Raw genomic sequence first — 230,686 nt, forward strand, 5'->3', positions numbered from 1 at the left:
CCTAAAGCGAGGCAGTCCGATGTCGATGTGGCGCGATCAAGGTCCCAACAAGAAAGACAACGTTCCGGTCACCCCCGAGGTTCCCGCTGCGGATGGGCGGCCGTTCACTGCCGAGGCCAGCCCGGCGCCGCCGGTACCCGCCGCTGCCCCGCCCAGCGTCGCACCGACGGCTACGGCACCGCAGCGCCACAGCGAGGCGAAAGAGTCGCTGATCGCTGCCGACATCAGCATCGAAGGCAAGATTGAAGGCGCTGGCCATGTGCGCCTGGCCGGCCGCTTCAAGGGCGATGTCAACGTCAAGGGCGATCTGACCATCGAACGCAGTGCCAAGCTCAACGGTGGCGTGCGTGCCAACAAGGTGATCATTGCCGGCGAACTCGAAGGCAATATCGAATCTGCCGCACAAGTCGAGCTGCAGACCTCCGGCGTATTGGTCGGCGACGTCAAGGCCGGCAGTCTCACGGTGGCATCGGGTGCGCGCATGCGCGGCCAAGCCGATTTCGGCTGGGGCGATGATGGCAGCAAGCCGGTCACCGCCACCAAGCCGGTGGCCAGCGGAGACAGCGACGCCACATGAGTGCACTCCGCCCGGGCACGCCCGGTGCCACGCGCAGCTGCCCGCATTGCAAGGCGACGATTCTGGAAAGCGCCAGTGTCTGCCCTGCCTGCAAGCACCACCTGCGCTTCGATTCGGCGGCTGCGCAACACGCGCAGCCGGCGCCGATCGTGCCGCTCAAGGTCGACGGCACCATCCGTCACCCGCCCGATGGCGATCCGTGGGAATACACCGTGGTGGTGGTGGTGCGTAACGGCAAGGGCGAGGAGATCCGCCGACACGTGGTCGATGTCGGCGCGATGCACGGCGGCGAAGAACGCGGCTTCACCCTGGCGGTGGAAGCGACCGCGGTGCGCTCGTCTGGGCGGCGTACGCGGCATTAGGGTGCCCGCAGCCTGCGGACGTTTGTCGAACGAACGTGGTGTCGCACGCCATTCCCATTCTCAGGATCTGCACACCGGCTTGGCCAGAGTTGCCGCATGGGCAACGGCAACGACGAGACCTCTCAAACACGCGGCGATCTGGTGGTGCTCGGGCCTGAGGGCCTGTACTGCCCGCAGGGCGATTTCCATATCGACCCATGGCGGCCGGTGCGGCGTGCGGTGATCACGCATGGTCACGGCGATCACGCCCGCAGCGGCATGGGCGAATACCACTGCACGCGCGAAAGCCTGTCCATCCTGCAATGGCGCCTGGGCGAGCAGGTTTATCACACGCATGCCGACGGCGAGGCGTTTCAGCTTGGGCGTGCGCGCGTGTCGCTGCATCCGGCCGGACACGTGTTGGGGTCGGCGCAGGTGCGCATCGAAGTGGATGGCGAGGTCTGGGTTGCCTCCGGCGACTACAAGCGCCAGCCGGATCCCACCTGCAAGCCGTTCGAGGTGGTGCCCTGCGACACCTTCATCACCGAGGCGACCTTCGGCCTGCCGGTGTATCGCTGGCCGGACACCTCGGACGTTGCTGCGGATATCGCTGCCTGGCGCCGCGAATGCGCCGAACGCGGCGAAGCGGCCATTCTGTATTGCTATGCGTTAGGGAAGGCGCAACGCGTCCTGGCCGAACTACGCGCATGGGAAACGCAGCCGGCATTGCTGCACGGTGCGGTCGCGGTGGGCGTGGAAGTCTATCGTCAGGCCGGCATCCCGATGCTGGAGACACAACCGGTCAGCGAGCATGCGCGGGGCGCCGACTACGCGGGGCAACTCGTCATCGCACCGCCATCGGCGGCCGGCAGCGCCTGGATCCGTCGTTTCCGCAGCGCGCAACAAGGCTTCGCTTCCGGTTGGATGCGCATCCGCGGCAATCGGCGTCGGCGCAATTACGACCGTGGTTTTGTCGTCTCCGACCACGCCGACTGGCCGGACCTGCTGCGCACCATCGAAGAGACCGGCGCGCAGCGCGTCATCGCCACCCATGGCAATACCGACGCATTGATCCAACACCTGCGGGAACGCGGCGTCGCAGCGGAAGCCTTCCGCACTGATTTCGGAGCCGAGGAATGAACCCGCTGCCCGCACGCCGTTATGTCCGCGCGCGTCCGCGCATTCGCCTGAGCGGTGCGCTCGCCTTCCGACCTCATGCATTGGCGTTTTGCGTACATCGCAACGCACCCGCAGCCACGGTCGGTCCACCGCAGCCACAGCGGCGCCAACGCGTGCTTGCCGCGTTTACCCGACGCGCACTGGCGCTGCGTGCAGCCGACCGGTGCACAACGCCACAGGCGCTGCCGTGAAGCGCTTCGCGGCGTTGTACCGCACGCTAGACCGTAGCACCGGCACGCTCGACAAGCGTGCTGCGCTGGTGGCGTATTTCCGCGATGCGCCGACGCTGGATGCGGCGTGGGCGCTGTATCTGCTGGCCGGTGGCAAGGTGGCGAGCGCGCGCATGCGCATTGCCAGCAGCGGCGAATTGCGTGAGTGGATCACCGACACTGCCGGTATCGACGCATGGCTGGTGGCCGACAGCTACGACCATGTCGGCGATCTGGCCGAAACCCTGGCCCTGCTGCTAGACGATCCGGTCACCGAAGCGGCCGATCTGCCGTTGGCCGAGTGGATCGAACAGCGCCTGCTGCCGATCGCCAACCAGGACGTGGAAATGCGCAAGGCCTGCATCGTGCAGGCGTGGCGCAGCCTGGCCTTCGACGAGCGCCTGGTGTTCAACAAGCTGCTCACCGGCGCGCTACGCGTGGGCGTGTCGCAGCGACTTGTGCAGCAGGCGTTGGCCGAGTTGTCCGGCGTCGATATCGCGCGCATTGCGCAGCGCATGCTCGGCAGTTGGCGGCCGCATCCGGCCTATCTTGCAGACCTGCTGACCAGCGAAGACCTGCCTGGCGACAGCCAGCAACCCTACCCGTTCTTTCTGGCATCGCCGCTAGAGGCCGAGGTCGAAACGCTGGGCGCCATCACCGACTGGCTGCTGGAATGGAAATGGGACGGCATTCGCCTGCAGCTGATTCGCCGTGCAGGCGAAGCGGCCTTGTGGTCGCGCGGCGAAGAACGCCTGGACGGACGTTTCCCCGAGATCGAACACGCTGCGCTGCAATTGCCCGATGGCACTGTCATCGATGGCGAGCTGCTGGCCTGGCAACCGGAACAGCTCCTGCCCATGCCATTCACTGCATTGCAGACACGCATCCAGCGCCTCAAGCCCGGGCCCAAAACCTTGGCCGCCGCACCCGCGCGCGTGCTGGCCTACGACCTGTTGGAACTGGATGGCGAAGATCTGCGCGAGCGCCCATTGCACGTACGGCGCGCACTGCTGGAAGGCGTGCTTTCCACCCTTGCAGATCCGCGCATCGTCGCCTCGCCGCTGGTGCAGGTCAGCGATTGGCAGGCCGCAGCGCAGGTCCGCGTGGAGGCACGCGAACGCGGCGTGGAAGGGCTGATGCTCAAGCGTGCCAGTTCGGTCTATCAATCCGGCCGCCGGCGTGGCGATTGGTGGAAATGGAAGATCGACCCGCTCACCATCGACGCCGTGCTGCTGTACGCGCAGGCTGGTCATGGCCGACGCAGCACGCTCTACACCGACTACACCTTCGGGCTGTGGCACGAAGGCCAACTGGTGCCGATCGCCAAGGCGTATTCGGGCCTGGACGACAAGGAAATCCTGCAGTTGGATCGCTGGATCCGCGCCAACACCACCGAGCGCTTCGGCCCGGTGCGCGCGGTCACCGCGCAGCATGTCTTTGAACTGGGCTTTGAAGCGGTGAACCGGAGCGCGCGGCATAAGTCCGGCATTGCAGTGCGCTTCCCGCGCATCCTGCGCTGGCGCCAGGACAAGCCGATGGCTGAAGCCGATCACCTGAGCAGCTTGCAGGCACTGGCGCGGTGAGCGCCACACAGCAGACATACGGCACGCCATTGCAGCAATGGCGTGCCTGGTTCGCGCAGCGCGACTGGACACCGCTGCCGTTTCAACGCGATGTGTGGAAGCGCTATCTCGATGGCGAATCCGGCCTGCTGCACACGCCCACTGGCAGCGGCAAGACGCTGGCGGCGTTCGGCGGGCCATTGCTGGAAGCACTGGCCGCGCGCGGGCGCACGTCACCGATCAAACAAGGCAAACCCGCTTCGCCTGCGCGCCGCCAGCAGCAACGCAATCTGCAAGTGTTGTGGATCACGCCATTGCGTGCATTGGCCGCAGACACCGCACGCGCGCTGCGCGAGCCGGTGGACGCGTTGGGGCTGGACTGGCAGGTGGGCTTGCGCACCGGCGATGCCAGCGCACGCGACAAGCGGCTGGCACGCAGCGGCAGGCTCGATGTGCTGGTCACCACGCCCGAATCGCTTGCCTTGCTGTTGTCGTATTCGGACACCGCGCCACAACTGTCGGCGCTGCGCTGCGTCATCGTCGACGAATGGCACGAGCTACTTGGCAACAAACGCGGCGTGCTGCTGCAGCTGTGTCTTGCGCGCTTGCGCGGATGGACGCCGCAGCTGCGCATCTGGGGGTTGTCGGCAACGCTGGGTAATTTGTCGCAGGCGCGCGATGTGCTGCTGCCGCATCGCCCCGAGGCGGCGCTGGTCTGCGGCGTCAAGCCGCGCACGATGACGCTGGAAACCCTGTTGCCGGAAAGTGGCGAGCGCTTCCCGTGGGCGGGCCATCTTGGCCTGGCGCAACTGGCGCGCGTGCTGCAGAAGATCATGCAACAGCGTACCAGCCTGGTGTTTACCAACACGCGCGCGCAGGCCGAGTTGTGGCATCAAGCCTTGAGTGCGGTATGGCCGGACGATCCGGCCACGCTCGCACTGCATCACGGCTCGCTGGATCCAGCGCTACGCGCAGCCGCCGAACGCGGGCTGGCCGACGGCAGCCTGCGCTGCGTGGTGGCCACCTCCAGCCTGGATCTGGGCGTCGACTTCCCTGCCGTGGATCAGGTGCTGCAGGTCGGCAGTCCCAAGGGAATCGCGCGCCTGTTGCAACGCGCCGGGCGCGCGCGTCATCGTCCAGGCGAATCCGGGCACGTGGTGTGCGTGCCCTCGCATGCACTGGAATTGGTCGAATACGCGGCTGCGCGCCGCGCGCTGGTGCACGGTCATATCGAAGCGCGGCCACCACCGCGTTTGTCGCTGGACGTGCTGGCACAACACTGCGTCACGCTCGCCCTCGGTGGCGGCTTCCATGCCGACGCGTTGTTCGACGAAGTGCGCGGCACCGATGCATTCGCTGCCCTGGAAAAAACCACCTGGAACGCGGTGCTGGACTTCATCGTGCAAGGTGGCAGTGCCTTGGCGCATTACCCGGATTTCCACAAGGTGGTCCGCGACGACGACGGCATGTACCGCGTGATCGACCGGCGCGTCGCGCTTCGGCATCGGCTGTCCATCGGTACGATCACCAGCGACGGCAGCGTGCGCGTGCAGTTCCTGCGCGGCGGGCGACTGGGTGCGGTGGAAGAACAATTCATCGGTCGCCTGCGCCGCGGCGATCGCTTCCAGTTTGCCGGCCGCTTGCTGGAGCTGGTGCGCCTGGAAGACATGACTGCCTACGTGCGCGTGGCCAAAGGCGGCAGTGGCGTGGTGCCGAAATGGATGGGCGGGCGCATGCCGTTGTCGTCGGCGCTGGGCCGCGAGGTGGAAGCGGTATTCGCCGATCCCGGCGATGCGCCGGAGATGCAGGCCTTGGCGCCGTTGCTGCGGTTGCAGGCGTCGCTGTCTTCGTTGCCGGGGCCGGATCATCTGCTGGTGGAAAGCATCAAGGCGCGCGATGGTCGGCATGTGTTCGTGTATCCATTCGCCGGCCGGCAGGTCAATGAGGGACTGGCGGCGTTGCTCGCGGCACGTTGGGGCCGACGCCAACGCAATACCTTCAGCTTCGCGGCCAACGACTATGGCTTTGTGCTGTCGCCGGCGCAGGATGTCCAGATCGATACCGATGTGCTGCAGACCTTGTTGTCGCCGGTGAACCTGTTCGACGATCTGCACGACAGCCTCAATCTTGGCGAACTGGCGCGCCGGCAGTTTCGCGAGATTGCGCGTGTGGCCGGGCTGTTGTCGCCATCGTTGCCCGGCCGGGCGCCGCGCAGCCTGCGTCAGCTGCAGGCCTCCAGCGGCCTGCTGTACGACGTATTGCAGCGCTTCGACCCCGATCATTTGCTGCTTGCACAAGCCGAACGCGAAGTGTTCGAAGGCCAGCTCGAACTGGCGCGGCTTGCGCATGCGCTGGAAGATTGCGCGCGCCGCGCGTTGCGCCTGTGCAAACCACGCAGCCTCACTCCGTTGTCGTTTCCGCTCTGGGCCGAACGCGTGCGTGGGCAACTGAGTACCGAAGACTGGAAGGCGCGCGTATTGCGCGCTGCCGAACAACTGGAGCGCAAGCATGGGCGATAGCGTGCAGCTGCAGCTGGCTGGCGAAACCGTGGAATTGCTCGGCGAACGCGCGTTGTATCGTCCGGCGCAACGTGCGCTGTTGATCGCCGATCTGCACCTGGGCAAGGCCGACGTATTCCGACGTGCCGGCATCGGCCTGCCGGCCGGCGGAACCGCGCATGATCTGGAGCGGCTGGATGCGTTGCTGGAACAACGCGATGTGCAGGCGCTATGGATTTTGGGCGACCTGCTGCACGGCCCGGCACCACGCGCCGCCTGGCATCGGCGCTGGAGCGCATGGCGCGAGCAGCATGACGCGTTGCGCGTGATCGCCATCCGCGGCAATCACGACCGTGCACTGGCCGGTGCCGATCTGCAGATCGAAGCCGCTGGCGAACAGATCGAAGATGGCCCCTTCGTGCTGCGTCACGATCCGTTGCCGCACCCCAATCGCCACGTGCTGTGCGGGCATCTGCATCCATTGGCCAAGTTGCCTGGGCTGTCGCGGCGCTGGCCGGCGTTCTGGTTACGCGAACGCGTCACCATCCTGCCGGCGTTCTCGCAGTTCACCGCGGGCATCGTGCCGACGCTGACAGAAGGCGAGCGCCTGGTTGCCTGCGTGGAAGGCAATGCAATGGCCTTGCCGGTGCGTTAGCCAGCGCCACAAACGCGCCGGCCGACGCTGCGGCCAAGCGCTGCCCTACGCAGCCGCGTGGGCGTTATCGTCTGCCACACGCGCCACCGGTTGCGCTAACGCATCCACGAATTCGGGCGCCAGCGCCAACTTACCGAACCAGCCATGCTGGGTACCGCTGAGCACGCGCAGCATGTGCCCGCGGCCCCCCGGCACGCGACCCATCGGGCGTAGCAGCAGGTCGCGGCCTTGTGCCCAGAGATCGCGTTCGGACTGGAACAACGGCGTCAGCCAGCGGCTCCAGCGGTGATAGATCGCCACGTGCGCCTGGCGTTCACGCTGATAGCGCTGCAAGGCAGCATCCAGATCGGCGCCTGCGCGCAAGGCATCGCGCATCGCCAATGCATCCAGCAGCGCCATGTTCACGCCCTGCCCCAATTGCGGACTCATCGCATGCGCGGCATCGCCGGCAAGCACGAAGCGGCCGCGATGCCAGCGCGACACCACCGCATCGCGATAACTCGCGCGTGCCAGTGCGCCATGCACCTGCACCGTCGCAAGACGCGCATCCGCTTCCGGCCACATCTGCGCCACCTCATCGCGCCAGGCGGCAATGCCGCGCTGTTCCCACGCAACGAAATCGCTGCACGGCAGGCTCCAGAAAAAGCTCAGTCGCGGGGTGTCATCGCCCGGGCGCGTGCCCACCGGCAGCAGGCCGATCATCTTGCGTGCGCCGATATAGCGCTGGCGCAATTCGTCCACGAACGGCCAATCGTCGCGCGGCAAAAGACACCACAGCGCCCCCCACGGATACACGCGATCCAGCTGCGTTCCCTGCGCCTGCGCGCGCAACGTCGAGGCCGAGCCATCGGCGGCGATGATCAGATCGTAGGGGCCATGCCAGTGCCCGCGTTGATCCTGCACGCGCACGCCCTCGTGATCGATCGCGGTGATCTGCGTCTCCACATGCAGTTGCGCGTGCTGCGGCCAGGCCTCGCGCAGCAGCGTAAACAAAGCGCCGCGCTGCATGCCCACACCCATCAAGCGCGCATCCAGATCGCGGTACTGCATGTCCATCACTGCGCGCCCGCACGGCGTGTCGCCATACAAGCGGCGCACCGGTGCGCCATGCGCAAGCGCCTGCGGCAGCAAGCCCATATTCCACAGCACCTGCAGGCCGCTGGGCTGCAGCAGAAAGCCTGCGCCCACCGGCCCGGGTGCAGGCGTGCGCTCGAATACCTCTAGTTGATGCCCATCGGCGCCCAGCAGCACTGCCAGTGCCTGCCCGGCCGTTCCGTAGCCCACTACGGCAATACGTAATGCTCGTTGCATCGTCCCTGCTCTGTTTCGCTAACACTGGCCGCGCTCACCTGCGCAAAAAAAACCCCGCCGTGGCGGGGTTCTTCAACCGCACAATCGAGTCAGATTACTCGACCGGCGTGATGTTCGAAGCCTGAGCACCCTTCGGGCCCTGGGTCACGTCATAACTGACGCGCTGGCCTTCCTGCAGGCTACGGAAGCCCTTGGAATTGATCGCGGAGAAGTGCGCGAAGACATCGGCGCTGCCGTCCTCCGGTGAGATGAAGCCAAATCCCTTGGCGTCGTTGAACCACTTGACGGTACCGTTCGGCATGGTGATGCGAGACCTTTGCAATAATTAATGGGTGGTGTACGGCGTGCGTACGCGCCGAGTATGCAAAGCTTATGCCCTGATGACAATCACCCGCGTGCAAGTTCGCCAATCAGCTCGGGCAAGCCGGATGATGCAGCGTCGACGTTGGCCAACACCTCGGCCATGGTGATTTCCTGCGCGTCGCCACAGCCGGCCGCCCAGTTGGCCACAATCGCCAAACACCCATATTCCAGGCCTTTTTCACGCGCCAGGCCCGCTTCGGGCATGCCGGTCATGCCAACCAAATCGCAGCCATCGCGACGCATGCGTGCAATCTCTGCAATCGTTTCCAGCCTTGGCCCTTGCGTCGCACCGTAGCAACCGGCCGCCACCATCGTGACGCCGGTCACTTTGGCTGCGGCAATGACCTTGCTGCGAAACATCGGCGAATACGGATGGCCGAAATCCACGTGCTGCACCTCACTGCCAGGCTCCTCGCAGAACGTAGAGATGCGGCCCCAGGTGTAATCGATCAACTGATCCGGGCAGGCCAACACGCGCGGTCCGAACTGTTCGGTGATGCCGCCCACGGTGTTGAGCGCCAGCACTCGCGAGGCACCAATTTGTTGCAGTGCAGCGATGTTTGCGCGGTAATTGACCTTGTGCGGCGGCAGCGAATGGCCTTCGCCATGACGTGCCAGAAAGGCGACGCGGTGGCCGAGCAGCATGCCGACGCGGATCGGCCCGGAGGGCGCGCCGTAGGGCGTTTGGACATCATGCGACTGCACATCGTCCAATTGCGCGAGCGTGTAGACACCAGTGCCGCCGATGACGGCCAATGCGATGGAATTTGCGGACACAACCGACCTCTGCAACAAATCAACAACGGTACGCGCAGCAAGGCGCGCTTGGTAGCTCGCATTCCTGCGAGCGGAAAACTGCGGGTTACTGCTTCATCGCATAGATGGCGGGAATACCGCGCAGTTGCTCGTTGACGTCCATGCCGAAACCGAACACGTAACGGTCGGCCACTTCCACGCCCACGTAATCGGCAGTCACACCGGGCACGCAACGGTCGTGACGCTTGACGGTCAACACTGCCACGCGCACGTCGGTAGCGCCCTGCTCCAGGCACCACTGGCGCACGCCCTGCAGCGTGTAACCCTCGTCGAGAATGTCGTCGACCAGGATCACGCGGCGGCCGAACAGCGCGGTGGCCGGGCGGTGCTTCCACACCAATTCGCCGCCGGTGGTCTCGCCGCGATAGCGCGTGGCATGCAGGTAATCGAACTGCAGGTCCTGACCGCGTGCGCCCAGCTCCAGCGCCAGCTGGCCGGAGAACGGCAGCGCGCCGTGCATGATGGTGAGATACACCGGTACTTCGCCGGCATAGTCGCGTGCGATCGCACCGGCAATGGTGGCGACGGCGGCATCGATGGCCGGACGGTCGACCAGCAGATCGGCTTGGGCCAGGGCCTGGGAAATGGTGAGCGTGGACATCAGGCAGTTGTTCCGAAATGGGCAGAAAGAGGAGTAGTGAATGAGGCATCGGTGCCGGCGAGCAGTCCATCCCAGCCCAATGCGCCGCGGCCGATCAGGCCGATCAATGCGGCGGTATTGAGGCTACGGCCCTGCACGGCCTGCAGCGATTCGGCGACCAGTTCCGGGTGGCAGACAAGCACCACGTCGCAGCCGGCATCCAGATGCGCATGCACCCGGCCTGCCACGCCGCCAGCGCTGAACGAGGCGGCCATGCCGATGTCGTCGGAAAAGACCACGCCGCGGAAGCCCATCTGGCCGCGCAGGATCTGTTCGATCCAGCGCTGCGAATAACCGGCGGGCTCTGGGGCAACCTGGGGGTAGACCACGTGCGCCATCATCACCGCGTCGGCGCCGGCCTCGATGCCCGCGACAAACGGCACCAGATCTTCGGCCTGCAGCACTTCCAGTGCCCGCGGGTCGCTGGCGTGATCCACATGGGTGTCTTCCAGCACGGTGCCGTGGCCGGGGAAATGCTTGAGCGTGGCGGCCATGCCTGCGCCATGCAGCGCCTGCACATAGGCACGGGTGAAGGTGGCCACGATCTGCGGGTCGTCGCTGAAGGCACGATCGCCGATGGCGCGGTTGCCACGGCCAAGATCCACCACCGGCGCAAAGCTCAGGTCCACGCCGCTGGCGCGGACCTCGCTGGCCATCAGCTGCGCATGCGCGCGCGCAGCGACCAACGCGGCGTCGGGGTCTTGCGCGTACTGCGCACCAAAGCTCTGCAATGGTGCCAGCGCGCTGAACCCTTCGCGAAACCGCTGCACGCGCCCACCTTCCTGGTCCACGCAGATCAGCACCGGGCGCGGCGCGGCCGCGCGGATCGCCGCCGACAGCTCGGCCACCTGAGCGCGCGAGGCGAAGTTGCGCTTGAACAGCACCACGCCGGCGACGGCATCGTGCTGTAGCCAGTCGTGTTCCTGTGCACTGAGTTCGGTACCGGCAACGCCGATCAGAAGCATGTTGGGGGACTCCCGGGCCAGGCGCCTTGGTGGCGCAGCGCGGCATTGTCGCAGATGCGCGTGGCAGCGTCAGATTGCGCATTCAGCTGCGCGCACCTTCCGCCATTGCGGGCAGACTTACAGCACCTCGAGATGGGCCCGCCAGTGCGCGGCCTGGGCCTGAATCTGCGCCAATACCTCGGGGGCCATGCCATCGAGCTGGCGATACGGCATCGCCAGGCGTTCGTTCGTGCCCAGTAGCGGGCGCTGCCGCGCCAGGAAATCCCAGTACAGCGCGTTGTACGGGCAGGCGTTCGCGCCGACCCGCAGCTTGCGCTGGTACCTGCAGCCAGTGCAGTAATCGCTCATGCGATCGATATAGGCCGCCCCGCTGACATACGGCTTGCTGCCCAGAAGGCCGCCATCGGCGAACTGGCTCATGCCCACCGTATTGGGCAGCTCCACCCACTCGAACGCGTCGATATAGACGCCCAGATACCAGCGATGCAGCGCCTGCGGGTCCAGCCCCGCCAGCAGCGCAAAATTGCCGATCACCATCAGCCGCTGGATGTGATGCACATGCGCGTTGGCGAGCGAATTGCCGACCGCATCGGCAAGGCAGCGCATGCCGATCTGCCCATCCCAGAACCAGGGCGGCAGCGGTACATGCTGATCGAGATGATTCAATTGCGCGTAACCTGGCATCTGCGACCAGTAAACGCCGCGCACGTATTCGCGCCAACCCAGAATCTGGCGGATGAAGCCTTCCACCGCCGCTAACGGCGCATGCCCTTGCCGCCAGGCAGCTTCGGCGCGCGCGATCACTTCGCGCGGATGCAGCATCTTGACGTTGAGCGCAAACGACAACAGCGAATGAAACAGGCGCGGGCTGCGCGTGCTCATCGCATCTTCGTAGCGCCCGAAATCTGGCAGCGCGTGCGCGATGAATGCATCCAGATGCTGCAAGGCTTCGCCGCGATCCGTTGGCCATGGCAGGGCTTGCGCATTCGGCGCACCAAAGCTGCGCACGCCGGCGGCTTCGATCGTGCGCCACAACGCACTGTGATCGTGCGTTGCCCGCCAATCCTGCGGCGCAGGCGGGTCGCCCGGCCACGGCGCACGATTGTCGTGATCGAAGTTCCAGCGTCCGCCTTCCGGCTCGCCATCCGCATCGAGCAGGATCCGATGCCGTTGCCGCATGCGCCGATAAAACACTTCCATGCGCCACGAACTGCCGGCACGAAAACAGGCGGCGACTTCGTTGCGTGCGGTTAGAAAATGTTCGCTGTCGACCATCCGCGTCGCAAAGGGCTGCGCAGCGCTCCAGTGCCGCAGCACTTCATCCAGCCGCCACTCGTCCGGAGCCTGGTACTCCAGATGCTGCGCACGGTAGTGCGCCATCAACGCAGCGAGGTTGTGCGGGATCGATTGCCGGTTGCTGGCGCTGTCGATCGTCACATAGCGCACCCGATGCCCCGCCTGCCGCAGGCCTGAAGCGAACGCACGCATCGCCGCGAAGATCGCCAGGATCTTCTGGGCGTGATGCAGCACGTAGTCGGTTTCCTCGCGCACTTCCATCACGACATAGACCACGCCCGCATTGCGCGTTGCGAACCAACTGTGCTGCGGATTGAGCTGGTCGCCGAGAATCAGACGCAGTGTGTGGGCCGGTGTTTGCTGGGCAGCTTCTGCTGTGGGCGCGCTTGAATCAGGCATCAGTGCGGCGCTCGATCATGCTGGGTGCTTGCGTGCATGCCGACCTCATCGCGTAAATGAGCATTCGACTTGACCGGCTTGCCACAGCGATCACTGCCGCACGCATGTGCCAATACCATGCATATCCCTGGCCTTGCACTGCGCCGTGAGTCGTTCTGCGATGTCCGCCACGGCGTCAGTCGCAAGCGCTTTGCACTACATCGCCAGCACACACGTGCTGCGCCAACGCTATCCCGCTCTGCCATGCGCCCTCGACCTTGCCGCCTGCCAGCCAGTCGCCGCACATGCCCAGGCCAAGCTGCGCATCCCAGACACAGCCGATCTGCAACGCGGGATTGCTGCTAGCGACCGTCCAAAAAGACGCATCGCAGGACTGCGGCATCGGCAAACCGAGCGCTGCAAACTCCGGCACGATGCTGGCGATGACGTCCGCGGGCGTAGCGTCGCAATGTACCTGGCTCCACTCGGCAGTCGCGTGCAACAGCCAGGTCTCCACGCCCGCACGCGCAGGCTTGCTGGAATTGCGTGCTACCCAACGTAACGGGCCGGTATTGACGAATAGTGCGTCGTAACCCGGATCGACTGGCCCATCGAAATGCGCCATCACCGCCCACGCAGGATGCATGTGTGCCTGCTGGGCAATCGTCGCAAGCGCAGGCGCGATCTGTGCGAACACCCCGGTCGAGTTCGGTGCCGGAACGGCCAATAGCACCGCATCGAACATGTGCGTTGCCGTGTCTTGCGCGAACGCGACGCGCCATCCCTGCCCGCTACGCTGCAGCGCACGCACCTCGGTAGACAGACGCATATCCAGATGCGCTGCAAGTGCCCTGGCCGGTGCAGCCATATCGGGAACGCCCACATAACGCGTCAGGGCGCTGTGCGAGTGGCTCAACTGCGCGCCGTCCCAGCTTGCGATGCGCGCCGGCCAGGGTGCGGCAACGCCAGCATCGATCCAGGCATCGACGACCGCCGCAAACGCAGGATCGCGCGCCGTGAAATATTGCGCGCCGTGATCGCATTGCCACTGCTCGCCTGAGCAGTGACGCATGCGACCACCCGGCGTGTCGGACTGATCGAATACTGTCACGGCATAGCCCGCCGCCTGCAGCTGCTGCGCACAGGCCAGACCGGCCAGCCCGGCGCCGATCACCGCCACGTTGTGTGCGCGGGCAGGTAACGTCATTCGGTCGTGCGCATGCCGGTGCATGCAGGAGATATGTGGGTCACACCGCGCAGGCATCCGGCCCACCGACCGGTGTCGATTCGGCGGCCAACTGCAGCAAGGCCTGCGCAAAACTCTCCGGCGGCTGCGCGCCCTGGATCAGTGCGCGGCCGTCGATCACGAAACTGGGCACCGCACGAATGCCTAACGCGGCAGCCTGCGCCAGCTGTGCCTGTACCTCGACGATGCCTTCTTCCGACTCCAGCATCGCCCGCACCCGTGCCATGGCAAGACCACCGGCCTCACCGGCACGCACCAGCGTTTCGATCGCGCCCACATTCTGGCCTTCGGCAAAATGCGCATGAAACAGCGCTTCCATCACCGCGTCCACATCGCCCTCATGGCTGGCCAGCCAGATCAACCGATGCGCACGCAGCGTGCTGACCTGCACCTGCCCACGGCCGAAATCCAGCGGCAATCCTTCCGCCTGCGCAGTGGCCTGGGTCTGCGCCAGCATCTGCTCGACCCGCGCAGTACCACCGAACTTCAACGCCAGCGCATCGCGCAACGGCGTCGGCTCCAGCCCGGCCTCGGGATCAAGTTGAAACGCGTGATAGTGAATGTCCAAGACCGGCACCTGCGCGCCAAGCGCAGCAATGGCTGCCTGGAAACGGTGCTTGCCGATCCAGCACCAGGGGCACACTACGTCGGACCAGATATCGATGCGCATGACCGGGGATTCGTTGGCGGGGCCTTGGGAGTATGTGGAGCATAAACGGGATTGGGGAGTCCGGAATGGCGAGTCGCAAAACGCTAGCCAAGGCCAGGGTTGGAGAGTGGTGATTAGGGATCGCAACGCAGTGATCTGGCGCCGAGCGCCCTACTTTCAAGAATCACCCATCCCACATCATCTCTCCAAAGCGCCGAGCTGCATGCCAGCGTTTACGAACCCCACATCCCGAATCACCAATCCCCGCTCCAACGCTTAAACGGATGCGAGGCCAGCGCCAGGTTGTAGTAACGCACGTCGTCGGTAACTTCGGTCCCGATCCACTCGGGCATGGCAAATGCTTCGTCAGCATGTTCGAGTTCGATCTCGGCGACCACCAGCCCGGCGTTGTCGCCAAGGAATTCATCGACCTCCCAGACATGGCCCTGGTAGGCGACCAGATGTCGGCGTTTGTCGATCAAACCACCCACGCACAGCGCCAGTAACGCGCGGGCATCGGCGAGTGGAATCGGATATTCAAACTCCTGACGCGTATGCCCCACCTCGCGCGATTTCAGATTGAGAAACGCGCTTTCGCCCTGAATCCGCACCCGCACCGACGCATTCTGCGTGCCGCTGCGCAGCGCCGCCTGATCGTTGATGTAGCCCTGCGCCATCGGAATCACCGCGTGCGCGGCGTGGCGCCAACCGTCGCCGGTAACCAGGAATTTGCGTTCGATTTCTACGGGCATGGGAATCGGGAATGGAGAATGGGCAATCGCAACAGCATACGGCGAACCGCTTCTACGATTCCCGAATCCCCAATCACCGCCGCTCAAACACCGCAATGCTTTCCACGTGAGCGGTGTGCGGGAACATGTCCATCGCGCCCGCCGACACCAGCGTAAAGCCCTGCTCGTTGACCAGATAGCCGGCGTCGCGTGCCAGCGAGCCCGGATGGCAGCTCACATAGACGATGCGCTCGAACTTCTTCAGCGGCAGTTGCTGCAACACTTCCAACGCGCCCGAGCGCGGCGGATCCAGCAACAGCTTGTCCAAGCCCTGACGCATCCAGGCAGCGTTGCGCTGATCCTGGGTCAGATCGGCGGCGTAGAACTGCGCATTGGCCAGACCATTGCGCTGGGCATTTTCTTTCGCCCGCGCCACGAGTCCGGCGTCGCCTTCCACACCCACGACCTCACGCACAACGCGCGCCAGCGGCAGGGTGAAGTTGCCCAATCCACAGAACAGGTCGAGTACGCGGTCGTCGGGTTTGGCATCCAGCAGCGCCAGCGCGTGCGCGATCATCTTTTGATTGAGCGAGGCGTTGACCTGGATGAAGTCCAGCGGCCGGAATGCCAGCTCCACCTCCCATTGCGGCAGGCGGAACGACAATGGCACTTCCTGCGGCCACAGCGGATACACGCTGTCCACGCCACCAGGCTGCAGGAAGATCGCAAACCCGTGCTCCTGGGCAAATGCGACCCAGGCCTGTTGGTCGCGCTCGCTAAGCGGCTGCATATGCCGAATGGTCAATGCCACCGCATCGTCGCCGGCAATGAATTCGATCTGCGGGATGTCGCGCTTGCCGTCCATGCCTTCGACCAGCGCGGCCAGCGCCGGGATCTTCTCGCCGATCTGCGGGATCACGGTGTAGCAAACAGACAGATCGGCCACGAACCGCGGGTCGAGCTCGCGAAAGCCGATCAAGGTCTTGTCTTTCTTCTCCACACGACGCACCGAGAACCGGCCCTTGCGCCGATAACCCCAGTTGTCGCCGGTCAGCGCAGGCAGCACGGCCTGCGGGGTGACATGACCGATACGTTCAAGGTTGTCCATCAGTACGCGTTGTTTTGCGACGATCTGCTGCGATTCCTCCAGATGCTGCAAGACGCAACCGGCGCAGACGCCGAAATGCGGACAGCGCGGGGCGACGCGCTGCGGGGATGCCTCCAGCACCTCCACCGTCTTGGCCTCATCGAAATGACGGCTGCGGGCGGTGGGTTCGGCACGCACCAACTCGCCCGGCAAGGCGCCGCTGATGAAGGTGACCTTGCCGCCCTCGCCGTCGCGGCGCGCCACCCCGCGGCCGTCATGGCTCAGGTCGGTGATGGCGGTCTGGAAGGGGGTACGGTCGAAACGGTTTCTGGTTCTGGCCACGTGGCGACAAGCTGCGGGCAAAAAGGGTGCGTATTGTCGCAGATGCGATCGACGGAGGCCGCCCTGGGCAGCGCAACAATTGTCGCGCTCCGCAAACACAGGCAAACTTCGGGTGCGCGCGGCGAATCAGGACGCGGCATCGCTGACAAGGAGGCAGCATGAACATGGCCACACGCCAGGAACCCCACCCACGCCTATTGCTGGTGGAAGACGACCCGATCAGCCGCCGATTCCTGCAGGCTGTGCTGGACAGTCTCCCGGCCACGGTGGACTGTGCCGATTCCCTGTCTTCCGCCCTCGACCGCGCACGCGAACGTCGCCACGATCTCTGGTTGATCGACGTGAATCTTCCCGATGGCAACGGCAGCGGGCTACTACGTGCGTTGCGCCTGCTGCACCCGGACGTGCCGGCATTGGCGCACACCGCCGACACCAGCATGGCCATGCAGCGCAGCCTGCAGTCCGACGGGTTTCTGGAAATGCTGATCAAACCGCTGACCTCCGAGCGCCTGTTGCAGGCGGTGCGGCGCGGCCTCGCCCGCGGCCGCTACAGCGTGGCCCCGGTGGGCGTGCTGGACATCGCCGCCAGCGACTGGGACGAGGCGGCGGCGCTCAGTGCGCTCAACGGCCAGCAACACCACCTCAATGCCCTGCGCGAGCTATTCCTGGCCGAATTGCCGGGCACGCGGGATGCAGTGGATTCGGCCCTGCAGATCAGCGACGAACAGGCATTACGCAATCATCTGCATCGGTTGCAGGCCAGCTGCGGCTTTGTTGGCGCAGCGCGACTTGCAGGTGCAGTGCGCCTGCTGCGCGGCGACCCGCAATCGCGGGCCGCGCAGACCCAATTCCATGCGGCGGTGGCTGCGTTGCTGCATTGAGAGGCACGGCGCCGATCTGCTTTCCAGCTCGGCGCAGCGTTTGACACATTGCAGTTTTGCGAATTGAGATGTTCGTGTATGGCAGCGCTGACGGCACTGCGGCACTGACGACAGCGGCATCGCGCGCATGCCCAGGGCTGGCTCGATCAGCGCCGCCGGGCCAGATCTTCGAGCATTTCCCAGGATTTCAGGCCGCGCCCACCCAGATGATGCAGCAGCACACTGCGCATGCTGCGACGCAGGCCGGGCATATCGTCCGCGGTCGGCATGATGTCTTCACCCAACGCCAGCAGCGCCGCACCGGTGACGGTTTCGCGACGATCTTGCGCTAGCCGTTCGCTCAACACGCGCAGTGCGCCTTCCTGCGGATCCAGCCGATACCGCGCTGCCGGGTCGATCGGCTGCCCGTCGCTGTCGTGCTGTAGATCGAAGGCGAAGCCCAGCCCCTCCAGCACGTCGCGCTCGAACCGGCGCAACCCCCACGCCAACGGCAGATCGGACGCCAGGTGCGTCCGCGCCTGCGCATAACAGGCATAGAGTTCGGGCACCGGATCGTTACGCGGGGCCAGCCGCAGCAACAATTCGCTGATATAAAAGCCAGCCAGCATGGTGTCGCCAATCAGCCGAGGCGCGGTATCCAGCGCCTCGGCCTGGCGCAGCTGGGCCAGCTCGCCGCGCTGCACGGCACTGAACTGAATCAGTTGCAATGGCTGCAAGGCAGCACGCAACGCCTGCTTGCGCGGCCCATGCACTCCGCGCGCCAACAGGCCCACACGCCCGTGTTGCTCGGTCAACACTTCCACCAGCAGGCTGGTCTCGCGCCAAGCACGCACGTGCAGGACGAACCCGCGTTCGTGCTCGATCAGCATGCGCGGAAGAGCCGAGACTGAGGATTGCGGACCGGAGATTCGGTAAAACAATAGGATCGGTCGTCGAATGAAGAGGCGACACGGCGATGTTTAGCCAAGCCGATGCTGCCAGGGCGGCGGCGCGCAGCTCCGGCGAATACAGAACACCATCTCTCCGGCGATATGCCGGCCAGTTGCTTAACCCGGCGTTGCCCGGTTCCCGGGTCCCCGGTCCCCGGTCCTGGCGTCATTCGTAGCCGAACGCCTTCAGCGCGGCCTCGTCGTCCGACCAGCCTTCGCGCACGCGCACCCAGGTCTCAAGGAACACCTTGGCACCGAACAGGCGCTCCATCTGCAAACGCGCCTTACCGCCGATTTCCTTCAGGCGGGTACCGCCCTTGCCGATCACGATCGCCTTCTGGCCTTCGCGCTCGACCCAGATCACCGCACCGATCCGCAGCAGCGCGCCATCTTCGGCGAAGCGCTCGATCTCAACGGTGGTCGCGTACGGCAGTTCCTCGCCGAGCTGGCGCATCAACTGCTCGCGCACCAGTTCACCGGCCAGAAAGCGCTGACTGCGGTCGGTGATCTCGTCTTCGCCAAACATCGCCTCGGCTTCGGGCACCAGCTTGAGCAGGTCGCCGACCAACGCTTCCAGGCCCTTGCGCTTGAGCGCCGACACCGGATGCACGGCAGCGAAGGTGCGCCCCTCGCTGACCTGGGCCAGGAACGGGAACAGCGCAGTCTTGTCCTTGAGGCGGTCGACCTTGTTGACCACCAGCACCACCGGCACTTCGGCGTCGCTGAGCACGCGGAACGCCAGAGTATCTTCCTCGTCCCAGCGGCCGGCCTCGATCACCAGCACCGCCGCGTCCACGCCTTCGAGCGAGCCGCGCGCAGCGCGATTCATCACCCGATTCATTGCGCGCTTCTGCTCGCGGTGCAGGCCTGGGGTATCAACCAGCACCAGTTGCCCTTCTGGGAAAGTAGCGATGCCCAGCAGCCGATGGCGCGTGGTCTGCGGCCGGTTGGAGACGATGCTGACCTTCGCGCCGACCAGGGCATTGGTCAGGGTGGACTTGCCGACGTTGGGCCGGCCGATCACGGCAACGCTACCGCTGCGGTGGGGGGAAGAGGTTTCGCTCACGTGTTTGAATCCAGTTGTGCGATGACAAGAGTCGCCGCCTGTTGCTCGGCAAGACGACGCGAGGTGCCCTGGCCCTCGGCGCGGGCAGTGGGCTGCTCCAGAATGCAGGCGACGTGGAACTGCTTGGCATGCTCGTCGCCGCTCTCGCTGATCAGAGCGTAATTAGGCAGCGGCAGTTGGCGCGCCTGCAGCCATTCCTGCAGCCGGGTCTTGGGATCTTTTTCTGCCTTGCCCACCGGCAACGCCGCCAAGGAGGCCTCGAACCACGGCAGCACAACCGCACGGCAACCCTCGAAACCGCAGTCCAGGTAGATGGCCGCGACAATCGCTTCGACGGCATCGGCCAGGATCGAATCGCGCCGGTGACCTCCGGACTTCAACTCGCCGGGACCCAGCGTCAGGCGCTCGCCGAGGTTCAACGTGCGTCCGATCACCGCCAGCGCGCCCTCGCGTACGAGTTCGGCGCGCGCGCGGGTCAATGCGCCTTCATCGGCCTTGGGCCAACGTTGATACAGCGCCTCGGCGATCAGCAGATTGACGATGCCGTCGCCGAGAAATTCCAGTCGCTCGTTGTGCGGCGTCCCGGCGCTGCGATGCCGCAGCGCCTGGGCGAGCAGAGCCGGATCGGCGAATGCATGGCCGATCGGATCACCGCGCTGGAAGGTTCTATTCGACACCGCGCTTCGTCAGATCCTGTGCCGTATCGAACTTGCCCACCACATCCAGATTGCCAACCAACTCGCGGCGCACTTCGTAGTTGACCTTCATGCGCCAGCCGCCTTCGATACGCTCGAACTTGACGTCTTCTTTCTTGACATTTTCAGAATAGTTGATGTAAAGGCGCTTAAAGAACATGTCCTGCAACTTGGACGGATCCATGTCGGCACTGCCAACTTCGTTGGCCAGCCCCTTCATCGACGTACGCACTGCGTAGTATTCCTGATACATCGGAAACAGCTTCATCCCGATGTACAGGGCAAATCCGACCACCGCCAGCACCACCACGAACGACGTCAACGTCATACCGCTTTGCTTGCGCTTCATTGTGCTTTCCCCGGCACGCCGTGCGTGCATTTACTGGATGCCCGTCCCGATCCGCGATGGATCGAAACTCCCCTTGCAGAACCACCCTTCGCAATTGAGCCAGATCAGGAACGCCTTGCCGCGCAGATTGGCTTCCGGCAGAAAGTGCGTCTGGGTCCAGAAACGGCTGTCCTCGCTGTTGTCGCGATTATCCCCCATCACGAAATAGCTGTCCGCCGGCACGGTCCAGTCGCCCTGCCCGGCCGGCATGTTGCGGTCCAGCCATTCCAGCACGGTATGCGTGCGGCCCGGCAGGTCCTCGACCAGCAGCGTGGTGCCGGTCATCTCGGCGCCCTTGCCCTTGCCGATGTACTCGCCCTTGACCGTGTAATGCATCGGCTTGTCGTTGATGTACAGGGTATCGCCATGGAAGCCGATCCTGTCACCCGGCAGACCCACGACGCGCTTGATCCAGTTCTGATCCGGCGCATGCGGCGGCTTGAACACCACCACGTCGCCGCGCTTGGGCTCGCCGGTGGGAATGAACTTGGTATTGGTGATCGGCAGACGGAAACCGTACGCGAACTTGTTGACCAGGATGAAATCGCCAATCAATAGATTGGGCATCATCGAACTGGACGGAATCTTGTACGGCTCGGCCACGAAGCTGCGCAGGATCAGCACCACCGCCAGCACCGGGAAAAAGGCGCGCGAGTAATCGATGATTGCCGGCTCGCTGTCCAGCAGACCGGCACGCGCGGCACGGCGCTTGGCCAAAAACAGCGCGTCCAGCAGCCAGATGAAGCCGCTGCCCAGCGTCAGGACAACCAGGATGATTTCAAACCATTTCATTGATGTTCCTTTCGGAAAGGGAATCGAGAATCGAGAATGGGGAATTGGAACAGCAGGAGCACGTGCACCCTTACGATTCCCGATTCCCGATTTACCATTCCCAGCTACTTATCCATCTGCAGCACGGCCAGGAAGGCTTCCTGCGGAATCTCCACGCGGCCGACCTGCTTCATGCGCTTCTTGCCCTCTTTCTGCTTTTCCAGCAGCTTTTTCTTGCGCGAAACGTCGCCACCATAGCACTTGGCCAACACGTTCTTGCGCATCGCCTTGACCGTGGAGCGCGAGATGATTTGCGAGCCGACAGCGGCCTGAATCGCCACGTCGAACATCTGCCGCGGAATCAGGTCTTTCATCTTTTCGCACAGTTCGCGGCCGCGACGATCGGCGTAGCTGCGGTGCACGATGATACTCAGCGCATCGACCTTGTCGCCGTTGATCAGCGTATCCACACGCACGAACGGGCCTGGGTCGAAACGCAGGAAGTGATAGTCCAGCGAGGCGTAACCGCGCGAGACCGACTTGAGCTTGTCGAAGAAATCCAGCACCACTTCGGCCATCGGCAATTCGTAGCTGATCTGCACCTGGCTGCCCAGGTAGTTGATGCCAATCTGGCTGCCGCGCTTTTCTTCGCACAAGGTGATGATGTTGCCGACGTAATCGGGCGGCGTGAGGATATTGGCGCGAATGATCGGTTCGCGGATCTCTTCGACGTTGTTCAGCGGCGGCAGCTTGGACGGGTTGTCCATCGGAATCACGCTGCCGTCGGTCTTGAGCACCTCATAGACCACCGTCGGCGCGGTCGAAATCAGGTTGAGGTTGTACTCGCGCTCCAGCCGTTCCTGCACGATTTCCATGTGCAGCATGCCGAGGAAGCCGCAGCGAAAGCCGAAGCCCATCGCCTCGGAGCTTTCCGGCTCGAAGCGCAGCGCGGCATCATTCAGGCGTAGCTTGTCCAGCGCTTCGCGCAGGTCCGGGTAATCCTCGGCATCGACCGGGAACAGGCCGGCGAACACGCGCGGCTGCATTTCCTGGAACCCGGGCAACGCATGCGGCGCCGGGTCTGCGGCCAGGGTCAAGGTGTCGCCGACCGGCGCGCCATGCACGTCCTTGATGGAGGCGTTGATCCAGCCCACTTCGCCAGCACCCAGCGCGGGCAATTCCTTGCGCTTGGGCGTGAACACGCCGACCTTGTCGACCAGATGCGTGCGGCCGGTGGACATCACCAGGATCTTGCTGCCCGGCTTGATCTCGCCCTGCATCACGCGCACCAGCGAGACCACGCCGAGGTAGTTGTCGAACCAGGAATCGATGATCAGCGCCTGCAGCTTGTCGGTGTCGCGCGGCTTCGGCGGCGGGATGCGATGCACGATCGCTTCCAGCACCAGATCGATATTCAGACCGGTCTTGGCGCTCACAGCTACCGCGTCTTCGGCATCGATGCCGATCACCGCTTCGATCTCGGCCTTTGCGCGGTCGACATCGGCGGTGGGCAGGTCGATCTTGTTGAGCACCGGCACCACTTCCAGGCCCTGCTCCACCGCGGTGTAGCAATTGGCCACCGACTGCGCTTCCACGCCCTGCGCCGCATCCACCACCAGCAGCGCGCCTTCGCACGCGGCCAGCGAGCGGCTGACTTCATAGGAGAAGTCGACGTGCCCGGGGGTGTCGATGAAGTTCAGGTGGTAGACCTGCCCGTCCTTTGCCGTATACGGCAAGGATACCGACTGGGCCTTGATGGTGATGCCGCGTTCGCGCTCGATCGGGTTGGAGTCCAGGACCTGGGCCTCCATCTCGCGCGCCTGCAGGCCGCCGCACAGCTGGATGATCCGGTCGGCCAGGGTGGATTTGCCGTGGTCGACGTGGGCAATGATGGAGAAGTTGCGGATGTTCCGCATTGAATCAGAGGACATTGAGGTGGGCGCCGGCGGTGCCGTCGTCAGGGTAACGCAGCATTATCGCACGGTCGGCCCCTCTGGGGCCGGAGATTGGGGAATCTGGATTCGGGAATCGGAAAAGTCAGGCGGGCTATTGCCTCGCGGAGCCGCTCTTGCCATTCCCGATTCCCGATTCTCCATTCCCTCCGTTAGCCGCCGGCCTTCAAGGCCACATAGCTGGTCGCCTTGCCGTCGGTGACCAGCAGCATGACCACGTCGCCCTTCTTGTAGCTGGACAGGGCGCGGTTGAGTTCGGCGACGCTGCCGACCTTGGTCCGGCCGACACGGGCGATGATCAGGCCCGGCGACAGCGGCGGCTGGGTGCTGCGTGCCGCCGCGCCGGTCACCGAGGCGATGCGCACGCCCTCGCCCGCTTCCAGACCCAGGCGGCTGCGCTCGGCAGCGGTCAGGTCGGCGACTTGCAGGCCGAGCAATTCCACGCTGGCCGGGGCACTGGGCTTGGCCTCATCGGCCGCAGTGCGCGGCGCGGCGCTCTCGCCGCCATCCTGCAGCGGTGCGAGGGTGACCGTCACCTTGCGCGGCTTGCCGTCGCGCAACACATCCAGGGTGACCTTGGAGCCCGGCGCCATCAACCCGATCATCGGCGGCAGATCGCTGGCGACATCGATCGGCTTGCCATTGACCGCGCGGATCACATCGCCGACTTCGACGCCGGCCTTGCCCGCCGGACTGCCGGCCGGGATATCGTTGACTAGGGCACCACGGCTGTCCGGCAAGCCCAGGCCTTGCGCCTTGAGCGAGTCGATCGGGCCGACCTGCACGCCCAGCATGCCGCGACTCACATGGCCGGTGGCCTTGATCTGCTCGGCCGCACTGAAGGCCAGGTCGATCGGAATCGCAAAGCTAATGCCCATATAGCCGCCGGAAGCCGAGAAGATCTGTGAATTGATGCCGACCACTTCACCACGTGTATTGAGCAGCGGGCCGCCGGAATTACCCTGATTGATCGCCACGTCGGTCTGGATGAAGGGGACATAGCGCTGGTCGGCGTAGGGATTACTGCGGCCGGTGGCGCTGACGATGCCGGCGGTGACCGAATGATCCAGGCCGAACGGCGAGCCGATCGCTACCACCCACTGTCCCGGCTTGAGCGTGTTCGAATCGCCCAGGCGCACGGTCGGCAGGCCCTTGGCGTCGATCTTCAGCAGCGCCACGTCGTATTGCTCATCGCTACCTACCACCTTGGCCTTGAACTCGCGGCGATCGGTGAGCTTGACGGTGACTTCGCTGGCGCCATCGACCACGTGGTGATTGGTCAGCACATAGCCATCGGCGGAAATAATGAAGCCCGAGCCCATCGACTTTCCGGCAATACCGCCGTCGTCATCGCCCTGCCCCGGACCACCCGGCCCCTGGCGCGGCCCACCCGGCATCTGAAAATCCGGGCCGAAGAAGCGGCGGAAGAATTCCGGCATCTGATCGTCATCAGGCATCGCACCGCCACCACGACCACCCGGGCCACTGCGCTGCTGACGCGCCATGGCGTCCTTGCGGGTGATCGTGGTTTCGATATTGACCACGCCCGGGCCGACCTGCTCGACCAGATTGGTGAAGTCCGGCAGCCCGGCCACCAGCTGTGGCGCTGGTGTGGTACTGCGATTGGCGGCAATCGGGGCGACGTCCTTGGCAGCGGGTGCGGGCTGCTGCGCGCAGGCGGCCAGCGGCAGGGTCATGGCGATCAGGCCGAACATCTGGGTGCGGATGCGATGGTTCATCAGGTTGCCTCCGATGGCAGGGCGACAGGGGGCGGAACCCGCGTAGCAACACGGGCCCGGCACGATAACGGGAAGGAGAATGCCGAACGGATGAAGACCGGCGACAGGGTCAGTTCTGCGGGACCTGCACCGGCAATGGCCGGCTCGGCGCCGGGCTGGCGACCGTCTGTGGGGCCGGTTCAAACGGATAGAACGCCGTGCCGGGGCGGCTCTGGCGGAAACTGGCGTTCAGCGGGCTCTCGCCAGCCCCGGACAAGGCCGCGCGCGGCCACGGGCGCGCCTGCAGCGTGGTGTCCGGATGCGTGAACGGATTGGACGACGCAGCCACAACGGCGGATGACGCGGCCGCGGGGGCCGGTGCAGGAGCCGCTGCAGCCACCATGCGGGTCGGCGCCTGCTGCTGACGCGCAGCCGCACTGCGTGCGACTTGTTGATTGCGCGTTGCCGCACCGCGGCGTGTGGATGCCAGCGCAGCGGCAGGCACGGCTGCAGCGAGCGCCCCCACCTCATCCGGCGTTCCCGGACTCGGTGCGGCCGGCGCCTTCGGTGGCACAGGTCTCTGCGGCGCTTGCGATGCAGGCGGAAGCTGGGCCGCGGTCGCGTACACAGGGGTGTCGGCACCGGGCGCTGCCGTTTGGGGCAGGCGCTCGCGCGCCATGAACAACGCAATCGCCGCGACCGACGCCGCAATCGCCGCGCCGCCGGCCCAGCGCCAGCGTGCGCCTGGGCGAGCCGCAGGCTGCGCTTGCGGGGCCGGCTCCTCGGCGATGGAGCTGCGCACACGCGCCGCGAAATCCAGCGGTGCCGGCGCACTGGCCGCACCGCGCAGCACATCGCCGCACAACTGCCAACGCTCGTGGCAGCCGGCCAATTCTTCGTCGTGGGCCAAACGGCGCAGCAAAAAGCGCGACTCGTCGGCACTCAATTCGCCGTCGACCAGCGCAGACAGCTGCTGGCGATAGTGAAGCTCGAACTTGTCGGTGGTGGACATGTCGGGGTTATGGCTCATACACGGTGTCGCTCACGGGTAGCGCTCTCGGTCTCCAGCAGAGGCCGCAGCTCGATGTCGATGGCCTCGCGCGCCCGGAAGATGCGCGAGCGCACCGTTCCGATCGGGCAATCCATCTTTCGCGCGATGTCCTCATAGCTCAGCCCTTCCACCTCGCGCAGGGTGATGGCCGACCGAAGTTCTTCCGGCAGAGCTTGGACCGCGCGCATCACCGTTTGTTCCAGCTCCTGTCGCATCAATTCGCGCTCCGGGGTGTCGGTGTCGCGCAACCGGGTTGCTCCATCGAATTGCTCGGCATCGCTGATTTCGATGTCGTCGGTGGGCGGGCGGCGGTTGTGCGCAACCAGATGGTTCTTGGCAGTGTTGACGGCAATGCGGTGCAGCCACGTATAGAACTGGGCGTCGCCACGAAAACTGTTGATCGCGCGGTAGGCGCGCACAAAGGTGTCCTGGGCAACGTCCTGGCATTCGCTCCAGTCGGCGATGTAGCGCCCGATCAACGCAACGATCCGATGCTGGTATTTGCGCACCAGCACATCGAACGCCGCGCTTTCGCCGCGCTGCACACGCCGGACCAGTTCCAGGTCCAGCTCCTGAGGTGTATCGACTTCGGCCATGTCGGGCCGCACTCCTGTCAGCCCACCGAAGTCGGGCAATGAGACCGCCATTGAAAAGAAAAGTTCACACCGATCCGTACGACCGTCACGCATCAGGGTAGCGGCACCGATGCACCGCTGACGACGCCGCGCCGAAGCACGCATCTCCCCTGTCGACAGGTATGGGTATTTGACGTGAAGGAAACAACCTCTGGATGATAACGACCTTTCCTTATATTGCCGGACGGCCAGACGCATGCTTCCAGGTTTCGACGGGCTCCGATTCAGCCACTGGCAGGCCGACCTGCGCGAGGACGGCGTGCTCGTGCTCAGCCTCGATCGCCAGGGCGCACCGGTCAATGCATTCTCGCAGGAGGTGCTGCTGGAATTGGGCGCACTGGTTGAGCGCCTGGCACTGGATCCGCCAAGGGGCGTGGTGCTGCGCTCGGGCAAGGCAAATGGCTTCATCGCCGGTGCCGATCTGAAGGAATTCCAGGAATTCGATCGCAAGGGCACCGTCAACGACGCGATCCATCGGGGCCAGCAGGTTTTTCAGAAGCTGGCTGAACTGCCCTGCCCCACCGTCGCGGCGATCCATGGCTTCTGCATGGGTGGCGGCACCGAGATCGCGCTGGCATGCCGCTACCGCGTGGCCTCTGACGATGGCAGCACCCGCATCGGGTTGCCGGAAACCAAGCTCGGCATCTTTCCCGGCTGGGGCGGCAGCGCCCGCTTGCCGCGCCTGATCGGTGCGCCGGCCGCGATGGATCTGATGCTCACCGGCCGCACCGTCTCGGCCAAGGCCGCGCGCGCAATGGGTCTGGTCGACAAGGTCGCCGCGCCTGCCGTGCTGGTGGATGTGGCAGCCAGTCTGGCGCTTTCCGGCACTACGCGTGCGTTCAAGCAGCGCGCAACTGCATGGGCGACCAATACCTTGCTGGCGCGCAAAGTGCTGGCACCGCAGATGCGCAAGCAAGTGGCGCGCAAGGCGCGCAAGGAGCATTACCCGGCGCCGTATGCGTTGATCAATGTGTGGGAGCGGGCGGGCGGTAGCGGTATCCAGGCCCGCCTGGCGGCCGAGCGCAAGGCAGTGGTCAAGCTCGCCAGCACCCCGACTGCGCGCAACCTGATTCGCATTTTCTTCCTGACCGAACGTCTGAAAGCGCTGGGCGGCAAGGATGCAGCCGGCGCAGCAACGGCGCCGATTCGCCATGTGCATGTGATCGGCGCTGGTGTGATGGGCGGCGATATCGCGGCGTGGGCGGCTTACAAGGGCTTCGAGGTCACGTTGCAGGACCGCGAGCAGCGTTTTATCGATACGGCGCTGACACGTGGTGGCGAGCTGTTCGCCAAGCGCGTCAAAGACGACGCCAAGCGGCCGGTAGTGGCGGCGCGTCTGCGCGGCGACCTGGCCGGTGCGGGTGTGACCCAGGCCGATCTGGTGATCGAAGCGATCGTCGAAAACCCGCAGGCCAAGCGCGACCTGTATCAATCGATCGAGCCGCAGCTCAAGCCGGATGCATTGTTGACCACCAACACCTCGTCGATTCCGCTGACCGAATTGCGCGGCCACATCCAGCGCCCGGCGCAATTCGCCGGCCTGCATTACTTCAACCCGGTGGCGATGATGCCGCTGGTGGAAATCGTGCAGCACGACGGGCTGGATCCGGCCAACGTGGCGCGCCTGGCGGCGTTCTGCAAGGCGCTGGACAAGTTCCCGGTGCCGGTGGCCGGCACCCCGGGTTTCCTGGTCAATCGGGTGCTGTTCCCGTATCTGCTCGAAGCGGCCACCGCGTATGCGGAGGGCATTCCGGGACCGGTGCTGGACAAGACTGCGGTCAGGTTCGGCATGCCGATGGGGCCGATCGAGTTGATCGACACGGTAGGGCTGGACGTCGCAGCCGGCGTGGGCGCGGAGTTGGCGCCGTTCCTGCACCTGCCGATTCCGGCAGCGCTGGCCACCGTGGAAGCCGGCAAGCGCGGCAAGAAAGACGGCCAGGGCCTGTACAAGTGGGAGAACGGGCGCGCGGTTAAACCCGAGGTTGCCAGCGGCTATACCGCGCCTGCGGATCTGGAAGATCGCTTGATCCTGCCGCTGCTCAACGAAGCGGTGGCATGCCTGCACGACGGCGTGGTGGCCGACGCAGACCTGCTCGATGCCGGCGTCATCTTTGGCACCGGCTTCGCGCCCTTCCGCGGCGGCCCGATCCAGCACATCCGCAGCGTCGGTGCAGACGCGCTGCTGGAACGTCTGCAGGCGCTGCACGCGCGCTATGGCGAACGTTTCGCACCGCGCCCGGGTTGGGACTCACCGTTGTTGCGGGAGGCTGTGGTGTAAGGCCAGCGGCCATTTATCGACAGAGTTTGATTTGCAAGAAGGCTGCCGTTGGCAGCCTTCTTTTTGCCTGGGGCGGCAACTTGCAGATGTTGGCAACTATGACTTCGTGGTCGGAAGCAATGTAGATATGGGCGGCAGGGCCAGACCCTTGCTGTTGCTTGTGCAGGTCCAAACGCGCTAATTCGATGCCCTGCCGACCTGCACTGCCAGCTGTTAATGATGGGAGTGCCCATGCGCATGCCCGTGCCCGTGCCCGTGGCCGTGGCCATGATGGGCGTGATCACCACCGTCTGCAGCGGGCTTCGGTGTGCCGCACGGCTCGGTGCCGCAGTCGCCGCTCTCCACCTGCAGGGTGACGTGGGCGATGTCGAAGCGGTCGTGCAGCAAGGCGCCGAGCGCATCCCGCAGACCGTCGCGATCGGTTGCCTCGTTGACGACGATGTGCGCGGTGAGTGCAGGCGTGCTGGAGGCCAGTGCCCAGACATGCAGGTCGTGCACGTCTTCGACGCCGGGATGGCTGGTGAGTGCCTGCTGCACCTGGGCTAGATCGATACCCTTGGGGACGCCTTCGAGCAACACGTTGATCGCTTCGCGCAGCAGCACCCAGGTGCGCGGGAGGACCCACAGGCCGATCAGCACGGCCAGTACCGGATCGATCCACTGCCAGCCGGTCCAATGGATCAGCAACGCACCGATGATCACGGCCACCGAGCCGAGCATGTCGCTCCAGACCTCCAAATAGGCGCCTTTGACGTTGAGGCTTTCGCCGCTACCGGCATGCAGCAGCTTCATCGCGATCAGATTGATCACCAAGCCGAAGCCGGCGATCAGCAGCATGCCGCTATACGAAATGTCCTGCGGGGCGCGAAAGCGTTGCGCGGCCTCCCACAGGATGTAGCCGCCCACTGCGAACAGCAGCGCGCCGTTGGCCAATGCGCCGAGCGCTTCGAGCCGCACATAGCCATACGTACGCCGCGCATCGGCCGGGCGACGGCTCAAGCGCACCGCGACCAGCGCAATCATCAGGCCGACGGTGTCGGTGGCCATATGGGCGGCGTCGGACAACAGCGCCAGGCTGTTGGTCACGAACGCGCCGATGATCTCTGCCACCAGGAAGGTGGCGGTGAGGCCCAGCGCCCACCACAAGGGTGTTTCGTGGCGAATTTCGCTGGGTGCGTGGTTGTGGTCGTGTCCCATGGATGTCGTGGTCTCGTGCGATGCGCGCACCTTAGGCGCACGCGATGGCGGAGACTATTACACCTACGTGTGATGACATGACATCACGCAAGCCATGCGGTTGGCCGGAAAAGCGCAGCGGCCGCGCTTGGCCGCAGGCGCGATGGGTGCAAGTGATGAACGCACCCGCAAACGTTGCAGCGCGTCTCCACCATCCGAACCGCTGCGCTATCGATGCGTAGCGCGCTTGGAGTGGCTAACAAAACGTCCCGAGCAGTCGTGACGTGCGCGTAGATGGCGCGGCGGAGCCGCAGTGTACGCACGGTACATACCGATTCCGCGCAGCTGCCGCGCTCGCCTGGCAGCTGCGCAGTCATCGGGTTGCTGCTCTTCGATGCCGACTCAGACCTTGGCGACCAGCTTGACCACGCTGGAAAAATCCAGCGTTCCGTTGCCGGCCTGGCTGTTCATTGCATACAGGTTGCGCGCCAGCTCACCGAGCGGAATCGAGACGCCGGCTTGCACCGCCGACTCGGCCACCAGACCCAGATCCTTGAGCATCAAGTCGTTGCCGAAGCCACCGCTGTAGCCGCGCGAGGCCGGAGCGTTGGGCAATACGCCTGGCCAAGGATTGCACACTTCGGTGGCCCAGCTGCGCGCGGTGCTGACTGCCATCATCTGCGACAGCACTGCCGGATCCAATCCTTGCGCGACGCCGAGCGCGAGCGCTTCGCCGGTGGCCGCCATGATCACGCCCAAGGCCATGTTGTTGCAGAGCTTGGCGACCTGCCCTGCACCGTTGTCGCCGACATGGAAAATGTTCTTGCCCATGGCTTGCAGCACCGGACGCGCGCGCTCCAGCACATCGGCAGCGCCGCCGACGATGAAGGTCAGAGTGCCGGCTGCAGCACCGGCGGTGCCGCCAGAGACCGGGGCATCCAGCATCGTCAGTCCACGCGCCCTGGCCGCATCGGCCACCTTGCGCGCGGACAGTGGTGCGATGGTGCTGCAGTCGATGACCACGGCACCGTGCGGAATCTGCGCCAGGATGCCGGAGTCGCCCAGGTACAAGCCTTCGACGTGGCGGCTCGCAGGCAGCATCGAGATCACGACTTCGGCGTCGACCAGAGTGTCCTGCGCGGAGCTGGCTGCATGCGCACCGGCCGCTGCTGCGGCGTCCAGGGCAGACGGTGCGAGATCGAATGCCCGCAGCTGATGCCCGGCCTTGATCAGATTGGCGGCCATTGGCCCGCCCATATTGCCCAGGCCGATAAAAGCGATCTTGCTCATGGTGTCGGTTTCCAAATTAGGACGATCTTCACTACATTGCCGATGTCATTCCGGATGGCTGGTGAGCACGGCGCAACTACCAGTTTTCATGTGCTACGACACAAGGTGAGACGCGACAACCGCGACGCAATCCTGCGTGAGCAAGCGTGCATCGCGAGTTGTCAGCCACGCAGTGCGGACCTAGGTCGCCTGCTCCAAATCGGCAAGCGGATGCTGTGCAGCCGACCAGGGCGCGACGAAGAATTCGGCGGCCCACTGCGCATCGGCTGCGTCCAGCGATGCTGGCTGCCAGTGCGGTTGGCGATCCTTGTCGATCAACAGCGCGCGGATGCCTTCGGCAAAATCGCCGTGTGCCGCCACATGCAAGGCGACCACGTATTCGGTACGGAAGGTGTCGGCCAGCGTCGTGGTGCCCGGATGACGATGCAGCTCCCAGGCCAACCGAGCCGATCCAGGAGCGCCAGCAGCCAAGGTGGCACGTGCAGCCTGCAGCCAGCTGTCTTCGCTCTGCAGTCCCAGAATTGCAGCGACGACCTGTTCCAGCGATTCGCCGGCCACCAACTGTTCGATCAGCTGTGCGTGGACTTGCAGCGGGCCCGGCTCTGTCGGTTGCGCGATGCCGTGCAGAAACGCACTGAGTTGAGTGCGGTCATCGTTAGCATTGCCTGTCCAGACGTGTGCACTCAGCGCATCCAGCACCGCTGCGTACTGCGCATGCTCCAGGCGCACGTCGGCGAGTCCTGCATAAATCGCATCGCTGGCGTCCAGTGGCGCGCCAGTCAGCGCCAGAAACAGGCCGGCGCCGTGCGGCACACGCCGCAACAACCAACTTCCACCCACATCCGGGAACAAGCCGACGCTGATTTCCGGCATGGCCAGGCGCGAGCGTTCGGTGACCACGCGATGGCTGGCACCCGACATCAGGCCAATACCACCACCCATCACGATGCCGTGACCCCAACACAGCAGCGGCTTGGGGAACGTGTGGAGGCGGTGGTCGAGCCGGTATTCGGCTTCGAAGAACGCGGCGGCATGCGCATTGGCCTGCGGCGCTGCGCGTCGCGCGGCTCTGTCGGGCACTGCGTCGCGATGCGCACGCATGCTCTGGTACAGGCCATGCAGATCGCCACCCGCGCAGAACGCCTTTTCACCGGCGCCACGCAACACCACACACGCGATCTGCGCATCCTCGGCCCAGGCGCGCAACTGCGTATCCAACAGCCGCGTCATCTGCAACGACAGGCCATTGAGCGTCTTGGGCGCGTTCAAGGTGGCAATGCCAATGCAATGCCCATCGGCGCAGGTGCGCAGCTCGAACAGTACCGGTGCGTCGTCGGTTGCGCTGACCTCCGCCATCAGTGGTTACTCCACTTCGGTGCGCGCTTCTCCAGAAATGCGGCCACGCCTTCGGCCTGATCTGCGTGTTCGAAGAGATCCACAAATGCTTCGCGCTCGGCAATCAGCGCGGCTGCGTGCGTGCCATGGCGCGTGGACTGCACCAGCTGCTTGCACGCCGCCACACTGACTGGACTCTGTTTGCCGGCGCGCTGCGCCCAGGCAATCGCCAACGCGCGCGACTCGCCCTTGCCAACCACCTCCTCCACCAAACCGATGCGCTGCGCCGTGGCAGCATCCACACGCTCGCCCAGCAGGATCATGCGTTTGGCCCAGCCTTCGCCGACCAAGCGCGGCAGATTCTGGGTACCGCCTGCGCATGGCAGCAGACCAACGCTGGCTTCGGGCAACGCGAGATGTGCGTGCTGCTCGGCGATGCGCAAATCGCAAGCCAGTGCGCATTCCAGCCCGCCGCCCATCGCATAGCCGTTGATCGCAGCGATCGACACGCCACGGAACGCACTCAAGGCTTCGAATGCTTCGCCAAACCGGCGTGCGGCCTCGCGTGCGTTGGCTTTGTCGCCATCGGCGAACTGCTTGAGATCGGCACCGGCGCTGAAGAACTTCTCACCCTCACCGGTGATCACCAGCGCGTAGATGCTGCGATCTGCATCCAGTGCGCGCACCAAGTCGCGCAGGGCCGCCAGGCTGTGCACGGTCCAGGTGTTGGCCGGTGGGTTGCTCAAGGTCACGATGGCGACGTGACCATCGCGCTCGACCTGCAGACCGGTATGGACGCCCTTTTCCCAATCGCTCATCGCAGTTCTTCCTCGCCATTGAGCAGATGACGCGCGACGATCATGCGCATCACCTCGTTGGTGCCTTCCAGAATGCGGTGCACGCGGCTATCACGCAGCAAGCGCTCGATCGGATACTCGCGGATATAGCCGTAGCCGCCGTGGATCTGCAATGCATCGTCGCAGATGGCAAAGCCGGCATCGGTGGCGAAGCGCTTGGCCATCGCACACCAGACGGTGGCATCGTGGCTGCCGGCATCGAGCTTACGTGCAGCGGTGTGCACCATCTGCCGCGCGGCCACCAGCTGCGTGGCCATGTCGGCCAGCTTGAATTGCAGCGCCTGGAAATCGGCGAGTTTTTTGCCGAACTGGCGACGCTCACCCATGTAGCGCCGCGCGGCATCCAGCGCGCCTTGCGCTGCGCCCAACGAACACGCGGCGATATTGATGCGGCCACCGTCCAGCGCCTTCATCGCCATCTTGAAGCCTTCGCCTTCCTTGCCCAGCAGGTTCTCGGCCGGAATGCGGACGTTTTCGAAGGTCACACCGCGCGTGGGCTGGCTGTTCCAGCCCATTTTTTCTTCCTTGCGGCCATAGCTGATGCCAGGGGCATCGGCCGGCACCACGAAAGCGCTGATGCCACGTGGGCCGTCTTCGCCGGTGCGTGCCATGACCACCAGCACGTCGGTCGCGCCGGCGCCGGAGATGAAGGCCTTGCTGCCGTTGAGCACATAGCTGTCGCCATCGCGCTGCGCGCGGGATTTCAGCGATGCCGCATCCGAGCCGCTGCCTGGTTCGGTCAGACAGTACGACCCCAGCTTTGCGCCGCTGGTCATCGCCTCGCCCCACTGCGTGCGCACCGCATCGGTGCCGTAGCTGGCGATCAACCAGGTGGCCATGTTGTGGATGCTGATGAAGGCCGACGTGGATGGGTCCACCGTGGCGAGTTCTTCGAACACCACTGCCGCATCGAGCCGGCGCATGCCCAGGCCGCCTACGCCTTCATCGGTGTAGAGGCCGCAAAAGCCTAGCTCGGCCGCCTTGGCAATGGCTTCGCGCGGGAAGTGGCTTTCCGCGTCCCATTGCGCGGCATACGGGGCAAGTTCCTTGTCGGCGAAGTCACGCGCGGCGGCGCGGAACGCTTCCTGCTCGTCGTTGAGGTCGGCCGCGTTGGCGTGTAGCTGGATGGCTGCATTCATGGCGATCGGGTCACTTGAGAGAGATGGTGGTGTTGACGCCATGGCCCAGCGTCTGGTCGTCGAACCAGCGCGCAGTGACGGTCTTGGTCTGGGTGTAGAACATCACCGCCTGCTTGCCGTACGGGCCCAGGTCGCCGAGCTTGGAAGCGCGCGAACCGGTGAAGGAAAACAGCGGCACCGGCACCGGAATCGGCACGTTGATGCCGACCTGTCCCACGTCGATGTCTTCCTGGAAACGCCGCGCGGCCGCACCGGACTGGGTGAACAATGCCGTGCCGTTGCCGTTGGGGTTTGCGTTGACCAAGGCGATGGCCTCGTCCAGCGTGGCGGCTTCCAGAATCACCAGCACCGGCCCGAAAATTTCTTCGTCGTAGATCCGCATGCCGGGTTTGACGCCGGAAAAGATCGTCGGGCCGACAAAGTTGCCTTGTTCGAACCCTGGCACCTGAGGTGCGCGACCATCCAGTTCGAGGGTGGCGCCCTGCTCCACGCCGGAGGCAATCAGGCCCTCTACACGCTCGCGTGCGGCGCAGGAAATCAGCGGACCAACCTCGGTGGCCGGCGCATTGCCGGCGCCGATTTTCAGGCTCTTGGCCTTGCTCACCAACTCGGGAATCCACGCACGCGCTTCACCGACCAGCACCAGCGTGGATGCCGCCATGCAGCGCTGCCCGGCGGCACCGAATGCGGCGCCGACCATCGCATTGAGGGTTTGCTCGCGGTTGGCATCAGGCAGGACCACCGCGTGGTTCTTGGCACCCATCATGCATTGCACGCGCTTGCCGGCCAGCGAGGCGCGTTGATACACGTGCGTGCCCACCTTGGTAGAGCCGACGAACGACAACGCCTTGATATCGGGGTGATCGCACAGCGCATTGACTACGTCTTCGCCGCCGTGCACGACATTGAGCACGCCCTTGGGAATGCCGGCTTCCAGCGCAAGTTCGACCAAGCGCATGGTCACCATCGGATCTTGCTCGGAGGGCTTGAGCACGAAGGTGTTGCCGGTGGCGATCGCCATCGGGAACATCCACAGCGGAATCATCGCCGGGAAATTGAACGGGGTAATGCCCGCGCACACGCCCAGCGGCTGCAGCAGGCTATAGGTGTCCACGCCGTTGGCGACGTTGTTGGCCAACTCGCCCAACTGCAGATTGCCGATCGCTGCGGCGTGCTCCACCACTTCCAGGCCACGGAAGACATCGCCTTCGGCATCGGCCAGGGTCTTGCCCTGTTCGGCGCTGAGCAGCGCAGCCAGTTCGGGCATGTGTTCGCGGATCAGCTGCTGGTACTTGAGGAAGATGCGCGCGCGCGTGCCGATCGGCGTCTTGCGCCAGGTGACGAAGGCGCGGCTGGCCGCGGCCACTGCGGCGGCCACTTCGGCCGTGGTGGCGAACGGCACCTGGGCAAGCACCGACTGATCTGCCGGATTGACCACGTCCTGCCAGTGCGTACTCGCGGACACCACCAACTCGCCATCGATCAACAGGGACACGCGGGGGACGGATTCGCTCATTGCAGGGCTCGCTCGTTAAGAAGGACATCGGGCCGTTGCAGGCCATCACTTCGCATTGTTCGCATCGACACCTGGCATTCCCAGCCCGCAATTGCTTAATCGCGCTAAGCTGGCGGCGAAATTTTGCGAATCTTGCGAATGCCTCACTCCCAACTCCGTCATCAGCTCGGCCTGCGCCTGCAGCGGCTCCGCCAACGCCATGGGCTGACCCAGGCCGAACTGGCGCGCCGGCTTGGGCTGTCGGCGAGCTATCTCAACCAGATCGAGCGCAACCAGCGCCCGCTCACGCTGGCGATCCAGCAACGACTCAAGACCACGCTGGGCGACCTGGACGGTCTGCTGGATCTGGACGACCCTGCCGCGCTGGTCGAGCCGCTGGACGAATCGCTGCGCAGCCTGGGCCACGCGCTGCTACCTGCCGAACTGCGTGCGCTCACCGGCAACCTGCCGCAGGTGGCGCAGGCGCTGCTGGACCTGCACCGCGCCCATCAACATCTGCTTGAACGCAACGCCGCGCTGGAGCTACAGATCGGCGTCGAGCATGCGGCGATGCCATCGCTGTCGCCCGGCGAGCAGGTGCGCGACTACTTCAACCGCGCGCACAACTATCTGCCCGAGCTGGACGAGCGCGCCGAAGCGCTCTACGCCGAACTCGGGTTGACCCCGGAAAATCTGCCGCTACGGCTGCGCCAACGCCTCGCCGATCGTCATGGTCTGCTGGTGAAGGACGCCACCGACCTGCACAGCGACAAACGCAGCATGGATGCGCAGGCGCGCGTGCTGTGGTTGCCAGCGCACTTACGGCCGGGCCAGCAGGCATTCCAGATGGCCGCGCAACTGGCATTGCTGGAATGCGCGCCGCTCCTGGACGCGCGTATTGCCGATGCCGGTTTCGAAGACGCCGAGCGCATCGCGCTCTCGCGGATCGGCCTGTCGAACTATTTCGCCGGCGCGCTGGTGATGCCGTACAGCGCCTTTCTGCACAGCGCGCAAACCTCACGCTACGACATCGAATGGTTGGCCGACCGTTTCGATGTGGGCTTCGAAGCAGTGTGTCACCGGCTCAGCACCTTGCAGCGGCGTGGGGAAGCCGGCTTGCCGATCTTTTTCATGCGGGTGGACCGCGCCGGCAACGTGTCCAAGCGTCACTCGGCCACAGATTTCCATTTCTCGCATGTCGGCGGCGCCTGCCCGCTGTGGATCGTGTACGAAGCCTTCAATCAGCCCGACCGCATCCTGACCCAGATCGCGCGCATGCCCGATGGCCGACGCTATTTCTGGCTGGCCCGCCAGGTCAGCAGCGGCCCTCCCGGGTATGGCCGCCCACGCAAGACGTTTGCCCTGGCGATGGGCTGCGACCTGCGCCACGCCGATCAACTGGTGTATGCGCGTGGCTGGGATTTGAACGCGGTAGACGATGCGGTGCCGATCGGCCCGGGCTGCCTGACGTGCGAGCGCAGCGACTGCGTGCAGCGTGCGTTTCCTGCGCTGCCGCGCCTACCGGCGAGCACGCGTTAGCGTCTTGCCGGGAATTGGGAAGGGAGGAGTCGGGCTTGGAATTGCCACATTCACTGTGACCAACCAGTGCCATTGCCGCAGCGCAGCATTCCAAGCCGAGATAGCTGCCGCAAAATGCTTCATTGGAATGGAATGACTTGCGCTTCTACCCTGAAGCGGACACATGCAGGACAGGGGGACGCCAGCGCGCGAGAGCGCGCTTCCGGCGCCACGCACACGAACAAACAACGCCCATCACGCAGCACCGCACCACTCGCCACGCCCGCGCGGACGCGCCAGCCCCGCCCCTGCGGCTGGCCGCACCAGCAGCCACCACCTTATTCGGTCACTTTGTCCTGGGAGGGATCAACCGATGCCTGTTCACCATACCGGCCTTACGGCCAGCCGGCGTCTGCGCCGCACGCCTGTCCGCGACATCCTCTGCACCACCATCGCCTGCGTGCTGGCCACCGCGTTCAGCGCGCACGCGCAGGACAGCGCGCCCACCGCGCCGCCGGCCGGCGATACCAGCACGGCCGCACCCAACGGGCAGGCGCCGGTCACGCTCGACAACATCACCGTGATCGGCCAACGCGCTAGCCTGAATCAGGCCGTGCAAGCCAAGCAGATGTCCGATCACGTCATGGAAGTGATCTCTGCGGACAACATGGGTCAGATGCCCAACGTCACCGTGGCCGAGGCACTGGTGCGACTGCCCGGCGTCAACGGTACCCGCGACCGCGGCAACGAGAGCCTGGCCACCGTGCGTGGCCTGGGCCCGCGCATGACCATGGGCACCGTCAACGGGCGCGAGATCGCCTCGTCCGAGCCCAATCGCGCGGTGCGCTGGGAAGTGTTCCCCACCGAGATCGTCTCCACCGTCAAGGTCTACAAGACCCAATCGGCGGATCTGGTCGCCGGCGGCCTGGCCGCCACCGTGGACATCTCCACCATCAGCCCGCTGGACTACACCGGCCCGGGCTTCGTCGGTACCGCCGGCCCGGTGTTCTACGACCACGCCAAGGACGTAGACGGCTACACCCCGTGGGGCAGCCGCTTCGGCGCCAGCTGGGTGCATAAGTTCAACGACAATCTGGCCGTGGCCTTCGGCGCGACCTATCAGAAGCAGAAGAACGCCAGCTCGTCGATCGGAAGCTGGGGCTATACCGATGCCACCACCTCGCGCGATGTCGATGGCGACGGCACCGTCGATCCCACCCCGTGGGGCGCGGCCGATCAGCTCAAGCTGATCGACCAGACCCGCACCGGCGCGATGGGCACCGTGCAATGGCGCTCGGGCAATTTCGAGTTGAAGTTCGACGGGTTGTATTCGCGCATTGAGATCGACGAAGACCAGTTGCAGAACTGGTTCAACGGCCTGGCCTTCAGCACCTTTTCCGGCGCGACCAACCCGTACACCACGCCGGGCTCGTCCTACACCATCGTCGACGGCGATGTGGTGGCAGGCACCTTGGCCAATTCCAACCTGCAGGTCGACCATGTAGTCAGCCACTACAACGAGGTCAAGACGCTCACCGCAGGTGGCCTGAATGCCAAGTGGAGCGGCGATGTGTGGACCCTGGGCAGCGACCTGTCGTTCTCGCAGGCCAAGCGCGACAATACCTGGCAGGCGGTGCGCTTGGGCAGCAATCCGGACACGGTGTCGTTCGATTTCCGCCGCAGCGTCACACCCACCATCAGCACCAGCTCCGATACGCCCGAATACGGCATTGCCGGACAGACGGAACCGCAGGCGCTGCGCGACAAGATCGCCGCCCTGGCGCTCAATGCCAGCCGCTCGGTCGATGCAGGCCCGTTCACCTCGCTGGAATTCGGTGCGCGCGCGGCGCGGCGCGAAAAGCAGAACCGGCATTTCATCAGCAACCAGTCCGGCTACGACCAACCGATCTCGGCGTACCAGGATCTGATCTACCCGGTCACCATGCCCGACTTGAACGTCCCCACGCTCACCGGCGGCAATCTGGGCGAGATCGCGCGGATCGGATTCGGCGGCTTCGACCCGAGCACGCTGGACGAACAACTGCTCGACCATTGGAACGTCAAGGAAGACGTGCGCGAAGCCTTCGCCAAGGCAGTCTTCAGCTCGCAGCTGTTCGGCACCGATGTCACCGGCAATGTCGGCGTGCGCCTGGTCAACACCAAGACCACCAGCGAGGGTTTCGATTCGGTGGGCAGCACCATCCAGTCCAGCACCGGCAGCAAGGAATACACCGATGCGCTGCCCAGCGCCACGCTGAATTTCCTGATCGACGACCAGCGCATCCTGCGCTTTGCAGTGGCCAAGGTTATCGCACGCCCGCCGCTGGACGAACTGCGCACCGGCCGTCGCCTGGACGACCCCACCGTCACCGTTGGCCAGCTCACCGGCAGCGGCGGCAACCCGCAGCTGGATCCGTTCAAGGCCACCCAGGTCGATGTGTCGTACGAGTGGTACTTCCACACCGAAGCGCTGGCGGCGTTGGCGGTGTATCGCAAGGAAGTCGATTCCAGCATCGGCTACCGCACCGATCGTGAAGTGATCAACGGCCTGGACTACCTGGTCAGCGCGCCGTTCAATGGCGGTGGCGGCTACATCAATGGCGCGGAACTCACCTTCCAGACACCGTTCTACTTCATCCCGCACATGGAAAACTTCGGCGTCTATTCCAACTATTCGCTGGTGGATTCCAACCTCAAGGAATTCTCGCCGGAAGACAACCCGCTGCCGCTGAGCGGGTTGGCCCGCAAGACCGGCACGTTCGACCTGTGGTACAGCAACGGCACCTTCGAAGCGCGCGTGGGTTACAAGTACCACAGTCCCTACACGGTGGTGTACGGCTGGAATGCCGCGCGTCTGGCACGCCTGCAGAGCGAAGGCACGGTGGATCTGAGCTTGAACTGGCAGTACAGCAAGCAGCTGGGCTTCCGTTTCCAGGCCAGCAATCTCACCAACGAGCCGTTGCGCGCCTACACCGACAACAAGCCCAACCGTCTGGCCAATCAGGACGATGGCGGCTACCAGGTGTTCGGTCGTCGTTACCAGTTGGAAGCAACCTATACGTTCTAAGCATTGCACGATCGGCTGCACATGCGTCTGCGCAGCCGATCTGATCTGTGCACACCTGCATAGCACCGCAGCCGCTGCGTGCACTCCAATCTGCAAGCCACGTTTGGATTCTGCGCAGCGGCACGATCGCCTGCGGCATGCTGTCACCGCTCCACGTTAGTCTCTGTCGAGGAATTGCATGCGCTCATCACGCCGTCTCTGGACGCCCGCGCTACTGGCGTTGGCCATTTCCACCTTCGCACACGCCGCCCCGGCCCCTGCCGCGCTGTATCTCGGCGCGGACCTGTCCTACGTCAACGAGATGGAAGAATGCGGCGTGCAGTACCGCGAGAACGGTGTGGTCAAAGATCCGTTCGAACTTTTCCACGCACACGGCGCCAATCTGGTACGCGTGCGCTTGTGGAACGATGCGCGCTGGACCAAGTACAGCGACCTGTCCGACGTCAAGAAGACCATTGCGCGCGCACGCGCGCAAGGCATGCAGGTATTGCTGGACCTGCACTACTCCGATGATTGGGCCGATGGCGAAAAACAGCTGATTCCCAAGGCATGGGCCAGCATCACCGACACCGATGAGCTGGCGCGCACGCTGTATGGCTTCACCTACGACACATTGAGCGCACTCGACCGCGCCGGTTTGATGCCCGAGCTCGTGCAAGTAGGCAACGAAAGCAATTCCGACCTGATGGACAGCCAGCCCTGGGACAAGAAACGCCCCATCGACTGGCAACGCAACGCCAAACTGTTCAACGCCGGCATCAAGGCGGTGCGCGACATGAGCGCACGCTCGACGATCAAACCGCGGGTGATGCTGCATATCGCCCAACCGGAACATGTGGAGCCCTGGTTCGCCGCCGCCACCAAGGCCGGCGTTACCGATTTCGACCTGATCGGCATCAGCTACTACCGCAAGTGGTCCACCCAATCGATGGCGCAGCTGGGCAAGACCATCAAGCGCCTGCGCGACCGCTACGATGCCGATGTGGTGGTGGTTGAAACCGCGTATCCGTGGACGCTTGAAGCTGGCGACACCTCGCACAATCTGCTCGGCGAAGACTCGCTGATCGCCGGCTACCCGGCCACGCCGCAAGGTCAGGCGCGCTACATGGTGGACCTCACCCAACTGGTCATCGATACCGGCGGCGCCGGCGTGGTGTATTGGGAGCCGGCATGGACCAGCAGCAGTTGCAAAACACGCTGGGGCACCGGCTCGTCATGGGAAAACGCCAGTTTCTTCGACTTCAAGCATGGCAACGAGGTGTTGCCGGCGATCGACTTCATGCGCCACCCGTATACCGGTGTGCCTGCGTCGAGCAAATATGAAGGCAGCAAGCGCGACGCAAGCACACCAGACAATTCTGCAGAGGCCGAAAAAAGGACGCAGCCATGAGCGGTATCAATCGGCGTGAGCTGCTGCGCGGCATGCTTGCCAGTGGGGTGAGCGCCGCATTGCCAGTGGGCGCAGCCGGCGCATTGGTCTCGGCGGGCGCTGCAGCTGCTACGGCGAAAAACACCACAACGACATCCGCATTAGGCGATGCAGCGCTGGCACCGCGTGAGCGTCTGCTGTTCGACTTCGGGTGGCGCTTCCATCTGGGCCATGCCAGCGATGCGTCGCGCGATTTCGGATTCGGCACCTTCCAGCGCACCTTCGCAAAGGCCGGCAAGGACACCGCAACCGCTGCGCAATTGGCGTTCGACGACAGTGCCTGGCAGCAGGTGGATCTACCGCATGACTGGGCCGTCAGCCTGCCATTTCAACAGGAGCCGATCTCCGCGTCCATGACCGAGGAAGACCCGGCCGCCGCGCATGGCTACAGGCCACTGGGGACGAGTTTTCCGCAGAACAGCGTTGGCTGGTACCGCCGCACGCTGCAGATTCCGGCAAGCGATCTGGGCAAGCGCATCAGCCTGGTGTTCGATGGCGTGTTCCGCGAGTGCATCGTGTTCTGCAATGGGCACATCGTCGGCCGCAATGCCAGCGGCTACTGCGGCTTCGAAGTCGACCTCAGCGACGTGCTCGACTACGGCCGGCCCAACATCATCGCCATGCGCGTGGACGCCACGCTGGGCGAAGGCTGGTTCTACGAAGGCGCCGGCATCTACCGGCATTTGTGGCTGCACAAGACCGACCCACTCCACATTCCGCAGGACGGCGTCTTCGTGCGCAGCACCGTGCAGGATGGCAACGCCACTGCGCAGCTTTGCACCGAGGTACGCAACGACGGCATCGCGCCACGCCAGTGCGTAGTGCAAGCGCGCATCACCGCACCGGATGGACGCACCGTGGCACAGGCGGCCAGCACAGCCGTCACGGTTGCGCCCGGCCAGGTGCAGGTAGTGGAGCACACGTTGCCCCTTGGGCAGGCCGCGCTGTGGTCGATCGACACCCCCCAGCTCTACAGCCTGACCACCAGCGTGCACAGCGACGGCACCGCAGTCGATGCGCTGGCCACGCCGTTCGGCGTGCGCAGCATCACCTTCGATGCGCAACGCGGTTTCCTGTTGAATGGCACCCCGCTCAAGCTGCACGGCACCAACAATCACCAGGATCATGCCGGCGTCGGCACCGCCATTCCGGACGCCCTGCACGAATGGCGCCTGCGCCAGCTCAAGTCGATGGGCTGCAACGCCTACCGCAGTTCGCACAATCCGGCCACGCCGGCATTGCTCGCGCTGTGCGACCGCCTCGGCATGTTGGTCATTGAAGAAACGCGCCGCATGTCCACCGACCCCGAAGCGATGGGCGAGCTGGAAACGATGGTGCGGCGCGGCCGCAATCATCCCAGCGTCATCCTGTGGTCGCTCGGCAACGAAGAGCCGCAGCAGGTCACCGAACGCGGCGCGCGCATTGTCGCGCGCATGCAACAACGCGTGCGCCAACTCGACCCTACCCGCCCCACCACCTTCGCGATGGACAAGGGCTTCGGCGATGGCGTGGGCCAGGTGGTGGATGTGGTCGGCTTCAACTACCGCACCAGCCAGATGGATGGCTTCCACGCGCAATACCCCCACATTCCGATCTACGGCAGCGAAACCGGCAGCACCGTGTCGGTGCGCGGCAACTATCTGCGCGATGACAACCGCGGTTACACCCGCGCCTACGACCTGGACCACCCCTGGTGGGCCAGCACCGCCGAAGCCTGGTGGAGCTATGTGGCGCAGCGCCCGTACATCGCCGGCGGCTTCATCTGGACCGGCTTCGACTATCGGGGCGAACCCACGCCGTACAACCGCTGGCCGAATGTGGCCTCGCAGTTCGGTGTGCTCGATAGCTGCGGGTTTCCGAAGGACAACTATTGGTACTACCGCGCGCAATGGACCAGCGAGCCGGTGCTGCATGTGTTCCCGCACTGGAACTGGGACGGCCTGCTGCAGCCCGACGATCACGGCCGTATCGAAGTCTGGTGCCACAGCAATCTCGAAGCGGTAGAGCTGCTGGTCAACGGCGTTAGCCAGGGCGTGCAGCAGGTGCCGGCTTATGGCCATGTCCAATGGCGCGTGATCTATGCACCCGGCGTGATCGAAGCGCGCGGCTTTCGCGGCGGCAAGCTGGTGCTCAGCGAACGCCGTGAAACCACCGGCAAGCCGGCCGCGATCCGGCTCAGCTGCGACCGCACCACCCTGCACGCCAATGCCGAAGATGTCGCAGTGGCGAAGGTGGAAATCGTCGACGCACAAGGCCGTTTGGTGCCAACCGCCGACAACCAGGTGCAGTTCGCACTGCGCGGCGCTGCCCGGCTGATCGGCGTCGGCAATGGCGACCCCAGCAGCCACGAAGACGACAAGGCACCGCAGCGCAAGGCATTCAACGGCCTGTGCGCGGCGCTGCTGCAGACCACGCGCAGCAGCGGCGATATCGTGCTGCAGGCGACCGCACCTGGACTGACATCAGCCACGCTGCGCCTGGCAGCAGCAGCCACGCGTGCGCGCGCATCGGTGGTTTGAAGAGAGGCAGTCGCTGCGCACTGCGGTGGGAACTGCGGCGCTGCCGGGGCCGGCTTGGCCTTGGCAGCGCATCGGTGCCAGACGTCAGTCGAACGCCATCCGTCGGCATGTTTGAGAAACCGTGCCTGATCGAGCAGGTCCTCCCCGCTGGACGATCGCGGCCAGCGCTGCAGCTGCAGCTGCGTCGACGACATGATCGGCATAGCTTGATCAGACCGACAACTTCCTGCCGCTTGCGTGATGGGCAGCGTTACGTCTGGCTATTTCCCGCAGCCGGATCACGCGGAAAATAGCGGTTGAGCTTTTCTTCCCACGCGCGAAATTGCTCCAACGTATGGGCATCCATCGGGCGCGGGTCGTCGGCCAGTGCTTTCTTCTGCGCCACATAGGCGATGCGTTGAGACGACAGTTCGTCCCACGCCTTTCTGAGCATGACCGGATCCGGGTGCGAGACCATCATCGCCTCCAGCAGCGTGGCCTGTGCCACGCGCGCGGCCAGCAGATCGCTGAGCGCCTCGGTCACTGCCTGCATCCACTCGTGTTGTTTCTGTTCCATATCGACCCAAGTCGCCTGCGTAATGCGCCGCGCACCATAGCGCCTCAGCTGGAACGGCGGTGTGCAAGGGAGTGGACGCTTCACCACGTGGTGCGAATGTGGCGATTTCCCTCCTCATCGCCTCGCCAGGCGCAGCGAAACGCGCGGAACTGCATCCACCCCGCGATCCCCTCCCACGCGGCGCATGGCCGCGCGGGGACGCACGCTCTCATCGCAAGCGCGAGAACGCACCGATACCTGCGATCGCCAGCCGCTCAGCGGGCACCGCCGTTTCCGCGAACGACAGCCGCAGGTAGCGGATCTGGCGGACTTCGGGGAAATTCAGACGCTGGGTCGAGAGCGCATAGGCGATGTTGGACAGCTCGCCGGCACCGGCCGGCTGCCAGTGCTGGCCATCTTCGCTGGTTTCGGCGCGATAGCCCTTCGGCGGCGCCGCACCGGTCATCACTGCGCGCGAGGGCGTGAGGCTGAACCCAGCGACCTGGCGCAAGGCACCGAGATCGATGGTCGCCTGCACGGGATGGCCCGGCGTCGGCGCGGGCGTGATCCAGACCGTGCTGGCATCGTCATCGAGCAATTTCTCCGACCCCGGCGCGCTCGCCTCGACGATGCGCCAGCCGGCGGAGGACAGCACATCCGGCGCATTCGCCGTGGGCCGCGCGACCGGCACCGGCGCAACGGCGCGGAACAGCGCGAATTCGCTGATCGCCGGGCACACCGGCGCCTCAAGCACCACCAGGCGCACCCGGCGGGCGGCGATCGGGCGATCCAGCCGCACGATCCGCTGTGCACCAATGCATTGCGCTTCGGCCAACCGCCGCCATTGCCCATCGACCTCGGCTTCGACCGCAAAGCGGGTGACGCGCACGCCCAGCGGCAGATATTCGCGCAACCGAATCAGGTCGAAGCTGTGCGCCGCCGACAACTCCAGCATCAGCGTCGGCGTGGTGACATCGTCCGGTGTGGACCAGTAGCTCTCCGGCTGACGATCGAGTACGCGCGCCGGCTCGAAGCCGGGACCGCGCGATGCGCTGGCGCTGGCCTTGGCGCCCTTGGCCAGATCGATGGCGAAGCTGGCGCGGATCGCGTCGCCGAAACTGTGCAGCACCGCCACGTCATGGTCGGGGATGCGGCCGCGTCGGTCGGGCGGAAGATTGAGATTCATATTGGTGCCGCGCGCGACAGAGGTGTCGAAATAGCGCACCAGGTTCTCCGGGCTACGCACCTTGCCGTCTTCATCAGCGTGATAGAACCAGCCGGGGCGGATCGACGTATTGGTTTCGGCAGGCCACCACAGCGCCCCGCCGCGCACGCCGGAATTGCCGTTTTCCTGGGTGTACGGGGCATTGGGCATGGTCGGCCAGGACGGATCGCCAGCGATCCCATCTTCGTTGCCGCCCCAGCGGATATCGGCGCCGAGCGGGTCGAATGTGCAGGCCATCGGCTGATGCTGGTGCACCAGCGCGATCATCCGTGGCCAGTTGTAGTACGCGGGCGCATCGATCTTGCGCGATTCGCGCGCCCCACCGTAGTAGCCGTCGCCGCCATTGGCGCCGTCGAACCAGAACTCGAACAGATCGCCGTAGCCTGTGCAGAGTTCGACGATCTGCTTGCGGAAATAGTCGAGATAGCCGGGGCGCCCATACTCGGCATGGTTGCGATCCCAGGGCGAGAGGTACAGGCCGAACGCCAGGCCGGCGCGTCGACACGCCGCAGCCATCTCGCCGACGATGTCACCCTTGCCGTTCTTGTAGGGCGAGTTGCGGATGCAATGCTCGGTCAGGCGTGTCGGCCACAGGCAGAATCCATCATGGTGCTTGGCTGTGAAAATGAGCCCCTTCAGATTGCCGGCCTTCGCAGCAGCCACGATCTGGTCGGCTGAAAAATCGCTGGGATCGAATTTGCGCGGATCCTCGTCGCCGTAGCCCCATTCCTTGTCGGTGAAGGTGTTCATCGCAAAATGCACGAAAGCGTATTGCTCCCACCGATGCCAGCGCAGCTGTCGCGCGCTGGGCACCGCACCCCACGGGGCCGGCCCGTTGGCGCGCGGCGTCTGCGCGATGCGAGCCGCCGATGCACTGAAGCTGACGGCAGCGGCCGCCACACCCGTGGCAAGAAAGGTACGACGATCGATCATTAGCGCCTTCCGACTTTGCACAAGTTTCGATCTTAGCTTTTCCAACGGCGAAGAGTCCTAACCCCAAAGCAACAGACGCTTTTGCAAGGTGCCGCGCAAAGACTGGCTCTGAGCAGCTGCGTTGAACATCAGGCGAAGGGAGACGCAAGCGTTCGTGGCGTGACGGCTGATTGCCCTGCCCCACGTTGCCTTTCTGCTGGCGCGCGAATGGCCATGCGTCTTCCGCATGCGAAGTGAGCTCCTCGACAGACCGAACATGCGTACCCCTGCCCGGCCTCGCCCTCCCAGCCACTCGCTCGCTGAACCGCATGACCGGCCACCTCTCGACCGACCACCCAAGGATTTTTCGGTGGCTGGGCTTAAACTTGGAGCCCGCGCCGACCTGGGCGGCCCGTGGTCCCTCACAAGCTGTGTGACCTCAGCCACTGGCCCGTTTCATCGCACCTCGATGCATTCCGTTTAGAGGGTCGCAGCAGCAGCGGCGTCACACATGGCACCGCAGCTCTCCGCTATCGCCCCTGATTGACCGCCACATCCCGGAAGAATATTTCTTGCAAAGCACTGACACAAAAGAAAAAAACAAGAACATCGGCGGGGCCGTGGAGCACACGCCGCTGATGAAGCAATTCTTCGCAGCCAAATCGGACTACCCCGATCTGCTGCTGTTCTTCCGCATGGGCGATTTCTACGAGCTGTTCTACGACGACGCGCGCAAGGCAGCGCGGCTGCTCGACATCACCCTGACCCAGCGCGGCAGCTCCGGCGGTGCGCCGATTCCGATGGCCGGGGTGCCGGTGCATGCGTATGAAGGCTATCTGGCGCGGCTAGTCGCATTGGGCGAGTCGGTGGCGATCTGCGAGCAGATCGGCGACCCGGCGCTGGCCAAAGGCCTGGTCGAGCGCAAGGTGGTGCGCATCGTCACGCCGGGCACGGTCACCGACGAGGCGCTACTGGACGAGCGCCGCGACACGCTGTTGATGGCGATCTCGCGCAGCAAACAAGGTTACGGCCTGGCCTGGGCCGATCTGGCCGGCGGGCGCTTTTTGGTCAACGAAGTGGATAGCGTGGATGCGCTGGAAGCGGAAATCGCGCGTCTGGAACCTGCCGAGCTGCTGGTGCCCGACGAAGACAACTGGCCGGAATTCCTGCGTGGTCGCATTGGCGTGCGCCGTCGGCCGCCGTGGTTGTTCGATGCCGATAGCGGCCGGCGTCAGTTGCTGGCGTTCTTCAAGCTGCACGATCTGTCCGGCTTCGGCATCGACGACAAGCCCTGCGCCACAGCCGCCGCCGGTGCGCTGCTCGGCTATGTCGAGGAGACCCAGAAACAGCGCTTGCCGCATCTGACCTCGATCGCGATGGAAGTGGCCAGCGAGGCGATCTCGATGAACGCAGCCACGCGCCGGCATCTTGAGTTGGATACACGCGTGGATGGCGACACCCGCAACACCTTGCTCGGTGTGCTGGACAGCACCGTCACGCCGATGGGCGGGCGTCTGTTGCGCCGTTGGCTGCACCGTCCGTTGCGCCTGCGCGATGTGCTGGTGCAGCGCCACCATGCAGTGGCGAGCCTGATCGACTCCGGCGCCGATGCCGACGTGCGCGAAGCCTTCCGCGCGCTTGGCGACCTGGAACGTATTCTCACGCGCGTCGCATTGCGCTCGGCGCGCCCACGCGATTTTTCCACCCTGCGCGACGGTCTGGCGCTGCTGCCGAAGGTTCGCACCATCCTCGCGCCACTGGATTCGCCGCGCCTGCAGACCCTGTTCGCCGAACTGGGCGAGCACGATGCCACCGCGCATCTGCTGATCAGCGCAGTGGCGGAGCAACCGCCGCTCAAGCTCAGCGACGGCGGCGTCATCGCCACCGGTTACGACGCCGATCTGGATGAGCTGCGTCGCCTGTCCACCAATGCCGACCAATTCCTGATCGACCTGGAACAGCGCGAGCGCGCCAGCAGCGGCATCGCCACGCTCAAGGTCGGCTACAACCGCGTGCACGGCTACTACATCGAGATCAGCAAGGGCCAGGCGGAAAAAGCACCGTTGCATTACAGCCGCCGGCAAACGCTGACCAACGCCGAGCGCTACATCACCGAAGAACTCAAGAGCTTCGAAGACAAGGTACTGTCCGCGCGCGAACGTTCGCTGTCGCGCGAAAAACTGCTGTACGAAGGTCTGCTCGACGCCCTCGGCACTGAACTGGAAAGCCTCAAGCGCTGCGCGGGTGCACTCAGCGAACTGGACGTGCTGGCCGGCTTTGCCGAACGGGCGCAGGCGCTGGATTGGTCGCAACCGGAGCTGGAAAGTGCGCCCTGCCTGCGTATCGAACGCGGCCGCCACCCAGTGGTGGAAGCGGTACGCGACCAACCGTTCGAGCCCAACGATCTGGACCTGCACAGCGACCGCCGCATGCTGGTGATCACCGGCCCGAACATGGGCGGTAAGTCGACCTATATGCGGCAGAACGCCTTGATCGTGTTGCTGGCGCATATCGGCAGCTTCGTGCCGGCCAGCCGCGCGGTGATCGGACCGATCGACCGCATCCTCACCCGCATCGGCGCCGGCGACGATCTGGCGCGCGGGCAATCCACCTTCATGGTGGAGATGGCCGAAACCAGCTACATCCTGCATCACGCCACGCCGCAATCGCTGGTGCTGATGGACGAGATCGGCCGCGGCACCTCCACTTACGACGGCCTGGCATTGGCCGATGCCGTCGCGCGTCATCTGGCGCATACCAATCGCTGCTACACGTTGTTTGCCACGCATTACTTCGAGCTCACCGCGCTGGCCGACGAATCGCACGCCGGTGGCGCCAGCGGCATCGCCAACGTGCATCTGGATGCGGTCGAACACGGCGAGCGCCTGGTGTTCATGCACGCCGTGAAAGATGGCCCGGCCAATCGCAGCTTCGGTCTACAAGTGGCCGCGCTTGCCGGCCTGCCCAAAGCAGCAGTCACGCAAGCGCGACGTAGGCTGGTGGAACTGGAGCAACGCGGCGGCGAAAGCCACAGCACGCAGATGGCCCCCACCGCGCTGGATGCGCCGCAACAGTTCGGGCTGTTCACCGCGCCCTCCTCCGCTGCGCAGGAAGCATTGCAGGCACTGGATCCGGATGAGCTCACGCCCAAGCAGGCGCTGGAGGCGTTGTACCGCCTCAAAGCATTGCTTTAAGCGGCGCAGCGCAGCAAGCGTTGTTCGGACGCGCAGGTCGGCGGACACCGCAGGCCATTGCCTGCCCGTCGCCACCTGGCCCCTACCGCACCCACCCAGTCAGGGTGGTTGCGCTCGCCCTTTTTAAGTTATGTTATATCGTTACATAACAGTCGAGATGCTTTGCCGTGTTCGAACCACGCCGCCCGTCCGCTTGCGACACGATCGCCACGGCATCGCCGCGCCGATGAAACGCTGTCCCGATCCCTTGCTGACCGGCGCGACCATGCGACTGGGCGTAGCAGTGCTGGCCGCAACCGCGTTGTGGCTGGGCTACATCTGGGTGACCCGCTGACATGTTGGCCTTCCACGCACTGCGTCTGGGCTATGGGACTGAGGTCACCTTGCACGATCTGCATACCCGCCTTGCCCGTGGCAGCCTCACTGCGCTGGTCGGTCCCAACGGCGCAGGCAAGACGACGTTAATGCGCGCCATCGCCGGAGACCTGACGCCGCTGGGTGGACGCATCGAATGCGCTGCCAGACGCGTGTCCTGGTTGCCGCAACGTACCGCGCTCAATACGCAGTTCCCGATCGACGTGCGCGGCTTCGTCGCCATGGGGCTATGGCACCGCATCGGCGCCCTACGCGGACTGACATCAGCAGACGCCGCGCAGCTGGGCCAGGCATTGTCGGCACTCGGTCTGGGCGCGCTTGGCGGCCAACCGATCGGCACCTTGTCCGGCGGCCAGCTGCAACGTGCCCTGTTCGCACGGCTTCTGCTGCAGGACGCGGACCTGATCCTGCTCGACGAGCCGTTCACCGCCATCGACCATCACACCACCATCGACTTGCTGGCATTGGTCCGTCGCTGGCACCAGGAGGGCCGCACCGTGCTGGCGGTCCTGCACGACCTGGAGATGGTGCGGGGGTATTTTCCCGAGACCTTGCTAATCGCCGGCCGCCAGATCGCGCACGGACCGACCGCCACTGCGCTGAGCGTGCAGACCCTGCAACAGGCGCGCACCGCCGCCGACGCGCTGACCGCGTCCTTGGCCCCGGCCGCACAGGTGCGCACGCACGGAAACATGCTGTGACCCTGCCCTGGCAACCATTCCTGGACTATGTGTTCATGCAGCGCGCGCTGCTGGGATGTACGGCCATTGCACTCGGCGCCACCCCGATCGGGGTGTTTCTGATTGCGCGCCGCATGAGCCTGATCGGCGATGCAATGGCGCATGCGATCCTGCCCGGCGCGGCAGTAGGCTTTGTGATGTGCGGGTTGTCGCTGGGCGCGATGACGCTGGGCGGCAGCATCGCCGGTCTGCTGGTGGCCGTACTGACCGGCGCGGTGTCGCGGGCCACGCGGCTGCAGGAGGACGCCTCGCTGGCAGCCTTCTACCTGATCTCGCTGGCGTTGGGCGTGTTGCTGGTCTCGCTCAAAGGCTCCAACGTGGACTTGATGCACGTGCTGTTCGGTAGCGTGCTGGCGCTGGACGACGACGCCCTGCTCCTGCTGTGCACGATCGCAACGCTCACCGTGATCGTGCTGGCCATGCTGTATCGCCCACTGGTGCTCGAATGCGTGGACCCGCAGTTCCTGCGCACCGTCGGCCGCAGCAGTCTGGTCACGCACCAGCTGTTCTTAGCGCTGGTGGTGCTCAATCTGGTGGCCGGCTTCCAGGCACTGGGCACCTTGATGGCGGTCGGTATCATGATCCTGCCTGCCGCGACCGCGCGCTTCTGGGCCAGGCGCCTGGCACCGATGCTGCTGATCGCCCTCGCCGTGGCGCTGCTGGCCTCGGTGACGGGGTTGTTGTTGTCCTATCGCTTCGACCTGCCCTCCGGCCCAACCATCATTCTGGCTGCAGGCACCTTGTACCTGCTGTCCCTGCTGCTCGGCCCGGAAGATAGCCTGGCCGCCAACGCGCACCCGCGCGCGCCACGCGATGCCGCAGGAGAATCGCCATGAGCCGGCACCTGCATGTCCTGCTGGGCGTCAGCCTGCTGGTGGTACTGGCGGCGATCGTCGCGCTGCTCGATGGGGGGCAGCCGCCCCCGCGTCCGCAAGGCGCCCAGCCGCTGCGCGTGGTGGTCAGCTTCTCGATCCTGGGCGATCTGGTCCACCAAGTCGGCGGCGACCGCGTCGTATTGACCACACTGGTCGGGCCGGAGGGCGACGCGCATGTCTACCAACCCACACCGGCCGATGCCCGCGCGCTGGGAAGCAGCGATCTGGTCGTGGTCAATGGGCTCGGCTTCGAGGGATGGCTGGACCGGCTGGTCCACGCCTCCGGCTACCACGGCAAGATCGTGGTGGCCAGCGATGGCGTGGTCCCGCGCCGTTTCGATGCAGCCAGTGCGCACGCGGGCCATGCGCATTCCGCGCTCGACCCGCATGCGTGGCAGAGCGTTCCCAACGTGGAGCGCTACGTCACCAATATTACCGCCGCGCTCTGCAGCGCAGATCCAAACGGCGCCGGCATCTACCGCGCCAATGCGGCGGCCTACCAACGGCGGCTGCGTGCGTTGCATGCGCAGATCCTGCACAGCATCGCGGCACTGCCGCCGCAGCGGCGCACCATCGTCACCTCGCACGATGCGTTCGGCTATTTCGCTGCGACCTACGGCCTGCGCTTCGAAGCGCCACAGGGCGTGTCCACCGAAGCCGAAGCATCCGCCCACGACGTCGCCCGCCTGATCGCGCAGATTCGGCACGACGGCGCGGCGGCCCTGTTCGTCGAAGACATCACCGATCCGCGGCTGTTGCAGCAGATCGCCCGCGAAACCGGCATCCGCATCGGCGGCACCTTGTACTCGGACGCGTTGTCGCATCCCCAGGGGCCGGCGAGCACCTATCTGGACTTGATGCATCACAACCTTACCGCGCTGGTGCAAGCGCTCGACCCCGCCAGGAGTTCCCCATGACTGCCCCACAGATCCCCGTCACCGTGCTGACCGGCTTCCTCGGCGCCGGCAAGACCACGCTATTGAACCGCATCCTCACCGAGCCGCATGGCCACCGCTACGCAGTGATCATCAACGAATTCGGCGAGACCGGCATCGACAACGAGTTGGTGGTCAATGCCGAGGAAGAAATCTTCGAAATGAACAACGGCTGCATCTGCTGCACCGTCCGCGGCGATCTGATCCGCATTCTCGACGGACTGATGAAGCGCCGCGACTTCGATGCGATCCTGATCGAAACCACCGGCATGGCCGACCCCGCCCCGGTGGCGCAGACCTTCTACGTCGACCCGGACGTGGCCGCCAGGACCCGACTGGATGCGATCGTCACGGTCGTCGATGCGGTCAACCTCGCCACGCACCTGGACGAGGCGCACGAGGCAGCCGAGCAGATCGCCTTTGCCGACGTCGTGCTACTCAACAAGATCGATCTGGTCGAGCCCGCGCAGCTGGACGCGGTCCAGGCGCGCCTCCGCAGCATCAATCCCCATGCGCGCATCGTGCGCAGCCAGCGCTGCGAGGTCCCGCTGGACGAGGTACTTGGGCTGGCCGCGTTCACGCTCGAGCGCGTGCTGGAAATCGAACCGGATTTCCTCGACGAAGGGCAGACCCACGAGCACGAGGAGGATATCGGCTCGGTCTCGTTGCAACTGCAGCAGCCGCTGGATCCGATGCGTTTCCAGCAGTGGTTCGGTGCGCTGCTGCGCGACCACGGCACCGACATCCTGCGCTGCAAAGGCATCCTGGATCTGGCCGGCGAGCAACGCCGCTACGTGATCCAGGGCGTGCACATGCTGACCGATGGCGACTTTCTGGACACCTGGCCGCCGGGACCGGCGCGCGTGTCCAAACTCGTGTTCATCGGTCGGGACCTGGAGCGCATGCGCCTGCGCGAAGGATTCAGCGCCTGCGTGGCGGCATGAGCGCGCCGCTGCAACCGCAGGCCGCCGAGCAGGCATCATGCGCATCGGCGTCCGGCCTGTTCTTGCGCATCGACGCCGTTCCGGTCGCCGCTGCCGTCAGTGGCGGGCGCTTGGCGACGGCCTGGGGCGACGGCTGCATTCGCCATTTCGCCAGGCAGCAGGCACCGGACTGCATGCAGGTGCACGACGGCGCGATCCTGGCCTTGGCCGCCGACGACGCGGGCGGCCTGCTGAGCGGTGGCGACGATGGCGTATTCGCACGCACCGATGCCGCCGGAATGCAGGTGCTGGCGCGTTTTCCCGGGCAGTGGGTCGAGCATGTCGCCGTCAGCGCCGAAGGCGGGCAAGCCTGCGCGGTCGGTCGCCGCGTGCATCTGTGGGATGCCGCTGGCGGCAACCAGGTGCTGGAGCATCCCTCCAGCGTGGGCGGTATGGCCTTCGATCGCAGCGGCCGGCGCTTGGCGGTCGCGCACTATGGCGGGCTCTCGCTCTGGACGCGCGATGGCCCCGCGTGGAGCGCGGCGTCGCTGGCCTGCCGTGGCAGTCACCTCGGCGTGATCTGGTCGCCGGACGGCCGGTACGTGCTGAGCAGCATGCAGGAGCAGGCAGTGCATGGCTGGCGCGTTGCAGATGGCATGCAGCTGCATATCGCCGGCTACCCCGGCAAGGTGCGGCAGTGGAGCTGGATCGAGCCGATGCCGTGGTTGGCCAGCGGTGGTGCCACCGCCGCCTTGCTGTGGCCGTTCGACGGCAAGAACGGACCGCTGCAGCGCACGCCGCTGGCATTGTTCCAGGACGATGGTCAGAGCCTGGTCAGTGCACTGTGCACGCTCACTGGCCGCGCCACGGTACTGGCCGGCAAGAGCGACGGCAGCATCCTGATGGGCGAGGCGACCACGCCACAGCAATGGCATGTGCTGCGCCATGCCGGTGGCACGCCGCTGACGCTGCTGGCGGTGCTGCCCGAGCCGCATTGGTTGCTGGCCGCGCACGCCGACGGCGCGGTGCTGTGGATGCCCCTGCTGCCGCCATGAGTCCGTTCTGGATACACCGCATGCCGCTGCAGGCGTGCCCTGTCGCGTTTCCTCCACCCGGCGCGCCCGCCGGACCCGCATCCTCCCTTTCCAGGCCCACGGTCCCTATGTTCCTTCGCTCTCGCAGCCCGCGTGCCTCGGCGCTACCCGCCGCCTGGCTCCTCAGCGTCGCAGCGGCAGCAGCCTTGCACCCGGGCAACGCCATCGCAGCGCAGGGATACGACCCCAACGCGCGTACGCTGGACGCGATCAATGTCCAGGCAGAGTCTCTACCCACGCCCCTGCTGCCCACCGCCGGTCGACTCGGCCTGTCGCCGGCACAGACACCGGCCACACTCGATGCGATCGATGCCGACACCATGCAAGCGCGTGGAGTGCAGAGCGTCGAGCAGGCGGTGACCACCCTGCCCGGCATCACCAGCGGCGGCTCGCCAGGCAATCTATCCACCCTGACGATGCGCGGTTTCAGCGGCGACCAGATCACTATGCTGCACAACGGGCTTTATCTGGGACCGTCGAGCATGACCACACGCCCGCAGAACAGTTTCAATCTGCAGAGCGTGGAAGTGCTCAAGGGGCCGGCATCGGTGATCTACGGACAAGGCGCGATCGGCGGCGTGGTCAACGTGATCGACAAGCAACCGAGCTTCGACACGCCCAGCTACGATGGGCTCGCCGGCGTCTCGCGCTTCGGTGGCCGGCAAGCAGGACTTGGCGGTGGTGGCCGCCTCGACGACAGCGTGGCCTATCGCGCCGATATCAGCCGGGTATCTTCGGACGGCTTCGTGCACGCCACCGGCTCGGACACGCTCAATGTCAGTGCCGCGCTGCTCTGGCGACCCAGCGCCACGCTGCGCGCGCAAGTATCAGTGGACTACGCCAACGACCATCCCAGCACCTATTTCGGCACGCCATTGAGACCCGACGCCGCTGCACGTGCGCCGCTGCACGACGCGCTGCGCAGCTCCGATGGCCTGGTGGTGGATGCGGCCCTGCGCCGTAACAACTACAACGTCGTGGACGCAGACATCGCCTCGCGCCAGCTGTGGCCGCAGGCCTGGCTGCTCTGGTCGCCGAACCAGACCATCAGCGTTCGCAGCCTGCTCTATGCCTTCGACGCCTCGCGCCGTTGGGTCAATGCCGAAAGCTACGCCTACAACGCCAGCAACGGGCGGATCGATCGCGACCGTTTCGTCGTCTTCCATCGCCAGCATCTGTGGGGCAACCAGACCAGCGTAACGATCGACCAGCCGGTGAGCGGGCACGCCAATCGACTGGTGGTCGGGCTGGACTACAACCAGATGCAGTTCGTGCGCGAGCGCGGCTTTCCCGATGGCGACAGTGTCGATATCGATAGGCTGGGACCGAGCGGTGTCTTCGGCGAGCGTCAGCGGCGACGCAGTCCGACCCGCTGGACCAATACCGCGCTGTTCGTGGAAGACGCGCTGGACCTGGATGCACAGCTGAAACTGGTGCTGGGCGGGCGCTGGGACTCGCTGGATCTGGACCGTCGCAACTTCACCGCGGACGGCCAGCTTCAGGCCGCCACCAGCTTTTCGCGGCATTACCGGCCGAACAACGCCCGGGTCGGGTTGGTATACGCGCTGACCCCGACGGTGACGCCCTACATCTCCTACACCACCGGCAGCGATCCGCCTGGTTCCAATCTCTTGCTGGTCAATGCCGGCGAAGACTTCGGACTCAGCACATCGCGTCAGTACGAAGCCGGCATCAAGGCCTCAAGCAAGGATCAGCGCACCAGTGCCACCCTGGCGCTGTACGACATTCGCCGCGACAACATCCTGAGCCTGACGGCCCAGGACATGCTCAGCAACATCGGGGCCCAGACCTCGCGCGGGATGGACCTTTCGGCCTCGGCCAGACTCACCGAACAATGGGCAGTGGACGCCAATCTGGCTGACACCGACGCCCGCTACCGCGACTTCATCGACAGCAGCACCGGTCACGACGTCTCCGGCAATCGCCCGCCCAATATTCCGGGCACCGTCTTCAACCTCTGGACCCATCTGGATGCGGTCGGCGCGTTGCCGTTGGAACTCGGGCTCGGCCTGCATGGCGTGGGCAAACGCTACGGCAATACCGCCAACACGTTGCAGCTGGAGCACTACGCGTTGACCGATATCTATGCCACCTATCGGCTGACCCCATCGGTGGCGCTGACACTGCGTGCAGACAATCTGTTCGACAAACGCTACGTGCAGTGGGCCGACATCTCCTATCCCCAACAGGTGATGCTGGGCCAACCGCGCAGTTACGCGCTTAGCCTGCGTGCCACGTTCTAGCCGGCGCCTATGGGCGCATCTGGCATGGCTGCATCGGTGGTTCGGGGTCGCAGTGTGCCTGGCGTTTGTGGTGTGGTTCAGCAGCGGCATCGTGATGCTGTTCGTGCCGTTCCCCTCCCTGCCCGATAGCGCCCGTCGCGCCGGGAGCGAACCGCTGGTGCTGGCACAGGTCAAGATCGCGCCGGCCATGGCCCTGGCGGCCAGCGGCGGCGGCGACGGCATGCGCTTGATCTCGGTCGCCGGGCAGCCGCGCTATGTGGTCGATGGCGCCATCTCTGTGCGCAGCATCGATGCGCACAGCGGAGTCCAGCTCGGCCTGCTGAACAGCACACAGGCACGCGAGGTCGCTACGCGCTTCGCCCATGCACGGGTGCGCCGGCTGGTCGGGCCACTGCAGGTGGACCAGTGGAGCGTGCACCAGCATTTCGATACCTGGCGTCCGTTTTACCGCGTCGAGCTGGACGATGCCGCAGGGACCGAGCTGTACGTGTCCGCCCGCAGCGGCGAGGTGATGCAGCGCACCCGCGCCAGCGAACGGCGCTGGAATTGGCTGGGCGCGATTCCGCACTGGCTGTATTTCACCGTGCTGCGCCACGACGTCGGCACCTGGGATCGCACGGTCTGGTGGGTGGCGCTGGCCGCCTTGATCGGCGCGATGTCCGGAACCTTGCTCGGCCTGTATCGGACATGGCAGATCCGCATGCACCAGCGGGCGGGCTGGTCGGCATTTCGTGGCGTGCTGCGCTGGCACCACGGACTCGGCCTGGGCGGCGCGGCGATCGTGCTGGTGTGGATCTTCAGCGGCTGGCTGTCGATGGATCATGGCCGGCTGTTTTCGCGTGGGCAGCCGTTGCCGCAAGCGGTACAGCGCTACGCGGCGGCCTCGCTGCAAAAAGCGCTGGCGGGCGTCGCACCCGGCGCACTCCAGCCACTGGATCGCAGCGGCGAGATCGCGTTCAGCGTCGTCGGCGGACAGGCATGGGCAAGTGGCCGCGGCGGCGGGGTCGCCAGCGCCACCTTGGCGTTGTCCGGTCTGTCCGCAGCGCGCATGTCGGCGCAGGCACGCCGCGCCGCGATTCTCGCCGCGGCGGCCAAGACATGGCCACTGGCGGCCGATCCCGACCATAGCGACGCGCAACACGATGATGCCTTGTACCGTGAGGCCGACGCCATTCCCGACGATGCCCTGCGCCTTGCACTGGCAAGGCCGCAGGACGCAGCGCTCTACGTCGACGCGCAGACCGGCCGGCCACTGCTACAACTGGATGCAAGCCGCAAGGCCTATGCCTGGTTGTACTTTGCGCTGCACACCACCCGCCTACCAGGCCTGAGCACCCATTCGCGGCTGCGACTGGCGTTGCAACTCACCTTGCTGGCGATCGGCTGGTGTCTGAGCATGACCGGCGTCATCCTGGCCTACAGAAGGCTGCGTGCCAGCGTACGGCCGCGCGCTGCATTGCGCGTCCTCCGCCCAAGACGCATAGCGGAGCACTGAGACGGCTTGGCGCCGCTAACAAACCGTAGCGGGCAGACGCCAAATGGGCGTGGACAGTGCGCGCAGAACCGGGGTGGCAGGGGCATGCACATTCCGGGCGCCGGCCACGCTCGCCTGGCGGCGAACGCTGTCGTTTGTCAGCGCCCTAGACGCCTTCCGACGCGCGCGAGGAGTGGTGCCCGGTGATCAACCACTGCCCCTCGATCTCCTCGAAGGTGAACAAAAAGCGGGCGTTCACTGGTTCGGACACGCCATTGCGAACGAACACGAAGGTATACAAGCCACCGATCACCACCGTGCCTAATTTGGAGCTCACCCGCTTTTTCTGCACGGTGACGCCGCAACTTAAGCCATCGACCGCCAGGAAGGACTCGAAATAAGTGCGTCGGTCTTCATACCGGCCACGGATATCGTCCGACAGCGTGGGCACCAGGATCGCGTCGGCCGCGTACAACGCGAGCAAGGCATCGATATCGCGCCTGCCCACGGTTTCCGCCCAGCGCAGCAGCACCTTGCCTGCCTCGGTCAGGCAATAGGCAGCAGTGCGTGCGGGGGCAGAGCTTTGGGGAGTGTCAGCAACGGCATTGGCAGTCATGGGAGTTTCTCTTAGCGGCGTCGTGAAGCGGGCAAGCGAGATACGCCTGGCGCATATGTTACAAAATAACAAATGCGCCGACGCGATGCGTCGGCGCGCTACTTTGGCCCGCGCGTCGTGCCCTCGCCGCCGGTGGCGCAGGGATATCAGCCGTGTGCAGCATCCTCACTCGCCCCTCGCACGCCGGCCGCTTGCGCGCGTTTCCTGTCGCTGCCGATCGCGTTGCACGCGCAGATATGTGAAGCAGGATGTTGAATCGAATGAAAGCGGCATGCTGCAATCGACGCGCGAATGCTGCGGAAGCCGCAGACCCATAGCTAAAAGCTATCGTAGCGGTCATATCATTCTAATTCCTCTAACCGAAAGGACGGCTTATCGTGCCTGCGTTGATGCAGTAGAGCCGACTGGCCTGCTCGCCCGGATCGCCGTCCTTCCCGCCACCTCCCACCGCTGCGCACCGCAACAGGAATCAGATCGCTGCGCATCGCAATCCTCTCTTTCACGTCTCTGTTCGTCTCGCACGCGCCGGCCGCATGGGCGCGCTGCTCCCCAAGTGCCACCGCACACAGGTACAGCCATGACCACCGAAGCAAAGTGCCCGTTCAATCACGCCGTCGTCGGTACCGGAACCACCAACCGCGATTGGTGGCCCAAGCAGTTGCGCGTGGACCTGCTCAGCCAGCATTCGAGCAAGTCCAACCCGCTGGGCCAGACCTTCAATTATGCCGAGGCGTTCAAGCGCATCGATCTGGCCGCGCTCAAGCAGGAACTGCGTGCGCTGATGACCGACTCGCAGGACTGGTGGCCGGCCGACTTCGGCCATTACGGTCCGCTGTTCGTGCGCATGGCCTGGCATAGCGCCGGCACCTACCGCATCGGCGATGGGCGTGGCGGCGGCGGTCGCGGCCAGCAGCGCTTCGCACCGCTCAATAGCTGGCCGGACAATGTCAGCCTGGACAAGGCGCGCCGCCTGCTGTGGCCGATCAAGCAGAAGTACGGCCAGGCGATCTCCTGGGCCGACCTGATGATCCTCACCGGCAACGTCGCGCTGGAAAGCATGGGCTTCAAGACCTTCGGCTTTGCCGGTGGCCGCGAAGACACCTGGGAACCGGATCAGGACCTGTACTGGGGCCGCGAAACCAAGTGGCTGGGTGGCGACGAGCGCTATTCGCGTGGTTCGCCCGGCGTGGACGAAGCGCACGGCGTGCTGGTGAAGGACGACGACAGCGAAGTGCCGCACACCCGCGATCTGGAGAACCCGCTGGCCGCCGTGCAGATGGGCCTGATCTACGTCAATCCGGAAGGCCCGGACGGCAAGCCCGACCCGGTCGCCGCCGCGCGTGACATTCGCGACACCTTCGCACGCATGGCGATGAACGACGAAGAGACCGTGGCGCTGATCGCCGGCGGCCACACCTTCGGCAAGACACACGGCGCCGGCCCGGCCGACAACGTCGGTGCCGAACCGGAAGCCGGCGAGTTGGAGAGCCAGGGCCTGGGTTGGCACAACCGCTACGGCAGCGGCAAGGGTGCCGACACCATCACCAGCGGCCTGGAAGTCACTTGGACCACCACCCCGGCGCAGTGGAGCAACGACTTCTTCGACCATCTGTTCAAGTTCGAGTGGGAACTGAGCAAGAGCCCGGCCGGCGCGCACCAGTGGGTGGCCAAGAGTGCCGACGCCATCATTCCCGACGCCCACGATGCATCAAAGAAGCATCGGCCGACCATGCTGACCACGGATCTGGCGCTGCGTTTCGACCCAGCCTATGAGGCCATCTCGCGTCGCTTCCACGAACACCCCGACCAGTTCGCCGACGCGTTCGCCCGTGCCTGGTTCAAGCTCACCCACCGCGACATGGGCCCGCGCTCGCGTTACCTGGGGACCGAGGTGCCGAGCGAAGAATTGCTGTGGCAGGACCCGGTGCCGGCCGTCGACCACCCGCTGGTTGATGCGCAGGACGCCGCCGCCCTCAAGCAGACCATCCTCGACTCCGGCCTGAGCGTGGCGCAGCTGGTGTCCACCGCGTGGGCATCGGCATCGACCTTCCGCGGCTCGGACAAACGTGGCGGCGCCAATGGCGCACGCATCCGTCTGGCACCGCAGAAGAATTGGCAGGCCAACCAGCCCGCGCAGCTTGCACAGGTGCTGGGCACGCTGGAGCGCGTCCGGGCCGACTTCAATGGCGCGCAGTCGGGCGGCAAGCAGATCTCGCTGGCCGACCTGATCGTGCTTGCCGGTAATGCCGCGGTCGAACATGCCGCACAGGCCGCTGGTCACAGCGTCACCGTGCCGTTCGCACCCGGCCGCACCGATGCCTCGCAGGAGCAGACCGATGTCGAATCGTTCGCCGTGCTGGAACCGGTGGCCGATGGCTTCCGCAACTACGCCAAGCAACGCTATGCAGTGCCCGCGGAGGCATTGCTGATCGACAAGGCACAGCTTCTGACGCTGACCGCGCCCGAGTTGACCGTGCTGGTCGGCGGCCTGCGCGTGCTCGGCGCCAATGTCGGCGACTCCAGCCATGGCGTGTTCACCACCCGCCCCGGCGTGCTGAGCAACGACTTCTTCGCCAACCTGCTCGACATGCGCACCGAGTGGAAGCCCACGTCGGAGGCGAAGGATCTGTACGAAGGTCGCGATCGCAGCACCGGCGAACATCGCTGGACCGGCACGCGTGTGGATCTGGTGTTCGGCTCCAACTCCATCCTGCGTGCGGTGGCCGAGGTCTACGCCAGCGCCGACGCACAGGAGAAGTTCGTGCACGACTTCGTTGCCGCCTGGACCAAGGTGATGCAGCTGGATCGTTTCGATCTGGCATAAGCACCTTCACTCACATGCCGCTGCACAACGCATGTGAGTGAGCACCGCAACACGAACGCCCCGGCTGATCGGGGCGTTTGCGTTTGCAAGGTTTGCTCACCGCAGCTGCGCGCTACAACGCGTCGATATCGCCCAGTGCAGTGATCAGCCGGCGCGCGCGCTTGTCCGGCTTGCCCTCCGGCGCACGATAGCCAGTGCGCTCGGCAGCGCGCTGTAGGCGCCATTGCGCGCGGGCTTCGCGCGAACCATCGCTTTCAACATACAGCGCCTGTGCGACCGGCGCCGGGCCGCGTACATCACTGAGCGCGGCAACGGTGATCTCGAAGATTTCGCCGCCGCGGTCGATACGCAACTGCTCGCCGCTGCGCAGCGTGCGCGATGGCTTGGGACGCTGCCCGGCGACATCCACCTTACCCGTCTCCACTGCGTTCTTGGCCAGGCTGCGTGTCTTGAAAAAGCGCGCCGCCCACAGCCAGACGTCCAGCCTGACCGTTGTCGTCTGTTCCTGCTCCAGATTCATGCGTCTCGCGGTCTCGTGTCGTGCGTTGGCTCGCGCAGCACATCGTGGGATGCGCGCAAGCACTGCGATCTTTCGGAACGCCGGCGTGGCGGCCGGCGTGGTCGGCGACGATGGTTTGCGCCAAAACCGATGTTTGGGCAGTGGCTGCGGAACTCAAGCGGCTAGAACCAGAAGCGTCCTCGAAGAGGCGCGGCGACACTGCGCTGGCTACCTTCAGCCCCAACAGCCAGGCCAGCCGATCCTGGCACCGGTCCTGTTGCATTGCAGCCGCATGCACCGTGCATCCGGGCTCACCCGCGCAATGCTAGTGTGCGCACCTTCTGCGCCACGATACGACTGCGATGCCCAAATCCGCTGTCCTGACCGAAGGCCCGATCGGCAAGAACCTGCTGTTGTTCGCACTGCCGATCATGGCCGGCAACATCGCCCAGTCGCTCAACGGCTCGGTCAACGCGATCTGGATCGGCCGCTATCTCGGCGAAGAAGCGCTGACCGCGGCGGCCAATGCCAACAGCATCATGTTCTTCCTGATTGGCTCGGTGTTCGGCATCGGCATGGCCTCGACCATCCTGATCGGCCAGGCGATGGGCGCGCGCGACATCGCCCAGGCGCGCAAGGTCATGGGCACCAGTGCGAGCTTCTTCGGCGGACTGTCGGCCGTGATCGCGGTGCTCGGCTGGTATCTGGCACCGCACCTGCTCGCTGCGATGGGCACGCCGGCTGCCTCGCAAGCGCTGGCGGAAGACTATCTGCGCGTGATTTTCCTGGCGATGCCGACGCTGTACCTGTTTGCTTTCCTGTCGGCGGCATTGCGCGGCACCGGCGACGCACGCACACCGTTCCGTTTCTTGTTGCTGTCGGTGCTGCTGGATATCGTGTTCAACCCGTTGCTGTTGTTCGGCATCGGCCCGTTTCCGGCACTAGGCATTGCCGGTGCGGCCTGGGCCACGTTGATCGCGCAAGTCGTCGCACTCGCCGGGCTGCTGATTTATCTGCGCAAAAAACGCCATGTCTTGTGGCTGGGCCGGAACGACCTGCGCCTGTTTCTCATCGACACCACCATCTTGCGCGCTCTGATCGTCAAGGGCGTACCGATGGGCTTACAGATGGTGATGATCTCGCTGTCGATGATCGCCATGCTGTCGCTGGTCAACAGCTTCGGTACCGAAACCGCTGCTGCGTTCGGCGCTGGGCTGCAGCTGTGGAACTACGTGCAAATGCCGGCAATGGCGGTGGGTGCCGCCTGTTCGACGATGGCCGCCCAGAACGTCGGCGCCGGTCTGTGGCCGCGCGTGGATGCCGTCGCGCGTACCGGCATCGCCGCCAACTTCTTGATGACGGGCCTGCTGATCGTGCTGCTGATCTTGTTCGATCGCTGGACCCTGGCCCTGTTCCTGCCCGAAGGCAGCGCCACGCTGGAGATCGCGCGACACCTCAACCATATCGCGATCTGGTCGTTCCTGCTGTTCGGTGTCAGCTTCGTGGTCTCGGGTGTGGTGCGCGCCACCGGCGCGGTGATTCCGCCGTTGTTGATTCTGGCGTTTTCGCTGTGGGGCGTGCGCGTGCCGCTGGCCAACGTCCTGCTGCCGCATCTGGGCGCCGACGCGGTGTGGTGGAGCTTTCCGATCAGCTCGACCTGCTCGATGCTGCTGTCGCTGGGGTATTACCGCTGGGGCGGCTGGCGCAAGGCACGCATGCTGGCCACGCCCACCCACCCGTCCGAACTGGCAGCGGCGGCCGAAGTACCAGCGCATCCGGCATCACCGGTCGCCGACCCGGCCCCGCTCACCGTCGTGCCAGGCGCACAGCAACCGCTACCGCAGGCGCCGCAGCGTTAGCCGCGGTTGCTGCAGGCGTGCGAATGGATTCCGGGAGCTGCACTCCCTGCGCCAGAGCACGACTAGCAATCCAGCGTCAGCAGCTGAGGACGCGCCCATCCAAGCTCGAACTCGTCGTGAGGATCTGCGCGTGGTGCGGTTCTGAAAGACGCTAGCGAGGTCTTGCGTATCGGCGCGACGAATACCTGCAATCCACAACGGTCTTCTGACGTTGATCCAACCAGACCGGCAACAACCACATAGCAAGCGAGCGTCGACTTGGCGCGCATCGAGTGCCGGGAATCGTCGCAAAACCAAGCGCACTGCGGACAACACCGACCGCTCTCGCCCGCGAACGTGCGCTCGCTTCACAGACTCCGTCAACGCCAGTCGCGATTGGCACGACCCCACGTCAGAACCGCTGGGACATGCCTTCCCACACACGCAAACAGCCGCCCGAAGGCGGCTGTTTGGCAGTGGCGGGGCAACCCCGCCAGTGTGACTTACTCAGCCTTGGCAGCAGCCTGGCGCGCGGCCTTGGCCTGTGCAGCAGCGGCCAGATCTTCCTTGATGCGGGCAGCCTTGCCTTCCAGACCACGCAGGTAGTACAGCTTGCCGGCGCGCACCTTACCGCGGCGCTTCACTTCGACCGAATCGATGATGGCGCTGTGGGTCTGGAATACGCGCTCGACGCCGAAGCCGTGCGAGATCTTGCGCACGGTGAAAGCGGAGTTCAGACCGGCATTCTTGGTCCCGATCACGACGCCCTCATAGGCCTGCACGCGCTCGCGGTTGCCTTCCTTCACCTTGACGTTCACCACAACGGTGTCGCCCTGGTTGAATTCCGGCAGCTTGCGCTGGATCTGGGCGGCTTCGAAGTCAGCCAGGATGGTCTTGTTGAGTTTGCTCATGATGGGCACCGCGTGTCTGGTGATATTGGACCGGCAGTCGCCGCACGGCGATTGCTCGAGGTTCGTAAGAGGGCCAGACGCAAGGCTGGCCAGCAAGCCGCATATTGTACCCCAATCAATCTAGCAAGAGCTAGGGGTGAGCCCTTATTTCTCGTCGCCCGGGACGAGTTCGCGGCGAAACTCGTCCAGCAGACGGCGATCGTTCTTGTCCAGCCCCGTCTCGTCGAGCAGATCCGGGCGACGCAACCAGGTCCGGCCCAGCGACTGCTGCCGGCGCCAGCGCGCAATTGCCGCGTGATTGCCCGAACGCAGCACATCGGGCACATCGCCCCATGCGTGGCTGGCCGGATGGCTGTAGTGCGGGCAATCCAGCAGCCCATGCGGCCCTTCGAAACTGTCCTGCGCAGCAGATTCGGCGTCGTTCAACACCCCGTCCTGCAAGCGCGCCACCACATCCACCACCACCGCAGCGGCCAACTCGCCTCCGGACAACACGTAGTCGCCGATGGAGATTTCCATATCCACCGCCTGCGCCAGGAAGCGCTCGTCCACCCCCTCGTAGCGCCCGCACAGCAGCACCATGCGTGGCAACTGGGCCAGCTCACGCGCAAGCTCCTGTGTGAGCGGGCGCCCCTGCGGACTGAGGTAGATCACCGGTGCCGGCCGCGCGTCTGCGGCTTGCGCCGCATCCAGGCAGGCCCGCAATGGCTCGATCAGCATCACCATGCCGGGCCCGCCACCGAATGGACGGTCGTCCACGCGGCGGTAGTTGCCCTGCGCATGCTCACGCGGATTCCAGCCCTGCAATTCCAGCAAGCCACGCTCCTGCGCGCGCCCGACCACGCCGAACGCCGCGCATTGCGCGATGAACTCGGGGAACAAGCTAATGACGTCGATGCGCACTGGAGAATCGGGGATCGGGATTGGGGAATGGGTAGAGCAAGCGCAGAGCCGAAGCGCCGCTTTGATCAGAAATCCGGATCCCAGTCGACCACGATCAGATTGGCCTCGAAGTCCACGGATTTGACGAAATCCGGAAACACAAACGGAATCATGCGCTCGCGATCGCCACGCACGACCACCACGTCATTGGACCCAGTGGAGAACAGGTGCGACACCGTGCCGAGCTTGACGCCCTCGACGGTCTCCACCTGCAACTCTTCAAGATCCACCCAGTAATATTCATCGGGTCTGGGTGGCGGCAGCGCACTGCGCGCGACGTAGATTTCAGTCCCGTGCATGGCTTCAACCGTGTCACGGTCGGTGACGCCGGGGAACACCGCAATCAGATTCTTGCCCTGGTCGCGCCCACGCACGCCGCTGATCAAAGACTCCTGTCCCGACGGCGCGCGCACGATCCACGGTTGGTACCGGAAGATCGCACTACGCGGCTCGGTCCAGGATTCGAGCTTCAGCTCGCCCTTGACACCAAAAGCGCCGACAACCCTGCCTAACAGGATGCGGCGCTCGGTCTGCTTCATCTGCGTCGACTCTGGGCCGGGTGGCGACACCCAGCCCTCAAGATCAGGCCGCGACGGCCTGGGACTTGGCTTCGCGATACAGGTTGCGCACCTTGTCGGTCAGCTGCGCACCGTTGCCGACCCAATGGTCGACGCGGGCGATGTCCAGCACAATGCGCGGTTCTGCGCCCTGCGCAACCGGGTTGTAGTAACCCAGACGCTCGATGTTGCGGCCGTCGCGCGCGCTGCGCACGTCGGTCACGATGATGTGGTAGAACGGACGCTTCTTGGCGCCGCCGCGGGTCAGTCGAATCTTGACCATGGTGTCGTTTTCCTGAGTTGCCCAATCGCCAGAGTGGCGCGGTAAGCCGGCGATTATAACGGGCTCCGGCGGCGAAGCCAAGCCACCCGATGCCAGCACACCGGATCGCTCAGATCGCTTGCCAGACATGGGTTTGCAGGGCCCTCTCCAGCAGCGGCAACTGGGCGGCATGCGGCCCCCAGCGCGCCGGCCCCAGCGCCACGATGGCCTGCTGTCCACGCGCATTGCAGGCGAATGCGCCGTCGAAACGCTCCAGTTCGCCCAGCTCCACCGGGCGGCTGATCTGGGCGATACCCAGCGTCTTCAGCCCGGACTGCAGCAACTGCTGCCGGGTCCCCAGCAGTGCCGGCCCCTGCGGCCAGACCAGCCCGCCGCGCTCCCACAGGCCCAGATTCCAGAATGCGCCCTCCAGCACCCTGCCCTGCCGGTCCTGTAGCACCACATCGTCGTGGTCGGCCTGCATGGCCAACCGGCGCAGATGCAGGAGCGGGAACGTGCCGACATGCTTGAGTTCCGGCCGCTCGCGCATGTAATCGGTCACCTGCACGCGCAACCCGGTCGCGGGCATGTCGGCCGGCGGCGAGATGGCGACCAGCACATCCAGTGCGACCTCGCGCAACGGGTTGCGGAAATCGTAGTCGGGCGCGAACACGGTGACGCGCAGACTGGCATCGGCCATGGCCGATGCGAGCAGCGCAGCGCGCATCTGCGCCCGCAGCTGGTCTGCTTCCAGCTCCTGGCCGAACAGCGCGCGACTGCCTTCCTGCAGGCGCTGCAGATGCAGCTCCAGCCCCAGCGTGGCGCCGTCGCGCACCTGCAGCGTGGTGAAGTGGCCGTAGTTGATCAGCGCGGCAGCGCCGAGCTGTTGCGCGCTGGCCGGAGCGCCATTGCAGAAGATCAGCGACATAGCAGCGCCTGCGCCTGTCTCCACCACTGCGCGACCAGTTCGCCGGCCGGCTGGGCTGGCGCCATCCATGCGGATTGGCCCGCCCAGGCCTGCATCGCTGCCAGCCGGTTGTCGCGCGCCGCTGCCTGGCGCATCGCTGCGGTCAACCCGCGCTGCACCGGATAGGGCGCAGGCGGCGGCGCATCCGGTGCAGCGGCGGCTCGCACGTAGGGCGTGAGCAATGCCCGCCCCAGGCGCCCGGAAAACGCGCGGGTTGGCTGGGTCTGTTCCGGCTCGGCGGCCGCCAGTGCATCGGCCCAGGCGCTTGGCAGCGCCGCTTCGGGCGTCCGTAGGAAGCCGGTGCCGATCTGCACTGCGCTCGCGCCCAGCGTCAGCGCTGCGGCAATGCCACGCGCATCGGCAATGCCACCGGCAGCGATGACCGGGATGTCGAGATGATCGACCAGACGCGGCAACAGCGCAAATAGCCCGGTCATCTGTAGCGCCGCGCGACCGGTATCGAACGCACCGCGATGACCACCGGCTTCGGCACCTTGCGCGACCACCGCATCGGCGCCTGCCGCCTGCGCCGCCAGCGCTTCCTCCAAGGTGGTGGCGCAGGCGAACCAGGCGATGCCAGCACTTTTTAGACGTGCCACCTGATCGGACCGAAATACACCCATGATCGAGGACGCAACCGCTGGGCGCGCAGTGAGCAAGGCATCGAATTGCGCATCGAAAGCGGCAGGCGCTGCATCGCCTGCAGCCTCCGGCACCTGCGGCCCCCACTGCGCAAGAAACGCACGCAGGCGAGCTTCGGCAGCCGCATCACGCGCAGGCGCCGGGTCGGGAATCCACAGATTGACTTGCGCAGGTGCTGCGCTGGCCTCGCGAAATGCCGCCATCCACGCCACGATGTCCTGCGGCTGCGACAACACCGCCCCCATCGCGCCCATACCGCCGGCATTGGCGACAGCGGCCGCCAGCGGCACCGGGCAGGCGCCGGCCATGGGGCTGAGCAGGAGCGGGATGCGCAAGCCGAAGCGCTCGCAGAAGCGGGCGACGCGTGCGTACGGGCCATCCAACCGGAGCGAGTGTGTCATGACGACCTCAGCGATGGCCTTCGAGCAGTTGCACGATCCTGGGCCACTGCATCTGCCGCGCCAGATCCAGCGCGGTTTTTCCCGAGGGTGTGCGCAGCGACGCATCCGCGCCGTGCTTGAGCAGCAGTGAGACCGGCTGGTAATTTCCGGCCAGGGCGTCGCGCTGCAGGAGCGTCCAACCGGCATCGTCGCGGAAATGCACCACGTCGGGCTGGTCGCGCAGACCCTCGTCGAACTTGGCGCCCATGTTCTCGCTCATCGGATGCTCGCACTCGGACGGATCCTGCTCCGCTGCAGTGGGCCGAGCCGGCTTGCTGCCGAACAGCTTGCCCAACAAGCCGCCTTCGCGCTCCTGTACGCGCGCAGGCACCAGGCGCACTGCACCCGGACCACCGAAACCCAGGCCCCATGCAGCATCGTGTTCGGCGCGTTCGCCCTGCGGCATCGTGCGACGCATCGCGTCGATGGTATGGCCGCCATAAGCCAGCCCATCGATGACGTACATCCAGTCTTCCAGTTCGCCGATCGGCGCAGAGACAGCGTCGCCGGCGGCCAGCCCCGAGATCCATGCCGGGTCATTGAGCAGGCTGCCGGACAACTGGTCGCCGTCGAACTGCACGTCCGATACCCACATGTGCTCGTGCGAAGGCGCACTAACCGCCGATGCGTCGGTGGCAAACGGTAATTTGATCGCTGCCAGGGACAACGCCGGCACGATCCGACGATATTCCCACGACAGTTCGCGCCAGAAATACTTGAACGTCGTGCGTGCATCGGCATACGCCGCCAACATCGCAGCGTCGTCCTGGGCGGGATACATCCGGCTTTCGGTCATCTGTCCATCTCGAAGGCGACCCGCGCGCCACGCGTCGAAAACCGCAGGGCTGCGGCAAGATCTGGCCAATGGCGCGCAGCCTGGCACCTAACTCGGAAGGTCTTCGCTTCAACGGCTGGCATGGCGATTTTCAATCGACCACCGCACCGTCCAACTGATGCGTCTCGGCGTGGTCGCAACGCCCAGGCACGCATCACGCAAGTGCGCCGCGCATCAACGCGATGCATCCGGCGCACATGCGCAGCCCGTCAGACTCACCGGAACGGCATACCGCCGCGGCCGCCCATGGCGCCCATCATCCCCTTCATGTTGCGCATCAGGCCCTTCATGCCGCCGCCGGCCAGTTTGCCCATCATCTTTTCCATCTGCTGGTACTGCTTCATCAGCTTGTTGACGTCGGCCGGCAACATGCCCGAACCACGGGCGATGCGGGCGCGGCGCGAGCCGTTGAGCAGGGCCGGATTGCGACGCTCTTTCTTGGTCATCGAATTGATGATCGCGATCATGCGCGGCACTTCCTTGCCGGTGACCTGCTGCTTGACGTTGTCCGGGATCTGGCCCATGCCCGGCAGCTTGTCCATCAGCCCATGGATGCCGCCCATGTTCTGCATCTGCTCGAGTTGTTCCTTCATGTCGTTGAGGTCGAACTTCTTGCCCTTGGCGACCTTGGCGGCGAGCTTGGCGGCCTTTTCCTGGTCGACGCTGTGCTCGACCTGCTCCACCAGCGACAGCACGTCGCCCATGTCCAGGATGCGGCTGGCCACACGGTCGGGGTGGAACACGTCCAGGCCGTCGGTCTTTTCGCCGGTACCGACGAACTTGATCGGCTTGCCGGTGATGTAGCGCACGCTCAGCGCGGCGCCGCCACGGGCGTCGCCGTCGGTCTTGGTCAACACCACGCCGGTCAGCGGCAGTGCCTCACCGAACGCCTTGGCCGTGTTGGCCGCGTCCTGGCCGGTCATCGCATCGACCACGAACAGGGTTTCGGTGGGGCTGATCGCGGCGTGCAGCGCCTTGATCTCCTCCATCATCGCCGCATCGATGGCCAGGCGGCCGGCGGTATCGACCAGCAACACGTCGGCGAAGGACTTGCGCGCATCGCTGATGGCGGCGCGCACGATGTCCACCGGCTTCTGCGCGGCGTCGGAGGGGAAGAACAGCACGCCGACCTGTTCGGCCAGGGTCTTGAGCTGCTCGATCGCGGCCGGGCGATAGACGTCGGCCGAGACCACCATGACCTTCTTCTTGCGCTTTTCCTTCAAGTGCTTGGCGAGCTTGCCGACCGTGGTGGTCTTGCCCGCACCCTGCAGACCGGCCATCAGGATGATCGCCGGCGCCGGCACGTTGAGATTGAGGTCGGCAGCGGCTGCGCCCATCACGGCGGTCAGCTCGTCGCGCACGATCTTGATCAGCGCCTGGCCCGGGGTCAGCGACTTGAGCACTTCCTGACCGACCGCGCGCACCTTGATACGCTCGATCAGCGCCTGCACCACCGGCAGCGCCACGTCGGCTTCGAGCAATGCGATGCGCACTTCACGGGTGGCTTCGCGGATGTTCTCCTCGGTCAGGCGGCCGCGGCCGCGCAGGCGCTCCATGGTGCCGGAGAGACGTTGGGTAAGGGACTCGAACATGCGCAAGGGACCGCGTAAGGGGAAACGGGCATCGATTATAGCGGCACCGGCTGACGGCCTGCCCCGGCGAGCCGCCGCCCGCGCCAACCTGCCCTACCCGGCCTAGGCAACGCGTCCAAGCCGGTCTGGCTGAGCAGCCGCTAGCCCAATCGGGGCTAGGTCACACCCAACTCCACGGGCGCTCCGCTGCCAGGCGCCGCCTCACCTCTCTCGCGACCCGCGGCTTCCGCTTTCCGAATGCCAATTCTGGAATCCCCAATCCCTGCCCCACCAATATGCGAAACTTCTACGATGACAATCGTTCTCATCGCGTTCGCCCTGTATCTGCTGGCCACGGCACTGCTCACCCGGGCGGTGTTGCGCGATGGCAATCAGGCGCCTGCGCGCTGGCTGGCGCCCGCATTGGCCGCGGTAGTGCTGCACGCCGGTTACCACGTGCTGGTGGCCGTGCGCACCGCTGGTGGGCCCGACATGCATTTCTTCGCGGCGCTGTCATTGTGCGGGCTGGGCATGGCTGCGCTGACGGCAGTGTTTGGTGGCCGCGGGCGGATGGCGGCGGTGGGCGTGGTGGTGTTTCCGCTGTCGGCGATTCTGCTGGCCTGCTATCACGCCTACGGCCACGAGCCCAGCTCGGACCTGGGCTGGCGGCTCGAATTGCACGCGTGGCTGGCCTTGCTGGCCTACGCCACGCTGGGCATCGCGGCGCTGCTGGCGATCATGCTGTGGCTGCAGGAACGCGCGCTGCGTCGGCGCGATTTCCACACCTGGCTGCGCGCACTGCCGCCGTTGACCGAGCTGGAAACGCTGCTATTCCGCACGATCACGGTGGGCTTTGTGCTGTTGAGCCTGACCCTGCTGACCGGCCTGTTGTTCGTGCAGGATTTCCTGGCACAGCGGCTGCTGCAGAAGACCGTGCTCAGCATCCTGTCGTGGATCGTGTTCGGGGCGCTGCTGATCGGCCGCTGGCGCAATGGCTGGCGCGGCAGCAAGGCGGTGCATTGGACGCTCACCGCGATGGCGCTGCTGGTGCTGTCGTTCTTCGGCAGCAAGTTCGTGATCGAGCTGGTGCTGGGGCCGCGCTAAGCATGGCGTGAACAGAGCGGCGTCGCTGCTGTCGAAGTCGACGTTGGCCAGATGCACCCCCCGCATTCGGCGCATCCTGGCTGACGTGATAGCGCCGCGCAGGCGCGCCCATGACTCGATCTTCTACGGGCCGCTAGGGGCACCCAAGGCCGCTGGCACCTCAGGCAGAGGGCGACCGGAAAGCTCGTCACTTTATAGCTCACAACGCAATCAGCGGAATCGGGTTGCGCGTGCCCGCACGACACAGCCCAGCCAGCTCCTTGTCCTAAAGAATCTCTCACGTCACGCATCCAGCGCGGCACGCACGGCGTCCCAGGGTTGGTCCTGCCCCGCACTGGCGAAGTGGTAGCTGATGCGGCGGCGGTAGGTTTCGCCAGGCCGCAGGATCGTCGAAGGGAAGTTGCCGTGATTGGGCGCGTCCGGATAGTCCTGCGGCTCCAGGCATACGCCACGCCCCAGTCCCGGATGATGTGCGTCCAGATGTTGGCCTTCATACAACTGCACCGCGGGGGCATCGCTGCGGATGCGTAGCGCCACGCCGCTGTGCGGCGAATACAGCTCGGCAACGCAGTCCGCATCGGCGGCCAGCACCAGGCACTGATCGTAACCCTTGCCGAGAACGATCTGTGGATGGGCCAGATCTGTGTTGTCGGCGAGCGTAGCAGGCTGGCGGAAATCGAATGGCGTACCGGCCACCGACGCGATCTCGCCAGTGGGGATCGATTCGACATCTACCGGCAGGTAGCGATCGGCCGGCACACGCAGCACTTGCGCTGCGGCACGCAGCTGCGGGTCGCCGGACAGATTGAAATATGGATGATGGGTAAGGTTCAACACAGTGGTGGCATCGCAGTGCGCTTCGAAGTCCAGCTGCAGGCTCAGCCCCTGAAGCTGCAGGCTCGCCCGCACTTGCAGATTGCCGGGGTAGCCCTCTTCGCCATCGGGTGAGTCGTAGCCCAGCACGACGCAATCGGGCGCCTGCTCCAGCACGCTCCATACGCGTCGCCCGAAACCGCGCAGCCCGCCATGCAACTGGTTGCGCCCTTCATTGGCCGCCAGCACGTGGGTGACGCCGTCCAGCGTATAACGCGCACCGGCGATGCGGTTGCCGAAGCGGCCCACCAGGATGTTGAGACTGTCGCCATCGGCGGCGTAGGCAGGCAGATCCGGCAAGTTCAGCAGCAACGGCACCACTGCCTGTGCGGTGGTCAACTGCAGCGTATGCAGGATGCCGCCGTAGGTGAGCACTTCCGCCTCGAGACCGGCCCCGCCGCGTAGCGTGAGCGCGTGAATCTCGACACCGTCTGGCAACTGCCCGAACACTCGCTGCATGGATCGTCCTGCCGATGAGGGAAGCCCGCGAGCATAGCCGCACGACGCGGCTGCCGGCCATGCTGCTGCGCACATCCTGGCTAACGAGCGACGACGGCGGCCCAGCGACTGCCGCGTTCGCCTGCAATGGTCGCGCTGCAGCAATACAAAGTGCCATCACCCGCACTACGCTAACAGCGCGCTGCCCCTCGCAGCAGCACCCGCCCGACTACCGACCAGCACAGGAGCACCGACCCGATGCAGTGGATTTCCCTCGCGTTGCGGACATCGCGCAGGCAGCTGTTGAACGCCGCTTTCGTCGCCGCGTCACTTGCCAGCGCGCCAGCCGCCTTGGCTGCCGACGTCAAAGTCAGCGGCACCTTGCGCGTGGATCAGCCCGGCGCGCAGGTGTCGCGACAACTGTTCGGCCAATTCGCCGAGCATCTGGGCACCGGCATCTATGGCGGCGTGTGGGTGGGCGAGGAGTCGCCGATTCCCAACACGCGCGGCTATCGCAACGACGTGGTCGCCGCATTGAAAGCCATCGCCGTGCCCAACATCCGCTGGCCCGGCGGCTGCTTCGCCGATGAATACCATTGGCGCGATGGCGTGGGCACGCCGGCCAGGCGCCCGATCAGGGTCAACACGCATTGGGGCGGCGTGGAAGAGTCCAATCGTTTTGGCACGCACGAGTTTATGGATTTCACCGAATTGCTCGGCACCCAGGCCTATATCGCTGGCAACGTGGGCGATGCTGCGCCGGAAGAGATCGCGCAGTGGGCCGAATACATGACCGCGCCGACACGCTCGAGTCTGGCCAACGAGCGCCGCGCCAATGGCCGCGACGCGCCCTGGCAGGTCCCCTATTTCGGCGTGGGCAACGAGTTGTGGGGCTGCGGCGGCAATATGCGCGCGGAGTACGCGGCCGATGTGTTCCGTCGCTACCAGACCTTCGTCAAGTCGCCAGCCACCCAGAAGATCCTCAAGATCGCTCCTGGCCCGAGCGATGACGACTACCACTGGACCGAGGTGATGATGCGCGAAGCCACCAAGTTCATGGATGGGCTGAGCATGCATTACTACACCATTCCCGGGGGCTGGCCGCCGCGTGCCTCTTCGACCACGTTCGACGAAGCCGCATGGATCCAGACGCTGTCGCGCACGCTGGTGATGGACGAGCTGATCACCAAGCACAGCGCGATCATGGACAAATACGACCCAGCCAAGAAAGTGGCCTTGGTCGTTGACGAATGGGGCACGTGGTACGCGCCGTTGCCCGGCACCAATCCTGGCTTCCTGCAGCAGCAGAACAGCCTGCGCGACGCGCTGGTGGCCTCCCTCAACCTGGACATCTTCAGCCAGCATGCCGAGCGCGTGCGCATGGCCAACATCGCACAGATGGTCAACGTGCTGCAGGCGATGATCCTCACCGATGGCGACAAAATGGTGCTGACGCCGACCTATCACGTGTTTGCACTGTACAAGCCCTACCAGGACGCCACCCACTTGCCGATGCAATTGCAAACACCGGAGTACCGTCATGGCGACACGCATGTGCCCGCAGTGCACGGCTCGGCGGTCAAGGCGAAGGACGGGAATGTGTATGTTGCGCTGACCAACCTGGATGCAAGCATGCCCGCCTCCGTCAGCGTGGACGTGCAAGGGCTGTCTGCACGCCGTGTCGATGGGCAGATTTTGACCGCGCCGGCGATCACTGCACACAACACCTTTGCGCAACCACGCGTCGTCGAGCCGAAGACGTTCAACGGTGCCCGTCTGCAAGCGACGGTGTTGACGGTCGCGCTGCCTGCGCACTCGGTGGTGATGCTCAAGCTGCAATGAGCCCGCCATCGCAGGCGTGTCGCCCTGGGAGCAGGTAACGAACCGACTGCGCGACCACCACGCAGGCCAGGCCGGTGCTCGACATCATCATGTAACGCGCGCCCACGAAGTGAGCGCGCCATCCACGCCCGCCTGGCCGTCGCTGGCCATGTCTGGTTGGCCGACCTAGACGGATGTGGGTGCCGATGCCGGCAGCGCGTCCGGCTCTGCGAGCCGCCACTCTGGCGGCAGGCGTTCGAGTAGATGCGCCATGAAGGCACGCACCTTCGGAGTGAAGTCGCGGCGGTCGGCCACGCAGAGGTAGATCCGCAGCGGCTCCGGTAAGGCCTGCGTGGTGCTGCCCGGATCGGAGACAACCAGCGGCTGCAGCTCGCCGCGCTGCAGGTAAGGCTGCACGACATAGGCGGCCAGGCGCGCGATGCCGCCACCGGCAGCGGCCATGGTGGCGAGCGCATCGATATCGTCGCTCACCATCGCCTTGCCCAATTCCGGCTGGAAACGCACGCCATTGCGCACGAAATTCCACGGCAGGCAGCGTCCGTCGACCGGGTAACGCAGCAACAGGCAATCGTGATACTTCAAGTCGTCCGCGCCCTGCGGCATCCCGTAGCGCGCCAGATAATCGGGCGCAGCGCAGATCACCATCGGCACCTGGGCGATGCAACGTGCCACCAGGCCATCTTCGAGTTGCGCCTCGATCCGCAGACTGACATCCACGCTTTCCTGCGCATGCTGCACGGCACGGTCGGTGCATAGCAGCTCGATCTCCAGCTGCGGGTAACGCTGCCGCAGCGCAGGCAGCATCGGTGCGAGCACGTGACGTGCGAATGCAGCGGTGCTGGCCACGCGCAATCGCCCCGCCGGCGCATGCTGCGGGCCGGCCACCAGCTGGCGTGCACGCTCCAGGTCGCGCTCCAGCTGCCTCACCTGTTCGAAGTACAGCGCGCCGCGCTCGGTCAGCGCCAGGCTGCGGGTGGTCCGGTGCAGCAGGCGCACGCCCAGGTGGTGCTCCAGCCGCGCAATGTTCTGGCTGACCGCAGCGGCGCTGACGCCCAGCAACTTGGCCCCACCGGCAATGCTTCCCGCATCGACGGTACTGACAAAACTGCGAATCGACTGAAGAATATTCATTTGATGGACAAGTATTCCCTGGCGATTCGTAAGATCTTCTTACGTAAGCCGCAAGGTTACGCCATCTACCCGGCCTGCGACCCGCATCCTAGAGTTGCACCACGCCGCTGATTCGCGGCAAGCGAGGTCACCGCATGTCGTCATCCCCACCCTCCTCCGCACTGGCGCGCCCACGCTGGAAACTCGGTGTCCGCGCCACTCCGTTCGTGTTTGCGTTTTACATGGCCGCGATCATGGCGCTGCTGATGTGCATCGTGATTACCGGCGCCAACACCGGCCTGACGCCAGGGTTCGGGTGGCGCGTCCTGGACGCCTACCGCATCGCAATGCCCACTGCGTTCTGCTGCGTGCTGGTGGTGCGGCCGCTGGTGGTCCGCCTGGTTGCGTGGACGGTGCATGCGGGGCATTGAGCAACGCTGGTGGTCGCCAGATGCATGAGGCCCACGGGATTGTCTACGAGTACCGCGCCCGGATGTCCTGAGCGCGCTGCAACCGCTTCCATGCGTCCTCGACAAGCTCCGGGCTTTGCTGGGTGTACGCAAGCGCGCCGATTGGAGGCAGCACCAGCCGCGAGCATTGCCGATCGCACCGGGCTGCTGCCGCGCAACATGCAGCAGCCGACGTTTGCGACTGGCGTCATACCATTGATGGAGTATTCCGGAATGAACACCACGAAACGGAGTCAGATCGAACAATTGCTTTGACTCTGAACCAAGCGCTGCGCAGCGTCGCTACTCCACGGACACCGGTCCATCCTTGGAGATACGCATGAGCGTCGTACGCCGCGTCACCGTACAGTTCGCTGTTGTGCTGGGCATCGCACTGACACCTTGTGTGCACGCGCAGACCCTGGTGTGGGAAGACAACTTCAACGGGCCATCCATCGACGGCACCAAGTGGACCTACGACGTCGGCAACGGGTGTCAGATCGGCTTGTGCGGCTGGGGTAATGGCGAAATGCAGTACTACACCAGTCGCCCCGACAACGCGCGCATCGAGAACGGCCGGCTGGTGATCGAAGCGCGCCGCGAAGCGTTCGGCGGCATGCCCTTCACCTCTGCGCGGCTCAAGACCGAAGGCCGCATGCATTTCAAATACGGCACGCTCGAAGCGCGCATCAAGACGCCGATCGTCGGCAATGGGCTATGGCCGGCGTACTGGATGCTGGGCACCATCGGTGTATGGCCTGGGCGTGGCGAAATCGATCTGATGGAAGCCGGCATGGCCGCGGCGATCGCCAACGGCACCGCAAATCGCCGGATCGGTGCGGCCGTGCATTGGGACTACAACGGCTCGCAAGCCGACTACGACACCAGCTACACCAGCCCGGTGAATCTACATAACGATTTTCATGTGTATCGCATGACCTGGGACCCGCAGTTCATCCGCGTCTCGATCGACGGGCAGCAGTATTTCGAATTTGCGATTTCCAATATCGAAGGCGCCTCGTTGCACGAATTCCATCAGCAGCAGTATCTGCTGCTCAATCTGGCGGTGGGGGGCACCTATACCGGGGTGACCTCACCGGCCGCAGTCACCGCGCCGCTACCGGGCAAGATGGAGGTCGATTACATCCGCCTGTATCAGAACCCAGGGTCGCAGTTGTACGTGGGTGCGCAACATGCGGTGCCTGCTGGGCGATTTGGCGTGTTTACCGAACAAACCGATATCAGCGCGCGGCTGACCTTCGGCCAGGATGCCGAGCTCTATCTATGGAATAACCTCATCCCGATTGCGCAGGCGCCGTTCGAGGGCGGCAGTGTCATGGCGTACCGCGCCAATGCCGGCGCGTGGTTTGGGTTAGGCATCCAGAGCGACTATCGCAATCTCGCAGCGTATGCCGGCGGTGCGTTGAAACTGCAGGTCAAGACCACCACGCCATCGACATTCAAGATCGGCATCAACACCAGCTTTGGCGACAGCTGGGTGGATTTTGCGGCCGGTGGCAACCAGTACGGACTGGTGCGCGATGGCGCCTGGCACGAGGTGAGCATCCCGTTCAGTGCGTTCTACGATTTAGATCTGCAGGCGGTCAAACAGCCCTTCATGCTGGTGGCCGATCCGCCGGCTGCACCGGTGGAAATCGCCATCGACAAGGTGTATTACCAGAGCCGTTGATGAAGCACTGCAGCCAACGTTTATGCGTTGGCTGCAGTGCTCTTGAGCATGTCGATGAGCTGGCGCAGGCGATACGGCTTGGGCAGGAAATCGACCTGAGCGGGCAACGGCGGCAACTGCGCCTTGGCCAAGCCCGAGGCCAGAATGACGCGCGCCTGCGGCAGCAGCTGTGCCACCTGCTCGCTCAATTCGATGCCCGACATGCCGTTGGGCATGCGGATATCACTAAACACCACATCGTACGGACCGCTGCCGCGCAACATGCGCAACGCGCTGTGGCCATCATCGGCCGTGTCGACGCTGATGCCAGCATCGCGCAGCGCTTCGCCGATCAATTCGCGCAGTTCTTCTTGGTCTTCCACCATCAGCAGGCGAAGGGATTCAGTCATGCTCGGCCTCCTCAACGGCCGGGAGAAACACAGTGACAGTGGTGCCGCGTCCGGGTGCGGTCTCAAGCGCGACGAAGCCACCGGATTGGGATGCAAAGCCATGGACCTGGCTCAACCCCAGGCCTGAGCCCTTGCCGACATCTTTGGTGGTGAAAAACGGCTCGCTAGCACGTTGCGCCACGTGCGCCGACATACCTGGGCCGTCGTCGCGCACCGCAACGGCGACGTACCGGCGCGGCACACCTTGCGGGTCTGACGGCGCGGTGCGTTGAACGGCAGAAGTGATCAACGCGATGGCGCCGCCAGCAGGCATCGCATCGCAACTATTGAAGACCAGATTGAGCAACGCCGCTTCCAGCTGGCCGGGGTCTACGCGCACGTCCGGCACTGCCTCGGCAAACTGCAGCGACAGGCCCACAGCCGACGGGCAGGCACGTCGCAATAGTTGCTGCGAACGCGTCACGATGTCTTGAACGGCGTGGCGCTCAGGGTTCAGCCGTTGGCCACGCGCGAAGGCGAGCAGTTGCCGCGTCAACAAGGTGCCACGATCTACCGCGGTTTGCGCCGCTTCGATCAGCATGCGGGTGCGTGCATCCTCGCCTGCGCGTAGCGCGATCAAATCCAGGCTGGTCACCATCACCGTCAACAGGTTGTTGAAATCGTGCGCCATGCCTAGGGTCAACCGCCCCAACGCTTCGACTTTTTGCGACTGCAACAACGCCTGTTGCGTCTGCTGCAGCAACTGCTGCGCTTCATGCCGCTCGGTGAGATCGCGGGTCACTTTGGCAAACCCCACCAGCACGCCGAATTCCAGCACCGGTTCGATCACTACGCTGGCCCAGAACCGGCTGCCGTCCTTGCGCAGTCGCCAGCCTTCTGCGGCGAAGCGCCCTTCGCGCCTGGCGATCTCCAGATTGCGGCCAGGCTCATCACGTTGCGCATCCTCGGGCAGATAAAACCGCGAGAAATGCGTGCCAATGACTGCGTTTGCGCTGTAGCCCTTGATACGCTCGCCGCCTGGGTTCCAGCTGCGGATATGGCCAGCGATATCGAGCATGTAGATCGCGCAATCGGACACGCTCTGCACCAACAGCTGACACTGCCGGCTTTCGTAAGAAAGCGGCCCCGCACTGTCGACGGCCGTTTCCGCATCCATCGCGCAATGTTTCCCCGGTGAAAGCGCGCGACCATAGTGATGGATGCGTGAAGGTCGCGTGCAAGCCAACCCGGCAGCAAAAAGCGTCAAATTTCCGCCGATTTGCGCGTGAAAGTTATCGGCTAACATGACCGCCCTCTCAAGTTCGGTCCGCGCGCCCTATGCAAACCATCTCGACCACACGCGACCGCTGGATTTGGGTCATCGCGGGGGCTTTGATGGCTAGCACGCTGGGCATGGAGTTGGTCACCCCACTGGGTTATGCGGTGTGGCTGACCTACTTCGTCGCGGTCGGCGTGACGGTGTTTCAGAACCGTCCGCAGGTACCGCTTGTCGTGGGCGCGTTGTCGTGCGTCTTGCTGGCGATCGGCTTTGAGCTCGCGCCACCGAGCACCAACTCGAGTTTTTCATCGGTCAACCGCAGCATCGGCGGCGTATCGTTTCTGGCGATGGCGTTGGTGGTGATGCAGGCGATCCGCGCACGCCGACAGGCCGAATTCGCGCTGTGGCTGCAGCAGGCAGAGAACACGGTCGAAGCCAGTTTGCGCGGCGATCAAGCGCCGCAGGAGTTGGCCGACGCCGCGGTGCGCGCCTTGTGCGAGACGCTGGATGCGCAGGTCGGCGCGCTGTATCGCATCGAAGGCGAACGCCTGCGGCTCACCGGTGGTGGGGCGCTGCCGCCCGATCTTCCGCAGACGCTGCCAACCACTGCCGGCCAACTTGGCGAAGTACTGCAACGTGGCACGGTGCGGCGCCTGCGTGGTGTGGATGCGGGGCATTTGCAGATCGCCTCCGGGCTGGGCCAGAGTGGCTGCCAGGAGCTGCTGCTGGCACCGATCACTGCCGATGGACGGGTGATCGGCATCATCGAGCTCGGGCGCGTGACTGACCCACGCACCGCCGGCTCGCGCGAAGAAGAACTGCTGGCACGCTGCGGCGAAAATATCGGCCTGGCGCTGCGCACCGCACTGCTGCGCGCACAATTAGTGGCCTTGCTGGAAGAAACCCAGCGGCAGAGCGAAGAGCTGCAGACCCAGCAGGAAGAGCTGCGCGTTGCCAACGAAGAACTGGAAGAACAGAGCCGCAGCCTGCAGCAATCGCAAAGCGATCTGGAAGTGCAGCAGGCAGAATTGGAACAGACCAACGTGCAGTTGGAGGAGCGCACCCAGGCACTGGAAGCGCAGAAGCAGGCCTTGCTGATCGCGCAAAATCAGCTGGTGCGCAATAGCAACGAGTTGTCCACCGCCTCGCGCTACAAGTCAGAATTCCTGGCCAACATGTCGCACGAGTTGCGCACCCCGCTCAACAGCGCGTTGATCCTGGCCAAGCTATTGGCCGACAACAAGGACGGCACGCTCAGCGCCGAGCAAGTGAAATACGCGCAGGCCATCCTGTCGTCCAACAACGACCTGCTAACGCTGATCAACGACATCCTGGACCTGTCCAAGATTGAAGCGGGGCACGTGGAACTGACCGACGAAACCGTCGCTACCAGCTCGGTGCTGCAGCGCCTGCGCGAAACCTTCGAACCGCTAGCGCGGCAGAAAGGCCTGACATTGGAGATCGCAGCCGATGCCGATGCGCCGATGCAGCTGGTGGTCGACAGCCAGCGCCTGCAGCAGATCCTCAAAAACCTGCTGGCCAACGCAATCAAGTTCACCGAACACGGCCAGGTCAGTCTGTGGGTCCAGGCACATGCGCCGGGACGTGTGCGTTTTGCGGTGACCGACACCGGCATTGGCATTGCGCGCGAACAGACCGAAGTGATCTTCGAAGCGTTCCGTCAGGCCGATGGCAGTACGCGCCGCCGCTATGGCGGCACCGGGCTGGGCTTGTCGATTTCGCGCGACCTGGCGCAACGCATGGGTGGCAGCATCCGTGTGGACAGCGAGCCGGGCCGGGGCAGTTGCTTTACGTTGGAATTGCCCACCGATGGCGCACCTGCGGAAGTGATCAGCACTGCTGGTGTGACCGCGAATGCCGCCACGGCACCGCATTCGACAGCGGGCGGCTCCGTGCAACAGCGCAGCGGCATGTCAACGGCCGCGCAACCCGGCGCGCAGGCTCTTGCCGCCGCCCACATCGCCCCGCTGCCGATCGCTTCGCCCAGCGCTGCACCGATCCAGCGCGCCGACGATGATCGCAACCAACGCAGCCGTCCCGGCCGCCTGATTCTGGCGGTGGAAGACGACACTCGCTTCGCGCAGGCGCTGGTGGAACTGGCCCACGAACTGGATTTCGATTGCGTGGTGGCTCCCAACGCAGAGGAAGCGCTGCGTCTGGCGGCAGAGCTACGCCCCAGCGGCATCCTGCTCGACATCGGCTTGCCGGATGCCTCTGGCCTGAGCGTGCTCGAACGCCTCAAGCGCGACCCGGCCACACGTCACGTTCCGGTGCACGTCGTGTCCGCGTTGGAACGCAGCCAGATTGCACTGGAGCTTGGCGCGGTCGGTTATCTCATCAAGCCGGCCACGCGTGAGTTGTTGGCCGGTGCGATCCGCCAACTGGAAGAAACCAATGCACGTGCAGTGCGCCGCCTGTTGATCGTCGAAGACGACAGCGCATTGCGTGCGAACTTGCAGTTGCTGTTGGCGCGCGACCAGTTGGACATCGTCGCGGTCGGCAGCATCGCCGAGGCGATGGAGCAGCTTGCAGGCTCCACCTTCGATTGCATGGTCACCGATCTGGCCTTGCCCGACGGCAGCGGCTACGACTTGCTCGAACGCATGGCCGGCAACGATGCGGTCGCCTTCCCTCCCGTGATCGTCTACACCGGGCGTGCGCTCACCCGCGACGAAGAACAACGCCTGCGCCGCTATTCCAAGAGCATAATCATCAAGGGCGTGCGCTCCCCGGAGCGCCTGCTCGACGAAGTAACGCTGTTCCTGCATAGCGTGGAAGCGTCGTTGCCCAGCGATCAGCAGCGCCTGCTGCGCGAAGCGCGCCGCCGCGATGCGGTACTGGACGGCGCCACCGTCCTGCTTGCTGAGGACGACGTGCGCAACATCTTCGCGTTGTCCAGCGTACTCGAACCGCTGGGCGTGACGCTGCAGATCGCACGCAATGGCCGCGAGGCACTGGAGCACCTGGCCAAACACGAGGTGGACCTGATGCTGATGGACATCATGATGCCGGAGATGGATGGCATCACTGCGATGCGGCAGATCCGTGCAAACCGTCAATGGCAGGATCTGCCCATCATCGCGCTGACCGCCAAGGCCATGGCCGACGACCGCGAACGTTGCCTGGAAGCCGGTGCCAACGACTACATCGCCAAGCCCATCGATGTGGACAAGCTGGTGTCGCTGTGCCGCGTGTGGTGCTCGCGGCAATGAACCCGGTAGAGCTGTTCGATCTGGAACTGCGCATGCTGCTGGAAGCGGTGTACCAGCGCTATCACTACGACTTCCGCGACTACGCGGTGTCGTCGTTGCGGCGGCGCATGCGCCATGCAATGGCGCGTTTTGACTGCGCGCGCGTGGCCGATCTGCAGCACCGTTTGCTGCACGAGCCTGACACCTTTGCGCAGGCGATGCAGTTCTTCACCGTGCAGGTCTCGGAGATGTTCCGTGACCCGGCGTATTTCCGCATGCTGCGCGAGCATGCGGTGCCGGTGTTGCGTACCTATCCCTCGATCAAACTGTGGGTGGCAGGCTGCAGCACCGGAGAAGAAGTCTGGTCGCTGGCCATCCTGCTGCACGAAGAAGGGCTGCTGGAAAAGTCGGTGATCTATGCCACCGACATCAATCCCGAAGCGTTGAGCCTGGCCGAAGCCGGTGCCTACGGCATCGATCGCATTGCGCAGTTCAGCCGTAATTATCTGGATGCCGGTGGTCGCACATCGCTGTCTGACTACTACACCACCGCGTACAACGGCGCGGTATTTGACCGGCGCTTGAAGCGCAATATCGTGTTCGCCGATCACAGCCTGGCCACCGACACAGTGTTTTCCGAAGTACATCTGGTGTCGTGCCGCAATGTGCTGATCTATTTCAACCGCAGCCTCCAGGATCGTGCGGTAGGGTTGTTCTACGATGCGCTGGTACATCGCGGGTTTCTCGGGCTGGGCAGCAAGGAGTCGCTGCAATTCGGCGCACATGCGCAGGCGTTCGAGCCGTGCGCACGCGAACAGCGGCTGTATCGGAAGGCCGCATGAGCCGCACGCCTGACGCACAGCATTTCGACGCGATCGTGATCGGCGCATCCGCGGGTGGCGTGATGGCTTTGCAGGCGTTGTTGTCCGGCCTGGCAGCGGATTTACCAATGCCGGTACTGGTTGTGCTGCATCTGCCGCGCGACCGCCCCAGCCACATCGCCGGGCTGCTGAATGCGCGCTGCGCGCTACCGGTGCGCGAGGCCGAGGACAAACAACCGCTGCTGGCAGGCACCGTCACCGTCGCCCCGCCCGACTACCACCTGCTGGTGGAAACCCGCGACAGCCTGGCGTTGTCGATGGATGCACCGGTATTGTTTTCGCGCCCCGCAATTGACCCCTTGTTCGAATCGGCTGCCGACGTGTTCGGCGACCGCCTGCTGGCAATTCTGCTCACCGGTGCCAGTAGCGATGGCAGCGCCGGTGTAGCGGCAGTGCGCGCTGTTGGCGGTACCGCCTGGATCCAGCGCCCTGACGATGCTGCCGCGTCGCTAATGCCCGCCTCCGCCCTCGCCCATGCCGGCGCCGATGCGGTGCTCACCTTGCAGGCCATCTGCACCCGACTGGAAGCCTTTCACGCATGAACCTCACCGCGACCGGCCCGGCTGCAACCAGCAACGATGCCGAATCAACCAAGATCCTGATCGTGGACGATGTGCCGCAGAATCTGGTGGCGATGGAAGCGCTGCTGCAACGCGACGGCACCCGCGTGCTGTGCGCCGCGTCCGGTGCGCAAGCGCTGGAACTGCTGCTAGAACACGACGTGGCGTTGGCGCTACTGGACGTGCACATGCCGGAAATGGACGGCTTTTCGCTGGCGGAGCTGATGCGCGGTTCGCAGCGCACCCGGCATGTGCCGATCATTTTCTTGACCGCCTCGCCGAACGATCCGATGCGTGCCTTCCAGGGTTACGAAACCGGCGCGGTGGATTTTCTGCACAAGCCGATCGAGCCGCACGTGATCCTGAGCAAGGTCAATGTGTTTATCGAGTTGTATCAGCAGCGACGGCTGCTCAAGGCGCGCAATGCCTCGCTGGAACGCGCGCTCACGCTCAACGAAACCATGATGGCGGTACTCACCCACGACTTGCGCACGCCGCTGTCGGTGATCCTGCTATGCGCGGACAAACTCGGACTGGATGTCGATGCCGGCAGCTCGGCTGCGCGCACGCTGGAGCATCTGGAAAACAGCGCGCACCGCATGTCGCGCATGGTCGAGCAACTGCTGGATTTTTCGCGCCTGCGCACCGATGGGCTGCCGATGCAGTTCGGCCCCTGCAATCTCGGTGAGGTGGCGAACAGCGTGGTGGGCGAAGTGGCGCAGTCCAATCCGCACACCACCATCGACCTGCGTACCGAAGGCGACCTGGATGGCGATGGCGACGGCGACCGGCTGGCGCAGGTGGTGTCCAATCTGGTCGGCAATGCCGTGCTGCACGGCGGCCGCCATCCGGTGCAGGTGCATCTGGATGGACGCGAGCACGACACGCTGCGCCTGTCGGTGCGCAACGCCGGCCACATTCCCGACAGCCTGATGCCGCGTCTGTTCGAACCGTTCAAGGCCAGCTTCCATGCCAGTCAGGGCCTGGGGCTGGGGCTGTTCATTGCCGACCAATTCGTCAAGGCGCACGGTGGCACACTGCAGGCGCGCAACGAAGAGGGTGATGTGGTGTTCGAAGCCAGACTCCGCCGCCACAACCTGGCAGCCTGACCGCCGCGCTTCTCACAACGCCTGCAATGCCAGCGGCCACCATGCCACGTAGCCAGCGCATGTCGCGCCGATGAACCTGGCGCTTCCTCCAGCGAGCTTTGGCGGCCAGGCGCCCACCATCGATCAACGCACAGCATGTCGACTGCCGTATCGACTGACGCGGCTCCAGCGAACCCGGCAGTCGCCCTCTGGCAGCGCATGCGACAGCGAACTCGAGCAGTGCTGCCACGCTGCATGCACCGTATGCTCGTGCGGCCAGCGTGCTGGATGAACGCTTCTGCACCACTGCTCTCCAGTTCTTGGTCGCACCAACATCCCTTGGTTATCCTCAGGTGCACACCGTGCGCCCTGTTTGCGGAGGTGGTTATGTCGTATATCGATGGTTTTGTGCTCGCCGTCCCCACGGCCAACAAAGACGCATTTATCGCGCATGCCCGCATGGGCGATGCAGTCATCATGGAGTACGGTGCACTGCGCGTGGTGGAGTGCTGGGGCGATGATGTCCAGCAGGGGCAATGGACTGACTTCTATCGCGCAGTCGATGCAACCAAAGAGGAAACCGTCGTGTTTTCTTGGATCGAATGGCCGGACAAGGCCACCCGCGATGAAGGCATGCGCAAGATGATGGAAGACCCGCGCATGGATCCGTCCGTCAACCCGATGCCGTTCGACGGTAAGCGCATGATCTACGGCGGCTTCGTGCCTGTCATGACGCTTGGCCAATCGGCCTGAGCGCTGCAGCGCGCCACGGCGCAGCCAGCTCGCCACGCATCCGCATGCCGGTACAGCCGCCGGCCCTCGGTACAGCGTCTTTGGCATGGCAGCTACACTGGCGGCATGCAGCCTGCGCGCCGCCAGCGATCGCCGGGCAGCGCAGGCAGCGCCGCCTCCTGGAGACCGACATGACCGACGCACCGCTTCTGATCGCCTGCCCGAGTTGCGCTGCGATGAACCGCATCGCGTACACGCGCCTGCGCGATGCGCCCAATTGCGGCAGCTGCCATAAACCGCTGTTTCTGGGGACACCGGTGGCCCTGTCGGCTGCGGACTTCGACAAGCATGCAGTGCGCAGTGCACTGCCGTTGGTGGTGGATTTCTGGGCACCGTGGTGCGGGCCGTGCCTGAGCATGGCGCCGCAATTTGCCGCCGCCGCCGCGGCACTGGAACCGCAGGTACGCCTGGCCAAGGTGGATACCGACCTGCATCCGGCGCTGGGCACGCGCTTTGGCATCCGTAGCATTCCCACCTTGCTGGTCCTCCACAGTGGGCAGGAGATCGGCCGTCATTCCGGCGCGGTGAGCAGTGCCCAGATCGTCAGCTGGGTGCGTTCGGTATTGGGCAATCGATGACGCAACAAGAAGGCCAGCTGGGCTTGCGCGCAGCTGGCCTGTCTCCACACAAGAAACATCACTGCGGCGCGCAGTGAACGCAGTCAAGCCATCAATCCATTACTGCCAGTTGACGTTGAGCGACACGCCCACCACGCGCGGCTCGTTGTAGACCGCCGCCATGTAGTTTTCGATCACGCCCTTGACGTTCTTCTCGTTGGTGATGTTGCGCGCGAACGCGGCCACTTCCCACGCGCCATAGCCGCCGGTGTAGCCGAGCTTGAGGCCGCCTTCGAAATTGCCGTTGGCGCGGAACTCGGTGGAGTCGTACAGCACGAAGCTGGTCTGGCCCTGCTTGTTCCAGTCGGTGGAGACGAAGAAGGCGCCATCGTTGCCCACCGGAATGTCGTAGCGCGCGGCCAGGTTGAGGTTGTACTTGGGCGCGTTGGGCAGCGGGTTGCCGTCGATCTGCGCGAAGGTGTTGGCACCCACGCGGATGGTCGGGTCGTTGACCGTGCACACCACCACGCCATTGAGCGCGCAGGCCTGTGCGTAGACGCGTTTGTCGTGGATTTCGCTGTGCAGCAGACTCAGGCCGGCGGTGATCGACAGGTTGGAAATCGGGCGCCAGTCCAGGTCCGCTTCCATGCCGTAGGCCTTGGCCTTGTCGGCATTGAACAGCACGCCATTGCCGTCCGAATCGTTGCCGTTGAGCTGGATGTCGTCCACCGTGTAGGTGAAGCCGCTGACATTCAAACGCAGACGATTGTCGAACAGGCTGCTCTTGATGCCGGCTTCCCACGACAGGATGGTTTCCGAATCGGCGGTGGTGAAGTCCGAATTGAACACCGCGCTGCGGCCCTGGATGGTGGGGCCACGGAAGCCGCGTGCCACACGTGCATATACGCTCAGCTGCGGGTCGATTGCATACATCGCACTCAGGTCCCAGCTGGGCTGGGTATCGGACATGCGTACGTCGCGCCGGCCGCGATACGTCACCACACCGGCGGCGGTATCGGCGGTCTTGAGCAGACGGGTTTCCTTGGTGTCCTTGGTTTGGCGGATGCCGGCGGTCAGCGTCAGCGCGTCGGTGGCCTTGTAGCTGAGCTGTCCGAAGCCGGCCCACGAGGTATTGGTGTTGCGCAGGCGCACCCAGTTGTTGGGATTGCGCGCAGCGGTCTGCAGGAAATACGCACGCTGATAGAAATCGGTGGTATCACGGCCATCGAAGTAGAACGCGCCCACCTGCCATTGCAGCGCATCGTCGCCTTCGCTTGCCAGGCGCAGTTCCTGCGTGTACTGGTCCAGATCGCGGATCTGTCCCATCGACTGACCAAAGCCGTTCGGCACGCCATTGACCGGGTAATTGGCTGCAGCGCCGCCGTCGGTATCGCCACGGCTATAACCGGAAGTGGTTTCGTAGGCGGTGATGGAGGTCAGCGACACGCCGCCGAAGTCGTAGATCGCCTTGAGCGAGCCGCCATCGGTTTGATACGCCTGCGGGTTGTCATGTGCTTCGTCGTAGGCCACGCGATCGCGCGGCACATCGACCTTGTCGCTACCGCGCGTTACTGCATTGCGCAGGAACAACGTGGAAGTGCCGTTGTAGTCGCGCGTATGCACCGAGCCCAGCAGCGAGAAAGCATCGTTAGGCTTTAGCAGCAGTTGTAAGCGCGCATTGCGGTCGTTGTAGCCGCCCATCGCATCCTTGCGCGGCGTGCGTGTGCCGTCGGCGCTGCTGCCGGCAAAGGTGTTGTCCACCCAATCGTCGCGATGCTGATACAAGGCAGAGACGCGGAACGACAGCACATCGTTGATGGGGCCACCGAAGCCGCCATCCAGCGAGATGGTGTTGTAACTGCCGTAGCTGGCATTGACGCGCCCGGTGTAGGTATCGCTGGGCTTGACGGTGTCGAACTTGACGATGCCCGCAGTGGTGTTGCGGCCGAACAGCGTGCCTTGCGGGCCACGCAGCACTTCAACCTGATCCACGTCATAGACCGGGTTGGATTTGAGCACCACATGCTCCAGCACCACATCGTCCTGGATGATGGAGACCGGCTGCGAGGCACCCAGATAGAAATCGATATTGCCCAGGCCACGGATATAGAAGCGCGGGAAGATGCGCCCGGTGGTGGTTTCGGCGTAGAAGCCCGGCACACGGCCGGACAGGGCCAGCAGCGTGTCGTCGCCGCCGGCGGTGTACTCGCGCATCGCCGCGCCCTGCACCACGCCTACCGAGACCGGCACTTCCTGCAGGTTCTGCTCGCGGTGCTCGGCGGTGACGGTGACCGTATCCAGCGCAGTCGGGCTGCCTTGGCCCTGAGTCGTCGGCGCTTGCTGCGCAGACGCGGTTGCCGCCAGCGAGGCAAGCAACAGGCCAGCGCAGGCACTTGCCAGCGGCGTGCGCTGCAAGGCGGTGCGGCGGCGCGCAGCGAGGTGTGCAATAGCGGATACCGGCGACGGAAAGACAGGCGAGTACAACGACATGCGGGTTGATCCTAAGTAGTGATGCGAGGTGATGACACAGCGTCGAGGCCGCTCGGCATGGCACGCCGTCCGGCGGCGCCGCGCGCACGATATGTCAGCAACGTTGCAGCGGAGTGGCAGACCCCCGATCCACACACAGCCACGAGCGTGCAGACATGCCAACACGCAGCGCTGGCATCGCAAAACGTCATGCCGTGCCACCGCGCGTGGTGTCATGCTGGTGTCGTACTGGCGTTGCGCCAGGGCCTGGCATCAGGGGATCTCATGAAACGACTCGGATGGATGGCCGGCCTGCTGGCCGCATTGAGCTGTCAGCTGGCGCATGCCGGGACGGCGCTGATCACTCAGATCGATTACCAAGGCGACGATGGCGGCCCCGTGCCGACTGCCGCGCAATACCGCAATCCGGTCGTGGCCGGTTTCCATCCGGACCCGTCGGCGGTGCGCGTCGGCGACGATTTTTACCTGGTGAACTCCAGCTTTGGCTACTTCCCCGGCCTGCCAGTGTTCAAGAGCAGCGACTTGGTGCACTGGAATCAGATCGGCAACGCCATCGACCGACCGACCCAGATCCACTACGGCAACGACGAACTGACCCGCGGCCTGTTCGCCGCCAGTATCAGCTACCACGAAGGTACCTTCTACATCGCCAACACCTGTTTTTACTGCGATGGCGGCAATTTCCTGATCACCGCCAAGGACCCTGCCGGGCCGTGGTCGGATCCGATCTGGCTGGACGTCAAAGGCATCGACCCCTCTGCTGTTCTTCGATGACGATGGCAGCGCCTGGCTGGTCAACAACGACGTGCCCGCCGGCAAGATGCGCTACGAGGGGCATCGCGCCATCTGGCTGCAGCAGCTGGATCTGGCGCGGATGAAGCTGGTCGGCACGCGGCAGGTGATCGTGGATTCCGGCTTCAAGCCGGCGACCAATCCCGAACACATCGAAGGCCCGCATTTGTTCCGCCGCGATGGCTATTACTACCTTACCGCGGCCGAAGGCGGCACCGGCGAGCAGCACGCGCAGATGATCTACCGCAGCCGCCAGATCACCGGGCCGTACGACACCTGGAGCGGCAATCCGGTCCTCACCCAGCGCGATCTGGACCCATCGCGCAGTGCGCCGATTACCTCGGCCGGGCATACGCAGTTCGTCGAACTCAAGGACGGCACCTGGTGGGCGGTATTTCTCGCGACGCGCCCATACCAGGGCAATCACTACACCCTGGGCCGCGAAACCTTCCTGTTGCCGGTGCAATGGCGCGACGGCTGGCCGGTGGTGCTCCCGCATGGCACTCCGGTTCCCACAATCGCCACGCGCCCCCCTTTGCCGGCAGGCACGCAGACCCTGCCCACCACCGGACCGATGCAGTGGAGCGAGCGCTTCCAGGATGCGCGCGTGCCGATGCAATGGATGACCCTCCACCCGCCGACAACGCCGTGGTATCTGCCAGGCGCGCAAGGCTTGCGGGTGACACCGGCGAAGGTTGCGCTGGGCGATATCGGCCGTGGTCAGCCGGCCTATCTAGGCCATCGCCTGCAACATCACCACGCAACCTTGGTCGCCAGCGTGGACGGCAGCGCGCTGGCCCCTGGCGAACAAGCCGGCCTGGCAATCGTGGCCAAGGAGAGCAATTTCCTGGCCGCCATGCTGGTGCGCGACGACAGCGGCACCTCGGTGGTGCTGTATCGGCGCGCGGGAGCGCAGCAGCCACCTACCGGCACGGAGCTGGCACGCGCGCCACTGCCCGATGCCACGCAGCCGGTCAAGCTGCGCGTCGCCCTGGATGCTGCGCGCGTGCACGTGGATTACGCAGTGGGTGAGGGGCAGTGGCAGACGCTGCTCGAACAAGGCGATGCGCGTGTGCTCAGCACCGCGTCGGCCGGCGGTTTTCTTGGCGCCACCTTCGGGCCGTACGCGTATGCGCGGTGACCGGCGTGCAGAAACTGGACTGCACGCGTGGCGCATTCCCGTTCCACGTACCAGCCGCGCGCGCTCCGCCGCTACGCATCGGCTGTACTAGCCGATCTAACGCCCTACGCCCGCGCCAGCACGCTGCTGTCGAGCATCTGTCCCACCGTGTTGAGCAGATCGTTGAGGCTAAAGGGCTTGGGCAACAAGGCCATGCCTTCGGCCAGAAATTCCTGCCGCGTGGCCGCGTTTTCGGCGTAGCCGGTAATGAATAGAATCGGCAGACCCGGGCGTAGCATGCGCGCCACGTCGGCCATGTCGCGCCCGTTCATGCCAGGCAGGCCGACATCGGAAACCACCAGGTCGATGTGCACGCCGGTGCGCAATTGTTCCAACGCACCATTGGCATCTTCGGCTTCGATCACCTGGTAGCCAGCATCGCTGAGCACCTCGCTCACCATCATGCGCACCACATCGGTGTCGTCGACCAGCAGGATGCGTTCGTTGCGCGTGCGCGGCGCGCTCGGCGCCGGTGCCGGCAGCACCTCGTTGGCCGAGAGCCCACGCGGCAGCAGCAACGCCACCGTGGTGCCACGGCCCACGGTACTGGTGATGCGCGCGGTGCCGCCGGATTGACGTGCGAAGCCGTAGGTCATCGACAAGCCCAGGCCTGTGCCTTCGCCGATGGGTTTTGTGGTGAAAAATGGCTCGAACACCTGATCAAGAATGGCCGGCTCAATACCGCTACCGTTATCGATCACATTCACTGCGACGTAGTCGCCGTCGTCCAGTTCCGGATCGTTGTGTGCAGTGTAGGCCTGGCTCTGGATGCGAATGGTGCCCTGCCCCTTCAATGCATCGCGCGCATTGATCACCAGGTTGAGCACCACGTTTTCGAGCTGATTCGCATCGGCGATCGCCACCAGCGGCGTGGATGCAAGCTCCAGTTCCAGCTCGATGTTTTCGCCGATCGAACGCTGCAGCATGTCCTCCAGCGAACGCACGCGGATGTTGACGTCGAACGGTTGCGCATCCAGCGATTGCTTGCGTGCGAACGCCAGCATGCGCTGGGTCAGCGCGGCAGCGCGATGCGCCGAGCCGGTGGCGATCTCGGCCAACCGCGGCACGCGTTCGATACGGTTGGATTCCACCGCCAGCTGGATCATGTCCAACCCGGAAATGATGCTGGTCAACAGGTTGTTGAAGTCGTGCGCGATGCCGCCGGTGAGCTTGCCCAGCGCTTCCATCTTTTGCGCCTGCAGCAGCTGGATTTCGGTGCGCTGGCGCTGCGCGATCTGATGCGCGAGCTCGCTGGTGGCGGTATCCAGTTCCTGGCGCTGCTCACGCTCGCGCAGGCGTTGCTCGGTGACGTCTTCCACCATCAGCAAACCCAGATCCGGTTCGCGGTACGGCGACACCCGCCATTCGGTCTCGCACAGCTTGCCATCGCGCAGCAGGATCAACGCCCCGCTCCAGCGCTCGCGCTGCGCCAGCGCGGTGGTCAGTGCATGCACGGTGGAGGCCTGATCCAGCCCGGCAGCGTGGATCGCAGCGCCGGGCGTGGCATTGCCGATCAAGCGCTGAAACGCGGCATTGGCCTCGTGGGTGTGCAGGTTGGCATCCACCACCGCAATCGGCGCGCTGATGTGTTCGAAGATTTCACGGAAGCGCGCCTCGCTGACCCGCAACGCCTCTTCGGCATGGCGTGCGCGCAGCAGCGTGCGCAACGTGGCCACCAACACGTTGGGGTCGACCGGGTGGATCAAATAGGCGTCGGCGCCGGCCTCCAGCCCGGTGATCATGTCGCCGGTGGCAATCGAAGCAGCCGAGACATGCACCACCGGCAGCAATGCGGTGCGCGGTTCCGCGCGCAACGTGCGCACGATATCGAAGCCGCTCATGTCCGGCAGATTGACGTCCAGCACCACTGCGGCAAACGTCTGCGCGGCCAGCTTGGCCAGCCCCTCGGTGCCGGTGCCGGCCTCTTCGACCACGAACTGGTGATGCTCAAGCACGCGCCGCACTGAATAACGCGTCACCGCATTGTCGTCGACGACCAGAATGTGCTGCTTACTGCCCACGTGCATCCTCCACTGCCAGCGTCACCGGCAGCACCACGTAAAATTCCGAGCCCTGCCCGACCACGCTATTGACTCCCACCCGGCCGCCCAGCAACTCGGCGAACCGCTTGCAGATCGACAACCCCAAACCGGTGCCGGTCAGGCGTTTTTGCAGCGGCGAATCCACCTGTACAAAATCTTCGAACAAGGCCCCGTGAAGCTCGGCCGGAATGCCGATACCGGTGTCTTGCACGCCAAAGCGCACATGGGCGTCGCCTTCCAGCTGCGCGAACACGCGCACATGCCCCTGGGGTGTGAATTTGAGTGCGTTGGAAATGAAATTGCGCAGAATTTGCGCCAGCTTCTTGTCGTCGGTGTAGAGCATCGGCAACACCGGTGGATCGTCGAAGACGAGCATGGTCTTGCCGGCATCGGTAAGCGGACGGAACATGCCGCGCAAGGCCGCGAACAGGTCCATCAGATCGAACCAACCCGGCGAAATGGTGATGCGCCCGGCCTCAATCTTGGCCAGATCCAGCAGATCGTCCACCATCTCGGTGAGCTCGCGCGCCGAACCGCTGACAAAGCGCACCTGCTTGAGCTGCTCGGCGTTGAGCGGCCCGTCCATGCCGTCTTCCAGCAAACGGGTGATGCTCAGGATCGAACCCAGCGGGGTACGGAACTCATGGCTCATGTACGACAGGAAACGGCTCTTGAGTTCGGAGACATCGCGCAGCTGTTCGGCCTGCTGGTCGAGCTCGGCATACAGCGCCAGCACACCCTGATTGGTTTCTTCCAGTTCCTCGCGCAAGGCCTGATTCTGCTGTCGCAAGCTTTCCAGTTCGGCCGCTGCATCGATAGCCGGGACATCAGTGGTCCACTTCATTGCATGCCTCCTAAGCGCATGACGAACACACAGCAATCGTCGCGGCCGCGCGTGTAATCGCGTAACAGCAGCGCCGCCACAATGCGTGGGTGGCGCGACAGCAGGCCGGGGTGATCGCGCAGATTCCAGCGCGATTGCAGGCCATCGCTGTGCATCACCAGCAGCTTGCCAGCCGCATGCGGAAAGTCGAAAGGGTGCGTCTTGCGAAACTGCACCCCGACGATGCCTGGGTGCGAAGGCATGCCGCGCACGCCATCGCCGTCGCATAGCGAAGCGACAATATTGCCTACACCGGCAAAGCGCACCTGGCCGCTGCTGGCGTCGAATTGCATGACTGCTGCCGCGCCTCCGCGCGTGCCAGTCATGCCGGCGTGCAGGCGCGCGATGCGTTCGCCGGGCTCGCCACTGGCCAGCGCGGCAACGCGCGTGCCGGCATCGGCGGCATCGGCCGCGCCTGGCCCGTGGCCCAGCCCATCGATCACGCTGACGGTCACCCGTTGCGCATCCATCGCCATGTGCCACCCATCGCCGCACACTATTTCGTTGTGCAGCGGTACGCGTAGCGCGCCGTAGGGCAGATCAAATTCCGCACGTGGCTGGGCGAACACGCGTGCCAGCACGATCGCGCCCTTGGCATCGGAATACGCGTCCAGCACCTGCGCCTGGCGCTTGATCGCGCCCAAGCCGGTGCCCGGCGTGCCGGCGGTGGAATAACCATCGCGCAGGCCATCTGCAAGCGCAAAGCCCGGGCCCTCGTCGATGGCACACAGCTCCACGCCCATGCCGGTGTCGCGTGCAGCCACCGCAGACAGCTGCAGCAAACCACCACGCCCGTGTTTGACCATGTTGGTAGCAAGTTCGGTGGCAACCAACGCCACTCGGCCACAGCCGGCGTCATCGAAGGCAAGTGCCTGCGCCAAGGCGGTTGCTTCGCGGCGCGCCTGCCCGACCTGGCTCGTTTCCTCGACACGAAACGTGCGGGTTACGGCGCCGGCAACATTCACTTCCATTTGGTGATGGTGATTCGCGTGCCTTGGCCCGGCGTTGTGTCGAGGACGAAGTCGTCCACCAGCCGGCGGCTACCGGACAGGCCCAGGCCAAGTCCACCACCGGAGGTCCAGCCATCGGTCAGCGCCAGGTCCAGATCGGGAATGCCAGGCCCCTGGTCGCGAAAGGTCAGCTGTACACCCTTACGGATGCCGCTCTCCACCAGCGCCCAATCCATGTCGCCACCGCCGCCGTAGATCACGGTGTTGCGCGCCAGCTCGCTGGCCGCGGTGACCAGCTTGGTCTGGTCGACCAGCCGCAGGCCGCATTGCACCACCAGCTTGCGCACGGTCTGCCGCGCGAGCACCACATCCTGTTCGGTGCGCACCGGTTGCGAACCCGTCGTCATGCAGCCTCGTCGGGTTGCTGCAACAGCCGCATGCCGCGTTCGACATTGAGCGCAGTGCGTACCGAGGGCAAGGTCAGCCCCAGCTCGACCAGCGTGATCGCCACGGCCGGCTGCATGCCCACCACCACGGTCTTGGCGTCCATGATCGCGGCCAGCCCGGAGATGGTGCTGATCATGCGGCCGATGAAGGAATCGACGATGTCCAGCGCGGAAATGTCGATCAGCACGCCACGCGCGGAAGTGCTGCTGATCTTTTCCGACAGGTCTTCCTGCAACTGCAACGCGAGCTGGTCGTGCATGTCCACCTGGATGGTGACCAGCAGCAGGTCGCCCATCCGCAGGATCGGGATGCGCTCCATATCAGCCCGCCTTGCCCACGGTCACGCCGATGCGCTTGAGCGCCAGCGCCAGTGCGTCGGACAGGTTGGCCTTGGTGACGATGCCCTGCAGGTCCAGGCCCAGATGCACGATGGTCTGCGCGATCTGCGGGCGCACGCCGCTGATGATGGCATCAGCGCCCATCAGGCGGATCGCAGTGACGGTCTTGAGCAGGTGCTGCGCCACCAGCGTGTCCACGGTGGGCACGCCGGTGATGTCGATGATGGCGATTTCCGAGCCGGTATCGACGATGCGCTGCAGCAGCGACTCCATCACCACCTGGGTGCGCTGCGAATCCAGCGTGCCGATCATCGGCAGCGCCAGCACGCCCTCCCACAGCTTGACCACCGGGGTGGACAGCTCCAGCATTTCTTCCTGCTGGCGCACGATGATGTCTTCGCGGGTCTTCTGGAACGCCTTGACGGTGTACAGGCCCAGGCGATCAAGCAATTCCGACAGCGCCCATAGCTGCTGACCGAGGTCTTCCGGAGTGCTGGCGTATTCGCGCTGGACCAGCGCGAACAACACGCGCTTGAGCGAGAAGATGAAGTTGGCGGTTTCCTGCGAGTCGAAGCCGCGCGTAGCACGGTCGCGCGAGAGATTTTCCAGGAAGCGACGCACTTGACTCCACTCGGCACTGTCCAGGCTGCTACCGTCGTCTTTCAACGAGGTCACCAGCAAGCGCAGGAATTCGCCGGCCTGCGCTTCGAACTCCTGCCGCGACAGACGCGCATCGTTGCCCAGGCTGGAACCCAGCCATGCAGCCAACAACGCACTTTCCTCGCCCCGAATCGCATCGATCGAGCGCTGTTGCAATGCCACCATGAGATCACCCACCAAAAGAATGAAGAGGTTGGGCATGCGGGCTGGACTGCGCCCTGACTGACGCGGCGCCCCCACGCCGATGCGTAGCAGAGTAAAGCAATTCAGATTGTGCAACCAGCGACACAACCTGTAGCGGTCATCCGGGCCCCGCCGAGCGCAGTGTGACATTGCAGCGCCCGCGCCGAACGTGCGCCGGTCCACGCCTGCGGATATGCACTGTGCCGCTAGAGATACCTGGCGAAACGACAACGATCCGCGGACAACCGCCCAAACCCACCTCGCATCGCCTGCAGTGCGTGGCGCCACCGGTGGCATGTTGTCGTCGGGCCGGCAACGACCCCATTGCGGCGGCTACCGCCGGTGTACGCGCACTGGCCGACGCACTATGCCAGTGACGAGGCGATATCGCCGCACGCGGCGCTCGAACGCAATGCTCTCAATCAAGCAGGCACGCTACGGAAAGCGCGGTGTTGCATCCGGGGTGGCGCCGTGTGGCCACATGAACGCTGCCAGCAAACCCATGATGGATGACAGGATTCCCGACACCATAGGCGTCGCTACGCATCAAACCTGAGGCCAGAACGCACGCCACACATTCCGAATGCCCAATCGCCAATCCCGGCGACGATCGCATCAACGGCCGCCGCCAGACAGCGCTGATCACCACCCTACAACCCGTAACGCTCCACCGCATCCAGATGCGGCTGCGGATCCTGGCCGCAGGCTTCGGCAAGTCGCAGCCAGCACATCGGATGCGACCAGCGCGAGGTCGTGCATCGCAGGACGCGATGCAGTTCCTGCGCGGCGACGTTTTCCGGAAGCGCCACGGTGAACAACACGCCCGGCAGCCCGGATGTCGCATCCTCCGGGTTGAACGCATCCGGATGGTCCGGGTCGACCACGCGATAGTCGTCGCGACTGTGCAGCCACATCTTCCAGCCGCGCGTTTCCATGTCGGCACGCATCGCCTCGATCACCTCGTCGCCAGGATGCACGCCGTCCACCAGCCAGCTGTTGGCATAGCCGCCCGCCTGCAGCACATGCACCTGCGCGTAGGTCGGCACGAAACGCTCGCGTTCGGCCTCATCTTCCGGCGGCGGATACAGTAGTTCGGCGTCGAACACCACCCAGTCGCCGACATGCTGGCGCCGATGCGCAGGCGCGTTTTCGGCGATGCGTGCAGTCACCGGGCCGGTGCGGCGCGCGTAGTACTCGGCCACTTCGCCATCATCCATGCAACGAATGATCACCCAACCCCAGGTCTCTTCGACCACGCCGCTGGTGCTGCTGAGTTCCATGCCGATGGCCTGCGCAGACGCACGCACCGCGTCCCAATCCTGCGCGGCGCTGGCCGCCGTCATGTGGTCCCAATGCGCAGAACGCGGATCTTCCTGCAGCTCGGTGAGTTGCCGATAGACCGCGGCGGCTTCGGCAAACCGCTCGGTCGTGAGGTACATGCGCGCCAACAAGCCGCGCGCGCCGTGCGAGCCGGGCGATAGTTCCAACAGCGCGGTGCATGCCTGTTCCAGCGCTGGCCAATCGGCCAGCCGCTGCGCAAGCTGGGCCTCGCACCACAGCGCCGCCACCGGCACCTGCAGGCGATACAGCTGCGCCAGCCGGCGCATACCCACGTCATCGCCCCGGCCCAGCAACAGATTCATCAGCCGGAAGGTGGGGCTGGTTTCGCGATCGGCATGCCGCTGGACGAAGGCCCACAGCAGCGCAATCGCCTGCTCGTCTGCCGCGCAGGCACTCAATGCGGACGCCGCGGTATCGACCAACTCGGCATCGTCCGGACGCTCGGCCACCGCCTGCAGCAACCATTGCGCTTCGCGCTCGGGATTGCGCACGACATCATCGCCCTGCGCGTTCAACCATTCCAGCAACTGCGCGGCAGCGACCGGTACCTCCTCGCCCGCCGATGCGGCTGCGATGCGCGCAGCCCAACCGTCCAGCGCCAGCGTGGCGCCACGGTCCTGCCGCAACTTGGGCACATGCGCACGCGCCTGCGCCAGATGCCGGCGTGCAGTCCACACCGCACCGCGCTGCAGCGCCAGATCGATCGCGAGCTCGGCGGCTTCGATCAGGATGCGATGCGCACCGACCTGCGCGTAATGATCGAGCATCACCTGCAAGCGGCTGCCCAGATCCCAGCTATTGCGCTCGGGGGCGCGCGGTACCAGCACCGCCACTGCACGCAGCCAGTGCAGGCGGTAACGCGGGGCAACCTCGCGCCATGGCAGCAGCGCTTCCATGGCTTCATCGTCGCGCTGCAACAGGGCCAGCGCGCGCGCCTTCTGCAGGCGCCGCGGCTGACTGCAATTGGCCCACTCGGCGCCTTCGCGCGCGGCGTCGCGCTCGCGTTGTTCCACCAGCGCCAGCGCTTCCTGTGCACGCCCAAGCGCAAGCAGGATCGAGATGCGCATGTCCGCCACCCCGTCGTAGAGTTCGCCTCCATGCGCCTGGATGGTCTGCGACTGCTGATCCAGATACTGCAGCGCTGCGTCACCGCGCCCGTCGTCGAGCAAGGCATCGGCTTTTTCGCAGCTCAGGCATTGGTAACACGACCAGCTCGGATCGATGCGGCCAAGGGTTTCATCGCACACATCAATGCGTTCTTCCACCCAGCCGGGGCCATCGATGTTGGCGTAGCACGCGGCCAGATCTTGGGTCACGCAGACCGACTGCGGGCACTCCAGTGCGTCGGCGCGATGCGCGCGCTCGAACAGCGCCACCGCATCGCCCAGCGCGCGCTCGCCTTCGCACAGATTGCCGACCCGGTTGCGCATTTCCCAATGGCCGACGAACACTTCCAGCCAGGGGTTGGCCAGCGTCTTGCCCAGCGCACGCGCCTCGGGCAACAGCGCTTCGGCACGCTCGATCTGCAGATCGCAGATATGGTCGGTCAGGCGCGTCAGCAACTGCGCGTTCTGCGGCTGCCCGGCTTCGCCCAGGTCGTCCTGCAGCTTCTCCACCCAGTTCCAGATTTCCATCATGTCGCTCCTACGATGCGGCGCTCAGCGCACCAGCAATTGGGTCACGGCCTGGGCGAGATCGCCGAAGGCCTTATTCAGATCGGAAACGCCCGCTTCGGTGCTGCCTGGCTGTGGCTGCGTACGCCCTTGCGACGAGACGATTACCTTGAGCGAGCGCAGCAAGCGCGCCGCCACCGCCGCCTGCGGATTGCCCGCACGCTGCGCGGCCAGCAAGGCCTGCAGCGCGGGATTATCAAGATTTAAATACAACCGCTGGGTCTGCCGTGCTTCGATACGTGCGGTGAACTGACGCGCCAGGCGCAACGCGGCGGTGGAGATGCGCTTGTCGTTCTCGTCCTGCTCCAACCGGCGCTTCAGCTCGGCCTCGCGATCAGGCACCACCACCAGCGGTAATTCCTGCGGGCTGAAACGCGCCGGCACCAACGCTTCGCCATCGCCCAAGTGCTGTTCCAGCCACGCCAGCTCGTCGGCCGGCAGCGTGTCCAGATGGAATAACTGGCGGTTGCCCTGTTCGGTGCCCAGCTCGACCAGGCGCACACCCTTGGCCTGCGCCCAACGCCGCAAAAACGGCACCACCGCATACCGGTTGCCATAGGCCACCGGCACGCCCATCGCACGAAACAGCATTTCTTCGAAACCGCTGTCGCTATCCAAAATCACATGCACCGCGCCGCGCGCCGGCAATTGCTGCGCCGGCAGATCGCCTTGCGACGTCGGCACCCGCACGTGTTCCAGCAGTAATTCGAACAGGCGTTCATCGCACAGTGCCGCGCCCAGCAGGGCTTCGTTATGACGCAGCAGGATGCGTCGCCATGCCTCCGGTTGCTGACGTGCGACATCGGCCAGGCCTTGCACCAATGCCTCGAACAAGGCGTGCTGCACCGCGCTGTAGACCGTATCGCGCTGCAGATCCTCGCGGCTTGCGGTGGGCGTCAATCGATTGGATTCGATCACCCCACCGATAAAGCCCGCCCACGGCGGCAGCAGTTCGCGCGCGTTGTCGTCCAGCAACATGCCGCGCAGGAACACCGACAGATTGCGGTTGTCGCTGGTGCCGTAGGTCGCACCGTCCTGCACCCATAACAGGCCGACCGCGTCGCTGCCCTCTTCCGCACGCACCGACATGCAGCATAGCGGCTCGAAGTTGCGCTCGAAGCGCGCGGCGAACTCGCGTTGACGGCGCCAGGCCTGCACCGGATGCAGCGGCACGGCGTCGTGCATGCGCCACGGCGGCGGCTCGGGATTGATCGGCTGCGCATCGGCGCCGATCCAGATCGGCTCGCGCAACAGCGCGCAGTAGCGCGACAGAATCTCGCGCAGCCGGCCCTCCTGCGCCAACGACAGATACTCGCTGTGTAGTTCCAGTACCACCTCGGTACCCACCTGCGCACGCGCAGGAATCGGGCTGACGGTGTACTGCTCGGCGTTGCTGGAGATGTAGCAATGGCCCAACGTCGGGGACTGGTACGAGGTGGTGCGTACGGTCACCCGCCGCGCCAGCACGAAGGCAGACAAAAAGCCCAGCCCGAACATGCCGATCAGGCCGCTGTCTTCGTGCCCCCCCTGACGTAGCCCACGCGTGTAACCCACGCCCACGGTGGCCAGGTAATCGTGGATTTCCTGCTGGGTCAGTCCAGCACCGGTATCGACGATGCGCACGATGCCCTGGGCAGTATCGGCATGCACTTCAATGCGCGATTCGCCCTGCCAATCGGTTTGTTCCAGACGACGACGCAGGATGGAATCGTGCGCGTTCTGCACCAGCTCGCGCAGCGCGACCACTGGAGTGGAATACAGATGCTTGCTGAGGACAGACATCAGTCCATTGAGATCGACGCCTGCCCGGCGGATCTGCGCGGCGTCGTTCGCCTCGGGAGTGTGATCTTGCATGATCGGTCGTCGTTTCCTTGGCGGCGACGCCCATCCTCGGACGCGCCCCCTGGGTGCCAGTGCCAGCCGGAAAGGATAGCCGCAAGCCACCTCGCACGCACGTCTCAATTCAGCTCCTGCCCTACGTTGCGCACTGCGATGCCCGCTGCATCACCCGCCCGAACGACCCGCCACGGCCCGTTAGCGCTACCAAGCCATGGCGTGCAACGTTACCGCTGCAAGGTCTCCATCGGCGCCTCGTTGAAGTGCTGGCGATAGCCCTTGGCCAATGCCGAACGACTGCCCACGCCCCAGCGACTGGCCGCTTGCAACACGCTGCCGCAACCGCCTTCGGCCAGCAGTTCGTCGCGGATGCTCTGCATGCGGTAACGACGCAGCACCTGGGTCGGCGACAGCCCGGTCGCGGACTTGAACGCCTGCTGCAGTGCGCGGCCGGTGACCCCGATTTGTGCGGCCACTTCATTGATCGACAGATCCGAGCGGTGCGCGTTGGTGATCATGTAGCTGTACGCACGCCGATATTTGGCCGGCAAGCGGGCGGAAATATCGTCGCTGACGTGCGCTGGGGTGCCGCTTTCCAGCAAGCGTGGCGCTTGCACTTCGCTGCGAAGGCATTGCACCGCGCCCAGCGCATAGCGGTTGTAGAGCAACAAGGCTTGTTCCGTGCGTCCCATCGCCTGGCTGATCTTGGCCTGGCAGTACTCGAACTCCAGATTCCAGCGCGGCGCGTGATGCCGGCCGGCACCGGCCAGCGCGCGCTCGGCCAGATCGGCCCGCCCCACCGCCAAGGCGGCAAGCGCCAGTTCCACCTGAGCGTCCTGACGCGCGCACGGCGGGCAGCCGGTGGCCGCGGACGGCAACGCATCGATCTGCGCATCGAAGCCGAAGGTATCGCCGCCGGCGATGCGCAGCAGGTTGCGCACATGCCGCATGCGCTGTGCCAGCACCGGCATGCTCTCGGACAGATCGGCGATGCACGCGCGCAAATCGCTGGGCTCGAAGGCATGCGCGACATCTTCCTGGCGCAGCGTGGCCTGCCAGAACACATGGTCGCCCATGCGATCGGAGCGGCGGATGCGCAGTTGCGCAATCATGTCCAGACGTAGCGCAGTGGCGATGCGCAACCAATCGGAAGCACCGCTCTCCAGTTCGGACAGTACCTCGTTGGCGCGCTCCAGGGTCTGCAAGGCCAGCGTGCTTTGGCCCAGATGGAAGTGGGTCAGTGCCTTGCCCAGCAGGCTCTCGCCGCACTGGCTCGGTGGTGTTTCGCGATCCATCGCCAGCTGCGCAAAGCAGTTCAACGCGGCACTCAGGCGCCGCTGGCTCAGCATCAACCAGGCGGTGTTCCGACACGACAGCAGACGCAATTGGCGCTGCTGCCCGCGCATCGCCTTCAAGGCCTGCCGATACGCGTCTTCAGCCTCTTCTTGATATTCCAGGATCAGCAGCGCATCGCCGCTGGCACCGAATAGGCTGACCTCATCATCGGCGCCATCCACTGCGCCCTGTCCGTCGCGTCGCTGTTGGAGATGTTGCAGTCCCTGCGGCCAAGCACCAACCAGCATCCTGCTCGTATAGGTAGGAAGACGTTCTGCGTAAGACAACGCAGAGATCGCTGCAAAGTAGGTGGAAAGGATCATGCCGGTCTCTCTCTTGGGGGGCGGAGCAAAGGACAAGAAACGCCGAACTCGCTGGCGCAAACGATTGTATGCAGCGGATCCAATAGAATTTCTCACTTGAAGACACTGAAAAAATCAAAAAACCTCACTCTGTACTCAAATGTGCACGTCGTGCGTTCCGCGTGATGCGGCGAGTTTTTGCATACCGCCAGCAGTGTCGTGCGCCTGGCATTTCATGCCATCCGGTCGGATATTGATGCGATTGGTCTGCGCCAATGCGCTTATGCAGCCGGACAACGTCTGCGAACGCGCTTCTTCCACGCGCATTGACCGTTTTCGGCCGCAATCATTGCAATTGTGTGACCACGCATACCGACGGGGGCTTGATGGTCAGCAGCAGGCGTATCGCGCCGCCACATCACTGCAACCGTATTCCAGATACGCGCGATTGCACGACGAATCGCAATAGGTTGGTCTAGACCTCGGTGGGTGAGTGCATCTCACCACACGCATCGGTGCATCGCTGCGCATTGCCGACACGCAATTAGCGCATGGCCCAGGCATGCCTGATATGTAAGAGCTCCGTTACGTCTAGATGAGCGCAAGTTAAAGCCAATCCACCCAAAACCGAAGAAGCGTACGCAAGCGTGAAACTTTTCGTCCTTGCAATGGTACATACCATTCGTCCGGTGCTGCCGGACTTCCCTACGGCAACCAACTGGTCCGACGATGCATCGATCTCTCCCTCTGGGTTTTGTCTTGGCGTCGGACGCCCAGCATCGGCAGCCGACCCACGCGTGGTTTGCGCGCCGCCACGGGAAGGCCGACTGATGAACGACCCTTGCCCCCCCGCCAATGGATCGGCGTTCCTGTTGACGCAGGACGCGCGCCTGGCCTCGCAGGTCAATGCCAGCCTTGCACCGCTGGCGCGCGATGTCTCGGTGTTTTCCGATGAACTGGAGCTCCTGCGTTCGCTGCGGCACTCGCCTTGCGAGCTGCTGGTCTTCGACGCCAGCTGCGTCGCCTCCGACGACAGCTCACTGCTGGCCTGGCAGCGCTGCCACAGTGGTCAGCCCACGCCGCTGATCGTGCTCGGGCGTTTCGATTGCGCCAACGACATCCTGGGCTGGTATCGCGCAGGCGCGCAGGAGGTGCTTGCGCTCCCCTTCAATTCCCACGAATTGCAGGTCCGCGCTGCCCTGGCGCTGTCGCCGGTGGCGCATGCCTGCCCAGAGACGCAGCAACTCAGGGTTGGTCCATACCAGTTGATCCGCGATGAAAATACCGTCTATCTGGATGGCAAGCCGATCGTCCTGACCGCACGCGAGTTCTCGATTGCCTGGCTGCTCTTTTCCAGCCCGGGCGTGTGCTTCCGACGTTGCCAGCTGGCCAAGGCGGTCTGGGGCAGCCACACCGAATTCACCGATCGCACCATGGAGCAGCACATCTACAAGCTGCGCAAGAAACTGCAGCTGAGCAATCACAGCAGCGCGGTGCGTATCAGAACCGTGTATTCGCACGGCTATAAATTGGAACTCGCGCTGCACGACAAAGACGCAACGACGATGGGCAAGGCTGTTACCCCGGGTCTCAGCCCGGCACATCGCACAGCCGCCTGCTAAGCAAGCGCACCGCTGCATGTGCGCGATCTGCGTTGCGCAAGTCTCGCGATGAAGAAGTCTCGTGCGCTGTAGCGAGAGTGTTTGACGACATTGCGTGCGTTGGCACGCTATCGACGACAAATAACGTGCAGGCGCATGTCATCCGCACGCTACGCCGTGAATCGCGTGCTGTCTGTACCGACTCAGCTGCATCGTTCATTGCACGACCCTGTGCACAGGCTGAGACCGGTGTTGCGCCGCATCGGTGCATCGCTAATGCGGCGTGGCATCGACGAATGACGCCCCCCCTGCTGCGAGGAGACTCCACATTCGAAGATGCGCCGAGCATGCAGGTGCGTCGCCGCGTGCCATTCCTGTGGTCCGAGGCGTATCCCCCTGCCTGCAAAATACGGCCTTACTGGCAATCGTCACGCGCCACCAGGTGACGTTCCACCTACGCCAACGCGCAGCAGCGCGATCCGCGTACCCCACATACGACAACGGCGCAGGGAGTTCCCTGCGCCGTTGTCCGTTTTCATGACGCGTGAGTTACTGCTTGGGATTCTCGCCGTACTGGTTCGGGCCAGGCGTGCCTTCTATGCACATGAAAACCAGCAACACGAACGCACCGACGTATGGCACCAGGCTGATCAGATAAAACCAACCGGACTTGTCCTGGTCGTGGAGACGACGCACCGTCACAGCGATAGCGGGCACGATCAACGCCAAACAAACGATCATCATGACTGCACCGATCAGCCACGCCAGCGCGCCGGGGCCGTTCTCGTTGCCCATCGTCGCTGCAGCGATGGCAAACAGACCGCCGAACACGATCAGCACCAGAAACTGCATCAGCGCGAACATCCAATATTCCTTGCGTCGCGAGCGACCATTGAAGTCGGCGTAGCGCTTGAGCGGCAGCAACATCCATTCCATCGTGATTCTCCTTAAAACGGCAGTGAGCGGTGTTTGCGATCCGGTGCACAGTGCAACGGGCCGCGCATGTTGCCATAGCCGCACTCTTTCTGAAAACGCTTTCTCGACCCCCAAATGCAAATACCGCAGTTTGTCCGACAAACGGCTTGCAGGCGTCCGAGCAGCGCGATGCAAGCAACCCATTGACATCGGAGCGCGCCTGTAGGCGCCGTGTCTTCCTTCGTCTACCACTTCCGAGGGTGGGCCTTGCGGCCGCGGTGATCAGGACGCCGGCCGGATCATCGACGGTCTGCCTGCAGCCGGCTGGAGCGATGCCAGCATGCCGCTGCCGACCATGGCCGAGAGGCCGCGTCCGCCGCGTCCGCAGATTGCTGAACCTAAAGAGTCCAGGACCCGCGCGGCGCGGACGTCAGTCGGCAGCCGCTTCCAGCGCCTGGCTCAAGCGCTCCACCGCAACGATTTCCATCCCCTTGATGCTGGTGGTCTTGGGCGCATTGGCTCGCGGCACGATGGCGCGTTTGAAGCCATGCGTCGCCGCCTCCTTCAGGCGGTCCTCGCCGTTGGGGACGGGGCGGATTTCGCCGGACAGCCCCACTTCGCCGAACGCGATGGTCTTTTCGGACAATGGCCGGTCGCGTAGCGACGACAGCACAGCCAGCAGTACAGGTAAATCGGCCGCAGTTTCCTGCACGCGGATGCCGCCCACCACATTGACGAACACGTCCTGATCGCCCACCACGATGCCGCCATGGCGGTGCAGCACTGCCAGCAACATCGCCAGCCGGTTCTGCTCCAGACCCACCGCCACACGACGCGGATTGGACAATGGCGATGCATCCACCAGCGCTTGCACCTCCACCATCAGCGGCCGGGTGCCTTCGCGGGTGACCATCACGCAGCTGCCGGGCTGCTGGGTGCTGCCGCCAGACAGGAAGATTGCCGATGGGTTGGAAACCTCCTTGAGGCCTTTTTCGCCCATCGCGAAGACGCCTAGCTCGTTGACCGCACCGAAGCGGTTCTTGAACGCGCGCAACAGGCGGAATCGGCTACCGCTCTCGCCTTCGAAGTACAGCACCGCATCGACCATGTGCTCGAGCACGCGTGGGCCGGCAATGCCGCCTTCCTTGGTCACATGGCCGACCAGAAACACGGCGGTGCCGGTTTCCTTGGCGTAGCGCACCAGTCGCGCTGCGCTCTCGCGCACCTGACTCACCGAACCTGGCGCTGCGGTCAGCGATTCCGTCCATAGGGTCTGCACCGAATCGGCCACGATCAGCTTCGGCCGCGCCACGCTGGCGTGCTGCAGGATATTTTCGATACCGGTTTCGGCCAGGGCGTTCAGTCCTTCCAGCGGCAGATCCAGGCGCACCGCGCGCCCGGCCACCTGCGCCAGCGATTCCTCGCCGGTCACGTACAACACCGGCAAGGTGCCCGCCATGCTGGCCAGCGCCTGCAACAACAACGTGGATTTGCCGATGCCGGGGTCGCCACCGATCAGCACCACCGCACCTTCCACCAGCCCGCCGCCCAACACCCGATCGAACTCGCCGATGCCAGTGGACACGCGCGCCTGCTCGGATTGCTGCACATCCTTGAGCGCAGTGATCTTGGGCGCCTCGGCCTTGCCGGCCCAACCACTGCGTCGCGATGCCGCAGGCGAGGCCTTGCCGCCGGGCGTGGCGCTTTCCAGCACGATTTCGCTGAGCGTGTTCCACACCCCGCACTCGGTGCATTGTCCTTGCCACTTGTTGTATTCGGCGCCGCACTCGCCGCAGACATAGGCGGTTCTGGCTTTGCTGGCGGCGCTCTTGGCCATCGGAACATCCGGAAAAGCGGTGGGAGCGCTACTGTAGCCTCGTGGCGTCTCGCAGGGCGAGAACGGCGCCATGCGCAGGTGCCGCGGCGCTATGCCTGCGCGCGCAGGCGCGCGTCGCCATGCGCGTGCTCGCCCCAGATCCGGTCGATGCCCTCGGCCAGACGATCCAGGTCCTGTTCGGTATGCGTAGCCATCACACTGATGCGCAGGCGCTCCTGGCCGCGCGGCACCGCCGGGAAGTGCACCGGATTGACGAACAGCCCCAACTGCTCAAGGCGCATCGCCGCCGCCTTGGCATCCATGGCCGGCGGAGTGTGCACGACCAGGATCGCCGAGGGCGTGGACACGTCCAGTTCCCAGGGCAGCGCATTGAGCCGCGCGCACAAGCCGGCGGCATTGGCGTGTAGCTGGTGCATCCGCTCAGGCTCGGCAGCGATGACATCCAATGCGCCATGCGCCGCCGCGATCGTGGCCGGCGGCAGTGCGGCGGAGAACATGTACGAGCGCGATATCCAGCGCAGATACTCGATCAACGGACGCGAAGCGCACACGAAGCCGCCATTGACCGCCAAGGTCTTGCTGAAGGTGCCCATCAACACGTCGATTCCCTGCGCCACGCCGAAGTGCTCGCCGCTACCGCCGCCATGCGCGCCGAGCACACCGGTGCCGTGTGCATCGTCGACCACCAGCAGCGCCGAATGGCGCTTGCATAGCGGCACCAGCTCATCCAGCGGCGCCAGGTCGCCATCCATCGAGTACACCCCTTCCACCGAGACGAAGGTGTCCTGCTCGCAGTGGCCACTGCGCTCCAGCCATTGCGCCAGACGCTGCAGGTCGTTGTGCGGGAACCGGCGCGAGGAGAGCCCGGCCAGTTTCAGCCCGTCGAACCAGGACGCATGAGAATACTCGTCGTAGTACATGCGGTCGCCGTTGCGTGCCAGCGCGCCGGGCAAGGCCAGGTTCGCGGAAAAACCACTGGAGAAGATCATCGCGTCCTCCTGGCCCTTGTGCGCGGCCAGACGCTCCTCCAGTTCGCGGGTGATGCGCAGGTAGCCATTGAGGAACGGCGGCCCGCCGATACCCGTGCCGTATTCTGCGATGGCACGCCCTACCCGCTCGCGCACGTGCGGATGATTGGCAAGGCCCAGATAATTGTTGGAACCGAACATCAGCACTGGACGCGGCGCGCCACCGGCGTCATCACGCAGCAGCACTTGGCGATCGGCCGGAGAGCAAATCTGGCGGTGGTACGGCATGCGCCCTTGCTCGCGGTCATGCGCAACTAGCGTCGCGACATACTGCGCCCGCTGCCGCAGGCGCATGCCGCGGTTGTCGAACAATAACGCCGGATCGAAGTTCTCGCCGCTCTGGGGGAGCGGATCGCATTGACCAACAGCGTCGGCTGCGAGAGAAACGGTAGGCAAAGAAGGCTTCATCGTGGTGCCCGTGGCAGGTTGATCGAGGGTTGAAAGGCCGCTGGCTAGCGGCCCCAACTACGATCGCGCGCCTCCCCGTAAAGGCGCTATACCTGTGCGTATAAACAACCACGTCGGCGAGATAAAACTTGCGTAACCGCGCATGCGCCACGCGGCCTAACTACCTGGCCCCAGCCACCGCTGTGCGGTCCATGCACCGCGGCGTGGCGGCACTCCGACGGCTTATCGGGCCTTGTACAACTCGCTCAGGCGATCCGGCTTGCCGGCGATACGTTCCAGATGCGGATACAGCAGGCCGCCGTGGTAATCGATGCGCACGGTGTCGTAGCGGTCCAGGCGCTTGACCAGCAACTCGATCGGCGCGGTGGTGCCCTTGGCCTCCTTGATCGCGTCCTTGATCACCTCGCTGCTGAAGGCGCGGCCGTTGACCGCCACGATGGTGTTGCCGGCGATCAGGCCGGCATTGAAGGCAGGGCCGTCCCACAGCACATCGCCGATATCGCCAGAGGACTTCAGGGACAGGCCAAGCGAATAAGTCAGGCTGGCGTCCTTGTCGTCGCTCTCGTCGGCCTTGGTGGCCAGATTCGGCTCCTCGTTGTAGACCAGCTTCCAGCCGTTGGCCTCGATGCCAGCGTTCAAGGAACCGTGCCCGTCCATGCGGCTGCGCAACAGGCTGGCCCAGTCGTAGGGCGCCACGCCATTGAGCGTGGCCACGATGTCGTCGAAGGTGTACGGGTTGACGTCCCAGTCGCCGTTCTTCATGCCGAAGAAGGCCTTGCCGAAATCGTCGATGGAGCGCTTGTTGTTGGTCAGCGCGCGCAGCTTGCTGTCCACTTCCAGCCACATCATCTGGCCGCCCGAGTAATAGTCTTCGGCCATCTGATAGCTACGGTAGGCCTTGGGCCGGCGCATCGACATGGTCGGGTCGTTGGTGGTGTCCTGCACGGTGCGCCAGGCCATGCCGGGGCGACCACGCTCGTAGTTCGCCGCCACGCCGGCCAGCATCTCGCGCGCCTGATCCTGCGTCCACAGGCCCGAACGCGCAGCCATCACTTCGCCCCAGAACTGCGTCTGGCCTTCGTACAGCCACAGCAGGCTGTCGCCCATCGGGACGTTGAAGTTCGGCGTCGCCAGGTCGGCGCCGCGACGGTACTTGCCATTCCACGAATGGTTGAACTCGTGCGCCAGCAGGTCGCGCCCGGTCCAGCTCTTGTCCCACTCGGTGAAGTAGGTCGGCACCCCGCTGTTTTCGCTGGAGCGGTGATGCTCCAGGCCGATGCCGCCCAACTTCTTGGTCAGCGCCAGCAGGAATTCGTAGTGATCGAAATGGCGCGCGCCGTAGAGTTTGTCCATCTGCTGGACCAGCGACGCATGCGCCTTGATCTGCTCGGGCTTGGCCTCCAGCGACTTGGCTTCGTCGGCGAACACGTTGAGGTAGACAGGCTGCTTGCCACCGCTCAGCTCCACGCGCTTGTAGTACTTGCCGGCAAACATCGGCGAATCGACCAGGTCGTCGAAATCGATCGGCTTGAAGGTCACCGTGTCGCCGATGCGACGATCGGTGTCCAGTGCGGTGGCATAGCTCCAGCCGGCCGGCAGCGTCACGCTGGCCTGCGCCTTGATGTTGCGCGCGAAATAACCGGCTGGGTACAGCGCGGTGGTGTTCCACTGCAGGTTGAGCATCTCCGGGGTCATCATCACCCGGCCCTGGTTGCCGGCCTGCGGCGAGAGGAACTTGAACTCGGCCGTCAGCTCGGTGGCGCCCTGCGGCACGTCCACCTTGAATGCGTAGACATCGAACTGGTCGCGCGTCCATTGCACCACCTTGCCATCGACCTTGATCACCAGACCCGCGAGCTTGTCGATCGGCCCGGTCGGCGAGTGATTGCCCGGAATCCACTGCGGGTACAGCAGCGTCATCGGACCCGGCTTTGCCGGCATCGTGGTCTTGACCTTGAAGATGCGGTGCGCCAGGTCGGTGGCGTCGACGTCGATCTTCAAGATGCCGTCGAACGGCACGTCCTGCGGCGGCGCGGTTTGCGCGGCGGCCGGCAACGACAGCGCTGCCAGCAGCGACACGGACAACAGGGTGGGCATCTTCATCGCAACTCCGCAGGTGACCTGGAACAGGCAAGCCCACGATGCTAAGCGCCCACCACGGCTTCCCCGTATGCCATTGGTCATGCCGCAGGCAAATTCATGCGCAAAAAAAAGCCGCCCATCGCTGGCGGCTTTCTCCGATCCGGCGTGGCGCCGTCTCAATGCATCATGTTGACGTTCATGTTGTGCAGCACCCACAGCGAGCCGACGATCACGATGCCGATGATCAGCAGCGAGAACAGGCCCACCTGCACGTTTGAACGCTGTTCCGGCGTGCGGTCCATGTGCAGGAAGTACACCATGTGCACCAACATCTGCACCGCGGCCATGACCGAGATCACGATGACGGTGACGCCCTTGGAGAACGCGCCGCTCATCACCATCGCAAACGGGATGACGGTGAGGATCACGGCCATCACAAAGCCGATCAGGTAGGACTTCAAGCCGCCGGCATGCGCGTCGGCAGCGGTTTCGGTGTGGTGGTGATTGGCCATTACAGCGCTCCCAGCAGATAGACGACGGTGAACACACCGATCCAGATGATGTCCAGGAAGTGCCAGAACAGACTCAGGCAGGCCAGACGCGTGCTGTTGCGCGCGGTCAGACCGTTCTTGGAAATCTGGATCACCAGCACCGTCATCCACAGCAGGCCCGAGGCCACGTGCAGACCGTGCGTGCCCACCAGGGTGAAGAACGCCGACAGGAAGGCACTGCGACCCGGGCCGGCACCCTCGTGGATCAAGTGGTTGAACTCCCATACCTCCATGCACAGGAAGCCGATACCCAGCAGCGCGGTCACTGCCAGCCAGCCGTACAGGCCACCCATCTTGCGCTTGTGCGCGGCAATCATCGCAAAGCCAAAGCTCAAGCTGCTGAACAACAGCAGGAAGGTTTCCACCAGCACGAACTTCAGGTCGAACAGCTCCTTGGCGGTCGGCCCGTCCACCGTGGCGCCGGAGAGCACCGCGTAGGTGGCGAACAGACCGGCAAACAGCAGGCAGTCGCTCATCAGATAGACCCAGAACCCGAAGACGGTGTTGCCGCCGCCGTCGTGATGCTCGTGGTCGTGATCGTGGCCGCCCGCGTGGGCGGCGTGGTCAAGCGTGGTCGAGGAAGCCATGGTCATACCACCTTCGCGGCCTGCGCCGCCTGTTGCTGTTCGAGCAGGGCGAAACGTGCGTTTTCGATGCGCTCCACTTCGTCGGCCGGTACCCAGTAATCGATGTCGTCATCGAACGTGCGTGCGATGAAGCTGCCGATCATGCCGACCAGGCCGATGATGGCCAGCCACCAGATGTGCCAGATCAGACCGAAGCCCAGCAGCACGCTGAAGGCACCGATGTAGACGCCTGCGCCAGTATTACGCGGCATGTGGATCGCTTCGTACTTGGATGGACGCACCCAGCCCTTGCCGTTCTGCTTGTCGGCCCAGAACTGATCGCGGTCGTCGATGTGCGGCAGCACGGCAAAGTTATAGAACGGCGGCGGCGAAGAGGTTGCCCATTCCAGCGTACGGCCATCCCACGGATCGCCCGTGTAGTCCATATGCTCCTTGCGCTTCCACACGCTGTAACCGATCTGCACCAGGTTCAAGAAGATACCCATGCCGATGATTGCGGCACCGACAGCAGCCACGTACAGCCACGGCGCCCACTCGGGATGGTTGTAGGTGTTCATGCGACGGGTCATGCCCATGAAGCCGAGCACGTACAGCGGCATGAAGGCCACGAAGAAGCCGATGATCCAGCACCAGAACGAGGCCTTGCCGATCTTCTCGTTGAGCTTGAAGCCGAATGCCTTCGGGAACCAGTAGGTCAGGCCTGCCAGGTAACCGAACACCACGCCGCCGATGATCACGTTATGGAAGTGCGCGATCAGGAACAGGCTGTTGTGCAACACGAAGTCCACGGCCGGAATCGCCAGCATCACGCCGGTCATGCCGCCGATGGTGAAGGTGATGATGAAGCCGATCGTCCACAGCACCGGCGAAGTCATGTGCACACGGCCGCGGAACATGGTGAACAGCCAGTTGAAGATCTTCACGCCGGTCGGAATCGAGATGATCATCGTCGTGATGCCGAAGAAGGCATTGACGTTGGCACCCGAGCCCATGGTGAAGAAGTGGTGCAGCCACACCACGAACGACAGCACGCCGATGCACGAGGTGGCGTAGACCATCGAGGTGTAGCCGAACAGGCGCTTGCGGCTATAGGTGGCGATCAACTCGGAGAAGATGCCGAACGCCGGCAGGATCAGGATGTAGACCTCCGGGTGACCCCAGATCCAGATCAGGTTGACGTACATCATGGCGTTGCCGCCGCCGTCATTGGTAAAGAAGTGCGTGCCCAGGTAACGGTCGGCACCCAGCAGCGCCAGCGCAACGGTCAGGATCGGGAACGCGGCGATGATCAGGATGTTGGTGATCAGCGCGGTCCAGGTGAAGATCGGCATGCGCATCAGGGTCATGCCCGGTGCGCGCATCCGCATGATCGTCACGAAGAAGTTGATGCCGGTCAGCAACGTGCCTAACCCGGACACCTGCAACGCCCAGATGTAGTAATCGACACCGACCCCTGGACTGTATTCCAGCCCCGACAAGGGCGGATAGGCCAGCCAACCGGTCTGCGCGAACTCACCGACGCCCAGCGAGATGTTGATCAGCGCTGCGCCGGCCACGAACAGCCAGAAGCTCAGCGAGTTCAGAAACGGGAACGCCACGTCGCGTGCGCCGATCTGCAGCGGCACGATCAGGTTCAACAGGCCGGTCATGAACGGCATGGCCATGAAGAAGATCATGATCACGCCATGCGCGGTAAAGATCTGGTCGTAGTGATGCGGAGGCAGCACGCCTTCACCACCATTACCGGCCAGCGCCTGCTGAGTGCGCATCATCGCCGCGTCGGCAAAGCCGCGCAGCAGCATGATCAACGCCACGATGATGTACATCACGCCGATGCGCTTGTGATCCACCGAGGTGAACCACTCTTTCCAGAGATAGCCCCACAGCTTGTACTTGGTGATGGCGCCCGCGATGAGCAGGCCGAGCAGGCCGGCACCACCCAGCGCGACCATGATGATCGGCTCGTGGTACGGAACTGCCTCGATGGTAAGTTTGCCTAGCATCACTTGTCTCCAGAAGTGCACATGGCGACCGGCTCCGTAGCCGATGCCTGATGGTCGCCGTGGCCTTTGTTGTGGCCCGGACCATTCATGTATTTGTCGACCAGCGAGCGGAACATGCCGTCCTGCACCGACGAGTAGTAGGTGACCGGATATTGTTCCTTGTCGTTACGATTGGCAGCCAGCACCTGGTACTCGGCAGCGTTCAACGTGGTCGGCGACGCCTTGACCTTGGCCACCCACGCATCGAAACCTGCCTGATCGGTGGCATGCGCCTTGAAGCTCATCTTCGAAAAGCCGTGGCCGCTGTAGTTGGTCGACAGGCCGAAGTACTCGCCCGGCTCGTTGGCCACCAGATGCAACTTGGTTTCCATGCCCGCCATCGCGTAGATCATGGTGCCCAGGTGCGGAATGAAGAACGAGTTCATCACCGTGTCGGAGGTGATCTTGAAGTTCAGCGGCGTGTGCACCGGGAACGCGATCTCGTTGACCGTGGCGATGTTCTGGTCCGGGTAGATGAACATCCACTTCCAGTCCAGCGATACGGCTTCGATATTGATCGGCTTGACGTCCGAATCCAGCGGCCGGTACGGGTCCAGCGCATGCGACGAGCGCCAGGTCAGCACTGCCAGCACCAGGATGATCACGCACGGGATCGACCACACCACTACTTCGATGGCGGTGGAGTGCGACCAATCCGGCTCGTAGCGAGCCTTGGTGTTGGAGGCGCGATATTTCCACGCGAACGCAATCGTCATCACGATCACCGGGATGACCACGATCAGCATCAGCACCACCGAGGTGATCAGCAGTTGCTTTTCGTCGTGGCCGATCTGGCCTTTCGGATTGAGGATGGCCGAGTTGCAACCTGCCAGCAGCAGGAAGGGCAACATCAGACCTGGACGAAGTAAACGCCCGAGCTGTTTCAGCGGAATCATCGGTCGATCCAAGTGCGAAGGAACGCCAGCCTCGTTCGTCGTATCCGTCCTGGGATGTTCCCGACGCAGCTGTCTTCCCAGAGGAGATGAACTGCGCAGACCGAAGACACGGGTTAGCGCGCTAATTTTAGTCTTTGCTGCACCTGCACGAAACCCATTGGCAATGATCTGACGCAATAAATGCGCGCCAATTTGTGCGACATGTTGTCGCAGCGCAGCGCGAGGCAAGAATTCCGCCGTTGCGTTTGCAAAATGGGGCAGGTTTGCACGCACGCAACGCATGCGAGGACACAAGTGAAACGCGGTGTTTTGGCGCTTCAAAACGCAACTGGGCCGGCACAGGCCGACCCAGTCTTGGAGCGTGGTGCCGGAAATAGGAATCGAACCTACGACCTACGCATTACGAATGCGCCGCTCTACCAACTGAGCTATTCCGGCGAGCCGTGAATTGTAGGAGCGCAGCTGCCCCCGGGTCAATCGCTGCAAGCGCCGCAGCGTGCCTAGCCGTCGCTCAGCTGACCAGACGCAGCCGCAGTTCCTTGGGCAGGGCGAACACCATCGATTCCGGCTCGCCTTCCAGCTCGGAGACGCCGTTGGCCCCCAGCTCGCGCAAACGCGCCAGCACGCCATCAACCAGCACCTGCGGCGCAGAGGCCCCGGCGGTGAGGCCGATATGCTGCTTGCCGACGATCCAGGCCGGATCGATCTCGCTGGCGTTGTCGATCAGGTAGGACTCCACCCCGTCACGCCGGGCCAGCTCGCTCAACCGGTTGGAATTGGAGCTGTTGGGCGAACCGACCACCAGCACCAGATCGCACTGGCGCGCCAGATCGCGCACCGCATCCTGGCGGTTCTGTGTGGCGTAGCAGATGTCGTCATGGCGCGGCCCCTGCATTGCCGGGTAGCGCGCACGCAAGGCCTCGATGATGCCCATGGTGTCGTCCACCGACAGCGTGGTCTGGGTGGTGTAGGCAAGATTCTCCGGTTGGCGGACATCGAGCGTGGCGACCTGCTCGATGTCTTCGACCAGGTAGATCGTGCCCGGCCCGCGTTCGCGGCTCCACTGCCCCATCGTGCCTTCCACTTCCGGGTGGCCGGCATGGCCGATCAGCACCACGTCGCGGCCGGCCCGGCAATGCCGCGCAACCTCGAAATGCACCTTGGTCACCAGCGGGCAGGTGGCATCGAATACTTTGAGCCCACGACGCTCGGCCTCCAAGCGCACTGCCTGCGAGACGCCGTGCGCGCTGAAGATCACCGTGGCATCGTCGGGCACCTCGTCGAGTTCTTCGACGAAGACCGCGCCACGCTGCTTGAGGTCGTCGACCACGAAGCGGTTGTGTACGACCTCGTGGCGCACATAGATCGGCGCGCCCAGCGTTTCGATCGCACGCTTGACGATCTCGATCGCACGGTCGACACCGGCACAAAAACCACGGGGATTGGCGAGCAGGACATCCATAGCGGACATTCTACGGGAATGGAGGATGGGGGATCTGACCGGGCGGTACGCGCCTGCAGGCAGGCTTCAGCGCAGATTCCCGGTTCCCGACGCCTGTTTGCCGGATTTGTCGAACAATCCGAACACCGCGATGCCGATCGCGCCGCCCACGATCGCCGAATCGGCGATGTTGAAGGACGGCCAGGTGTGGCTGCCGATGTACCACTGGATGAAATCCACCACGTGGCCATGCATCAGCCGGTCGATCACATTCCCGATCGCCCCGCCGATCACCAGCGCGTAGGGCAGCGCGCTACGCCAGTGCCCGCGCGCGGTGCGCGAGAGCCAGAACGCCAACAGGCCGCTGATGCCCACCGCCAACGCGGCGAAGAACCACAACTGCCACCCGCCGGCATCGCTCAAGAAGCTGAAAGCCGCGCCGGTGTTGTAAGTGCGGTACCAGTTCCAGAAACCGTCGATCACCGGCACCGGGGTGTACTCGGGCAGGCTGGACAGCACCCAGGCCTTGCTCCACTGGTCCAGGCCGACCACCAGCGCGGAGAGCAGCAGCCAGATCAGGGCGGAGGGTTTGGGTCTTGCGGTCATGGAATCACCTTAGCTGTTGCGTCTGCCGGGTTCGGAAGACGCTGCCCGGCGGGCAAATCGGTCAGCAGCGCCGGATGCGCCATCGCGGCCCTCATCCGGCGCTGCGCGCCACCTTCTCCCGCTTGCGGGAGAAGGGATAGTGGAACGGACTCCCGCCTGCGGGAGAAGCAATCAAGACATCAGAACCAGCGACGCTGCTCGCCGGGGCCTTCGATATTGCTGACGCAGCGGCTGCACAGTTCCGGGTGACGTGGGTCGCTGCCCACGCTGGCCTGGTGATGCCAGCAGCGCACGCACTTGGCCTTGGTCGTGGGCTGCGCGCTGACGAAGATGTCGTCGGTGCTGGCCGCGGTCACGGTGACATCGCCACTGATGAACAGGAAGCGCAGCTCCTCGGCCAGCGGCTGCCAGCGCGCGGCAGTCTGCGCGTCGGCGGCCACGGTGATCTCCGCTTCCAGCGCCGCGCCGATGGCGCCATTGGCCCGCATCGGCTCCAGCACCTTGGCTACCTGCTCGCGCACGACCAACAACTTGTCGACATCCGCACTGGTCAACGCGGCGTCAGCCGGCAACGGCGCAAGGCCGTCGTACCAGGTGGCGAACAGGACGTTGTCGGCATGCTTGCCCGGCAGGTAGCCCCACAGTTCCTCGGCGGTGAAGCTCAATACCGGCGCGATCCAGCGCACGAACGCCTCGGCCACGTGATACATCGCGCTCTGCGCCGAACGGCGGCCGCGCGCATCTTCGGCCATCGTGTACAGGCGGTCCTTGGTGACGTCCAGGTACAGCGAGCCCAGGTCCACGCTGCAGAAATTCAGCAGCGCCTGCACGATCTCGGCGAAGTCGTAACGCGCATACGCGGCCACGATCTTTTCCTGCAGCTCGTGCGCGCGATGCACGATCCAGCGGTCCAGCAGCACCATGTCGTCCAGCGCCACCAGGTGTTGCAGCGGATCGAAGCCATGCAGGTTGCCGAGCAGAAAGCGCGCGGTATTGCGCAGGCGGCGATAGGCATCGGCATTGCGCTTGAGGATCTCCTGCGACAGCGACATCTCGTTGCTGTAATCGGCCGAAGCGATCCACAGACGCAGGATGTCCGCGCCCAGGGTCTTCATGATGTCCTGCGGCTCGATGCCATTGCCCAGCGACTTGGACATCTTGCGGCCGTGCTCGTCCACGGTGAAGCCGTGGGTCAGGCACTGCTTGTACGGGGCCGCCTTGTCCATCGCCACGCCGCTCAGCAGCGAGGACTGGAACCAGCCGCGGTGCTGATCGGAGCCTTCCAGATACAGGTCGGCCGGCTTGGGCAGGCCACGATCCGGAAGCACTGCTTCATGGGTCACGCCGGAGTCGAACCACACATCCAGGATGTCGGTGATCTTGTCGTAATCGGCTGCTTCATCGCCCAGCAGTTCGGCCGCGTCCAGCGTGTACCAGACGTCGACGCCGCCCTGCTCCACGCGGTCGGCCACCTGGCGCAACAGCTCGGTGCTGCGCGGATGCGGCTCGCCGGTTTCGCGGTGCACGAACAGCGCGATCGGCACGCCCCAGGTGCGCTGACGCGAGATGGTCCAATCCGGGCGTCCGTCGACCATGCCGGCGATACGCGCCTGGCCCCAGGACGGATACCAATGCACGTTTTCGATGGCTTTCAGCGCATCGGCGCGCAGGTTGGCCTGCTCCATCGAGATGAACCACTGCGGTGTGGCGCGGAACGCAATCGGCGTCTTGTGTCGCCAGCAATGCGGATAGCTGTGCTCCATCTTGCTGGCCGCCAACAGCACGCCGGTGTCGCGCAGCGCTTCGATGATGACGTCGTTGGCTTTCCAGATATGCAGCCCGGCCAGCACGGTGTCGCCCAGCGGCGGCGTCGACGGCAGATACACGCCGCGCCCGTCCACCGGGTTGATCTGCGCGGCGCCATAGCGCTCCAGCAGGCCGTATTGCTTGGAGACCTGGTAGTCCTCCTGGCCGTGACCCGGTGCGGTATGCACCGCGCCGGTACCGTCCTCGGCCGACACGTGATCGCCCAGCAGCAGCGGGATCTCGCGTTCGGCATAGAACGGGTGGTTCAGCCGCATCTGCTCCAGCGCGGCGCCCTTGGCGTGACCATGGACCGCGACTGCGTCCACGCCGTAACGGGCCAGCGCCTTGGCAGCGAGCGCTTCGGCGATCACCAGCCAGCGTGGCTGGCCGCGATCGGCCGGGCCTTCGACCAGCACATAGTCGAGCTCCGCGCCCAGGCTCACCGCCAGCGAGGCCGGCAGCGTCCACGGCGTGGTGGTCCAGATCGGCACCGCCACACCCACGCCACCCGGTAGCGTCGCGCCGAATGCGGCAGCGACGGCGGCCGGATCACGCGCCGGATAGGCGATATCCACCGTCGGCGACACCTTGTCGGCGTATTCGATCTCGGCTTCGGCCAATGCCGAGCCGCAATCGAAGCACCAATGCACCGGCTTGACGCCGCGGGTCAGGTGGCCGTTATCAACCACCTTGGCCAGCGCGCGGATCTCGTTGGCTTCGAAGCGGAAATCCAGCGTCCTGTACGGGTTGTCCCAATCGCCGATCACGCCCAGGCGCTTGAAATCGCGCCGCTGCAGATCGATCTGCTCGGTCGCGTATTCGCGGCACTTCTGGCGGAACTCGGCTGCGTCGAGCTTGACGCCGACCTTGCCGTATTTCTTTTCGATCGCGATCTCGATCGGCAGGCCGTGGCAGTCCCAGCCCGGGATGTAGGGCGCATCGAAGCCAGCCAGGTACTTCGACTTGACGATGATGTCCTTGAGGATCTTGTTGACCGCATGGCCCAGGTGGATCTGGCCATTGGCATACGGCGGGCCGTCGTGCAGCACGAACAGCGGCCGTCCGGCGGCATTGGCACGCAGTTGCGCGTAAAAGCCCTCGCGCTCCCAACGGTCCAGCATCGCCGGCTCGCGCTTGGGCAGGTCGCCACGCATCGGAAATTCCGTCGCAGGCAGATGAAGAGTGGCTTTGTAGTCTTGGGTCACAGGAATCTACCGTTGCGCTGGATTTCTAGAGAAGTCCGCATATGGATGTGCGGGCTCTTGCGAGGGACTCGCATGATCTTCGGGCTCTTGCGAGGAACGCGCAGTCGCTAAGGGGTGTTGCGGAGAACTCACAGGCGCCGCCAACACCGCACGCGCCTGTTCGGCATCGCGATGCATCTGCACGGTCAGCGCCTCCAGGCCATCGAACTTTTCTTCGTCGCGTAGCTTGGCGACGAATTCGACGTCGATGTGCCGGCCATACAGATCGCCCTGGAAATCGAACAGGTGCGCTTCCAGCAGCGGCTCCACACCGGCCACCGTTGGACGGGTGCCAAAACTCGAGACCGACGGCCATGGCGTCTCGGCCACGCCATGCACCCAGGTCGCATAGATTCCCGACAGCGCCGGCGTACGCGGAAAGCGCAAGTTGGCAGTGGGATACCCCAAGGTGCGACCGAGCTGTTTGCCGCGCACTACCCGGCCACCGATGGCGTACGGGCGGCCAAGCAAGTCGCCGGCGTGGGCGAATTCGCCGTCACCCAGCAGTTCGCGAATGCGCGTTGCCGAAATCCGCTCACCGTGCAGATGCACGGGAGCGATCTCGCCGGCCACAAAGCCATGCTGTTGGCCGAGCGTACGCAGCAGGCCGATGTCGCCACCGCGCCGATGACCGAAGCGGAACTCCGGGCCAATCCAGACTTCGCGCGCACATAGCCGGCCGACCAGCGCCAGGCGTACGAAATCTTCCGCGCTCATCTTCGACAGGCGGCCGTCGAAACGGATCATGCCCACGCTGTCGGCGCCGAACCCGTACAAGCCTTCGATCTTGGCGCGTGCCAGGGTCAGACGCGGCGGCGGCGCGGCGGGCGCAAAGAACTCGCGCGGCAGCGGCTCGAAGCTCACCGCCACTGCTGGCACGCCGAGTGCGCGCGCGCGCGCCACGGCGTGTTGCACCAGCGTCCGATGCCCCAGGTGCAGGCCATCAAAAGCGCCGATGCAGACCACGCTTCCGCGCGGGAACAGCGTCCCGCCATCGACGTCTCTAAACAGCGTGCTCATTCCTCGATCCAAACAGATGCCGGCCAGCCGGCCGACCCTCGTTGATGCGTAACCTGTAAGTATAGCCGTGCCAGTCAAGCCGCATGGGCGCGCACTTGGGCGCGGCAGCGCCCAACTAACCACCCTGCGATTGGCTGCACGAAACGCTACCCAACGCAGGCGACCGTGCAGCACGCCCACGCATGTTCGGCAGTCACCCTAGCCTTCGCGCAGATGCCGCGGCCGCAGCCCCAGCGCCAGCTGCGCGACCAGATAGGTCGCCCCGCCACTGCCCACCAGCACCGCCAGCCAGCCAATGCGGCTCCACTTGTCCATCTGCGTAAACGACGGCAGCCACCACAGCAGGCTCAACAGCACCGCCACCATCGCCGCACATGCCAGCAGCAGGCGCAGCGCATAGCCAGCCCAACCCGGCCGGCGCTGGTACACGCCGGACTTGCCCAGCCAGTACCACAGCAATCCCAGATTGAGATAACTCGACAGTGCACTGGCGATACCCAGCGCCAGATGCAGGCCCGGCTGCTTGCCCAGCGCCTGCATCACGCCCTGCGCCCTGAGCTCGGGCGGCACCATGATCTGGTAGACCACCGCCAGCAGCGCGAAGTTGAACACCATGTTGGCGATCAGCGCCGCGACCCCGGCACGCACCGGGGTACGGGTGTCCTGGCGCGCGTAGAAGGCCGGCAGCAGCACCTTCAGCATGGCGTAGGCCGGCAGGCCAAAGCTCAACCCGTAGACCGACATCGCGGTCATGCGGGTGTCGAATGCAGTGAACTGGCGGTACTGGAACAACGTCGCCACCAACGGCTCGGCCAGCAGCAGCAAGCCCAGCATGGCCGGCATCGCAATCAGCAAGGTGGTGCGGAAGCCCCAATCCAGCGCGCCGGAGAACGCGGCGCGGTCGGTTTTGACGTGATGGCGGGCCAGCGCAGGCAGGATCACCGTACCCAACGCCACGCCGAACACACCCAGCGGCAATTCCAGAAAGCGATCGGCCAGCGACAGCCACGACTGCGAGCCGTCGGCCAGCCGTGCGGCGATCACCGTGTCCAGCATCAGGTTGATCTGCGCGATCGACGAACCGAACAGGGTCGGAATCATCAGGGTCAGCACCTTGCGCACATCCGGGTGATTCCAGCCCCAGCGCGGCAGCGTCAGCAGGTCGATACCTTTCAGCGCTGGCAGCTGGAACAGCAACTGCAGCGCACCGGCCACCAGGACCGCCCAGCCCAGCGCCAGGATCGGCACCTCCAGCCGCGGCGCCAGCCACAGCGCGCCGGCGATCATGCACAGGTTGAGGATCACCGGCGTCAGCGCCGGAATGGCGAAGCGCTGGAAGCTGTTGAGCGCGCCGCCGGCCAGCGCCGTCAACGAAACGAACAGCAGAAACGGAAAGGTCAGCCGCAGCAGATCGACCAACAATCCGTATTTTTCCGGATCGGTTGCCGCGCCATCGGAAAACACCGCGGCCAGCTGCGGGGTGAAGATCAACCCCAGCGCAGTGATCAGCAGCAACATCCCGCCCAAGGTCCCGGACACGCGCGCCATCAGTTCGCGCAAATCGGCGTGCGGGCGGGTTTCCTTGACCTCGGTGAACACCGGCACGAACGCGGTGGCGAATGAGCCTTCGGCGAACAACCGGCGCAGGAAATTGGGAATGCGGAACGCCACCCAGAACGCGTCGGTCACCGCATTGGCGCCGAAAGTAGTGGAAATCGCCTGGTCGCGGATCAGGCCGAGCACCCGCGAGATCATGGTCATACTGCTGAATGAGAGCAGGCCTCTCAACATGCCGGGCTTGCTCACGCTGCATCCCTCTTGACAACTGACTTGACGTACATATCTGGGTCCATCATACTTTCGCGCTTGCTTTTTCCACCATACCGATTTTTCAGGAACCCACCACCGTGGCCAATATCAAGTCCGCCAAGAAGCGCGCCAAGCAGACCATTGTGCGCAATGAGCGCAACACCGGTCAGCGTTCGATGCTGCGCACCGCCGTCAAGAAGGTGATCAAGGCCCTTGACGCCAACGATGCTGCAGGCGCCGAAGCTGCTTTCGCCGTTGCCCAGCCCATCCTCGACCGTTTCAGCGCCCGTGGCCTGATTCACAAGAACAAGGCTGCGCGTCACAAGAGCCGCCTGACCGCTCGCATCAAGGCCATCAAGGCCGCGTAAGCGATCAGATGGCGCATTGCCGGAAGCCTGGCTCCCGGCAACATAGAAAAACCCGGCCTTGGCCGGGTTTTTTGTGTGCCTGCGCCTGCACTCAGCCCGCATTGCACGCCTCGAGTTCGTCTTCGCGCTGGCGGTCGAAGAACGCCATGACGTCTTTCATGATCGGGAACGTGCCATCACGCCCGAGGGCGGATACCAGGTACCACGGTGCCGTCCAGCCCAGCTCGGCCACAATGGTTTCGGCAGCAGCACGCGCTTCGTCTTCGAACATCAGGTCGGCCTTGTTGAGCACCAGCCAGCGCGGCTTCTTCAGCAATTCGGGATCATGCCGCTCAAGCTCGCGCTCGATGGTGCGCACCTGATCGGCCGGCGACACGCCATCCACACCACCCTCGCCATACACGCCCAGAGCAGGCGAAATATCCACCAGATGCAGCAGCAGGCGGGTGCGCTGCAGATGGCGCAGGAACTGGGTGCCCAGACCGGCGCCGTCGGCAGCGCCTTCGATCAGGCCCGGCACGTCGGCGATGACGAAGCTGCGGTAGGCCTCGACACTGACCACGCCCAGATTCGGATACAGCGTGGTGAACGGATAGTCGGCCACCTTCGGCGTTGCCGAGGACACCGCACGGATCAGGGTGCTCTTGCCGGCGTTTGGGAAACCCAGCAGGCCGACGTCGGCCAGCAGCTTGAGCTCGAGCTTGAGCAGACGCTCTTCGCCTTCTTCGCCGGTGGTGGACTGGCGCGGCGCGCGGTTGACCGAGCTCTTGAAATGCATGTTGCCCAGGCCACCCTTGCCACCCTTGGCCACCAGCAAGCGGTCACCGTGCTGGGTGAGGTCGCCGATCACTTCATCGGTCTGCACGTTCATCACCACGGTGCCGACCGGCACCACGATGACGCGGTCTTCGCCACCCTTGCCATAGGCCTGGCGACCCATGCCGTTCTCGCCGCGCTGCGCCTTGAAGGTGCGCTCATGGCGGAAGTCGACCAGGGTATTGACGTTCTCGTCGGCCACGATCCAGACGCTGCCGCCGGCACCGCCATCGCCACCGTCGGGACCGCCCAGCGGAATGAACTTCTCGCGGCGAAAGCCGACACAGCCATTGCCGCCATTACCGGCGGTCACCAGGATTTCTGCTTCGTCGACTAACTTCATGAGCTTACAAACCGGGAATGGGGAATGGGGAATAAGGAATAAGGAATGGGCAAGCACGAGCAGCCCATGAGCGATGGCGAGAACATCACCAGCACGACAGCAGAAAACGCGATGGGCACACAGCCGGCTTTTCCGATTCCCGACTCCCGATTCACAATTCCCCGCCGTCAAACGAAAAACCCCGCCGAAGCGGGGCTCTCCGTATCGTTGGCAACCGCGCTGGGCGCGGCTGCGAACTGGCCTGCATGGAGCGGGCGATTACGCCTCGGCGACCACGCTGACGGTGCGACGCTTCTTCGGACCCTTGGTGGAGAACTCCACCTTGCCGTCGACCAACGCAAACAGCGTGTGGTCGCGACCCAGGCCGACGCCGGCGCCCGGATGGAACTGGGTGCCGCGCTGACGCACGATGATGTTGCCGGCGTCGATGGCCTGGCCACCGAAGATCTTCACGCCGAGGTACTTCGGGTTGGAATCGCGACCGTTGCGCGAGGAACCTACGCCCTTTTTATGTGCCATGACTGGTTCTCCTTACTTCTTGTCGCCACCGGCGATGCCGGTGATCTCGATTTCGGTGTAGTGCTGACGGTGTCCCTGACGCTTCATGTGGTGCTTGCGGCGACGGAACTTGATGATGCGCACCTTGTCGGCGCGGCCATGGGCCACGACCTTGGCGGTGACCGAGGCGCCCTTCAGCGCATCGCCCAGCTTGATGCCATCGCTATCGCCCAGCATCAGGACGGTGTCGAACTTGATCTCGTTGCCTGCTTCGACGTCGAGCTTTTCCACGCGGAGCGTTTCGCCCTGCGCGACGCGGTATTGCTTACCGCCGGTTACCAGAACTGCGTACATGACCAGGTGTTCCTCTGTAGTTATTATGGTCGCCTGACTTGCCCATGGGGCAGACAGGAGCGGGATTGTACTGGCCTAGCGGGTTTCGGGTCAACCCGCAAGCAGGTTCGCGGCCGCGCACGCGAATCGGACTGATGGAACGCATCATCCGGCCGCCACAACGGCCCCGGCAGACTGGCATTTGGGGCAATTGCCCTCACCTAGGTCGGCGGGTAGGCTGATCGACTGCCACTCATTCCTGCTGAGCACGCTCGCACCACTGCCGGTTCGCCGGCCCGACATCGGATTCCCCATGGCGATGGATTTCATCCGCATCCGCGGCGCGCGGACGCACAACCTCAAGAACATCGACCTCGACCTGCCTCGCGACAAACTGATCGTGATCACCGGCCTTTCCGGTTCGGGCAAGTCGTCGTTGGCGTTCGACACCATCTATGCGGAGGGCCAGCGCCGCTACGTCGAGTCGCTGTCGGCGTATGCGCGCCAGTTCCTCAGCGTGATGGAAAAGCCGGACCTGGACCACATCGAAGGCCTGTCCCCGGCCATTTCGATCGAACAGAAATCGACCTCGCACAACCCGCGCTCCACGGTCGGCACGATCACCGAGATCTACGATTACCTGCGCCTGCTGTACGCGCGGGTCGGTCAGCCGCGCTGCCCGGACCACGGCTTCCCGCTGGAAGCGCAGACCGTCAGCCAGATGGTCGACCACATGCTCACGCAGGACCAGGAGCAGCGTTACATGCTGCTGGCGCCGGTGATCCGCGAGCGCAAGGGCGAGCATGCGCAGGTGTTCGAGCAGCTGCGCGCGCAGGGCTTTGTGCGCGTGCGCGTGGATGGCGAGCTATACGAGATCGACGCGGTGCCGCCGCTGGCACTGCGCCAGAAACACACCATCGAGGCGGTCATCGACCGCTTCCGCCCGCGCGAAGACATCAAGCAGCGCCTGGCGGAGAGTTTCGAAACCGCGCTCAAGCTCGGCGAAGGCATGGTGGCGGTGCAGTCGCTGGACGACCCGGCCGCAGCCCCGCACCTGTTCTCGTCCAAGTACAGCTGCCCGGTCTGCGATTACTCGCTGCCGGAGCTGGAGCCGCGGCTGTTTTCGTTCAACGCACCGGTAGGCGCCTGCCCCAGTTGCGATGGCCTGGGCGTGGCCGAATTCTTCGACCCGGACCGCGTGGTCGTGCATCCGGAACTGTCGCTGTCGGCCGGTGCGGTGCGCGGCTGGGATCGACGCAATGCCTATTATTTCCAGCTGATCGCCTCGCTGGCCAAGCACTACAAGTTCGACGTGGACGCGGTGTGGAACACCTTGCCGGCCAAGGTGCGCCAGGCGGTGCTGTTCGGCAGTGGCGATGAGGTGATCAGCTTCACCTACTTCACCGACGCGGGCGGGCGCACCACGCGCAAGCATCGCTTCGAAGGCATCCTGCCGAATCTGGAACGCCGTTACCGCGAGACCGAATCGCCGGCCGTGCGCGAAGAGTTGACCAAGTACGTCAGCCAGCAGCCCTGCCCAGCCTGCAATGGCACGCGCCTGAATCGCGCCGCGCGCAACGTGTTCGTGGCCGATCGTCCGCTGCCGGAGCTGGTGGTGTTGCCGGTCAACGAAGCGCTGAATTTCTTCCGCGGATTGTCGCTGCCGGGTTGGCGCGGCGAGATTGCGGCCAAGATCGTCAAGGAAATCGCCGAGCGCCTGGGCTTTTTGGTCGATGTGGGCCTGGATTACCTCACATTGGAACGCAAGGCCGACACCTTGTCCGGCGGCGAAGCGCAGCGCATTCGCTTGGCCAGCCAGATCGGCGCCGGTCTGGTCGGCGTGATGTACGTGCTGGACGAGCCGTCGATCGGCCTGCATCAGCGCGACAACGAACGCCTGCTGGGTACGCTGACGCGGCTGCGCGATCTGGGCAACACCGTCATCGTGGTCGAACATGACGAAGACGCCATTCGCCTGGCCGACCACGTGCTGGATATCGGGCCCGGTGCCGGCGTGCATGGCGGCGAAATCTGTGCGCAAGGCACGCTGCAGGACATTCTGAAATCGCCACGTTCGTTGACCGGGCAGTACCTGTCCGGCAAGCGCCGCATCGAGATTCCCAAGCAGCGCCACAAGCCCAACCCGAAGATGATGCTGCATCTGCGCGGGGCGACCGGCAACAACCTGAAGAATGTCGACCTGGAGATTCCGGCCGGCCTGCTGACCTGCATCACCGGCGTCTCCGGGTCGGGCAAGTCGACGCTGATCAACGATACCTTGTTCACACTGGCGGCCAACGAAATCAACGGCGCCTCGCATACGGTGGCACCGCATCGCGAAGTCGAAAATCTGGACCTGTTCGACAAGGTCGTGGATATCGACCAGTCGCCGATCGGGCGTACACCGCGCTCCAACCCGGCGACCTACACCGGCATGTTCACCCCGTTGCGCGAGCTGTTCGCGCAGGTGCCCGAGTCGCGTGCACGTGGTTATTCGCCGGGCCGTTTCAGCTTCAACGTGCGTGGTGGCCGCTGCGAGGCCTGCCAGGGCGACGGCATGATCAAGGTGGAGATGCACTTCCTGCCCGACGTCTACGTGCCGTGCGATGTCTGCCACGGCAAGCGCTATAACCGCGAAACGCTGGAGATCCGCTACAAGGGTTTCAATATCAGCGACGTGCTGCAGATGACCGTGGAAGATGCGCTGCGGCTGTTCGAGCCGGTGCCGTCGATCGCACGCAAGCTGGAAACGCTGGTCGATGTGGGATTGAGCTACATCAAGCTGGGCCAGAGCGCGACCACGCTCTCCGGCGGTGAAGCGCAGCGCGTCAAGCTGTCCAAGGAACTGTCGCGTCGCGATACCGGGCGCACCCTGTACATCCTGGACGAGCCAACCACCGGCCTGCACTTCCACGACATCGAAGCGTTGCTCGGCGTGCTGCACAAGCTGCGCGACGAAGGCAACACGGTGGTGGTGATCGAACACAATCTGGACGTGATCAAGACCGCCGACTGGATCGTGGACCTGGGTCCGGAAGGCGGCCATCGCGGCGGCAGCATCCTGGTCTCCGGCACACCGGAAGATGTGGCTGCGCACAAGGCGTCCTACACCGGGCAGTTCCTGGCCAAGATGCTGCCGTCGGTGAAGGCGCGCGAGACGCGTCCGGCGGCGATGGCCAACAAGCCCGATGCACGTCCGCCGCGCAAGGTCAAACCGGAGAAGGTGGCCAAGGTCGCCAAATCCGCCACCAAGAAGACTGCAAAGAAGAAGGCAAGCTGATGAGCGAACACAAGGTTCTGGCACGCATCCCGATCAGCGTGCGCTGGCGCGACATGGACAGCATGGGTCACGTCAACAACGCCAAGTACATTTCCTATCTGGAAGAAGCGCGCGTGCGCTGGATGCTGGGCGTGCAAGGCGTGGCGATGACCGACCGCATCGCGCCGGTGGTTGCCGCCACCAACGTCAACTACAAGCAGCCGTTGATCTGGCCGAATGACATCACCGTCGAGTTGTTCGTCGAACGCCTGGGCACCAGCAGCGTGACCATCGGCCACCGCATCTTCGACCAGAAGGACGACAGCAAGCTGTACTCCGATGGCAACGTGGTGGTGGTGTGGATCGATACGCAGACCGGCAAGAGCGCGGCGCTGCCGGATGCGGTACGCGCGGCCAGCACCTGAGTGTTAGCGACCCGGCTGCCGAGGCGCCTCACGGTCAAAAACTGACGGCGGCTCTTCCGGGAACCGCCGTGTTGGTTTGCACGCTGGGGTGTTGCGCGACAGTCGGCCAACCATCAAGACCCCGGCGCGCGCTTGCGTGCTTCCAACGTGGCCTTGATTTCGCGACCGTCCTGCAAGGTAAAGCTCACCGGCACCTGCGCACCCTCCTGCAGCGGCGCAGTCGCGTCCATCAACATCAGATGCAGGCCGCCCGGCGCCAGCGGCACCGACTTGCCGGCCGGCAATGCCAGCTCCGGCACCGCACGCATGCGGTTGACACCATTGGTCTGCATGCTTTCGTGCAACGAGACATCGGCAAACACGCTGCTCTTGGCAGCAGTGATCTTCAGCGACTGCGCACAGCCGTTATGAAACTGCCCGAAACCCGCTGCCATCCCCATGCCGCCCGGCGGCGGAATGCGGATCCAGCCATTCTTGAATTCGGGCAGGCATTGCGCCGACACGCCCGCACTTGCCACCAGCGCAAACGCCGCGAGTGCCACGCCCGCACGCCTAACCCGCCCGCTTCGACTGCCGTCTATCATGACCCGACCTCCAGGAGCCCCGAATGAGCATCCAGATCTTAGACCATGGCCGTCTTCGCGAAATCCGTCTGGCGCGTCCGCCGGTCAATGCGCTGGACAGCGCGCTGTGCCAGGCGTTGAGCGTTGCGGTGCAGCAGGCGGGCGATGAGGTCGATGGCATCGTGCTGTCGGGTAGCGAGCGGATTTTTTCCGGCGGCATGGATGTGCCGCATCTGCTGGCGCATGGCACCGACCGCGCCGCGCTACTGGCCAGTTGGACCGCGTTCTTTGGCGCCGCGCAGGCGCTGGCCAATAGCCGCGTGCCGGTGGCGGCGGCGATCGGCGGGCATGCGCCGGCCGGTGGATGTGTGCTGGCGCTGTGTTGCGACTACCGGGTGATGGCGCGCAGTGCCGACACCGCAAAACCCTATGCGATCGGCCTGAACGAAGTGCAGGTGGGCCTGGCCGCGCCGGAAGGCATCCAGCGCCTGTTGCGTCGCGTGGTCGGCGCGCACCGCGCCGAGCGCCTGCTGATCTCCGGGCAACTGCTACCGGCCGAACAAGCAGTCAAGATCGGCCTGGTGGACGAGCTGGTCGACGGCGAGCTGGTCACCGCGCGTGCGGTGGCATGGCTACAGGAGCTGCAACAGCTGCCGCGCCAGCCGATGCTGACCACGCGTACGATTGCGCGCGCGGACCTGCGCGCGGCATTGGCCCCCGAGTTGATCCAGCTGGAGCGCTTCATCGATGGCTGGTACGCGCCGGATGCGCAGACCGCGCTGCATGGCTTGGTGGCGCGCCTGCAGAAGGCCTGAGCACCGCCGTCGCGGCGCCCATTGGGCGGGCCGGTATACTCGCGATCCGTCGCATGCCAGGCCAGCCCCTTGTCCGCCACCGCCGAACCCGTCGTCTCCGAACTGATCAGCCTGCTGTCGCTGGAGCGTCTGGAGGACAACCTGTTTCGTGGCCAGAGCCGCGACATCGGCACCAAATACGTGTTCGGTGGGCAGGTGCTGGGCCAGGCGTTATCGGCAGCGCAGGCCACGGTCGAAAACGGCCGTCAGGCGCATTCGCTGCACGCGTATTTCCTGCGTGCCGGCAATATCGACCACCCCATCGTCTACGACGTCGACCGCACCCGCGATGGCGGCAGTTTTTCAGTACGCCGGGTCACGGCGATCCAGCACGGCAAGGTGATTTTTTTCTGCGCAGCCTCGTTTCAGGAGCACGAAGACGGCGCCGAGCATCAGTCGGCGATGCCTGTCGTACCGCCACCGGAAGACATCGAACCGTCCGCCCCGCTGGCACCGGAGGTGTTGAGCAAGCTGCCGGCCAAGGTGCAGCGCTGGCTGTCGCGCGGCGGCCCGTTCGAGTTTCGCCATGTGTTCCCGCGCGACGAACTCAAACCGCCCAAGCGCCCGCCGTTCCAGCAGATGTGGCTGCGCTTGAGCAATCCCATCGGCGACGATGTGGGCCTGCATCGAGCGCTGCTCGCGTATGCCTCCGATTTCCAGTTGCTGGGCACATCAACATTCCCGCACGGCATCAGCTATTACACGCCGAACGTGCAGATGGCCTCGCTCGATCACGCGCTGTGGTTCCACCGCCCCTTCCGCACCGACGACTGGCTGTTGTACTCACTCGATAGCCCCACCGCGCAAGGCGCGCGCGGCCTGGCGCGCGGGCAGTTCTTCACCCGCGACGGCGTGCTGGTGGCCAGCACCACGCAGGAAGGATTGATCCGGGTAGTGCCCGACGGCAGTACGATTGCCGTACCGGCCAAGGAGTAGGCCTCCACGCGCGACAGAGCCGCGCGCTGTTTGATTGCCAGTTTGCACGCGGGCCGTGCGGAAGGCAGCCTAGCACTCTCCCAGCGCGCCACAGGCGCCGCAAGCTGGCATCCTTGCCCGCCCTGGGTACGCGGTCACCTGACTGCACCACCCGCATCCTGATGTTCCATCTTGAACCGGCGCCGCAGCGGCGCCATCTGTTCCGGACCCAACGGCGTTTTCCACCATGCGCAAGATCTTCAGCAGTCAACGTATCGAAACCGCCGAAGGCGTGGCCAATCTCTTGCGCGATGCGGGCATCGAGATCCGCCTCAGCAATGGCCGCTCTTACCAGAGCAAGCGCGGCGGCCAGTTCAGCTACCTGGAACAGAGCAATGCCCAGGCGCAGCCCACCGTCTGGATCGTGCATGCCAATGACCAGCCACGTGCGCGCGAACTGCTGCGTGACGCCCGCCTGCTGGACACCACCCGCCGCGACCTGCCGAATGTGGAATACACCTTCCGCGAAGGCGAGAACGGCTCCAGCTCCAGCGCGCGTAGCTGGGCCTGGCGCATCCGCCTGGTGCTACTGCTGGTCATCGGCGCCATCGCCATGGTGGTGGTGATGCGCCATCGCAGCGCACCAGCACCAGCGGCACAACCGGCATCGCAGCAGGCGCCAACCCAAGATGCCGCCCAACCGGCAGCAGACGACGAGGAAATGCGCGTGCGGATCCAGCCGGCGCACTGAGCACTGCGCGCCCGCGCGGCCAGCCGGTGGCGCGACGGGTACCATCCTCATCATCGCGGTCACATCCATTGCCAGCAGGCGTCATGCTGGCGACAGGACACCGATTGCACCGATGAACGCCGACACGCTGGATCTGATGTTGCAACGCGAATTGCCCAATGCCGCGGCTGGCTGCCAGCAGGCCTATGGGCGCATCGTGCTTGCCTGCCAGAACACGGTGACCGCGATCGCCCTGGCGATCACCCGCGACCTCGCGGCCAGCGAAGACATTGCCCAGGAGGCCTTCCTGCGTGCCTGGCAGCGGCTGGCGCAGCTGCATCAGCCGGCAAGCTTTCTGCCCTGGCTTCGGCAGATCACCCGCAACCTGGCGCGCGACTGGCTACGCGCCAACCGCCATCGCGCGCTCAACGGCGAGGCGGCCGAGTTGGCCATCGCGATGGCCGCCGACCCGGCACCCTCGCCCGCTGACCAACTGTTGCAGGTGGAAGAAGAGATCGCCGCGCTCGACATCATTTCTGCATTGCCTGAAGAAAGCCGCGAAACGCTGCTGCTGTATTACCGCGAAGGCCAGAGCTCGCAACAGGTTGCCTCGCTCCTTGGACTCAGCGATGCAGCGGTGCGCAAGCGCCTGTCGCGCGCACGTGCCAGCGTACGCAGCGAGCTGCTGCGCCGGTTCGGCGACTTCGCGCGTGGCAGCGCCCCCAGCGTGGCGTTCGCAAGCGCAGTGAGCTCGGCCACCCTGTTGGGCGCGCCGGGAAAGGCAAGCGCGGCGATTGTGCTGACGGGGATGGGCAGCGCGGGCAAGTTGGGCGCGAGCGGGTTGACCGGCTCGGCGCTTGGCGGGGGCGGCGCTGCTGGTGCGCTCAGCATCTGGCTCGGCATGCCGGCACTGTTCGCTGCGTGCGCGGTGCTGGTTGCCGGGATCGGCACGTACTGGTCGTACTGGTATCTGCTGCGCTTCGCACAGACAGCCAGCGAGGCAGCGGCGATCCGTCGTTTCATGCACATCACCACGCTGACCTCGGTGCTGGTGTGCGGCAGCACGCTGCTGCTGAAACACCTGCAGGCGGGCGCGTGGGCATCGGTTCTGACGCTGTGCGCGGGCATGGCGGTGCTCAACTATCAATCCCTGCGCATCCTGCCACGCGTCATGCGCCCCATGCTCGAACGCGATGCGCGCAGACGCGGCGCCACCCGGGCACCGCTGCTGTACCGCTGCATGTTCAGTCCGGGCGCGATGGTGGTGAGCACGGCGGCTGTCATTGTGCCGATCGTGCAGCACTACCTGCGCTTGGGGATGTTTTGATCCGGGGTGACCTCACCGCTGCACCGGCAGTTGCCAGCTTCCGAGACGAGCGCATGCGACTGCGGATCCACCCGCGCTGACGGCAGCACCCGCTGCGTACGCAGGCGTGGCGACATGGTCATCGACCGCGCGTACTGGGGCACGCTCCGACGCGGCCTGCCTGCACGCACGCAATGGTGAACGCTGCGGGCAGCAACGTCGCACGATCCGAAGTGATGCGTTGGTATCCGACTTCAGCAGCCATCGGGTAGCGGCCACACTGCTATAAGCAGGAAGAATTCAACAAGACCCCGGAGTAATCAAGTGAAGGCAAGTCTCTTCACCAGTCTGCTGATGATGGCCAGCATGAGCGCGCATGCAGACGGACTGACTACATCTCCCGATGGCAGGACCCTGTCGGTGAGTTTCGGAGCACCGACCTTCAAGCAGGTGCTTCACTACAACAAGATGTACGACAAGAAACCGTTCCCCGATGCAGAAATCTATTATTTCAGCAACGGCACGTACAAGATCATTTCCCAAGGGGAAAACCATTACGGCGTCTATGTCATGCAGGGAGGGTTCGACGACCAGACCTACACGATCCGCTTCATCTCCCTGCCCTCGGAAGACTGGGGCAACAAGACCGCGTTCCATCAGCTGACCTTCGTGCGCGGCGACAAGCAGAATGTCTTTATCCAGAACGCCATCGTCGACACCGGCGAAGCGATCGCACAGCAGAACGGAACCTACACGCTGGAGAAAAACACCGTCTCCAATCCGGTGCCCACGTCCTGGAAGCACGACTGAGCGTTGCACCAGCGCCCAGCGCCCAGCGCCCGGCCCAAACGCAAGCGCCCTCCCGCCAGGCGAGAGGGCGCGGTCGATCGGCGCCTTGTTACCTACTGCAGACAGCTGGGTGAACTCACTGATCACCCGAACGGCGCTCGCCGGTGAACCACGAGCGCCGCGATGAGCGGGTCCTTAGCGTTTGGTCGCAGGTGCGGTGGCTGGCGCCGGCTTGCCATGGTCGCCGCGCCCCTCCATCCCGCCCGCTCCGTGCCCGCCACGCCACTTGGACGCAGCATCGAACTCGGCCTTGCTCAGCTTGCCGTCCTTGTCGGTGTCGGCCTTGACGAACCATGCATCGCGATGCTGCTGCATGCGCAGCTCGCGGTCGGCACGGTCAATGAAGCCATCCTTGTTGAGATCCATCTGGTCGAAACGCGCGGCGAACTTCGGGTCAGCCTTGGCTTCTTCGCGGCTGATGCGGCCGTCCTTGTTGGCATCGAGCTTGGCCATCCATTCGCCACGCCCGCCACGACGATGATGCGGTCGCTCCTCGCGCGACAGTTTGCCGTCCTTGTTGGTGTCCAGCGTGTCGAACTGCGCGGCCAGGGCCGGATCGGCAGCCGCTTCGCTGCGGTCGATCACGCCATCGCCGTTCTTGTCGAGCTTGGCAGGACGCGGCGCATCGCCGGAAGCCGGCACGGTGGCGGCGAACGCGGCGCCGGTGGACAGCGCGGCCAGCACGGCCAGGGCGAGGAAAGGTTTGCGTGACGTCATGAGACACTCCTGAGAGATAAGAACCACCGCGGCACCTGCATGGGCCGCATCGCATGGGTGGCGCGCGCGGATCATCCGTGCGCTGCCACCAACACCCACATCAACGAGCCACCGATGCGCGCGTTGACGTGCGGGCCGGGCGTATTCATCCGGCGGACAGTCGCCGCTGCTGCGACGCGCAGGCGCTATCCTTCGGCCATGGCCATCCATGCCGACACCCACGACGACCTGCGCCTGTTCCAGACCGGCGAGCATGCCTGTGGCTATTGGTCCGACCGGCAAGCGCGCGATCTGGTGCTGGATCCGCACGACCCGCGCCTGGGCGCGATGTATCCGCAAGCGCTGGCATGGGGCTTCCGTCGCTCCGGCGATCTGGTCTACCGGCCGCACTGCGAACGGTGCCGCGCGTGTGTACCGGTACGCATCGCAGTGGATGCGTTTGTTCCCGACCGCAGCCAACGCCGTTGCCTGGCGCGCAACCAGGATCTGGTCGTACGCGTGGTGGCCGCCGAGCGCACCGACGAACAACTCGCGCTATATCGCCACTACCTCAAGCACCGGCACCCCGGCGGCGGCATGGACGAGCATGGCGCCACCGAATTCGACCAGTTCCTGATCGGCGGTTGGTCGCACGGGCGCTTTCTGGAGATCCGCGAACCGGCCACGGCGCACCTGCCCGGCCGGCTGCTGGCGGTTGCAGTGACCGATGTCACCGAGCATGCGCTGTCGGCGGTGTACACGTTTTACGCGCCCGAGGCGGCAGCGCGCAGCCTGGGCACGTTCGCGATCCTGCAGCAGATCCAGTGGGCGCAGCGCGAGCGACGCGCGCATGTCTATCTGGGGTACTGGATCGATGGCCACGCGAAGATGAACTACAAGCGCCGCTTCAGTGCGCTGGAAGCCTATGATGGCCGCCACTGGCGCGGCTTGCCCGGCCACACATCGGGCGATTGAACCGCCGGATTGCGACATCGGCGTGTCGCATCCCGCATGCGAGAATCCAGCGATGACCAAACCTCTCCTGCTGCTCGCGCTGACCGCCTTGTGCGCGGCCTGCGCCCACCGCGCACCGTCGCCCAAGATGCCCACCGACACCCTCGCCGCCAGGCCCGCAGCGGCAACGCTGCGCATCGCCACCTACAACACCTCGCTGTATTCGGACCAGGCCGGTGGCCTGATCCGTGAGCTGCAGGGCGATAGCGCGCATGCGCGCAAGATCGCTGCGGTACTGCAGCGCGTGCGTCCGGATCTGGTGCTGCTCAACGAGTTCGACTTCGACCCGGAACACCGCGCTGCCGATCTGTTCCAGCAACGCTATCTGCAGGTTGCCCAGCAGGGCGGTGGCGAGGCGTTGCGTTATCCGTATCGCTATCTGGCACCGGTCAATACCGGCGTGCCGAGCGGTCTGGATCTGGACAACAACGGCAGCATCGGCGGCGAAGGGCGCGCGCGTGGCAACGATGCCTGGGGCTATGGGTTGCACCCCGGCCAGTACGGCATGCTGGTGTTGTCGCGCTACCCAATCGACGAGCAGGCAGTGCGTAGTTTCCAGCTGCTGAAGTGGAGCGCGCTGCCCGGTGCAGTGCGACCGATCGACCCAGCCAGCAAGACGTCGTACTACAGCGATGCCATCTGGGCACAGCTACGGCTTTCGTCCAAATCGCATTGGGATGTCCCGGTGCGCACGCCGATGGGTGTGGTGCATGCACTGGTGTCGCACCCCACCCCGCCGGTGTTCGACGGTGCCGAGAAACGCAACGCCGCGCGCAACCACGACGAACTGCAACTGTGGCGCGCGTATCTGGACAACGCACCCGAGAGCCAACGCTGGCTCTGCGACGACAAGGGTGGCTGCGGTGGCCTGTCCGCCGATGCACGCTTCGTCATCCTGGGCGATCTCAACAACGACCCGGTCGATGGCGCCGGCCGCCATGCGGCGATCCGCGCCTTGATCAAGCACCCGCGCGTCCTTCAATACCCCACCCCGCGCAGCGATGGCGGCGCGGAGAAAACCGCCGAATACGCCGCGCTGGGCATCGCCCACAGCGGCGACCCGCATCAGGTGACCGGCGACTTCGGCCCGCAAGCCGGCACCATGCGCCTGGACTACGTGTTGCCGTCACGCCAATTCACCCTGATCGGCAGCGGCATCTTCTGGCCGGCCAGCAGCGCGCCGGACGCGGCAGTCGCCGATGGCAGCGACCATCATGCGGTGTGGGTGGATGTGGCTGGCAACTAAGAAAGCGTGCCGAGCCTCCGCGATGTCGTGCTCGGGGCCTAGCGTCGACGGCTGCATATAAGAGTAAGGCTATACGCAAGAAGGGAAAGATTTAACCAACACACGCATCCTAACGCCATGTCAGAGGCGCAGATAACTTCCGGAAGTACCCGAGGCAGTGATTGACAAGGTTCGCGAGGACCACCCGAAAAATTTGGGTGGTCCGGATTCAGACGGCAGGCTTACACTTCCTCGCAGACAGGTATCGCAAGGAAGTTAAATGAGACTGTATTTCCACAACGCGCGCTGTTTCCTGTGTACCTTTTCTCCGCCGCTGGCGCTCGCACTCCTTGCGAGCGCGTGCAGTGCGAACAAGCCACCGTCTTCTGAAAAAGAGGATCTTTTTCTCAGCCGGCCATTTCCGGTGGATGCGGCCGACGCCCATGTGCGCTTCGAATTCGAGGCGACACCGGAGAATGTAAATCTCACTCGATCCTATATCGTCGGATTGACTTTAAACCGCAAAGGCGAGCTCGATCCAGTCACTTTCTTAAATAACGGGGAACCTCCTTCCCGGTATGCGGTACGTGTCGAAGCCTGCAAATGGCTCGGGGATCAATGCCAGAAAATATCCACTGAAGACGCTTTTCAAGCCTATATCAAAAAAGAACCTGCACGAAGTAAATTTTTTGAGTGGCGATCCGGAGACGAGGAAAAAAAATACATTGATGTTACCGCACATACTTCAGACACCAGCAACTGGATTGTTTGCTACTTACCAATAGACAGTTACGGCCGATACCGCATCGACGTCTCGTCTCAACCAGGAAACCCATTACTCAAAGACCCATCCGCGCAAATTTCTGTTCAGCGAGAATGGACTTCCTCCAAATAACTAGCATCAACTAGAAAGAAGCATCTAATGGACAGACAGAATTACACAGTAACGATCGTTATTGCCGCGCCCGGAACGCCTCTTTATACAAAGGTAAAACAACAATTTACGGATGGCGAACCAGCCACGTCTGGCCCAGGGCACATGTTTTTCGTACTCGACGACGGCAAAAACAAGCCATCCAGTTATGGCTTTGCCCCGATCACCCATGGGCAAATGAATGGCCCAGGGAAAATCTACGACACAGATGCAGGCGAATACCACAATCCAGCATACTCAAGAACTGTCGAAATAAGCAAAGAACAATATGGAAAACTCCATGAATTTGGAATAGAGCCAGAAAAATTTGGTTTTGACAAGGAATACAAGGACGTACGCAACAATTGCGTCGACTTTACCTGGGCAGCTCTCAATCACGCAGGACTCCATCGAAACAAGAGCATCGATGTGAATGGTTTGTTTGGTCCAGGAGCCGGGCAATTGCTTCCGGATATTCGCATTCCTTTGCCGATAGAAGGCTCCGGAAAAGATGCTTACCGCCCGCTACGCAATATCCACGGTGTGGAGAGCATTGAGGCACCATTTCCGCACAGTCCATTGAACAAGGAAATCCGGAACCCGCTTCCGGCACAAAGGTCGTTGCAGCAGCACATTCTCAGCGAAGAGCGGCACGCGCCATCGTTGAAGGACCCCACGCATCCAGGCTACCAACTGTTTGCACAGGCGCAGGATCACGTACAGACACTGGATCGCGAACACGGACGGCAAACGGACGCGCGCAGCGCCAATCTTGCGGGCTGCTTGGCGGTGCAATCCTGCAAGATGGGAATGGACCGCATCGACGAAGTGAGACTGAGCGACGATGCCTCGCGTGCATTTGCTGTGCAGAACAATCCTTACTCGGCCGGATCGCACGACCGGTTGCGCGCCCATGTCGATACGGTTTCCGCACTCAATACACCGCTGGAGCAGAGCAGTCAGGCATGGACGCAGGCTGCAGCCGAGCGCGTGCAGGCAGAGCAGCAACGGAACCTGCAACAGCAGCAAACGCAAGCTCCATCAGCTCGAACCATGAGCTGACCGGGCGAGAGTCGCAGGCAGTTCATTCCCTGGCGCCTCGCCTGTTAGCTACTAACTGACTTTTCAGAGCCAGCAACCAAAGTCTACGGTGCAGCAATCTTTCCACTGCACCAATGCGAGTCGACAGGAAACTCAGGCAATCAGCTGAATCGTCAGCGCCGCAGCCGCCACACGCGCTTTCTCGCGTGCCGCGTCGATACTCTCTGCGCGCGCCAGGGTGACGCCGACGCGGCGATGGCCGTCCACGCGTGGTTTGCCGAACAGGCGCAGTGCGGTGTCCGGGTCGCGCAGTGCATCGGACACGTTGTCGAACACCGGCACGCCGTTGCCATGTGCCAGTAACGCGCACGATGCGGAGGGACCGCTCTGACGGATCACGCCACCGTCTTCCGCGCCCACCGGCAGGCCAAGAATGGCGCGGGCGTGCAGCGCGAATTCGCTCAGTTCCTGCGAGACCAGCGTGACCAGACCGGTGTCGTGCGGGCGCGGCGACACTTCGCTGAACCACACTTGGTCACCCTTGACGAACAATTCCACGCCGAACAGGCCCCACCCGCCGAGATCGTCGGTGATGGCTTTGGCGATCTCCTGCGAGCGGCGCAATGCCGCAGCCGACATCGGCTGCGGCTGCCAGCTTTCGCGGTAGTCGCCATCCTGCTGCCAATGCCCGATGGGGTCGCAGTACGAAGTGCCGCCGGCATGGCGCACGGTGAGCAAGGTGATTTCGTAATCGAAATCGATGAAGCCTTCGACGATACAGCGACCGGCGCCGGCACGCCCCCCGGTTTGCGCGTACGCCCACGCCGCATCGATATCGGCCTCGCTACGTAAGGTGCTCTGACCTTTGCCCGAGGACGACATCACCGGCTTGACCACGCACGGCAAACCCACTGCCGCAATCGCCTCGCGGTATTCGGCAGCGGTATCGACAAAGCGATACGGCGAGGTCGGCAGACCCAGCGTTTCGGCGGCCAGGCGACGGATGCCTTCGCGGTCCATGGTCAGGCGTGCGGCACGCGCGGTCGGGATGACCTTCTGGCCCTGCTCGCGTTCCAGCGCCACCAGGGTTTCGGTATGGATGGCTTCGATCTCCGGCACGATCAAATGCGGCCGCTCGCTGGCGATCAGCGCGCGCAGGGCGGCGGGATCGAGCATGTCCAGCACGTGCGAGCGGTGCGCCACCTGCATGGCCGGTGCATTGGCATAGCGGTCGGCCGCGATCACTTCCACGCCGAAACGCTGCAGCTCAATCGCCACTTCCTTGCCCAATTCGCCCGAGCCCAGCAACAACACGCGGGTGGCGGAAGGCGACAGCGGGGTGCCGAGGGTGGTCATGGGCGCAGTCCAGAACGAGAGGGGGCCGCCATTCTAACGGCTGCAAATGCCGACGCCGACGAACGGCTATTGCTTAGCTGATATCACATTGATATCTTTTTCTAACTCCACAAGGACTCGCCCTCATGAAAGAGAAGCCGATCGGTTCGTTACCCGGCATTCCCGTCGTCCTCGTCGCAGGTGCAGGCCTGATCGGTGCGGCCTGGTACGTGTTGACGATGATGGCCAGTACCAGCGTCACACCGGCCGCGTTCATCACCGCAGTGCTGGTCGTGGCGGCGTGCATCTTCATGCTGGCCGGCATGTACACCCTGGAGCCCAACCAGGCCGCGGTATTGAGCCTGTTCGGCAAGTATGTCGGCACCGTCAAAGACGCCGGCCTGCGCTGGAATGTGCCGTTCTACGCCAAACGTCGCGTCAGCCAGCGCGTGCGCAATTTCGAAAGCGGCCGACTCAAGGTGAACGAGCTGGATGGCAGCCCGATCGAGATTGCCGCGGTGATCGTGTGGCAGGTGCTGGATGCCTCCGAAGCGGTCTATAACGTGGACGACTACGAGAGCTTCGTGCATATCCAGTCCGAAGCAGCGCTGCGCGCGATGGCCACCAGCTACCCGTACGACCAGCACGAAGATGACCAGATCTCGCTGCGCAGTCACCCCGCCGAAATCAGCGAGCAGCTCAAGCGCCATCTGGACGAGCGCCTGACCCAGGCCGGCGTGGACGTGATCGAGGCGCGCATCAGCCACCTCGCCTACGCGCCGGAAATCGCCCAGGCCATGCTGCAGCGTCAGCAGGCCAATGCCGTGATTGCCGCACGCTCGCGCATCGTGGCCGGCGCAGTGGGGATGGTTGAAATGGCGCTGTCCGAATTGCAAAAGAATGGCGTAGTGCAGTTGGACGAAGAGCGCAAGGCGCATATGGTCAGCAACCTGCTCACCGTGTTGTGTTCTGATCGCGGAACCCAACCGGTGGTCAACGCCGGCTCGCTGTATTGAGGCGACGCAATGAATGTCATGGTGCCGTTGGTCGTCGCTCTTTCCGGATTGCCGGCATTGGCAATCGCCGCCTCCATCGGTGCGGACGATGACGACCGCGCACGCGGCCTGGGCCTGCGCTGGGCGCTGATCAGCCTGGTGATCCTGGTCGGCGCCGCGTGCCTGTACTGGGCCGGCGACAACCGCGCCGGTATCTATGCGGTGGTCATCGGCATGATCATCGGCGTCAACGTGCTGATCGTGTCGATGGTGATGCACCTGCGCCGGCACGGCAGCCGCAGAGACGGCAAATGAGCGAAAAAAAGGCCTACCCGCTGCGTATCAACGCCGATGTGTTGGCCGCCGTGCAGCGCTGGGCCGACGACGAATTACGCAGCCTCAATGCGCAGATCGAATACGTGCTGCGCGATGCGCTGCGCAAGGCGGGCCGGCTGCCGAAGCCGCACGACAACAAGGAACCGGAATCATGAGCAAGCGCTGGAGCTATCTGACCATCGAATTGAAGCCGTCGTTCATCGGCAGCATCAAGACCGAGGACGTCCAGGCCGAACTGGTCAAGCAGGGCAACCTCGGCTGGGAACTGGTCAACATCGTCATGCCGGCACCGCTGAGTGCGACGCTGCTGGTGTTCAAGAAGGAACTCTGACATGGGCAAGCGTCGGGCGTTTGCACTGGCCTGCGTGATGCTGTCGACCAGTGCACTTGCCGCTTCGCCGCAGCAGACGTTCACCGGCCTGCTGGAGCGCTTGCAGGCCGGCGATATGGCCGCTGCCGAAGCCACCTTCACCCCTGCGCTGGCCGCAACGCTGTCAAGCGCAAGGCTTGCCGATGCGTGGCACTCGCTGTCCAGCCAATTGGGCTCCCTGCAACAGCGCGGGCCGGTCAACGAACGACAGCAGGACGGGCTGACCCTGATCGAGCAACAGCTGCAATTCGAGCATGGTGCACTGCTGGCGCACGTTTCGATCGACCACGACGGCAAGATCGCCGGGTTGCTGTTCACTCCCGCTGCGGCAGCACCGCCACCGCCACTGGCAGCCGATGCCGGCTTTGCGGAGCAGGCGCTGGCGGTAGGACCGCTGCCGGGCACGCTGGCGCTTCCGGCAGGCAAGGGGCCATTTCCGGCGGTGGTGCTGGTGCACGGCTCCGGCCCCCAGGACCGCGACGAGAGGATCGGGCCGAACCGCCCATTCCTCGATGTGGCGCGTGGTCTGGCCGCGCAGGGCATCGCAGTGCTGCGCTACGACAAGCGCACCTACGCCCTGCCCGACAGCTTCGCCGGGCGCATGGACGATGGCTTCACCATGGACGAGGAAACCACCAACGACGCGGTCGTCGCGATCGCCACGCTGGCGCACACGCCAGGCATCGATCCCAAGCGCATCTTCGTGATGGGCCACAGCCAGGGCGGCATGCTCGCCGCCCGTATCGCGCGTCTCTCCGGCAGGGCCGCCGGGATTATCCTGTGGGCCGCACCGGCGCGCCCGCTATTGGATCTGCTGCTCGATCAGAACCGCTACCTGCTGAGCCTGGAGGGTGCTCCCTCGGCGCAGGGCCAGGCGCGCTTGGCCGAGATCGAACGGCGCATCGCCAAGGTGCGCGGCGACGGCGCAGTCTCCCGCAACGATTCGCCACTGGACATACCGGCCGTCTATTGGCGCGCGTTCGATACCGTCGATCCGGTCGCCGATGTGCGCACGCTGCACGTCCCTGTGCTGTGGCTGCAGGGCGAACGCGATTTCCAAGTCACCGCACCCGACTGGCAGCGCTGGCAGCAAGCATTGGGCGACGACCCACGCGCGACCATGCATCGCTATCGGCAACTCAACCACCTCGGCATCGCCGGCAGCGGCGTCGCCGCCCCAGGCGAGTATGGCCGCGCCGGACACGTCGCCACCGAGCTGATTGCCGACACCGCACAGTGGATTCACGCACAGCCCTGATCGGCGGCGACTGTCGCTCGCGCCTGCCACGCCACGTAGGCGCCGCACGCATGACCACGCCTCGGCACTGCATGTGCCAAGACACGAGGGCCGCTACCGTCAACCGGGCAGCGGCGGTTAAGCGTTCCGGCGACCCGACGATGCCAGCGGCGTGCATCGACGGATGAATGGCATCTGGTCGCATGCAGCGCGTGGGCCTACCCTGTACGGATGCACCCCGCTCCCGCCCATCTGCTCAATACCGAAGACATCGAACTGGTGCCGGCCGCGTTGCTGCGCGCGCGCAGCAACGCCGATGCGCGCCAACTCGCCCGGGCCACCTGGTTGCTGCGACGCAAGCGCGACGGCCGCTATCTGGCCACCGCCACCGTGCACCGCGTACAGGCGCTGGTACCGCGCCTGATGCACGAACCCGGCATCGACGCGGCGCTGGATCGTCTCCACGCGCTGGCCGCACGCCGCTGGTGCGGCGATGCCGGGCCGCTTCCGTTGAGCGCATTGCACGCGCGTCTGGCCAGACTCGGCCTGGATGCAGCGGACTATGCCCGCACCACCCAGCTGTCGATCCATGCCGAACCGGCAACGCTGCACGCCGCCGGGTACGATCGCTACCGACGGCCGCTGTGGCTCAGCGCAGGCGCCGCACGTGCCTGGCGCCACCTGCGCAGCGCCGCCGCCGGCGACGACATCGTGCTCGATGCGATTTCCGGCTACCGCAGCCACGACTACCAACTGGGCATCTTCGAACGCAAGTTCGCGCGCGGGCTCACCCTGGCGCAGATTCTGGCGGTCAACGCAGCGCCGGGTTTCAGCGAACATCACAGCGGCGACGCACTGGATATCGGCACACCGGGCGAACCGCCGGCCGAGGAATCCTTTGAAATCACGCCTGCATTCGCCTGGTTGCGCAGCAACGCGCACGAGTTCGGCTACCGCCTGAGTTACCCACGCAACAACCCGCATGGCATCGTCTACGAGCCGTGGCACTGGCGTTGGTCGGCGACGTAAGCCGGCCGCACCTCCTGCGTCAAGCGCTACGCGAGGCAGCCCGACACACCCGCCCAACTTGTCTTCCAGCGCTGCAAGCGCACTACTCCTGCGAACGCGGTGTCGGTACTTTAGTCGCCACGCTAAAATCGGCGATCTTCCATAGATAAAACGCGGCGTAGGTGCGGTAGGGTCCCCAGCGTTCGCCGCGGATGGCCAGCGCCTTGGGGGTGGGCATCTGCTCCTGCTTGTCCACGCGCTGGGCACCTTTGCGCACGCCCAAGTCGTCGATGGGCAGCAGATCGGGGCGGCCTAGGCGGAACATCAGCATCATTTCCACCGTCCAGCGGCCGATGCCGCGTACTGGCACCAGGGCGTCGACGATGGCGTTGTCGTCCATGAACGCAAGCCTGCGTAACGAGGGAATCTCGCCTTCGCTTTCGCGCCGTGCCAGATCGCGCAACGCCAGTGCCTTGTTGCCGGAGACGCCGCAGGCACGCAGTGCTGCATCGTCGATGCGACCGAGCGTATCGGCATGCAGCCGCTGCGCGCCGATCGCCACTTCCACCCGCGCCACGATGGTGGATGCCGCCTTGCCGCTGAGTTGCTGGAACAGGATGGCGCGTGCCAGCGCATCCACCGGGTCGAACGGTTTGCGCCACCCCGGCTGCGGGGCGATCGGGCCGATGCGTTTCATCCACGCACCCAGCGCGCGATCGCGCCGGGACAACTGCGCGAATGCAGCCTCCACATCGAATCCGCGGGCGTGGCGCGGCACGCTCAGCGCCTCAAGGCGCCAATGGCCAGCGCCACCCAGCCCAGCATCAGGCTGACGCCGCCGATCGGTGCCAGGCTGGTCGGCCAGTGCAGCAACGCGCCGCCGACCAGGCTACCGGCGAACAGCAAGGTGCCGAGCAGCAGCAGGTACAACCCTATCCGGCCGAGCACACGCGTTTCGGTGGCACCCAGCACAGTGAGCACTGCGCCATGGCCGAACGCATACAGCGATGCAAGCTGCAGGCGCGACTGCACCAGTGCATCAGCCACGCCGTGCGAAGCGTAGGCCGATAAACCGACGGCAATGGCAGCCAGCAGGCCGCCGCAGAACGCCAGCAGCGAAGGGTGTTTCTTACGACGATCGAGCAAGGACATGCAGGCAACTTCCATGGCAGCGCCGCAGCGCAAAAAAAAACGCGCCGCTGGGCTGCGGCGCGTTTTTGGTCTGGATCACGTCATCGTGCTGAGACGATTACTTGATGGCCCAGTAGACGTCGTACGTACCGTCCTGGGTGAAGGACTTGTCCACACCGCCCTTCCAGGCTTCGTACGGACGATCGGTCACATCCATGCCACTAGTGGCAGCCCATGCACGCAGCGAGTTACGCACTGCATCCAGACCGGCCATGTGGCCTGCATAGGTCGCAAATGCCGACCGGTGAGCCGGAACGCGCTGGTACTTCACCGGTGCTTCGGACGGGATGTTGAGCTTGAGCTCTTCGCCCGTTGCAGCCACCGGCGTTGCATCGACCGGTGCTGCGGCCGCAGCGTCGTCCTTCTTCTTGGCGTCGGCTTTGGCGGTGTCTGCCTTGGCGTCGGTCTTCGGAGCGCCACCGGCGCGCTTGCGTACCGGCTGCACGACGTCGAACGCGTACTTGTCGGAGGCGAAGTCAGTGGTCACGATGCGCACCGGACCAGCAGCCTCGAGGCCGTTGGAATCCATTACGCGCTTGATCCACTCCTGATTGTCCTTGATCGACTTCTTGATCGTCTCATTGTCACGATCGATGTTGCCGGCGGTGACGACCAACAGGTCCTCGGCCGGCACATCGACGATCTTGAGATCGCTCAACACCGGCTTGCCGTCAAGCTCAGCGCGGTAGTCGAAGTTCGGCACAGTGGCCAGTGCGGTCGCCAGACGCGACAGACCCAGCTTCAGGTCGTCGCCCACATGGCGGCTAACGTACAGGCCGGCGTAACGACCGAACAGGTTCCAGCCGTACTTGACGCTGTAGTCCTGGGTGATCTTGACGTTCTTGTTGTTCTTGCCGGTCGGCACCAGGGTGAAATTGGTGACCTTGTCGTAGCCCTTGGTGGGATCTTCGATCGCGATCTCAACACGCTCGTTCTTGACGCTGTTGGTGATCTCCCAGCTGCCTTTGCCGATATAGCCCTCCGTGGAGCTGTATTCGACGCGTGCACCCTTGCCCTCTTCCGGGCCGGCCAGCTTCAGCTGGATCTTCGGGTCACGCAGCACGAGCGGGTTCCAATCCTTGAAACGACGGAAGCTGTTCACGGTGTCGTAAACAATCGTCATTCTGCGGTTGGTCTCAACACTCTCGGACATCTGCCGCTCCGAGGGCAACACCAAGCCCACCACGACAAACAAGCCAGCCACGATCCCCAAGGCGATCAGGAACTCGATAATACGGGTCATTCAGGAGGTCTCCGGGGCCGATCCCACGGCCGGGTTGAGTGAAGCGAAGCCACCATCCTAGCAGGCTTCGGGAAAGATGTTCAGTTGTGCGACGGGTAGCGCGGTCTTGCGGTGTCATTCACCGCGCAACACGGCGCGTGGGGGATGCGCAATCGCAACCTGCATAAGGGTTTGGGCGATTGCGCGCCGCTATCATGCACATCACGCGCTGCGTGTGTGTGATGCTGCGGTTGCCGTGCGGCAGTGCACGGCGCCAGATCGCGGCTCGAACGGGCCTGCGGCGCCCTGAATGCGATTTCCCGCCCTGCCGCAGGCACGCGCAGCGTCGAGGTCAGCGGCGCCGCGTCGATCTCACACCAACTGCAACTCGAACGCCTTCAGTACCGCGCGCGTGCGGTCGCGTACGCCGAGCTTGGAGAGGATGTTGGAGACGTGATTCTTGATGGTGCCCTCGGCTACGCCCAGCGAATTGGCGATTTCCTTGTTGGAAAACCCGCTCGCCATCAGCCGCAGGATCTCGGTCTCGCGGTCGGTCAGCGGGTCGGGCCGGTCCAGGCTGACGAACTCGTTGCGCATGTGTTCCAGGCCCGACAGCAGGCGCTGGGTCACTGCCGGCTGCACCAGCGAGCCGCCGTCGGCCACGGTGCGGATGGCGCCCACCAGCTGTTCCAGCGAGACGTCCTTGAGCAGATAGCCCTTGGCGCCGGCCTTGAGCCCGGCCAGCACCAATTGGTCGTCGTCGAAGGTGGTCAGGATGATCGTCGGCGGCAGCGTGCCGTCGCGCGAGAGCATCTGCAGCGCTTCCAGGCCGGACATCACCGGCATGCGCATATCCATCAGCACCACGTCCGGCCGGATCTGCGGAATCTGCTCCACCGCCTGCTTGCCATCGGAGGCCTCGGCCACCACTTCGATCCCGTCGTCCAGCGCCAACAGCGAGCGGATCCCCTGGCGCACCAGGGTTTGATCGTCGACCAGGCACACACGGATCATCACAACACTCCTTGGGTCACGGCCGCAGGCATCAGTGCCGGCGCGCCTGGAACAGCGATGCGCAGGCCGAAGCCCTCACCCCGCCGGGTTTGAATCTCAAGCTTCCCACCATACTGGTTCAGCCGCTCGCGCATGCCGCGCAGCCCGTTGCCGGGCGCAACCGCATCCGCGCCGTGGCCGTCGTCGCGGGCGTCGATCAGTACCGTATCGGCATCGCGGCGCACCTGGATCCACAGGTTGCGCGCCCCGGCATGGCGCACCGCATTGGTGATGATTTCCTGGGTACAGCGCAGCAACACGTGGGCGCGCTCGGGGTCGTCCAGGGTCAGCGGCTGGGCGATGTCCAGGTGGATGTCCAGCGACGGCACCTGGGTCACCAGCGGGCGCAGCGCCGCTTCCAGGTCGATGGCGCCGCTGTCGCGCAGGTGGCTGACCGCCTCGCGCACATCGGTGAGCAACAATTTGGCCAGGGTGTGCGCCTGGCGCACGTGTTCCTGGGCCTGGCCCTCGGTGATGTGGCCTGCCACTTCCAGGTTGAGACTGAGCGCGGTGAGGTGGTGGCCGAGCAGGTCGTGCAACTCGCGCGAGATGCGGGTGCGCTCGTTGATGCGTGCGCTTTCGGCCAGCAGCGCGCGGGTGGCGCGCAGTTCGGCATTGAGCCGGCGCTGTTCTTCGCGCGCATCGGTCTGCTGCCGTGCGACCAGGCTGGTGACGAAGATGAACATCGAAAAGCCGCCGTACAACAGCGACTGCATCAGCGCCGCGAACAGGGTGAAGTCCGGGCGCAGGTAGTAAAACACCGGCAACACCGCCAACTGACTCAGCACCAGCCACAGCACGCCCACGCGTAGCGGCAGCAGCCACGGGATCACCCCGGCCGCCACCATCATCAGGATGCTGCCGAGCCCGGTCCCGCTGAGATAGCTCACCGCCAGCGCGCAGATGGTGAGCAGCAGCAGGATCAGCCGGTCGTACCAGTGCGCGTGGCCGCCGCTGTTCAATCCACGGGTCAGCCAGAAGTAGCTGGCACCGAAGCCGATGAAGAACGCCGACATCATGACCGCTTCGGTCACGCTGCGGCGGTCGCCCTCTTCGGCCGGCGGCCAGTACGTGTACACCAACGGCATGACGATCATCGCCCAGGTGAACAGGCCGGCGAAGCGCAGGACGCGCGTATGACTGAGGTATCCCAACATGTCCGCATCTTAGGCGTAAGCGACCGTGCCGGCCTCTTGCCGGAAGTCATGCATGCCGGCCCGTGCACGCGGATACGGTCAACGGATGCCGGAGCAGCAGAGGCGGTGATGCATACCGGAGCATGCCGCGCGCCGGGCCGATCGTGCGCGCCGGGTCGCCCGCTTCAGGCCACGCATGTAATAATCCGACGCAGATCCGATTTCGGGTCGACGCGTTACCCCACGGAGTCCCAATGTCGATCGTCATCCGCGACGTGCGCGAGCACGAGCTCGATTCCGTCCTGGCCCTGAACAACAATGCCGGACTGGCGATCCTGCCGCTGGATTCAACCAAGCTGCAACGTTTCTATGAGCAGGCCGAATATTTTCGCGTCGCCGAGCGCGACGGCAACCTGGCCGGGTTTCTGGTCGGGTTCGGAAGCGGCAGTGCCCACGACAGCAGCAATTTCGCCTGGTTCCGGGACCGTCATCCGGAATTCTTCTACATCGACCGCATCGTGGTCGCCAGCCGCCGCCGCGGCGGTGGCGTCGGGCGGGCGTTTTACGCCGATGTGCAGAGCTATACCGAGCTGCGTTACCCGCAGTTGGCCTGCGAGGTGTTCCTGGACCACGGCGCCGACGCGGCCTTGCTGTTCCATGGCAGCTTCGGCTTCCGCGAGGTCGGCCAGAACACCATGGCTGATGTGGAAGTGCGCGCCAGCATGTTGATGAAAGACATGTGTAGCTACCGGTGGGTCAAAGAGACCTATGGCGGCAAGTTGCCCGAAGACTTGCCATGGGTGGGCCGGCCGCGTCATGCCGCCACCACCGCCAACCCATCGACGGGGAGCTGAGGCGTGGCAAGTGTGAGTGTGGATTTTGAACAGGCCGGCGAACTCAAGATCGGCCAGGTGGGTATCGCCAACCTGCGCGTGCGCACGCTGGACGTGCCGCGGCTGGTGCAGGAAATGCGCGAACGCGTGACCCGCGCACCCAAGTTGTTCGGCCGTGCGGCGGTGATCCTGGATTTCGGCGGACTGTCGCAGGTGCCGGACCTGGCTACGGCCAAGGCGCTGCTGGATGGTCTGCGCGAGGCCGGCGTGCTGCCCGTGGCGCTGGCCTACGGCACCAGCGAGATCGACTTGCTGTCCCAGCAGTTGGGCGTGCCATTGCTGGCCAAATTCCGCGCCCAGTACGAGTCGGCCGCGGTTAGCCCGCCGCCGCCGCCGCCGCCCGCGCGTGCCGAACCGGCGCCACCGGCCGCGCGACCGGCCCCTGGCCGGATGCAGCGCACCGCGGTGCGTTCGGGCCAGCAGTTGTATGCGGAGAACTGCGACCTGACCGTACTCAGTACGGTGGGTGCCGGGGCCGAGGTCATCGCCGACGGCAGCATCCATATCTACGGTACCCTGCGTGGCCGCGCTCTGGCCGGCGCGCAGGGCAACCCCGACGCGCGCATCTTCTGCCGCGACTTCCACGCCGAACTGGTCGCCATCGCTGGCCACTACAAGGTGCTGGACGATGTTCCCATGGACCTGCGTGGCAAGGCCGTCCAGGTCTGGCTGGAGCAGGATCAGATCAAGATCGCTGCGCTTGATTGACGCGGCCCAACCACAGAAATATTCGGAGAAATCCTTTGGCTGAAATCATCGTAGTCACCTCCGGCAAGGGCGGCGTCGGCAAGACCACCACCAGCGCAAGCCTGGCCTGCGGGTTGGCAAAGCGCGGCAAGAAAGTCGCGGTCATCGATTTCGACGTCGGCTTGCGCAACCTGGACCTGATCATGGGCTGCGAGCGGCGCGTGGTGTACGACTTCGTCAACGTCGTGCATGGCGAAGCAACGCTCAAGCAGTCGCTGATCAAGGACAAGCGCTTCGACAACCTGTACGTGCTGGCTGCCTCGCAGACCCGTGACAAGGACGCGCTGACCCAGGAAGGCGTGGAAAAGGTGCTCAAGGACCTTGCTGCCGACGGCTTCGACTACATCGTCTGCGATTCGCCGGCCGGTATCGAAAAAGGCGCATTCCTGTCGATGTATTTCGCTGACCGCGCGGTGGTGGTGGTCAATCCGGAAGTGTCCTCGGTGCGCGACTCGGACCGCATCATCGGCCTGCTCGATTCCAAGACCCGCAAGGCCGAGGAAGGCAAGACGGTGCCGGCGTTCCTGCTGCTGACCCGCTACAGCCCGGGTCGCGTGGAAGGCGGCGAGATGCTCAGCATCACCGACGTGGAAGAAGTGCTGGGCCTGAAGGCGATCGGTGTGATTCCCGAATCCGGCGATGTGCTCAACGCCTCCAACAAGGGCGAACCGGTGATCCTGGATGGCGAGTCACCCGCCGGCCAGGCGTATGACGACGCAGTCGCCCGCATCATGGGCGAGGAGCGCCCGATGCGATTCACATCCGTGGAGAAGAAAGGCTTCTTCAGCAAGCTGTTCGGAGGGTAAGCATGGGCCTGCTCGATTTTCTCAAGAGCAAGAAGAACACCGCCGAGACGGCCAAGAACCGCCTGCAGATCATCATTGCGCAGGAGCGCAACCACCGTGGCGGGCCGGATTACCTGCCGCTGCTGCAGCGCGAATTGCTGGAAGTGATCAAGAAGTACGTCAACATCGACGCCGATGCGGTGCGGGTTGATCTGGTCAAGGATGGCGAACACGACGTGCTGGATATTTCGGTCGCCTTGCCGGAAGACGGCGACAAGTAAACGCAAACAACGGCACCGCGTCCGCACGGTGCCGTTGTTGCATGTGACCCGACCGCGAGCCATTGCGCGTGACCACCGCCACTCCTGCAACGCCCACCTCTGCCGATGTTCTGTGCGTGGCCGATATTGGCCTGGACGCGCCTGCCGCCCTGCTCGCGCGCTATGGCTTGCGCCTGCATCGCGTGGAATCGGGCGCGGCGATTCCCGGCAGCTTCTGGGGCGAACCGGAAGCGGGCATCATCGGCTGCGATGTGTACGTGCGCGACGACACACCGGTGCATTCGCTCCTGCACGAAGCCGGACATCTGATCGTACTGCCAGCGGAAAAACGCGCCGCGGTGCATACCGACGCCACCGATTCGGTGGATGAAGAAGACGCCACCTGTTACCTGCAGATCCTGCTGGCCGAGCAGTTGCCCGGCGTGGGCAGCGCGCGCCTGATGGCAGACATGGACAGCTGGGGCTATACGTATCGCCTGGGCTCCACGCGCGCCTGGTTCGAGCAAGACGCAGAGAATGCGCGCAGCTGGTTGCACGCACGCGGCTTGTTGCCGGCCTGATCCTGCGCTGAGCGTTGGAGCGGCGACCACATCGTCGCGCGCAGTCGTTAGGCGGGTGCGCAAGGCACACGCGGGAATCGTGCTGGACGCGTGCGACAGACAGCAGCGAGCATCGGCCGCACAGCGGTAGGGGCCATCGGTATCTTGGTTACCCTCAGTGAGCCGTCGCAGTGGCGCCGGACAGATCCAGCGTCGCCACCGTGCCCTGCCCCGCGTTGGAATCCAGCTGCAAATGCCAGCCCAGGTGTTCGCATAGCCGCCCGATCAATTCCAGCCCGATACCACTGCCCTGGCGTGCCTTGCCGCGTGCCAAGCGCGTGTAGATGGCGCTGATTTCTTCCGGCGTCATGCCGTGGCCCGGGTCGGCGATGCGGACGACACCGGGCGCCGATAGCGAGATACGAATGATGCCGCGGTCGCTGTTCTCGATGGCATTGCGCAGCAGGTTGCCGATGGCGGTCTGCACGATGGCGACCGGCGCGACCAGGCGACACGGCGGCATCGGGTCCACAACCAGCTGCAGATCCTTGTCGGCGCACAGGTGCGTATGGTCGGCCACGATATCCGGCAGCAATTGGTCCAGCCGCAGCGAATCGCTGCTGCGCACCAGCCGGCCAGGGTCCTTGGCCAGCACCAGCAGCAAGGTGATCAACTGTTCGACCGAGGCACTGGTCTGCGCGATGCGCTGCAGCTGATGGCGGACCGCCGACGGCGTGCCGGGTTGGTCCAGCGCCAGCTCCACCGCATTGCCAATCACCGCGATGGGCGTGCGCAATTCGTGGCTGGCGCTGTCGATGAAGGCGCGCTCGCGGTCCACGAACTGGCTATTGCGCTCGAGATAATTGTTGAGCGCATCGGCAATCACGTAAAGCTCGGCGCTGCCCTGTGGCCCGACCGCAATCTGCTGCGCACGCTGCTCCGGACGCAACGCGCCGATGTCGCGCGCCAGTTCGACCAGCGGGCGCACCAACCGGGCCATCGCATAAGTCCCCATCAACAAGGTGATGCCGATCAGTGCGATGCCAGCAGCCAGCATCCAGCGGGTCAGGAATTTTTCCAGCGCTTCGAAATCGGAGATGTCCAGCACCAGCGCCAGGCGGCCGGCATGCGCGGTGTCGCGCACCATCACCGCGCTCTGGCGGCCGGCGATTTCCAGGCCGTCGTGCAAGCCAGGATGGAGGGTGCGCAATACCGCTGGTGTACGCGCGAGGTCGTCGATGCGGTACAGCCGCAAGGTGTCCGAGTCCTGCCAGTGGTAATCCGGATTCTGCACGCTGCGCTCGAGAATGCTGTCCAGTTCGGAATTCAGCAGCGAGCGCCATACGCCGTGTTCGGCACGTTCGTGCAGGTACTGCGCAGTGCCGAACACCGCCAGGGTCATCAACAGCGTGTAGCCGAACAACCACACCAGCACGCGGCGACCCAGGGGACGCTGCTTAGACATCGCTGCTGTCGCCTGCGCCAGGCGCCTCGGCCGCATCCAGCTGCGCCAACCGGTAGCCCAGGCGCGGCAAGGTGTGGATCAGCTTTTCTGCGAACGGGCCATCCACGCTGCGGCGTAGCTCGTAGATATGCGAGCGCAACATGTCGCCGTCGGGCGGGTCGTCGCCCCACAGCGATTGTTCCAGGCGTTGCCGCGTCACCGCCGCCGGGCTGGCCTGCATCAGCACTTCCAGCAACTTGCGGCAGGCCGGGTACAGATGGAGCACCTGGCCGGCGCGAGTGGCCTCAAGCGTGGACAGGTCAAGGCGCAGGTCGGCCACTTGCAGCAACTTGCCGCGGCGGCGACCGTGTGCACGCGCCAGCAAGGCTTCGATGCGCACTTCCAGCTCGGGTAGCGCGAACGGCTTGGTCAGGTAATCGTCGGCGCCGGCACGGAAGCCGGCAATCTTGTCCGGCAATTCGTCGCGCGCGGTGAGCATGATCACCGGCACCTCGGATTGGTGCTGTTCGCGCAGCCGGCGCAGCACCTCCGGGCCATCCATGCGCGGCATCATCCAGTCCAGGATCAGCGCGTCGTAGTGCTGGGTGGTGGCCAGGTGCAGGCCGGTGATGCCATCGGGCGCGGCGTCCAGGGTATGCCCGCGCGCTTCGAAGTAGTCGAACAGGTTGGCAACCATATTGCGGTTGTCTTCAATGACCAGCAGCCGCATGAGCGGGGTTCCAGGGCGGCCCAGCAGGCACAGTGTGCGCATCCTAACCGAGGCCAGCCGAACACGGCCGGTATCGCCGGTACGGCCGTCCAATCGGTTGCGCTCGAATCACCCGCGCACCTGCGACGCCTGCGCTGCCACCCTCGATGCGGCGCGCTCTGCTCCGACAAATTTCCGACCCACTTGCCAGATAGTGTCTGCCCGCATTTACTCAGAGCGTGCGCGTGTCGCCTGCCATCTCTGCCTGCTCATCCCGCCAGCGCGCGCTGCTGGCCGCATTGCTGTTGATTCTCTTCAGCCTGCTGGCCGGTCTGGGCATGCGCCAGCCCAATCCGCCGGACGAACCGCGCTTCGTGCTGGCTGCGCGCACCATGGTCGAGACCGGTCAGTGGCTGTTGCCGCACCGTGGCAGCGAGTTGTACGCAGAAAAACCACCGGTGTTCATGTGGTTGCAGGCAGCGACCTACGAAGCGATACCGCACTGGCCGGTGGCCTTCCTGCTGCCGTCGCTGCTGGCCGCGCTGGCCACGTTATGGCTGACCTGGGATATCGCGCGCCGGCTGTGGAATCGGCGCGTGGCAGCTTATGCGGTGCTGGCCTTGTGCACGGTGCTGCAGTTCGGCCTGATGGCCAAGCGTGCGCAGATCGACATGGTGCTGGTGGCGCTGACCACACTCGCGTTGTGGGGAATGCTGCGACACCTGCTGCGAGGGCCGGACTGGCGCGCATGGACGCTGGGCCTGTTTGCCGCCGGTGTCGGCACGGTGACCAAGGGCGTCGGCTTTCTGCCGCTGCTGCTGTTGCTGCCGTGGATGGCGCTGCAACGCACACATATGAGCGTAGTGCCTGCACGCGCGCAGGCAGGGCGTAGCTGGTTGCTGGTGCTGCCGGCCTTCGTGGCGGGCACCGCAGTGTGGTTGGGTCCGCTGTGCATTGCGCTGCTGCACAGCGACGACCCACAGTTGCATGCCTACGCGCACGAGCTGTTGTTCAAGCAGACCGGCACGCGCTATGCGCACGCCTGGCATCACGTCAAACCGTTCTGGTACTACCTGCAGGTGATCGCCACCCTGTGGCTGCCAGGCTGCCTGTTGTTGCCCTGGTTACTGCCGGCCTGGTGGCGGCGGCTACGGCGCGGCGACCCGCGCTATGTACTGCTGCTGGCCTGGAGCGTGTTGGTACTGCTGTTCTTCAGCGCCAGCCCGGGCAAGCGCGAGGTCTACATCTTCCCGATGCTGCCGGCGCTGTGCATTGCAGCGGCGCCGCTGCTGGCCGGGTTGTTGCGCCGGCGCGGCGTGCGCATGCTGCTGACCGGGTATGTGCTGCTGCTTGCCGTCGCCGGCCTGGTGCTGGGCGGCGGCATTGCGCTGCATCTGCACTGGGCCGAAAGCACTGCAGTCAAGCGCGGCATGGAGCTTGCCGCGCTGCAGTCGGTGGGCATCTGGTTGATGGGCCTGGGAGTGGTCGGCCTGGCGGCGACTGTCTGGTCGCGCGGCAAACGCGCGGGTACCGCCTTGGTGGTGATGACCGCAACGCTGTGGGCGATCTACGGCCTGGGATTGATGCCGGCGCTGGATCCATACAGCTCGTCCGCACGTTTGATGCAGCGCGTGGGCCAGCGCATCGGCCCGAATGCAGAGCTGGGCATGCTGGCATGGCGCGAACAGAACCTGCTGCAGGCCGATCGCCCGGTGACCGACTTCGGCTTCAAGGCGAGCTGGGAGGACCAATGGGCCAAGGCCGGCCCATGGCTCGCGCAAGCGCCGCACACCCGCTGGCTATTCGTGCTCAAGCAGGCGGTACCGGCGTGTATCGATCCGGCGCAACGCATCGAGATCGGCGAGTCCAATCGCAATCAATGGGAATTGCTGCCGGGCACGGCGTGGCATGCCGGTTGCATCTCCACTGCGTCCGACGCCGAACAAACCGGTAGCGAAGGCGATGCAGACTGAATGCTTGGTGTCGGGTTAACGGCCGAGCGACTCCGGTCCGACCGCTTTCCGACATCCGGGTTTCGAAAATGTCGGACATTGACACAGGCCGACATCTTTAATGACAACGCTTCCCAGCCATGCGCCAACCGTGGCGCATCCCGCCACTGGTCTGGAGGCGCACTTCTTCGTGCGTCATCTGTGGCTGCCGCTGGCGTGCGTGTTGTTGGCGAGCACACTGCTGATGGGTGCCGGTGGCGACCAATGGATCGCCGATGTGCTGTATCGGCTGGAAGGCGGCCACTGGCTGCTCAAGGACCATTGGTTCACCAGTGGCGTGATCCACCGCATTGGTAAATGGTCGAGCACGGCTGCCGGTGTCGGCGTGCTGGTGCTGGCCATCGTTGCCTGGTGCAGGCCACGCTTGAAGGTGCTGCGCTGGCCGCTGACCTACCTGGCCGCATCCGTCGCACTGTCGACCTCGCTGGTATCGCTGCTCAAGTCGTGGACTGCGATGGATTGCCCGTGGGATCTGAGCCGCTATGGCGGTACGCAAGCGATGATCGGGCTGTTTGAATCGCGCCACGGTGTTGCCGCGTCCGGTTGTTTTCCTGCTGGCCATGCCAGTGCCGGTTATGCATGGGTAGCGCTGTATTTTTGTGCGCTAGCGCTCCGTCCTGCATGGCGGTTTACAGGTTTGTTTACAGGGTTGGCAGCAGGTCTCATTTTCGGTGTTGCACAACAACTGCGCGGCGCGCATTTTCTTTCCCACGACCTGTGGTCGTTGGCAGTGTGTTGGGTGAGCGCACTTGCACTGTACTGCGTGATGCTGCAAAAGCCGCGTCGCTTACTTGGCTTGATGTTGTTATCGGGGAATGCAGCATGAGCACTTGGTTACCGGAACCGCGCCGGCGTAGTGGCCTGCGCGCGCTGACGTGGAGTACGCGGCCGACAGTGTCCACCGAAGCGCTGGTGCTGCTGTCGAGTCTATTTTTTGCACTCGTCTGCAATCAGCTGTTCTGGCGCACGGCCATGGCCACGCATCCGGGCAGCATTGGATTTGCCATCTCGTTGATGGCGTTGCTGGTGGCCGTGCATGCGCTGCTGTTGGGCGTCTTGGTCTGGCGCTGGAATGCAAAGCCGCTGCTGACGCTGCTACTGTTCACCACGGCCCTGGCCGCACACTACATGGACAGCTACAACGTCTATCTGGATGCGGACATGCTGCGCAACGTGCTGCATACCGATCACAAGGAATCGCGCGAGTTGCTGACACCCGGCCTGATCCTGCCGCTGGTGTGCTACTTCCTGATCCCGACCGCGCTGCTATGGCGCACACGTCTGCGCGCGCACAGCGCGGGGAAAGCGTTCCTGATGCGGGTGGGCTTTCTGCTGGTCGTGGCGGCGGCAGGTGCTGCGGGCACCATGCTGTCGTCGCAGGATATTTCCGCGTTGATGCGCAACCACCGCGAAGTGCGTTACCTGGCCACGCCGATCAATTACATCGTGGCACTGCGGCAGAATCTCAAATCCGATTCGCCGATGAAGCGCGCTCCCAAACAGCCGATCGAACACGACGCCATGGCCACGCCGCGTGCGCCGGGCAGCCGCCCGCGCCTGTTGCTGGTGGTGCTGGGTGAAACTGCGCGCGCGCAGAACTGGGGCCTCAACGGCTATGCGCGGCAGACCACGCCGGAGCTGGCGCAGGCCGGGGTGATCAACTTCCCCGACATGCATTCGTGCGGCACCAGCACCGAGGTCTCGGTGCCCTGCATGTTCTCGCCATACGGTCGTCGCGACTACAACGAAGACATGATTCGCGGCCATCAGTCGTTCCTGCACGTGCTGGAACACGCAGGTATTTCGACGCTATGGCGCGACAACCAGTCCGGTTGCAAGGGCGTGTGCGAAGGATTGGAGATCCAGAAGCTGGACGATGCCACCACACCTGGCCTGTGCGCAGATGGCCGCTGCATGGACGAGATTTTGCTGAGCGATCTGGCCACGCAGGTGCGGGCAAAGCCCGGCGACCGCGTGGTGGTGGTGCATCAACTGGGTAGCCACGGGCCGAGTTACTTCGAACGCTACCCAGCGCAGTTCGAACGCTTCAAGCCTGTCTGCAAGACCGCAGATCTAGGCAGCTGCAGTCGCCAGGACATCGTCAACGCCTACGACAATTCCCTCCTGTACACCGACCATTTCCTCAATCAGGCCATCCACACCCTGCGCGGTCTTCAAGACTACGACACGGCGATGATCTATCTCTCCGATCATGGCGAATCGCTCGGCGAAAAAGGCCTGTACCTGCACGGCGTGCCGTATGCCATTGCGCCCAAGGAGCAGACCCATGTGCCGATGGTGATGTGGTTCTCGCCGGAGTTCGCACGCGATCGCGGCCTGGATGAAGCCTGCCTGCGCCACCGCGCAGGGCAATATACCGATCAGGATGCGCTATTCCCCTCGGTGCTTGGGTTGATGCAGGTCAAGACCAGCGTCTACTCGCCCGAGCGCGACCTGTTCGCCAAGTGCACAGGCACGACGGCGCTGCGCTGATCGGCAGCGCCTGCAGCTAGCCCGTCCCATCGCATGCGTGGCGGGCATTGCCCCTTGCCCTGAAACCCGGCGCGCTCTAGCCTTCGCCGGACTTCACTGCAAGGACCACCCGTGAATCCTCGTTTGCTGTTGCTGGCGTTGGCTGTGGCTGCCGGCACCCTGAGCTTGTCGGCCTGCCGCCGGGATGCGGCACCGCCCGCCAAACCTGTCGCGACTAAAACTGCCCCGGAGGAAAGCGCCGACCAGTTCGTTGCGCGCATCGGCGCCGAATACAAGGCGGCCTATCCGGAAACCACTGCCGCGCAGTGGCTGTCGTCGACCTATATCAACGGCGATTCGCAATTGCTCGCGGCCAAGGCCAACGAGCGTTCGCTGGCACAGCTGGATCGCTGGATCGAACAATCCAAGCAGTACGCCGGCACACCGATGTCGGCCGACAGCACACGTGCGCTGCAATTGCTGAAATTCATGAGCGCCCTGCCCGCACCACGCGACCCGGCAAAGCTGGCCGAACTCACCCGCATCGCCGCCAAGATGGAAGGCGATTACGGCAGCGGCAGTTACTGCGTGGGCGAGGGCGAGCAGCGCCGCTGCCGCCAGCTCGGCGAACTGGAACAAGTGCTGGCCAGCAGCCGCGACTACACCGAACAACTCGACGCCTGGCAGGGCTGGCACAGCACCGCACAGCCCATGCGCAAGGATTACCAACGCTTCGTCGAGCTCGTCAACGAAGGCGCGCGCGGACTTGGCTTCGCCGACGTCGGGGTGTTGTGGCGCAGTGGCTACGACATGCCACCGGCGCAACTGGCCAGCGAAACCGACCGCCTGTGGGAACAGGTCAAACCGCTGTACGCGCAGTTGCAGTGCTATGCGCGTGGCAAACTCGATACGCAATACGGCAAGGACAAGGGCGAGGTCGCCGGCGGCCTGTTGCCGGCGCATCTCATGGGCAATATGTGGCAGCAGGACTGGAGCAATCTGTGGGATCTGCTGCAGCCCTACCCCGGTGCCGGCGATCTGGACATCACCTCAGCGCTGGAAAAACAGTACCAGGGCAACCTCACTGCCGTGCTGGCACGCAACAACGGCGGCGATGGTGGCGCAGCCGCACGCTTCAATGCCGAGCGCGAAGCACAGCTGCGCACCGCCAAACAGATGACCGAGCGCGCGCAGGATTTCTACACCTCGCTCGGCATGCCCAAGCTGCCGGACACCTATTGGCAGCGCTCGCAGTTCATCAAACCGCTGGACCGCGATGTGGTCTGCCACGCCAGCGCCTGGGACATGAACATGGGCGGCGAACCGAACCAGAACATCGGTGCGGACGTGCGCACCAAGATGTGCATCAAACCCACCGAAGAAGATTTCACCACCATCTATCACGAGCTAGGCCACATCTATTACGACCTGGCCTACAACCCGTTGCCGCCACTGTTCCAGAACGGCGCCAACGATGGGTTCCACGAAGCGATCGGCGACACCATCGTGCTGGCGATGACGCCCAGGTATCTGCAGTCGATCGGCATGGTGGGCGAACAGCAGACCGGCCGCGAGTCATTGATCAATTCGCAGATGCGCATGGCGCTGAGCAAGGTGGCGTTCCTGCCGTTCGGCCTGATGATCGATCGCTGGCGCTGGGGCGTGTTCGACGGGTCGATTACGCCCGAGCATTACAACCAGGCGTGGTGGGAACTCAAAGCCAAGTACCAGGGCGTGGCGCCGGTGAGCGCACGTGGCGAAGAATTCTTCGATCCCGGCGCCAAGTACCACGTGCCCGGCAACACGCCGTATACGCGCTATTTTTTGGCGCACATCCTGCAATTCCAGTTCTACAAAGGCCTGTGCCAGGCGGCCGGCCATCAGGGCCCGCTGTACGAATGCAGCTTCTACGGCAACAAGGACGCCGGGCAGAAGTTCTGGTCGATGCTGCAGCGCGGCTCCAGCCAACCGTGGCAAACCACCCTCAAGGAACTCACCGGCAACGACAAACTCGACGCCGGCCCGATGCTGGAATATTTCGCGCCGATGAGTGAATGGCTGAAGCAGCAGAATCAGGGGCAGATGTGTGGGTGGCAGACAACTGCCGCCGCTCCAGCGACCACGACAACCGCGCCTGCTGCGCCGCGCTGACACACGGTGCTTACCGTTATGTCACTGCCGAATCGCGGCAATGACATAACGTCTTGTCACCAAACGCGCTTGTGCAGCCAAGCTCAATTGAGCTTGGCGCCGCCCTGCAATCGTTCGCTCAATTTGGTCTTGAATTGCTCGAACTCCATGCCGTCGGCACGGGCTTCGGCGTGCGCGGCGTCCTTGAGGGCGTCCGAGTAGGTCAGCCGTACCGGCGTGCCCCGGCGTTCGTGCAGCTCGGCGGCGCGCATGATCAGCGCCAGGACCTGCGCGGCGCTGGTGCTTTCGCCGGCGATGCGGCCATCCATGCCCAGCACCCATTCGCCGTCGCGGCGGACGATGCCGGCCAGAAGCGTGCGTTGCTGATCGCGGAGTTCGGCATGCGGTTCGATCGGGGAGACCGGCGCGGGATTGGCGGCGGCCTGGTTGCGCTGGCGCTCGGCGGCGCGCTTGCGGGCATCACGGCGCAACTTGGAATCGGTGGACATGCAGGCTCCTGTGGGGTCAGAGGTGGTCGGCCGGCTCCAGAGGCACTGCCTCGGTGGCCTGGCGGTGTCGTAAACGGCGTCCGCTGCGGCGTTCCCAACGCCAGAATAGCCAGCCCAGCAAGAAAAAGCCGGTCATGCCGATCGCCAGATGCCGCGGGTGTTCACTCAGCAGCGGCGACAGCACGCCGGCCACCAACGTATTGGTCATCAACTGGGTGAAGGCCTGCAGCGAGGACGCCAGGCCGCGCTGCTGCGGGTACATGTCCAGCACCGCCAGCGCCAGGATCGGGAAGATCAGCGCCATGCCCATGCCCGCCAGGAAGATCGGCAGCACCGCCCACGGCAAGGCGATCTGCACCACCGCAAACGTGTAGGCCTGATTGACCAGCGCCGCCACCCCGCAGCAGATGAAGCCGATGCGGATCTGCCGCACCGGGTCCATGCGCCCGGCCATGCGCCCGGACAGGAACGAACCCAGCGTCATGCCGCCGATGGTGGGAATGAATAGCCAGGCGAAGTCGCCTTCGCCCAGCTTCAGATGCTGCATGATCAGCACCGGCGCCGAGGCGATGTACAAGAAGATGCCGGCAAAATTGAACGACCCGGCCGCAGCCAGACGCTGGAAGCGCGGGTTGAAGCCGATGCGCACATAGTCCTGCAGCAGGCGCTTGAACTGCAGCGGCGTACGCGCTTCCACCGGGTGGGTCTCCGGCAGCCAGGCCATGGTTGCGACCAGCAGCACCAGGCTGAACACCACCAGAAACCAGAAGATCACCGGCCAGCCGGCGCCACTGAGCAGGATCCAGCCGCCAATGATCGGCGCGATGGCCGGCGCAATGCCGAAGATCATCGACACCTGGCTCATCAGCCGCTGGGCATCCGGTCCATTGAACAGGTCGCGGATCACCGCGCGGCCGACGATCATGCCCACCCCGGCCGACAAGCCCTGCAGCGCGCGGAACGCCAGCAGCATGGGCAAGTCTTGCGATAGCGCACACCCGACCGAGCCGGCGATAAACAACGCCAGCCCGCCCAGGATCACCCGCTTACGGCCCCACGCATCGGACAACGGCCCGTGCGCAATGCTCATCAGGCCGTAGGCCAGCAGATAGACGCTGATGGTCTGCTGGATCGCCACCTGGTCAACCGCCAGGCTACGGCTGAGCTGCGAGAACGCCGGGAAGATGGTGTCGATCGAAAACGGGCCGAACATCGCCAGCCCGGCAAGCAGCAGCGCCATGCGACGGGTGGAGGGAACAGCAGAAGTCATGCGCAACGGTATCCGGATAACTCCCCACGCGCAGGCACCGGCAGCGGTGGTCAGGCCAACCGCAGCGGCAGGCACGGGGGCAAAGGAGCCGACACTTTACGCCAACTGCCAACGCATGCGGCCAGCGTTGGAGCGCATGCGCGACACGCAGACATCAGATCGCCGTCGCGCCCGCTTCGTGCCAGCACGGCATCGTCCTCCTGTCCAGCCAAGCGCCTGCGAGCGCGTGCAACAACGAAGCCGGCATTGCTCGGCGCCAGTGGAAGCGGCAGCGATCAGTCGGCTGCGGTGGAGCGCTCCTGCAACCGCTGCCAGTCGGCGATCGGCTGATCGCTCACCACCCGTCCCCGCTCCAGGGTAATGACGCGTGCGGCCATGCCCACGGTTTCGCGCCGATGCGCCACGATGATCCGGGTGACCTGCATTGCCTGGATGGCGCGATTGACGCGCTGCTCGTTCATGACGTCCAGATGGCTGGTCGCCTCGTCCAGCACCAGGATGCGCGGCGACCTGTACAGCGCGCGCGCCAGCAAGACGCGTTGCCGCTGCCCGCCCGACAACCCGGTGCCCGCCTCGCTCAACAACGAAGCGTAGCCCAGCGGCATCTGCTCCACCTCCTGGTGCACGCCGGCGATGCGCGCGCAACGTTCGATCTGCGCTTGGTCCGGCTCCGGGTCGAAGAAACTGATGTTTTCGCTGACCGATCCGGTGAACAGCAGATCGTCCTGCATCACCGTGCCGACGATGGCGCGATAGTGCGTCAGCGCCGCGTCGCGCAGTGGGCGCCCGCCGATCTTCACTTGCCCGGCGCTGGGTTTCAGCAGGCCGAGGATCACCTTGACCAGGGTGGTCTTGCCGCACCCGGACGCGCCGGTGATGGCCACGCATTCCCCGCTTGCGATGCGCACGCTGACGTCTTCGAGCACCGCCGGGGTATCGTCGGCGTAGCGGAAGCCGATGCCGCACAGTTCGATGGTGGTGTCGTTCCAGGCCGGCGCATCGATGCGCTGATCGGCCTCCTCGCGTGGCTGATGGACGATGTCGGCCACCCGCTCCAGATGGACGCGCAACAGGCGGAACTCCACCAGCCGATCGATCAGCTCGGACAAGCGCATGGCGAACTGCTCGCGATAGGCCATGAATGCCAGCAGCATGCCAAGCGAAAGCTCTGCGCGCAGGATCGCGAACGCGGCGAGCCAGATCACCAACACCCGCTCGCATCCGAACAGCAGGCGCTTGAGTGACGACTGCCAGACCTCGCCCTGCGCCAGGCGCAGTTGCGCATTGGTCTGTTCGGCCAGCAGATGGGTCCAGTCCATGCGCCGCACCTGCTGGCGACCGAACAGCCGCACGCCCTGGATGCCGCGCACGCTCTCCAGCAGGTGGGTGTGCTGGCGCGCGTCCCACAACAACTGCTCGGCGGCGGCTTCGCGCATCCGCCGCAGCCACAGCCAGCGTGTCGCCGCATACAGCGCTACCGCCACCAGCGTAATCGCGCTGAGGCCGACGCTGTAGACCAGCATCAGGCCGAGGGTGCCGATCACCAGCACGCCATCGACCAGGGTCTGGGTGAATCCGGTCGTCAAGGTGCGTTGCACCTGCGTGATCGAGGCGAAGCGCGACTGGATGCCGCCGAGGTGACGCTTCTCGAAATACGCCAACGGGAGCGCGAGCAGGTGCGCAAACACCTGCCCCATCCATTGAAAGCCCAGCTGTGCCGACACACTGGCGATCAGCCATCCGCGCAGCAGGGCGATGCAGGATTGCAGGACCACCAGCAACAGGAACCCGGCGCCAAGGACATGGATCAACCCGATGTCGGCCGACGGCACCGCCTGATCGACGATCCACTGCAGTTGGAACGGCATTCCCAGGCTGAGCACCTCGAGCGCGAATGCCAACGCAAGCACCTGCCAGACCGCCCGTCCAAGCCCGTGGACACGACCGATCAACGAGGACAACGCCACTGCCGGCGCCGCAGCTTGCGGACGGAAGTCGGGGGCCGGGCTGAGTTCCAGCGCGATCCCGGAGAAATGGCGAGCGAATTGGCCCGGCGTCAGACTCCGTGGCCCGCTGGCCGGATCATGGATCTGCAGACGGCGGGTGCCGACCCGCTTGAGCACGACGAAATGATTGAGATCCCAATGCACGATGCAGGGCAGCTGCAACTCCGGCAGCGCGTCCATTTCCAGCCGCAACGCGCGCGCCTGCAGACCGAGCGCCTGCGCGATCGCGACCAGATTGGCCAGGTTGGTCCCCTGCCGCGACAGCAGGAACCGGCGGCGCAGTTCGGCCAGGCCGACGTGGCAACCGTGATAGTGGGCGATCATGGCCATGGCCGCCAATCCGCATTCGCCGACTTGCCCCTGCAGAATCATCGGCAACGCACGCACGCCGGATGCTCGGCGCAGCTGCGCCCACCAGCGGCTCATCGCAGCGTGCCGTGCAAGCTGGACAGCGGCTCGAACGCCCACTGCGAGAAACGCCGCCATTCCAATGCCAGCGTGCCCTGCACGCGCATGCCCGGTCGCAGGACCGCCGTGCGTCGTGCACGCAGCGCGGCATCCCCAGCCAGGCGCACCCGCACGCGGTATAACGGTTCGCTCACCGACGTAGCGTCGACGCGCGGCGGCTCGGGCGCCGCGGCGATCTCGACCACCCGCCCGGCAAACTGACCGTAGTGCTGGTAGGGCAAGGCATCCAAGCGCAGTTGCACCGGCATCCCGGGCCCAATCAGCCCGGCGGCCCGGGAGGGCGCATACAACACGACCTCGGTCGCCATGGACGTCGGCAGCAGATCGGCCAGGCGTTGCCCCTGCGCAACCGCCTGGCCGATCTGCAGCGGTCGCAGCGCCACACGCCCGGCACGCGGCGCGCGCACTTGCCAACGCGACGCGGCCGCCTGCTCGATCGCCGCACGCCGGTCCTCCTGCAGGCCGGCACCGGCCATCGCCAATTGTTGGCGCAAGCTCGACGGTAGCTGCTGCAACTCGGCCTGGGCCTGCGCAAGTGCATCGGCCAAGGCCATGCGCTCGCGCTGCAGCTCCAGGGTATGCGCGCGTTGGTCGAGCACGTCGGCCTGCTTCTCGTCGACGAATTGCTGACTGACCAGGCCGCGCGTCAACGCGGTGCGGTAACGCTGCTCGATCGATTGGGTCAGCTGCTGCCGATGGCGCAGCAAGTCCAGTTCGGCGTCGATCTGCTGCAGACGATCGCGCAGGCCGGCCAGCGCCCGCACAGCCGCCTGCTGTTGCACGCGCCCCTGGGTACGCAACTGCGCCATCGCCTCGACGGCCAGGCGCTGCTGTTCGGCCAGCACCGCAGCAGCGCGCTGGGTCGGCCGCCCGCGATCGTCGCGATGTTCGGACGACAACACGAACAGCAGCTGGCCCGCAGCGACGACCTGGCCCTGCACGGCGCCGACCTGCACCACCACGCCCGACTGCGGTGTGGTGACGGCGATCAGTCCGCCCGCCGGGACGACCGTGCCATACAAGGTCTCGCTACGCGCGAAGCCCAGGCAGAAGAATCCGATCAACAGCAGGATCACTGTCGCCATCAACAGGCCCACGCACCAACGCAGCGCGCCATGCTGGCGCAGCACCACCGGCCCGAGCCGACTGCGCTGCCGGTAGTCCACCGCCTCGCGTCGGAACAGGGGCGTCATCCGCCAGCGGCCGCCGACGTCCGCCCGTGCCGCCCACCTGCCCGGTATTGCCGCCACCGCGCCGCCGTGCGTTGCCAAGCCGCGTGCCTGCTCATACCAGCAGAGCTCCATGCGAGGACCCGTGTTCCCAGAAGGCCAGCTCCTGTAACCGTTCGAATAGCGCCGGCGGCAACACGCTGCGCCGGGGGACGTACTGCACCCCGCGACGGACACGATGCAGGCCCGGCATCTGCAGCGCGGCATCGAAGCGTTCGGCCTCGGCCTGGACGCCGGCGTAGTCGTGCGCGAACGCCGGCAGTTGCAGGAAGGCGTAGATTTGCTCCATCGCCTGCGCCGGCCGCTGCGCCAGCGTGTCGTAGCGCAACAGCAGCAGACGATCGGCATGTTCGCCATAGAACGCCTGGCGCAGCCCATCCAGCGCATAGCCCACCACGCCGCGCGGTGCGGTCAGCAGGTCCGCGCGCAGCGAGACCGAGTCTTCCGGGTCGTAGCCGAACAACGCCGACAAGCGCAGTGGCTGGGTCTGCGCCAGGCGCTCGAAGCTATCGACGACCCAGCCGACATCGCGTACGCAACAGATGAGGCGGCTGCGCGGGAATAGCGTCGCCAGACCTGTCAGGCGGCTGCACCAGGCGCGGTTGGTGTCGAACACCGTGCCCAGCCCCTGGCGATCCTGGTAATAGGCGTCGAATACCGAACGCAGCAGCCGTACCCGCTGTGCGTCGTCGATCTGCACATTGGAGGGATGTTCCTCGCTCATGCCCATCAGCATCGCCGCGTAGAGTCGCGCGACCGGCGAGGTGACATCGGCGTGCACGTGCGGGTTCTGACGCAGCAACGCGGCCAGCAGGGACGAGCCCGCCCGCGGCAGCCCGGAAATGAAATGGTAGTCCACGTCGCGCCTCCCCTGTCCGATGCTGGTCGGCGGCGGCATGCCGGCGGGACGCATCACCAGCCAAGCGTGCATCGTGCGCCACAGCACACGCGGACACGCTGCGCAAAAGCGCTGCGCTTTGCGAATGCCAGCGATCCGACCGGGCGGTCAGGAGCGCTTGCGGTGACCGGCATCACATCGCCGCGTACCGGCACGGACCTGGCGGATGCGACGTTCGTTCCCGCGCACACACCGTCGTGCGCCGGCCTTGGGTCGCAACGGCACCCGCGCACGCTGGATCCCATGGTCCTGCCACCGGCTCTACGCTCCAGCGACCAGTGTCGTCTCATCGGCCACCGGGCAGATGGCCGAGGCGGTCACGCAGTCGTCCCTTCGGGCGGCGTGGCACTGCGTACGAAGGGAAAACCCGTGAGGACTTCTATATGAACCTGTCGAAAAAATCGCCAACCAATGGCGCGCAATCGTTGCAGCGGCCCGCCGGGGCCAAGGGCCGGCCGGAGCCGCTGGACCAGCGTCTGTGGAAGCATGTCGGCGGTGGGGACTATCCCCCGCCGAACGCCAATACCAAGCACGATCAGCCGCCGCCCAACCACGGGCACCATTGATCCGCCTGCGCTAGCAGGAGCGAGCGGGCGCTGCCGTTGCCGGACCACCCGGTAACGGGGGGAACAGCGACCGCTGAAACCCTGGGGGCCGGACCAGGCGACTCGTCCGGTCTCTGGCGGCTCATGGCCCCGCGAAGCGTTTCGCCAAGCGGCCGGGCGCTGGCTATACTAGCCGGGCAACACGGTGGGAGAAGCGGCACTGCCGCTGCCGAAGGCGCAACAGCCCGTAATCGCTCAGGCCCGATACCATCTTCAACACAACTCTGGAGAGACCGGCCGCGGCCGGCGCCGAAGGGGCACGGAATGCAGGCAGGCCAGGTGCCATGCCGCGTTTTTAAACTCTCAGGCAAAAGGACAGAGGGGCGCGAGGAAGACCGTCGCTGCGGCAGGTCGTGGTGCGCGCATGCGCGTCATACCGGTTGCGGTGCGGGTCGACCATTCGTCTGCCCCTGCCCCGGATGCCCGCCATGTCCCAGACCCCGTCTTCCCTGCGCGACCTCGAACACCACAGCGCGTTCGTCGAGCGCCACATCGGCCCCAACGACGCGGAAATCGCGCAGATGCTGGAGGTGGTTGGCCACGCCTCCCTGGATGCGCTCACCGACGCCATCGTGCCGGGCAACATCAAATCGCCGGCCGCGCTCGCGTTGCCCGAGGCGATCACCGAAGAAGAAGCGCTGGCCAAGATCCGCGCGATTGCCAGCAAGAATCAGGTGCAGCGCACCTTTATCGGCCAGGGCTATTACGGCACCCACACGCCGAAGGTGATCTTGCGCAACATCCTGGAAAATCCGGCCTGGTACACCGCGTATACGCCGTACCAGGCCGAGATCTCGCAGGGCCGCATGGAAGCGCTGATCAACTTTCAGACCCTGTGCGCCGACCTCACCGGCATGCAGATCGCCAACGCCTCGCTGCTCGACGAAGCCACTGCCGCGGCCGAAGCGATGACGCTGGCCAAGCGCTCGGCCAAGTCGAAGTCGGACACCTTCTTCGTGCACGACGCGGTGCATCCGCAAACGCTGGAACTGCTGCGTACCCGCGCCGAGCCGCTGGGCATCGTGCTGCGCGTCGGCACCCCGGAAGAAGCACTGCAGGCCGAATGTTTCGGTGTGCTGCTGCAATACCCGGACAGCTTCGGACACATCGGCGACCACGCCGCGCTGGCCGATGCCGTGCATGCGCAGGGCGGCCTGGTGGCTGTGGCCACTGATCTGCTCGCACTGACGTTGATTGCCGCGCCCGGCGAATGGGGCGCGGACATCGTGGTCGGCAATTCGCAGCGCTTTGGCGTGCCGTTCGGTTTCGGCGGCCCGCATGCCGCCTTCATGGCCTGCCGCGATGCCTACAAGCGTTCGATGCCGGGCCGTTTGATCGGTGTGTCGATCGATGCCGCCGGCAACCCGGCGTACCGCCTCACCTTGCAGACGCGCGAACAACATATCCGCCGCGAGAAGGCCACCTCCAACATCTGCACCGCGCAGGTGCTGCTGGCAGTGATGGCTTCGATGTATGCGGTGTATCACGGCCCCGACGGGCTGACCCGCATTGCGCGCCGCACACACCGCCTGGCTGCCATCTTGGCTGCTGCACTGCGCAGCGCTGGCGTCACCGTGGGCGAGCATTTCTTCGACACGCTGCACGTCAAGGCAATCGATGCCGATACCATCCACGCCAAGGCGCATGCGGCCGGTATCAACCTGCGTGCCATCGATAGCGAAGCGGTCGGCATCAGCCTGGACGAAACCACCACGCGCGCCGATGTGGTAGCGCTGGCGCAGCTGTTCGGTGCGCAGGCGGACATCGATGCCCTGGATGCCGTCACCGCCGATGCGCTGCCGCAAGGCCTGCTACGCAGCAGCACGTTTCTGACGCACCCGGTGTTCAACACCCACCACAGCGAACACGAATTGCTGCGCTACATGCGCTCGCTGGCCGACAAGGATCTGGCGATGGATCGCACCATGATCCCGCTGGGCAGCTGCACCATGAAGCTCAACGCCACCGCTGAAATGATTCCGGTGACCTGGCCCGAGTTCGGCGCCATCCATCCGCTGGCACCGGCCGAACAGTCGGCTGGCTACGCGCAGCTGATCGATGAGCTGGAAGCGATGCTGGTCGAGTGCACCGGCTACGACGCGGTGAGCCTGCAGCCCAATTCCGGTGCGCAGGGCGAATATGCCGGCCTGCTGGCGATCCGCGCGTATCACCGTTCGCGCGGTGAAGCGCATCGCGATATCTGCCTGATTCCCGAATCCGCGCACGGCACCAACCCAGCCTCGGCGCAGATGTGCGGCATGACCGTGGTGGTCACCAAGTGCGATGCCAACGGCAACGTCGATGTCGAGGACATCCGCGCCAAGGCGGAGAAATATTCCGACCGTCTCGCCGCGTTGATGATCACCTACCCGTCCACGCACGGCGTGTTCGAAGAAGATGTGGTGGCCATCTGCGAAGCGGTGCATGCGCATGGCGGTCAGGTCTATACCGACGGCGCCAACATGAACGCGCTGGTTGGCGTGGCCAAGCCCGGCAAGTGGGGCTCGGACGTGTCGCACCTCAATCTGCACAAGACCTTCTGCATTCCGCACGGCGGCGGCGGCCCGGGCGTGGGACCGTGCGCGGTGAAGTCGCATCTGGCGCCGTATTTGCCTCGTGCCGGCATCCATGCCGGCGAAGGTCAAACTGCCGCCATCCATGGCGGCGGATTCAACTCCGAAAGCGGGAGTGGACACTCCTCGCGCATCGGCGGCATGGTCAGCGCGGCGGCCTACGGTTCTGCCTCGATCCTGCCGATCAGCTGGATGTACGTGACCATGATGGGCAGCGCTGGTTTGCGCAAGGCCACCCAGGTGGCGTTGCTCAACGCCAACTACATCGCCAAGCGGCTGGCACCGCATTACAAGACGCTGTACACCGGCCGCAACGGGTTGGTGGCGCATGAATGCATTCTTGACGTACGCCCGCTGGAGAAGACCAGCGGCATCGGCGCCGAGGACATCGCCAAGCGGCTCATCGACTTCGGCTTCCATGCACCGACCTTGAGCTTCCCGGTGGCCGGCACGCTGATGGTCGAACCGACCGAAAGCGAATCGCAGCATGAACTGGATCGCTTCATCGACGCCATGATCCAGATCCGCGAAGAGATCCGCGCCATCGAAGACGGCCGCCTGGACCGTGAGGACAATCCGCTCAAGCACGCGCCGCACACCGCAACGCAGGTGTCGGCCAGCGAGTGGGCGCATGCTTACCCGCGCGAACTGGCCGCCTTTCCGCTGCCCAGCCTCAGGCAGCAGAAGTACTGGCCGCCGGTGGCACGCGTGGACAACGTCTATGGCGACAAGAACGTCATGTGCGCGTGCATCCCGGTGGATGCGTACAAGGAAGACGCCGAAGCCTGATCGACGCACCAGCGACCGTCAGCCAAAACCCAGCCGGTAACAGGGCTGGGTTTTTTTGCACTACGCAGGGCTGCCAATGCCCGATACGCACGCCATCGGGTGGCCGTGGCACTGCGGCTTCACTGCAAGCCACCAGCTCGCTAGTTCGAAAGACCTTCCATCGCAGCGGTCGCGACAGATGTCATTAGCGAAACATCCGCCTTGAGCGAGATCGGACACATCCCTGCAACATGGGGTCGCACGTTCGTTCGGCAAATGGCGCCGAACACGCGCGCCAACTGCTGCTCGGCGCGCGTACACCCAGCATGCGTTTGCCTGGCCTACAAGTGCCATCAGCATGATGGCGAACGCTCTCACTCCACAGCGGACCCTGGCGCATGCATGAACTGAAATACTTCGGCACCGTGCTGATGGCCGCCTGCCTGCTGATTGGCTGCGCACCACGGCGTCCCGGCGAGGTGCCGGCGCTCGTTCACGCCCCCGATGCGCGCGCGGAGGTGGTGCAGACCGCGGCTGGCCCGGTGCGTGGTGTTGCCAGTGCGCAGGGCCGGGCATTTTTAGGCGTGCCGTTTGCAGCGCCACCGGTGGGCGCATTGCGCTTCCGCGCGCCGCAGCCGCCGCCCCCATGGACGCAGGTCCGCGATGCCACCCAAGCCGGGCCGGCCTGTCTGCCGCGGTATCGCTTCGGGCAGAAACATGTCTCCGAAGATTGCCTCACGCTCAATGTCTACGCACCGCCCGGTCCCGCACCCGCGCATCCACGCGCGGTGATGGTGTGGATCTATGGCGGCGCGCTGGAGCTGGGCAGCAATGTCGACTACGACCTGAGCGCGTTGGCCACGCGCCAGGATGTCGTTGTGGTGGCACCCAATTATCGGCTGGGCGTGTTCGGTTTCTACGCGCATCCCAGCCTGCGTGGCGAAGGCGAAGGCGAAGGTGCGTACGCATTACTCGATCAGCAGGCGGCGTTGCGCTGGGTACAGCGCAATATCGCCGGGTTCGGCGGGGACGCGCATAACGTCACGGTGTTCGGCGAATCGGCCGGTGCATGGAGCATCTGTTATCAACTCGCCTCGCCTGGCGCGGCCGGGTTGTTTCAACGCGCCATCCTGCAAAGCGGGAGTTGCCTGGCGAGCGATTCCAGCATTCCGCAGCGCGAAGCAGAAATCGGCGGCGCGCGCATGGCGCAGCGTCTGGGCTGCGCGCAGACCAGCGATGTCGCCGCATGCCTTCGCACATTGCCGGCCGACACGCTCGCCGATGCAACACCACAACGACGCGGGCTCACCGGCAGCGATGCGTGGGCACCGATGTCCGGTGGTGAGGTACTGCCGCTGCCGCCGGCCGCCGCAATTGCCAACGGTCAACATGCACAGGTGCCCGTGCTGATCGGCAACAATCGCGACGAAGGGCGTCTGTTTGCGCAACTACTGTCTTATATCGGCAAGCTCAACCTGCGCAGCGGCTATGAAGCGCGCGTGCAGCGCATGCATGCATCCCCTGCGCCGATCCTGGCGCAGTACGCAGATGTCGCCGCGCAATCGCGCTGGGAGGCGTTCGCCGACATCGTCACCGATGGCGGCTTCGCCTGCCCCACGCGTCGGCTTGGGCAGGCACTGCGCACGCATGCGCCGGTGTACGCCTATGAATTCGATGACCCGCAGGCGCCGTATGGTCTGTTGCGCTGGCCGTTTTCGCCGGCATTGGGCGCTTTTCATGCTTCCGAATTGGTGTATCTGTTCCAGCGCCCGTGGGTGCTCAGTGGCCAAGCGCGGTTCACACCGGCGCAACAGGCGCTTGCCGATACTCTGCAGGATTACTGGGGTGCGTTTGCACGCACTGGCGATCCCAACGGTGGCGGGCGGCCGCAGTGGCCGCGCTTCGATGGCGATACACCGCTCACGCTGTCGCCGCACAGGATCGGCGCAACGCCCGACTTCGTGCAGCGCCATCGTTGCGCGTTCTGGGAGACGCATGCAGACACTGCGGCAACATCGGTACAGCCATCGTCGCAGTAACGCGGCTGCATCGGTTTAGCCCGGCCGCCACTCTGATACCAACGCGACAGGAGCCAATCATGTCCGAATCCACTGCATCCCCCTGCGCAAAGGTGCGACTGCGTAACGGCCGTCGCGTGCCCGCATTGGGCCTGGGCTCCTGGAATCTGGGCCAAGGCCGGCATGCGCCGCAGCAGGAAATCGAAGCGCTGCAACTCGGGCAGCAATTGGGCATGCAGTTGATCGACACCGCCGAGATGTATGGCAACGGCCGCTCGGAACAGTTGATCAGCCAAGCCATGAGCAGCGCACAGCCGCCCTATGTGGTGTCCAAGGTGTTGCCCAGCAATGCCAGCGCGCGCGGGATTGCGCGTGCCTGCGAAGCCAGCCTGCAACGGCTTGGCGTACGTACGCTGGATCTGTACTTGCTGCACTGGCGCGGCGGCAGCGACCTGGCCGAGGTGGTGGACGCGTTCGAAGCATTACGCGATGCCGGCAAGATTCGCGATTGGGGGGTGTCGAACTTCGATGTGGATGACATGGAAGAGTTGTGGGCAATCGATGGCGGTTCGCATTGCCTGGTCAACCAGGTGCTGTACCACGCTGGTAGCCGCGGCATCGAGTTCGATCTATTGCCGTGGTGCGCCGCGCACGATGTCGCTGTGATGGCCTACTCGCCACTTGGTAGCCGTGCGTTGCTCGATCATCCAGTGCTGCATGCCATCGGCGCGCGTCGTGGCGTGGCAGCAACTGCAGTAGCGCTTGCCTGGGCGATCCGCAGTGGCAACGTGATCGCCATCCCCGAGTCCGGTACACCGGCACACGTGCGAGCCAATGCCGCCGCCTGCACGCTGCAATTGCATGCAGATGATGTTGCAGAACTTGATCGCGCATTCGCGCCGCCGACGCAAAAACAGCCGCTCGATTTGCTCTGACACGCAATGGTCGCGTTCGCCGCATGCGTATTTGCGCGATGCTGCGCGCGCCATGCAACACCCTGCGACACAGCGCACTGTTCGCGGCGCATGTGAGTATTCGTTCGCATGCAGACACATGCAATTAACAGCACCACTCCCAGGCTTTGCTGCTAGCCCGCATCCCAAGCCCGCCAGAGTGGAGTCCCCATGGCCAAGTCCCCCAAAGAATCCGCGCAGGTTCCTGCCACCGCACCTGCAAGCGTCACCTCCGATGTATCGCGCGGCACTGGCGATGAGTTGCACCAGAAGGCCGGTGGTACGCATCCGCAGCTGACCACCAACCAGGGCATTCCGGTTGGTGACAACCAGAACTCGCTGCGCGCAACGCCACGCGGTCCGACGTTGCTGGAAGATTTCATCCTGCGCGAGAAGATCACCCACTTCGATCACGAACGCATCCCCGAGCGCATCGTGCATGCACGCGGCAGCGCCGCGCATGGCTACTTCGAACTCACCAAATCGCTAAGTCAGTACACCACCGCCAAGATCTTTACCGAAGTCGGCGAAAAAACACCGCTATTCACGCGCTTTTCCACCGTCGCAGGCGGTACCGGCTCGGTGGATACACCGCGCGATGTGCGCGGATTTGCGGTCAAGTTCTACACCAAGGAAGGCAATTGGGATCTGGTGGGCAACAACATCCCGGTGTTCTTCATTCAGGATGCGATAAAGTTCCCGGACCTGATCCACGCTGTGAAAATGGAACCGGATCGCGGCTTCCCGCAGGCCGCCAGCGCACACGACACGTTCTGGGATTTCATTTCACTCACCCCCGAATCGATGCACATGATCATGTGGGCGATGAGCGACCGCACCATCCCGCGGTCGCTGCGCATGATCGAAGGTTTCGGCATCCACAGCTTCCGTTTCCTCAATCACAAAGGCGAGAGCACCTTCGTCAAGTTCCATTGGCGTCCCAAGCTGGGCCTGCAATCGACCATCTGGGATGAAGCAGTCAAGATCGCCGGTGCCGACCAGGACTTCCATCGCCGCGATCTGTTCGAAGCGATCCAGAACGGCGACTTCCCGGAATGGGAACTTGGCGTGCAGTTGTTCACCGAGGCTGAAGCGGATGCATTCCCGTTCGATCATCTGGATTCGACCAAGGTCATTCCCGAAGAGTTGGTGCCGTTGCAGATCGTCGGCCGCATGGTGCTCGACCGCTGGCCGGACAACTTCTTCGCTGAAACCGAACAGGTTGCCTACTGCCCGGCCAACATCGTGCCCGGCATCGATTTCAGCAACGATCCGCTGCTGCAAGGCCGCCTGTTCTCCTATCTGGATACGCAGCTGAGCCGCCTGGGCGGACCGAACTTCCATCAGATTCCGATCAACGCGCCCAAGTGCCCGTTCGCCAACAATCAGCGCGATGGTCATATGCAGATGGGCGTGCCGAAGGGCCGTGTTGCCTATGAGCCCAGTTCGCTGCAGGCCGATGCGCCGCGCGAGGCACTTCGCGGGTTCCCCAGCCATGCAACCCCGGCCGAAGATGGCGCGAAGGGTCGCGTGCGTGCAGAGAGCTTTGCCGATCACTACAGCCAGGCAAGACTGTTCTTCCGCAGCCAGACCGCACCGGAACAGGCGCACATGGCATCGGCCTTGGTATTCGAACTGTCGAAGGTGGAAACCGCGCACGTGCGCGAAGCCATCGTGGGGCATCTGCGCCATATCGACCAGGAGCTGGCGCAGCGTGTGGCCGATGGCATGGGCATGACTAACCTGCCGCCGGCACCACCGGCTGCAGTAGCGCCGATCGACATGCCGTTGTCGCCCGCCTTGCAGATCATCGGCAAGATGAAAGACACCTTGAAGGGGCGCACGGTTGGCATCCTGATTCACGACGGCTCGGATGCAGCAGCCATCAAGGCCGTGCGCAAGGCGGCGGAAGCTGCGGGCGCAACGGTCAAGATCGTTGCCCCCAAGCTCGGCGGCGCCAAGCTCAGCGATGGCAAGCAACTGGCCGCCGATGGGCAGCTGGCCGGCACGCCGTCGGTGGTGTTCGATGCCGTGGCGGTGCTGCTGTCGTCGGAGGCGGCCAAGCTGTTGACGCGCGAATCGGCAGCACTGGATTTTGTGAGCTTTGCGTGGGCGCATCTGAAGGCCATCGCGTTCGACGAAGGCGCGCAGGTGCTGTTGAAGGCCGGCAACGTCGGCAAGGATGCGGGCGTCGTTCCGGCCGCCGATACCAAGGCATTCATTACCGCCGCAAAGACGCGCCAGTGGGCACGTGAGCCGAAAGTGCGCATGCTGGCGTAACCGTACCAGGGAAGGTCCGATAACCCGGCTCAAAACCGAGGGACGCCACATCAGCTGCGTTGGCGGCGATAAGCCACTCGGTTTTCGCCGCTACCGCGCGTTTGCGGGGTAGCAGCAGTTACGGCGCCCCATTCCCACGGCAGGCGTCAACTGTCCGCTTTCGCCAGAGCTTCGATAGCGCGCGAACAGGCATCGATCGATACACTGCGTCACAACGGTCTGGACGGGCTGTTCGCCTAGCTGCTGGCCAGGCTGACCCTGGGCGAAGCTTCTGATCTAGGCCCTGACGATATGCTGGTGATTGCCGGAGAAGATGCACGGCACAAAGTCATCAGCATTGATGTGACCGGCTTTCGCTACGATCGAGAGAAGGTTACTCCGGCAAATTCACGGGAGCCGCTTCGGCATGGTTGGGGAGACGTCATTCGGACTCCTGCACGGGCGCTGCACATGCTGCTCGATGCAAGCGTGATGAGCAGTCGTTACGCGAAAGGCCTGGATGGCGTACATGCCATGGTCATCGACGCCATACGCGAGGCGCTTGCCTGGCAAGCCACGCTTGAAGTGGAAATGGTCAAGCAGTGGTACCCCGCGCTCGATGTAGACCCCGCCACGTCCTCCTTGCGCTCGTTGGGCGATCGATTGAAAGGCATGTCTGGCGCCGGTTGGATGCCGGATGCCGCGCTGGTGAACCAGGTGTTGCAGCGTAATGCCTCCTTCCTCAGCAACGTGGCTCAAAAAGCCAGAAAATGACGGCTGCGACCAGTACGTGCCATGGACTGCAAGTGCGCGATACCAGTCCTGCCGACGGCGACGGCCTTAGATGAGCCGTGCTTCGGCTCGCGCCGACGCTTCCCGGTGCACTGGCGACGGCTTTTGACACTGGCTCGTCCTGCAAGCGGTGCCAGGCAAAGAGACCCGATGCTCCCAGCCTGCGAAGTGCCTCTATCAGATGCTTACCGTTTTCATGTCCTTGCCAGGCCTGCTGCGACCTGACCACTCACGTGGAGTGATCCGTGTAGCGCTGAGGGCGTTTGTTCGGGAGATCTGTTTCCTTGGTGAGGACAGACTGAGCGTCGTGGTTATTGTTGCCCACCAGCGCCAGCTGCCCAAAGCTGGCCCAGCAGCTTCGAGCCGATGGTTGCCCGGTGCACCTTGGCCTCGGTATTTCCGAGGGCGCGCATCATCTCTTCCCAGCGTGGGCCCAGGTTGACCTCCCTGGCCGTCTTCAGGTGGACGGCGGTCAAGTCCTTATAGTGGAGCGCGCGCAGCCCAGCGGGGGTTACCAGTTTTTCGCTATGTACGTGGACGAACCAGGGCGCGGGAATGTCTCCATTTGACTGCGGCGTATGGTCGATACGCACTTCGAATAGCCTGCCACGGTCGCCACGGTCGCCCTCCGAGGGAAGGCGGTTCGGCGCCGTGATGCGTGCCAGTCCATTCATCGCCAACAGGCGCTCCAGATGCGGCGCACGCGGTTGCGGATCGGTCTTGAGCGCATCGGCTTCGCGCCGTTCGAAATCATGCTCGATCCTGTGGAGAAGATGCAGCCGCGTGTCGAGTTGTGCGATGCGCTCGTCTCCTGCACGGAGCTTGCTCTTGAGCTGCAGCAGACGCTCACTCGATCCGAACCAGCCCTGCATGGACGTCCTGGCAAAATCGAAGGCCGTCGCCGCGTCATGCCTGGAGTCGCCGATCAGTCGCTCTACGTCGGTGGTGTCCTTGCGAAGGCGCTTGGCGAGCGCGATGAAATCTCCACCGAGTTCTGCCACCGGCAACGACTCCAGGGGAGTGCCTCTCAGTATTTCGTCGACCTGTTTTTGCACCGAGCTGCGCGCATCCATGACCCGCCGCGCGGGCACTGCCGCCGAGCTGGAAGCATCAGGCATGTGTATGCGTACCTTGCGTGACCTGCTCGATTTGCCTGCCGTCGTTATTGACACGCTTGGTGTTACCGACGCCGGTACTTGTCCGGGCGAAGCCGCTGCTGCGCCAATCAGCTGTCTGTCCTGGACGGCGAACTCACACATGTCAAGAATTGCCTGACGTTGGTCGGCAAGTGCCTGTGCAAGATCGAGCATCGTTGGCCATAGCTGATCTCTGGCATGCCCTCCTTCCTCGATGAGCGCGGCGGCATCCATACACAGCTGCGTTGCCGCTCGGCCGCGCATCTCGGCGTATTCGACAAGCACATTCTTGTGCATGGCCAGCATCTCCGGCGTCAGCGAGTGCTCGGTCGAGAGAAAGCGTTCAATATGCATCTTGGTCAGCTCCGTGAGCGCTCGTCCGACCTTGGCTTCCATGCACCTGTCTACTTCTTTAAGCGCGCGCAGTCGATCTAGCACCTGTGGCATGCGGCAACCACTTGCTTGATCGGAGAGTCTTATTGAATATATTTCGTACAGCACTCCACGAACGGCTTGCATCCGCGTGTGACAAGATTCCATCGTCATCCTGATGATCGGCAGCTGGGCCTTCAGCGAGTCGCACGGTGCCCGATTCGTCATCGGCGACTTGATACGTCGAAAAACCTCTTCCAACGCTGCAATGGCATCAAGAAGATGAGCGCGTAACGCATGCCAGGATTCCGGCTGCTGCAATCGGATGGCTTGGATATCAAACCGCGCAAAATCGCCGCTTTCCGTAAGCACAGAACCCAATTCCTGGGTCAATTTCTGATCGATCCTTCTTTCGCATGACACATAGTTCATTGCTGCGGCTTGTGCGAGAGACGAAACCAATCGATTCTCATGGGCTTCGATGTCGGGGGGTGCCATGCGGCGTTGAATCTTGAGCTCGCTCAGCGCCTGCAAGCCTTGTCGAGCGGATTCGATTGCAGAAGCGCCGGACCTGAGTCTTGCTTCAAGGGATTTTGCGTCCGCCGAATCCCTCGGCGCTACGTTTGTGACCAGGTGATTGAACAGCTGCAGCCTGGACGAGGCCCTGTTCAATACCTCGAACGGATCTGGTCCTCCCGAGACAGATGCCGGGGTAAAGAGCAGCGCGCTGACGTCCCTGACGTTAGCGGATGATGATGCGGGCGCACTGGCTCTGGAAGCTCTGGAAGCTCTGGCCGCCCTCGGCGCTCTGATGGCAAGCCCGCTGAGTTGCGCGGAGGGAGGCCCTATGTCGGTAGGCACGCTCGCGCTTGCCCCCGCATCCTGTGGTGTCGCCGCTGGCTGAGTGGATGACGCGGGATCCACTGGGGTTTGATTGGTCGCTCGAACTCTCGGCACGGTGCATCCTCCGATATTGCCATTTCAATTGCCACACATGAGGCCCAGATGTGCCTGTTCTCGGCAGATGCGAGACCTGGTGGTCTGGGTATGCGACGGGACGTTGACCGGTGGCTATCGCTGCCCACCAGCGCCAGCTGCCCAAAGCTGGCCCAGCAGCTTCGAGCCGATGGTTGCCCGGTGCACCTTGGCCTCGGTATTTCCGAGGGCGCGCATCATCTCTTCCCAGCGTGGGCCCAGGTTGACCTCCCTGGCCGTCTTCAGGTGGACGGCGGTCAAGTCCTTATAGTGGAGCGCGCGCAGCCCAGCGGGGGTTACCGGTTTTTCGCTATGTACGTGGACGAACCAGGGCGCGGGAATGTCTCCATTTGACTGCGGCGTATGGTCGATACGCACTTCGAATAGCCTGCCACGGTCGCCACGGTCGCCCTCCGAGGGAAGGCGGTTCGGCGCCGTNTGGAGTCGCCGATCAGGCGCTCCACGTCGGTGGTGTCCTTGCCAAGGCGCTTGGCGAGCGCGATGAAATCTCCCCGGAGTTCTGCCACCGGCAACGACTCCAGGGGAGTGCCTCTCAGTATCTCGTCGACCTGTTTTTGCGCTGCGCTGCGCGCATCAATCACACGCTGCGCGGGCACTGCCGTCGAGCTGGAAGCATCAGGCGTGCGCGTGCGCGCCTTGCGTGACCTGCTCGATTTGCTTGCTGTCGTTGTCGGCACACTTGGTGTTACCGACGCCGGTGCCTGCTCGGGCGAAGCCGCTGCTGCGCCAATCAGCTGTCTGTCCTGGACGGCGAACTCACACATATCAAGAATTGCCTGCCGTTGGTCGGCAAGTGCCTGTGCAAGATCGAGCATCGTTGGCCATAGATGATCTCTGGCATGCTCACCTTGTTCGATGAGCGCGGCGGCATCTACACACAGCTGCATCCCCGCTCGGCCACGCAGCTCGGCGTATTCGACGAGTACCTTTTTGCACAGGGCCAGCCCCTCCGGCGTGAGCGAATGCTCTGTTGAGGACAGACGTTCGATATGGACCTGGATCACATGCTTGAGCGCTTCGCCCACCTCAGCATGGTGAAGGCTGTCGATTTCTTCGAGCTCCCTCAGTCTGTCAAGCACCTGGAGCAGGCCGCAATCGCTGGCCTTATCGGCAAGTCGCCTTGAATGAATTTCGACGAGCATTCCGCGGACGGTCTGCATCCGTTCATGGCACGATCCCATCATCGCCCTGACGACCGGGAGATGGTCCTTGAGCGAGTCGGGTGGCCCCTGACCTGTCATCGGCGAACTGATGCGCTGGCAAACCTCCTCCATCGCTGCAAGCGCATTCAGAAGATGCCCGCGTAACGCAAGCCATGGTTCCGGTTGCTGCAGACGCATGGCGTCAGCGGACAACACCACCATCTCGACCCTTTGGGTATTCACATGGCCAAATTCGGTGGCCATTTTCTGATCGATCATCTTCTGGCATGCGCCGTAGTGAAGCGATGCGGCTACTGCGAAATGCGGCACCAGGAAATTCTCATGTTCTTCGACGTTGTCGACCGGCATGCGTTTTTGGATATTTAACTCGGCCAGCGCCTGCAAGGCCTGTCGAGCGGATTCGATCGCAGACGTTCCGGACCGGAGTCTTGCTTCCAGGGCTCTGATATCCGATGGTTCTGTCGGCACTACGTTTTGTGCCAAGTCGTTGAAGCGTTTCAGCCTGGATGAGGCCTTGCTCAATACTTCGAAAGGATCTGGCCCTTGCGGAACTGACGGCGCGGCAAAGAGCGCTGCCATGACGTCCTGTGCGTTGGTAGACGATGCCGCTGGGAGATTGGTTCTGGAGGCTCGGCCCAGTCGCCGTGGCCTGATGGAAAGGCCGCCGAGTTGCGCGGAGGGCGTCGTGCTGTCGGCAGACGTGCTTGCGGCTGATCCCGAGCCCGATGGTGTCGGTGCAGTTTGAATCAATTGCGCGGGATCCGGTGGGGCCTGCTTGGTCGATTCAATTTTAGGCACGGTGCATCCTCCGATATTGCCATTCAATTTGCTTGCACACGTCGTCCTGATGTCCCCCAGTCCCGGAATATGCGTGGAACGTGGTGGTGTCGTACACCAGCCCTTGCGAGCCAGCAGCGATGCTTGTTGCCAATGCGTGGCGCAGGGACCGCGTTACCTGTGCCGTGGCGCTCGATCCGCCTGCCTTATCGTGTTGCAAATTGCAGTGCCTGCGTCGCTCGCTGCTGGATCCACCCGGTATTCTTCATCATGCGATTCCAGATGACGTGTGCAGCGAAATCCGTATTGCCGTTTCAACACAAGAAGCTCGACCGACTCAGGTGTCGGTGTGCGTGACATCGCTGCCTTAGAGCAGCTAACAAAACGACGGTACAGCCTCCAGGCGGGCGCGGCCGGTGCTCGGAATCGGCATGTACCAGTCGTACACTCCGGTTACTGCGCGCCGTCCGCACCCACCTGACGACTGCTCGCTATGTTTTGTTAGCCGCTCTTAGTAAACCACCGAATGCTGCGCTGTTCGCATGCTGCGCGAATGCTTGGTGACTGATACGAAGACGACCCGGCCGCGCACGCAGCTATTCAAGGACGAGACAAGGCTATCAAGGCATTTCCCAATAACTAGGCGCCTATCAAGGCCCGTTACCGCGTCCGACGCCCTTTGATGATCGGCACAACGCTCAGGAATCAAGAGAGCACAATAATGTTGCAGACTCGGTGGCCGCCCGTCCACGGCAAGCCCTTGTTTGGAAAACACCTAATCAGGCAGTTCAAGAGATTTTTATGCTCAACTCACGTATTGCGCATGCACGTTGAGATGCCCCACCCTCTACACTGTTTCGGTTGAACACTGCTGCGCACTTGCCAACGCACGATATTCGCGTGGCGTCATGCCCACCGCTTGCTTGAATTGCCGCGCGAAAGCGCTTTGATCGCTGAAGCCGCAGGCATGACCGATTTCGGTCAGGCTCTTGTTTCCATGCAGCAGATGCATCGCCATCTGCAGGCGCAGCTTGGCCAACACTTGTTGCGGCGTCATTTGGAACACCTTGCGAAACGAGCGTTGCAGCTTGGACATCGAAAACCCGGTGATCTCCACCAGTGCCTGCATGCGGACGTTCTGCGCGTAATTGGCATTGAGATACGCCAGCGCAAGCCGCAGCTTTTCATACTGCGATTCGTGCCCGTCCTGCGGGCCCAGATCGCGCGAGATGCCGATGATGCCTTGTACCTTGCCATCGACCAGCAACGGCCGCTTACAGGTGAGACACCAACCCGGCTCGCGGTTGGCGAACAGATGCAGCTCCAGCAGGTTGTCGATCACCTCACCTGCCAGCACCTGCTCGTCCTGATTGGCGTAATTGGCGCCCAGGCCACTGGGATAGACCTCGGCAACACGCTTGCCGATCAGGTCCTTGCGCGATTTCAGCCCCAGTCGCCGCAGCATGGTCTGGTTGACGTGGGTGTAGCGACCCTCGCGATCCTTGACGAAGAACAACACGTCCGGCACGGCATCGAACAACGCTTCCAGATCGGCAGGATCGATGCTCTTCATGCGAGAGGATTCATGCAGTGCAATGGGCTCGGGATCGGGAAAGGCGCATCAACCGCGGCGCGCGATCGAAACAACCCGCCGCCCGCCGCGCCATGATACGCCGCACGCGCGACCGGCCTGCGCCTAGGTGACTCAGCGCGCGTTGTTGCCCGCGTCGACTGCAGCCGGCGCAGCCTTGGCATCCACTGCCGCGGCGGTCGGGTTGCCGATGCGATCCAGCGGCATCTGTCGCGCACTCCAGCTCTGCACCACCGCCGCACCGGCCTGCGAGCCCACCTGCACGCGCAAGCGCGCACTGCCACCGGGCGCAATGAACTCGACTTCGCAATCGCCAGCGGCCATGCAGCTATCGGCCGCAAGTGGATCCACCAGCTGCCAGCCCTGCTCCATCACCGCCTGCACAAACGCGCGATACCCCATGCCGGACTTCAGCGTGGCCGGCAATGGCACGCTCGCATCGCCGCCTGGCTCGGACACAGGCAGAGCCACCGGTGCGTGCGCAGGCGCAACGGCAGGCCGCGATGCGGCGCCCAAGGCAGGACTACAGATCAGAGCGATTGCCCACAATGCGGGGCGGAACGACGTGCGCATGCAAACGGTCCTTGCGATCCTGGCAGGGAACTGGGAAGAGGAAGATGCGCTATTTTGACACGCCTGTGATGCGCTGCGGCAAAACGTGGTTGGGATGCATTGGCCCGTCATCCGGATGGCAGCGCCGCAATGCCTCCAGCGCAAGCGTACTCATCCGCAAGTATTGGATGATCGAAGTAACCGCCTGCAACGCGCCGCGCCGGGATCGCCGCCGCTGGCAGACGTCATCCCAGCGACGGGTAATTTGATGGCGACCATCGCGACTTGCGTTTGCCGATCACCGAGCCGATGGCACCCGCTCAACAACCCGACACGCCGCACCAGGCGGCGTGTCGGTCGCACGTTACTGGCCGATGTGCTGCTTCAGCCAGCTGTTGACGGTGTCGTGCCACAGGATGCTGTTATCCGGCTTGAGCACCCAGTGGTTTTCGTCCGGGAAGTACAGGAACTTGGAATCGATGCCCTTGCGCTGCAGCGCGGTGAACGCGGCCAGGCCTTGTTCGACCGGGATGCGGAAATCCTGCTGGCCGTGGATGACCAGCATCGGCACCTTCCAGTTGTCCACGTGCAGCACCGGATTGAACTTCTCGTAGCCGGCCGGGTTCTGCCACGGCGTGCCGCCGTTTTCCCATTCGCTGAACCACAATTCCTCGGTGGCGTAGCCCATGGTGCGGTTGTCGAACACGCCGTCGTGGTCGACCAGGCACTTCCACGGCTGGTTCCAGTTGCCGGCCATCCAGTAGACCATGTAGCCGCCATAGCTGGCGCCCAATGCGCAGGCCTTGTCGCCGTTGAGGAAGCCATACTGCTTTTGTGCGGCGGCCCAGCCTTTTTGCAGATCTTCCAGCGGGCGGTCGCCCCAGTGCTGGCTGATGGCGTCGGTGAACTCCTGGCCGTAACCGGTGGAGCCGTGGAAGTCGATCATGACCACCGCGTAGCCCTGGCCAGCGTAGGTCTGCGGATTCCAACGGTTACTCCAGCCATTGCCGAAGCTGCCCTGCGGGCCGCCGTGGATCAGGAACGCCACCGGATAGGTCTTGCCTTCCTGGTAGTTGTAGGGCTTGACCACGTAGCCATGCACGGTGTCGTTGTTCCAACCCTTGAACCGGAACTGTTCGTAGTCGCCGAACTGCACATCCGGCAGCAGTTCGCCGGCGCTCTGGCTGATCGCGCGCAGCCCCTGGCCTTGCGTGTCGCTGACGAAGACCTGGTCGCCACTCTTGAGCGAGTTGCGGGTAAACGCCAGCGTGTTGCCGGCCAGCGTCGGTGCATGCACGCTGCCCTCGCCCACCAGCTTGGTCGCCTCGCCGCTGGCGATATCGATCTTGAACAGCGGATGCTCACCGAGATCGTCGGCGCTGGTGTAGAGGCTGCTACCGTCGTCGCTCAGCACGATTTCGCCAGCCGAGCGGTCCCACTTCGGCGCAATCTCGCGCGTCTTGCCGCTGGCCACATCCATCGCCATCAGACCGAAGCGGTCGGCCTCGAAGCCAGGGCGCTTCATCGCGCGGTAGTACAGGGTCTTGCCGTCGGTGCTGAACACCGGGCCGGCATCCCAGGCGGGGTTGGACGCCGTCAGATTGACCGGCGCGGACTTGCCGGTGGCATCCAGGCGGTACAGGTCGAAGTTGGTCTGCCACGGCTCGTCGTTGCCGGTGGGCTTGGCGCCGGTCTTGGCGTTCTTGCCCGCTTCCGGGCCATGCGACTGCGGAATGCGCACGCTGGCGACGACGCTGGCGCCATCGGGCGACCAGGTGTAATCGTCGTTGCCGCCGAACGGCTTGGACGGCGCATCGCCGGCCAGGGTGGCGCTGATCGCCGACGCCCCGACCACTGCTTTTGCACCGGCTGCGGGCAACTCGGCCACGAACAAGGTATTACGACGGCCATCGTTCCAGGTGTCCCAGTGGCGCACGAACAACTGGTCGTACACCACGCCGCTGGCCTTGCTGTTCTTGAGCTCGCCTAGCTTCTTCTTGGTGCAGCCCAGGTCCGAACCGCAGTCCTGGAACACGCCTGCGCTGAAAGCGATGCGCTTGCCATCGGGTGACAGCTTGTAGCTGTCCACATCCACCGCAAACGCGGTGAGTTGCTGCGGGGTGCCGCCGGCCATCGGCTGCGCGTAAAGCTGTTGGCTGCCGGTTTTGCTGCTGAGGAAGTAGACCGTCTTGCCATCCGGCGACAGCGCCGGGCTGTTGACGTTCCAGCCTTCCGGGGTCAGCCGCTTGGGTGGCGACAGATCGCGGGTGCGCAGATTACGCACCCACAGGCTGGTGGCCGGCTTGCCATTGGCGGTCTTGGCCTGGCGCTTGGCGAACAGCACCACGCTGCCATCCGGGCTGAGCGTGGGCGAGGACACCCTGTCCAGCGCCACCATGTCGCGCACATCGAAACCGCGCGCGGCGGCGAGGCTTGGCAGGGCAGCCAGCAAACACAAGGGCAATACGGCGTGACGCAGCTTCATCGAGATCTCCGGCAACGGCAAAACGTCGATGGTAGGCGTTGCTGCAGCACACGCGCAAAGGCAGGAGGTCATGCGGCGCGACGTGGTGCGCCGCGCACTGATGCGCCTCGCCCATGCCGCCTGCACGCGGCACGGGCAGCTGAGCGCTTTAGAAGCGGTGCGACAGGCCTACGTAGACCTGCGTGTCGGGCGTGCGGTCGTTGAGGCCGAAGTTGGCACCCACATCCAGTTGCAACAGCGGGTTGAGCAGATACGACGCCGCGATATCGGCCGAGTACTGCTCGACGGTCTGCGCAGGGTCGCGGTTGATCGAGGACCACAGCTCAACGGCCATCGACAACTTCGGCGTGAGCGGGCGCGCCAGATTGATCACGTTGACGATGGCGACATGCTTGCCGCTGCCATCGCTGTCGGCCAACCAATCCAGTTCCGGCCCGAAGGTCAGCGAGAAGCTGCTGGGCAGCACGAAGTTGACCGGTAGCGCGAGGCCGCCTTCCCAGGTGTCGTTGCCCAGACCGGTACGTGCGGTGGGTGCCTTGACGAACGGCAGCAGCGCCACGCTGGCGGTGTCGCTCTCGTAGACGCGCGCCTTCATGCGCAGATAGAGATCGCCGCCGCCGCTCAGGCTGCTGCGCTCGCCGGTGGCGCGGTCGGTGGTCTTGACCTGTAACTGTGGCGCCCAATTGAGTTGCAGATCGATACGGTCGCTGACGCCGTACTTGAGCGTGGGATTGGTGAAGTAGGAGGTTTCCGTGCGTGTGCCGGGCTGGCTGTCGCGGGTGTAATTGCCGATGTCGGTTTCCAGCTGCCAATCGCCAGCCGGAACGGTGCAGGTGGCATTGGCCTTGGTCGGCCGATCGGTGCAGAGCGCCGCTTCGGTGGCGTCTTGCGCGTGCGCCTGAACTGCGAGGCTGCTCAGCGCCGCAGTGACGATGACGGCGAGCAGCGATGCGGATGTCTTGCGGAAAGACGAGCGCGAGGTGATGGTTGGCATTGCGGTGATTCCAGGGCAAATCGCGGCACAGATCGCAGGACCGTGCAGCGTTGAAGAGTGGGATGTGTGAGGCATTACTAGGCGCTGTATGGCGGCGCTACGCTTGGTCGGCCGTGCCGCAATTGCGGTTTTTCAGGGCGACGTCAGTGCGGTCGCTATGCGATGCATACGCCCACTGCAGAGAAAGTGCGCAGGCTTGCACTGCCAGACACTTGCCTGGCGTTGCAGCGTCACGCACAGCGCGTGAGCGCGCCACGGTCTACAGCGTGGTTGGGATCAGGATCAGTCCAGGCAGGCAGCACTCGTGGCGCACCGTTCGTGCGGGAGACGGCACGATAAGCAGGAGCGGCATAAAGTCGCTATGCACGGCAGCTGTGCAGGGCGTAAAGCCGGCGCAAAGTCGTTCTGATGTGTGTGATGGCAACCGGGCCATCGCAACGTTGAGTCGAAGTGCGTCGTGCGGACGACCAGGCGCCATTGCAGCGCTGGCAGGCGCAACGTGTTTCGCAGTTGCCTTGAGCCAGGTGGCCCACGCAGCTGTTTCTCGATCAATCAGATCGGTAATGGATCAAGCAGCGCATATAACGATACGCGGCTTGCAGATGGCGCATGCAGACCGCATGCGCCATCGAGCATCACACTCAGACCGCCTGTTCGCCGCGCTTGCCAACGCGATACAGCAGCCAGCCGACCAGGGCCAGAATCGCCAGGCCAAACCACTGATTGAGCTGCAACGCAGCCGGCAACGCCAATACATCGGCGCGGCTGGACAGCACGATCGGCACCGCAATGGCGATGCCCATCAATGCCTCGCCGGTGATCAGGCCAGCGGCAAACAGCACGCCCGGACGATGCACGCGGTCGCGGCCGTCTTCGTCGTCGGCACGGATGTTGTGGAAGCGCTCGACCAGATGCGCGATCAGGCCACCGATGAAGATCGGCACCATCAGTTCCAGCGGCAGATAGATGCCGATGGCCGCGGCCAGCACCGGCACGCGGAAGCGCTTGCCGGTGGCCTTCAACCATTCATCCAGCGCGATGATCGCCGCGCCCACGCCGGCACCGATCGCGATCATGCTCCACGGCAACTGGCCGCCGAACAGTCCCTTGGCCACCGAGGCCATCAACGTGGCCTGCGGCGCGCCCAGCGAGTTGGGATGCTGCGGGGTGGCCGGGCCGATGCCGTAGGCCTGGGCCAGCAGGTTCAACACCGGCGCCATGATCAACGCGCACGAGAACGCGCCGATGCCCAGCATCAGCTGCTGCTTCCACGGCGTGGCGCCGACCAGATAACCGGCCTTGAGATCCTGCAGGTTGTCGCCGCCCACCGCCGCCGCGCAGCACACCACCGCGCCGATCATGATCGCCGCCACTGCGCCCAATGGCGCGGCGCCGATGCCCACCGGCACCAGACCGTCCTTACCCAGCAGCAACACCAGCACCGCCGAGGCGAACAGGATGGTGGAGATGGTGATGCCCGACACCGGGTTGTTGGACGAACCGATCAAACCAGCCAGATAGCCCGACACCGACACAAACAAAAAGCCGGCCACGATCATGATGATGGTCATCGGGATCGACACATGCCACTGCTGCACGATGGCCTGATACAGGCCCAGCAGCGGCAAGGTGCACAGCACCAGCGCCACCAGCATCCACTTCATCGGCAGATCGCGCTCGGTCTCGGCAACCACGCCGCCGCCACTCTTGCGCGCGGCGGCAAAGCCGCTCTTGACGCCGGAGAACAGCGATTTGCGCAGCGAGAACAAGGTCCACACGCCGCCGATCAGCATCGCGCCGACGCCGAGGTAGCGGATCTTGGCGCCCCAGATGCCGAAGGCCGTATCGGCCGCCGACGCACCGACCAGGCTCTGCGCCAGGGCCGGGTCCGAGCCCATGAAGAACTGCTGGTACAGCGGGATGGCGATGTGCCAGGACAGGATGGAGCCGGACACCACCACGATGCCGACGTTCAAGCCGACGATGTAGCCCACCCCCAGCAACGCCGGCGACAGGTTGGTGCCGATGTAGCCGACCAGACGGCTGCTGCCCAGGTAGGTGGCCTGCGCCCAGGTGTCCGGGATCACGCGCAAACCGCTGGCCGCAGCCAGCTTGACCAGCGCGCCGATGGCGCCGGAGGCCGCCAGGATCTTCAGGCCCGGGCCGGGATTTTCGCCGGCTTTGAGCACTTCGGCCGCCGCCTTGCCTTCGGGGAAGGGCAGCGGGTCTTCGACGATCATCGAGCGCCGCAGCGGCACCGAGAACAGTACCCCGAGCAGGCCCCCCATGCCGGCGATGCCGAGCACCCACCAGTACTTGAAGTCCGGCCAGTAGCCCATGATCACCAGCGCGGGGATGGTGAAGATCACCCCGGCCGCGATCGACGAACCGGCCGAGGCGCCGGTCTGGACGATGTTGTTTTCCAGAATGGTGCCGCCGCCGAGCAGGCGCAGCACGCCCATCGACACCACTGCCGCCGGGATGGCGGTGGCGATGGTCAAACCGGCGAACAGGCCGAGGTAGGCGTTGGCGGCCGAAAGCACCACCGCCAGCACGATGGCCAGCACGACGGCACGGAAGGTGAGCTGGCGCGGCTGCGCGTCGTGGCTCATTGGGCATTCCCCTGTGGGCAAAAAATCCGTACCACGCTAGCGCCTGGGCCCACCCGAGTCCAGCTGCGGCGCGGCGTGACAGTGTGCGTGCTGTGGCCGGTGGGCTTGGACGCGACCGCAGGGCAGGCCTGCCGGCGATAGCTCGCTGGATCACTGCAGGAAGCTGCCAGATCAGCGCGAAGCAAAGCATGGATCACCCGGAACCGCTAGCAAGTCAGACGTCCGATGGCACCCACCTGCCAGCGAAACGATCAACGGGACAGCGAAGTAAGGGCGCGGCTGCAACGTTGCTCCCTGCAGAGGCAGGCAAGCTGCGCGTGAGCTTGTCCGCACCGACCAAGCGGCGAAGATTCGCCCCCTTCAGTCGGCCCGGATGAGAAGGCATGCTCATGCCGCCACCTGCCGCTCCTGGCCAAAGGGCCTGCCATGTATCGCTACAACGCCTTATATCTCGCCTTGCTTTCTGCCGTTTCCACCCCTGCGCTCGCCGCGCCCCCCACTGAGATGGATGCAGCGCCAGTGAGCGCGGCACCGCAACCGGCGCAACTCGGTGCTGCGAGCCTGCAGTCGGCAGGTTTGCATGGCGGCCTCATGTCCACCCAGGTGGCACACTTGGCGGCCCCCACCGACAAGGAATTGAGCCTGCTGCGTGAGCGCCGCATTGCACAGCTCAACCATGGGCAACCCTTGCAGATCGGCTTTTCGCGTGCGGTCCCGCAGCCGCGGGTGAACCTGGCCGCGCTGGACTGGCAACTCGCAGGTAATGGCACGCGCGTGGCCACCTTGAAGCTCAGCTCTGCAAAGGCGGCCTCGCTCCGTGCGGCATTAGTGTTGCGTGGCGCCGGTGCAACACCGGGCATACCCTCCCAGGTGGTGTTGCGCTTCGCCGACAACGACGGGCATGTCTTTGAGCGCTCCGGTGCCGATTTCGTCACCGCCGGCGATGCCATCGGTTGGTCGCCGGTTGTCGACGGAGAAGACCTGCTGATCGAGATCGCGCTGCCGGCGGGCCAATATCCCGAGAACTTCAGCCTCAACATCCCCCAGTTATCGCATCTGGATATCAGCCCCAGTGCCAACACGCAGGACTTCATGGTCAGCGCCATCGGCAACGCCAGCGCCTGCGAAAGCGATATCGTCTGCCGTGCCCACCCTACTCGCGGCTTTCTCGATGCGTCGAGCGCAGTCGCGCGCATGGTGATCACCGACAGCAATGGGTCGTTCTCGTGCACCGGCACCTTGCTCAATAACGCCAACTCGCGCAAACGTCACCTGTTCTGGACTGCCTCGCATTGCGTCAGCACCCAGAGCGTTGCCAACACCTTGCAGACCTACTGGTTCTATGATGCGGCACGCTGCAACAGCACCTCCGTCAGCAGACAGGCGACCACACTCAGTGGCGGCGCGGTGTTGCGCTATGCCAACTCAACACGCGACATCTCGCTGCTGGAGCTGAGGAGCCCGCCACCGCCGGGGGCGTTCTATGCAGGTTGGAGCAGCGCTGCGATCGGTGCCATCGGCACCCCGATCGTCGGCATCCACCACCCGAACAATGCGCTCAAAAAATACTCGCTGGGCACCGTGACCGCGCTCAAGACCTCCTATGAGGACAAGAGCCCGCTATATCAGGTGCACTGGCACGAGGGCGTCACCGAAGACGGTTCCTCCGGCTCGGGTTTGTTCACCGTGGCAAGGAACGGCGCATACCAGCTGCGGGGTGGTTTGTTCGATGGCACCTCGTCCTGCTCGGCGCGGCGCGATCCCGATTACTACTCGCGTTTCTCGGACGTGTATCCCCGGATTTCCAGATACTTCGGCAAGTAGCTCGTCGATTGGTGTGGCAGGCGACGCATCGCCTGCCACACGATACCGGCAGCCGCTGCCGCTACTGCGCGTGAGCAACAGACTTGCAGCCACCGGCTAGGCGCCGAACAGGCTTAGTGCAGCAACTCGGCAAACGCGCGATCGGCCTCGATCACCTCCGGCAGCGCGGCGAACAAGGCCTCCAGATCCACGCCGTCCATCAGCGGGCCGCGTACCGATTCCAATGCCGCCGGGGTGGCGCCGCCGTGCGCATGCAACGCATCGGAGACCTGCACTGCCTGGGCGACCAGCAACGGCATGCGTGCGCCGTCGGGCGCGGCCGCCGGGCGAACCTGATAGGCGATGGCTTGCTGGATGACCACCGGCAGCTGCCAGCGACGTACCAGCTCGGCGCCGACTTCCGGGTAGCCGAAACCCAGCTGCAGGGTTTCTTCGGCGGCGTGGCCGGCCGATGAGGTGTCGTGATTGATGCGGCTGGCGTAGTCCGGTGCGCCGGACTGGATCAGCAACTCGCCGATGTTGTGCATCATGCCGCAGGTGAAGGCGGTTTCCGGATCCAGGCCGTGCTGGCGCGCCAGCAGGCGGCAGATGCCGGCCACCTCGAAACTATGGCGCCAGAAGGCCTTCAGATCGAAGCCGGGGCCGGCGCGGAACGCACCGGTCATCGCCGAGGCCAGCACCAGCGTGCGCAGGGTGTTGAAGCCCAACCGCATGGCTGCGTCTTCGACACTGGTGGAATCGCGCAGGCCATGGAAACGCGCCGAATTGGCCAGCCGCAACACTTTGGCGGCAATCACCGGATCGCGCTCGATGCTGTGCGCCAGCGTATCGATATCGGTCTGCGGATCGTCGAATTGACGGATCAGGTCCTGCGCCACCTTGGGCACGGTGGGCAAGGTGTGCAACTGGTCGAACAACGCCTCCAACTTCATGATCGCCTCGTGGGTGTAAAGACAAGCCAGCGCGGCCGCGCGGATATGCATGGTGTAGCACAGACCGGTTTGCTGCCAATGACCTGGGGCAGATGCATTCACTCACGCTTGTGGCTACGTGACTCAGGACGTTGCTTGGCCGCATGGCCTGAAACAACCAGCGCAACAAGCGAGCTCGACAATTTACGGGCACACGACCGCATCGATTGCATCAGTGGGCCTTGGCACCACGCAGCGATTTGGACAGATTGGCGGCCCGCCCCTATTCGCAATCGGGATCGAACGTCCTGAGCCCGGGTGCCAGATCGCGGCAGTCGTCAACGAGGCTGTGAGCGACGCGCTACAGGAAGCCGAACGGCTGCTGGTCGAACGTCTGGCATCGATCAGCCTAGCCGTACTCGTCCAGACATTGGAGGAACGGCGCGACCCCGTCAGCGTCTGACCAATATCGGCATGCTTCCCAATAACGATGGTGAAGCGGGAAAACTCCCGCAGGCCCATTAATGGGCTTGCGGCTGCATAAGCTCTATCGTGATATGGTCGGGGCCTGAAACGTAGGCCACCAGCGTTCCCTTCCTTGGCCCACCCGCAATCGGCAGTGGACTACCCTTCGCCTTCCATCCTGCTGCCTCGACGCGAGCAATAGCGGCATGGATATCGTTTACGGTCAGAGCTAGGTGGGCCGCACCAATCGCCCCCGCGCTGTTCGGCACCGCCCCGTTCTGGCGCCCTTTTGAATATTGTAATAGCTCGATCACATAACCGTCTGGTGCCCTGACGATTGCCGTTTTTACATTGGGATCATCGACACCAGTCACCTGATACAGGAAATCGCCCCCCATCTCCGACTGCCGCTCAAGCTTAAAGCCGAGTGCTCCTGTCCAGAACCGAACAGCTTCGTCCAATGACGATACCGCGAAGCCTGTGTGGTCCACGGCGATTATTCTTGCGTCGTTGTTCATTGCGTCACTCTCACTAGACCGTGCTTGAGGTGTCGGAGCTTGCGTCCTAGCTGCAACCGACGCCAGCGGCATGACGAATATGATCTTCATGGTGACGCTCTACCGCGAAGGCCTCTTCCCGAAAAAACGGTTGTCAGGAAGGTCGGAGCGTTCCCAAAAAGCCAGCAGCTGGGTATAGAACGCGCACAGACCCTAGCCGCAATCCACGGCCCGAAACGCGTCAATGGAAGTCGCGCGACGGCAGCTGCATGTCGCCGAGCAGGTCGCTGAGATCGTGCAGGTCGCCGGCGATGAGGTGCTCCACGCCGTCCACGCGTTCCCAGCGGCCGCGCACGGCGAGCAGACGCGATTCCAGTAGGGCGCGGCGGCGGCGTAGCGCCAGGTGCGACCAGACGATGACGTTGATCATGCCGTGTTCGTCTTCCAGGGTGACGAAGATGGTGCCCTTGGCGGTGGCTGGCCGCTGGCGCTGGGTGACCAGGCCGGCGACGTGCACGCCGCTGCCGTGGCGACGGCCCTGCAGGTCGCGCAGGCCCAGGATGCGCCGCTGGCGCATCTGCGGGCGCAGCAGCGCCATCGGATGTTGGCGCAGGCTCAGGCCCACCGACCGATAGTCGGCCAGGATTTCTTCGCCCATCCGGGGCGCTTCGAACTCTACCGGGCACTCTTCCGGGCTGCCGGGCAACAAGGGCCGGCGCGCTTCCACGCCGGCCATCGCCCAGCGCGCGACATTGCGGTTGCCGACCAGGCCCTGCAAGGCGCCAGCTTCGGCCAATGCCAGGCGCGCCTTTTCGTCGAGTGCGGCGCGCAGACAGAGATCGCCGCTATCGGCGAAGGCCCGCTGCGCGCGTGCAGCGGCAATGCGGTTGGCCACCACTTCCGATAATCCAGCGACCTGGCGCATGCCCAGCCGGATCGCCGGTTGTTCGCCGGGGTCTTCGTCGCTGCGCCAGGGCCGGCCACCGACCAGGGTGTTGTCCCAGTCGCTATGCAACACATCCACCGGCAACACCTCCACGCGCGCGCGCTCGGGACTGCCACGGCGCGCGTCCTGCACGATCTGGCTGGCCGAGTAGAAGCCCATCGGCTGCGCGTTGAGCAACCCGCAGGCGAAGGCGGCGGGTTCGTGCCGTTTGAGCCAGCAGCTGGCATAGACGAGCTTGGCGAACGAGGCGGCGTGACTTTGCGGAAAGCCGTAGGAACCGAAGCCCTTGATCTGCTCGAAGATCTGGTCGATGAAGGTGGAGGCGTAGCCTTTGTTTTCCATCAATCCGCGAATACGCACGCGATGCGATTCCATATCGCCACCGCGGCGCCAGGCCGCCATCGAACGGCGTAGCTTGTCGGCCTCGTCAGGGTCGTAACCGGCGTGTATCACCAATTCCATGACCTGCTCCTGGAACAGCGGAATCCCCAGTGTCGGCCCGAGAATCTTCTCCACGCCGTCGGAGGGATAGCTGATCAGGCTCTTGTCTTTGCGACGTTGCAGGTACGGATGCACCATGTCGCCCTGGATCGGGCCAGGGCGCACGATCGCCACTTCGATCACCAGGTCGTAGAACTCTGCAGGTTTGAGCCTCGGCAGCATCGCCATCTGCGCACGCGACTCGATCTGGAACACACCAACCGTATCGGCGCGCTGGATCATCTTGTAGGTCGCCGCATCCTCATCCGGCAACGTCGCCAACGCGTACTTGCGACCCCGATGGCCACGCACCAGGTCCAGCGTCTTGCGAATGCAGGTCAGCATGCCCAGCGCCAGGCAATCGACCTTGAGCAACTTCATGGTTTCCAGATCGTCCTTGTCCCACTGGATGATGGTGCGGTCGGCCATGGCGGCGTTTTCCACCGGCACCAGCAGCGACAAGGGTTCGTCGGAGATGACGAAACCGCCGACATGCTGCGACAGATGACGCGGGTGATCGCGCAGGTGCTCGGTGACCGCAAGAATCTTGTTGATCAGCGGGTTGGCCAGATCGAATCCGGCTTCTTCGATACGCTGCTCCATCGGGGTGTCGCCATTGCCCCAGCCGTAGCAATTGGCCAGCAACGCAATCTGGTCCGGCGGCAGACCGAACGCTTTGGCCACATCGCGCACTGCACTCTTGCCGCGGTAGCAGATCACCGTGGCCGCCAGCGCCGCGCGTTCGCGTCCGTATTTGGTATAGACGTATTGCAGCACTTCCTCACGGCGTTCGTGCTCGAAATCCACATCAATATCTGGCGGTTCGTTACGTGCTTTGGACAAGAAGCGCGAGATCAACAATCGCGTCTTGATCGGATCAACCGACGTGATGCCGAGCGCATAGCAGACTGCCGAATTTGCTGAAGACCCACGTCCCTGACACAGGATGTCTTGGGAGCGAGCAAACCGCACCACGTCCTGTACGGTGAGAAAGAAAGCCTCGTATTTCAGTTCGGCGATCAGTGCCAATTCTTTCTCGATATCGTCGCGCACTTTCTCTGGCGTACCATTCGGCCATCGCTCACGCATCCCCTCCTCGGTGAGTTTTCGCAGATAACTCGCCGGCGTATGCCCCTCCGGCACCAGTTCGCGGGGATAGGTGTATTCAAGCCTGGAAATATCGAAGCTGCAGCGCGCGGCCAGCTCCACCGTGGCCTGCAGCAGCGCCTGCGGATAGATATTGCCCAGGGCGCGTCGCGTGCGCAGGTGGCGCTCGCCATTGCGGAACAGATGCGCGCCGCACTCGGCCAGCGGGGTGGTGTGGCGGATGGCGGTCAAGGTGTCCTGCACGATGCGCTCGCGGCGCTGCGCCATGTGCACATCGCCACTGGCCAATGCAGTCATGCCCAGTTGCTGCGCCAACAGTTGCAAGGCAAGCAGACGCGCTGCGTCGTCCTGTTCGCGATGCAGTTCCACCGCCAGGAATGCACGCTCGCCGAACACCTGCTGCAGCCAGGCGCCCTGCTCGGCCTGCGGCTGCGCACCGGGCAACCACAGCGCGAACACACCGGGGAGGACATCGCGAAACTGCGCCTGGACCTCGGCACGCCCGAGCCGATACGCGCCCTTGCCTGCCGCACGCCGCGCGGTGGTGATCAGCGCGCACAACTGCGGATAGCCGTGCGCGTTTTCCACCAGCAGCACGAAGCGGGTGCCGTCGACGAGGGTGAATTCACTGCCGACGATCAGCCGCAGGCCGGTGGCGCGGGAGGCTTCCAGGCCCCGCACGATGCCGGCCAGCGAGCACTCGTCGGTGATGGCCAGGGCGCTGTAGCCGCAGTGTTGCGCACGTGCGAACAGCTGCTCGGCACTGGAAGCGCCACGCAGGAACGAAAAGTCAGACAGGCAATGCAGCTCGGCATAGCCAGGCAGGCCGTCGGCGTGCTGCGCATGGACGATGTCGTCGTTGGCCGCGCGCAGCCGTGCCGCCACATTCCAGGCACGCGGCATGCGCCCGCCGGGGGTGTCGCGGTCTACACCATCGATGGCGTCATCCCAACTCATGGACGGATGCCTTCAACAACGCTGCGCCATACGATGTTGCAATGCGCGGCAGATCGCGTCGTTGCAGATACTGCTGCGTGTACCTGCAGCCCTGGCATCGGCCACGCGCCCCCGCGCCGCAACCACCCGCCAGGCGGTACGTGCCAAGAGACCGCGCTGGCATGCCTGCGATCACGCAAACCACCCATGCAGCATCCAGCCATCTAGCCGGCCAGGCGCGGCGAAGGCCCAGCCGCGCCGGCCGCGCGCGGTCTCCACCACGTAGTAGTCACGACGTGCTTCGTCGTCGTCCCACCAGCCACTTTCCAGTCGTTCGGGACCGGAGACGATGCGCAGGTGCGGATCGTGCAACGGCACCGGCTGCGGCAGCAACCAGGTGGGCCGCGGCGGGCGTGGCGGCGCGGTGGCTTCGCGCACCGCATCGCCGATGGCGCGACGCCAGGCCCGCTCCGGGCGCGGGTCGTCGGCCGGCAGCACGCGGTACACCGCCTCATCGCCCAGGCGCGCACGCAGCCGTTCGCGCAGTTGCGGCCAGTCCACCGATTGCTGCGCACGCTGGTCGAACAAGTCGCGCATGGCCGGCACGAACGGTGGCAGCTGGCGCGCCAACAGCCGCATCGCCACCACCGGCCGCGGAATCTCCACCCGCTCCAGCCGGTTGCGGGCCAGCTCGAACAACAACGTGGGCGCACGCTCCGGCGTCAGCAGGCCGATCTCCACATCGGTCGCGCCTTCCTCGTGTTCCAAACGCAACAAAAAACGCTGCACCCCGCCATCGCGGATGGACAGATACGTGCACAGATCGCCGATCAACCTGCGCAGCGGGAACAGCAGTGCCGGATGGGTTTCCACCTCGTAGCCCAGCTCCACGCGTTGGTCGAAGTGGTCCGGGGGCGCGTAGCACTCCAGCGTGTCATCGACAGTGCCGTAGAGGCGATCCAGATGATCGAGCAGGCCCGCACCGAAGCGCCGGCGCAGCCCGTCACGCGGCAAGGCGCGCACCGCCGCAAGCGTGCGCACGCCCATGTGCTGCAGACGCTCGCCGGCATCGTCGGGCAACGCGGCGCGGCGCACCGGCACCTTATCCAGCATGCTGTGCAGAGCCGGCAACTGCGTTACCACCATGCCGTCGCGCAGGCCAGCCAACACGCGCGCCGCACGCGGTGTGGGCGCCAGCGCAAGCCGGTGCTGGAAACCCAAGGCCTGCAGCTCATCGCGCAGGCGACGCTCGAAGCGCGGCCAGGGGCCGAACAGGCGAAAGCTGGCACCGGCTTCCAGCACGATGGCGCGCGACCATTGCTGGCTCACCAACGAACTATGCCGATACCCCCAGGCCGCAAGAAACCGCTGGGTACGCGCTTCGTTCTGCGTGTCGTAATCGACCGTGCGCACCGGTGCCATCAAGGCATGCGCCGCAGACAGGCGCATGCCGGGTTTCAATCCTGCAGCGGCAGCAGCGGGATTGACCGAATGCAGGCTGCGCAGCTGTGCTGGCCCCTGCACCAGCACCAGCGGCGCCTGCGGCTCTTCGAGCCGCCGTAGAACGGCGTCCAGCGCCAGCTGCGGCAATAGGATGCAGGCCCACAACATGCGCGCCTCAATGCGCCAGCCGCAACGGCTGCGACGGCACCTGACCGCCGCGGCATTTGCGCACCTGCCAGGCATCGCGCTCGGGCAGGAATTCCAGCCGCAACGCCGCCGGCGATGCATTCACCGCATGGCGGCGGTCGCGCAACGCGAACGCACAGCAATTGCCGCTATCGGCCGCCACCTGCAACCGCCGCAGCGCACGCGCATCGCCAGTCTGCGGCCAGCCCAGCACCGCGGCGCACGCGCCGCTGCGCAGGCATTGTTCGAACGCCCATAACGCTTCGCGCGGCTCGGCCTGCACCACTTCCAGATGTTCCAGCACCACCCCACCCGCCTGCCACGCCGGTGCGTAAGGAATGAACGGCGGCGCCACCAACACCACCCGACTGCTGCTGGCGGTCATGCGTGCCAGCGTAGGCAGCAACAAGGCGATCTCGCCGATGCCATGCGCGGGCAACAGCAACTCGGTCAACGCACGCCGCGGCCAGCCGCCGTCGGGCAGCAGCGCATCCAGTGCCGCATGCCCGGTGGATTCGCCGCCATTGGCGGTGGCTGTGCCCTGGCCCGCACGCCAGACCGTGCGCGCGGCCAGCAGGGCGTCCAGCGGCAGTGCCAGCGCGGCATTGCCGTGTCGTCGCAGCGGCACGGGCTCGCTCATCTCAACCCTGCCGGATCAGGCCGCAGTACAGCCCTTCGATCGCAAAGTCGGCATCGGCCGCCACCACGATCGGCGCATGCGCGCGATTGCGCGGCAGCAGGCGGAGACGTTCGGCGCCGCGCTCCAGGCGCTTGATGGTGATTTCGCCATCCACCCGCGCCACCACGATCTGCCCGTCGCGCGCCTCATTGCTGCGATGCACGCCCACCAGGTCGCCATCCAGGATGCCGTCGTCGATCATCGAATCGCCTTGCACCTGCAACAGGTAATCCGGGCGCAGCGAAAACAGCGCACGGTCCAGCCAGAGTTGACGCTCCAGGCCGATATCCGCCCCGATCGGCACACCCGCCGCCACCCGCCCCAGCACCGGCAAGGCCAGCAAGGCATCGCGCCCGGCGCCACCGGGCACGCGGATGCCGCGTTTCTGATTGGGCAGCAGCTCGATCAACCCGGCCTCGGCCAGTGCCTGCACATGCTTTTGCGCGGCATTGCGCGAGGCAAACCCGAAGGCCTGCGCGATCTCGGCCAGACTGGGCGATACGCCTGCCTGGGCCTGCTCCTGCAGGAACGCCAGCACGGCGGCACGTTGAGGGGGAAGTGGTGACATCGGAGCGCGGCAGCCGGCGGGACCAGGTGTACATTTGTACACCCATCGGTCGCAGCAGGCGAGATTGGCTAGCTGAGCCGCTTCAGCACACCGCTTGCGACCGGCCGAGGACAAAGTTATAACTTACGTATTAACGCGAGGTGCCGTCATGAAACTCAAGATCACTGCGATTGGCAACTCCGCCGGCGTCATCCTGCCCAAGGAACTGTTAGCCCGCCTGCGGCTTGGAAAGGGCGACGAACTCTATGCGCTGGAAACGCCCGACGGCATCAAGCTGACCGCCTTCGACCCGACGTTGGCGGCGCAGATGGATGTGGCAGAGCAGGTGATGCGCGACCGCCGCACCTTGCTCAACAAGCTGGCGCAGTAACCCATACGCATGATCATCTGGATCGAGCGACCACTTGTCTTGGCGATTCACGACCGCCAGCTGGCCGAGCATGGTGGTGGAAGCGGTGTGCGCGACGATGCGTTACTCGACTCAGCGCTTGCGAGACCTAAACAATTGTCGGCGTATGAGGAGCCACCTCCGGACCTGGCGGCGCTTGCAGCCAGCCTAGCGTATGGCTTGGCCCGCAATCATCCATTTGTCGATGGCAACAAACGCACCGCAGCTGTGGCGTGCGAAACCTTCATCGTGCTCAACCGAGCCACTTTGCAGGCAGGCGACCTGGAACTTTACGGTTTTTATATCGGCCTGGCGGATGGCTCGCTCGATGAAGACGCTTGTGCAGCTTGGCTACGCCCACGCTTGCAATCCCGGCACCAGCAACGCGTACATGAATCAGTACCGGACTACGGTTGAGGTGGGACGTGCCGCCGCATCAGCAGCGCTCCTCGTGCCTGCTGCGCGGCAGCCTTTTTGCTTGTTCTAAAAGTGGCTATAAAACAACTACGCAGCAACTAGGCGGGCAAAGCCGGTATCCGAGGTGGCATGGACCACTCGTATCCTCCAACTACTCCGCGCCGTCCGAGCGCACCTGAAAACTACTCGCCACATCAGGTAGCAGTGCTAGGCGTCCTTGGTTCCGGCACGCTTCCGCGTCGCAGCCGCTTTCTTCGCGGCCGCCTTGCGCACTGCCGGGCCCTTGGTCTCTGCCACCTTCTTCGCTGCTGCCGAACGGTCGCTGGCCATGCGCTTTTTGGCAGCGCCTGCGGCCTGTGCAGACAAGGCTTGCTTACCTACCGTCTTCTTGGCGGTGGTGCCCTTGCTCGCTGTCTTCAAGGCTTTCTTGGCGCCGGCCGAGCGTGTAGGCGACACCGGTTTTTTGGAAGTTGCAGCTGCCTTGTCCTGTGCGGCTTTTTTCTTGGTGGCCTTGGACGCGGAGCCGGACGGTGATGCATCCACGCCATCGCGGCGCGCCTTGGACAATCCGATCGCAAGGGCCTGCTTGGTGCTTTTCACACCGTGCGCGCCTCCGCGCACCTGGTCGATTTCTTCTTTGACGTATTCGCCAGCCTGAGTACTGGCCGATTTGCCTTCGCGCTTGTCCTTGGCGGCAGCGCGGCGCGTCTTGGTCTGTGGCATGGCACTTCCCAGGCGATGGTTGGTTGCTCGATGTCACAAGCGCGGCGTCAATGCGCAGCGGGCACGATGCTCACCTGCCGTTGCAGCATGGCTGGCGTCTTGCCATCCATGCACCTGCACAGAGACTGATCGCATCAACCACATCCGTCAGCGATCACGCTATGCCTCACCGGCCGGTCGTGGTTCGCCTTGCACAGCGTCGACGGGTGGATGATAGAACCTAACCGTCTTCAACGGTGTGTGGCCGGTGTTACGGATCTCATGTGTTTCACCGCGCTCGATGGCAATCAGGCTGCCGGCTTGTAGCGCATGCATCTGCCCTCGGCGGCGGCCCCGCCGGTGCCCTCCACCAGGTACAACCACTGATCGGCACCACGGTGGCGATTGCCGGGCCCGCCTTCGCCTTTCCCCGGCGCAATCGCGATTTCGGCGGCTTGCACTTGGCGCACCGAAAACAGCGCCTTGAACGCCTCGGTCAAGGGCAGTTGCGCACTCTGCATCTGGCACTCCTGCGGGGTGAGGCGACGCTGAGCCGACGCATGTCAACGTGCTCGCAATAATGCGTAGCTGTTGCGGCAATACCATGCCCACATGTGTTCGGGCAGATGCGCCTGCACAGGTAAATCCAATGCGCGATAGCCATCGAGCACATCGCCCAGCGCGCGTTGCGCCGGCGTGGGGCCTGTCAGGCCATCCAGCTCGTCCGCGCTCAACTGCACTGCGGCCCAGTCGTAGAGTCGATCGATGCGCTGTGCCATTGACGCCTGCAGCCAATCGCGCAACACGAAGACGCGATACCCGTGCTGTTGCAATGCGGCTACCGCATCTTCCAATGCCTCGCCTACGCCCCGAAACCATTCGGTATGGCCGCCGGCTGCTGCGCGGATGGCCATCGGTGCCGGTGCGTTATGCGCGAGCAAGGGGCGACGCAGTTGCAACTCTAAATCGCGGGCCTCGCGCTCGCGCTCGGCTTCTACCAGCACCCCGCGTTCCAGATCGAAAAACTCGAACCAGCGCGGGTGCAAGCTACCGATGCGCCCCAACGGATCACGCGAGAAACCGATCTTGCAATGGTCTTCCCACTGGCAAGGGAATACATAGGTGAAACAGCGCCCATCGATAGCAATCGGCGTACTGCTGCGTTCGCGCAGGCTCATCGGCAACCTGCATGCGCGCGCATCGCCTGCACAGCATGCGCGTCCTCCGGCGCCGGCTCCCAACCGAACACGCTGCGCCCGCCATAGCGCTGCGAATCGCGGCGTTCCTGTGCGATGTAGTCTTCCACTGTCGGCCCGTGTGCAGTGGCTTCGAGACGACGCGCCTGTGCGTCCAGCCGTGCGATCGCCTGCAAGCGTTCGTCGTTACCGAGTTTGGCCTGCTGCATCGCCTGCTTGAGTACCCCGATCGTGTGATCGAGCACGCGTGTCGGCACCGGGAACGGTTGCCGGTCCTTGCCGCCATGTGCAAGCGAAAAGCGTGCCGGGTCGCTGAAACGGCATGGCGTGCCGTGCACCACTTCGGCCACCATCGCCAGCGAGCGCAAGGTGCGCGCGCCCACGCCGGGGACTTGCAGCAATGCGGTGAAATCGCGGGGACCCGCTTCTGCGGCTGCGGCCAGGCTGGCGTGCAGCCGGCGGGTGATCACGTTTTCGCTGCGCACGTCATGATGATCAGGCATGGACAGATGCGGTTGCTGCGCCGGGTCCCAGGTGTGCCCGGCGAACAGATCGCCGGTGAGCGGAGCTTGCGCAGCAGTCGCTGCAGCAGGTCCCTCCACACCCGCAATCCGTTGCCACTGGCGTGCCAGCTGATCCGGCGCTGTGTTACGCAACAGCTCCACCTGCGCATCGCGCGAGGCGGCCGCGCGACGGTCGGCAAGATTGACGATGTTGCCTTGATGCGCACCATCGATGGCGGCATGCGGCGCATCCACCAAACTGCTCAGTCCTTCAGAGAGCCAGTGATATCGGCGCGCCTGCTTGCGCTGCCCGTGCATGCCCTGCTGCACCACCACCCAGCGGCCGTCGTCGCTGACGATAAAGCTGTGCAGATACAGATCGAAGCCGTCCTGCACTGCGGCGCTGTCCACCTTGGCGACCAGTCGGCTGGCCTGTGCCAATGCGGCGCCATCCAGCCCTACGGCATCGCCCACTGCCAGCAATTCCGCAGGCGTAGCGCGCGAATGCCGGCCGCGGCCGCCACACACATGCAGACCCAGTTCGCTGGACAACGGCGTCAACCCACGCTTGAGTGCGCCGATCACACTCGTGGTAATGCCCGACGAATGCCAGTCCATGCCCATCACCGCGCCCAACGACTGGAACCAGAACGGGTGCGCAAGCCGCCGCAACAATTCATCGCGCCCATAGCTGTGCACGATCGCCTCGCACATCACCGCACCAAGCCGCGTCATCCGCTCCGCCAACCAATGCGGAACGCGTCCGCCATGCAATGGAAGATCTGCACTGCCGCCGCGCCGGCTCATTGCTGCCACCTCGTATTCATTCGGCAAGGATAACGGCGGTACGTCGCAACAGCTGGGACGCAGATGCATCAGCGCACGCGTAAAGCTGAAAAATTCAGCGCAGCAGTGGCTGCATGCACGCCACACGCACTGCGTGCACACGCGCAACGCATGCAAGCGCGAGCATGCAGTGATCGCACCGCCGTTGCTGAATGCGGTAGCGAAGCGTTGCATCGATGTGAATCGCACACGTGGTCACTTTGCGTTGACCACAACGCCGTCAAGGTGATGGCCCTCCTCAGCCATCGCCACGGGGTTCGCATGACTGCCACACCCGCCACTGCCCATGACACGACGCCGGCAACTGCCGCCACCAGTGTGCCGACCTACCCGGTCAACCTGCGCATCAACGGCCAGCCTTATCAACTGCAACTTGCAGCCTGGGTGAGCCTGCTCGATATGCTGCGCGACCACCTCGACCTCACCGGCACCAAGAAAGGCTGTGACCACGGCCAGTGTGGCGCCTGCACAGTGCTGATCGATGGCCGCCGCATCAACAGCTGTCTGACCCTGGCCGTCATGCAGGACGGTGCCGACATCACCACCGTCGAAGGCCTGGCAAATGGCGATGAACTGCATCCGCTGCAACGCGCCTTCATTGCCAACGACGCATTCCAGTGCGGTTATTGCACCCCAGGGCAGCTGTGCTCGGCAGTGGGCTTGATCAACGAAGGCAAGGCGCACGACCGCGACCAGGTGCGTGAGTTGATGAGCGGCAACATCTGCCGTTGCGGTGCCTACCCGCAGATCACCGATGCCGTGATGGACGTCATGGGCAAGTCCAGCGACGGCAGCGAAAGCGCCGCCACCCCATGGACGCCAGGGACGGTGCCGGCATGATTCCGCTCACCTATACACGCCCGGCCACCGTCGATGCCGCACTTGGCGCCATTGCGGTGCGCAGCGGCGACGCACAGCCGGTGCCATCCGAAGCGCCGGTGCGGCTGATCGCCGGCGGCACCAATCTCACCGACCTGATGAAACTGCAGGTGATGCGGCCCAGCCGCCTGGTCGACATCAACCGGCTGCCACTGGACAGCATCAGCACCCTACCCGATGGCGGCCTGCGATTGGGCGCGCTGGCGCGCAATGCCGACACTGCCTATCACCCGGACGTGGAAGCGCGTTACCCTTTACTGAGCGCAGCAATTCTGGCCGGTGCCTCGCCACAGATTCGCAACATGGCCAGCAATGGCGGCAATCTGCTGCAGCGCACCCGCTGCATGTATTTCTACGACCATGCCACGCCGTGCAATAAGCGCGACCCGGGCACCGGCTGTTCGGCCATCGGCGGGCTGACCAAATACAACGCCATCCTCGGCACCAGCGCACACTGCATCGCCACCCATCCGTCGGATATGTGCGTGGCATTGGCGGCGCTGGATGCCGTGGTGCATGTGCAAGGTGCCAATGGCGAGCGCGATATTCCCTTCGCGCAGTTCCACCGCCTGCCCGGCGAGCACCCGGAACTGGACAGCACCTTGGCGCCTGACGAGTTGATCGTGCATATCGATCTCCCGGACGCACAGCGCTTCGTCGCGCATAGTGCGTATCTCAAGATCCGTGAGCGCCTCTCGTATGCGTTCGCGCTGGTATCGGTAGCGGCCGCCCTGGATCTGGCCGACGACGGCAGCATCCGCGAGGTGCGCGTTGCACTGGGCGGCGTAGCGCAAAAGCCGTGGCGCAATGCAGATGCAGAAGCACGCTTGGTTGGCCAGCCAGCCAATGCCGACACCTTCGGAAGTCTGGCCGATGCGCTGCTACAAGGCGCACAACCGCACGGCGAGAACGCTTTCAAACTGCCGCTGGCACGCCGCGCCATCGTGCGTGCATTGAGCGTTGCGCGCGAAGGCACCATCGACAACCGCGGGCGCACCAATGCGCTGGAGGAATCGCCATGAATGCACGCAGCACCGACCTGTCCGGCAGCGAGCTGAGCCCACCGGTTGCAGACAGCGGCACCGGTTATCGCCCCACCGGCACCGGCGTCACCCGCATCGATGGACGCGCAAAGGTCACCGGCCAAGCGCGCTACGCAGCCGAATGGCCGGTCTCGGATCTGGCTTATGGCGTGGTGGTCAACAGCAGCATTGCCAAGGGTGAGATCGTCGCATTTCATCTGGAGGCCGCACGCGCAGTGCCCGGCGTGCTTGAGATCGTCACCCACGAAAACCGCCCGCACATGCGCGGCATGGATCTGTTCTACAAGGACATGACCGCTCCGGCCGGTTCGCCATTCCGTCCGTTGTACGACAACAAGATCCTGTACAGCGGCCAGCCCATCGCGCTGGTGGTTGCCGAGACCTTTGAAGCCGCCCGCCATGCCGCGCATCTGGTGGAGGTGGAGTTGTTGCAGGATCCACACGCCACCAACTTGATGACCAATCTGGACCGTGCGCACAAACCCAAGCCCTTGAAGGCCGGCTTTTCGCCGCCGCCCAAGGACAAGGGCGAGCCGGACGCAGCCTTCGACACTGCCGCATGCCAGGTCCAGGCCGACTATTACAGCGGCGTGGAGCACCACAACCCGATGGAGTTGTTCGCTTCCACCGTCATTCGCGGTGCCGATGGTCACTTCACCATTTACGACAAGACCCAGGGCTCGCAGAACAGCCGTTGGTATGTGTCGCATGTGTTCGGGCTGAGCAAGCGCAAGGTCACCGTACGTAACCCGTACGTGGGCGGCGCGTTCGGCTCCGGGCTGCGCCCGCAGTATCAGTTGCCGCTGGCGGTCATGGCATCGATCCTGCTGGATCGGTCGGTGCGGGTGGTGCTGACGCGGCAACAGATGTTCACCTTCGGTCATCGCCCAGAAACGCTGCAGCGGCTCAAGCTCGGTGCGGACCGCGACGGCACGTTGCGCTCCATCTGGCATGAAGCCATCGCCGAAACCTCGCGTGGCGAAGACTACGTGGAAGTGGTGGTCAACTGGAGCGGCCAGTTGTACGCCTGCGACAACGTGCACCTGGGCTACAAGTTGGTCAGTCTGGACCAATACAGCCCGATGGATATGCGTGCGCCTGGGGCCGCACATGGTGTCCATGCGCTGGAAGTGGCGATGGACGAGCTGTCTTATGAGGTCGGCATCGATCCGCTGGCGCTGCGTCTGAAGAACTATGCCGAGGTCAACCCGGCTGACGACAAGCCGTACTCCACCAAGGCGCTGCGCCAGTGTTACGAGCAAGGGGCCGAGCGCTTCGGTTGGGCGCAACGCCCTCTGCAACCGCGCGCACGCAAGGAAGGCAGCGAGTGGGTGGGATGGGGCATGGCCACTGGGCAATGGGATGCGATGCAGATGTTCGCGCGCGCACATGCGGTACTGCACGCCGACGGCCGTTTGGTGGTCAGCAGCGCGGCGAGTGACATCGGCACCGGCACCTATACGGTGATGGCAATGATCGCTGCCGAAGCCTTGGGCCTGCCGCTGGAGCAGGTGACGTTTCAACTCGGCGATTCGACCTTGCCGGTTGCACCGATCGAAGGTGGCTCTTCGCATGTCACCACGGTGGGCTCGGCGGTGGATGGGGTCTGCGGCAAGTTGCGTGGACGCTTGCTGCGGCTGGCCAAGGCCCTGCCCGATTCGCGCTTCGCCAAGGCCAACATCGACGATGTGGTGTTTGCCGAGGGCAGGCTTGCATTGCGTGCCGATGCCAGCAGCGCCGTCGCCTTGACCGACCTGCTGCGCACTGCAGGACTGGAGCAAATCGAAGACAAGTTCCTCCTGCTGCCAAACGTGCTCAAGCAACGCAGGTACACCCGTGCCACGCATGGCGCCGTGTTTGTGGAGGTCCGCGTGGACGAGGAACTGGGCACGGTGCGGGTCACCCGCGTCGTCAGTGCGATTGCGGCGGGGCGCATCCTCAACACGATCACCGCGCGCAGCCAGATCGTTGGTGGCGTGGTCTGGGGTATCGGCCAGGCGTTGCACGAACACACCCAATCCGACCATCGCTTTGGCCGCTTCATGAATCACGATCTGGCGATGTATCACGTCTCGGCCAACGCCGACATCCACGACATCGACGTGATCTTTGCCGACGAAGACGACCGCATCGTCAGCAGCCTCGGCGCAAAGGGTGTGGGCGAAATCGGCCTGGTCGGCGTTTCAGCGGCCATCTGCAATGCCATCTTCCATGCCACCGGCAAGCGCATCCGCAGCACGCCGATGACGCCGGACAAGGTGATGGCGGACTGACGCGTTGCCCCCTGCGCCTGCAGGGATGCATGGTGCATGCATCAGGAAAGACAGCTAGCCGACCCAGTCGTTTTTTGCTGGTCCAAGTGTTTACGACATGCGGGTTCAATGCATTCTGTGCATTGGGCCCGTTGTTTCATGACACCGCTACTGCCTGCGCACTCTGTGCGGCACTGCATTGACTGACCAATGCAGCGGATGCCACCCACCCAATCAGCGCCGCGCAGTGTTCGTCTTGCCTGGTGTCTCGGTACGACCCGCACGCACCGTGGCCATGGCCATGGTGATCAGCCCGGCAATCAAACGACGCAAGACCGCCTCGTTCTCGGCCGACGCTTTCAGGCTGGTGGTCGCAAGCCGCAGGATGTAGGCCAGATCGGCGGCCGACATTGCGCTGTCATTGCGCACATGCGGGCGCAACAGCTGCACCAGCGTGTCTTCCAGCTGCTGGTAAAGCGCATCCAGTGCATCGGGTGCATACACGCCGCAATTGGCCACCAGATCCATGCCGTTTTCCGAATCGATCACCGCCGCCACCGGTTCCAGCACCCAGATATCGAACAGATGCTGCAATTGGGTCTGCAGATCCTGTGTGTCGCGCACGCGTTGCGCGGTTTCGGCCGTGCAAAACGCCTGCTGGCGTGCGACCTGCGCGGCGAAGATCGCCTCCTTGTTGGCAAACGCGGCATACAGCGAGGGCCGCGACATCTGCGTGGACTGCGCAATATCGCTCATGCTCACCTTGCGGTAGCCATGACGCAGGAAGAGCTGCAACGCCGTGTCCATGACACGCTCTTCCTTGCTGAGGGCAGTCGCAGGATGAGGGACGGACGAGGAATTCGATGACTTTACACTTGACATTATTTGTAAATAAGTAAATCTTACAGGTTCCGCAAATTGTAAAGCACAACCATCGCCATGACCTCAGCGCACACGCCCTCTGCTGGCCTCGCTCGCCCCACCCGTGCCTACGCCGCGCTCGAAAAAGAGGGCCCCATGGTGCCCTGGCAATTCGAGCGGCGTGCCGTACGCCCCAACGATGTGGCGATCAAGGTGCTGTTCTGCGGCGTCTGCCACTCGGACCTGCACTCGGTGAACCACTGGGCCAGCGAATACCCGTTGGTGCCCGGCCACGAGATCGTCGGCGAAGTCATCGAGCTCGGTGCACGGGTCAGCGGCTTCGCGCTGGGGCAAACCGTCGTGATCGGCACCATCGTCGATTCCTGTCGTCACTGTCCGCCCTGCCAGGCGCACGACGAAACGTACTGCCGCGAGTTCCCCACGCTCACCTTCGATGGCGTGGACCGAGTCGATGGCAGCCGCACACGCGGCGGCTACTCGGAGTTTTATGTGTCCGACGCGCGCTTTGTCTACGCCTTGCCCGAGGGCCTGGACCCCGCTGCCGCCGCGCCATTGTTGTGCGCGGGCATCACCACCTTCGCGCCACTGCATCGGTACGGCATCGGCCCCGGACACACGGTGGGCGTGGTCGGCATCGGCGGGCTTGGCCATCTGGGCGTCAAGTTCGCGCGTGCGATGGGCGCACACGTGGTCGCCTTCACCACCTCGCCCAAAAAAGCCGCCGAAGCGCAGCGCCTAGGCGCGCACGAAGTGGTGCTCTCCACCGACCCGCAGCAGATGCAGGCGCAGGCCTTCCGCTTCGATTTCATCCTCGACACCGTCTCGCGTCGCTATCCGTTGAACGCGATGCTGCTGGCATTGAACCTGGACGGCACGCTGTGCTCGCTGGGCCTGCCCGACCACTTGGACTTCCGCCCGGTACTGCTCGCGATGGGACGCCGCAAGTTAACCAGCTCCGGCACCGGTGGCACCGCCGATACCCAGGCCATGCTGGCGTTCTGCCAACAGCACAACATCGTGGCCGATATCGAACTGATCCGCATGCAGGACATCAACCAGGCCTTCGCACGCGTGCAAGACAACGATGTGCACTACCGGTTCGTGGTCGATATGCAGGCGTCTGTGCTGTAGATATTCAGATAGCGGCACCTTGGCATCGTCCTGCGTGGCACAGACTTGCTGTGTATCGGCCAGGCATTGGAGCCGACCGTGGCGCCGGGAGTGTTCGATCTGTGGGTGGCACCTTCGACCGAAGCAGCGGGCGTCTTGGCGAGCGTTGAATCGATGGCCTAAGCGCGGCGTTCAGTGCGAACAGCGATCGCCACACTCGGCACACGCACTCGATTGGCCAGGAAACGACTGCGCGAAAAGTGGCGACGCAGCGCATCCTCGACCAACTGTTTCGGCCGCTTATTCCCCGCGCGACACCTGTAGCAGGAACGGTGCAGTGCGGCTACCGCGATGACGCGCCACGACATCCGGGGTTCCAGCCACCACGACATTGCCGCCCTCGCCGCCAGCGCCCGGCCCCATGTCTAGCACCCAATCGCTGCTGGCTGCCACGCGCATATCGTGTTCGACCACGATCACCGTGTTACCTGCGTCGACCAGCCCTTGCAGCTGGGCCATCAAGGTATCCACATCGGCCGGATGCAGACCGGTGGTTGGTTCGTCCAGCACGTAGACAGTGTCGCGTCGCTGTGCGCGTTGCAGCTCGGTAGCGAGCTTGATGCGTTGCGCTTCGCCACCGGACAGTTCGGTGGCCGGCTGGCCAAGGCGCAGATACCCCAACCCCACTTCGCGTAACACCTGCAGCGGACGCAGCACGCTGGCGTCTTCGACGAAGAACACGGCCGCCTGCTCCACCGTCATCTCCAGCACCTGCGCGATGTTTTTACCGCGCAATTCAATCTCCAGCGTCTTGGCGTTATAGCGCGCGCCGTGGCAGGTGGGACACGGTGCATAGACGCTGGGCATGAACAGCAGTTCCACATACACCGAGCCTTCGCCCTCGCAGGTAGCGCAGCGGCCCTTGGCCACGTTGAAGGAGAATTGACCCGGGTCGTAGCGACGCCGACGTGCGGCAGGCGTGGCCGCAAACAGCTTGCGCACGGGATCGAACAGCCCGGTGTAAGTGGCCAGATTGGAGCGCGGCGTGCGGCCAATGGGTTTTTGATCCACACGCACCAGCCGGCGTACCTGCTCCAGCCCGGCGACAATTGCGCCCGCTAACGGCAGCTGCGTGCCGCGCTCCAGCGGATTGAGTGCTTCGTCTTCTTCTGCCTGTGCCTGCCCCAGATGGGCAGCTAGCAATTCAACAAGCGCCTGGCTCACCAAGGACGATTTGCCTGAGCCAGACACACCGGTGACCGTGGTAAACACGCCCAGCGGCAGATCCACATCCAGCGCACGCACGTTGTTGCGCGTGATGCCGCGCAGTTGCAGCCAACCGCTCGCTGCGCGCGCATGGCTGCGCACCTGCGGCGGCGTGCCGAACAGATAGCGCCGTGTCGAAGAGGCCTGCACCTGCTCCAGTCCTGCGGGCGGGCCGCTATAAAGCACCTGCCCGCCATGCACGCCGGCAGCAGGACCAACATCCACAATCCAGTCTGCGTGGCGGATGACGTCCACTTCGTGTTCGACCACGAAGACCGAATTACCAGCCGCCTTGAGTTGATCCAACGCGCCCAGCAACGCCTGTGCATCGGCTGGATGCAAACCGGCCGACGGTTCGTCCATCACATACACCACGCCGAACAATTGCGAGCGAATCTGGGTAGCAAGCCGCAGCCGCTGCAACTCGCCCGGCGACAAGGTGGGCGTGCTGCGTTCCAGGCTGAGGTAGCCCAGACCCAGCGCCTGCACCACCTCGATACGCGCGCGCAGATCCGCAGCGATGCGTTGGGCGGCGATCACTTGTTCCGGATGCCGGCTCTTACTCTTGCGCGTACCTTTGGATGGCTCGGCTTCGGCCGCGGGGCGCAGCAACTCGGCCACCTCGTCCAGTGGCCGTCGCGACAGCTCACCGATATCCAGCCCGGCAAACGTGACCGACAACGCCTCGCGGCGCAAGCGCTTGCCATCACATTGCGGGCATTGCGTGCTGAGCAGGTAGTGCGCCACGCGCTTTTTCATCTGCGCGCTCTGCGTGGTGGCGAAGGTGTGCAGCACATAACGCCGCGCACTGGTGAAGGTGCCCATGTAACTGGGCTCTTCCTTGCGCCTGAGGGCGCGCTTGACCTCGGCCAGGCTGTAACCGGCGTACACCGGCACCACCGGTTGTTCGTCGGTGAACAAGATCCAGTCGCGGGTTTTCTTCGGCAACGTGTGCCACGGCACATCCACATCGTGGCCAAGCGTGGTGAGGATGTCGCGCTGGTTCTGCCCGTGCCAGGCGCCCGGCCAGGCGGCGACTGCGCGGTCGCGGATGCTCAGGCGGCTGTCGAGCACCATGGTCGCTTCGGTGGCGTCGTAAATCCGCCCCAAACCGTGGCAGGTGGGGCATGCACCTGCGGGCGTGTTCGGCGAAAAGCCATCGGCATAGATGATGTCCTGCCCCGGCGGATAATGGCCCGCACGCGAATACAGCATGCGCAGTGAGTTGGAGATGGTGGTGACGCTGCCCACCGACGAGCGCGCACTTGGCGCGCCGCGCGCCTGCTGCAAGGCCACCGCCGGCGGCAACCCATCGATGGCATCCACTTCCGGCACGCCGACCTGGTCGATCAGGCGCCGCGCGTACGGCGAGATCGAATCCAGATACCGCCGCTGCGCCTCGGCAAAGATGGTGCCAAATGCCAACGACGATTTGCCCGAGCCGGAAACGCCGGTGAACACCACCAGCGCGTCGCGTGGGATATCCACGTCCACATTCTTGAGGTTGTGTTCGCGTGCGCCACGCACGCGCACCAGACCAGTGGGAGAGGACGTTGCCTTTGACATAACTACCGAAACCAGAGATCGACAAGGCGCCAGCCTAGCGCGCGCGACATGCAGCCGGTGTCAGCGATGGTGATCGACCGCAGGCCACGCACTGGCGGGACACGTGCTTCAGATGGCTTGGCGTGGCTAACCAGACGTGTGGCGAACAATCGCGGGATGGGCATGAACGACACGGGCCGAACCACCGTGTCCGCGGATGCCATGTCGATGCCCTCGCCCGTATGGCGGCGAGCGCAATCGTGTTGCTAGCGGCCCCTAGCCCAGCACATGCGCAGGTACCACTTGTTCGCCGGTGTCGGCCAGTGCTTGCATGCGCCTCACCACGCCACTGAACAGCCGTGCGGTGGCGGCATCGCGTATGCGAAAGATCTCCTCGAGCGCAGCGTAATACCACAGTGTGCCCTCGCGCCCGGCAGTGAACACGTTGAAGATGTCCTGGCCGACGGCAGGGTTTTCCAGGTCCTGCACGATGCTGCGCGCGTTATAGAGCTTGTCGCAGCCGGAGACCAGCAAGGCGCGCTCGGGCGTGTTGCGCAGGTGCTCAAGGTAGGCCTGCTTGCGCTCGCGCCAATCGCGCTTGCGTGCACGCTCACTGTTGTCCACGTCGGCCTTGTCTTCGGCGGTGGCATCGGTGCATGCCATCACGATGTCGGCCACCGCATCGCCGAACTGCGCACGGATCGAGGCCTCGTGCCCGCCGCCGCAGTCTTCCACCACATCGTGCAGCAAGCCGGCGATGGCCTGCTCCTCATCGCCGCCGCATTCCAGCACCAGCGTGGACACGCCGAGTAGATGGCTCAGATATGGAATCTGCGTGCCCTTGCGCACCTGTCCGGCATGGGCGATGCGCGCGTAATCCACAGCCAGGGCATAGCGTTCGGTGAGAGCGGTCATGGGGCGTCCGATGCGAGCGATGGCGCATTATCGCCGAGCCCGCCCACACGCAGGGTGAGGATGTTGCGTTGCGCAATCCGGGCTCAATGACACGCCACTACGGCCGATAGGATTAGGCTCGATCCACGCCGCACGAGGGTGTCTACCTCATGACCCAAGTTCCTGTTTGCAACGCCTGCCGCGATGGCCAAGCATTTCCCACCGCCATCACCATGGCCTTCCAGCCGATCGTCGATGTCGCAAAGCGCAGCATCTATGCCGGCGAGGCACTGGTGCGCGGCATCAACGGCGAGTCGGCCGGCAGCATCCTGGCCGCGGTGGATGAGCGTAACCGGTATGCCTTCGACCAGGCCTGCCGCATCAAGGCGATCGAATGCGCTGCGCAAATCGCGCTGCCGGCCCTGCTGTCGATCAACTTCATGCCCAACGCGGTCTACAACCCCGAGCACTGCCTGCGCGCCACGCTCTCGGCCACTGCGCAACACGGCTGGCCGCTGGACGCGATCATCTTCGAGGTCAGCGAGCAGGAACACCTCGCCGATCCCGCGCATCTGCTGGAGATCCTGCGCACCTACCAAGCGCGCGGCATGAAAACCGCCATCGACGACTTCGGCGCTGGCTACGCCGGGCTTGGCTTGCTGGCCGAGTTCCAGCCCGACCTGCTCAAGCTGGACATCGCCCTGATCCGCGGCATCGACACCGACCGCAGCCGGCAGGCCATCGTGCGCCACGTCACCCGCATGTGCGAAGAACTCGGCATCGCCGTCATTGCCGAAGGCATCGAACAACCCGACCAATACCGCACCCTGCGCGACATGGGCATCCACCTGCAGCAAGGCTATCTGTTCGCCAGACCGCAGATCGGCGCGCTGCCAAAGGTGCATTGGCCGGAGTGAGTTCGCGCGTGTGCGTCCCGATGACGTGGCATTGAGCCACTTCTGCAGAAACACTCAAACCACGCACGGCGGCTTCAAGGGAAGACAAAGCGCACCGAACGCGCTCTTACGCATCCCCAATCCCAACTCCCCAATCCCAGCGGCGCATCAGCGCCGCTCACACATACCGCGGAATTGGCCCCAGCTGCGGCGTCCGATCCGGTAGTTCCACTTCCACTTCGTCCACATAGCACCAGCCCCAGCCTTCCGGCGGGTCGTAGCCTTCGATGATGGGATGGCCGGTGACATGGTGATGCGCGGTGGCGTGGCGGTTGGGCGAATCGTCGCAACAACCGACGTGGCCACAACTGCGGCACAGGCGCAGATGCACCCACTCGCTATCGATGGCCAGGCATTCTTCGCAGCCGCGCGCACTGGGCGTGACCTCGTTGATCTGATCGGTATGGCTGCAGTGTTGGCTCATGCGCTGGTCGACTCCTGGGTGGCGCTGGCAAGTTCAGAGACCGGCACCGGGTTGGCCTGATGTGCGAGGTATTGATGGATCTGCGCAACCACGGCGGCGCCCTCGCCCACAGCAGCGGCCACGCGCTTGACCGACCCCGCGCGGACATCGCCGATGGCGAACACGCCCGGCCGATTGGTTTCCAGCGGCAGACACGCCGGTACGCCGTCACCGCGTGCCGTGCCGGTAATGACAAAGCCGCGCTTGTCGGTGTCCACGCAGTCCTGCAGCCAGCCGGTATTCGGGTCTGCGCCGACGAACAGGAACAGGTGCCGCAACTCCACGCGCTCGGTTGCACCATCCTTGCGTGTGCGCAGCACCGCCGCCTGCAGTCCGCGCTCGGGGTCGCCTTCCAGCGCGGCAACTTCGGTGCCGGTATGCAGCTGCACATTGGGCAACGCGGCAATGCGCTCAATGAGGTATTGCGACATCGATGCTTCCAGCCCCTCGCCGCGAATGATCAAGTGCAATTGCTTGACTCGCGGCGCCAGGAACGCCACCGCCTGCCCTGCGGAATTGCCGCCGCCCACCAATGCCACCACGCCGCCCTCGCACAGGCGCGCCTCCACCGGCGAAGCCCAGTACGAGACGCCGTGGCCTTCGAAGCGCTCCAGTCCCTCGATCTCCGGGCGCCGGTAACGCGCACCCGAGGCGATCACCACGGTGCTGGCCAGCACCTGTTTGCCATCGGCAAGATCCAGCTTCAGCGCACCATCGTCTCGACTGCATTCCAGCGTGGCCGCCTCGATCGGAATCGCCAATTCCGCGCCGAATTTCAGCGCCTGGTTGTATGCGCGCCCGGCCAGCGCCTGTCCGGAAATCCCGGTGGGAAACCCGAGATAATTTTCGATTCGCGCCGAGGCGCCAGCCTGCCCACCGATGGCGCGTTGATCCAGCACCAGTACCGACAAGCCTTCGGAGGCGGCATACACCGCCGTCGCCAGACCCGCAGGGCCTGCACCCACAATCGCCACGTCGTAGCGCTTGTCCGGGTCGATATCCGGGGTCATGCCCAGGCACTGCGCGGCCTCGGTATCGCTGGGCTGGCGCAGCACGCGACCGCTTGGGCACACCATCACCGGCAGATCGTGCTCCTGGATGCCCAGGCGCTCGACCAGCGCGCGGCCGTCGTCGTCGGAGACGTCCATCACTGTGTTGGGATAGCCGTTACGCGTCAAAAAGCCCTGCAAACGGGTCAGATGCGGGTCGTCCGGCTCACCGATCAGGACCGAACCCGACGCATCGCCTTCGATCAGCCCGACCCGGCGCAGGATCAACGCGCGCATCACCACTTCGCCTACTTCGGCCGAACTGATCATCAGCGCGCGCAGATGCGCAGTATCGAACGGCAACGCCAGGCAGCCCTCCTGGCCAGCACGTCCAGCTGCCAGCGATGCGCGCCCGGCCAGCTGACTCACCTCACCGGTGAACTGGCCTGGGGTGTGCCGCGTAATCGGCTTTTCGTTGCCCAGTCCGTCACGGCGCACCACCTCGATGGCGCCTTCCAAAACGACCCAGACCGGCGCGTGCGCATCGCCGACGTCGAACACGATCTGGCCGGCGTCGAACCGCTGCGCCGGCCCGCTGGCGAAGCGCCGCGTGGTCGCCATTTGGCTCGCGTCCAGCTCGGGAAACATCTGATGGTGGCGGGTGGCGTCCAGAGGCATGGATCGGCAGCGTTTGAAGGGGGATTGCATGCAAGCATGGACAGTGGTGACGGCAATGGCAATCACCCGAAATGGGCAATGTCAGCCATGACGGACGCAACACAGACGCAAGCGCACGCGAGTGGATGCCGCTGTCAAAGTAACGTGTTTGTCGCCCTGCACCGGCCAGCGCGCAGCCGAGCGCCACCGGGGGAAAACGGGAAAAGGGCAAACGGCCACAAGCGTGCGCGTTACCGCTGCGTCGGCTGCCAATGCGGGCCGTGCTGGCCTGCCGCCATGCGCTCGGCCGGGCGCACGCGGAACACCACGCTGATGCGCTCCCCCACCGGGCGCGTGGTTTTGGCAATGCCGTGCGTATGCGTCAGCTGCGAGGCATGGCTCATCGCCAGCAGGCTGCCCGGTGCCAGTTCCAGCACGACTGCCCGTGTGCTCGCGTCATTAGCGCGTAGCTGCATCCGGCGCGGAGCGCCCAGCGACAGCAGCGCAATCGGATGCGGCGCCACCAAGGTGTGCAAGGCGTCGTGATGCATCGCCACGCTGTCGCGCCCATCGCGATAGCGATTCAAGCCCGCCGCGTTGTATGGCGCCGGGAGCACTGCCTGCACCGCGTCGAGCAAGCGCTGCAGTGGCAGAGCTGCAGGCAATGCGCCGTCTACACGGTATGACGCCAGCAGGCGCGGTACGTCCACCACCCGGTCGTACATCTCGCGCCGCTGGCTAAGCCAATCGGCGCCATCGCGCAGCGCCTGGAATGCGTCCTGCGCCAGCGCAGGCGGCAGCAGCTGCGGCCAATAGCGCACGCCACCTTCACTATCGTCGAGCACCTGCAACGGTGCGATGGGAGCATCGAACAAATCCATCGGCATGAGATGTGGGCGCCGGCAGTCGATTTCAGCAGCAAGGTTCCATCATGCGCGACGCCAGGCCGACCAGTTCAGTTCCACGCTCCGGGGTTCCATGCGGGCGGTATCGATGTCGGCTGCGGCCCGCGCATATCACTGAGCACGCACTACGCACCACTGATGAGTCCCGCGATCGCGACGCGGGCGAGCCTGGCGATGCTCGCCTTGCAGCTCGGTGATTGGAGACGTTCCGGGACTGCGCAGGTCCGTGGTTGCGTCGGTTTTGTCGGCAATTGCCAGGGCCACTACAGCTTAGAAAGTGGGCCGACCAGATGCGGCGGACTTGAAACACGTTGCACGCCGCGGTGGATGCCAGTGCACAGCTACCTGGATCACCGCATTCCAAACCAGCGAACCCAACCATTACAGCAAGTCCACCGCACCGCTTCGCTGTAGCGGGTACGTGCAGCTGTGCTACGGTCCGGCGCTGCATCCGCTTGGAGCATTCTGCATGTCGTCTCGGTTGATCGCCCCACGTCGGGTTCGTTGGCTGGCAGTGCTTGTCGCCGTCGTCGCATGTTCAAGCAACGCTGCGCCCCGCGCACCGGCGGCTGCCTTCGACGCGGTGGATCCGTTCATTGGCACCGGTGGCGAGGGCCACACCTATCCTGGCGCCACGCTGCCGTTCGGCATGGTGCAATTGAGCCCGGATACGCAGATCAGACCGCGCAAGCAAGCCTACGGCTGGGCCGCCGGTTACCGGCATAGCGACACCACCATCGTCGGTTTTTCGCATACGCATTTTTCAGGCTCCGGGCATTCGGACCTGGGCGACATCCTGCTGATGCCGCAGGCCGGCGAGGTCAAGCTGGAACGCGGCGATGCCAGCAAGCCCGGCAGCGGCTATACCGCGCAGTTCGACCATGCCAGCGAACAGGCGCAACCTGGCTATTACGCGGTGACCTTGAAAGACCGCAACATCCGCGCCGAACTCACCGCCAGTGCGCGTGTGGGTGTGCATCGCTACACCTTCCCCAAGGGCACACCGGCGCATGTACTGGTGGACCTGCGCACCAGCCTGTACGACTACCCTGGCAAGGTGCAGTGGTCGCGGCTGCGCGTGCACAGCGATGGCACGGTGACCGGCTTTCGCGAAACGCGTGGCTGGGCGCCGGGCCGGCAGTTGTATTTCGCCATGCGCTTCTCACGCCCGCTCACCGCCACGCAGCTGCACGACACCGAGCAGGACATTCCATACAAGGGCTTCCCGCCGCCCGGCGAGAAGAATCCCGCACAGCGCGCACAGATCGAAGGCCGGCAACTGGTTGGCGTATTCGATGTCGCCAACGATGGCACGCCGCTGGTGGTCACCGTGGCGCTGTCGCCGGTCAGCGAAGACGGCGCCATCGCCAACCTGCAGGCCGAAGTACCGGACTTCGATTTCAACCGCGTTCGCGCCGATGCCCGCGCGCACTGGACCCGGGCGCTGTCGGCGATCGATGCGCAGGGCACACCGCTGCAACGCACCCAGCTCTACACCGCGCTGTACCACACCTTGCTCGGGCCCACCCTGTTCATGGACAGCGATGGTCGCTATCGCGGGCCGGACAACGCAGTGCATCAGGCCACTGGCTGGACCAACTATTCCACCTTCTCGCTGTGGGACACCTATCGCGCACTGCACCCCTTACTCACGCTGGTGCAGCCAGCGCAGCGCACCAGTGACATGGTCAACTCGCTGCTCGCTTCGCGCCGCGACAGCGCCTACGGCATCCTGCCGGTGTGGGCATTCCATGGCCTGGAAACCTGGTGCATGATCGGCTACCACGCCGTGCCGGTGATTGCCGATGCCTACATGAAAGGCATCGGCGGCTTCGATGCCGACGAAGCGCTCGATGCCATGGTCGCCAGCGCCAACTACGGCCCCTACGACGGCATCGCGCAATACCGCGAGCTGGGCTACGTGCCCATCGACGAAGAAGGCGAAGCCGCGTCCAAGACGCTGGAGTACGCCTTCGACGACTGGACCATCGCGCGCGTGGCCAACAAGCTCGGCAAGCGGGAAATCGCTGCCGAATTCAGCAAGCGTGCCGGCAACTGGAAGCACGCCTTCGACCCGGCCACCGGCTACATGCGCGCGCGCACCCGCGCCGGCAACTTCCGCGCGCCGTTCGACCCATCGGCCAGCGGCTATGGCAGCGACTACACCGAAGGCAATGCGTGGCAGTACTCGTGGTACGTACCGCAGGACGTGGCTGGGCTGGCCGCCGCACATGGCGGCGACGACAAGTTGCTCGCGCGGCTGGATGCGGTGTTCGATGCCAAGGTGGACCCTAAGGTCTTCGCGCACATGGAAGACATTACCGGCCTGATCGGCTGGTACGCACACGGCAACGAGCCCAGCCACCATGTCGCCTATCTCTACGCCTATGCCGGCCAACCGTGGCGCACCCAGGCGCGCCTGACCCAGATCATGCGCAGCCAATATCACGCCGGGCCCGAAGGCCTGGCCGGCAACGACGACCTCGGCCAGATGTCGGCCTGGTACGTGTTCACCACGCTGGGTTTTTATCCAGTCGCACCAGGCAGCAACCAGTACATCATCGGCCGCCCGTTCCTGCCGCGCGCCACGCTCAACCTGCCCAACGGCAAGCATTTCAGCGTGATCGCCGATGGCCTGAGCAACGCACGCGGCTACATCCGCAGCGCCACCCTCAACGGCCAGCCGCTGACTCGCTCCTACCTCACGCACGCCGAAATTCAGGCCGGCGGCGAGCTGCGTTTTCGCATGCAGGCCACGCCGAACACGCAATGGGCCACCGACCCGGCGCAGCGGCCGTATTCGATGTCGACGCAGTGATGGAACAACAAGGGCTGCGTTTGGCAGCCCTTGCTTGACGTTATTGGTCTGTCTTCTGGGAGGGTGCAGCGGTTGTCGTGTCACCAGAGCGGCGCTTGTTCCATCCGTCGATCCACCGACTGCCGCTCGACGCCGCAGCATCAGCCGCCGTTGAAACGGGCAATGTCGCCTTTGTACTCTCAGCGGCCGTGATCGACGCAGGGAGATCCCCTTCGATGCCGTAGGTTGTCGCTGTACCGACGACAGGCCTGCCGTCGGTTCCCACAGTGCCTGCCGCGGGCGGCGCCGCTTGAGCTGCAGCTGTCATCACCCCAGCCGTGATGCCCAGCACCTTGTCGCTGAATTCCTGGATGCAACCGTCGGCGGAGCGGCGCAAGCGCATCTTCAAATCGGCTGCCTGATTCGCCAGCAACTGTTGGTAGCTAGGTGCATCTGCAGTGTATTCCGGTACGCGAACGCAAAGACCTTCCGCCACCTTGGATTTTTTCGCGGTATCAAACAGCTGCAACTTCGCGACATAGATCACGCGGTAGTTATTCCAATCGGTCGGGAAGTACATAGAACTCCAATTGGTGGTCTGCACATCAAGCACCAGTCCTCCGGCAGGAAACATCTTTGCCATTTCTGTGGCACTGGAGGTTGGCTTGATACTGCGCCCTTGCTCAACAGGCAGCGCCAGCTGCGTTGAAAGCTTTTGGGCAAGCTGCAAGGAAATATAGTCTGCGGGATCTTCAACGTGATTATCGCGAATGATCGCATTGCCCGCACTCACGGCAGCAGCGACTCCGATCAATCCAAATGTCACCTTCCCCGCTGTATTGGCAACAAACGTGGGCATATCGTGCCTGGTGACGGTAATCTTACCCGCCTTGCTGCGTTCCAGGCCGGCAAGATCTGCTTTGACGAGTTTATGACTCACACAGCCGCACAGCGCCAAGGCGACCGCACAGGCCGCAAGCATCTTCAACATCGCCATCCCCTGATTTATTCGCCGTTGGTCGGCTATCCCCGCGCCCGCTGTGGGACGCATCTCGCATCATAAGACAGGTGATCGCGTTATGGCAGAGCCCGTTTCGTTAGGAGTGCCCCAAGAATGCTGCCGCAGCCGTCATTGCGTTCACATCGCGCACAACATTCTTTCACCCGCACGCATCGCCGTGGTTTCCAGACTGATCTGCATCGGGCCGCAGCATGCTGCGGCTTCTCCATCCCCCACTGCAGGAGCCAGTGCATGTCCAGCACCAAGAACCAATATGAAATGCAGAACCCGCTCACCCAGTTTCCGCAGCCCAAGTTCCCCGAGCAGACCCAGGAAGCACCGGGCACCATCCATGCATTGCAGCCAAAGGCCGACCACGGCGAGCAAACTTACAAGGGCTTCGGTCGCCTGGCGGGCCGCAAGGCATTGATCACCGGCGCAGACTCCGGCATCGGTCGCGCCACCGCCATCGCCTATGCGCGCGAAGGCGCGGACATCGTGCTCAATTATCTGCCGGAAGAAGAACAGGACGCTGCGGAGGTGGTGAAGTTGATCGAGGCTGAAGGCCGCAAGGCGATCAGCATCCCCGGTGATCTCAAGGATGAGGCTTTCTGCAACCAGTTGGTCGCACGCGCGGTCCAGGAGCTCGGTGGGCTGGACCTGCTGGTCAACATCGCCGGCAAGCAGACTGCGGTGAAGGACATCGCCGACATCACCACCGAGCAGTTCGACGCTACCTACAAGACCAACGTCTATGCGATGTTCTGGCTGTGCAAGGCGGCCATCCCGCATCTGCCGCCGGGCGCATCCATCATCAATACCGGCTCGATCCAGTCGTACCAGCCCTCGCCTACCCTGCTCGACTATGCCTCCACCAAGGCGGCCATCGTCAACTTCACCAAGGGCCTGGCCCAGCAGGTGGCCGAGAAGGGCATCCGCGTCAACGCCGTCGCACCCGGCCCGGTATGGACCCCGCTGCAACCCAGCGGTGGCCAGCCGCCGGAAAAGATTCCCGAGTTCGGCTCGGAAACCCCGCTTAAACGTGCCGGCCAGCCAGTCGAGATGGCACCGCTCTACGTCATCCTGGCTTCGCAGGAATCCAGCTACGTCACGGGCGAAGTATTCGGTGCCACCGGCGGTCTGCTGCTGTCGTAGGGCAACGGAAAGCGCACTTTCCGCATCACGTCACCAGAACCCTGCCCATCGCTGGTGTGCAGCGGTCGGCAGGGTTTCTTCGGTGGCGTTTTTGGTACTGACGGCTGCCTAAACCGGCGATGCATCAGGAAGGTGGATGCGCCGCGTCGTTCGAACGGTCACTCAGCGCCGATTTCAATCGCAAGTAGCCCCCTTCTCCCACCGGGAGAAGGGGCCCGAAGGGCGGATGAGGGTACGCAATCTCCCAACAAGACTGCGACCGGCATCCACGCCTACTGCGTCATCACCACCGTCTGGATCGCATGCGCCGGAATCTCCAGTTCACTCGATGCTTCGCCCACATACAGGTTGTAGCGGATCGCCACGTCGCTGGCATTCATCACCACGGTCGCCAGTGACCCATCGCGATTGGCGAATGCAGTGGTCATCAGATTGCTCCGGCTGCTGGCCGCACTGACTCGCCGCGCACCGGGACGGATGAACTTGGAAAAGTGGCCGATATACCAGTAGCTCGGCGTGTAGATCACCTCGCCGGTACGCGTGTCGGCATGCACCGGTGCGAAGCAATAATTGCCCACGTGGTTCGGCCCGCCGTGCTGGTCGAGCAGGATGTTCCAGTCGGTCCAACCCACCGCCCCATGATTGAGGTCGTTGATGATGGCGGTGCCATAGCGTTCGCCATTGGGCCAGTACTGCAATTTGGCGGGGTCGAACTTTTCCACTGCCGCTTCGGTGAGCAGCAGATGCTTGTCCGGGTAGGCCTGCGCCACCGCCGCCACGTTCTCCACCATCGGCGCGAACCCGGCCCAGGTTTCGTACCAATGAAAGCCCATACCCCACGCGTATTTCGCCGCATCCGGGTCGTCGAAGATCACATGCGCGCGGTGCAGCATCATGTCGCGGTTGTGGTCCCAGACGATGATCTTGCGGTCGCCATAGCCCGCCTGCTGCATCGTCGGACCGAGGTGGTTCTTCAGGAAGTCGCGTTCTTCCTCGGCGGAAAACACCATCGACTCCCAGGTCTGTACCGCCATCGGTTCGTTCTGCAGGCTGATGCCCCAGATCGGGATGCCCGCCTTTTCGTAGGCGGCAATGAAGCGCGTGTAGTACGTGGCCCAGGCCTGCGCATACTGTGGCAACAGCTTGCCGCCCTTGAGCATCGTGTTGCTGTCTTTCATGAAGGCCGGCGCACTCCACGGGCTGGCAAACGTGGTGAGCGTGCCGCCGGCCGCCGCGATGGCCTGGCGCAACATCGGGATGCGGTATTTCGCATCGTGGCTGACCGAAAAGCTCTTCAGCACGGCATCGCCTTCCTTGATGTAGGTATAGCTGCCGCTGCTGAAGTCCGAGCTATGGATGGTGGTGCGCGCCAACGTGTAGCCAATGCCCTTCTGCGGATCGTAATAGGCGGTGAGCAGCGCACGTTGCGCACGCCTGGGCAGCTTGGCAAAGGTCTCTGCGCTGGAATCGGTGATCGCACCGCCGATGCCCAGCACTTGCTGAAATTGCCGTTGCGGATTGACGAAGATGGAGTTTTCTTTCTCGGTCAGCGCATGCCCTGCGGCAGGAGCGACAACCGTGCTGACGCGCATCTGCTGCGTTGCGCCTTGCGAGGTTGTGTAGACGCGTAATGCGCCATCACGGCTCGCCGCCGGCGAGGTTTCATCTGCCGCCGTTGTCGTTGCGGCGTATGCAACAGCCGTCGCTGCTGCACTCGCGCTGCTCACCGTGCTCAGCCCCATGCCTAACATCCCCACTACCGACCACGTCATCGCTCGCTTCACCGCACCCTCTCCCAGGTAGATGGCGCCAGCCTAACCGACCAACGCGCCGCACCATCGCCAAGCAAACGAGCGCAAGCGCAATGCGTTTTGAAATCGGCTCTTCCTTCTCCCATCGGCAGAAGGTGGCGCGCAGCGCTTGACCAGCGGCGCCGTTGTCGTCGTCGACGCCATCCCCGGTCCGATCACCGCTGCACGCACACCGCCAGCGCAGCGTCCAATGCACGGTGCCCGCGCGTGATCTCACCCTGTCCGTTCTGCCCCAAGCCCAGCACCAATGCCTCCGGCACTGCCAGGGCCATTGCCGGCGCCACACGCGCAGCGGTGGCAATCTGCAACTTGCCTGCGCCCGCGCGCAGCGCGGCTTCGCCGGCCAGCAATGCCGCGCCAGGCACGCGCATCGAGCCGCCGACCACCAGCACGCGACCACGCTGCTCCTTTTCGCCGCCAGGCGATGGGAGTGGCATCGCACGCAGTGCAGCAGCGGTCAGGGTGCGAATGCGTGCGGCAGCCATCAACGCGCGCCGACCGGGCGATCGGATTCGGTCGTCACCGGCTCATCGGCCAGCTCTGGCGGGACGAACTTGGTACGCACCAGGTGCAGCGATTGCCCATCGGCCGCGGCCGCATAGTCGGTGACGCCACAATTGGGCACGTCGCCTTCGCGGTCGATGGCCAGGATGGTAGCCTCGTCCATCCGCTCGATCAGGTAGCGGAAGCAATTGACGATCACCTGATGCCCCACGATCAACACGCGCGCACCCACATGGTTGCGCTGCAGATCGCCCACGATGCTGCGCAGGCGGAAAATCACATCGCACCAGCTCTCGCCACCGGGCGGGCGGAAATAGAACTTGCCTACCAAATTGCGCTGCTCGAACAACGCCGGAAACGTCTCACGAATGCCCGACGTGGTGTAGCGGTCGAGCACGCCGAATTCCTTCTCGCGCAGCCGCTCGTCCACGCTCACTGCATCGGCCGGCTGCCCGAGCGCGCGTGCAACCGCAGCGGCAGTCTGGCGCGCCCGCACGTAGGTGGAACTCAAGATCAATGTGGGACGCTCGTGCTCGGGTAACCCGGCCATCCAAGCGCCCAAGGCCTTGGCTTGGCGCTCACCCAACGCCGATAGCGGAATATCCGCATCACGGTGCTCCAGGTCGATCAATGCAGCCCCACTGGACTCGGCCACATCGCGCGCCACGTTGCCCGCACTCTGCCCATGCCGCACCACCCACAACCGCGCCGGCCACTGCGCCGACACTCCTGCAACCGCACTGTTCTCACTCACACCCATCTCCTGCATCACGTCGGCCCCACGTGTCGCACAGCCACCGTGAACAGCTGGTCGACCATGCATGCGGCCACGCCGCTGCGCCACCGGTGTCATCCATGCGCCGCACACAGCGCACGCAGCAACGGATATGCGTTACGGCACGGACCAGCGCAGATCCAACGGATGCGTCACCCTGTCTCGGTATACTGCAGGCCCCCGACACACCGCTCGCCCATGTCCAACGTCCTTCAGCTGCGCACCGCAAAACAGCGCGAAGAGCTCCTGGTAGACGACGTGCTGGACGCCGCCGAACGCTGCATCGACGAAATCGGCCTCTCAGCCACCAGCTTCGAACTCATCGCAGAACGCACGCGTCTGTCATGCGGCAGCCTGCTGCAACGTTTCGAAGACAGGGACGCGCTGGTGCGCGCACTGCTCGAACGCAATTACATGCGCGCCATCCGCCAGATGTGGCTGGTGGAACGCCCGGCCAATGTGCACGTGGTGGATTTCATCGCCGGCCTGCTCGAAGACTGGCTGCTGCAGGAAATCAACATCAAGCGCACCCGCATCGACCTGGAACTGCACCTGGCCACCCTGCGCGACCCGGTGCTGGCCGCCTTCATGCGCCGGCAGAGCGCATCGCTGATCGAACACCTCAGCGCCCTGCTCAAGCGCCTGCTCCGCGGCCACGCCGACCCGGCCAGCAGCGAACAGGAATTCCAGGCCCGCGTCTTCGCCGTCGCCGCCATGTGCGGCGGCCTGCACAGCGTGATGACCAGCGGCATGGAACTCAACCGCATGCATTTGCAGTTGATCCTGCGCGAGAGTTTGTCGGGCATCCTCAAGTCGGCGCCGGTGTAATTCTGAAGCAACACCTGCTCGGCGATTGCGGGCCGCGCTCCCGGCATCTTGCAGGCAGGTCGCTCAATCTGCCGATGACGTGGCCGCCTCTTCCGTTGCACGGACACTGGCTGCCTGCAGGAGCCGAGTGACCAAACCGTGCGCATCGTCGCCAGCACCGCTCGCTGCCTTCCACAGTTCCGGCGGCAGACGGGAACGCTCGACCGTCATGAGGTGCAGCAGATCCCTGGCCAATGCCAGCCGCTCGCCTTCGTCCATGTCGGGACCAGGATGGTCGGCGTCCGATCCGGTCACCATGTCGACCGCCTCATGCAGGCAGGTCTCGGTCGTTCCCAACTCGCTTGCCCGCTGTGCCTTCGTCGGCACTTCGTCCCGGCGGGCCTGCGCCTCCACGTAACGAGCGGCCATCACATCGGCCAGCCTCATCCCCAAGAAGGCGGCCAGCGCTCCCACTGCCTGACAGCCACTGACCACAGCGAGATTCTTGTAATACTGATCATCGTTGAGATAGCCGTACGCCGCTGCGGCAGGTGCCTGGAGTGCCGCAAACCCTCCGCATACAGCAGCTCCGGCGGCGCCCACATATGCGATCGAGCGTCCCGCATTGGCGAGGTGGACACCACGCGGCGTGCCAGGCGCCATGAGCCGCGCCTCGCGGATGGACCGCCGTGGCAGACTCTGGGCCAGTTGCGTATTGGCATGCGGGTCGCTGGCCGGTGCAGACGGACCGGCATCTGCCACGGTCGTGCCCTCTTGCTGCTCGCGCCTGGCGCCTCGGCGCGTGACGGACGTCAATGCTAAAGGTTGCATCGTCACCTCTCCGCGATGGATGCGTGCCATTGTTCCCCAGCGTGATCGGGCATGACGCATCCGGCCGAAAAACCATTGCCGAACACGAAACACGCGGCGCCGCGCATGCCAAAGCGCAGAAGCGGTCCACGCCCGCACCACCACATCCACATCGCCGCAGGCAAACGCGCGCGATGGCTGGCGATCGCGTCGAAATCGCGCGTTGGCCACCACCGCCAGCGCCGATCCCGCCGCGCCAGATGCCAAGACCTGCGGCACTGGCGCAACTTCGCCAACGCTTGCACTGCTTCGTTCATTGCGCCCTACGCACGCATCACTGCCTCAATCATGATGCGGGTGATGCAGCCGGCATCGCTGCTCAGTGGCTACTGGTGCCAGTGAGCTCACTCCAGCTGCCGCATGCCGCGCGTTGCAAGCGAACCGCTAGAGCCACCTCCCCTGATCGTTGACCACACTGTCCTCGACGATGAAACAGATCTCCGGCAACACTCTCCCTTCCACAGCGATGCGCGCAGACGCAGAGCGCGATCAGTCCGAAACTGCGCAGGCGCCCGAGCAGTCCACCCTGCCCCATCCCGTGGCAGACCATCCGCTCAACCTGTTGGAAAAAAGAAGAAGCACCACCGGTGTGCTCGCGGACGAAAGTTCGCGCCTGGAGGTCGTGGTGCCCCGCATGCAGGCAGCGTTGGCACCGCAAACCTGGTCGTCATCCAGCAGCGACTCGCCAACGACGCCTGTCACCGCCCGCAGCCCCCGAATCGGCGCGGAGCCCGGCTCACCGACCCTGGCCTCCCTGCTGGAGACGCCGCCGCGCGCGTCTGCCTTTGCGGGCGCCGACAGCAGCGATGCGTTCCAGAACTTGCGCAACGCACGGCGGCTGGTCAGCGACATGCGCCATGCCCGACAGCACGTCGTGCTGAGCCCGCGTTTGGTGAAATCGCTGACCAGCC

General features: G+C 64.4%; 184 protein-coding genes, 1 tRNA gene, 2 other RNA genes, 7 pseudogenes and 1 riboswitch (1 of these 195 only partly in view). Of the genes and pseudogenes, 81 read left to right on the forward strand and 113 right to left on the reverse strand.

Annotation, left to right across the window (positions count from 1 at the left end; genetic code table 11):
* Positions 1-19 precede the first annotated feature (19 nt).
* The 7 genes from XpruCFBP8353_RS11545 (at position 20) to pdeM (ending at position 7,021) form a co-directional block, all read left to right on the forward strand.
* Positions 20-577 carry a bactofilin family protein gene (locus XpruCFBP8353_RS11545; RefSeq protein ID WP_101363371.1) on the forward strand — a complete coding sequence of 186 codons (558 nt, stop codon included), beginning with the start codon at positions 20-22 and terminating at the stop codon, positions 575-577.
* Positions 574-939 (forward strand): hypothetical protein, encoded by a 366-nt coding sequence (locus XpruCFBP8353_RS11550; protein ID WP_101363372.1) that lies wholly within the window; start codon positions 574-576, stop codon positions 937-939. The genes XpruCFBP8353_RS11545 and XpruCFBP8353_RS11550 overlap by 4 nt, the downstream gene beginning before the upstream one ends.
* 96 nt (positions 940-1,035) lie before the next feature.
* Positions 1,036-2,058 carry a ligase-associated DNA damage response exonuclease gene (locus tag XpruCFBP8353_RS11555; protein ID WP_101363373.1) on the forward strand — a complete coding sequence of 341 codons (1,023 nt, stop codon included), beginning with the start codon at positions 1,036-1,038 and terminating at the stop codon, positions 2,056-2,058.
* On the forward strand, positions 2,055-2,288 hold the full coding sequence (locus tag XpruCFBP8353_RS11560; protein WP_101363374.1) for a hypothetical protein: 234 nt from the start codon (positions 2,055-2,057) through the stop codon (positions 2,286-2,288). The genes XpruCFBP8353_RS11555 and XpruCFBP8353_RS11560 overlap by 4 nt, the downstream gene beginning before the upstream one ends.
* Complete coding sequence (locus tag XpruCFBP8353_RS11565; RefSeq protein ID WP_101363375.1) at positions 2,285-3,889, forward strand: ATP-dependent DNA ligase; 1,605 nt, start codon at positions 2,285-2,287, stop codon at positions 3,887-3,889. Before XpruCFBP8353_RS11560 ends, XpruCFBP8353_RS11565 begins: the two co-directional genes overlap by 4 nt.
* Complete coding sequence (locus XpruCFBP8353_RS11570) at positions 3,886-6,387, forward strand: ligase-associated DNA damage response DEXH box helicase (RefSeq protein WP_101363376.1); 2,502 nt, start codon at positions 3,886-3,888, stop codon at positions 6,385-6,387. The genes XpruCFBP8353_RS11565 and XpruCFBP8353_RS11570 overlap by 4 nt, the downstream gene beginning before the upstream one ends.
* A complete protein-coding gene (gene pdeM / locus XpruCFBP8353_RS11575; RefSeq protein WP_101363377.1) occupies positions 6,377-7,021 on the forward strand; it encodes a ligase-associated DNA damage response endonuclease PdeM in 645 nt (214 codons plus the stop codon). The genes XpruCFBP8353_RS11570 and pdeM overlap by 11 nt, the downstream gene beginning before the upstream one ends.
* 45 nt (positions 7,022-7,066) lie before the next feature.
* Here the strand turns inward: pdeM and XpruCFBP8353_RS11580 are convergent, their stop codons facing one another.
* From XpruCFBP8353_RS11580 to rlmD, 10 genes are all read right to left on the reverse strand, one after another.
* Complete coding sequence (locus XpruCFBP8353_RS11580) at positions 7,067-8,332, reverse strand: FAD-dependent oxidoreductase (RefSeq protein ID WP_101363378.1); 1,266 nt, start codon at positions 8,330-8,332, stop codon at positions 7,067-7,069.
* A gap of 94 nt (positions 8,333-8,426) precedes the next feature.
* Positions 8,427-8,633: a transcription antiterminator/RNA stability regulator CspE gene (gene cspE / locus XpruCFBP8353_RS11585; RefSeq protein ID WP_003488188.1), complete on the reverse strand. Its 207-nt coding sequence runs from the start codon at positions 8,631-8,633 to the stop codon at positions 8,427-8,429.
* An 86-nt stretch (positions 8,634-8,719) separates the two neighbouring features.
* The gene (locus XpruCFBP8353_RS11590; RefSeq protein WP_101363379.1) at positions 8,720-9,472 is read right to left on the reverse strand and encodes an S-methyl-5'-thioinosine phosphorylase; all 753 of its coding nucleotides are present in this window, start codon (positions 9,470-9,472) and stop codon (positions 8,720-8,722) included.
* 85 nt (positions 9,473-9,557) lie between these two features.
* A complete protein-coding gene (locus XpruCFBP8353_RS11595) occupies positions 9,558-10,112 on the reverse strand; it encodes a hypoxanthine-guanine phosphoribosyltransferase (RefSeq protein ID WP_101363380.1) in 555 nt (184 codons plus the stop codon).
* On the reverse strand, positions 10,112-11,116 hold the full coding sequence (gene nagZ, locus XpruCFBP8353_RS11600) for a beta-N-acetylhexosaminidase (RefSeq protein ID WP_101363381.1): 1,005 nt from the start codon (positions 11,114-11,116) through the stop codon (positions 10,112-10,114). Before nagZ ends, XpruCFBP8353_RS11595 begins: the two co-directional genes overlap by 1 nt.
* Positions 11,117-11,233: 117 nt before the next feature.
* Positions 11,234-12,811 (reverse strand): cryptochrome/photolyase family protein, encoded by a 1,578-nt coding sequence (locus XpruCFBP8353_RS11605; protein WP_101363382.1) that lies wholly within the window; start codon positions 12,809-12,811, stop codon positions 11,234-11,236.
* A 175-nt stretch (positions 12,812-12,986) separates the two neighbouring features.
* Positions 12,987-14,021: an NAD(P)/FAD-dependent oxidoreductase gene (locus XpruCFBP8353_RS11610; protein ID WP_101363383.1), complete on the reverse strand. Its 1,035-nt coding sequence runs from the start codon at positions 14,019-14,021 to the stop codon at positions 12,987-12,989.
* Positions 14,022-14,037: 16 nt separating this feature from the next.
* The gene (locus XpruCFBP8353_RS11615) at positions 14,038-14,706 is read right to left on the reverse strand and encodes a DsbA family oxidoreductase (protein ID WP_101363384.1); all 669 of its coding nucleotides are present in this window, start codon (positions 14,704-14,706) and stop codon (positions 14,038-14,040) included.
* Positions 14,707-14,939: 233 nt separating this feature from the next.
* On the reverse strand, positions 14,940-15,437 hold the full coding sequence (locus tag XpruCFBP8353_RS11620; RefSeq protein ID WP_101363385.1) for a CYTH domain-containing protein: 498 nt from the start codon (positions 15,435-15,437) through the stop codon (positions 14,940-14,942).
* 73 nt (positions 15,438-15,510) lie between these two features.
* Positions 15,511-16,845, reverse strand: coding sequence for a 23S rRNA (uracil(1939)-C(5))-methyltransferase RlmD (gene rlmD / locus XpruCFBP8353_RS11625; protein ID WP_101363386.1), 1,335 nt, complete (start codon positions 16,843-16,845; stop codon positions 15,511-15,513).
* A gap of 158 nt (positions 16,846-17,003) precedes the next feature.
* Between rlmD and XpruCFBP8353_RS11630 the strand changes: the two genes are divergently transcribed.
* Positions 17,004-17,726, forward strand: a complete 723-nt coding sequence (locus XpruCFBP8353_RS11630) for a response regulator (protein ID WP_101363387.1) — start codon at positions 17,004-17,006, stop codon at positions 17,724-17,726.
* Positions 17,727-17,872: 146 nt separating this feature from the next.
* On the opposite strand, the gene recO is transcribed toward XpruCFBP8353_RS11630, so the two are convergent.
* The 9 genes from recO to rpoE all read right to left on the reverse strand — a co-directional run bounded on the left by recO (position 17,873) and on the right by rpoE (position 26,892).
* Positions 17,873-18,595, reverse strand: coding sequence for a DNA repair protein RecO (recO, locus tag XpruCFBP8353_RS11635; RefSeq protein WP_101363388.1), 723 nt, complete (start codon positions 18,593-18,595; stop codon positions 17,873-17,875).
* A 226-nt stretch (positions 18,596-18,821) separates the two neighbouring features.
* Positions 18,822-19,721 (reverse strand): GTPase Era, encoded by a 900-nt coding sequence (gene era, locus XpruCFBP8353_RS11640; RefSeq protein WP_065469151.1) that lies wholly within the window; start codon positions 19,719-19,721, stop codon positions 18,822-18,824.
* Positions 19,718-20,398 carry a ribonuclease III gene (gene rnc, locus XpruCFBP8353_RS11645; protein ID WP_101363389.1) on the reverse strand — a complete coding sequence of 227 codons (681 nt, stop codon included), beginning with the start codon at positions 20,396-20,398 and terminating at the stop codon, positions 19,718-19,720. The genes era and rnc overlap by 4 nt, the downstream gene beginning before the upstream one ends.
* Positions 20,388-20,795 (reverse strand): DUF4845 domain-containing protein, encoded by a 408-nt coding sequence (locus tag XpruCFBP8353_RS11650; RefSeq protein WP_101363390.1) that lies wholly within the window; start codon positions 20,793-20,795, stop codon positions 20,388-20,390. The genes rnc and XpruCFBP8353_RS11650 overlap by 11 nt, the downstream gene beginning before the upstream one ends.
* Entirely contained in the window at positions 20,796-21,596 is an 801-nt protein-coding gene (lepB, locus tag XpruCFBP8353_RS11655) for a signal peptidase I (RefSeq protein WP_101363391.1), read from the reverse strand.
* A gap of 104 nt (positions 21,597-21,700) precedes the next feature.
* The gene (gene lepA / locus XpruCFBP8353_RS11660; RefSeq protein ID WP_162301041.1) at positions 21,701-23,491 is read right to left on the reverse strand and encodes a translation elongation factor 4; all 1,791 of its coding nucleotides are present in this window, start codon (positions 23,489-23,491) and stop codon (positions 21,701-21,703) included.
* 188 nt (positions 23,492-23,679) lie between these two features.
* Complete coding sequence (locus tag XpruCFBP8353_RS11665; RefSeq protein ID WP_101363393.1) at positions 23,680-25,266, reverse strand: DegQ family serine endoprotease; 1,587 nt, start codon at positions 25,264-25,266, stop codon at positions 23,680-23,682.
* Positions 25,267-25,375: 109 nt separating this feature from the next.
* A complete protein-coding gene (locus tag XpruCFBP8353_RS11670; protein WP_101363394.1) occupies positions 25,376-26,275 on the reverse strand; it encodes a sigma-E factor negative regulatory protein in 900 nt (299 codons plus the stop codon).
* Complete coding sequence (rpoE, locus tag XpruCFBP8353_RS11675) at positions 26,272-26,892, reverse strand: RNA polymerase sigma factor RpoE (protein ID WP_007962205.1); 621 nt, start codon at positions 26,890-26,892, stop codon at positions 26,272-26,274. Before rpoE ends, XpruCFBP8353_RS11670 begins: the two co-directional genes overlap by 4 nt.
* Positions 26,893-27,127: 235 nt before the next feature.
* Between rpoE and XpruCFBP8353_RS11680 the strand changes: the two genes are divergently transcribed.
* On the forward strand, positions 27,128-29,209 hold the full coding sequence (locus tag XpruCFBP8353_RS11680; protein ID WP_101363395.1) for a 3-hydroxyacyl-CoA dehydrogenase NAD-binding domain-containing protein: 2,082 nt from the start codon (positions 27,128-27,130) through the stop codon (positions 29,207-29,209).
* A gap of 213 nt (positions 29,210-29,422) precedes the next feature.
* Here XpruCFBP8353_RS11680 and XpruCFBP8353_RS11685 read toward each other — a convergent pair whose 3' ends face one another.
* From XpruCFBP8353_RS11685 to XpruCFBP8353_RS11720, 7 genes and pseudogenes are all read right to left on the reverse strand, one after another.
* Positions 29,423-30,406: a cation diffusion facilitator family transporter gene (locus XpruCFBP8353_RS11685; RefSeq protein ID WP_101363396.1), complete on the reverse strand. Its 984-nt coding sequence runs from the start codon at positions 30,404-30,406 to the stop codon at positions 29,423-29,425.
* A gap of 233 nt (positions 30,407-30,639) precedes the next feature.
* Positions 30,640-30,715, reverse strand: a non-coding RNA gene (locus XpruCFBP8353_RS11695) — sX9 sRNA.
* Between the two features lie 72 nt (positions 30,716-30,787).
* A complete protein-coding gene (mmsB, locus tag XpruCFBP8353_RS11700; RefSeq protein ID WP_207759627.1) occupies positions 30,788-31,690 on the reverse strand; it encodes a 3-hydroxyisobutyrate dehydrogenase in 903 nt (300 codons plus the stop codon).
* Positions 31,691-31,853: 163 nt separating this feature from the next.
* Positions 31,854-33,031 (reverse strand): annotated as a pseudogene (locus XpruCFBP8353_RS11705) (enoyl-CoA hydratase/isomerase family protein); the annotation flags it as partial.
* The gene (locus XpruCFBP8353_RS11710; protein ID WP_101363398.1) at positions 33,031-33,828 is read right to left on the reverse strand and encodes an enoyl-CoA hydratase; all 798 of its coding nucleotides are present in this window, start codon (positions 33,826-33,828) and stop codon (positions 33,031-33,033) included. The pseudogene XpruCFBP8353_RS11705 and the gene XpruCFBP8353_RS11710, both read right to left, overlap by 1 nt.
* Positions 33,825-35,006, reverse strand: a complete 1,182-nt coding sequence (locus XpruCFBP8353_RS11715) for an acyl-CoA dehydrogenase family protein (protein ID WP_101363399.1) — start codon at positions 35,004-35,006, stop codon at positions 33,825-33,827. The genes XpruCFBP8353_RS11710 and XpruCFBP8353_RS11715 overlap by 4 nt, the downstream gene beginning before the upstream one ends.
* 10 nt (positions 35,007-35,016) lie before the next feature.
* A complete protein-coding gene (locus XpruCFBP8353_RS11720) occupies positions 35,017-36,522 on the reverse strand; it encodes a CoA-acylating methylmalonate-semialdehyde dehydrogenase (protein ID WP_101363400.1) in 1,506 nt (501 codons plus the stop codon).
* A 138-nt stretch (positions 36,523-36,660) separates the two neighbouring features.
* Between XpruCFBP8353_RS11720 and XpruCFBP8353_RS11725 the strand changes: the two genes are divergently transcribed.
* The 4 genes from XpruCFBP8353_RS11725 to galA all read left to right on the forward strand — a co-directional run bounded on the left by XpruCFBP8353_RS11725 (position 36,661) and on the right by galA (position 45,034).
* On the forward strand, positions 36,661-38,040 hold the full coding sequence (locus XpruCFBP8353_RS11725) for a helix-turn-helix domain-containing protein (protein ID WP_101363401.1): 1,380 nt from the start codon (positions 36,661-36,663) through the stop codon (positions 38,038-38,040).
* Between the two features lie 352 nt (positions 38,041-38,392).
* Entirely contained in the window at positions 38,393-41,086 is a 2,694-nt protein-coding gene (locus tag XpruCFBP8353_RS11730; RefSeq protein ID WP_101363402.1) for a TonB-dependent receptor, read from the forward strand.
* Positions 41,087-41,264: 178 nt separating this feature from the next.
* Positions 41,265-42,476, forward strand: a complete 1,212-nt coding sequence (locus tag XpruCFBP8353_RS11735; protein WP_101363403.1) for a glycoside hydrolase family 53 protein — start codon at positions 41,265-41,267, stop codon at positions 42,474-42,476.
* Entirely contained in the window at positions 42,473-45,034 is a 2,562-nt protein-coding gene (galA, locus tag XpruCFBP8353_RS11740) for a beta-galactosidase GalA (protein ID WP_101363404.1), read from the forward strand. Before XpruCFBP8353_RS11735 ends, galA begins: the two co-directional genes overlap by 4 nt.
* Before the next feature lie 250 nt (positions 45,035-45,284).
* Here the strand turns inward: galA and XpruCFBP8353_RS11745 are convergent, their stop codons facing one another.
* Both XpruCFBP8353_RS11745 and XpruCFBP8353_RS11750 read right to left on the reverse strand, forming a co-directional pair.
* Positions 45,285-45,638, reverse strand: coding sequence for a hypothetical protein (locus XpruCFBP8353_RS11745; RefSeq protein ID WP_101363663.1), 354 nt, complete (start codon positions 45,636-45,638; stop codon positions 45,285-45,287).
* A gap of 160 nt (positions 45,639-45,798) precedes the next feature.
* Positions 45,799-47,727: an alpha-L-fucosidase gene (locus XpruCFBP8353_RS11750; RefSeq protein ID WP_101363405.1), complete on the reverse strand. Its 1,929-nt coding sequence runs from the start codon at positions 47,725-47,727 to the stop codon at positions 45,799-45,801.
* 617 nt (positions 47,728-48,344) lie between these two features.
* Between XpruCFBP8353_RS11750 and mutS the strand changes: the two genes are divergently transcribed.
* The 8 genes from mutS (at position 48,345) to XpruCFBP8353_RS11790 (ending at position 59,601) form a co-directional block, all read left to right on the forward strand.
* Positions 48,345-50,900, forward strand: a complete 2,556-nt coding sequence (mutS, locus tag XpruCFBP8353_RS11755; RefSeq protein WP_243391110.1) for a DNA mismatch repair protein MutS — start codon at positions 48,345-48,347, stop codon at positions 50,898-50,900.
* A gap of 335 nt (positions 50,901-51,235) precedes the next feature.
* Entirely contained in the window at positions 51,236-51,976 is a 741-nt protein-coding gene (locus XpruCFBP8353_RS11760; RefSeq protein WP_101363407.1) for a metal ABC transporter ATP-binding protein, read from the forward strand.
* Positions 51,973-52,851, forward strand: a complete 879-nt coding sequence (locus XpruCFBP8353_RS11765; protein ID WP_243391099.1) for a metal ABC transporter permease — start codon at positions 51,973-51,975, stop codon at positions 52,849-52,851. Before XpruCFBP8353_RS11760 ends, XpruCFBP8353_RS11765 begins: the two co-directional genes overlap by 4 nt.
* Entirely contained in the window at positions 52,848-53,807 is a 960-nt protein-coding gene (locus XpruCFBP8353_RS11770) for a metal ABC transporter substrate-binding protein (RefSeq protein WP_101363408.1), read from the forward strand. The genes XpruCFBP8353_RS11765 and XpruCFBP8353_RS11770 overlap by 4 nt, the downstream gene beginning before the upstream one ends.
* A complete protein-coding gene (locus XpruCFBP8353_RS11775; RefSeq protein ID WP_101363409.1) occupies positions 53,804-54,769 on the forward strand; it encodes a CobW family GTP-binding protein in 966 nt (321 codons plus the stop codon). Before XpruCFBP8353_RS11770 ends, XpruCFBP8353_RS11775 begins: the two co-directional genes overlap by 4 nt.
* Positions 54,766-55,803: a WD40 repeat domain-containing protein gene (locus XpruCFBP8353_RS11780; protein ID WP_101363410.1), complete on the forward strand. Its 1,038-nt coding sequence runs from the start codon at positions 54,766-54,768 to the stop codon at positions 55,801-55,803. Before XpruCFBP8353_RS11775 ends, XpruCFBP8353_RS11780 begins: the two co-directional genes overlap by 4 nt.
* Before the next feature lie 107 nt (positions 55,804-55,910).
* Positions 55,911-58,106, forward strand: coding sequence for a TonB-dependent receptor (locus tag XpruCFBP8353_RS11785; protein WP_101363411.1), 2,196 nt, complete (start codon positions 55,911-55,913; stop codon positions 58,104-58,106).
* Between the two features lie 52 nt (positions 58,107-58,158).
* Positions 58,159-59,601 carry a hypothetical protein gene (locus XpruCFBP8353_RS11790; protein WP_243391100.1) on the forward strand — a complete coding sequence of 481 codons (1,443 nt, stop codon included), beginning with the start codon at positions 58,159-58,161 and terminating at the stop codon, positions 59,599-59,601.
* A gap of 145 nt (positions 59,602-59,746) precedes the next feature.
* On the opposite strand, the gene XpruCFBP8353_RS11795 is transcribed toward XpruCFBP8353_RS11790, so the two are convergent.
* A complete protein-coding gene (locus XpruCFBP8353_RS11795; RefSeq protein ID WP_101363412.1) occupies positions 59,747-60,196 on the reverse strand; it encodes a DUF4440 domain-containing protein in 450 nt (149 codons plus the stop codon).
* A gap of 577 nt (positions 60,197-60,773) precedes the next feature.
* Between XpruCFBP8353_RS11795 and katG the strand changes: the two genes are divergently transcribed.
* The gene (gene katG / locus XpruCFBP8353_RS11800) at positions 60,774-63,020 is read left to right on the forward strand and encodes a catalase/peroxidase HPI (RefSeq protein WP_101363413.1); all 2,247 of its coding nucleotides are present in this window, start codon (positions 60,774-60,776) and stop codon (positions 63,018-63,020) included.
* A 112-nt stretch (positions 63,021-63,132) separates the two neighbouring features.
* Here katG and XpruCFBP8353_RS11805 read toward each other — a convergent pair whose 3' ends face one another.
* Positions 63,133-63,540, reverse strand: coding sequence for an RNA-binding S4 domain-containing protein (locus XpruCFBP8353_RS11805; protein ID WP_101363414.1), 408 nt, complete (start codon positions 63,538-63,540; stop codon positions 63,133-63,135).
* Positions 63,541-63,881: 341 nt separating this feature from the next.
* Between XpruCFBP8353_RS11805 and XpruCFBP8353_RS11810 the strand changes: the two genes are divergently transcribed.
* Positions 63,882-65,378: an MATE family efflux transporter gene (locus XpruCFBP8353_RS11810; RefSeq protein WP_101363415.1), complete on the forward strand. Its 1,497-nt coding sequence runs from the start codon at positions 63,882-63,884 to the stop codon at positions 65,376-65,378.
* A gap of 482 nt (positions 65,379-65,860) precedes the next feature.
* On the opposite strand, the gene rplS is transcribed toward XpruCFBP8353_RS11810, so the two are convergent.
* The 8 genes from rplS to ffh all read right to left on the reverse strand — a co-directional run bounded on the left by rplS (position 65,861) and on the right by ffh (position 72,505).
* The gene (rplS, locus tag XpruCFBP8353_RS11815) at positions 65,861-66,268 is read right to left on the reverse strand and encodes a 50S ribosomal protein L19 (RefSeq protein ID WP_005989873.1); all 408 of its coding nucleotides are present in this window, start codon (positions 66,266-66,268) and stop codon (positions 65,861-65,863) included.
* A gap of 144 nt (positions 66,269-66,412) precedes the next feature.
* On the reverse strand, positions 66,413-67,171 hold the full coding sequence (trmD, locus tag XpruCFBP8353_RS11820; protein WP_101363416.1) for a tRNA (guanosine(37)-N1)-methyltransferase TrmD: 759 nt from the start codon (positions 67,169-67,171) through the stop codon (positions 66,413-66,415).
* 65 nt (positions 67,172-67,236) lie between these two features.
* Complete coding sequence (gene rimM, locus XpruCFBP8353_RS11825) at positions 67,237-67,749, reverse strand: ribosome maturation factor RimM (protein WP_101363417.1); 513 nt, start codon at positions 67,747-67,749, stop codon at positions 67,237-67,239.
* A 43-nt stretch (positions 67,750-67,792) separates the two neighbouring features.
* Complete coding sequence (gene rpsP, locus XpruCFBP8353_RS11830; RefSeq protein ID WP_101363418.1) at positions 67,793-68,050, reverse strand: 30S ribosomal protein S16; 258 nt, start codon at positions 68,048-68,050, stop codon at positions 67,793-67,795.
* Between the two features lie 109 nt (positions 68,051-68,159).
* Positions 68,160-68,957, reverse strand: a complete 798-nt coding sequence (locus XpruCFBP8353_RS11835) for an aminotransferase class IV family protein (RefSeq protein WP_101363419.1) — start codon at positions 68,955-68,957, stop codon at positions 68,160-68,162.
* Complete coding sequence (locus tag XpruCFBP8353_RS11840; protein ID WP_101363420.1) at positions 68,948-70,039, reverse strand: NAD(P)H-dependent flavin oxidoreductase; 1,092 nt, start codon at positions 70,037-70,039, stop codon at positions 68,948-68,950. Before XpruCFBP8353_RS11840 ends, XpruCFBP8353_RS11835 begins: the two co-directional genes overlap by 10 nt.
* Positions 70,040-70,046: 7 nt before the next feature.
* Positions 70,047-70,874 (reverse strand): DUF2314 domain-containing protein, encoded by an 828-nt coding sequence (locus XpruCFBP8353_RS11845; RefSeq protein ID WP_101363421.1) that lies wholly within the window; start codon positions 70,872-70,874, stop codon positions 70,047-70,049.
* Between the two features lie 254 nt (positions 70,875-71,128).
* Positions 71,129-72,505 (reverse strand): signal recognition particle protein, encoded by a 1,377-nt coding sequence (ffh, locus tag XpruCFBP8353_RS11850; protein WP_101363422.1) that lies wholly within the window; start codon positions 72,503-72,505, stop codon positions 71,129-71,131.
* A 291-nt stretch (positions 72,506-72,796) separates the two neighbouring features.
* Between ffh and XpruCFBP8353_RS11855 the strand changes: the two genes are divergently transcribed.
* On the forward strand, positions 72,797-73,588 hold the full coding sequence (locus XpruCFBP8353_RS11855) for a cytochrome C assembly family protein (protein ID WP_101363423.1): 792 nt from the start codon (positions 72,797-72,799) through the stop codon (positions 73,586-73,588).
* A 282-nt stretch (positions 73,589-73,870) separates the two neighbouring features.
* On the opposite strand, the gene XpruCFBP8353_RS11860 is transcribed toward XpruCFBP8353_RS11855, so the two are convergent.
* Positions 73,871-74,920 (reverse strand): aldose epimerase family protein, encoded by a 1,050-nt coding sequence (locus tag XpruCFBP8353_RS11860; protein ID WP_101363424.1) that lies wholly within the window; start codon positions 74,918-74,920, stop codon positions 73,871-73,873.
* 237 nt (positions 74,921-75,157) lie between these two features.
* On the opposite strand from XpruCFBP8353_RS11860, the gene XpruCFBP8353_RS11865 reads away from it, so the two are divergent.
* A complete protein-coding gene (locus XpruCFBP8353_RS11865; RefSeq protein WP_101363425.1) occupies positions 75,158-76,741 on the forward strand; it encodes an alpha-N-arabinofuranosidase in 1,584 nt (527 codons plus the stop codon).
* 165 nt (positions 76,742-76,906) lie between these two features.
* Here XpruCFBP8353_RS11865 and XpruCFBP8353_RS11870 read toward each other — a convergent pair whose 3' ends face one another.
* Entirely contained in the window at positions 76,907-77,872 is a 966-nt protein-coding gene (locus XpruCFBP8353_RS11870) for a LysR family transcriptional regulator (RefSeq protein ID WP_101363426.1), read from the reverse strand.
* 134 nt (positions 77,873-78,006) lie between these two features.
* Between XpruCFBP8353_RS11870 and XpruCFBP8353_RS11875 the strand changes: the two genes are divergently transcribed.
* Both XpruCFBP8353_RS11875 and XpruCFBP8353_RS11880 read left to right on the forward strand, forming a co-directional pair.
* Positions 78,007-78,282, forward strand: coding sequence for a DUF2798 domain-containing protein (locus tag XpruCFBP8353_RS11875; RefSeq protein ID WP_101363427.1), 276 nt, complete (start codon positions 78,007-78,009; stop codon positions 78,280-78,282).
* Positions 78,283-78,640: 358 nt separating this feature from the next.
* Complete coding sequence (locus XpruCFBP8353_RS11880; protein ID WP_101363428.1) at positions 78,641-79,990, forward strand: glycoside hydrolase family 16 protein; 1,350 nt, start codon at positions 78,641-78,643, stop codon at positions 79,988-79,990.
* 20 nt (positions 79,991-80,010) lie between these two features.
* On the opposite strand, the gene XpruCFBP8353_RS11885 is transcribed toward XpruCFBP8353_RS11880, so the two are convergent.
* Together XpruCFBP8353_RS11885 and XpruCFBP8353_RS11890 are read right to left on the reverse strand one after the other, a co-directional pair.
* Positions 80,011-80,379: a response regulator gene (locus XpruCFBP8353_RS11885; protein ID WP_101363429.1), complete on the reverse strand. Its 369-nt coding sequence runs from the start codon at positions 80,377-80,379 to the stop codon at positions 80,011-80,013.
* Positions 80,372-81,535 (reverse strand): PAS domain-containing sensor histidine kinase, encoded by a 1,164-nt coding sequence (locus XpruCFBP8353_RS11890; RefSeq protein WP_101363430.1) that lies wholly within the window; start codon positions 81,533-81,535, stop codon positions 80,372-80,374. The genes XpruCFBP8353_RS11885 and XpruCFBP8353_RS11890 overlap by 8 nt, the downstream gene beginning before the upstream one ends.
* Before the next feature lie 161 nt (positions 81,536-81,696).
* Here XpruCFBP8353_RS11890 and XpruCFBP8353_RS11895 point away from each other — a divergent pair, with 161 nt between their 5' ends.
* The 6 genes from XpruCFBP8353_RS11895 (at position 81,697) to trxC (ending at position 88,748) form a co-directional block, all read left to right on the forward strand.
* Positions 81,697-84,870: a response regulator gene (locus XpruCFBP8353_RS11895; RefSeq protein ID WP_101363431.1), complete on the forward strand. Its 3,174-nt coding sequence runs from the start codon at positions 81,697-81,699 to the stop codon at positions 84,868-84,870.
* Positions 84,843-85,691 carry a CheR family methyltransferase gene (locus tag XpruCFBP8353_RS11900; RefSeq protein ID WP_207759628.1) on the forward strand — a complete coding sequence of 283 codons (849 nt, stop codon included), beginning with the start codon at positions 84,843-84,845 and terminating at the stop codon, positions 85,689-85,691. The genes XpruCFBP8353_RS11895 and XpruCFBP8353_RS11900 overlap by 28 nt, the downstream gene beginning before the upstream one ends.
* Complete coding sequence (locus tag XpruCFBP8353_RS11905) at positions 85,688-86,272, forward strand: chemotaxis protein CheB (RefSeq protein ID WP_101363432.1); 585 nt, start codon at positions 85,688-85,690, stop codon at positions 86,270-86,272. Before XpruCFBP8353_RS11900 ends, XpruCFBP8353_RS11905 begins: the two co-directional genes overlap by 4 nt.
* Entirely contained in the window at positions 86,269-87,399 is a 1,131-nt protein-coding gene (locus XpruCFBP8353_RS11910; RefSeq protein ID WP_101363433.1) for a hybrid sensor histidine kinase/response regulator, read from the forward strand. Before XpruCFBP8353_RS11905 ends, XpruCFBP8353_RS11910 begins: the two co-directional genes overlap by 4 nt.
* 366 nt (positions 87,400-87,765) lie before the next feature.
* Positions 87,766-88,131, forward strand: a complete 366-nt coding sequence (locus tag XpruCFBP8353_RS11915) for a DUF1428 domain-containing protein (protein WP_101363434.1) — start codon at positions 87,766-87,768, stop codon at positions 88,129-88,131.
* A gap of 170 nt (positions 88,132-88,301) precedes the next feature.
* Positions 88,302-88,748, forward strand: a complete 447-nt coding sequence (trxC, locus tag XpruCFBP8353_RS11920; protein WP_101363667.1) for a thioredoxin TrxC — start codon at positions 88,302-88,304, stop codon at positions 88,746-88,748.
* Positions 88,749-88,847: 99 nt separating this feature from the next.
* On the opposite strand, the gene XpruCFBP8353_RS11925 is transcribed toward trxC, so the two are convergent.
* Entirely contained in the window at positions 88,848-91,217 is a 2,370-nt protein-coding gene (locus tag XpruCFBP8353_RS11925) for a TonB-dependent receptor (protein WP_101363435.1), read from the reverse strand.
* A gap of 282 nt (positions 91,218-91,499) precedes the next feature.
* On the opposite strand from XpruCFBP8353_RS11925, the pseudogene XpruCFBP8353_RS11930 reads away from it, so the two are divergent.
* Positions 91,500-93,150: pseudogene (locus XpruCFBP8353_RS11930) on the forward strand (glycoside hydrolase family 43 protein).
* A 104-nt stretch (positions 93,151-93,254) separates the two neighbouring features.
* Here XpruCFBP8353_RS11930 and XpruCFBP8353_RS11935 read toward each other — a convergent pair.
* The 9 genes from XpruCFBP8353_RS11935 to XpruCFBP8353_RS11975 form a co-directional block, all read right to left on the reverse strand.
* Positions 93,255-95,210 (reverse strand): response regulator, encoded by a 1,956-nt coding sequence (locus XpruCFBP8353_RS11935; RefSeq protein WP_207759629.1) that lies wholly within the window; start codon positions 95,208-95,210, stop codon positions 93,255-93,257.
* Positions 95,200-96,075 carry a sensor histidine kinase gene (locus XpruCFBP8353_RS11940; protein ID WP_101363437.1) on the reverse strand — a complete coding sequence of 292 codons (876 nt, stop codon included), beginning with the start codon at positions 96,073-96,075 and terminating at the stop codon, positions 95,200-95,202. Before XpruCFBP8353_RS11940 ends, XpruCFBP8353_RS11935 begins: the two co-directional genes overlap by 11 nt.
* A complete protein-coding gene (locus XpruCFBP8353_RS11945) occupies positions 96,072-97,085 on the reverse strand; it encodes an ATP-binding protein (protein WP_101363438.1) in 1,014 nt (337 codons plus the stop codon). Before XpruCFBP8353_RS11945 ends, XpruCFBP8353_RS11940 begins: the two co-directional genes overlap by 4 nt.
* On the reverse strand, positions 97,076-97,471 hold the full coding sequence (locus tag XpruCFBP8353_RS11950) for an anti-sigma regulatory factor (protein ID WP_101363439.1): 396 nt from the start codon (positions 97,469-97,471) through the stop codon (positions 97,076-97,078). Before XpruCFBP8353_RS11950 ends, XpruCFBP8353_RS11945 begins: the two co-directional genes overlap by 10 nt.
* Positions 97,468-97,830 (reverse strand): STAS domain-containing protein, encoded by a 363-nt coding sequence (locus XpruCFBP8353_RS11955; protein WP_101363440.1) that lies wholly within the window; start codon positions 97,828-97,830, stop codon positions 97,468-97,470. Before XpruCFBP8353_RS11955 ends, XpruCFBP8353_RS11950 begins: the two co-directional genes overlap by 4 nt.
* Position 97,831: 1 nt before the next feature.
* Entirely contained in the window at positions 97,832-98,674 is an 843-nt protein-coding gene (locus XpruCFBP8353_RS11960) for an STAS domain-containing protein (RefSeq protein ID WP_101363668.1), read from the reverse strand.
* 668 nt (positions 98,675-99,342) lie between these two features.
* Positions 99,343-101,667, reverse strand: coding sequence for a tetratricopeptide repeat protein (locus XpruCFBP8353_RS11965; RefSeq protein WP_101363669.1), 2,325 nt, complete (start codon positions 101,665-101,667; stop codon positions 99,343-99,345).
* Between the two features lie 24 nt (positions 101,668-101,691).
* Positions 101,692-103,560 (reverse strand): ATP-binding protein, encoded by a 1,869-nt coding sequence (locus XpruCFBP8353_RS11970; RefSeq protein ID WP_101363441.1) that lies wholly within the window; start codon positions 103,558-103,560, stop codon positions 101,692-101,694.
* Between the two features lie 209 nt (positions 103,561-103,769).
* The gene (locus tag XpruCFBP8353_RS11975) at positions 103,770-105,125 is read right to left on the reverse strand and encodes a helix-turn-helix transcriptional regulator (RefSeq protein ID WP_207759638.1); all 1,356 of its coding nucleotides are present in this window, start codon (positions 105,123-105,125) and stop codon (positions 103,770-103,772) included.
* A gap of 884 nt (positions 105,126-106,009) precedes the next feature.
* On the opposite strand from XpruCFBP8353_RS11975, the gene XpruCFBP8353_RS11980 reads away from it, so the two are divergent.
* Entirely contained in the window at positions 106,010-106,801 is a 792-nt protein-coding gene (locus tag XpruCFBP8353_RS11980; RefSeq protein WP_101363443.1) for a response regulator transcription factor, read from the forward strand.
* A gap of 528 nt (positions 106,802-107,329) precedes the next feature.
* Here the strand turns inward: XpruCFBP8353_RS11980 and XpruCFBP8353_RS11985 are convergent.
* The 14 genes from XpruCFBP8353_RS11985 to murJ form a co-directional block, all read right to left on the reverse strand.
* Positions 107,330-107,716: a DUF805 domain-containing protein gene (locus XpruCFBP8353_RS11985; RefSeq protein ID WP_101363444.1), complete on the reverse strand. Its 387-nt coding sequence runs from the start codon at positions 107,714-107,716 to the stop codon at positions 107,330-107,332.
* A 409-nt stretch (positions 107,717-108,125) separates the two neighbouring features.
* The gene (gene radA, locus XpruCFBP8353_RS11990; protein WP_101363445.1) at positions 108,126-109,532 is read right to left on the reverse strand and encodes a DNA repair protein RadA; all 1,407 of its coding nucleotides are present in this window, start codon (positions 109,530-109,532) and stop codon (positions 108,126-108,128) included.
* Between the two features lie 89 nt (positions 109,533-109,621).
* Positions 109,622-110,968, reverse strand: coding sequence for an aminotransferase class I/II-fold pyridoxal phosphate-dependent enzyme (locus XpruCFBP8353_RS11995; RefSeq protein ID WP_101363446.1), 1,347 nt, complete (start codon positions 110,966-110,968; stop codon positions 109,622-109,624).
* Between the two features lie 222 nt (positions 110,969-111,190).
* A complete protein-coding gene (locus tag XpruCFBP8353_RS12000; protein ID WP_157935123.1) occupies positions 111,191-113,071 on the reverse strand; it encodes a M61 family metallopeptidase in 1,881 nt (626 codons plus the stop codon).
* 155 nt (positions 113,072-113,226) lie between these two features.
* Positions 113,227-113,562 (reverse strand): cytochrome o ubiquinol oxidase subunit IV, encoded by a 336-nt coding sequence (cyoD, locus tag XpruCFBP8353_RS12005; RefSeq protein WP_101363447.1) that lies wholly within the window; start codon positions 113,560-113,562, stop codon positions 113,227-113,229.
* On the reverse strand, positions 113,562-114,194 hold the full coding sequence (gene cyoC / locus XpruCFBP8353_RS12010) for a cytochrome o ubiquinol oxidase subunit III (protein ID WP_207759630.1): 633 nt from the start codon (positions 114,192-114,194) through the stop codon (positions 113,562-113,564). Before cyoC ends, cyoD begins: the two co-directional genes overlap by 1 nt.
* Positions 114,191-116,191, reverse strand: coding sequence for a cytochrome o ubiquinol oxidase subunit I (cyoB, locus tag XpruCFBP8353_RS12015; RefSeq protein ID WP_101363448.1), 2,001 nt, complete (start codon positions 116,189-116,191; stop codon positions 114,191-114,193). The genes cyoC and cyoB overlap by 4 nt, the downstream gene beginning before the upstream one ends.
* Complete coding sequence (gene cyoA / locus XpruCFBP8353_RS12020; RefSeq protein ID WP_101363449.1) at positions 116,191-117,126, reverse strand: ubiquinol oxidase subunit II; 936 nt, start codon at positions 117,124-117,126, stop codon at positions 116,191-116,193. The genes cyoB and cyoA overlap by 1 nt, the downstream gene beginning before the upstream one ends.
* A gap of 362 nt (positions 117,127-117,488) precedes the next feature.
* Positions 117,489-117,564, reverse strand: a tRNA-Thr gene (locus XpruCFBP8353_RS12025).
* 73 nt (positions 117,565-117,637) lie between these two features.
* Positions 117,638-118,588 carry a 4-hydroxy-3-methylbut-2-enyl diphosphate reductase gene (gene ispH, locus XpruCFBP8353_RS12030; RefSeq protein ID WP_101363450.1) on the reverse strand — a complete coding sequence of 317 codons (951 nt, stop codon included), beginning with the start codon at positions 118,586-118,588 and terminating at the stop codon, positions 117,638-117,640.
* A 66-nt stretch (positions 118,589-118,654) separates the two neighbouring features.
* Complete coding sequence (gene lspA, locus XpruCFBP8353_RS12035) at positions 118,655-119,173, reverse strand: signal peptidase II (RefSeq protein ID WP_101363451.1); 519 nt, start codon at positions 119,171-119,173, stop codon at positions 118,655-118,657.
* Between the two features lie 179 nt (positions 119,174-119,352).
* Complete coding sequence (gene ileS / locus XpruCFBP8353_RS12040) at positions 119,353-122,184, reverse strand: isoleucine--tRNA ligase (RefSeq protein ID WP_101363452.1); 2,832 nt, start codon at positions 122,182-122,184, stop codon at positions 119,353-119,355.
* Positions 122,185-122,190: 6 nt separating this feature from the next.
* Positions 122,191-123,243: a bifunctional riboflavin kinase/FAD synthetase gene (locus tag XpruCFBP8353_RS12045; protein WP_101363453.1), complete on the reverse strand. Its 1,053-nt coding sequence runs from the start codon at positions 123,241-123,243 to the stop codon at positions 122,191-122,193.
* 198 nt (positions 123,244-123,441) lie between these two features.
* Complete coding sequence (murJ, locus tag XpruCFBP8353_RS12050; RefSeq protein ID WP_101363454.1) at positions 123,442-125,034, reverse strand: murein biosynthesis integral membrane protein MurJ; 1,593 nt, start codon at positions 125,032-125,034, stop codon at positions 123,442-123,444.
* Between the two features lie 116 nt (positions 125,035-125,150).
* On the opposite strand from murJ, the gene rpsT reads away from it, so the two are divergent.
* A complete protein-coding gene (rpsT, locus tag XpruCFBP8353_RS12055) occupies positions 125,151-125,420 on the forward strand; it encodes a 30S ribosomal protein S20 (protein WP_003484323.1) in 270 nt (89 codons plus the stop codon).
* A 91-nt stretch (positions 125,421-125,511) separates the two neighbouring features.
* Here the strand turns inward: rpsT and obgE are convergent, their stop codons facing one another.
* The 3 genes from obgE to rplU form a co-directional block, all read right to left on the reverse strand.
* Positions 125,512-126,579 (reverse strand): GTPase ObgE, encoded by a 1,068-nt coding sequence (obgE, locus tag XpruCFBP8353_RS12060; protein ID WP_101363455.1) that lies wholly within the window; start codon positions 126,577-126,579, stop codon positions 125,512-125,514.
* Between the two features lie 258 nt (positions 126,580-126,837).
* On the reverse strand, positions 126,838-127,098 hold the full coding sequence (gene rpmA / locus XpruCFBP8353_RS12065; protein ID WP_003484326.1) for a 50S ribosomal protein L27: 261 nt from the start codon (positions 127,096-127,098) through the stop codon (positions 126,838-126,840).
* Positions 127,099-127,110: 12 nt separating this feature from the next.
* The gene (rplU, locus tag XpruCFBP8353_RS12070; RefSeq protein WP_046342025.1) at positions 127,111-127,431 is read right to left on the reverse strand and encodes a 50S ribosomal protein L21; all 321 of its coding nucleotides are present in this window, start codon (positions 127,429-127,431) and stop codon (positions 127,111-127,113) included.
* Between the two features lie 292 nt (positions 127,432-127,723).
* Here rplU and uvrA point away from each other — a divergent pair, with 292 nt between their 5' ends.
* Positions 127,724-130,690, forward strand: coding sequence for an excinuclease ABC subunit UvrA (gene uvrA, locus XpruCFBP8353_RS12075; RefSeq protein ID WP_101363456.1), 2,967 nt, complete (start codon positions 127,724-127,726; stop codon positions 130,688-130,690).
* Positions 130,690-131,094 carry an acyl-CoA thioesterase gene (locus XpruCFBP8353_RS12080; RefSeq protein ID WP_243391101.1) on the forward strand — a complete coding sequence of 135 codons (405 nt, stop codon included), beginning with the start codon at positions 130,690-130,692 and terminating at the stop codon, positions 131,092-131,094. Before uvrA ends, XpruCFBP8353_RS12080 begins: the two co-directional genes overlap by 1 nt.
* A gap of 113 nt (positions 131,095-131,207) precedes the next feature.
* Here the strand turns inward: XpruCFBP8353_RS12080 and XpruCFBP8353_RS12085 are convergent, their stop codons facing one another.
* Positions 131,208-131,636, reverse strand: coding sequence for a copper chaperone PCu(A)C (locus XpruCFBP8353_RS12085; protein ID WP_101363458.1), 429 nt, complete (start codon positions 131,634-131,636; stop codon positions 131,208-131,210).
* A gap of 65 nt (positions 131,637-131,701) precedes the next feature.
* Here XpruCFBP8353_RS12085 and XpruCFBP8353_RS12090 point away from each other — a divergent pair, with 65 nt between their 5' ends.
* From XpruCFBP8353_RS12090 to XpruCFBP8353_RS12110, 5 genes are all read left to right on the forward strand, one after another.
* The gene (locus XpruCFBP8353_RS12090; protein WP_101363459.1) at positions 131,702-132,472 is read left to right on the forward strand and encodes an enoyl-CoA hydratase/isomerase family protein; all 771 of its coding nucleotides are present in this window, start codon (positions 131,702-131,704) and stop codon (positions 132,470-132,472) included.
* A 69-nt stretch (positions 132,473-132,541) separates the two neighbouring features.
* Positions 132,542-133,447 (forward strand): acyl-CoA thioesterase II, encoded by a 906-nt coding sequence (tesB, locus tag XpruCFBP8353_RS12095; protein WP_101363460.1) that lies wholly within the window; start codon positions 132,542-132,544, stop codon positions 133,445-133,447.
* A gap of 226 nt (positions 133,448-133,673) precedes the next feature.
* Positions 133,674-134,177 carry a putative signal transducing protein gene (locus XpruCFBP8353_RS12100; RefSeq protein ID WP_101363461.1) on the forward strand — a complete coding sequence of 168 codons (504 nt, stop codon included), beginning with the start codon at positions 133,674-133,676 and terminating at the stop codon, positions 134,175-134,177.
* Between the two features lie 112 nt (positions 134,178-134,289).
* Positions 134,290-135,483 carry an RNA polymerase sigma factor gene (locus XpruCFBP8353_RS12105; RefSeq protein ID WP_101363462.1) on the forward strand — a complete coding sequence of 398 codons (1,194 nt, stop codon included), beginning with the start codon at positions 134,290-134,292 and terminating at the stop codon, positions 135,481-135,483.
* 303 nt (positions 135,484-135,786) lie between these two features.
* Entirely contained in the window at positions 135,787-136,272 is a 486-nt protein-coding gene (locus tag XpruCFBP8353_RS12110; protein ID WP_207759631.1) for a hypothetical protein, read from the forward strand.
* A gap of 174 nt (positions 136,273-136,446) precedes the next feature.
* On the opposite strand, the gene XpruCFBP8353_RS12115 is transcribed toward XpruCFBP8353_RS12110, so the two are convergent.
* On the reverse strand, positions 136,447-137,028 hold the full coding sequence (locus XpruCFBP8353_RS12115; protein ID WP_101363463.1) for an EF-hand domain-containing protein: 582 nt from the start codon (positions 137,026-137,028) through the stop codon (positions 136,447-136,449).
* A gap of 39 nt (positions 137,029-137,067) precedes the next feature.
* Between XpruCFBP8353_RS12115 and XpruCFBP8353_RS12120 the strand changes: the two genes are divergently transcribed.
* The 4 genes from XpruCFBP8353_RS12120 (at position 137,068) to XpruCFBP8353_RS24275 (ending at position 141,221) form a co-directional block, all read left to right on the forward strand.
* Positions 137,068-137,982 carry an arginyltransferase gene (locus XpruCFBP8353_RS12120; protein WP_101363464.1) on the forward strand — a complete coding sequence of 305 codons (915 nt, stop codon included), beginning with the start codon at positions 137,068-137,070 and terminating at the stop codon, positions 137,980-137,982.
* Positions 137,936-139,267, forward strand: coding sequence for an endonuclease/exonuclease/phosphatase family protein (locus XpruCFBP8353_RS12125; RefSeq protein ID WP_101363465.1), 1,332 nt, complete (start codon positions 137,936-137,938; stop codon positions 139,265-139,267). Before XpruCFBP8353_RS12120 ends, XpruCFBP8353_RS12125 begins: the two co-directional genes overlap by 47 nt.
* Positions 139,268-139,526: 259 nt before the next feature.
* The gene (locus XpruCFBP8353_RS12130) at positions 139,527-140,141 is read left to right on the forward strand and encodes a hypothetical protein (protein WP_101363466.1); all 615 of its coding nucleotides are present in this window, start codon (positions 139,527-139,529) and stop codon (positions 140,139-140,141) included.
* Positions 140,142-140,168: 27 nt separating this feature from the next.
* Positions 140,169-141,221: an XVIPCD domain-containing protein gene (locus tag XpruCFBP8353_RS24275; protein ID WP_101363467.1), complete on the forward strand. Its 1,053-nt coding sequence runs from the start codon at positions 140,169-140,171 to the stop codon at positions 141,219-141,221.
* 132 nt (positions 141,222-141,353) lie between these two features.
* Here XpruCFBP8353_RS24275 and purT read toward each other — a convergent pair whose 3' ends face one another.
* A complete protein-coding gene (gene purT, locus XpruCFBP8353_RS12140; RefSeq protein ID WP_101363468.1) occupies positions 141,354-142,556 on the reverse strand; it encodes a formate-dependent phosphoribosylglycinamide formyltransferase in 1,203 nt (400 codons plus the stop codon).
* 125 nt (positions 142,557-142,681) lie between these two features.
* Between purT and XpruCFBP8353_RS12145 the strand changes: the two genes are divergently transcribed.
* From XpruCFBP8353_RS12145 to XpruCFBP8353_RS12170, 6 genes are all read left to right on the forward strand, one after another.
* Complete coding sequence (locus XpruCFBP8353_RS12145) at positions 142,682-143,551, forward strand: SPFH domain-containing protein (RefSeq protein WP_101363469.1); 870 nt, start codon at positions 142,682-142,684, stop codon at positions 143,549-143,551.
* A 9-nt stretch (positions 143,552-143,560) separates the two neighbouring features.
* Complete coding sequence (locus XpruCFBP8353_RS12150; protein WP_101363470.1) at positions 143,561-143,845, forward strand: hypothetical protein; 285 nt, start codon at positions 143,561-143,563, stop codon at positions 143,843-143,845.
* On the forward strand, positions 143,842-144,021 hold the full coding sequence (locus XpruCFBP8353_RS12155; protein WP_101363471.1) for an Arc family DNA binding domain-containing protein: 180 nt from the start codon (positions 143,842-143,844) through the stop codon (positions 144,019-144,021). The genes XpruCFBP8353_RS12150 and XpruCFBP8353_RS12155 overlap by 4 nt, the downstream gene beginning before the upstream one ends.
* Positions 144,018-144,197 carry a DUF4177 domain-containing protein gene (locus tag XpruCFBP8353_RS12160; RefSeq protein WP_101363472.1) on the forward strand — a complete coding sequence of 60 codons (180 nt, stop codon included), beginning with the start codon at positions 144,018-144,020 and terminating at the stop codon, positions 144,195-144,197. Before XpruCFBP8353_RS12155 ends, XpruCFBP8353_RS12160 begins: the two co-directional genes overlap by 4 nt.
* Before the next feature lies 1 nt (position 144,198).
* Positions 144,199-145,494, forward strand: coding sequence for an alpha/beta hydrolase (locus tag XpruCFBP8353_RS12165; RefSeq protein WP_101363473.1), 1,296 nt, complete (start codon positions 144,199-144,201; stop codon positions 145,492-145,494).
* 210 nt (positions 145,495-145,704) lie between these two features.
* Entirely contained in the window at positions 145,705-146,502 is a 798-nt protein-coding gene (locus XpruCFBP8353_RS12170; protein ID WP_101363474.1) for a M15 family metallopeptidase, read from the forward strand.
* A gap of 82 nt (positions 146,503-146,584) precedes the next feature.
* Here the strand turns inward: XpruCFBP8353_RS12170 and XpruCFBP8353_RS12175 are convergent, their stop codons facing one another.
* The 5 genes from XpruCFBP8353_RS12175 to XpruCFBP8353_RS12195 form a co-directional block, all read right to left on the reverse strand.
* Positions 146,585-147,259, reverse strand: coding sequence for a DNA-3-methyladenine glycosylase family protein (locus XpruCFBP8353_RS12175; protein WP_101363475.1), 675 nt, complete (start codon positions 147,257-147,259; stop codon positions 146,585-146,587).
* Positions 147,260-147,261: 2 nt separating this feature from the next.
* Entirely contained in the window at positions 147,262-147,648 is a 387-nt protein-coding gene (locus XpruCFBP8353_RS12180; RefSeq protein ID WP_162301031.1) for a DUF423 domain-containing protein, read from the reverse strand.
* An 82-nt stretch (positions 147,649-147,730) separates the two neighbouring features.
* Positions 147,731-148,915: a polyketide cyclase gene (locus tag XpruCFBP8353_RS12185; RefSeq protein ID WP_101363477.1), complete on the reverse strand. Its 1,185-nt coding sequence runs from the start codon at positions 148,913-148,915 to the stop codon at positions 147,731-147,733.
* Between the two features lie 351 nt (positions 148,916-149,266).
* A complete protein-coding gene (locus XpruCFBP8353_RS12190; protein WP_101363478.1) occupies positions 149,267-149,908 on the reverse strand; it encodes a response regulator in 642 nt (213 codons plus the stop codon).
* Positions 149,908-151,104, reverse strand: coding sequence for a sensor histidine kinase (locus XpruCFBP8353_RS12195; protein ID WP_101363479.1), 1,197 nt, complete (start codon positions 151,102-151,104; stop codon positions 149,908-149,910). Before XpruCFBP8353_RS12195 ends, XpruCFBP8353_RS12190 begins: the two co-directional genes overlap by 1 nt.
* A gap of 233 nt (positions 151,105-151,337) precedes the next feature.
* Here XpruCFBP8353_RS12195 and XpruCFBP8353_RS12205 point away from each other — a divergent pair, with 233 nt between their 5' ends.
* The 5 genes from XpruCFBP8353_RS12205 to XpruCFBP8353_RS12225 all read left to right on the forward strand — a co-directional run bounded on the left by XpruCFBP8353_RS12205 (position 151,338) and on the right by XpruCFBP8353_RS12225 (position 154,349).
* Positions 151,338-151,937: a GNAT family N-acetyltransferase gene (locus XpruCFBP8353_RS12205; protein ID WP_101363480.1), complete on the forward strand. Its 600-nt coding sequence runs from the start codon at positions 151,338-151,340 to the stop codon at positions 151,935-151,937.
* A gap of 3 nt (positions 151,938-151,940) precedes the next feature.
* Positions 151,941-152,684, forward strand: a complete 744-nt coding sequence (gene minC, locus XpruCFBP8353_RS12210) for a septum site-determining protein MinC (RefSeq protein ID WP_101363481.1) — start codon at positions 151,941-151,943, stop codon at positions 152,682-152,684.
* Between the two features lie 35 nt (positions 152,685-152,719).
* Positions 152,720-153,529, forward strand: coding sequence for a septum site-determining protein MinD (gene minD / locus XpruCFBP8353_RS12215; protein WP_065469246.1), 810 nt, complete (start codon positions 152,720-152,722; stop codon positions 153,527-153,529).
* A gap of 2 nt (positions 153,530-153,531) precedes the next feature.
* Positions 153,532-153,789, forward strand: coding sequence for a cell division topological specificity factor MinE (minE, locus tag XpruCFBP8353_RS12220; RefSeq protein ID WP_005994583.1), 258 nt, complete (start codon positions 153,532-153,534; stop codon positions 153,787-153,789).
* Between the two features lie 68 nt (positions 153,790-153,857).
* Complete coding sequence (locus XpruCFBP8353_RS12225; RefSeq protein ID WP_101363673.1) at positions 153,858-154,349, forward strand: hypothetical protein; 492 nt, start codon at positions 153,858-153,860, stop codon at positions 154,347-154,349.
* Positions 154,350-154,503: 154 nt separating this feature from the next.
* Here the strand turns inward: XpruCFBP8353_RS12225 and XpruCFBP8353_RS12230 are convergent, their stop codons facing one another.
* Both XpruCFBP8353_RS12230 and XpruCFBP8353_RS12235 read right to left on the reverse strand, forming a co-directional pair.
* Positions 154,504-155,793 carry a sensor histidine kinase gene (locus tag XpruCFBP8353_RS12230; RefSeq protein WP_101363482.1) on the reverse strand — a complete coding sequence of 430 codons (1,290 nt, stop codon included), beginning with the start codon at positions 155,791-155,793 and terminating at the stop codon, positions 154,504-154,506.
* Positions 155,786-156,502 (reverse strand): response regulator transcription factor, encoded by a 717-nt coding sequence (locus XpruCFBP8353_RS12235; RefSeq protein ID WP_101363483.1) that lies wholly within the window; start codon positions 156,500-156,502, stop codon positions 155,786-155,788. The genes XpruCFBP8353_RS12230 and XpruCFBP8353_RS12235 overlap by 8 nt, the downstream gene beginning before the upstream one ends.
* A gap of 218 nt (positions 156,503-156,720) precedes the next feature.
* Between XpruCFBP8353_RS12235 and XpruCFBP8353_RS12240 the strand changes: the two genes are divergently transcribed.
* The 4 genes from XpruCFBP8353_RS12240 (at position 156,721) to XpruCFBP8353_RS12255 (ending at position 163,116) form a co-directional block, all read left to right on the forward strand.
* The gene (locus XpruCFBP8353_RS12240; RefSeq protein ID WP_101363484.1) at positions 156,721-158,454 is read left to right on the forward strand and encodes an ArnT family glycosyltransferase; all 1,734 of its coding nucleotides are present in this window, start codon (positions 156,721-156,723) and stop codon (positions 158,452-158,454) included.
* Between the two features lie 100 nt (positions 158,455-158,554).
* Positions 158,555-159,319 carry a phosphatase PAP2 family protein gene (locus XpruCFBP8353_RS12245; protein WP_101363485.1) on the forward strand — a complete coding sequence of 255 codons (765 nt, stop codon included), beginning with the start codon at positions 158,555-158,557 and terminating at the stop codon, positions 159,317-159,319.
* A complete protein-coding gene (locus tag XpruCFBP8353_RS12250) occupies positions 159,316-160,986 on the forward strand; it encodes a phosphoethanolamine transferase (RefSeq protein WP_101363486.1) in 1,671 nt (556 codons plus the stop codon). Before XpruCFBP8353_RS12245 ends, XpruCFBP8353_RS12250 begins: the two co-directional genes overlap by 4 nt.
* A 111-nt stretch (positions 160,987-161,097) precedes the next feature.
* Positions 161,098-163,116: a M2 family metallopeptidase gene (locus XpruCFBP8353_RS12255; protein WP_101363487.1), complete on the forward strand. Its 2,019-nt coding sequence runs from the start codon at positions 161,098-161,100 to the stop codon at positions 163,114-163,116.
* Between the two features lie 83 nt (positions 163,117-163,199).
* On the opposite strand, the gene XpruCFBP8353_RS12260 is transcribed toward XpruCFBP8353_RS12255, so the two are convergent.
* The 5 genes from XpruCFBP8353_RS12260 to raxST form a co-directional block, all read right to left on the reverse strand.
* A complete protein-coding gene (locus XpruCFBP8353_RS12260) occupies positions 163,200-163,604 on the reverse strand; it encodes a hypothetical protein (RefSeq protein WP_101363488.1) in 405 nt (134 codons plus the stop codon).
* A gap of 16 nt (positions 163,605-163,620) precedes the next feature.
* Positions 163,621-164,874, reverse strand: a complete 1,254-nt coding sequence (locus XpruCFBP8353_RS12265; protein ID WP_101363489.1) for a multidrug effflux MFS transporter — start codon at positions 164,872-164,874, stop codon at positions 163,621-163,623.
* A 275-nt stretch (positions 164,875-165,149) separates the two neighbouring features.
* Positions 165,150-167,306 (reverse strand): peptidase domain-containing ABC transporter RaxB, encoded by a 2,157-nt coding sequence (gene raxB / locus XpruCFBP8353_RS12270; protein WP_101363490.1) that lies wholly within the window; start codon positions 167,304-167,306, stop codon positions 165,150-165,152.
* On the reverse strand, positions 167,303-168,652 hold the full coding sequence (locus XpruCFBP8353_RS12275) for an HlyD family secretion protein (protein ID WP_207759632.1): 1,350 nt from the start codon (positions 168,650-168,652) through the stop codon (positions 167,303-167,305). Before XpruCFBP8353_RS12275 ends, raxB begins: the two co-directional genes overlap by 4 nt.
* Positions 168,633-169,436 carry a RiPP modification sulfotransferase RaxST gene (raxST, locus tag XpruCFBP8353_RS12280; RefSeq protein ID WP_101363674.1) on the reverse strand — a complete coding sequence of 268 codons (804 nt, stop codon included), beginning with the start codon at positions 169,434-169,436 and terminating at the stop codon, positions 168,633-168,635. Before raxST ends, XpruCFBP8353_RS12275 begins: the two co-directional genes overlap by 20 nt.
* Before the next feature lie 422 nt (positions 169,437-169,858).
* Between raxST and raxX the strand changes: the two genes are divergently transcribed.
* From raxX to XpruCFBP8353_RS12310, 6 genes and pseudogenes are all read left to right on the forward strand, one after another.
* Positions 169,859-170,041, forward strand: coding sequence for a RaxX family RiPP (gene raxX, locus XpruCFBP8353_RS12285; protein WP_101363492.1), 183 nt, complete (start codon positions 169,859-169,861; stop codon positions 170,039-170,041).
* A gap of 253 nt (positions 170,042-170,294) precedes the next feature.
* Positions 170,295-170,409, forward strand: a riboswitch (glycine riboswitch).
* A gap of 99 nt (positions 170,410-170,508) precedes the next feature.
* Positions 170,509-173,442, forward strand: a complete 2,934-nt coding sequence (gene gcvP / locus XpruCFBP8353_RS12290) for an aminomethyl-transferring glycine dehydrogenase (RefSeq protein ID WP_101363493.1) — start codon at positions 170,509-170,511, stop codon at positions 173,440-173,442.
* Positions 173,443-173,819: 377 nt separating this feature from the next.
* Positions 173,820-175,460: a carboxylesterase/lipase family protein gene (locus tag XpruCFBP8353_RS12295; protein ID WP_101363494.1), complete on the forward strand. Its 1,641-nt coding sequence runs from the start codon at positions 173,820-173,822 to the stop codon at positions 175,458-175,460.
* A gap of 59 nt (positions 175,461-175,519) precedes the next feature.
* Positions 175,520-176,374: an aldo/keto reductase gene (locus XpruCFBP8353_RS12300; RefSeq protein ID WP_101363495.1), complete on the forward strand. Its 855-nt coding sequence runs from the start codon at positions 175,520-175,522 to the stop codon at positions 176,372-176,374.
* A gap of 189 nt (positions 176,375-176,563) precedes the next feature.
* Positions 176,564-178,672 (forward strand): catalase, encoded by a 2,109-nt coding sequence (locus XpruCFBP8353_RS12305; protein ID WP_101363496.1) that lies wholly within the window; start codon positions 176,564-176,566, stop codon positions 178,670-178,672.
* A gap of 123 nt (positions 178,673-178,795) precedes the next feature.
* Positions 178,796-179,425, forward strand: a pseudogene (locus XpruCFBP8353_RS12310) (type III secretion system effector protein); the annotation flags it as partial.
* 329 nt (positions 179,426-179,754) lie between these two features.
* Here the strand turns inward: XpruCFBP8353_RS12310 and xopP are convergent.
* The 3 genes and pseudogenes from xopP to XpruCFBP8353_RS24280 form a co-directional block, all read right to left on the reverse strand.
* On the reverse strand, positions 179,755-181,908 hold the full coding sequence (gene xopP / locus XpruCFBP8353_RS12315) for a type III secretion system effector XopP (RefSeq protein ID WP_101363497.1): 2,154 nt from the start codon (positions 181,906-181,908) through the stop codon (positions 179,755-179,757).
* Between the two features lie 114 nt (positions 181,909-182,022).
* Positions 182,023-182,364 (reverse strand): annotated as a pseudogene (locus XpruCFBP8353_RS24100) (type III secretion system effector XopP); the annotation flags it as partial.
* 1 nt (position 182,365) lies between these two features.
* Positions 182,366-183,908: pseudogene (locus XpruCFBP8353_RS24280) on the reverse strand (type III secretion system effector XopP); the annotation flags it as partial.
* 410 nt (positions 183,909-184,318) lie between these two features.
* Between XpruCFBP8353_RS24280 and XpruCFBP8353_RS12325 the strand changes: the two are divergent.
* Positions 184,319-184,394, forward strand: a non-coding RNA gene (locus XpruCFBP8353_RS12325) — sX9 sRNA.
* Positions 184,395-184,734: 340 nt separating this feature from the next.
* Here the strand turns inward: XpruCFBP8353_RS12325 and XpruCFBP8353_RS12330 are convergent.
* The 5 genes from XpruCFBP8353_RS12330 to XpruCFBP8353_RS12355 form a co-directional block, all read right to left on the reverse strand.
* Positions 184,735-185,460, reverse strand: coding sequence for an AraC family transcriptional regulator (locus XpruCFBP8353_RS12330; RefSeq protein WP_101363498.1), 726 nt, complete (start codon positions 185,458-185,460; stop codon positions 184,735-184,737).
* Between the two features lie 132 nt (positions 185,461-185,592).
* Positions 185,593-186,051, reverse strand: coding sequence for a hypothetical protein (locus XpruCFBP8353_RS12335; RefSeq protein WP_101363499.1), 459 nt, complete (start codon positions 186,049-186,051; stop codon positions 185,593-185,595).
* Positions 186,052-186,394: 343 nt separating this feature from the next.
* Complete coding sequence (locus XpruCFBP8353_RS12340; RefSeq protein ID WP_101363675.1) at positions 186,395-188,515, reverse strand: S9 family peptidase; 2,121 nt, start codon at positions 188,513-188,515, stop codon at positions 186,395-186,397.
* 148 nt (positions 188,516-188,663) lie between these two features.
* Positions 188,664-189,509 (reverse strand): transporter, encoded by an 846-nt coding sequence (locus XpruCFBP8353_RS12345; RefSeq protein WP_101363500.1) that lies wholly within the window; start codon positions 189,507-189,509, stop codon positions 188,664-188,666.
* A gap of 641 nt (positions 189,510-190,150) precedes the next feature.
* Positions 190,151-192,121 carry an OPT family oligopeptide transporter gene (locus XpruCFBP8353_RS12355; RefSeq protein ID WP_101363501.1) on the reverse strand — a complete coding sequence of 657 codons (1,971 nt, stop codon included), beginning with the start codon at positions 192,119-192,121 and terminating at the stop codon, positions 190,151-190,153.
* Positions 192,122-192,547: 426 nt separating this feature from the next.
* Between XpruCFBP8353_RS12355 and XpruCFBP8353_RS12360 the strand changes: the two genes are divergently transcribed.
* Positions 192,548-193,945, forward strand: coding sequence for a trypsin-like serine peptidase (locus XpruCFBP8353_RS12360; protein ID WP_101363502.1), 1,398 nt, complete (start codon positions 192,548-192,550; stop codon positions 193,943-193,945).
* 113 nt (positions 193,946-194,058) lie between these two features.
* On the opposite strand, the gene XpruCFBP8353_RS12365 is transcribed toward XpruCFBP8353_RS12360, so the two are convergent.
* From XpruCFBP8353_RS12365 to lexA, 6 genes are all read right to left on the reverse strand, one after another.
* Positions 194,059-194,877 carry an HDOD domain-containing protein gene (locus XpruCFBP8353_RS12365; RefSeq protein ID WP_101363676.1) on the reverse strand — a complete coding sequence of 273 codons (819 nt, stop codon included), beginning with the start codon at positions 194,875-194,877 and terminating at the stop codon, positions 194,059-194,061.
* Positions 194,878-195,377: 500 nt separating this feature from the next.
* Entirely contained in the window at positions 195,378-195,839 is a 462-nt protein-coding gene (locus tag XpruCFBP8353_RS12375) for a VOC family protein (protein ID WP_238601157.1), read from the reverse strand.
* Between the two features lie 220 nt (positions 195,840-196,059).
* The gene (locus tag XpruCFBP8353_RS12380; RefSeq protein WP_162301032.1) at positions 196,060-199,308 is read right to left on the reverse strand and encodes an error-prone DNA polymerase; all 3,249 of its coding nucleotides are present in this window, start codon (positions 199,306-199,308) and stop codon (positions 196,060-196,062) included.
* A gap of 171 nt (positions 199,309-199,479) precedes the next feature.
* Entirely contained in the window at positions 199,480-200,898 is a 1,419-nt protein-coding gene (locus tag XpruCFBP8353_RS12385) for a Y-family DNA polymerase (RefSeq protein WP_101363504.1), read from the reverse strand.
* A 7-nt stretch (positions 200,899-200,905) separates the two neighbouring features.
* Positions 200,906-201,556 carry a translesion DNA synthesis-associated protein ImuA gene (gene imuA / locus XpruCFBP8353_RS12390; RefSeq protein WP_162301033.1) on the reverse strand — a complete coding sequence of 217 codons (651 nt, stop codon included), beginning with the start codon at positions 201,554-201,556 and terminating at the stop codon, positions 200,906-200,908.
* 1 nt (position 201,557) lies between these two features.
* Positions 201,558-202,163 (reverse strand): transcriptional repressor LexA, encoded by a 606-nt coding sequence (gene lexA / locus XpruCFBP8353_RS12395; protein WP_101363505.1) that lies wholly within the window; start codon positions 202,161-202,163, stop codon positions 201,558-201,560.
* Positions 202,164-202,311: 148 nt separating this feature from the next.
* Here lexA and XpruCFBP8353_RS12400 point away from each other — a divergent pair, with 148 nt between their 5' ends.
* Complete coding sequence (locus tag XpruCFBP8353_RS12400) at positions 202,312-202,533, forward strand: AbrB/MazE/SpoVT family DNA-binding domain-containing protein (protein WP_010363114.1); 222 nt, start codon at positions 202,312-202,314, stop codon at positions 202,531-202,533.
* 9 nt (positions 202,534-202,542) lie between these two features.
* Complete coding sequence (locus XpruCFBP8353_RS12405) at positions 202,543-202,968, forward strand: type II toxin-antitoxin system death-on-curing family toxin (RefSeq protein WP_101363506.1); 426 nt, start codon at positions 202,543-202,545, stop codon at positions 202,966-202,968.
* A gap of 207 nt (positions 202,969-203,175) precedes the next feature.
* Here the strand turns inward: XpruCFBP8353_RS12405 and XpruCFBP8353_RS12410 are convergent, their stop codons facing one another.
* The 4 genes and pseudogenes from XpruCFBP8353_RS12410 to XpruCFBP8353_RS12425 form a co-directional block, all read right to left on the reverse strand.
* Positions 203,176-203,691 carry a DUF6496 domain-containing protein gene (locus XpruCFBP8353_RS12410; protein WP_101363507.1) on the reverse strand — a complete coding sequence of 172 codons (516 nt, stop codon included), beginning with the start codon at positions 203,689-203,691 and terminating at the stop codon, positions 203,176-203,178.
* A gap of 159 nt (positions 203,692-203,850) precedes the next feature.
* A pseudogene (locus tag XpruCFBP8353_RS12415) lies at positions 203,851-204,191 on the reverse strand (cupin domain-containing protein).
* Positions 204,192-204,233: 42 nt separating this feature from the next.
* Complete coding sequence (locus XpruCFBP8353_RS12420; protein WP_101363508.1) at positions 204,234-204,848, reverse strand: GIY-YIG nuclease family protein; 615 nt, start codon at positions 204,846-204,848, stop codon at positions 204,234-204,236.
* Entirely contained in the window at positions 204,845-206,176 is a 1,332-nt protein-coding gene (locus XpruCFBP8353_RS12425) for a DUF763 domain-containing protein (RefSeq protein ID WP_101363680.1), read from the reverse strand. Before XpruCFBP8353_RS12425 ends, XpruCFBP8353_RS12420 begins: the two co-directional genes overlap by 4 nt.
* Positions 206,177-206,476: 300 nt before the next feature.
* On the opposite strand from XpruCFBP8353_RS12425, the gene XpruCFBP8353_RS12430 reads away from it, so the two are divergent.
* The 3 genes from XpruCFBP8353_RS12430 to XpruCFBP8353_RS12440 are packed head-to-tail and all read left to right on the forward strand — an operon-like array spanning position 206,477 to position 210,410.
* Positions 206,477-207,055 carry a (2Fe-2S)-binding protein gene (locus tag XpruCFBP8353_RS12430; RefSeq protein ID WP_101363509.1) on the forward strand — a complete coding sequence of 193 codons (579 nt, stop codon included), beginning with the start codon at positions 206,477-206,479 and terminating at the stop codon, positions 207,053-207,055.
* Positions 207,028-208,116: an FAD binding domain-containing protein gene (locus XpruCFBP8353_RS12435; RefSeq protein ID WP_162301034.1), complete on the forward strand. Its 1,089-nt coding sequence runs from the start codon at positions 207,028-207,030 to the stop codon at positions 208,114-208,116. The genes XpruCFBP8353_RS12430 and XpruCFBP8353_RS12435 overlap by 28 nt, the downstream gene beginning before the upstream one ends.
* Positions 208,113-210,410, forward strand: coding sequence for a xanthine dehydrogenase family protein molybdopterin-binding subunit (locus tag XpruCFBP8353_RS12440; RefSeq protein WP_101363510.1), 2,298 nt, complete (start codon positions 208,113-208,115; stop codon positions 210,408-210,410). Before XpruCFBP8353_RS12435 ends, XpruCFBP8353_RS12440 begins: the two co-directional genes overlap by 4 nt.
* 213 nt (positions 210,411-210,623) lie before the next feature.
* Here XpruCFBP8353_RS12440 and XpruCFBP8353_RS12445 read toward each other — a convergent pair whose 3' ends face one another.
* Positions 210,624-211,196 (reverse strand): TetR/AcrR family transcriptional regulator, encoded by a 573-nt coding sequence (locus tag XpruCFBP8353_RS12445; RefSeq protein ID WP_243391102.1) that lies wholly within the window; start codon positions 211,194-211,196, stop codon positions 210,624-210,626.
* Between the two features lie 132 nt (positions 211,197-211,328).
* On the opposite strand from XpruCFBP8353_RS12445, the gene XpruCFBP8353_RS12450 reads away from it, so the two are divergent.
* Complete coding sequence (locus tag XpruCFBP8353_RS12450; RefSeq protein ID WP_101363512.1) at positions 211,329-212,402, forward strand: NAD(P)-dependent alcohol dehydrogenase; 1,074 nt, start codon at positions 211,329-211,331, stop codon at positions 212,400-212,402.
* A gap of 279 nt (positions 212,403-212,681) precedes the next feature.
* Here XpruCFBP8353_RS12450 and XpruCFBP8353_RS12455 read toward each other — a convergent pair whose 3' ends face one another.
* Together XpruCFBP8353_RS12455 and XpruCFBP8353_RS12465 are read right to left on the reverse strand one after the other, a co-directional pair.
* Positions 212,682-215,213, reverse strand: coding sequence for an excinuclease ABC subunit UvrA (locus tag XpruCFBP8353_RS12455; RefSeq protein ID WP_101363513.1), 2,532 nt, complete (start codon positions 215,211-215,213; stop codon positions 212,682-212,684).
* Positions 215,214-215,468: 255 nt separating this feature from the next.
* Positions 215,469-216,107, reverse strand: a complete 639-nt coding sequence (locus XpruCFBP8353_RS12465; protein WP_101363515.1) for an HD domain-containing protein — start codon at positions 216,105-216,107, stop codon at positions 215,469-215,471.
* Positions 216,108-216,256: 149 nt separating this feature from the next.
* Between XpruCFBP8353_RS12465 and XpruCFBP8353_RS12470 the strand changes: the two genes are divergently transcribed.
* Positions 216,257-217,003 carry an EAL domain-containing protein gene (locus XpruCFBP8353_RS12470; RefSeq protein ID WP_101363516.1) on the forward strand — a complete coding sequence of 249 codons (747 nt, stop codon included), beginning with the start codon at positions 216,257-216,259 and terminating at the stop codon, positions 217,001-217,003.
* A gap of 157 nt (positions 217,004-217,160) precedes the next feature.
* On the opposite strand, the gene XpruCFBP8353_RS12475 is transcribed toward XpruCFBP8353_RS12470, so the two are convergent.
* From XpruCFBP8353_RS12475 to XpruCFBP8353_RS12485, 3 genes are all read right to left on the reverse strand, one after another.
* Positions 217,161-217,466 (reverse strand): UBP-type zinc finger domain-containing protein, encoded by a 306-nt coding sequence (locus XpruCFBP8353_RS12475; RefSeq protein ID WP_101363517.1) that lies wholly within the window; start codon positions 217,464-217,466, stop codon positions 217,161-217,163.
* Complete coding sequence (locus XpruCFBP8353_RS12480) at positions 217,463-219,172, reverse strand: FAD-dependent oxidoreductase (protein WP_101363518.1); 1,710 nt, start codon at positions 219,170-219,172, stop codon at positions 217,463-217,465. The genes XpruCFBP8353_RS12475 and XpruCFBP8353_RS12480 overlap by 4 nt, the downstream gene beginning before the upstream one ends.
* A gap of 230 nt (positions 219,173-219,402) precedes the next feature.
* Positions 219,403-220,032, reverse strand: a complete 630-nt coding sequence (locus tag XpruCFBP8353_RS12485) for an alpha-ketoglutarate-dependent dioxygenase AlkB (RefSeq protein ID WP_101363682.1) — start codon at positions 220,030-220,032, stop codon at positions 219,403-219,405.
* 493 nt (positions 220,033-220,525) lie between these two features.
* Between XpruCFBP8353_RS12485 and XpruCFBP8353_RS12490 the strand changes: the two genes are divergently transcribed.
* Positions 220,526-222,874, forward strand: a complete 2,349-nt coding sequence (locus XpruCFBP8353_RS12490; protein ID WP_101363683.1) for a GH92 family glycosyl hydrolase — start codon at positions 220,526-220,528, stop codon at positions 222,872-222,874.
* A gap of 40 nt (positions 222,875-222,914) precedes the next feature.
* Here XpruCFBP8353_RS12490 and XpruCFBP8353_RS12495 read toward each other — a convergent pair whose 3' ends face one another.
* Complete coding sequence (locus tag XpruCFBP8353_RS12495; RefSeq protein WP_133125647.1) at positions 222,915-223,844, reverse strand: hypothetical protein; 930 nt, start codon at positions 223,842-223,844, stop codon at positions 222,915-222,917.
* 261 nt (positions 223,845-224,105) lie between these two features.
* Between XpruCFBP8353_RS12495 and XpruCFBP8353_RS12500 the strand changes: the two genes are divergently transcribed.
* The gene (locus XpruCFBP8353_RS12500; protein WP_101363520.1) at positions 224,106-225,008 is read left to right on the forward strand and encodes an SDR family oxidoreductase; all 903 of its coding nucleotides are present in this window, start codon (positions 224,106-224,108) and stop codon (positions 225,006-225,008) included.
* 272 nt (positions 225,009-225,280) lie between these two features.
* Here the strand turns inward: XpruCFBP8353_RS12500 and XpruCFBP8353_RS12505 are convergent, their stop codons facing one another.
* The 3 genes and pseudogenes from XpruCFBP8353_RS12505 to XpruCFBP8353_RS12515 form a co-directional block, all read right to left on the reverse strand.
* Positions 225,281-226,759, reverse strand: coding sequence for a glycoside hydrolase family 30 protein (locus tag XpruCFBP8353_RS12505; RefSeq protein ID WP_101363521.1), 1,479 nt, complete (start codon positions 226,757-226,759; stop codon positions 225,281-225,283).
* A gap of 159 nt (positions 226,760-226,918) precedes the next feature.
* A pseudogene (locus XpruCFBP8353_RS12510) lies at positions 226,919-227,304 on the reverse strand (NAD(P)H-hydrate dehydratase); the annotation flags it as partial.
* Complete coding sequence (locus XpruCFBP8353_RS12515) at positions 227,304-228,083, reverse strand: histidine phosphatase family protein (RefSeq protein ID WP_101363684.1); 780 nt, start codon at positions 228,081-228,083, stop codon at positions 227,304-227,306. The pseudogene XpruCFBP8353_RS12510 and the gene XpruCFBP8353_RS12515, both read right to left, overlap by 1 nt.
* Positions 228,084-228,296: 213 nt before the next feature.
* Here XpruCFBP8353_RS12515 and XpruCFBP8353_RS12520 point away from each other — a divergent pair, with 213 nt between their 5' ends.
* A complete protein-coding gene (locus tag XpruCFBP8353_RS12520; RefSeq protein ID WP_101363522.1) occupies positions 228,297-228,926 on the forward strand; it encodes a TetR/AcrR family transcriptional regulator in 630 nt (209 codons plus the stop codon).
* Positions 228,927-228,989: 63 nt separating this feature from the next.
* Here the strand turns inward: XpruCFBP8353_RS12520 and xopAV are convergent, their stop codons facing one another.
* On the reverse strand, positions 228,990-229,766 hold the full coding sequence (gene xopAV / locus XpruCFBP8353_RS12525) for a type III secretion system effector XopAV (protein WP_101363523.1): 777 nt from the start codon (positions 229,764-229,766) through the stop codon (positions 228,990-228,992).
* A 415-nt stretch (positions 229,767-230,181) separates the two neighbouring features.
* Here xopAV and xopAU point away from each other — a divergent pair, with 415 nt between their 5' ends.
* Positions 230,182-230,686: the beginning of a serine/threonine protein kinase gene (gene xopAU, locus XpruCFBP8353_RS12535; RefSeq protein ID WP_101363524.1), read on the forward strand. 1,088 nt of this gene lie beyond the right edge of the window; 505 of the gene's 1,593 nt are visible here — the first part of the coding sequence; the start codon lies at positions 230,182-230,184; its stop codon lies off the right edge, out of view.

Source organism: Xanthomonas prunicola, assembly GCF_002846205.1.
Classification (GTDB): Bacteria; Pseudomonadota; Gammaproteobacteria; order Xanthomonadales; family Xanthomonadaceae; genus Xanthomonas; species Xanthomonas prunicola.

Coding starts and splice junctions, on each gene's coding strand:
- XpruCFBP8353_RS11885 (WP_101363429.1), bottom strand. CDS start 80,379: ATGACTGAATCCCTTCGCCTGCTGATGGTGGAAGACCAAGAAGAACTG.
- XpruCFBP8353_RS11615 (WP_101363384.1), bottom strand. CDS start 14,706: ATGCGCATCGATATCTGGTCCGACGTAGTGTGCCCCTGGTGCTGGATC.
- XpruCFBP8353_RS12455 (WP_101363513.1), bottom strand. CDS start 215,213: ATGTCAAAGGCAACGTCCTCTCCCACTGGTCTGGTGCGCGTGCGTGGC.
- XpruCFBP8353_RS11880 (WP_101363428.1), top strand. CDS start 78,641: ATGAGCGTCGTACGCCGCGTCACCGTACAGTTCGCTGTTGTGCTGGGC.
- XpruCFBP8353_RS12185 (WP_101363477.1), bottom strand. CDS start 148,915: ATGACCCGTATTATCGAGTTCCTGATCGCCTTGGGGATCGTGGCTGGC.
- XpruCFBP8353_RS12080 (WP_243391101.1), top strand. CDS start 130,690: ATGAGCGAACACAAGGTTCTGGCACGCATCCCGATCAGCGTGCGCTGG.
- rpmA (WP_003484326.1), bottom strand. CDS start 127,098: ATGGCACATAAAAAGGGCGTAGGTTCCTCGCGCAACGGTCGCGATTCC.
- XpruCFBP8353_RS11770 (WP_101363408.1), top strand. CDS start 52,848: ATGAGCCGGCACCTGCATGTCCTGCTGGGCGTCAGCCTGCTGGTGGTA.
- rplS (WP_005989873.1), bottom strand. CDS start 66,268: ATGAGCAAACTCAACAAGACCATCCTGGCTGACTTCGAAGCCGCCCAG.
- XpruCFBP8353_RS11845 (WP_101363421.1), bottom strand. CDS start 70,874: ATGACCGAAAGCCGGATGTATCCCGCCCAGGACGACGCTGCGATGTTG.
- gcvP (WP_101363493.1), top strand. CDS start 170,509: ATGTCCCAGACCCCGTCTTCCCTGCGCGACCTCGAACACCACAGCGCG.
- XpruCFBP8353_RS12120 (WP_101363464.1), top strand. CDS start 137,068: ATGGGCCGCATCGCATGGGTGGCGCGCGCGGATCATCCGTGCGCTGCC.
- XpruCFBP8353_RS11965 (WP_101363669.1), bottom strand. CDS start 101,667: ATGGAAATCTGGAACTGGGTGGAGAAGCTGCAGGACGACCTGGGCGAA.
- XpruCFBP8353_RS11605 (WP_101363382.1), bottom strand. CDS start 12,811: ATGCCTGATTCAAGCGCGCCCACAGCAGAAGCTGCCCAGCAAACACCG.
- XpruCFBP8353_RS11970 (WP_101363441.1), bottom strand. CDS start 103,560: ATGCAAGATCACACTCCCGAGGCGAACGACGCCGCGCAGATCCGCCGG.
- XpruCFBP8353_RS11855 (WP_101363423.1), top strand. CDS start 72,797: ATGACAATCGTTCTCATCGCGTTCGCCCTGTATCTGCTGGCCACGGCA.
- obgE (WP_101363455.1), bottom strand. CDS start 126,579: ATGAAGTTAGTCGACGAAGCAGAAATCCTGGTGACCGCCGGTAATGGC.
- XpruCFBP8353_RS11725 (WP_101363401.1), top strand. CDS start 36,661: ATGCCTCACTCCCAACTCCGTCATCAGCTCGGCCTGCGCCTGCAGCGG.
- XpruCFBP8353_RS11610 (WP_101363383.1), bottom strand. CDS start 14,021: ATGCACCGGCATGCGCACGACCGAATGACGTTACCTGCCCGCGCACAC.
- XpruCFBP8353_RS12420 (WP_101363508.1), bottom strand. CDS start 204,848: ATGAGCCTGCGCGAACGCAGCAGTACGCCGATTGCTATCGATGGGCGC.
- XpruCFBP8353_RS12515 (WP_101363684.1), bottom strand. CDS start 228,083: ATGGGTGTGAGTGAGAACAGTGCGGTTGCAGGAGTGTCGGCGCAGTGG.
- XpruCFBP8353_RS11835 (WP_101363419.1), bottom strand. CDS start 68,957: ATGTCGCTGATCTTCTGCAATGGCGCTCCGGCCAGCGCGCAACAGCTC.
- murJ (WP_101363454.1), bottom strand. CDS start 125,034: ATGTTGAGAGGCCTGCTCTCATTCAGCAGTATGACCATGATCTCGCGG.
- XpruCFBP8353_RS12400 (WP_010363114.1), top strand. CDS start 202,312: ATGAAACTCAAGATCACTGCGATTGGCAACTCCGCCGGCGTCATCCTG.
- cspE (WP_003488188.1), bottom strand. CDS start 8,633: ATGCCGAACGGTACCGTCAAGTGGTTCAACGACGCCAAGGGATTTGGC.
- XpruCFBP8353_RS11875 (WP_101363427.1), top strand. CDS start 78,007: ATGTCGTCATCCCCACCCTCCTCCGCACTGGCGCGCCCACGCTGGAAA.
- XpruCFBP8353_RS12410 (WP_101363507.1), bottom strand. CDS start 203,691: ATGCCACAGACCAAGACGCGCCGCGCTGCCGCCAAGGACAAGCGCGAA.
- katG (WP_101363413.1), top strand. CDS start 60,774: ATGACCACCGAAGCAAAGTGCCCGTTCAATCACGCCGTCGTCGGTACC.
- XpruCFBP8353_RS12330 (WP_101363498.1), bottom strand. CDS start 185,460: ATGAAGAGCATCGATCCTGCCGATCTGGAAGCGTTGTTCGATGCCGTG.
- XpruCFBP8353_RS12000 (WP_157935123.1), bottom strand. CDS start 113,071: ATGAAGATGCCCACCCTGTTGTCCGTGTCGCTGCTGGCAGCGCTGTCG.
- XpruCFBP8353_RS11785 (WP_101363411.1), top strand. CDS start 55,911: ATGTTCCTTCGCTCTCGCAGCCCGCGTGCCTCGGCGCTACCCGCCGCC.
- XpruCFBP8353_RS11750 (WP_101363405.1), bottom strand. CDS start 47,727: ATGATCGATCGTCGTACCTTTCTTGCCACGGGTGTGGCGGCCGCTGCC.
- XpruCFBP8353_RS11915 (WP_101363434.1), top strand. CDS start 87,766: ATGTCGTATATCGATGGTTTTGTGCTCGCCGTCCCCACGGCCAACAAA.
- radA (WP_101363445.1), bottom strand. CDS start 109,532: ATGGCCAAGAGCGCCGCCAGCAAAGCCAGAACCGCCTATGTCTGCGGC.
- trxC (WP_101363667.1), top strand. CDS start 88,302: ATGACCGACGCACCGCTTCTGATCGCCTGCCCGAGTTGCGCTGCGATG.
- XpruCFBP8353_RS12170 (WP_101363474.1), top strand. CDS start 145,705: ATGCACCCCGCTCCCGCCCATCTGCTCAATACCGAAGACATCGAACTG.
- XpruCFBP8353_RS12490 (WP_101363683.1), top strand. CDS start 220,526: ATGTCGTCTCGGTTGATCGCCCCACGTCGGGTTCGTTGGCTGGCAGTG.
- XpruCFBP8353_RS11795 (WP_101363412.1), bottom strand. CDS start 60,196: ATGACTGCCAATGCCGTTGCTGACACTCCCCAAAGCTCTGCCCCCGCA.
- XpruCFBP8353_RS12500 (WP_101363520.1), top strand. CDS start 224,106: ATGTCCAGCACCAAGAACCAATATGAAATGCAGAACCCGCTCACCCAG.
- XpruCFBP8353_RS12375 (WP_238601157.1), bottom strand. CDS start 195,839: ATGAACAACGACGCAAGAATAATCGCCGTGGACCACACAGGCTTCGCG.
- XpruCFBP8353_RS12495 (WP_133125647.1), bottom strand. CDS start 223,844: ATGTTGAAGATGCTTGCGGCCTGTGCGGTCGCCTTGGCGCTGTGCGGC.
- XpruCFBP8353_RS12195 (WP_101363479.1), bottom strand. CDS start 151,104: ATGTTGGGATACCTCAGTCATACGCGCGTCCTGCGCTTCGCCGGCCTG.
- lepB (WP_101363391.1), bottom strand. CDS start 21,596: ATGAAATGGTTTGAAATCATCCTGGTTGTCCTGACGCTGGGCAGCGGC.
- purT (WP_101363468.1), bottom strand. CDS start 142,556: ATGACCACCCTCGGCACCCCGCTGTCGCCTTCCGCCACCCGCGTGTTG.
- XpruCFBP8353_RS12440 (WP_101363510.1), top strand. CDS start 208,113: ATGAATGCACGCAGCACCGACCTGTCCGGCAGCGAGCTGAGCCCACCG.
- XpruCFBP8353_RS11950 (WP_101363439.1), bottom strand. CDS start 97,471: ATGACGACGGGTTCGCAACCGGTGCGCACCGAACAGGATGTGGTGCTC.
- XpruCFBP8353_RS11810 (WP_101363415.1), top strand. CDS start 63,882: ATGCCCAAATCCGCTGTCCTGACCGAAGGCCCGATCGGCAAGAACCTG.
- XpruCFBP8353_RS11685 (WP_101363396.1), bottom strand. CDS start 30,406: ATGGGACACGACCACAACCACGCACCCAGCGAAATTCGCCACGAAACA.
- cyoD (WP_101363447.1), bottom strand. CDS start 113,562: ATGGCCAATCACCACCACACCGAAACCGCTGCCGACGCGCATGCCGGC.
- XpruCFBP8353_RS12160 (WP_101363472.1), top strand. CDS start 144,018: ATGAGCAAGCGCTGGAGCTATCTGACCATCGAATTGAAGCCGTCGTTC.
- XpruCFBP8353_RS11760 (WP_101363407.1), top strand. CDS start 51,236: ATGTTGGCCTTCCACGCACTGCGTCTGGGCTATGGGACTGAGGTCACC.
- XpruCFBP8353_RS11945 (WP_101363438.1), bottom strand. CDS start 97,085: ATGGAAGTGAATGTTGCCGGCGCCGTAACCCGCACGTTTCGTGTCGAG.
- XpruCFBP8353_RS12520 (WP_101363522.1), top strand. CDS start 228,297: ATGTCCAACGTCCTTCAGCTGCGCACCGCAAAACAGCGCGAAGAGCTC.
- XpruCFBP8353_RS11665 (WP_101363393.1), bottom strand. CDS start 25,266: ATGAACCATCGCATCCGCACCCAGATGTTCGGCCTGATCGCCATGACC.
- XpruCFBP8353_RS11715 (WP_101363399.1), bottom strand. CDS start 35,006: ATGAATGCAGCCATCCAGCTACACGCCAACGCGGCCGACCTCAACGAC.
- XpruCFBP8353_RS12205 (WP_101363480.1), top strand. CDS start 151,338: ATGTCGATCGTCATCCGCGACGTGCGCGAGCACGAGCTCGATTCCGTC.
- XpruCFBP8353_RS12250 (WP_101363486.1), top strand. CDS start 159,316: ATGAGCACTTGGTTACCGGAACCGCGCCGGCGTAGTGGCCTGCGCGCG.
- XpruCFBP8353_RS12485 (WP_101363682.1), bottom strand. CDS start 220,032: ATGGATTTGTTCGATGCTCCCATCGCACCGTTGCAGGTGCTCGACGAT.
- XpruCFBP8353_RS12450 (WP_101363512.1), top strand. CDS start 211,329: ATGACCTCAGCGCACACGCCCTCTGCTGGCCTCGCTCGCCCCACCCGT.
- XpruCFBP8353_RS12165 (WP_101363473.1), top strand. CDS start 144,199: ATGGGCAAGCGTCGGGCGTTTGCACTGGCCTGCGTGATGCTGTCGACC.
- XpruCFBP8353_RS12385 (WP_101363504.1), bottom strand. CDS start 200,898: ATGTTGTGGGCCTGCATCCTATTGCCGCAGCTGGCGCTGGACGCCGTT.
- imuA (WP_162301033.1), bottom strand. CDS start 201,556: ATGAGCGAGCCCGTGCCGCTGCGACGACACGGCAATGCCGCGCTGGCA.
- raxB (WP_101363490.1), bottom strand. CDS start 167,306: ATGAGCCGCTGGTGGGCGCAGCTGCGCCGAGCATCCGGCGTGCGTGCG.
- XpruCFBP8353_RS12100 (WP_101363461.1), top strand. CDS start 133,674: ATGCGCAAGATCTTCAGCAGTCAACGTATCGAAACCGCCGAAGGCGTG.
- cyoB (WP_101363448.1), bottom strand. CDS start 116,191: ATGCTAGGCAAACTTACCATCGAGGCAGTTCCGTACCACGAGCCGATC.
- ffh (WP_101363422.1), bottom strand. CDS start 72,505: ATGTTCGAGTCCCTTACCCAACGTCTCTCCGGCACCATGGAGCGCCTG.
- XpruCFBP8353_RS11735 (WP_101363403.1), top strand. CDS start 41,265: ATGCGCTCATCACGCCGTCTCTGGACGCCCGCGCTACTGGCGTTGGCC.
- raxX (WP_101363492.1), top strand. CDS start 169,859: ATGAACCTGTCGAAAAAATCGCCAACCAATGGCGCGCAATCGTTGCAG.
- rpsP (WP_101363418.1), bottom strand. CDS start 68,050: ATGGTCAAGATTCGACTGACCCGCGGCGGCGCCAAGAAGCGTCCGTTC.
- ispH (WP_101363450.1), bottom strand. CDS start 118,588: ATGGATGTCCTGCTCGCCAATCCCCGTGGTTTTTGTGCCGGTGTCGAC.
- minE (WP_005994583.1), top strand. CDS start 153,532: ATGGGCCTGCTCGATTTTCTCAAGAGCAAGAAGAACACCGCCGAGACG.
- cyoC (WP_207759630.1), bottom strand. CDS start 114,194: ATGACCATGGCTTCCTCGACCACGCTTGACCACGCCGCCCACGCGGGC.
- XpruCFBP8353_RS11975 (WP_207759638.1), bottom strand. CDS start 105,125: ATGCTGGTTGGTGCTTGGCCGCAGGGACTGCAACATCTCCAACAGCGA.
- XpruCFBP8353_RS11870 (WP_101363426.1), bottom strand. CDS start 77,872: ATGAATATTCTTCAGTCGATTCGCAGTTTTGTCAGTACCGTCGATGCG.
- XpruCFBP8353_RS12260 (WP_101363488.1), bottom strand. CDS start 163,604: ATGTCCACCGATTCCAAGTTGCGCCGTGATGCCCGCAAGCGCGCCGCC.
- XpruCFBP8353_RS12305 (WP_101363496.1), top strand. CDS start 176,564: ATGGCCAAGTCCCCCAAAGAATCCGCGCAGGTTCCTGCCACCGCACCT.
- rplU (WP_046342025.1), bottom strand. CDS start 127,431: ATGTACGCAGTTCTGGTAACCGGCGGTAAGCAATACCGCGTCGCGCAG.
- XpruCFBP8353_RS11775 (WP_101363409.1), top strand. CDS start 53,804: ATGACTGCCCCACAGATCCCCGTCACCGTGCTGACCGGCTTCCTCGGC.
- XpruCFBP8353_RS12045 (WP_101363453.1), bottom strand. CDS start 123,243: ATGAGCACGCTGTTTAGAGACGTCGATGGCGGGACGCTGTTCCCGCGC.
- XpruCFBP8353_RS12190 (WP_101363478.1), bottom strand. CDS start 149,908: ATGATCCGTGTGTGCCTGGTCGACGATCAAACCCTGGTGCGCCAGGGG.
- XpruCFBP8353_RS11670 (WP_101363394.1), bottom strand. CDS start 26,275: ATGAGCCATAACCCCGACATGTCCACCACCGACAAGTTCGAGCTTCAC.
- XpruCFBP8353_RS12435 (WP_162301034.1), top strand. CDS start 207,028: ATGGACGCCAGGGACGGTGCCGGCATGATTCCGCTCACCTATACACGC.
- rpoE (WP_007962205.1), bottom strand. CDS start 26,892: ATGGCCGAAGTCGATACACCTCAGGAGCTGGACCTGGAACTGGTCCGG.
- XpruCFBP8353_RS11545 (WP_101363371.1), top strand. CDS start 20: ATGTCGATGTGGCGCGATCAAGGTCCCAACAAGAAAGACAACGTTCCG.
- XpruCFBP8353_RS12445 (WP_243391102.1), bottom strand. CDS start 211,196: ATGGACACGGCGTTGCAGCTCTTCCTGCGTCATGGCTACCGCAAGGTG.
- XpruCFBP8353_RS12340 (WP_101363675.1), bottom strand. CDS start 188,515: ATGAAGCTGCGTCACGCCGTATTGCCCTTGTGTTTGCTGGCTGCCCTG.
- mutS (WP_243391110.1), top strand. CDS start 48,345: ATGAAGCAATTCTTCGCAGCCAAATCGGACTACCCCGATCTGCTGCTG.
- lepA (WP_162301041.1), bottom strand. CDS start 23,491: ATGCGGAACATCCGCAACTTCTCCATCATTGCCCACGTCGACCACGGC.
- XpruCFBP8353_RS11980 (WP_101363443.1), top strand. CDS start 106,010: ATGAACGACCCTTGCCCCCCCGCCAATGGATCGGCGTTCCTGTTGACG.
- XpruCFBP8353_RS12105 (WP_101363462.1), top strand. CDS start 134,290: ATGAACGCCGACACGCTGGATCTGATGTTGCAACGCGAATTGCCCAAT.
- XpruCFBP8353_RS11940 (WP_101363437.1), bottom strand. CDS start 96,075: ATGAAGTGGACCACTGATGTCCCGGCTATCGATGCAGCGGCCGAACTG.
- XpruCFBP8353_RS11550 (WP_101363372.1), top strand. CDS start 574: ATGAGTGCACTCCGCCCGGGCACGCCCGGTGCCACGCGCAGCTGCCCG.
- XpruCFBP8353_RS12480 (WP_101363518.1), bottom strand. CDS start 219,172: ATGCCTCTGGACGCCACCCGCCACCATCAGATGTTTCCCGAGCTGGAC.
- XpruCFBP8353_RS12115 (WP_101363463.1), bottom strand. CDS start 137,028: ATGACGTCACGCAAACCTTTCCTCGCCCTGGCCGTGCTGGCCGCGCTG.
- XpruCFBP8353_RS11560 (WP_101363374.1), top strand. CDS start 2,055: ATGAACCCGCTGCCCGCACGCCGTTATGTCCGCGCGCGTCCGCGCATT.
- XpruCFBP8353_RS12430 (WP_101363509.1), top strand. CDS start 206,477: ATGACTGCCACACCCGCCACTGCCCATGACACGACGCCGGCAACTGCC.
- XpruCFBP8353_RS12355 (WP_101363501.1), bottom strand. CDS start 192,121: ATGAGCCACGACGCGCAGCCGCGCCAGCTCACCTTCCGTGCCGTCGTG.
- XpruCFBP8353_RS12275 (WP_207759632.1), bottom strand. CDS start 168,652: ATGGAGCTCTGCTGGTATGAGCAGGCACGCGGCTTGGCAACGCACGGC.
- XpruCFBP8353_RS11840 (WP_101363420.1), bottom strand. CDS start 70,039: ATGACACACTCGCTCCGGTTGGATGGCCCGTACGCACGCGTCGCCCGC.
- XpruCFBP8353_RS12295 (WP_101363494.1), top strand. CDS start 173,820: ATGCATGAACTGAAATACTTCGGCACCGTGCTGATGGCCGCCTGCCTG.
- XpruCFBP8353_RS12300 (WP_101363495.1), top strand. CDS start 175,520: ATGTCCGAATCCACTGCATCCCCCTGCGCAAAGGTGCGACTGCGTAAC.
- XpruCFBP8353_RS12230 (WP_101363482.1), bottom strand. CDS start 155,793: ATGTCTAAGCAGCGTCCCCTGGGTCGCCGCGTGCTGGTGTGGTTGTTC.
- XpruCFBP8353_RS12475 (WP_101363517.1), bottom strand. CDS start 217,466: ATGAGCCAACACTGCAGCCATACCGATCAGATCAACGAGGTCACGCCC.
- rimM (WP_101363417.1), bottom strand. CDS start 67,749: ATGAAGCAGACCGAGCGCCGCATCCTGTTAGGCAGGGTTGTCGGCGCT.
- XpruCFBP8353_RS12090 (WP_101363459.1), top strand. CDS start 131,702: ATGAGCATCCAGATCTTAGACCATGGCCGTCTTCGCGAAATCCGTCTG.
- XpruCFBP8353_RS12505 (WP_101363521.1), bottom strand. CDS start 226,759: ATGTTAGGCATGGGGCTGAGCACGGTGAGCAGCGCGAGTGCAGCAGCG.
- cyoA (WP_101363449.1), bottom strand. CDS start 117,126: ATGATTCCGCTGAAACAGCTCGGGCGTTTACTTCGTCCAGGTCTGATG.
- XpruCFBP8353_RS12425 (WP_101363680.1), bottom strand. CDS start 206,176: ATGAGCCGGCGCGGCGGCAGTGCAGATCTTCCATTGCATGGCGGACGC.
- XpruCFBP8353_RS11780 (WP_101363410.1), top strand. CDS start 54,766: ATGAGCGCGCCGCTGCAACCGCAGGCCGCCGAGCAGGCATCATGCGCA.
- XpruCFBP8353_RS12155 (WP_101363471.1), top strand. CDS start 143,842: ATGAGCGAAAAAAAGGCCTACCCGCTGCGTATCAACGCCGATGTGTTG.
- XpruCFBP8353_RS12150 (WP_101363470.1), top strand. CDS start 143,561: ATGAATGTCATGGTGCCGTTGGTCGTCGCTCTTTCCGGATTGCCGGCA.
- XpruCFBP8353_RS11710 (WP_101363398.1), bottom strand. CDS start 33,828: ATGAGCGATTGGGAAAAGGGCGTCCATACCGGTCTGCAGGTCGAGCGC.
- lexA (WP_101363505.1), bottom strand. CDS start 202,163: ATGTCACCACTTCCCCCTCAACGTGCCGCCGTGCTGGCGTTCCTGCAG.
- XpruCFBP8353_RS11910 (WP_101363433.1), top strand. CDS start 86,269: ATGAACCTCACCGCGACCGGCCCGGCTGCAACCAGCAACGATGCCGAA.
- XpruCFBP8353_RS11890 (WP_101363430.1), bottom strand. CDS start 81,535: ATGGATGCGGAAACGGCCGTCGACAGTGCGGGGCCGCTTTCTTACGAA.
- XpruCFBP8353_RS12265 (WP_101363489.1), bottom strand. CDS start 164,874: ATGACTTCTGCTGTTCCCTCCACCCGTCGCATGGCGCTGCTGCTTGCC.
- lspA (WP_101363451.1), bottom strand. CDS start 119,173: ATGACCGCAAGACCCAAACCCTCCGCCCTGATCTGGCTGCTGCTCTCC.
- xopAV (WP_101363523.1), bottom strand. CDS start 229,766: ATGGCACGCATCCATCGCGGAGAGGTGACGATGCAACCTTTAGCATTG.
- XpruCFBP8353_RS11650 (WP_101363390.1), bottom strand. CDS start 20,795: ATGCACGCACGGCGTGCCGGGGAAAGCACAATGAAGCGCAAGCAAAGC.
- XpruCFBP8353_RS11630 (WP_101363387.1), top strand. CDS start 17,004: ATGAACATGGCCACACGCCAGGAACCCCACCCACGCCTATTGCTGGTG.
- XpruCFBP8353_RS12465 (WP_101363515.1), bottom strand. CDS start 216,107: ATGACCGCTCTCACCGAACGCTATGCCCTGGCTGTGGATTACGCGCGC.
- XpruCFBP8353_RS11555 (WP_101363373.1), top strand. CDS start 1,036: ATGGGCAACGGCAACGACGAGACCTCTCAAACACGCGGCGATCTGGTG.
- recO (WP_101363388.1), bottom strand. CDS start 18,595: ATGCTGATCGAGCACGAACGCGGGTTCGTCCTGCACGTGCGTGCTTGG.
- galA (WP_101363404.1), top strand. CDS start 42,473: ATGAGCGGTATCAATCGGCGTGAGCTGCTGCGCGGCATGCTTGCCAGT.
- XpruCFBP8353_RS11995 (WP_101363446.1), bottom strand. CDS start 110,968: ATGAAGCCTTCTTTGCCTACCGTTTCTCTCGCAGCCGACGCTGTTGGT.
- XpruCFBP8353_RS11895 (WP_101363431.1), top strand. CDS start 81,697: ATGCAAACCATCTCGACCACACGCGACCGCTGGATTTGGGTCATCGCG.
- XpruCFBP8353_RS12380 (WP_162301032.1), bottom strand. CDS start 199,308: ATGAGTTGGGATGACGCCATCGATGGTGTAGACCGCGACACCCCCGGC.
- XpruCFBP8353_RS12335 (WP_101363499.1), bottom strand. CDS start 186,051: ATGCGCACGTCGTTCCGCCCCGCATTGTGGGCAATCGCTCTGATCTGT.
- XpruCFBP8353_RS12365 (WP_101363676.1), bottom strand. CDS start 194,877: ATGAAGTTGGAGGCGTTGTTCGACCAGTTGCACACCTTGCCCACCGTG.
- XpruCFBP8353_RS12470 (WP_101363516.1), top strand. CDS start 216,257: ATGACCCAAGTTCCTGTTTGCAACGCCTGCCGCGATGGCCAAGCATTT.
- uvrA (WP_101363456.1), top strand. CDS start 127,724: ATGGCGATGGATTTCATCCGCATCCGCGGCGCGCGGACGCACAACCTC.
- XpruCFBP8353_RS12345 (WP_101363500.1), bottom strand. CDS start 189,509: ATGCCAACCATCACCTCGCGCTCGTCTTTCCGCAAGACATCCGCATCG.
- XpruCFBP8353_RS11720 (WP_101363400.1), bottom strand. CDS start 36,522: ATGAGCGAATCCGTCCCCCGCGTGTCCCTGTTGATCGATGGCGAGTTG.
- nagZ (WP_101363381.1), bottom strand. CDS start 11,116: ATGCTTCTGATCGGCGTTGCCGGTACCGAACTCAGTGCACAGGAACAC.
- XpruCFBP8353_RS11925 (WP_101363435.1), bottom strand. CDS start 91,217: ATGTCGTTGTACTCGCCTGTCTTTCCGTCGCCGGTATCCGCTATTGCA.
- XpruCFBP8353_RS24275 (WP_101363467.1), top strand. CDS start 140,169: ATGGACAGACAGAATTACACAGTAACGATCGTTATTGCCGCGCCCGGA.
- XpruCFBP8353_RS12235 (WP_101363483.1), bottom strand. CDS start 156,502: ATGCGGCTGCTGGTCATTGAAGACAACCGCAATATGGTTGCCAACCTG.
- XpruCFBP8353_RS12125 (WP_101363465.1), top strand. CDS start 137,936: ATGGCCGCCACTGGCGCGGCTTGCCCGGCCACACATCGGGCGATTGAA.
- XpruCFBP8353_RS11955 (WP_101363440.1), bottom strand. CDS start 97,830: ATGGAGCGCATCCCGATCCTGCGGATGGGCGACCTGCTGCTGGTCACC.
- XpruCFBP8353_RS12405 (WP_101363506.1), top strand. CDS start 202,543: ATGATCATCTGGATCGAGCGACCACTTGTCTTGGCGATTCACGACCGC.
- XpruCFBP8353_RS11580 (WP_101363378.1), bottom strand. CDS start 8,332: ATGCAACGAGCATTACGTATTGCCGTAGTGGGCTACGGAACGGCCGGG.
- XpruCFBP8353_RS12180 (WP_162301031.1), bottom strand. CDS start 147,648: ATGGAAGTTGCCTGCATGTCCTTGCTCGATCGTCGTAAGAAACACCCT.
- XpruCFBP8353_RS12145 (WP_101363469.1), top strand. CDS start 142,682: ATGAAAGAGAAGCCGATCGGTTCGTTACCCGGCATTCCCGTCGTCCTC.
- XpruCFBP8353_RS12245 (WP_101363485.1), top strand. CDS start 158,555: ATGACAACGCTTCCCAGCCATGCGCCAACCGTGGCGCATCCCGCCACT.
- XpruCFBP8353_RS11730 (WP_101363402.1), top strand. CDS start 38,393: ATGCCTGTTCACCATACCGGCCTTACGGCCAGCCGGCGTCTGCGCCGC.
- XpruCFBP8353_RS11805 (WP_101363414.1), bottom strand. CDS start 63,540: ATGAATCTGGAGCAGGAACAGACGACAACGGTCAGGCTGGACGTCTGG.
- XpruCFBP8353_RS11595 (WP_101363380.1), bottom strand. CDS start 10,112: ATGTCCACGCTCACCATTTCCCAGGCCCTGGCCCAAGCCGATCTGCTG.
- XpruCFBP8353_RS11960 (WP_101363668.1), bottom strand. CDS start 98,674: ATGGTGGCATTGCAACAGCGCTCGATCGATGCGATTCGGGGCGAGGAA.
- XpruCFBP8353_RS12360 (WP_101363502.1), top strand. CDS start 192,548: ATGTATCGCTACAACGCCTTATATCTCGCCTTGCTTTCTGCCGTTTCC.
- XpruCFBP8353_RS11620 (WP_101363385.1), bottom strand. CDS start 15,437: ATGCCCGTAGAAATCGAACGCAAATTCCTGGTTACCGGCGACGGTTGG.
- XpruCFBP8353_RS11985 (WP_101363444.1), bottom strand. CDS start 107,716: ATGGAATGGATGTTGCTGCCGCTCAAGCGCTACGCCGACTTCAATGGT.
- pdeM (WP_101363377.1), top strand. CDS start 6,377: ATGGGCGATAGCGTGCAGCTGCAGCTGGCTGGCGAAACCGTGGAATTG.
- XpruCFBP8353_RS11905 (WP_101363432.1), top strand. CDS start 85,688: ATGAGCCGCACGCCTGACGCACAGCATTTCGACGCGATCGTGATCGGC.
- XpruCFBP8353_RS12130 (WP_101363466.1), top strand. CDS start 139,527: ATGAGACTGTATTTCCACAACGCGCGCTGTTTCCTGTGTACCTTTTCT.
- XpruCFBP8353_RS11680 (WP_101363395.1), top strand. CDS start 27,128: ATGCTTCCAGGTTTCGACGGGCTCCGATTCAGCCACTGGCAGGCCGAC.
- XpruCFBP8353_RS11865 (WP_101363425.1), top strand. CDS start 75,158: ATGCAGTGGATTTCCCTCGCGTTGCGGACATCGCGCAGGCAGCTGTTG.
- XpruCFBP8353_RS11860 (WP_101363424.1), bottom strand. CDS start 74,920: ATGCAGCGAGTGTTCGGGCAGTTGCCAGACGGTGTCGAGATTCACGCG.